Annotated in this window: 220 protein-coding genes, 2 tRNA genes, 1 other RNA gene and 4 pseudogenes (2 of these 227 only partly in view); 116 read left to right on the top strand and 111 right to left on the bottom strand. The window is 64.1% G+C overall.

The genetic code is table 11. The features are described 5' to 3' along the window. Positions 1-1,041, bottom strand: partial view of a bifunctional glutamate N-acetyltransferase/amino-acid acetyltransferase ArgJ gene (argJ, locus tag JJC00_RS36550; protein WP_200470553.1) — the 5' portion only. Its footprint begins 201 nt before the window's first position; only the first 1,041 of its 1,242 coding nucleotides appear in the window; its start codon is at positions 1,039-1,041; its stop codon lies beyond the left edge, outside the window. Between the two features lie 126 nt (positions 1,042-1,167). Next, positions 1,168-2,082, bottom strand: coding sequence for a peptidylprolyl isomerase (locus JJC00_RS36545; protein WP_200470552.1), 915 nt, complete (start codon positions 2,080-2,082; stop codon positions 1,168-1,170). Positions 2,083-2,433: 351 nt separating this feature from the next. Here JJC00_RS36545 and secA point away from each other — a divergent pair, with 351 nt between their 5' ends. Next, a complete protein-coding gene (gene secA / locus JJC00_RS36540) occupies positions 2,434-5,274 on the top strand; it encodes a preprotein translocase subunit SecA (protein WP_200470551.1) in 2,841 nt (946 codons plus the stop codon). Positions 5,275-5,488: 214 nt separating this feature from the next. Here secA and JJC00_RS36535 read toward each other — a convergent pair whose 3' ends face one another. Continuing rightward, positions 5,489-5,923 carry a MarR family winged helix-turn-helix transcriptional regulator gene (locus JJC00_RS36535; RefSeq protein WP_200470550.1) on the bottom strand — a complete coding sequence of 145 codons (435 nt, stop codon included), beginning with the start codon at positions 5,921-5,923 and terminating at the stop codon, positions 5,489-5,491. Positions 5,924-6,102: 179 nt separating this feature from the next. Here JJC00_RS36535 and JJC00_RS36530 point away from each other — a divergent pair, with 179 nt between their 5' ends. The 7 genes from JJC00_RS36530 to JJC00_RS36500 all read left to right on the top strand — a co-directional run bounded on the left by JJC00_RS36530 (position 6,103) and on the right by JJC00_RS36500 (position 13,597). Then, complete coding sequence (locus JJC00_RS36530; RefSeq protein ID WP_200470549.1) at positions 6,103-7,287, top strand: substrate-binding domain-containing protein; 1,185 nt, start codon at positions 6,103-6,105, stop codon at positions 7,285-7,287. A 175-nt stretch (positions 7,288-7,462) separates the two neighbouring features. Next, positions 7,463-8,977 carry an amidase gene (locus JJC00_RS36525; protein WP_200470548.1) on the top strand — a complete coding sequence of 505 codons (1,515 nt, stop codon included), beginning with the start codon at positions 7,463-7,465 and terminating at the stop codon, positions 8,975-8,977. A gap of 36 nt (positions 8,978-9,013) precedes the next feature. Next, positions 9,014-9,871 (top strand): branched-chain amino acid ABC transporter permease, encoded by an 858-nt coding sequence (locus JJC00_RS36520; protein ID WP_200470547.1) that lies wholly within the window; start codon positions 9,014-9,016, stop codon positions 9,869-9,871. Between the two features lie 4 nt (positions 9,872-9,875). Continuing rightward, complete coding sequence (locus JJC00_RS36515; protein ID WP_200470546.1) at positions 9,876-11,090, top strand: substrate-binding protein; 1,215 nt, start codon at positions 9,876-9,878, stop codon at positions 11,088-11,090. A 6-nt stretch (positions 11,091-11,096) separates the two neighbouring features. Continuing rightward, a complete protein-coding gene (locus JJC00_RS36510) occupies positions 11,097-12,188 on the top strand; it encodes a branched-chain amino acid ABC transporter permease (RefSeq protein WP_200470545.1) in 1,092 nt (363 codons plus the stop codon). After that, entirely contained in the window at positions 12,178-12,909 is a 732-nt protein-coding gene (locus tag JJC00_RS36505) for an ABC transporter ATP-binding protein (RefSeq protein ID WP_200470544.1), read from the top strand. Before JJC00_RS36510 ends, JJC00_RS36505 begins: the two co-directional genes overlap by 11 nt. Continuing rightward, positions 12,902-13,597 (top strand): ABC transporter ATP-binding protein, encoded by a 696-nt coding sequence (locus tag JJC00_RS36500; protein ID WP_200470543.1) that lies wholly within the window; start codon positions 12,902-12,904, stop codon positions 13,595-13,597. The genes JJC00_RS36505 and JJC00_RS36500 overlap by 8 nt, the downstream gene beginning before the upstream one ends. Before the next feature lie 23 nt (positions 13,598-13,620). Here JJC00_RS36500 and JJC00_RS36495 read toward each other — a convergent pair whose 3' ends face one another. From JJC00_RS36495 to JJC00_RS36480, 4 genes are all read right to left on the bottom strand, one after another. After that, positions 13,621-15,135: a L,D-transpeptidase family protein gene (locus JJC00_RS36495; protein WP_246774043.1), complete on the bottom strand. Its 1,515-nt coding sequence runs from the start codon at positions 15,133-15,135 to the stop codon at positions 13,621-13,623. 452 nt (positions 15,136-15,587) lie between these two features. Next, on the bottom strand, positions 15,588-16,550 hold the full coding sequence (locus JJC00_RS36490) for an acetyl-CoA carboxylase carboxyltransferase subunit alpha (protein ID WP_200470542.1): 963 nt from the start codon (positions 16,548-16,550) through the stop codon (positions 15,588-15,590). Between the two features lie 188 nt (positions 16,551-16,738). Further along, entirely contained in the window at positions 16,739-17,719 is a 981-nt protein-coding gene (gene xerD, locus JJC00_RS36485; protein ID WP_200470541.1) for a site-specific tyrosine recombinase XerD, read from the bottom strand. 17 nt (positions 17,720-17,736) lie between these two features. Beyond that, positions 17,737-17,883, bottom strand: coding sequence for a hypothetical protein (locus tag JJC00_RS36480; RefSeq protein ID WP_035669499.1), 147 nt, complete (start codon positions 17,881-17,883; stop codon positions 17,737-17,739). Between the two features lie 146 nt (positions 17,884-18,029). Here JJC00_RS36480 and JJC00_RS36475 point away from each other — a divergent pair, with 146 nt between their 5' ends. The 3 genes from JJC00_RS36475 to JJC00_RS36465 are packed head-to-tail and all read left to right on the top strand — an operon-like array spanning position 18,030 to position 21,145. Beyond that, positions 18,030-18,653, top strand: coding sequence for a shikimate kinase (locus JJC00_RS36475; RefSeq protein WP_200470540.1), 624 nt, complete (start codon positions 18,030-18,032; stop codon positions 18,651-18,653). Next, the gene (gene aroB / locus JJC00_RS36470; protein WP_200470539.1) at positions 18,650-19,798 is read left to right on the top strand and encodes a 3-dehydroquinate synthase; all 1,149 of its coding nucleotides are present in this window, start codon (positions 18,650-18,652) and stop codon (positions 19,796-19,798) included. The genes JJC00_RS36475 and aroB overlap by 4 nt, the downstream gene beginning before the upstream one ends. A gap of 42 nt (positions 19,799-19,840) precedes the next feature. Continuing rightward, positions 19,841-21,145, top strand: coding sequence for an HlyC/CorC family transporter (locus tag JJC00_RS36465; protein ID WP_200470538.1), 1,305 nt, complete (start codon positions 19,841-19,843; stop codon positions 21,143-21,145). Positions 21,146-21,192: 47 nt separating this feature from the next. On the opposite strand, the gene JJC00_RS36460 is transcribed toward JJC00_RS36465, so the two are convergent. Beyond that, complete coding sequence (locus JJC00_RS36460) at positions 21,193-21,462, bottom strand: BolA family protein (RefSeq protein ID WP_246774319.1); 270 nt, start codon at positions 21,460-21,462, stop codon at positions 21,193-21,195. A gap of 156 nt (positions 21,463-21,618) precedes the next feature. On the opposite strand from JJC00_RS36460, the gene JJC00_RS36455 reads away from it, so the two are divergent. Beyond that, entirely contained in the window at positions 21,619-22,254 is a 636-nt protein-coding gene (locus tag JJC00_RS36455) for a J domain-containing protein (protein WP_200470536.1), read from the top strand. A gap of 179 nt (positions 22,255-22,433) precedes the next feature. Here JJC00_RS36455 and JJC00_RS36450 read toward each other — a convergent pair whose 3' ends face one another. Next, on the bottom strand, positions 22,434-23,528 hold the full coding sequence (locus JJC00_RS36450; RefSeq protein ID WP_200470535.1) for a citrate synthase/methylcitrate synthase: 1,095 nt from the start codon (positions 23,526-23,528) through the stop codon (positions 22,434-22,436). A gap of 81 nt (positions 23,529-23,609) precedes the next feature. On the opposite strand from JJC00_RS36450, the gene JJC00_RS36445 reads away from it, so the two are divergent. Both JJC00_RS36445 and JJC00_RS36440 read left to right on the top strand, forming a co-directional pair. Further along, complete coding sequence (locus JJC00_RS36445; RefSeq protein WP_200470534.1) at positions 23,610-24,824, top strand: citrate synthase family protein; 1,215 nt, start codon at positions 23,610-23,612, stop codon at positions 24,822-24,824. Positions 24,825-24,926: 102 nt separating this feature from the next. After that, the gene (locus tag JJC00_RS36440) at positions 24,927-26,114 is read left to right on the top strand and encodes an IS481 family transposase (RefSeq protein WP_200469293.1); all 1,188 of its coding nucleotides are present in this window, start codon (positions 24,927-24,929) and stop codon (positions 26,112-26,114) included. Positions 26,115-26,139: 25 nt separating this feature from the next. Here the strand turns inward: JJC00_RS36440 and JJC00_RS36435 are convergent, their stop codons facing one another. Further along, positions 26,140-26,796, bottom strand: coding sequence for a DedA family protein (locus tag JJC00_RS36435; RefSeq protein ID WP_200470533.1), 657 nt, complete (start codon positions 26,794-26,796; stop codon positions 26,140-26,142). A 294-nt stretch (positions 26,797-27,090) separates the two neighbouring features. On the opposite strand from JJC00_RS36435, the gene cobS reads away from it, so the two are divergent. The 5 genes from cobS to JJC00_RS36410 all read left to right on the top strand — a co-directional run bounded on the left by cobS (position 27,091) and on the right by JJC00_RS36410 (position 33,019). After that, positions 27,091-28,089 (top strand): cobaltochelatase subunit CobS, encoded by a 999-nt coding sequence (gene cobS, locus JJC00_RS36430; RefSeq protein WP_200470532.1) that lies wholly within the window; start codon positions 27,091-27,093, stop codon positions 28,087-28,089. Positions 28,090-28,230: 141 nt separating this feature from the next. Further along, positions 28,231-30,135, top strand: a complete 1,905-nt coding sequence (gene cobT, locus JJC00_RS36425; RefSeq protein ID WP_200470531.1) for a cobaltochelatase subunit CobT — start codon at positions 28,231-28,233, stop codon at positions 30,133-30,135. Then, complete coding sequence (locus tag JJC00_RS36420; protein ID WP_200470530.1) at positions 30,132-31,214, top strand: esterase-like activity of phytase family protein; 1,083 nt, start codon at positions 30,132-30,134, stop codon at positions 31,212-31,214. Before cobT ends, JJC00_RS36420 begins: the two co-directional genes overlap by 4 nt. Positions 31,215-31,361: 147 nt before the next feature. Next, the gene (locus JJC00_RS36415) at positions 31,362-32,474 is read left to right on the top strand and encodes an NADH:flavin oxidoreductase/NADH oxidase (protein WP_200470529.1); all 1,113 of its coding nucleotides are present in this window, start codon (positions 31,362-31,364) and stop codon (positions 32,472-32,474) included. Between the two features lie 137 nt (positions 32,475-32,611). Continuing rightward, positions 32,612-33,019, top strand: coding sequence for a hypothetical protein (locus tag JJC00_RS36410; RefSeq protein ID WP_200470528.1), 408 nt, complete (start codon positions 32,612-32,614; stop codon positions 33,017-33,019). 34 nt (positions 33,020-33,053) lie between these two features. Here the strand turns inward: JJC00_RS36410 and JJC00_RS36405 are convergent, their stop codons facing one another. The 3 genes from JJC00_RS36405 to JJC00_RS36395 all read right to left on the bottom strand — a co-directional run bounded on the left by JJC00_RS36405 (position 33,054) and on the right by JJC00_RS36395 (position 35,408). Continuing rightward, on the bottom strand, positions 33,054-33,299 hold the full coding sequence (locus tag JJC00_RS36405; RefSeq protein WP_164987974.1) for a PilZ domain-containing protein: 246 nt from the start codon (positions 33,297-33,299) through the stop codon (positions 33,054-33,056). A gap of 191 nt (positions 33,300-33,490) precedes the next feature. Then, on the bottom strand, positions 33,491-34,813 hold the full coding sequence (locus JJC00_RS36400) for a DUF2235 domain-containing protein (protein ID WP_200470527.1): 1,323 nt from the start codon (positions 34,811-34,813) through the stop codon (positions 33,491-33,493). A 226-nt stretch (positions 34,814-35,039) separates the two neighbouring features. After that, positions 35,040-35,408, bottom strand: a complete 369-nt coding sequence (locus JJC00_RS36395) for a hypothetical protein (RefSeq protein WP_200474383.1) — start codon at positions 35,406-35,408, stop codon at positions 35,040-35,042. A gap of 286 nt (positions 35,409-35,694) precedes the next feature. Here JJC00_RS36395 and JJC00_RS36390 point away from each other — a divergent pair, with 286 nt between their 5' ends. The 4 genes from JJC00_RS36390 to JJC00_RS36375 all read left to right on the top strand — a co-directional run bounded on the left by JJC00_RS36390 (position 35,695) and on the right by JJC00_RS36375 (position 37,424). Next, positions 35,695-35,961, top strand: coding sequence for a hypothetical protein (locus JJC00_RS36390; RefSeq protein ID WP_200470526.1), 267 nt, complete (start codon positions 35,695-35,697; stop codon positions 35,959-35,961). After that, positions 35,954-36,250 (top strand): hypothetical protein, encoded by a 297-nt coding sequence (locus tag JJC00_RS36385; RefSeq protein WP_200470525.1) that lies wholly within the window; start codon positions 35,954-35,956, stop codon positions 36,248-36,250. The genes JJC00_RS36390 and JJC00_RS36385 overlap by 8 nt, the downstream gene beginning before the upstream one ends. An 89-nt stretch (positions 36,251-36,339) precedes the next feature. Beyond that, on the top strand, positions 36,340-36,618 hold the full coding sequence (locus JJC00_RS36380; protein ID WP_200470524.1) for a DUF1488 domain-containing protein: 279 nt from the start codon (positions 36,340-36,342) through the stop codon (positions 36,616-36,618). Positions 36,619-36,743: 125 nt separating this feature from the next. After that, positions 36,744-37,424 (top strand): hypothetical protein, encoded by a 681-nt coding sequence (locus tag JJC00_RS36375; protein ID WP_200470523.1) that lies wholly within the window; start codon positions 36,744-36,746, stop codon positions 37,422-37,424. A gap of 175 nt (positions 37,425-37,599) precedes the next feature. Here the strand turns inward: JJC00_RS36375 and ftsZ are convergent, their stop codons facing one another. The 3 genes from ftsZ to JJC00_RS36360 form a co-directional block, all read right to left on the bottom strand. After that, complete coding sequence (gene ftsZ, locus JJC00_RS36370; protein WP_200470522.1) at positions 37,600-38,859, bottom strand: cell division protein FtsZ; 1,260 nt, start codon at positions 38,857-38,859, stop codon at positions 37,600-37,602. A 52-nt stretch (positions 38,860-38,911) separates the two neighbouring features. Further along, positions 38,912-39,424 carry a hypothetical protein gene (locus JJC00_RS36365; RefSeq protein WP_200470521.1) on the bottom strand — a complete coding sequence of 171 codons (513 nt, stop codon included), beginning with the start codon at positions 39,422-39,424 and terminating at the stop codon, positions 38,912-38,914. Positions 39,425-39,632: 208 nt separating this feature from the next. After that, positions 39,633-39,785, bottom strand: a complete 153-nt coding sequence (locus tag JJC00_RS36360) for a hypothetical protein (RefSeq protein WP_200474382.1) — start codon at positions 39,783-39,785, stop codon at positions 39,633-39,635. Between JJC00_RS36360 and JJC00_RS36355 the strand changes: the two genes are divergently transcribed. Together JJC00_RS36355 and JJC00_RS36350 are read left to right on the top strand one after the other, a co-directional pair. Continuing rightward, complete coding sequence (locus JJC00_RS36355; RefSeq protein ID WP_246774318.1) at positions 39,721-39,951, top strand: DUF1488 family protein; 231 nt, start codon at positions 39,721-39,723, stop codon at positions 39,949-39,951. The genes JJC00_RS36360 and JJC00_RS36355 overlap by 65 nt on opposite strands. A 299-nt stretch (positions 39,952-40,250) precedes the next feature. Then, a complete protein-coding gene (locus JJC00_RS36350; RefSeq protein ID WP_200470519.1) occupies positions 40,251-41,903 on the top strand; it encodes an RNA-directed DNA polymerase in 1,653 nt (550 codons plus the stop codon). A gap of 90 nt (positions 41,904-41,993) precedes the next feature. Here the strand turns inward: JJC00_RS36350 and JJC00_RS36345 are convergent, their stop codons facing one another. Further along, positions 41,994-43,046: a trypsin-like peptidase domain-containing protein gene (locus tag JJC00_RS36345; protein WP_200470518.1), complete on the bottom strand. Its 1,053-nt coding sequence runs from the start codon at positions 43,044-43,046 to the stop codon at positions 41,994-41,996. 212 nt (positions 43,047-43,258) lie between these two features. Then, positions 43,259-43,570, bottom strand: coding sequence for a 50S ribosomal protein L28 (gene rpmB, locus JJC00_RS36340; RefSeq protein WP_200470517.1), 312 nt, complete (start codon positions 43,568-43,570; stop codon positions 43,259-43,261). Positions 43,571-44,177: 607 nt separating this feature from the next. Between rpmB and JJC00_RS36335 the strand changes: the two genes are divergently transcribed. From JJC00_RS36335 to ltrA, 6 genes are all read left to right on the top strand, one after another. Further along, a complete protein-coding gene (locus JJC00_RS36335) occupies positions 44,178-44,987 on the top strand; it encodes a DUF3108 domain-containing protein (protein ID WP_200474349.1) in 810 nt (269 codons plus the stop codon). A 714-nt stretch (positions 44,988-45,701) separates the two neighbouring features. Continuing rightward, positions 45,702-49,058 carry a helicase-related protein gene (locus tag JJC00_RS36330; protein WP_200470516.1) on the top strand — a complete coding sequence of 1,119 codons (3,357 nt, stop codon included), beginning with the start codon at positions 45,702-45,704 and terminating at the stop codon, positions 49,056-49,058. Positions 49,059-49,107: 49 nt separating this feature from the next. Beyond that, positions 49,108-49,338 (top strand): S4 domain-containing protein, encoded by a 231-nt coding sequence (locus tag JJC00_RS36325; protein WP_246774042.1) that lies wholly within the window; start codon positions 49,108-49,110, stop codon positions 49,336-49,338. 132 nt (positions 49,339-49,470) lie between these two features. Further along, on the top strand, positions 49,471-49,809 hold the full coding sequence (gene fdxA / locus JJC00_RS36320) for a ferredoxin FdxA (RefSeq protein ID WP_200470515.1): 339 nt from the start codon (positions 49,471-49,473) through the stop codon (positions 49,807-49,809). Between the two features lie 349 nt (positions 49,810-50,158). After that, positions 50,159-50,983, top strand: a complete 825-nt coding sequence (locus JJC00_RS36315) for a CarD family transcriptional regulator (protein WP_200470514.1) — start codon at positions 50,159-50,161, stop codon at positions 50,981-50,983. Positions 50,984-51,657: 674 nt separating this feature from the next. Continuing rightward, complete coding sequence (gene ltrA, locus JJC00_RS36310) at positions 51,658-52,911, top strand: group II intron reverse transcriptase/maturase (RefSeq protein WP_246773922.1); 1,254 nt, start codon at positions 51,658-51,660, stop codon at positions 52,909-52,911. Between the two features lie 165 nt (positions 52,912-53,076). On the opposite strand, the gene JJC00_RS36305 is transcribed toward ltrA, so the two are convergent. From JJC00_RS36305 to cyoA, 7 genes are read right to left on the bottom strand one after another with little or no spacing between them, the layout of a single operon-like run. Next, the gene (locus JJC00_RS36305; RefSeq protein ID WP_200470513.1) at positions 53,077-53,610 is read right to left on the bottom strand and encodes a response regulator transcription factor; all 534 of its coding nucleotides are present in this window, start codon (positions 53,608-53,610) and stop codon (positions 53,077-53,079) included. After that, on the bottom strand, positions 53,600-54,985 hold the full coding sequence (locus tag JJC00_RS36300) for an ATP-binding protein (RefSeq protein ID WP_200470512.1): 1,386 nt from the start codon (positions 54,983-54,985) through the stop codon (positions 53,600-53,602). The genes JJC00_RS36305 and JJC00_RS36300 overlap by 11 nt, the downstream gene beginning before the upstream one ends. After that, complete coding sequence (locus tag JJC00_RS36295; RefSeq protein ID WP_200470511.1) at positions 54,957-55,793, bottom strand: SURF1 family protein; 837 nt, start codon at positions 55,791-55,793, stop codon at positions 54,957-54,959. Before JJC00_RS36295 ends, JJC00_RS36300 begins: the two co-directional genes overlap by 29 nt. Before the next feature lie 8 nt (positions 55,794-55,801). Then, a complete protein-coding gene (gene cyoD / locus JJC00_RS36290; protein ID WP_200470510.1) occupies positions 55,802-56,182 on the bottom strand; it encodes a cytochrome o ubiquinol oxidase subunit IV in 381 nt (126 codons plus the stop codon). After that, entirely contained in the window at positions 56,179-56,808 is a 630-nt protein-coding gene (gene cyoC / locus JJC00_RS36285) for a cytochrome o ubiquinol oxidase subunit III (protein ID WP_200470509.1), read from the bottom strand. The genes cyoD and cyoC overlap by 4 nt, the downstream gene beginning before the upstream one ends. Further along, entirely contained in the window at positions 56,809-58,806 is a 1,998-nt protein-coding gene (gene cyoB, locus JJC00_RS36280) for a cytochrome o ubiquinol oxidase subunit I (protein ID WP_200470508.1), read from the bottom strand. It abuts the gene before it with no gap. A 25-nt stretch (positions 58,807-58,831) separates the two neighbouring features. Continuing rightward, positions 58,832-59,992, bottom strand: a complete 1,161-nt coding sequence (gene cyoA / locus JJC00_RS36275) for a ubiquinol oxidase subunit II (protein ID WP_200470507.1) — start codon at positions 59,990-59,992, stop codon at positions 58,832-58,834. 181 nt (positions 59,993-60,173) lie between these two features. Between cyoA and JJC00_RS36270 the strand changes: the two genes are divergently transcribed. After that, positions 60,174-61,511, top strand: coding sequence for an MFS transporter (locus JJC00_RS36270; RefSeq protein WP_200470506.1), 1,338 nt, complete (start codon positions 60,174-60,176; stop codon positions 61,509-61,511). A gap of 55 nt (positions 61,512-61,566) precedes the next feature. Next, on the top strand, positions 61,567-61,968 hold the full coding sequence (locus JJC00_RS36265) for a c-type cytochrome (RefSeq protein WP_200470505.1): 402 nt from the start codon (positions 61,567-61,569) through the stop codon (positions 61,966-61,968). A gap of 10 nt (positions 61,969-61,978) precedes the next feature. On the opposite strand, the gene JJC00_RS36260 is transcribed toward JJC00_RS36265, so the two are convergent. Both JJC00_RS36260 and JJC00_RS36255 read right to left on the bottom strand, forming a co-directional pair. Beyond that, on the bottom strand, positions 61,979-63,370 hold the full coding sequence (locus JJC00_RS36260) for a M48 family metalloprotease (protein WP_246774317.1): 1,392 nt from the start codon (positions 63,368-63,370) through the stop codon (positions 61,979-61,981). A 134-nt stretch (positions 63,371-63,504) separates the two neighbouring features. After that, on the bottom strand, positions 63,505-64,305 hold the full coding sequence (locus tag JJC00_RS36255; protein ID WP_200470503.1) for a thermonuclease family protein: 801 nt from the start codon (positions 64,303-64,305) through the stop codon (positions 63,505-63,507). Positions 64,306-64,614: 309 nt separating this feature from the next. On the opposite strand from JJC00_RS36255, the gene JJC00_RS36250 reads away from it, so the two are divergent. The 3 genes from JJC00_RS36250 (at position 64,615) to JJC00_RS36240 (ending at position 67,500) form a co-directional block, all read left to right on the top strand. Then, positions 64,615-65,820, top strand: a complete 1,206-nt coding sequence (locus JJC00_RS36250; protein ID WP_200470502.1) for an ABC transporter substrate-binding protein — start codon at positions 64,615-64,617, stop codon at positions 65,818-65,820. Between the two features lie 139 nt (positions 65,821-65,959). Continuing rightward, on the top strand, positions 65,960-66,748 hold the full coding sequence (locus JJC00_RS36245) for an enoyl-CoA hydratase (RefSeq protein ID WP_200470501.1): 789 nt from the start codon (positions 65,960-65,962) through the stop codon (positions 66,746-66,748). A gap of 2 nt (positions 66,749-66,750) precedes the next feature. After that, the gene (locus JJC00_RS36240; protein ID WP_200470500.1) at positions 66,751-67,500 is read left to right on the top strand and encodes a hypothetical protein; all 750 of its coding nucleotides are present in this window, start codon (positions 66,751-66,753) and stop codon (positions 67,498-67,500) included. 54 nt (positions 67,501-67,554) lie between these two features. Here JJC00_RS36240 and JJC00_RS36235 read toward each other — a convergent pair whose 3' ends face one another. The 3 genes from JJC00_RS36235 to JJC00_RS36225 are packed head-to-tail and all read right to left on the bottom strand — an operon-like array spanning position 67,555 to position 70,630. Then, the gene (locus tag JJC00_RS36235) at positions 67,555-68,373 is read right to left on the bottom strand and encodes an enoyl-CoA hydratase/isomerase family protein (protein ID WP_200470499.1); all 819 of its coding nucleotides are present in this window, start codon (positions 68,371-68,373) and stop codon (positions 67,555-67,557) included. A 15-nt stretch (positions 68,374-68,388) separates the two neighbouring features. After that, positions 68,389-69,549 (bottom strand): acyl-CoA dehydrogenase family protein, encoded by a 1,161-nt coding sequence (locus JJC00_RS36230; RefSeq protein WP_200470498.1) that lies wholly within the window; start codon positions 69,547-69,549, stop codon positions 68,389-68,391. A 16-nt stretch (positions 69,550-69,565) separates the two neighbouring features. Continuing rightward, the gene (locus tag JJC00_RS36225) at positions 69,566-70,630 is read right to left on the bottom strand and encodes an acyl-CoA dehydrogenase family protein (RefSeq protein WP_200470497.1); all 1,065 of its coding nucleotides are present in this window, start codon (positions 70,628-70,630) and stop codon (positions 69,566-69,568) included. A gap of 248 nt (positions 70,631-70,878) precedes the next feature. Here JJC00_RS36225 and JJC00_RS36220 point away from each other — a divergent pair, with 248 nt between their 5' ends. Then, positions 70,879-71,664, top strand: a complete 786-nt coding sequence (locus JJC00_RS36220; RefSeq protein ID WP_200470496.1) for an SDR family NAD(P)-dependent oxidoreductase — start codon at positions 70,879-70,881, stop codon at positions 71,662-71,664. 127 nt (positions 71,665-71,791) lie between these two features. Here the strand turns inward: JJC00_RS36220 and JJC00_RS36215 are convergent, their stop codons facing one another. Both JJC00_RS36215 and JJC00_RS36210 read right to left on the bottom strand, forming a co-directional pair. Next, complete coding sequence (locus JJC00_RS36215) at positions 71,792-72,064, bottom strand: GlsB/YeaQ/YmgE family stress response membrane protein (protein WP_200470495.1); 273 nt, start codon at positions 72,062-72,064, stop codon at positions 71,792-71,794. A 42-nt stretch (positions 72,065-72,106) separates the two neighbouring features. Further along, entirely contained in the window at positions 72,107-72,715 is a 609-nt protein-coding gene (locus JJC00_RS36210) for a YidB family protein (protein WP_200470494.1), read from the bottom strand. A 171-nt stretch (positions 72,716-72,886) separates the two neighbouring features. On the opposite strand from JJC00_RS36210, the gene JJC00_RS36205 reads away from it, so the two are divergent. Both JJC00_RS36205 and JJC00_RS36200 read left to right on the top strand, forming a co-directional pair. After that, positions 72,887-73,894 (top strand): 2-dehydropantoate 2-reductase, encoded by a 1,008-nt coding sequence (locus tag JJC00_RS36205; RefSeq protein ID WP_200470493.1) that lies wholly within the window; start codon positions 72,887-72,889, stop codon positions 73,892-73,894. A gap of 18 nt (positions 73,895-73,912) precedes the next feature. Further along, positions 73,913-74,128 carry a hypothetical protein gene (locus JJC00_RS36200; RefSeq protein ID WP_200470492.1) on the top strand — a complete coding sequence of 72 codons (216 nt, stop codon included), beginning with the start codon at positions 73,913-73,915 and terminating at the stop codon, positions 74,126-74,128. Positions 74,129-74,153: 25 nt separating this feature from the next. Here JJC00_RS36200 and JJC00_RS36195 read toward each other — a convergent pair whose 3' ends face one another. Continuing rightward, on the bottom strand, positions 74,154-74,777 hold the full coding sequence (locus tag JJC00_RS36195) for a hypothetical protein (protein ID WP_200470491.1): 624 nt from the start codon (positions 74,775-74,777) through the stop codon (positions 74,154-74,156). 209 nt (positions 74,778-74,986) lie between these two features. On the opposite strand from JJC00_RS36195, the gene JJC00_RS36190 reads away from it, so the two are divergent. The 3 genes from JJC00_RS36190 (at position 74,987) to JJC00_RS36180 (ending at position 78,310) form a co-directional block, all read left to right on the top strand. Beyond that, positions 74,987-76,015, top strand: coding sequence for an alpha/beta hydrolase (locus JJC00_RS36190; RefSeq protein ID WP_200470490.1), 1,029 nt, complete (start codon positions 74,987-74,989; stop codon positions 76,013-76,015). A 111-nt stretch (positions 76,016-76,126) separates the two neighbouring features. After that, positions 76,127-77,644, top strand: a complete 1,518-nt coding sequence (locus JJC00_RS36185) for an AMP-binding protein (RefSeq protein ID WP_200470489.1) — start codon at positions 76,127-76,129, stop codon at positions 77,642-77,644. Between the two features lie 24 nt (positions 77,645-77,668). After that, entirely contained in the window at positions 77,669-78,310 is a 642-nt protein-coding gene (locus JJC00_RS36180; RefSeq protein WP_200470488.1) for an RraA family protein, read from the top strand. 49 nt (positions 78,311-78,359) lie between these two features. Here JJC00_RS36180 and JJC00_RS36175 read toward each other — a convergent pair whose 3' ends face one another. Continuing rightward, on the bottom strand, positions 78,360-78,713 hold the full coding sequence (locus tag JJC00_RS36175; RefSeq protein ID WP_200470487.1) for a VOC family protein: 354 nt from the start codon (positions 78,711-78,713) through the stop codon (positions 78,360-78,362). Between the two features lie 142 nt (positions 78,714-78,855). On the opposite strand from JJC00_RS36175, the gene JJC00_RS36170 reads away from it, so the two are divergent. Both JJC00_RS36170 and JJC00_RS36165 read left to right on the top strand, forming a co-directional pair. Further along, positions 78,856-78,932: transfer RNA gene (locus tag JJC00_RS36170), tRNA-Arg, on the top strand. Between the two features lie 125 nt (positions 78,933-79,057). After that, complete coding sequence (locus tag JJC00_RS36165) at positions 79,058-80,197, top strand: amidohydrolase/deacetylase family metallohydrolase (RefSeq protein WP_200470486.1); 1,140 nt, start codon at positions 79,058-79,060, stop codon at positions 80,195-80,197. A 13-nt stretch (positions 80,198-80,210) separates the two neighbouring features. Here JJC00_RS36165 and JJC00_RS36160 read toward each other — a convergent pair whose 3' ends face one another. Then, positions 80,211-81,356 carry an acyl-CoA dehydrogenase family protein gene (locus tag JJC00_RS36160; protein ID WP_200470485.1) on the bottom strand — a complete coding sequence of 382 codons (1,146 nt, stop codon included), beginning with the start codon at positions 81,354-81,356 and terminating at the stop codon, positions 80,211-80,213. A 126-nt stretch (positions 81,357-81,482) separates the two neighbouring features. Here JJC00_RS36160 and JJC00_RS36155 point away from each other — a divergent pair, with 126 nt between their 5' ends. Continuing rightward, on the top strand, positions 81,483-82,160 hold the full coding sequence (locus JJC00_RS36155; protein ID WP_200470484.1) for an alpha/beta hydrolase family protein: 678 nt from the start codon (positions 81,483-81,485) through the stop codon (positions 82,158-82,160). 3 nt (positions 82,161-82,163) lie between these two features. Here JJC00_RS36155 and JJC00_RS36150 read toward each other — a convergent pair whose 3' ends face one another. Beyond that, complete coding sequence (locus JJC00_RS36150; RefSeq protein WP_200470483.1) at positions 82,164-83,138, bottom strand: ketopantoate reductase family protein; 975 nt, start codon at positions 83,136-83,138, stop codon at positions 82,164-82,166. 175 nt (positions 83,139-83,313) lie between these two features. On the opposite strand from JJC00_RS36150, the gene JJC00_RS36145 reads away from it, so the two are divergent. Continuing rightward, entirely contained in the window at positions 83,314-84,117 is an 804-nt protein-coding gene (locus JJC00_RS36145) for an enoyl-CoA hydratase-related protein (protein WP_200470482.1), read from the top strand. An 11-nt stretch (positions 84,118-84,128) separates the two neighbouring features. Here the strand turns inward: JJC00_RS36145 and JJC00_RS36140 are convergent, their stop codons facing one another. Continuing rightward, a complete protein-coding gene (locus JJC00_RS36140) occupies positions 84,129-85,013 on the bottom strand; it encodes a LysR family transcriptional regulator (RefSeq protein ID WP_200470481.1) in 885 nt (294 codons plus the stop codon). Between the two features lie 110 nt (positions 85,014-85,123). Here JJC00_RS36140 and JJC00_RS36135 point away from each other — a divergent pair, with 110 nt between their 5' ends. From JJC00_RS36135 to JJC00_RS36120, 4 genes are all read left to right on the top strand, one after another. Further along, positions 85,124-86,488 carry an FAD-dependent oxidoreductase gene (locus tag JJC00_RS36135; protein WP_200470480.1) on the top strand — a complete coding sequence of 455 codons (1,365 nt, stop codon included), beginning with the start codon at positions 85,124-85,126 and terminating at the stop codon, positions 86,486-86,488. Positions 86,489-86,521: 33 nt separating this feature from the next. Continuing rightward, positions 86,522-87,526 carry an ABC transporter substrate-binding protein gene (locus tag JJC00_RS36130; protein WP_200470479.1) on the top strand — a complete coding sequence of 335 codons (1,005 nt, stop codon included), beginning with the start codon at positions 86,522-86,524 and terminating at the stop codon, positions 87,524-87,526. Positions 87,527-87,698: 172 nt separating this feature from the next. After that, a complete protein-coding gene (locus tag JJC00_RS36125) occupies positions 87,699-88,472 on the top strand; it encodes an ABC transporter ATP-binding protein (RefSeq protein ID WP_200470478.1) in 774 nt (257 codons plus the stop codon). Then, entirely contained in the window at positions 88,465-89,286 is an 822-nt protein-coding gene (locus JJC00_RS36120; protein WP_200470477.1) for an ABC transporter permease, read from the top strand. The genes JJC00_RS36125 and JJC00_RS36120 overlap by 8 nt, the downstream gene beginning before the upstream one ends. 112 nt (positions 89,287-89,398) lie before the next feature. Here JJC00_RS36120 and gtdA read toward each other — a convergent pair whose 3' ends face one another. Further along, complete coding sequence (gene gtdA / locus JJC00_RS36115; RefSeq protein WP_200470476.1) at positions 89,399-90,439, bottom strand: gentisate 1,2-dioxygenase; 1,041 nt, start codon at positions 90,437-90,439, stop codon at positions 89,399-89,401. Between the two features lie 109 nt (positions 90,440-90,548). On the opposite strand from gtdA, the gene maiA reads away from it, so the two are divergent. Both maiA and JJC00_RS36105 read left to right on the top strand, forming a co-directional pair. Then, positions 90,549-91,181, top strand: coding sequence for a maleylacetoacetate isomerase (maiA, locus tag JJC00_RS36110; RefSeq protein ID WP_200470475.1), 633 nt, complete (start codon positions 90,549-90,551; stop codon positions 91,179-91,181). Next, positions 91,171-91,683 carry a MarR family winged helix-turn-helix transcriptional regulator gene (locus tag JJC00_RS36105; protein ID WP_200470474.1) on the top strand — a complete coding sequence of 171 codons (513 nt, stop codon included), beginning with the start codon at positions 91,171-91,173 and terminating at the stop codon, positions 91,681-91,683. Before maiA ends, JJC00_RS36105 begins: the two co-directional genes overlap by 11 nt. 202 nt (positions 91,684-91,885) lie before the next feature. Here JJC00_RS36105 and JJC00_RS36100 read toward each other — a convergent pair whose 3' ends face one another. From JJC00_RS36100 to JJC00_RS36080, 5 genes are all read right to left on the bottom strand, one after another. Beyond that, positions 91,886-93,499 carry a benzoate-CoA ligase family protein gene (locus JJC00_RS36100; RefSeq protein WP_200470473.1) on the bottom strand — a complete coding sequence of 538 codons (1,614 nt, stop codon included), beginning with the start codon at positions 93,497-93,499 and terminating at the stop codon, positions 91,886-91,888. Continuing rightward, entirely contained in the window at positions 93,496-94,635 is a 1,140-nt protein-coding gene (locus JJC00_RS36095) for an FAD-dependent monooxygenase (protein ID WP_200470472.1), read from the bottom strand. Before JJC00_RS36095 ends, JJC00_RS36100 begins: the two co-directional genes overlap by 4 nt. Positions 94,636-94,809: 174 nt before the next feature. After that, complete coding sequence (locus tag JJC00_RS36090; RefSeq protein WP_200470471.1) at positions 94,810-95,025, bottom strand: hypothetical protein; 216 nt, start codon at positions 95,023-95,025, stop codon at positions 94,810-94,812. A gap of 120 nt (positions 95,026-95,145) precedes the next feature. Beyond that, positions 95,146-95,964, bottom strand: coding sequence for a cysteine rich repeat-containing protein (locus tag JJC00_RS36085; protein ID WP_200470470.1), 819 nt, complete (start codon positions 95,962-95,964; stop codon positions 95,146-95,148). A 213-nt stretch (positions 95,965-96,177) separates the two neighbouring features. Further along, complete coding sequence (locus JJC00_RS36080) at positions 96,178-97,179, bottom strand: NADP-dependent oxidoreductase (protein WP_200470469.1); 1,002 nt, start codon at positions 97,177-97,179, stop codon at positions 96,178-96,180. Between the two features lie 211 nt (positions 97,180-97,390). Here JJC00_RS36080 and JJC00_RS36075 point away from each other — a divergent pair, with 211 nt between their 5' ends. Next, complete coding sequence (locus JJC00_RS36075; RefSeq protein WP_200470468.1) at positions 97,391-98,686, top strand: dicarboxylate/amino acid:cation symporter; 1,296 nt, start codon at positions 97,391-97,393, stop codon at positions 98,684-98,686. 12 nt (positions 98,687-98,698) lie between these two features. Next, complete coding sequence (locus JJC00_RS36070) at positions 98,699-99,619, top strand: amino acid ABC transporter substrate-binding protein (RefSeq protein WP_200470467.1); 921 nt, start codon at positions 98,699-98,701, stop codon at positions 99,617-99,619. Between the two features lie 184 nt (positions 99,620-99,803). Here JJC00_RS36070 and JJC00_RS36065 read toward each other — a convergent pair whose 3' ends face one another. Beyond that, entirely contained in the window at positions 99,804-100,607 is an 804-nt protein-coding gene (locus JJC00_RS36065; protein ID WP_200470466.1) for an ATP-grasp domain-containing protein, read from the bottom strand. A gap of 372 nt (positions 100,608-100,979) precedes the next feature. Between JJC00_RS36065 and JJC00_RS36060 the strand changes: the two genes are divergently transcribed. The 3 genes from JJC00_RS36060 to JJC00_RS36050 all read left to right on the top strand — a co-directional run bounded on the left by JJC00_RS36060 (position 100,980) and on the right by JJC00_RS36050 (position 104,132). Then, positions 100,980-101,753, top strand: coding sequence for a ferredoxin--NADP reductase (locus JJC00_RS36060; RefSeq protein ID WP_200470465.1), 774 nt, complete (start codon positions 100,980-100,982; stop codon positions 101,751-101,753). A gap of 344 nt (positions 101,754-102,097) precedes the next feature. Further along, positions 102,098-103,783 (top strand): FMN-binding glutamate synthase family protein, encoded by a 1,686-nt coding sequence (locus JJC00_RS36055; protein WP_200474347.1) that lies wholly within the window; start codon positions 102,098-102,100, stop codon positions 103,781-103,783. A 106-nt stretch (positions 103,784-103,889) separates the two neighbouring features. Next, complete coding sequence (locus tag JJC00_RS36050) at positions 103,890-104,132, top strand: PilZ domain-containing protein (RefSeq protein WP_200470464.1); 243 nt, start codon at positions 103,890-103,892, stop codon at positions 104,130-104,132. Positions 104,133-104,150: 18 nt separating this feature from the next. Here the strand turns inward: JJC00_RS36050 and JJC00_RS36045 are convergent, their stop codons facing one another. The 4 genes from JJC00_RS36045 to JJC00_RS36030 all read right to left on the bottom strand — a co-directional run bounded on the left by JJC00_RS36045 (position 104,151) and on the right by JJC00_RS36030 (position 109,169). Further along, on the bottom strand, positions 104,151-105,449 hold the full coding sequence (locus JJC00_RS36045) for a hemolysin family protein (RefSeq protein WP_200470463.1): 1,299 nt from the start codon (positions 105,447-105,449) through the stop codon (positions 104,151-104,153). Positions 105,450-105,576: 127 nt separating this feature from the next. Further along, complete coding sequence (locus JJC00_RS36040; protein WP_246774041.1) at positions 105,577-107,553, bottom strand: carbohydrate porin; 1,977 nt, start codon at positions 107,551-107,553, stop codon at positions 105,577-105,579. Between the two features lie 409 nt (positions 107,554-107,962). After that, positions 107,963-108,223 carry a hypothetical protein gene (locus JJC00_RS36035; protein ID WP_200470461.1) on the bottom strand — a complete coding sequence of 87 codons (261 nt, stop codon included), beginning with the start codon at positions 108,221-108,223 and terminating at the stop codon, positions 107,963-107,965. 139 nt (positions 108,224-108,362) lie between these two features. Continuing rightward, positions 108,363-109,169, bottom strand: coding sequence for a creatininase family protein (locus tag JJC00_RS36030; RefSeq protein WP_200470460.1), 807 nt, complete (start codon positions 109,167-109,169; stop codon positions 108,363-108,365). A 140-nt stretch (positions 109,170-109,309) separates the two neighbouring features. Here JJC00_RS36030 and JJC00_RS36025 point away from each other — a divergent pair, with 140 nt between their 5' ends. The 7 genes from JJC00_RS36025 to JJC00_RS35995 all read left to right on the top strand — a co-directional run bounded on the left by JJC00_RS36025 (position 109,310) and on the right by JJC00_RS35995 (position 115,800). Beyond that, positions 109,310-110,332 carry an ABC transporter substrate-binding protein gene (locus JJC00_RS36025; protein ID WP_200470459.1) on the top strand — a complete coding sequence of 341 codons (1,023 nt, stop codon included), beginning with the start codon at positions 109,310-109,312 and terminating at the stop codon, positions 110,330-110,332. Positions 110,333-110,541: 209 nt separating this feature from the next. Further along, on the top strand, positions 110,542-111,357 hold the full coding sequence (locus JJC00_RS36020; RefSeq protein WP_200470458.1) for an ABC transporter ATP-binding protein: 816 nt from the start codon (positions 110,542-110,544) through the stop codon (positions 111,355-111,357). Further along, positions 111,354-112,172, top strand: coding sequence for an ABC transporter permease (locus tag JJC00_RS36015; RefSeq protein WP_200470457.1), 819 nt, complete (start codon positions 111,354-111,356; stop codon positions 112,170-112,172). Before JJC00_RS36020 ends, JJC00_RS36015 begins: the two co-directional genes overlap by 4 nt. Continuing rightward, complete coding sequence (locus tag JJC00_RS36010) at positions 112,172-113,161, top strand: 2-hydroxyacid dehydrogenase (protein ID WP_200470456.1); 990 nt, start codon at positions 112,172-112,174, stop codon at positions 113,159-113,161. The genes JJC00_RS36015 and JJC00_RS36010 overlap by 1 nt, the downstream gene beginning before the upstream one ends. Continuing rightward, on the top strand, positions 113,161-113,853 hold the full coding sequence (locus tag JJC00_RS36005) for an AprI/Inh family metalloprotease inhibitor (RefSeq protein WP_200470455.1): 693 nt from the start codon (positions 113,161-113,163) through the stop codon (positions 113,851-113,853). The genes JJC00_RS36010 and JJC00_RS36005 overlap by 1 nt, the downstream gene beginning before the upstream one ends. Positions 113,854-113,978: 125 nt before the next feature. Further along, positions 113,979-114,386: a YciI family protein gene (locus JJC00_RS36000; protein ID WP_200470454.1), complete on the top strand. Its 408-nt coding sequence runs from the start codon at positions 113,979-113,981 to the stop codon at positions 114,384-114,386. 133 nt (positions 114,387-114,519) lie between these two features. Next, positions 114,520-115,800, top strand: coding sequence for an RNA polymerase sigma factor (locus JJC00_RS35995; RefSeq protein ID WP_200474346.1), 1,281 nt, complete (start codon positions 114,520-114,522; stop codon positions 115,798-115,800). A gap of 30 nt (positions 115,801-115,830) precedes the next feature. On the opposite strand, the gene JJC00_RS35990 is transcribed toward JJC00_RS35995, so the two are convergent. Beyond that, positions 115,831-117,228, bottom strand: a complete 1,398-nt coding sequence (locus JJC00_RS35990; RefSeq protein WP_200470453.1) for a peptidoglycan-binding protein — start codon at positions 117,226-117,228, stop codon at positions 115,831-115,833. Between the two features lie 279 nt (positions 117,229-117,507). Here JJC00_RS35990 and JJC00_RS35985 point away from each other — a divergent pair, with 279 nt between their 5' ends. From JJC00_RS35985 to JJC00_RS35975, 3 genes are all read left to right on the top strand, one after another. Next, complete coding sequence (locus tag JJC00_RS35985; RefSeq protein ID WP_200470452.1) at positions 117,508-117,882, top strand: hypothetical protein; 375 nt, start codon at positions 117,508-117,510, stop codon at positions 117,880-117,882. 154 nt (positions 117,883-118,036) lie between these two features. Further along, on the top strand, positions 118,037-118,342 hold the full coding sequence (locus JJC00_RS35980; protein ID WP_148776013.1) for a YMGG-like glycine zipper-containing protein: 306 nt from the start codon (positions 118,037-118,039) through the stop codon (positions 118,340-118,342). Between the two features lie 141 nt (positions 118,343-118,483). Next, the gene (locus JJC00_RS35975; RefSeq protein WP_200470451.1) at positions 118,484-118,888 is read left to right on the top strand and encodes a VOC family protein; all 405 of its coding nucleotides are present in this window, start codon (positions 118,484-118,486) and stop codon (positions 118,886-118,888) included. On the opposite strand, the gene JJC00_RS35970 is transcribed toward JJC00_RS35975, so the two are convergent. From JJC00_RS35970 to JJC00_RS38820, 7 genes and pseudogenes are all read right to left on the bottom strand, one after another. Continuing rightward, positions 118,885-119,706, bottom strand: a complete 822-nt coding sequence (locus JJC00_RS35970; protein ID WP_200470450.1) for a DUF4239 domain-containing protein — start codon at positions 119,704-119,706, stop codon at positions 118,885-118,887. The two genes, JJC00_RS35975 and JJC00_RS35970, sit on opposite strands and share 4 nt — an antisense overlap. 67 nt (positions 119,707-119,773) lie before the next feature. After that, complete coding sequence (locus JJC00_RS35965) at positions 119,774-119,998, bottom strand: DUF4926 domain-containing protein (RefSeq protein WP_200470449.1); 225 nt, start codon at positions 119,996-119,998, stop codon at positions 119,774-119,776. 14 nt (positions 119,999-120,012) lie between these two features. After that, positions 120,013-120,201 (bottom strand): DUF6883 domain-containing protein, encoded by a 189-nt coding sequence (locus tag JJC00_RS39065; RefSeq protein WP_433996538.1) that lies wholly within the window; start codon positions 120,199-120,201, stop codon positions 120,013-120,015. A 76-nt stretch (positions 120,202-120,277) separates the two neighbouring features. Then, the gene (gene radC / locus JJC00_RS35960) at positions 120,278-120,991 is read right to left on the bottom strand and encodes a RadC family protein (protein ID WP_200470448.1); all 714 of its coding nucleotides are present in this window, start codon (positions 120,989-120,991) and stop codon (positions 120,278-120,280) included. A 67-nt stretch (positions 120,992-121,058) separates the two neighbouring features. Continuing rightward, complete coding sequence (locus tag JJC00_RS35955; RefSeq protein ID WP_433996471.1) at positions 121,059-121,958, bottom strand: intradiol ring-cleavage dioxygenase; 900 nt, start codon at positions 121,956-121,958, stop codon at positions 121,059-121,061. Next, positions 121,959-122,531, bottom strand: a complete 573-nt coding sequence (locus JJC00_RS38520; protein WP_246774315.1) for a DMT family transporter — start codon at positions 122,529-122,531, stop codon at positions 121,959-121,961. Further along, positions 122,508-122,901: pseudogene (locus JJC00_RS38820) on the bottom strand (EamA family transporter); the annotation flags it as partial. The pseudogene JJC00_RS38820 and the gene JJC00_RS38520, both read right to left, overlap by 24 nt. Positions 122,902-123,032: 131 nt before the next feature. On the opposite strand from JJC00_RS38820, the gene JJC00_RS35945 reads away from it, so the two are divergent. Then, on the top strand, positions 123,033-123,629 hold the full coding sequence (locus JJC00_RS35945; protein ID WP_200470447.1) for a bifunctional transcriptional activator/DNA repair enzyme AdaA: 597 nt from the start codon (positions 123,033-123,035) through the stop codon (positions 123,627-123,629). A gap of 93 nt (positions 123,630-123,722) precedes the next feature. On the opposite strand, the gene map is transcribed toward JJC00_RS35945, so the two are convergent. Next, positions 123,723-124,541 carry a type I methionyl aminopeptidase gene (gene map, locus JJC00_RS35940; protein WP_200470446.1) on the bottom strand — a complete coding sequence of 273 codons (819 nt, stop codon included), beginning with the start codon at positions 124,539-124,541 and terminating at the stop codon, positions 123,723-123,725. A gap of 184 nt (positions 124,542-124,725) precedes the next feature. Next, positions 124,726-126,042, bottom strand: coding sequence for a mechanosensitive ion channel family protein (locus JJC00_RS35935; RefSeq protein ID WP_200470445.1), 1,317 nt, complete (start codon positions 126,040-126,042; stop codon positions 124,726-124,728). A 214-nt stretch (positions 126,043-126,256) separates the two neighbouring features. On the opposite strand from JJC00_RS35935, the gene JJC00_RS35930 reads away from it, so the two are divergent. Continuing rightward, positions 126,257-128,050: a potassium/proton antiporter gene (locus JJC00_RS35930; protein ID WP_200470444.1), complete on the top strand. Its 1,794-nt coding sequence runs from the start codon at positions 126,257-126,259 to the stop codon at positions 128,048-128,050. A gap of 6 nt (positions 128,051-128,056) precedes the next feature. On the opposite strand, the gene JJC00_RS35925 is transcribed toward JJC00_RS35930, so the two are convergent. Further along, entirely contained in the window at positions 128,057-128,221 is a 165-nt protein-coding gene (locus JJC00_RS35925; RefSeq protein ID WP_200470443.1) for a hypothetical protein, read from the bottom strand. On the opposite strand from JJC00_RS35925, the gene JJC00_RS35920 reads away from it, so the two are divergent. Next, on the top strand, positions 128,220-128,480 hold the full coding sequence (locus JJC00_RS35920; protein WP_200470442.1) for a PepSY domain-containing protein: 261 nt from the start codon (positions 128,220-128,222) through the stop codon (positions 128,478-128,480). The genes JJC00_RS35925 and JJC00_RS35920 overlap by 2 nt on opposite strands. A 149-nt stretch (positions 128,481-128,629) precedes the next feature. Here JJC00_RS35920 and modC read toward each other — a convergent pair whose 3' ends face one another. The 5 genes from modC to mepA form a co-directional block, all read right to left on the bottom strand. Further along, positions 128,630-129,292, bottom strand: coding sequence for a molybdenum ABC transporter ATP-binding protein (gene modC / locus JJC00_RS35915; protein ID WP_200470441.1), 663 nt, complete (start codon positions 129,290-129,292; stop codon positions 128,630-128,632). A 2-nt stretch (positions 129,293-129,294) separates the two neighbouring features. Further along, positions 129,295-129,990, bottom strand: coding sequence for a molybdate ABC transporter permease subunit (gene modB, locus JJC00_RS35910; protein ID WP_200470440.1), 696 nt, complete (start codon positions 129,988-129,990; stop codon positions 129,295-129,297). Positions 129,991-130,017: 27 nt separating this feature from the next. Continuing rightward, positions 130,018-130,803 (bottom strand): molybdate ABC transporter substrate-binding protein, encoded by a 786-nt coding sequence (modA, locus tag JJC00_RS35905; protein ID WP_200470439.1) that lies wholly within the window; start codon positions 130,801-130,803, stop codon positions 130,018-130,020. Between the two features lie 184 nt (positions 130,804-130,987). Next, positions 130,988-131,491, bottom strand: a complete 504-nt coding sequence (locus JJC00_RS35900; protein WP_200470438.1) for a hypothetical protein — start codon at positions 131,489-131,491, stop codon at positions 130,988-130,990. Positions 131,492-131,751: 260 nt separating this feature from the next. After that, positions 131,752-132,696, bottom strand: coding sequence for a penicillin-insensitive murein endopeptidase (gene mepA / locus JJC00_RS35895; RefSeq protein WP_200470437.1), 945 nt, complete (start codon positions 132,694-132,696; stop codon positions 131,752-131,754). A gap of 412 nt (positions 132,697-133,108) precedes the next feature. On the opposite strand from mepA, the gene JJC00_RS35890 reads away from it, so the two are divergent. After that, positions 133,109-135,313 carry an EAL domain-containing protein gene (locus JJC00_RS35890; RefSeq protein WP_200470436.1) on the top strand — a complete coding sequence of 735 codons (2,205 nt, stop codon included), beginning with the start codon at positions 133,109-133,111 and terminating at the stop codon, positions 135,311-135,313. Between the two features lie 439 nt (positions 135,314-135,752). Here JJC00_RS35890 and JJC00_RS35885 read toward each other — a convergent pair whose 3' ends face one another. Further along, positions 135,753-136,904: an acyl-CoA dehydrogenase family protein gene (locus tag JJC00_RS35885; RefSeq protein WP_200470435.1), complete on the bottom strand. Its 1,152-nt coding sequence runs from the start codon at positions 136,902-136,904 to the stop codon at positions 135,753-135,755. A gap of 392 nt (positions 136,905-137,296) precedes the next feature. On the opposite strand from JJC00_RS35885, the gene JJC00_RS35880 reads away from it, so the two are divergent. Beyond that, positions 137,297-138,469: an acyltransferase family protein gene (locus tag JJC00_RS35880; RefSeq protein ID WP_200470434.1), complete on the top strand. Its 1,173-nt coding sequence runs from the start codon at positions 137,297-137,299 to the stop codon at positions 138,467-138,469. A gap of 232 nt (positions 138,470-138,701) precedes the next feature. Here JJC00_RS35880 and JJC00_RS35875 read toward each other — a convergent pair whose 3' ends face one another. Continuing rightward, entirely contained in the window at positions 138,702-139,325 is a 624-nt protein-coding gene (locus tag JJC00_RS35875; RefSeq protein WP_246774040.1) for a GNAT family N-acetyltransferase, read from the bottom strand. On the opposite strand from JJC00_RS35875, the gene JJC00_RS35870 reads away from it, so the two are divergent. Together JJC00_RS35870 and JJC00_RS35865 are read left to right on the top strand one after the other, a co-directional pair. Further along, complete coding sequence (locus JJC00_RS35870; protein WP_200470433.1) at positions 139,246-140,862, top strand: amidase family protein; 1,617 nt, start codon at positions 139,246-139,248, stop codon at positions 140,860-140,862. The genes JJC00_RS35875 and JJC00_RS35870 overlap by 80 nt on opposite strands. Positions 140,863-140,927: 65 nt before the next feature. Next, positions 140,928-141,674: a hypothetical protein gene (locus tag JJC00_RS35865; RefSeq protein ID WP_200470432.1), complete on the top strand. Its 747-nt coding sequence runs from the start codon at positions 140,928-140,930 to the stop codon at positions 141,672-141,674. Here JJC00_RS35865 and plsY read toward each other — a convergent pair. Continuing rightward, positions 141,671-142,333: a glycerol-3-phosphate 1-O-acyltransferase PlsY gene (gene plsY, locus JJC00_RS35860; protein ID WP_200470431.1), complete on the bottom strand. Its 663-nt coding sequence runs from the start codon at positions 142,331-142,333 to the stop codon at positions 141,671-141,673. The two genes, JJC00_RS35865 and plsY, sit on opposite strands and share 4 nt — an antisense overlap. 137 nt (positions 142,334-142,470) lie before the next feature. Between plsY and JJC00_RS35855 the strand changes: the two genes are divergently transcribed. The 4 genes from JJC00_RS35855 to JJC00_RS35840 all read left to right on the top strand — a co-directional run bounded on the left by JJC00_RS35855 (position 142,471) and on the right by JJC00_RS35840 (position 144,751). Beyond that, positions 142,471-142,782: a hypothetical protein gene (locus tag JJC00_RS35855; protein ID WP_200470430.1), complete on the top strand. Its 312-nt coding sequence runs from the start codon at positions 142,471-142,473 to the stop codon at positions 142,780-142,782. Between the two features lie 51 nt (positions 142,783-142,833). Beyond that, the gene (locus JJC00_RS35850; protein ID WP_200470429.1) at positions 142,834-143,190 is read left to right on the top strand and encodes a hypothetical protein; all 357 of its coding nucleotides are present in this window, start codon (positions 142,834-142,836) and stop codon (positions 143,188-143,190) included. A 67-nt stretch (positions 143,191-143,257) separates the two neighbouring features. Then, positions 143,258-144,220 carry a tetratricopeptide repeat protein gene (locus JJC00_RS35845; RefSeq protein ID WP_200470428.1) on the top strand — a complete coding sequence of 321 codons (963 nt, stop codon included), beginning with the start codon at positions 143,258-143,260 and terminating at the stop codon, positions 144,218-144,220. Between the two features lie 6 nt (positions 144,221-144,226). Continuing rightward, positions 144,227-144,751: a hypothetical protein gene (locus tag JJC00_RS35840; protein WP_200470427.1), complete on the top strand. Its 525-nt coding sequence runs from the start codon at positions 144,227-144,229 to the stop codon at positions 144,749-144,751. Here the strand turns inward: JJC00_RS35840 and JJC00_RS38510 are convergent. Further along, positions 144,718-144,957 carry a GDCCVxC domain-containing (seleno)protein gene (locus JJC00_RS38510; RefSeq protein WP_246774038.1) on the bottom strand — a complete coding sequence of 80 codons (240 nt, stop codon included), beginning with the start codon at positions 144,955-144,957 and terminating at the stop codon, positions 144,718-144,720. The two genes, JJC00_RS35840 and JJC00_RS38510, sit on opposite strands and share 34 nt — an antisense overlap. Before the next feature lie 205 nt (positions 144,958-145,162). Between JJC00_RS38510 and JJC00_RS35835 the strand changes: the two genes are divergently transcribed. From JJC00_RS35835 to JJC00_RS35825, 4 genes and pseudogenes are all read left to right on the top strand, one after another. After that, complete coding sequence (locus tag JJC00_RS35835; protein WP_200470426.1) at positions 145,163-145,573, top strand: SRPBCC family protein; 411 nt, start codon at positions 145,163-145,165, stop codon at positions 145,571-145,573. Between the two features lie 235 nt (positions 145,574-145,808). Continuing rightward, positions 145,809-145,964: a hypothetical protein gene (locus JJC00_RS35830; protein ID WP_200470425.1), complete on the top strand. Its 156-nt coding sequence runs from the start codon at positions 145,809-145,811 to the stop codon at positions 145,962-145,964. A gap of 96 nt (positions 145,965-146,060) precedes the next feature. Further along, a pseudogene (locus tag JJC00_RS38505) lies at positions 146,061-146,219 on the top strand (IS5/IS1182 family transposase); the annotation flags it as partial. A gap of 487 nt (positions 146,220-146,706) precedes the next feature. Further along, positions 146,707-146,955 (top strand): hypothetical protein, encoded by a 249-nt coding sequence (locus JJC00_RS35825; protein ID WP_200470424.1) that lies wholly within the window; start codon positions 146,707-146,709, stop codon positions 146,953-146,955. A gap of 341 nt (positions 146,956-147,296) precedes the next feature. Here JJC00_RS35825 and JJC00_RS35820 read toward each other — a convergent pair whose 3' ends face one another. Then, entirely contained in the window at positions 147,297-148,091 is a 795-nt protein-coding gene (locus JJC00_RS35820) for a L,D-transpeptidase (RefSeq protein ID WP_200470423.1), read from the bottom strand. A gap of 243 nt (positions 148,092-148,334) precedes the next feature. Here JJC00_RS35820 and JJC00_RS35815 point away from each other — a divergent pair, with 243 nt between their 5' ends. The 6 genes from JJC00_RS35815 (at position 148,335) to JJC00_RS35790 (ending at position 153,086) form a co-directional block, all read left to right on the top strand. Further along, a complete protein-coding gene (locus tag JJC00_RS35815; protein ID WP_200470422.1) occupies positions 148,335-149,024 on the top strand; it encodes an aspartate/glutamate racemase family protein in 690 nt (229 codons plus the stop codon). A 193-nt stretch (positions 149,025-149,217) separates the two neighbouring features. Then, positions 149,218-149,637 (top strand): methyltransferase family protein, encoded by a 420-nt coding sequence (locus JJC00_RS35810; RefSeq protein ID WP_246774037.1) that lies wholly within the window; start codon positions 149,218-149,220, stop codon positions 149,635-149,637. Between the two features lie 418 nt (positions 149,638-150,055). Beyond that, positions 150,056-151,003: a hypothetical protein gene (locus JJC00_RS35805; RefSeq protein ID WP_200470420.1), complete on the top strand. Its 948-nt coding sequence runs from the start codon at positions 150,056-150,058 to the stop codon at positions 151,001-151,003. 85 nt (positions 151,004-151,088) lie between these two features. After that, positions 151,089-151,949, top strand: coding sequence for a hypothetical protein (locus JJC00_RS35800; RefSeq protein WP_200470419.1), 861 nt, complete (start codon positions 151,089-151,091; stop codon positions 151,947-151,949). A gap of 44 nt (positions 151,950-151,993) precedes the next feature. Then, a complete protein-coding gene (locus tag JJC00_RS35795) occupies positions 151,994-152,509 on the top strand; it encodes a DUF3455 domain-containing protein (protein ID WP_246774036.1) in 516 nt (171 codons plus the stop codon). Between the two features lie 307 nt (positions 152,510-152,816). Beyond that, positions 152,817-153,086, top strand: coding sequence for a hypothetical protein (locus JJC00_RS35790; RefSeq protein WP_156947620.1), 270 nt, complete (start codon positions 152,817-152,819; stop codon positions 153,084-153,086). A gap of 400 nt (positions 153,087-153,486) precedes the next feature. On the opposite strand, the gene JJC00_RS35785 is transcribed toward JJC00_RS35790, so the two are convergent. Together JJC00_RS35785 and JJC00_RS35780 are read right to left on the bottom strand one after the other, a co-directional pair. After that, entirely contained in the window at positions 153,487-153,909 is a 423-nt protein-coding gene (locus JJC00_RS35785; protein WP_200470418.1) for a GFA family protein, read from the bottom strand. A gap of 158 nt (positions 153,910-154,067) precedes the next feature. Continuing rightward, positions 154,068-154,766 (bottom strand): winged helix-turn-helix transcriptional regulator, encoded by a 699-nt coding sequence (locus tag JJC00_RS35780; RefSeq protein WP_200470417.1) that lies wholly within the window; start codon positions 154,764-154,766, stop codon positions 154,068-154,070. A gap of 226 nt (positions 154,767-154,992) precedes the next feature. Here JJC00_RS35780 and JJC00_RS35775 point away from each other — a divergent pair, with 226 nt between their 5' ends. After that, on the top strand, positions 154,993-155,511 hold the full coding sequence (locus JJC00_RS35775; RefSeq protein WP_200470416.1) for an SRPBCC family protein: 519 nt from the start codon (positions 154,993-154,995) through the stop codon (positions 155,509-155,511). On the opposite strand, the gene JJC00_RS35770 is transcribed toward JJC00_RS35775, so the two are convergent. Then, positions 155,489-155,773: a hypothetical protein gene (locus tag JJC00_RS35770; RefSeq protein WP_200470415.1), complete on the bottom strand. Its 285-nt coding sequence runs from the start codon at positions 155,771-155,773 to the stop codon at positions 155,489-155,491. The two genes, JJC00_RS35775 and JJC00_RS35770, sit on opposite strands and share 23 nt — an antisense overlap. 64 nt (positions 155,774-155,837) lie before the next feature. On the opposite strand from JJC00_RS35770, the gene JJC00_RS35765 reads away from it, so the two are divergent. After that, positions 155,838-157,046 carry a helix-turn-helix transcriptional regulator gene (locus tag JJC00_RS35765; RefSeq protein ID WP_200470414.1) on the top strand — a complete coding sequence of 403 codons (1,209 nt, stop codon included), beginning with the start codon at positions 155,838-155,840 and terminating at the stop codon, positions 157,044-157,046. 47 nt (positions 157,047-157,093) lie between these two features. Here JJC00_RS35765 and JJC00_RS35760 read toward each other — a convergent pair whose 3' ends face one another. Then, complete coding sequence (locus JJC00_RS35760) at positions 157,094-157,471, bottom strand: hypothetical protein (RefSeq protein ID WP_200470413.1); 378 nt, start codon at positions 157,469-157,471, stop codon at positions 157,094-157,096. Between the two features lie 278 nt (positions 157,472-157,749). Then, the gene (lepA, locus tag JJC00_RS35755) at positions 157,750-159,561 is read right to left on the bottom strand and encodes a translation elongation factor 4 (RefSeq protein WP_200470412.1); all 1,812 of its coding nucleotides are present in this window, start codon (positions 159,559-159,561) and stop codon (positions 157,750-157,752) included. Between the two features lie 113 nt (positions 159,562-159,674). On the opposite strand from lepA, the gene JJC00_RS35750 reads away from it, so the two are divergent. Beyond that, positions 159,675-161,297, top strand: coding sequence for a glycosyltransferase family 39 protein (locus JJC00_RS35750; protein ID WP_200470411.1), 1,623 nt, complete (start codon positions 159,675-159,677; stop codon positions 161,295-161,297). 9 nt (positions 161,298-161,306) lie between these two features. Here the strand turns inward: JJC00_RS35750 and JJC00_RS35745 are convergent, their stop codons facing one another. The 5 genes and pseudogenes from JJC00_RS35745 to JJC00_RS35725 all read right to left on the bottom strand — a co-directional run bounded on the left by JJC00_RS35745 (position 161,307) and on the right by JJC00_RS35725 (position 165,283). Beyond that, the gene (locus JJC00_RS35745; RefSeq protein ID WP_200470410.1) at positions 161,307-161,624 is read right to left on the bottom strand and encodes an HPr family phosphocarrier protein; all 318 of its coding nucleotides are present in this window, start codon (positions 161,622-161,624) and stop codon (positions 161,307-161,309) included. After that, positions 161,621-162,022, bottom strand: a complete 402-nt coding sequence (locus JJC00_RS35740) for a PTS sugar transporter subunit IIA (protein WP_007597752.1) — start codon at positions 162,020-162,022, stop codon at positions 161,621-161,623. Before JJC00_RS35740 ends, JJC00_RS35745 begins: the two co-directional genes overlap by 4 nt. Positions 162,023-162,211: 189 nt before the next feature. Continuing rightward, positions 162,212-162,679 (bottom strand): annotated as a pseudogene (locus JJC00_RS35735) (HPr kinase/phosphorylase). Further along, positions 162,676-164,466, bottom strand: a complete 1,791-nt coding sequence (locus tag JJC00_RS35730; RefSeq protein ID WP_200470408.1) for a sensor histidine kinase — start codon at positions 164,464-164,466, stop codon at positions 162,676-162,678. Before JJC00_RS35730 ends, JJC00_RS35735 begins: the two are co-directional and overlap by 4 nt. A gap of 115 nt (positions 164,467-164,581) precedes the next feature. After that, complete coding sequence (locus JJC00_RS35725) at positions 164,582-165,283, bottom strand: response regulator transcription factor (protein WP_027535781.1); 702 nt, start codon at positions 165,281-165,283, stop codon at positions 164,582-164,584. Positions 165,284-165,523: 240 nt separating this feature from the next. On the opposite strand from JJC00_RS35725, the gene JJC00_RS35720 reads away from it, so the two are divergent. The 3 genes from JJC00_RS35720 to JJC00_RS35710 all read left to right on the top strand — a co-directional run bounded on the left by JJC00_RS35720 (position 165,524) and on the right by JJC00_RS35710 (position 170,828). Continuing rightward, positions 165,524-166,258 (top strand): HugZ family protein, encoded by a 735-nt coding sequence (locus tag JJC00_RS35720; RefSeq protein WP_200470407.1) that lies wholly within the window; start codon positions 165,524-165,526, stop codon positions 166,256-166,258. Positions 166,259-166,337: 79 nt separating this feature from the next. Beyond that, the gene (locus JJC00_RS35715; protein ID WP_200470406.1) at positions 166,338-168,929 is read left to right on the top strand and encodes a CHAT domain-containing tetratricopeptide repeat protein; all 2,592 of its coding nucleotides are present in this window, start codon (positions 166,338-166,340) and stop codon (positions 168,927-168,929) included. Between the two features lie 282 nt (positions 168,930-169,211). Continuing rightward, entirely contained in the window at positions 169,212-170,828 is a 1,617-nt protein-coding gene (locus JJC00_RS35710) for a phosphoenolpyruvate carboxykinase (protein WP_200470405.1), read from the top strand. Positions 170,829-171,404: 576 nt separating this feature from the next. Here the strand turns inward: JJC00_RS35710 and JJC00_RS35705 are convergent. From JJC00_RS35705 to JJC00_RS35690, 4 genes and pseudogenes are all read right to left on the bottom strand, one after another. Next, a pseudogene (locus tag JJC00_RS35705) lies at positions 171,405-172,558 on the bottom strand (IS110 family transposase). A gap of 110 nt (positions 172,559-172,668) precedes the next feature. Continuing rightward, entirely contained in the window at positions 172,669-173,940 is a 1,272-nt protein-coding gene (locus JJC00_RS35700) for an IS110 family transposase (RefSeq protein WP_200470404.1), read from the bottom strand. A gap of 262 nt (positions 173,941-174,202) precedes the next feature. Then, positions 174,203-175,018: an acyl-CoA thioesterase gene (locus JJC00_RS35695; RefSeq protein ID WP_200470403.1), complete on the bottom strand. Its 816-nt coding sequence runs from the start codon at positions 175,016-175,018 to the stop codon at positions 174,203-174,205. Between the two features lie 152 nt (positions 175,019-175,170). Then, the gene (locus JJC00_RS35690; RefSeq protein WP_200470402.1) at positions 175,171-177,696 is read right to left on the bottom strand and encodes a glycogen/starch/alpha-glucan phosphorylase; all 2,526 of its coding nucleotides are present in this window, start codon (positions 177,694-177,696) and stop codon (positions 175,171-175,173) included. Positions 177,697-177,939: 243 nt separating this feature from the next. On the opposite strand from JJC00_RS35690, the gene JJC00_RS35685 reads away from it, so the two are divergent. Continuing rightward, a complete protein-coding gene (locus JJC00_RS35685) occupies positions 177,940-178,170 on the top strand; it encodes a hypothetical protein (RefSeq protein ID WP_200470401.1) in 231 nt (76 codons plus the stop codon). 63 nt (positions 178,171-178,233) lie between these two features. Here the strand turns inward: JJC00_RS35685 and JJC00_RS35680 are convergent, their stop codons facing one another. Further along, positions 178,234-178,527 (bottom strand): GIY-YIG nuclease family protein, encoded by a 294-nt coding sequence (locus JJC00_RS35680; protein ID WP_200470400.1) that lies wholly within the window; start codon positions 178,525-178,527, stop codon positions 178,234-178,236. Between the two features lie 196 nt (positions 178,528-178,723). On the opposite strand from JJC00_RS35680, the gene JJC00_RS35675 reads away from it, so the two are divergent. Next, positions 178,724-179,155, top strand: a complete 432-nt coding sequence (locus JJC00_RS35675) for a hypothetical protein (protein ID WP_200470399.1) — start codon at positions 178,724-178,726, stop codon at positions 179,153-179,155. Between the two features lie 53 nt (positions 179,156-179,208). On the opposite strand, the gene JJC00_RS35670 is transcribed toward JJC00_RS35675, so the two are convergent. Continuing rightward, a complete protein-coding gene (locus JJC00_RS35670; RefSeq protein ID WP_200474343.1) occupies positions 179,209-179,982 on the bottom strand; it encodes a DUF2865 domain-containing protein in 774 nt (257 codons plus the stop codon). Positions 179,983-180,159: 177 nt separating this feature from the next. Next, positions 180,160-180,723, bottom strand: coding sequence for an orotate phosphoribosyltransferase (gene pyrE, locus JJC00_RS35665; protein WP_200470398.1), 564 nt, complete (start codon positions 180,721-180,723; stop codon positions 180,160-180,162). Between the two features lie 173 nt (positions 180,724-180,896). On the opposite strand from pyrE, the gene JJC00_RS35660 reads away from it, so the two are divergent. Further along, a complete protein-coding gene (locus tag JJC00_RS35660; protein WP_200470397.1) occupies positions 180,897-181,523 on the top strand; it encodes a glutathione S-transferase family protein in 627 nt (208 codons plus the stop codon). A gap of 46 nt (positions 181,524-181,569) precedes the next feature. Here the strand turns inward: JJC00_RS35660 and JJC00_RS35655 are convergent, their stop codons facing one another. The 4 genes from JJC00_RS35655 to JJC00_RS35640 form a co-directional block, all read right to left on the bottom strand. Then, positions 181,570-182,205 (bottom strand): LysE family translocator, encoded by a 636-nt coding sequence (locus tag JJC00_RS35655; RefSeq protein ID WP_200470396.1) that lies wholly within the window; start codon positions 182,203-182,205, stop codon positions 181,570-181,572. 89 nt (positions 182,206-182,294) lie between these two features. Then, positions 182,295-182,834 carry an NADPH-dependent FMN reductase gene (locus tag JJC00_RS35650; RefSeq protein ID WP_200470395.1) on the bottom strand — a complete coding sequence of 180 codons (540 nt, stop codon included), beginning with the start codon at positions 182,832-182,834 and terminating at the stop codon, positions 182,295-182,297. A gap of 11 nt (positions 182,835-182,845) precedes the next feature. Beyond that, positions 182,846-185,938 carry a DNA polymerase I gene (polA, locus tag JJC00_RS35645; protein ID WP_200470394.1) on the bottom strand — a complete coding sequence of 1,031 codons (3,093 nt, stop codon included), beginning with the start codon at positions 185,936-185,938 and terminating at the stop codon, positions 182,846-182,848. 273 nt (positions 185,939-186,211) lie between these two features. Then, the gene (locus JJC00_RS35640; RefSeq protein ID WP_200470393.1) at positions 186,212-187,282 is read right to left on the bottom strand and encodes an acyltransferase family protein; all 1,071 of its coding nucleotides are present in this window, start codon (positions 187,280-187,282) and stop codon (positions 186,212-186,214) included. Positions 187,283-187,475: 193 nt separating this feature from the next. Here JJC00_RS35640 and JJC00_RS35635 point away from each other — a divergent pair, with 193 nt between their 5' ends. The 6 genes from JJC00_RS35635 to JJC00_RS35610 all read left to right on the top strand — a co-directional run bounded on the left by JJC00_RS35635 (position 187,476) and on the right by JJC00_RS35610 (position 194,389). Further along, positions 187,476-188,792 (top strand): UDP-glucose dehydrogenase family protein, encoded by a 1,317-nt coding sequence (locus tag JJC00_RS35635; protein WP_200470392.1) that lies wholly within the window; start codon positions 187,476-187,478, stop codon positions 188,790-188,792. A 130-nt stretch (positions 188,793-188,922) separates the two neighbouring features. After that, positions 188,923-191,397 carry an ATP-dependent helicase HrpB gene (gene hrpB / locus JJC00_RS35630; protein ID WP_200470391.1) on the top strand — a complete coding sequence of 825 codons (2,475 nt, stop codon included), beginning with the start codon at positions 188,923-188,925 and terminating at the stop codon, positions 191,395-191,397. A 127-nt stretch (positions 191,398-191,524) separates the two neighbouring features. Continuing rightward, positions 191,525-192,037, top strand: coding sequence for a TIGR02281 family clan AA aspartic protease (locus tag JJC00_RS35625; RefSeq protein ID WP_200470390.1), 513 nt, complete (start codon positions 191,525-191,527; stop codon positions 192,035-192,037). A gap of 106 nt (positions 192,038-192,143) precedes the next feature. After that, positions 192,144-192,392 (top strand): nucleotidyltransferase family protein, encoded by a 249-nt coding sequence (locus JJC00_RS35620; RefSeq protein WP_349643525.1) that lies wholly within the window; start codon positions 192,144-192,146, stop codon positions 192,390-192,392. Next, positions 192,382-192,729, top strand: coding sequence for a HepT-like ribonuclease domain-containing protein (locus tag JJC00_RS35615; protein ID WP_200470388.1), 348 nt, complete (start codon positions 192,382-192,384; stop codon positions 192,727-192,729). Before JJC00_RS35620 ends, JJC00_RS35615 begins: the two co-directional genes overlap by 11 nt. 160 nt (positions 192,730-192,889) lie before the next feature. Beyond that, entirely contained in the window at positions 192,890-194,389 is a 1,500-nt protein-coding gene (locus JJC00_RS35610; RefSeq protein ID WP_200470387.1) for a phosphomannomutase/phosphoglucomutase, read from the top strand. 97 nt (positions 194,390-194,486) lie between these two features. Here JJC00_RS35610 and JJC00_RS35605 read toward each other — a convergent pair whose 3' ends face one another. The 9 genes from JJC00_RS35605 to JJC00_RS35565 all read right to left on the bottom strand — a co-directional run bounded on the left by JJC00_RS35605 (position 194,487) and on the right by JJC00_RS35565 (position 201,898). Further along, the gene (locus tag JJC00_RS35605; protein WP_200470386.1) at positions 194,487-194,996 is read right to left on the bottom strand and encodes an Lrp/AsnC family transcriptional regulator; all 510 of its coding nucleotides are present in this window, start codon (positions 194,994-194,996) and stop codon (positions 194,487-194,489) included. 97 nt (positions 194,997-195,093) lie between these two features. Next, a complete protein-coding gene (locus JJC00_RS35600) occupies positions 195,094-196,017 on the bottom strand; it encodes a sugar kinase (RefSeq protein ID WP_200470385.1) in 924 nt (307 codons plus the stop codon). Between the two features lie 5 nt (positions 196,018-196,022). Further along, positions 196,023-196,961, bottom strand: coding sequence for an NAD(+) diphosphatase (gene nudC, locus JJC00_RS35595; RefSeq protein ID WP_200470384.1), 939 nt, complete (start codon positions 196,959-196,961; stop codon positions 196,023-196,025). An 11-nt stretch (positions 196,962-196,972) separates the two neighbouring features. Then, a complete protein-coding gene (locus JJC00_RS35590; protein ID WP_200470383.1) occupies positions 196,973-197,392 on the bottom strand; it encodes an HIT domain-containing protein in 420 nt (139 codons plus the stop codon). Positions 197,393-197,526: 134 nt separating this feature from the next. Beyond that, positions 197,527-198,654: a muconate cycloisomerase family protein gene (locus tag JJC00_RS35585; protein WP_200470382.1), complete on the bottom strand. Its 1,128-nt coding sequence runs from the start codon at positions 198,652-198,654 to the stop codon at positions 197,527-197,529. Beyond that, positions 198,651-199,406 (bottom strand): SDR family NAD(P)-dependent oxidoreductase, encoded by a 756-nt coding sequence (locus tag JJC00_RS35580; protein ID WP_200470381.1) that lies wholly within the window; start codon positions 199,404-199,406, stop codon positions 198,651-198,653. The genes JJC00_RS35585 and JJC00_RS35580 overlap by 4 nt, the downstream gene beginning before the upstream one ends. Further along, a complete protein-coding gene (locus tag JJC00_RS35575; RefSeq protein WP_200470380.1) occupies positions 199,406-200,200 on the bottom strand; it encodes an amino acid ABC transporter ATP-binding protein in 795 nt (264 codons plus the stop codon). Before JJC00_RS35575 ends, JJC00_RS35580 begins: the two co-directional genes overlap by 1 nt. Further along, on the bottom strand, positions 200,197-200,859 hold the full coding sequence (locus tag JJC00_RS35570) for an amino acid ABC transporter permease (protein WP_200470379.1): 663 nt from the start codon (positions 200,857-200,859) through the stop codon (positions 200,197-200,199). The genes JJC00_RS35575 and JJC00_RS35570 overlap by 4 nt, the downstream gene beginning before the upstream one ends. Before the next feature lie 184 nt (positions 200,860-201,043). Continuing rightward, positions 201,044-201,898 carry a transporter substrate-binding domain-containing protein gene (locus JJC00_RS35565; RefSeq protein ID WP_200470378.1) on the bottom strand — a complete coding sequence of 285 codons (855 nt, stop codon included), beginning with the start codon at positions 201,896-201,898 and terminating at the stop codon, positions 201,044-201,046. Between the two features lie 184 nt (positions 201,899-202,082). On the opposite strand from JJC00_RS35565, the gene ffs reads away from it, so the two are divergent. From ffs to JJC00_RS35540, 5 genes are all read left to right on the top strand, one after another. Continuing rightward, positions 202,083-202,179, top strand: an RNA gene (gene ffs, locus JJC00_RS35560) — signal recognition particle sRNA small type. 94 nt (positions 202,180-202,273) lie between these two features. Then, on the top strand, positions 202,274-204,115 hold the full coding sequence (locus JJC00_RS35555) for a DNA polymerase III subunit gamma/tau (protein ID WP_200470377.1): 1,842 nt from the start codon (positions 202,274-202,276) through the stop codon (positions 204,113-204,115). A 23-nt stretch (positions 204,116-204,138) separates the two neighbouring features. Continuing rightward, the gene (locus JJC00_RS35550; protein ID WP_200470376.1) at positions 204,139-204,459 is read left to right on the top strand and encodes a YbaB/EbfC family nucleoid-associated protein; all 321 of its coding nucleotides are present in this window, start codon (positions 204,139-204,141) and stop codon (positions 204,457-204,459) included. Between the two features lies 1 nt (position 204,460). Then, the gene (gene recR / locus JJC00_RS35545) at positions 204,461-205,063 is read left to right on the top strand and encodes a recombination mediator RecR (RefSeq protein ID WP_200470375.1); all 603 of its coding nucleotides are present in this window, start codon (positions 204,461-204,463) and stop codon (positions 205,061-205,063) included. A 27-nt stretch (positions 205,064-205,090) separates the two neighbouring features. After that, positions 205,091-205,525: a hypothetical protein gene (locus tag JJC00_RS35540; protein ID WP_200470374.1), complete on the top strand. Its 435-nt coding sequence runs from the start codon at positions 205,091-205,093 to the stop codon at positions 205,523-205,525. A 12-nt stretch (positions 205,526-205,537) separates the two neighbouring features. Here JJC00_RS35540 and JJC00_RS35535 read toward each other — a convergent pair whose 3' ends face one another. Together JJC00_RS35535 and JJC00_RS35530 are read right to left on the bottom strand one after the other, a co-directional pair. Then, positions 205,538-206,902: an AmpG family muropeptide MFS transporter gene (locus JJC00_RS35535; protein WP_200470373.1), complete on the bottom strand. Its 1,365-nt coding sequence runs from the start codon at positions 206,900-206,902 to the stop codon at positions 205,538-205,540. Between the two features lie 169 nt (positions 206,903-207,071). Further along, entirely contained in the window at positions 207,072-208,274 is a 1,203-nt protein-coding gene (locus tag JJC00_RS35530) for a DNA recombination protein RmuC (RefSeq protein WP_200470372.1), read from the bottom strand. Between the two features lie 168 nt (positions 208,275-208,442). On the opposite strand from JJC00_RS35530, the gene def reads away from it, so the two are divergent. Genes def through truA form a run of 3 tightly spaced genes read left to right on the top strand, consistent with a single transcriptional unit; the run spans position 208,443 to position 210,652 of the window. Next, positions 208,443-208,967: a peptide deformylase gene (def, locus tag JJC00_RS35525; RefSeq protein ID WP_200470371.1), complete on the top strand. Its 525-nt coding sequence runs from the start codon at positions 208,443-208,445 to the stop codon at positions 208,965-208,967. A 12-nt stretch (positions 208,968-208,979) separates the two neighbouring features. After that, a complete protein-coding gene (gene fmt / locus JJC00_RS35520) occupies positions 208,980-209,915 on the top strand; it encodes a methionyl-tRNA formyltransferase (RefSeq protein WP_200470370.1) in 936 nt (311 codons plus the stop codon). Next, positions 209,915-210,652, top strand: coding sequence for a tRNA pseudouridine(38-40) synthase TruA (gene truA, locus JJC00_RS35515; RefSeq protein ID WP_200470369.1), 738 nt, complete (start codon positions 209,915-209,917; stop codon positions 210,650-210,652). Before fmt ends, truA begins: the two co-directional genes overlap by 1 nt. 190 nt (positions 210,653-210,842) lie before the next feature. On the opposite strand, the gene dapE is transcribed toward truA, so the two are convergent. The 10 genes from dapE to rpmH form a co-directional block, all read right to left on the bottom strand. Further along, the gene (gene dapE, locus JJC00_RS35510; RefSeq protein ID WP_200470368.1) at positions 210,843-212,009 is read right to left on the bottom strand and encodes a succinyl-diaminopimelate desuccinylase; all 1,167 of its coding nucleotides are present in this window, start codon (positions 212,007-212,009) and stop codon (positions 210,843-210,845) included. Between the two features lie 72 nt (positions 212,010-212,081). Further along, positions 212,082-212,927, bottom strand: a complete 846-nt coding sequence (gene dapD / locus JJC00_RS35505) for a 2,3,4,5-tetrahydropyridine-2,6-dicarboxylate N-succinyltransferase (protein WP_200470367.1) — start codon at positions 212,925-212,927, stop codon at positions 212,082-212,084. A 127-nt stretch (positions 212,928-213,054) separates the two neighbouring features. After that, positions 213,055-213,747: a pyrimidine 5'-nucleotidase gene (locus JJC00_RS35500; protein WP_200470366.1), complete on the bottom strand. Its 693-nt coding sequence runs from the start codon at positions 213,745-213,747 to the stop codon at positions 213,055-213,057. Positions 213,748-213,761: 14 nt separating this feature from the next. Then, entirely contained in the window at positions 213,762-214,748 is a 987-nt protein-coding gene (locus JJC00_RS35495; protein ID WP_200474342.1) for a DUF1036 domain-containing protein, read from the bottom strand. A 157-nt stretch (positions 214,749-214,905) separates the two neighbouring features. Further along, on the bottom strand, positions 214,906-215,793 hold the full coding sequence (gene argB, locus JJC00_RS35490; RefSeq protein ID WP_200470365.1) for an acetylglutamate kinase: 888 nt from the start codon (positions 215,791-215,793) through the stop codon (positions 214,906-214,908). Between the two features lie 87 nt (positions 215,794-215,880). Next, positions 215,881-216,246 carry a DUF423 domain-containing protein gene (locus JJC00_RS35485; protein ID WP_200470364.1) on the bottom strand — a complete coding sequence of 122 codons (366 nt, stop codon included), beginning with the start codon at positions 216,244-216,246 and terminating at the stop codon, positions 215,881-215,883. Further along, positions 216,246-216,899 (bottom strand): ribosome biogenesis GTP-binding protein YihA/YsxC, encoded by a 654-nt coding sequence (gene yihA / locus JJC00_RS35480; RefSeq protein WP_200470363.1) that lies wholly within the window; start codon positions 216,897-216,899, stop codon positions 216,246-216,248. Before yihA ends, JJC00_RS35485 begins: the two co-directional genes overlap by 1 nt. 158 nt (positions 216,900-217,057) lie before the next feature. Beyond that, a complete protein-coding gene (gene yidC / locus JJC00_RS35475; RefSeq protein WP_200470362.1) occupies positions 217,058-218,905 on the bottom strand; it encodes a membrane protein insertase YidC in 1,848 nt (615 codons plus the stop codon). 16 nt (positions 218,906-218,921) lie between these two features. Beyond that, complete coding sequence (rnpA, locus tag JJC00_RS35470; RefSeq protein ID WP_200470361.1) at positions 218,922-219,314, bottom strand: ribonuclease P protein component; 393 nt, start codon at positions 219,312-219,314, stop codon at positions 218,922-218,924. A gap of 27 nt (positions 219,315-219,341) precedes the next feature. Beyond that, on the bottom strand, positions 219,342-219,476 hold the full coding sequence (rpmH, locus tag JJC00_RS35465) for a 50S ribosomal protein L34 (RefSeq protein WP_008542748.1): 135 nt from the start codon (positions 219,474-219,476) through the stop codon (positions 219,342-219,344). 362 nt (positions 219,477-219,838) lie between these two features. Here rpmH and JJC00_RS35460 point away from each other — a divergent pair, with 362 nt between their 5' ends. The 5 genes from JJC00_RS35460 to JJC00_RS35440 form a co-directional block, all read left to right on the top strand. Next, entirely contained in the window at positions 219,839-221,356 is a 1,518-nt protein-coding gene (locus JJC00_RS35460) for a sensor histidine kinase (RefSeq protein ID WP_200470360.1), read from the top strand. 265 nt (positions 221,357-221,621) lie between these two features. After that, positions 221,622-221,698, top strand: a tRNA-Arg gene (locus tag JJC00_RS35455). 173 nt (positions 221,699-221,871) lie between these two features. Beyond that, positions 221,872-222,000 (top strand): hypothetical protein, encoded by a 129-nt coding sequence (locus JJC00_RS35450; RefSeq protein WP_246774035.1) that lies wholly within the window; start codon positions 221,872-221,874, stop codon positions 221,998-222,000. 60 nt (positions 222,001-222,060) lie between these two features. Next, positions 222,061-222,435 (top strand): helix-turn-helix domain-containing protein, encoded by a 375-nt coding sequence (locus JJC00_RS35445; RefSeq protein ID WP_349643524.1) that lies wholly within the window; start codon positions 222,061-222,063, stop codon positions 222,433-222,435. 279 nt (positions 222,436-222,714) lie between these two features. Beyond that, positions 222,715-223,688 carry the 5' portion of a crotonase/enoyl-CoA hydratase family protein gene (locus tag JJC00_RS35440; RefSeq protein ID WP_200470358.1) on the top strand. It continues 22 nt past the right edge of the window, so only the first 974 of its 996 coding nucleotides appear in the window; its start codon is at positions 222,715-222,717; its stop codon lies off the right edge, out of view.

Raw genomic sequence — 223,688 nt, 5'->3', positions numbered from 1 at the left:
CAGCTTGTCGCGATCGGCCGGCTCGCCGGCCTTGCCGACCGCCATCACCACGCGACCCCAATTGGCGTCCTCGCCGGCGATTGCGGTCTTCACCAGCGGCGAGTTGGCAATCGACATCGCGATCTTGCGCGCGGAGACCTTGGTCTTGGCGCCCTCGACGGTGATCTCGACCAGCTTGCGCGCACCTTCGCCGTCGCGGGCGACCTGCTCGGAGAGGTTGGCGAGGATCTGGTTGAAGGCCTTGGTGAAGGCCTTCAGGCGCGGATCGGTGGCGCGGCTGATCTTTGGTGCGCCGTGCGCGGCGGCGGCGCCGGTCGCAAACGCCAGCAGCGTGTCCGAGGTCGAGGTGTCGCCGTCGATCGTCACCGCATTGAAAGTGTCCTCGACGCCGGCCTTGAGCAGCGCCTGCAGCGCGGCGGGCGCGATCGGCGCGTCGGTGAAGATAAAGGACAGCATTGTCGCCATGTCGGGGGCGATCATGCCGGCGCCCTTGGCCATGCCGTTGATGGTGATCTTGGCCTTGCCGAGCTTCACGGTCGCGGTCGCGACCTTGGGGAAGGTGTCGGTGGTCATGATCGCCTTGGCGGCGGCGAGGTAATCGCCGGCCTCGGCGGTCTCGGCGAGGCGTCCCAGCACGCCGTCGAACTTGGTCGCGTCCAGCGGCTCGCCGATCACGCCGGTCGAGGCCAGGAAGATCTCGCTCTCGCTGCAGCCGACGGCCTTGGCCGCGATCTTCGCGGTCAGGGCGGTGGAGCCGCGGCCGGTCTTGCCGGTGAAGGCATTGGCATTGCCGGAATTGACGACCAGCGCGCGTGCCTTGCCGCCCTTCAGCTTGGCGCGGCACCATTCGACCGGGGCGGACGGGCACTTCGACTTGGTGAAGACGCCGGCCACCGCCGTGCCCTTGTCCATGATCGCCAGCAGCACGTCCGTGCGGTTCTTGTAGCGGATGCCGGCCTCGGCCGTCGCGAGACGGACGCCCGCGATCACGGGCATGTCGGGAACGTTCTTCGGGGCGAGCGGGGAGACGGATGAGGACATCGCTTGTGCCTTGGTGAGGTCTGGATATGCAGATGGCCGGGCCTCCAGTGCGACGTGCTGCGCACTTTAGGCCCGGCCATTGCGATGCTTAGATACTCTTGGCGTCACCGAAGTGACAGCAGATTTTTACTTCTTGGCCGGAGGAGCCATCTTGCTGTCGGAGGGCTTCGCCGCATCGGCCGGCTTGGCGTCTGCCGCCGGCTGGTCCGTCCGCTCGACCTTGGCTTCGGCACGCAGCTTGGCGACGTAGTCGGCCTGGGCCTTGCGGGTGACGTACTGCTCGATCTGGGGCTTGACCTGGTCGAACTCCGGCGCCTTGCGATTGCGCTTTTCCTCGACCTTGATGACGTGCCAGCCGAACTGCGACTTCACGGGATCGGAGATCTTGCCCGGCTCGAGCGCGAACGCGACGGTCGAGAATTCGGGCACCATCTGTTCCTTGGTGAAGAAGCCGAGATCGCCGCCGTCGGCGGAGCCCGGATCCTTCGACTTCTTCTTGGCCAGCTCGGCGAAATCCGCGCCCTTGTCGAGCTCGGCCTTCACCGCCTTGGCCTCGTCCTCTGTCTCGACCAGGATGTGGCGGGCGCGCACTTCCTGCTCGCCGGTGATCTGCTTGGAGGCCTCCTCATAGACCTTCTTCATGGCGTCGTCGTTGGTCGCGGCCTTGCCCTCCTGGGCCAGCAGGCTGTCCATCAGCAGGCGGTTGCGGGCGAACGCCATCCGCTTCTTGAATTCCTCGCCGTCGGCGACCTTCTTGTCCTCGGCGGCCTTGGCCACGATCTTCATGTCGATCAGGAACGACAGGACGTTCTCGTCCTTGGTCGCCGGGTCCATCTGGGCGAGGCTCGGTCCAAGCTCCTCCTCGGCCATGGCGACGTCACTCTTCTTGATTTCAACGCCATTGACCTTGGCCAGAACGGGATCGTCGGCCGCCCGGAGCGGGCCGGCGACCGCCAGGGACAGCGCCAGGGCAAAGCAGCCAGCCAGGGCGGACGCGTGGCGGAAACGCTGGCCGGTGGTTACCGGGAACGAGGTGGTCATGCAAAATCCTTATGTTGAAGCAGGGCTGCTTAAGCCGGGCGGACACTCGCCCAATTCAGGGGGGCTTGGCAACGCGAAAAGTCTGTCAAAATGATGAATTAGCCGCAATGCGCCCGCCGTTGACAAGGCCCTGACCGGGCCATATCTCTGCCCGGTCGCGACCATGGCGAGGGCGTTTGTTTTGCTGCGTTTTTGGCCGTTGAACCCAGACTAGCCCAATTCCCACCCATATGGCGGATGACCCCCGCAGTCCGGGCTCTGACGCCAACAGGCGTCACGGTGTGTTGATAGGCAGATGGGTGACAACTTCTTGGCTGCAACGCGGTTAAATCGCGAACACAGGAACTAGGCATGATCGGCGCGCTCGCCCGCAAGTTTTTCGGCTCCGCCAACGACCGGCGGGTGAAGGGATACCAGTCCCGCGTCAGCGCGATCAACGCGCTGGAGGCGGAGGTCTCGAAGCTCTCCGACGAGGCGCTCAAGGCCCGCACGGTCGAGTTCAAGAAGCAGCTCGCCGAGGGCAAGACGCTCGACGACCTGCTGGTGCCCGCCTTCGCCACCGTGCGCGAGGCCGCCAAGCGCACGCTCGGCCAGCGCCATTTCGACGTCCAGCTGATCGGCGGCATGGTGCTGCATGAGGGCGACATCGCCGAGATGAAGACCGGCGAAGGCAAGACGCTGGTGGCGACGCTCGCGGTCTACCTCAACGCGCTCGCCGGCAAGGGCGTCCACGTCGTCACCGTCAACGACTACCTCGCCCGCCGCGACTCCGGCTGGATGGGCCAGATTTACGGCTTCCTCGGCCTGACCACCGGCGTCATCGTCCACGGCCTCGACGATGCCGAGCGCAAGGCGGCCTATGCCTGCGACATCACCTACGGCACCAACAACGAATACGGCTTCGATTATCTGCGCGACAATATGAAGTACCGGCTCGAGGACATGGTCCAGCGGCCGCACTTCTACGCCATCGTCGACGAAGTCGACTCCATCCTGATCGACGAAGCCCGCACGCCGCTGATCATCTCCGGCCCGCTCGACGATCGCTCGGACTTCTACAACACGATCGACGGCTTCCTGCCCAAGCTCGACAAGAGCGACTACGAGGTCGACGAGAAGCAGCGCACGGTGACGCTGACCGAAGCCGGCATGGAGAAGATCGAGACGTTGCTGCGCGATGCCGGCCAGCTCAAGGGCGAGTCGCTCTACGACGTCGAGAACGTCTCCGTCGTGCACCACATCAACCAGGCGCTGCGCGCCCACACGCTGTTCACCCGCGACAAGGACTACATCGTCCGCGACGACGAGGTCGTGATCATCGACGAGTTCACCGGCCGCATGATGGCCGGCCGGCGGTATTCCGAAGGTTTGCACCAGGCGCTGGAAGCCAAGGAGCACGTCCAGGTCCAGCCGGAAAACCAGACGCTGGCTTCGATCACTTTCCAGAACTATTTCCGGATGTACGAAAAGCTCGCCGGCATGACCGGCACGGCGCTCACCGAAGCCGACGAGTTGTTCGACATCTACAAGCTCGAGGTCGTGGAAATCCCGACCAACCTGCCGGTCGCCCGTCTCGACGAGGACGACGAGGTCTATCGCACTCAGAACGAGAAATACGCCGCGATCCTTTCCGAGATCGAGCGCGCCAATTCGCGGCTGCAGCCGGTGCTGGTCGGCACTGCCTCGATCGAAAAATCGGAAGTGATCGCCGAATACCTCAAGAAGCACGGCTATCGGCAGATCGATTTCGGCAACGAAAATTCGATGCAGAAGCTGTACGCCGCGGCGCGCGCCAACAAGCCGGCAAAGCTGTTCGCGGTCCTGAACGCGCGCTTCCACGAGCAGGAAGCCTACATCGTCGCCGAGGCCGGCGTGCCCGGCGCGATCACGATCGCGACCAACATGGCCGGCCGCGGTACCGACATCAAGCTCGGCGGCTCGCTCGATATGCGCATCCAGCAGGAGACCACCGGCATCGAGGACGAAGCCGAGAAGGCCAAGAAGATCGAGCAGATCAAGGCCGACATCGAGCACTTCCGCGACATCGTGCTGAAGGCCGAGGAGACCGTCGAGATCGAGCCGGCCAAGGGCTCGAAGCCGGCCAAGACCGTCAGGAAGCCGGGCGGCCTCTACATCATCGGCTCGGAGCGGCATGAATCCCGCCGCATCGACAACCAGCTGCGCGGCCGTTCCGGCCGCCAGGGCGACCCCGGCCGCTCAAAGTTCTTCCTGTCGCTGGAAGACGATCTGATGCGCATCTTCGGCTCGGATCGCCTTGACAGCATGCTCCAGCGTCTCGGCCTGCAAGAGGGCGAGGCCATCATCCATCCCTGGATCAACAAGGCCTTGGAGAAGGCGCAGCAGAAGGTCGAGGCGCGCAACTTCGACATCCGCAAGAACCTGCTCAAGTTCGACAACGTCCAGAACGACCAGCGCAAGGTGATCTTCGACCAGCGCGTCGACCTGATGAAGGACGACAGCGTCGCCGAGACCGTCACCGACATGCGCCATGCCTTCATCGACGACCTCGTCGCCAAGCACGTGCCCGAGCATGCCTATGCCGAGCAGTGGGACGTCGCCGGCCTGAAGGAAGAGCTGAAGCGCGTGCTCGATCTCGATCTGCCGGTCGACGATTGGGCCAAGGAAGAGGGCATCGCCGACGAGGAGCTGCTCAAGCGCATCGAGACCCGCGCGGACGAGCACATGGCGGCCAAGGTCGGGCAATGGGGCCCCGACGTGATGCGTTACGTCGAGAAGACCATCCTGCTGCAGACGCTCGACCATCTCTGGCGCGAGCACCTGATCATGCTCGACCATCTGCGTCAGGTCATCGGCCTGCGCGGCTACGGCCAGCGCGATCCGTTGCAGGAGTACAAGACCGAGGCCTTCAACCTCTTCCAGGAGATGAGCGCGCATCTGCGCGAGGCCGTCACCGCGCAGTTGATGCGCGTCGAGATCGTCCCGCCGGAGCAGGAAGCCCCGCTGTTGCCGCAGATGGAAGCGCACAAGCTCAACCCGGATACCGGCGAAGACGAGATGGCACTTGCCAGTGTCACGCTCGCCCCGCAGGCCACCGACGCGGCGCTGCGCGATCCCAAGAACCCGGCAAGCTGGGGCAAGGTCGGCCGCAACGAGGACTGCCCCTGCGGCTCAGGCAAGAAGTACAAGCATTGCCACGGGCGGTATGCGTAAGGTTAGCTGCGCTGTCATGCACGTGAGGCGCTGAGCGCTCGCCTCAGCCTCCACTGTCGTCGTCCGGCTTGACCGGGCGACCCAGTACGCCGCGGCCTTTCGATTCAACAACGACGGTCTCTGGAATACTGGATCGCCCGATTAAATCGGGCGACGACGGCTGAGTGTGTGGTGTGCAGCTATCGCGTCGGCGAGAAAGCGCAAAGGCGCCCCCTTAGTTCGAGCTATCGATCAAGCTCTCCAGCAGCCGCTTCAGCTCGCTCGTCGACTTGTCACCGTAGCTCTCCAGGATGTGCTCTTCCTGGTCGACCGCGAGCGAGTTGAGTTTCCGACACAGCACCTTGCCGCGGTCGGAGATGAACATCAGCACCTTGCGACGGTCGTTCGGGTCCTGCACGCGATAGACCAACGTGTCGGAGACCATGCGGTCGATCATCTTGGTCAGCGTCGGGTGGTTGAGCAGCACGGCGTCTGCAAGCTCGCCCATCGAATGGCCATCGCCGTCCGACAGCACTTTCAGGATGCGCCACTGCTCGACGGGAACCCCCTCTTTGCTCAACCGCAGTTCGAGCTGCCGGTTGATCTCCCGGTTAGCTTGCGCGAGCAGATAAGCGAGGTGTTCGGTGATTGGAGCGTTCGGTTTTGCCACGGCTAAGACTTCGTCTTGACCCAAATGAGTGAATGTCTTGCAATCAATGCTGCTTCTATATGCACTTCAATTCTTGAATATACAATATTTTCAAAATAGGATGATTGCACAACAAAAGGGCGGATGCCGCGGCCGCCTGCTCAATGTGCTTTCAGGTCTGGTACCAGACAGGAGTTGGCGTGCGCGCGACGGTAAACTTCCCGGCTCACGGCGGTCCGGCGTTGCCGCCGTCCCTGCTGTTCAGGAATCTGTCGTCATCGGCGGCTGACGGTGCGTTGTCGCCGAGCGATCACGCCTTCTTCAAGCGACGCGGCGCGAACAGGCTGCGCATTGGCGGCTTCATTTGCTGCACGGGATCGCCCGGCGTCTGGGGGCCCTGCGCGACCAACAGTGCGCAACTCGCCGTCGCCGAGATCAACAAGCGCGGCGGCATTCTCGGCCGCGAGGTCGAGCTGTCCGTTTACGACGCCGGCGGCCCGCTCGACGAGGTGCTGAACCGCGCCGAGCAGGCGATCGCCTTCGACGAGGTCGACCTCATCGTGGGGCTGCACACCAGCGCCGTCCGCGTCGGCCTGCGCGACGTCACCACGCGTCATCGCATCCCCTATATCTATACCCCGGTCTATGAAGGCGGCGAGCGCACGCCCGGTGTCATGGCGATCGGCGAGACGCCGCGCTGGCAGAGTCGGCCGTCGATCCACTGGCTCGCGGACGTCAAGAAGGCCTCGCGCTGGTACCTGATCGGCAGCGATTACGTCTGGCCCTGGCAATCGCACCGCGCCGTCAAGAGCTACATCAAGGAAACCGGCGGCCACGTCGTCGGCGAGGAGTTCGTTCCCCTCGGCGAAGACAATCACGAGCCGCATCTGGCGCGCATCCGTGCCGCGAGGCCCGACGTCGTGCTGATCTCGCTGATCGGCACCGACAGCAGCGCGTTCAATCGCGCCTTCGGCGAATGCGGCTTGGGTGCCACCACGCTGCGGCTTGCGGGCGCCATGGACGAGACCGTGCTGCTCGGCATCGGCGCCGACAACAGCGAGAACATGTTTTGCGCCTCCGGCTATTTCACCGGCACCGGCGCGCGCGCCAATGACGACTTCCAAAGCCGCTATTGCGCGATGTTCGGGCCGAATGCGCCGCCGATCGGCTCGGTCGGACAATCCAGCTACGAAGGCCTGCGCTTTCTCGAAGCGGTCGCCAACAAGGCCGGCACCTTGGCGTTGGGGCCGATGGTCGCAGCCGGCCGCAACATCGTCTACAGCGGCGCCCGCGGACCGGTTACCGTCCGCAACGGGCACGCGCGAATGCCGATGCATCTCGCCGCGGCCGATGGTCTCGACTTCAAGCTGATCAAGCCGATCTGATAGGCGCGGCAATCGTTGTGCTCGACATTGCAAAATAATACTTGAAAAGGAAAATATTTCCGTTTTGAATGTTTGGGCGAGGCCGGTGGTGCGTGCGTCGTGCCGGGGCGGCCGCGCCCAACGTTCAAAGAGAGCGTTTCAAGAGACCCGTTTCAAGAAACTTCAGGAGAGCGCCGTGACAGTTGTCCTTCCCACGCCAGCCCAACTTCGCAGCATCGCCGAGCAGTGCGGCCTCGCGCTGACCGACGACGACGTCGCCTCGTTCCGCGGCCTGATGCAGGGCTCGATCGATGCCTACAATCTTGTCGGCGCGATGCCGGACGAGGTGCCAGAGGTCAAATATCCGCGCACGCCGGGCTACCGGCCCTCGGCGGAAGAGAACCCACGCAACGCCTGGTACCGCAAATCGACGGTCAAAGGCGCCGCCAGCGGCAAGCTCAAGGGCAAGACCGTCGCGCTGAAAGACAACATCATGCTCGCCGGCGTGCCCATGATGAACGGCTCGGCGACGCTCGAAGGCTATGTTCCCGATTTCGACGCCACCGTCGTCACGCGCATCCTGGACGCCGGCGGGGAAATCCGCGGCAAGACTCACTGTGAATCCTTCTGCATGTCCGGCGGCAGCCACACCGGAGCGGTCGGCGCCGTTCATAATCCCCATAAGATGGGCTATTCCGCCGGCGGCTCGTCCTCCGGCTCAGGCGTCGTCGTCGCCTTGGGCGAAGTCGACATGGCGATGGGCGGCGACCAGGGCGGTTCGATCCGCATGCCGTCCTCGTTCTGTGGCACCTACGGCATGAAGCCGACCTGGGGTCTCGTACCCTACACCGGCATCATGCCGATCGAGATTTTCGTCGATCATACCGGCCCGATGACGGCGACCGTCGCCGACAACGCGCTGCTGCTCGAAGTGCTCGCCGGCGATGACGGCTACGATCCCCGCATCAAGGCGCCGAAGGTCGAGGAATACACCAAGGCGCTCGGCCAGGGCGTCAGGGGTATGAAGATCGGCATTTTGAAGGAAGGTTTCGAGCAGGCGACGGCCGAGGCCGCCGTCAATGAAAGCGTGCGCGAGGCCGCCAAGCGCTTCAAGGATCTGGGTGCGACGGTCGAGACCGTTTCGATCCCGATGCATCTCGTCGGCCCCGCGATATGGACGCCGATCGGCACAGAGGGCATGACCCAGACCATGATGTATGGCGATGGCTATGGTCTTAGCCGCGCCGACCTCTACTCGACCACGCTGATGGATTTCCACCGCGGCTGGCGCCGGCAGGCGGACTCGCTGTCCGAGACGACAAAGCTGTTTTTGATGCTGGGCACCTACATCAACAACACCTTTGGCCCCCGCTACTACGGCAAGGCGCTCAACATCTCGCGGCGCCTGACCGCGGCCTATGACAAGGCCTTTGGGGATTACGATCTTCTCTTGCTGCCGACGACGCCGATGAAGGCGACCAAGCTGCCGGAACCCACGGCCAGCCGCGAGGACTACGTCGCGCGTGCGCTGGAGATGATCTCCAACACCGCGCCGTTCGACATCACCCATCATCCCGCGATGTCGCTGCCGTGCGGCATGGTCGACGGCCTGCCCGTCGGCCTGATGCTGGTCGGCCGGATGTTCGAGGAATCCACCATCTACCGTGCCGCGCACGCCTTCGAGCAGATCGGCGACTGGAAGAAGATGTGAGCGAGGCATTGATGCAGACGGACGGAACAGCATCGCATGGCTAACGCGTTCGTCGCGGCGTTCGAAATCCTGAGCTTTGGCGCGATCATCGTCCTGATCGTGCTGGGGCTTGGGATCATCGCCAGCATGATGGGCATCTTCAACTTTGCGCAGGGCGAGTTCGTCCTGCTCGGGGCCTACATTACCTACCTCGCTTATGCCAAGGGCCTGCCGATCTGGGCCGGCATGGTCGCTGCGCCCTTCGTCGTTGGCGCACTCGGCTTCGTGCTGGAAGCGCTGATCATCCGCCGCTTCTACGCCGCGCCGATCGTCGCCATGCTCGGCACCTACGCGCTCGGCCTGATCATCCGCGAATCCGTGCGCGGCCTGATCGGCGGTTTCTATCTCACCGTGCCCGAGCCGATCGGCGGCTCGATCGATATCGGCACCATGCATATCTCGGCCTGGCGCTTCACCATCATTGTCATCACGCTGCTGGTCATGGTGGGCTGCTATCTCCTGTTGTCGCGCACGAGCTTTGGTCTTCGCATGCGCGCGACGCTGGAGAACCCGTCGCTGGCGCGCGCGTCGGGCATTTCCACGCCTTTGATGTACGGCGCCACCTTTGCCTTTGGGTCGGCGCTTGCCGGCCTCGCCGGGGCGCTGATCGTGCCGGTGTTCAGCCTCTATGCCGATCTCGGCATCCGCTTCCTGATCCAGGGCTTTGTCGCCGTCATGGTCGGCGGTGTCGGCTCCTTTATCGGTCCGGTCGCCGGCGCCGGTGTGATCGGCACGCTCAGCGCCGCGCTGCCCTGGGTCATGGCTCCCGTGGTCGCCGATGTCCTCGTCTTCGTTCTCGCCATTGCCTTCATCAAATTCCGCCCGCAGGGCCTCATCGCTGGAAAAGGGGTTTAGTCACATGTTTGATCGTCAGCTCTCACGCCGCCGCTTTTTGTCCAATTTCGCTTTCGCATCCGGTGCGGTCGCGACCGGGGTTGGGAGCTGGGTGATCCCGGCGCCCTGGGCCAACGCGGCCGAAGCCCCGATCAAGGTCGGTATCGCCACCGATCTCACCGGTCCGATCGCCTACGCCGGCAATGCCGACGCCAACGTCGCAAAAATGGTGATCAAGGAGATCAACGCCTCGGGCGGTCTGCTCGGCCGTCCGCTCGAGCTCTACATCGAGGACACCGCCTCCAACGAATCCGTCGCGGTCGGCAACGTGCGCAAGCTGATCCAGCGCGACAAGGTCGACATGGTGCTCGGTGGCATCACCTCGTCGATGCGCAACGCGATCAAGGATCCGATCGTGGCGCGCGGCAAGACGCTCTACATCTATCCGCAGCTCTATGAGGGCAAGGAATGCACGCCCTATCTGTTCTGCACCGGACCGACGCCGGCGCAGCAATGCGACGACTTCATTCCCTGGCTGATCAAGAACGGCGGCAAGAAGTTCGCGCTGCCGAGCGCCAATTATGTCTGGCCGCACACGCTCAACGTCTATGCGCGCAAGGTGATCGAAGCCAATGGCGGCGAGGTCGTGTTCGAAGAGTATTACCCGCTCGACCAGGTCGACTTCTCAGCAACCGTCAACCGCATCATCTCCAACAAGGTCGATGTCGTCTTCAATACCGTCATCCCGCCGGGTGTCGGCCCGTTCTTCAAGCAGCTCTATGAAGCGGGCTTCCTCAAGAACGGCGGCCGCCTGGCGTGCGTCTACTACGACGAGAACACGCTCAACATCAATCAGGCCGCCGAGATCGAGGGCCTCGCGAGCTGTCTCGACTATTTCAAGGTGCTGACCAAGGAGAATCCGTTCGACGCAAAAATCCAGGCGGCCTACGAGAAGGATTTTCCGGGCAACTTCCTGTTCGCCGCCGGCAGTGCGGCGACCGGCACCTATCGCGGCCTCAAGCTGTGGGAAGCCGCGGTCAAGGAAGCCGGCAAGGTCGACCGTGACTCGGTTGCCACTGCGCTCGACCATGCCAAGATCGCCGAAGGTCCGGGTGGACCGGCCGAGATGGTGCCGGGCAAGCGGCACTGCAAGATGAAAATGTACACCGCCGTCGCCAAGGCCGGGAACTATGAGATCGTCGGACGCAGCGACGGTCTCGTCGATCCCAAGGAATGCTAAGGTCAAATGCCGAAGTCGATGGGCGCAGTGAAACAGGCGATCCCCGCCGAGATCGGCGGGGAGACGGACGTCGCAATGGCTGAACGCAGAACTGCGACCCAAGCTGTCGCGGGACGAAAAGTCCTGCCGATCGTAGAGGGCGTGGTGCTCGTCGCCGCGCTGGTCGCGCCGTTGGTGCTGCAGGATTACCTCACGGTGTTCGCAACGCGCGTGATCATCCTCGCACTGTTTGCGCTGTCGTTCGATCTGGTGTGGGGCTATGCCGGCATCATGAGCTTTGGCCAGGCGCTGTTCTTCGGCTCGGCCGGCTATGGCGTCGCGCTGCTCGCGCGCGACCTCGACATCACCAACATCTTTCTGGTGCTGCCGGCCGGCACGCTGATCGGCCTCACCTTCGCGTTGCTGCTCGGCGGCTTCCTGCTGCTGGGCCGGCATCCCTCCAGCGTGATCTTCGTCTCGCTGGGTACGCTGACCGGCTCCTACGCGGCCGATCGCCTCGCGCGCGGCTGGTACTATCTCGGCGGCCAGAACGGCATTCCCTCGATCTCGTCAATGACGCTCGGGGGTTACGAGTTCTCCGAGGGACCACCGTTCTATTATCTCGTGCTCGGCATCCTCGTCGTGGTCTACCTGCTCTGCCGCTTCCTGGTGCGCTCGCAGTTTGGTCTCGCGCTCGCCGGCCTGCGCGAGAACGAGCAGCGCATTGCCTTCTTCGGCTACAAGGCGCAGCACCTGAAGGCGATCATCTTCGCGATCGGCGGCGCCATCGCAGGCCTGGCCGGCAGTCTCTATGCGTTCCACGAAGGCTTTGTGTGGCCCAACATGGTCGGCGTCGTGGTCTCGACGCAAGTGGTGCTTTACGTGCTATTCGGCGGCTCCGGTACGCTGATCGGCGCCGTCATCGGCACCGTGATCGTCGAGGGCGTCAGCTTCTGGCTGTCGGACAATTACCGCGACATCTGGCCGATCATTTTGGGATTGCTGCTGCTGCTCGTGATCCTGTTCCGGCCGCTCGGCCTGATCAGTTTTGTGCTTGGCGAACGCGAGCGGGTCGGCAGCTTCGGTGCTACACGCAAGGAGAAGCAAAATGCTCCTTGAAGCCGCGGGCATCTCAAAGATCTTCGGCAAGCTCACCGCGCTCGACGGCGCCGCGCTCACCGTCGGCGAGAACGAGTTTCACGGCCTGATCGGCCCCAACGGCTCCGGCAAGAGCACGCTGATGAAGTGCATCGCCGGCGCCGAAGTGCCGACGCAGGGTAAGGTCTCCTTCGTCAATACCGACATCACCGCGTACACGCCGACCGAGCGGGCGCGGGCGGGCATGAGCCTGAAATTCCAGATCACCAGCGTGCTGCCGTCGCTGACGCTCTACGACAACATCCTGCTCGCGCTGCAGGCGCAGTCCTCGCTGCTCGATCTCGTGTTTTCGCGCACGAGAGCTGCGCTGCATGATCAGGTCATGACCATGCTGACGCAATTCCGTCTCGCCGACCGCGCCTTCGATGCGGCGGCCGCGCTGTCGCACGGCCAGCAGCAATGGCTGGAGATCGCGATGGCACTCGCGGGCAGACCCAAACTCCTTTTGCTCGACGAGCCGACCGGCGGCATGAGCCTGGAGGAGCGCCGCGTCACCGGCGAACTGCTCCAGCCGATCAAACAACATTGCTCGCTCGTCATCGTCGAGCACGACCTCGATTTCATCCGCGACATCTGCGATCGCCTCACCGTGCTCGACCAGGGCAAGGTGCTGGCATCGGGCACCGTGTCCGAGATCCAGGCCAACACATCCGTCCAGGAGATTTATCTGCGCCGTGCCTGAATTTTTGGACATCAAGCATCTCGACGCCGGCTATGGCCGCAGCCAAGTCCTGTTCGACCTCAATCTCGGCATTCCCTGGCGCGGCGGCGTTGCGGTGCTCGGGCGCAATGGCGCCGGCAAGACCACGCTGATGAAGACCATCATCGGCGAGCTGCCGGCATGGAAGGGCGAGGTCGGCTTCGACGGCCGCGACATCAGCCGCCGCCGGCCCGAAGAGCGCGTTCGCGCCGGCATCGGCTACGTGCCGCAGGAGCATTCTGTGTTCGCGCGCCTGTCGGTGCGCGACAATCTCGCCGTCGGCTCGCTTTTCAACAAGGATACCACCGCGGTCGACCGCGTGCTGACCATCTTCCCGAAACTCGGCCAGCGCCTCGACCAGCCCGCCGGCACGCTCTCCGGCGGCGAGCGCAAGATGCTCGCCATCGGCCGCGCCATGCTGGGTGATCCTAAATTGCTGCTGCTGGACGAGCCGACCGAAGGCGTCTGGATTGGCGTGATCGAGGAGATCACCGAGCGCCTGATCGAGCTCGCGAAAAACATCGCCGTCATCATCGTCGAGCAGCACCTCGACCTCGCGCTCCGCGTGGCCGATTACGCCTACGTGCTCGACCGCGGCCGCGTTGCGCTGCAGGGCGCCGCAGGCGAGGTGAGGGGCAATCCGGAGCTGATGCGGTACCTGGCGCCGTAGGTATTCGCGGGCGGAACGCTCGCCTACTTCACCGCGCCAAACCGGCTGTCGAACGAGTTCGATGACACCACCGGTGCGGCACCGGCGATCTGCGTGCCGTCACCCGCACCATCGTTCACCGACGGTTTTAGCGCGGGCCGCGTTGCCGCGACCTTGGTCTCGGTCGGCTTCGCCGGCTCCGTGGGTTTCGCGGCAACTGCCGGCTTGTCCTTCGAGGCATCGTGGTGGCCCGGGACGAAGCGCGTCACTGCGGCCTTCAGCCTGGAGGCCGTGCTCGGCGTGGCGGGCGCGGGGGACACCGATGCGGTCGCTTGCGGCGGCGGCGTGGTCGCTGTCGTGTCGGCAGTGCCGAGGCCCATCTTGCGGCCGAGATTGGAGAAGAAGCCGCCGGACTTCTCGGCCGAGGCGACGCGGGTGCTGGTCGCGGGTGCGGCGACCGCAACGACGGGCTCTTCCCGCGGCGCGGCCGCGGCGGGCTCGAGATTCGGCTTCGGCGGGTTGACGGTGCCGGGGATCGTGCCCGGCGCCTTCGACATCGCCAGCATCTGCAGCGTATTGCCTTCGGCGCCTTCCGACAGGCCAGTCGAGCCTTCCGGAATCTTCGCGGCAAAGATCTTGTTCATGCCGCCGTCGATGCCGGTGTTCATGCGCGCCACCGGCGTGCCCTTGGTGACGAGCTTGTTGTACTCGGCTTCGTCGCGCTGCTCCTTCTCGCGCACGGCGCTGGCGATGTCCTCGGGGATCACATAGGCCGGGCACTTGGCCGAAGCGTCGAACACGGGATCGCGCTTGGCATCGGGCGCCTTCGCCGCGTCGAACACGTACTTCTTCTCGCAGAAGTCGACCTTCGGCTCCTGTCGTGTCACCTCGAAATGATCATAGCCTTCCTTGATCATCTTCCAGAAGGCCATGTTCGGATTGTTGCGGTGCTTGGCCATGTTCACCGGCGTCATCTTGAAAGGATACGCCTGGAACTGGAACGCCTTCTGGCCGCCGAAGAAGGACTCGCGCCCCAACGAATAGATCTCCGCGATCTGCTCGTCCGTCATCGCGTAGCAGCCACGCGACGAGCAATCGCCATGCACCATCAGCTGCGAGCCGGTGCGACCGAGCGCCTTGTCGAACGCGTTGGGGAAGCCGGTGTTGAACGAGAGATAGTAGGCCGACTGCGGATTCATCTGGCTCGGATTGATCGAGTAGAATCCCTCCGGCGCCTGACGGTCGCCTTCGCGCACCTTCGGACCGAGGTCGCCCGACCAGCGGCAGATCGGATAGGTCTTGAGCAGCGCGAACTGGCCGGAGCGGGTCTGCTTCCAGATCTCGAGCTCGGCCTCCTGCTTGAACAGGCGGATCAGGATCGGCGATTGCAGATCCATGTCCTTCTCGCCCATCGCGGCGACGAGCTTGGGCGAGACCGGCTGGTTGGCCTTGGCGTTGGTCGCGAGCGACACCTGATCGGTATCGCAGCCGGCGAGCACAATGCTGGCGGCAAGCGCGACCGAAGCCAAGAGCGCACGGGCAAGCGAACGAGAATTCAAGATGGACCCCACAACGTGCCGGGCAAGGAGCGCGTACCCCAATCTCTCGGGCATGGCCTGACCGGAACTCCGCACCTTATTCAGACCAAGCCCCAGCGCTTATGCCCTGAAGCCATTGATTAAAATTCTAACGTCCGCGCCTGGGGGTCGCAACCCAACCGGGGATCACGAGCCCGTTGGCCGACAGGCGTGGTCAACAGAGACTTAAACTGGGCCGGAACTTGGGACTCAATTGGGCTTTGCGGCCAAACCGGTACTGAGATCGCCGATTTGGGCAAAAAAAGGGTTAATGCGGGGTTACCGGGGGCTCTTCTCCTCTCCCGCTTGCGGGAGGCCGGGAGAGGGCTCGTGCCGCATTGGGAGTGTCGCCCGTGGAGATACCCCCCACCCTGACCCTCCCGCGCAAGCGGGAGAGGGAGCGCACCTCCGTTGCCGCACCAAAACCGCCCGAATCAGCCCAGTTTCCGGCCGATATCGAGGAATTTCTGCCGGCGCTGCTTGCGGATGGCCTCGCCGTCCAGGCCGCGCATCTCGTCAAAAGCCTTGGCGATGGCGTCGCCCGTGGTCGCGATCATGGCTGTGGGGTCGCGATGGGCGCCGCCGACCGGCTCCTTCAAGATGCTGTCGATCACCCCGAAGCGCAGCATGTCCTGGGCGGTGATCTTCATGTTGTTGGCGGCTTCCTGCGCCTTGCTGCCGTCGCGCCAGAGGATGGAGGAGGCGGCCTCGGGCGAAATCACGCTGTAGATCGCGTGCTCCAGCATCAGCACCCTGTTGGCGGTGGTGATGGCAATGGCGCCGCCCGACATGCCCTCGCCGGTGATGATGGCGACGTTCGGTACGGTCAGCGCCATGCAGGCGTCGGTCGAGCGCGCGATCGCCTCGGCCTGGCCACGCTCTTCGGCACCGATGCCGGGATAGGCGCCGGCGGAATCGGCGAGCGACAGCACCGGCAGGCCGAACCGTTCGGCCATCTCCATCAGCCGCACGCATTTGCGGTAACCTTCCGGCCGCGCCATGCCAAAGTTATGCTTGATGCGGCTCTCGGTGGAATCGCCCTTTTCCTGGCCCATCACGCAAATCGCTTCGCCGCGGAAGCGGCCGAAGCCCGCGACCAGCGCCTCGTCCTCGCCAAACTTGCGGTCGCCAGCGAGCGGGGTGAATTCGGTGATCAGGCCCTTGATGAAGTCGTTGAAATGCGGCCGCTGCGGATGCCGCGCGACCAGCGTCTTCTGCCACGGCGTCAGGTTCTGATAGAGGTCGGCCAGCGCCTGCGCCGCCTTGTCCTCGATCCGACCGATCTCCTCGGCGATGTCGGTGCCGGAGGCAGCTAACGTCCTGAGCTCGTCGACCTTGGAGTCGAGCTCGGCGACGGGCTTTTCGAAGTCGAGATAGCTGCGCATCTGGTCTGGCATCAACTCAGTATAGGGGGACGGGGCGAAGAGGCGAAGCGAGGTTGGCTTCTTGTAAAGAAGTGTAGTTTCTTCAAAGGGTTGACCTGTGCGCTCCCGGGGGCGCGGCAAATCACGAATGAGGCCACGGCTCTTTCTGCGGAGATGTGGCCGAAGTCAAGGCGGTTTCGGCCGCCGCCGCGCGGCGGCGGCTACTTCTCCGCCAGCGGGTGCAGGTCGCGCACCAGGCTCTTCAGCCGCTCCTCGACCACATGGGTATAGATCTGGGTCGTCGAGATGTCGGTGTGGCCGAGCAGGGTCTGCACGATGCGTAAGTCCGCGCCGTTGTGCAGGAGGTGGCTGGCAAAGGCATGCCGCAGCACGTGCGGGGAGACCAGGCGGGCCTGAAGCCCCGATGCGACCGCGAGCTCCTTCAAGTCGCGGGCAAAATGCTGCCGCGTCAGGTGCCCGCTCTCGCCGAACGAGGGAAACAGCCATTTCGAGGCGGCGACGCTGCCCTTCTTCTCGCCCTTATTGTTTTCTTTGGCAGCTTCCGTTGCCGCAAGATAATCCGCCATCGCCTGCCGCGAGGCCTCGTTGAGCGGCACCAGCCGTTCCTTGTCGCCCTTGCCGCGCACCACGATCATGCGGGCGTCGCGCTTGGCGGCCGAGCGCGGCAGCGACACCAGCTCGGAGACGCGCAAGCCGGTGGCGTAGAGCACCTCGAGCAGGCAATAGAGCCGCAGAGCGCGCAGTCGCTGTGACGGCGAGGCGTTCGCCGCCTCGCTCATCTCCTTGGCGCGGCGAAGCATGCGGTCGACATCGGCGATCGACAGCACCTTTGGCAGGCCGCGGCCGCGCTTGGGGCCGGACAGGATCGCCGCGGGATCTTCGGTTCGGATGCGTTCATTCAGGAGAAAGCGGAACAGGTGCCGCATCGCCGACAGCCGCCGCGCGACGCTGGAGGATTTGAAGCCACGCGCATCGAGATCGCCAAGATAGTCGCGCAGCGTTTGCGTCTCCGCGTCCACAAAGCTGTGGCCGGCGCGGCCGAGGAACTCGGAGAAATCGGTGAGGTCGCGGCGATAGGCATCGAGCGTGTTGGGGCCGGCGCCCTGTTCCGCCGCGAGCATGTCGAGGAACAGGCCGGTGAGCTTGGCGTCGGACGGCGTGCTGGCGGAGGATTTGCGCATGCCCTGGAGGCTAGCTCCTATTTCTTGAGAAATTTATCCGGCGGGATCGTCACCGTCATTTCTCGCGGCTTCGGATTGACGAAGTTGGCCAGCGCGAACACCACGCCATAGACGATGCCCGCGATCACGGCGACGACCGTCAGGAAGCGGAACAGGCTGGGCATCGGGAAAGGTCTCGGGCGTCCAAATTAACCAATGAAATCATCCAACATGTTCGCCGTTTCGTGGCAAGAGTCCTCTGGCGAGGGCCCCAATGGGGTCGTATACGTGGCCCAGATGCCGCCTTTGGCGGCAAATTGAGCAAGATCCAATGTCCGACGCCGCGTTGCCAGCACAAGCGAGCCCTGAGGCCGACATCCTGTCGGCGCTGGGGACGCGTTCGATCGTGCTGGTCGGCATGATGGGCGTCGGCAAGTCGACCATCGGCCGCCGCATTGCGGCGCGGCTCAAGCTGCCCTTCGTCGACGCCGACACCGAGATCGAGGCGGCGGCCGGCATGACCATACCGGAGATTTTCGAGCGCCACGGCGAGCCGCATTTCCGCGACGGCGAGGCGCGGGTGATCGCCCGCCTGCTGGACGGCGGACCGGTGGTGCTGGCGACCGGCGGCGGCGCCTTCATGCGCGAGGAGACGCGCAGCCGCATTGCGGCGAAAGCGATCTCGATCTGGCTCAAGGCGGACCACGACGTCATCATGCGCCGCGTCCGTCGCCGCGCCGACCGGCCACTGCTGCAGACCGCTGATCCCGAGGGGACCGTGACGCGCCTGCTCACCGAGCGCGAGCCGGTCTACAGCCATGCCGATCTCACCATCGCCTCGCGCGACGTGCCGCACGACAGAATCGTCGATGAGACCCTTGAGACGCTGCATGCGCATCTCTGCGGCGAGAGCGCGTCCCAACCTCCAGCCGACATCGCGAGTGCCGTTCGATGACCGCGCCCCTGAAGCATTCCGATCCTGTCAATGTCGACGTCGCGCTCGGTGATCGCGCCTACGACATCGTCATCGGCCGCGGCGTGCTGTCCTCGCTCGGCGAACGCGTTGCCGCGTTGCGCCCCGGCGTGCGCACCGCCATCGTCACCGACCGCACCGTCGCGAAATACTGGCTCGAGCCTGCTGAAGCCTCGCTTGCGGCTGCCGGCATTCCGACGTCGCGTGTCGTCGTCGAGGAAGGCGAGATCTCCAAAACCTATGCCGGCCTGGAACAGGTCAGCGAGGCCCTGATCGCCGCAAAAATCGAACGCAACGATCTCGTCATCGCGCTCGGCGGCGGCGTGGTCGGCGATCTCGCCGGCTTTGCCGCCGCGATCCTGCGCCGCGGCGTCGATTTCGTGCAGGTGCCGACCTCGCTGCTGGCGCAGGTCGACTCATCCGTCGGCGGCAAGACCGGCATCAACTCGCCGCAAGGCAAGAATTTGCTCGGCGCCTTCCATCAGCCGGTGCTGGTGATTGCCGACACCGCCGTGCTCGACACGCTGTCGCCGCGGCAGTTCCGCGCCGGCTATGCCGAGGTCGCCAAATACGGCGTGCTCGGCGACGAGGCCTTCTTCGCCTGGCTGGAGAAGAACCACGCGGACATCTTCAAGGGAGGCTCGGCGCGTGAGCACGCCATCGCGACCTCCTGCCGCGCCAAGGCCGGCGTCGTCTCGCGCGACGAGCGCGAGACCGGCGAACGCGCGCTGCTCAATCTCGGCCACACCTTCGGTCATGCGCTGGAAGCCGCCACCGGCTTCTCCGATCGCCTGTTCCACGGCGAGGGCGTTTCGATCGGCATGACGCTGGCGGCGCAGTTCTCGGCCAGGCTCGGCATGATCGGCGAGGCCGATGCGGCTCGCGTCGAGCGCCATCTCATCGAAGCCGGCCTGCCGACCCGCCTGCAGGACATCGCCGGCTTCACGCAGGAAGGCCTGGCGGACGCCGACGCGCTGATGGCGCTGATGGCACAGGACAAGAAGGTCAAGCGCGGCAAGCTCACCTTCATCCTGCTGGAGGCCGTGGGGCGTGCCATCATCGCCAAGGATGTCGAGCCGGCGCCGGTGCGCGACTTTCTGAAGGACAAGCTCGCCCTCAAGGCGTGAGACGCGGCTGAACGGCGCTAAAACAAGAAACCAGAGTGGTTCATGGACTGGCTCGGCTTCACCATCGTCATTATCTGCCTGCTCGTCTCCGGCTTCTTCGCCGCGAGCGAGACCGCGCTGACCGGCGCCTCGCGCGCCAGCATGCTGCGGCTCTCCAAGCAGGGTAACCGCGACGCCGACGTGGTCTCGCAACTGCTCGACATGCGCGAGCGCCTGATCGGCGCGCTGCTGCTCGGCAACAACATCGCCAACATCAGCGCGTCGGCGCTGGCCACCAGCATCTTCACCGCCTGGTTCGGCGATGTCGGCGTGCTCTATGCCACCGGCGTGATGACCGCGCTGGTGGTGATTTTCGCGGAAGTCCTGCCCAAGACCATTGCCATCAACGCGCCCGACCGCATGGCGCTGGCGGTCGCACGCCCGATGCGGATCACGATGTACGTGCTGGGGCCGCTGCTGCGGATCGTGGAAATCATCGTGCGCCTGCTACTGCGCCTGTTCGGCCTGGCCGGCGAGCACCAGGCGATCCTGTCGCCGACCGAGCGCCTGCGCGGCGCGGTCGACCTGCTGCATCACGAGGGCAAGTTCGAGAAGCAGGACCGCGACATGCTCGGCGGCCTACTTGATCTCCGCGAGCTCCAGGTCTCCGACGTCATGATCCATCGCACCGAGATGATGATGATCAACGCCGACCTGCCGCCCGAGGAGCTGGTGCGCGAGGTGCTGGCGACCGAATATACCCGCATTCCGCTGTGGCGCGAGAAGCCCGAAAACATCATCGGCGTGCTCCATGCCAAGGATCTCTTGCGCGCCATCCGTGCCTCTGACGGCGACACCTCGCGGATCGACGTCTCCACCATCGCGCTGCCGCCCTGGTTCGTGCCGGAGATGCGGCCCGTGTCAGAGCAGCTCAAGGCGTTCCGACGCCGCAAGACCCATTTCGCGCTCGTCGTCGACGAGTACGGCGAAGTCGAAGGTCTCGTGACGCTGGAAGACATTCTGGAAGAGATTGTCGGCGACATCTCCGACGAGCACGACGTCGTGGTCGCCGGCGTGCGCGCCCAGCCGGACGGCTCCGTCGTGGTCGACGGCTCGGTGCCGATCCGTGACCTCAACCGCGCCATGGACTGGCGCCTGCCCGACGAAGAGGCGACCACGGTTGCCGGCCTCGTCATTCACGAGGCGCGGTCCATCCCCGACCGCGGCCAAAGCTTTACGTTCCACGGCTTCCGCTTCCGCGTCCTCCGCCGCGAACGCAACCGGATCACCGCGCTCCGTATTTCACCGGTGCCACGCGACGCGGAGCTGGAAGAGGCCAAGCCGCGCCGGGCCGGGAAGTCGTTTTGATTTCTTACCCTCCCCTGGAGGGACCCTCCAGGGGAGGGTAAGCGAGATCAGCCTTCCCCCGGCGCCTGCGCGTGGATTGCCAGCGCATGCACGCTACCCGAGAGTTCCGCGGCCAGCGCCGCATTTATCATGCGGTGACGGTCGACCCGGCTCTTCCCTTTGAAGGCTTGAGATACGATATAAACGAGGAAGTGCGTCTCGCCGCTCGGCCGATGGCCGGAATGGCCCTCATGCAAGTGCGACTCGTCGACGACTTGCAGGCTTTCCGGCGTGAAAGCTTCCTGCAACTTGTTGCTGATAGTGTCTTTCATAACCATGACTGCCATTAAAGTCCGCGATCGCACTCCGTCAACACCATAGGCTGCCTCTGGCGGCCGTCCTAAAACCGCCGAAGTGAAACTTCGGCGACGGGTTTCAAGCTAATTGCAATGTCAAGACTTGAAGGTTTTTGCATTGCGTAGTCAAAGTCAGCCATGCCGATCGATTCATCAAAGTTCTTCGACTCCATCCGCGTGAAGCCGCGGGGCAAGCAGCCCGAGGTGAAGCCGCGCGATACCGTGGTCGCCTGCGAATGGACCGGGTGCCAGAACAAGGGCGCGCACCGCGCGCCGAAGGGACGCGATAACCAGCGCGAGTACTGGCACTTCTGCCTGGACCACGTCCGCGAGTACAATCAGAATTACAATTTCTTCTCCGGCATGAATGCCGACGCCGTCGCGCGCTATCAGAAGGATGCTCTGACCGGCCACCGTCCGACCTGGAAGATGGGCGCCAATGGCGGCGTCAAGAAGGGCGCGGAAGCCGGGATCGACGGCGCCTTCGATCCCTTCAGCATGTTCCAGGAGCTCAACGGCCGCACCGGCTGGCGGAAGGGCCCGGACGCCCAGCCCAAGGCCGAGACGCGCAAGATCATGAACGCCGAGCGCAAGGCGCTCCAGGTCATGGGCCTCGGCCCCGACGCCACGCTCGCCGACGTCAAGGCCAAGTACAAGGCCCTGGCGAAGCAGCACCACCCCGACACCAATGGCGGCGACCGCTCGACCGAAGATCGCCTGATCGAGATCATCAAGGCGTATAATTATCTGAAGACCGTGGTGCGAGAGGCGTAAGGCCTCGCGGCATTCTCTGGTGTCGTCCCTGTCTTCGCCGGGACAACTGTATCGTAGGGTGGGCAAAGCGAAGCGTGCCCACCACTTCTGTTGCAGTTTCGGATCGATGGTGGGCACGGCGCAAGCGCGCCTTTGCCCACCCTACGATTTCGGAATCGCGGCGACATCCCCGCTACGCCTCACCCCTCCGGCATCGCCCCCACATACGACGAGCTCGGCCGGATCAACCGTCCCGTCCGCTGCTGCTCGCGCGCATGCGCTGTCCAGCCTGCTGCGCGTGCCACCGCGAAGATCGGCGTGAACGCCTGCCTCGGAATCGCCAGCGCATCGAGCAGGATCGCGGTGAAGAACTCGACATTGGTTTCCAGCGGCCGCTCCGGATTCTTCTTGCGCAGCGCGGCGCGGATATAGGCCTCGACCTCGCCGGCAAATGGCAGGTCGGTGCCGTTGGAGGCGAGCGCCTCGACTGCGGTCTTGAGCACGTCGGCGCGCGGATCGCGCACGCGATAGACACGATGGCCGAAGCCCATCATCCGCTCGCCGCGCGCCAGCGCCGCATCCACCCAGGGCTGGATCCGTTCGCGCGAGCCGATCGCGTCCAGCATTTCCAGCACCGGCTCCGGCGCGCCGCCATGCAGCGGTCCGGTCAGCGCGCAATAGCCCGCGGTGACGGCGGCGAACAGATCGGCCTGCGTCGAAGCCACCACGCGCGCGGTAAAGGTCGAGGCGTTCATGCCGTGGTCACTGGCGGTGACGAGATAGGCATCTAACGCAGTGACCTCGCGCGCGGCGGGCGCGCGTCCATGCAGCATGCGCAGCGTATCGGCGGCATGGCTCGCAGTCGGATCCGGAGCGACCGAATCGAGCCCTTTTGCGCGCCGGACCAGGGCACCTGCGATGACCGGAAACGCGCCGACGATGGTCGCTTCGTGTTCCAGCCCGTGCTCGGCGCGCAGGCCCGCGACCGCGGCGCGAAATCCGTCGATGATGCCCATGCTCCGGGTCGCCGGCAGCAGCTCGGAGAGCCGCGCGAAGGCGCGTTCGCGCGCCGCGCCCAGGCTCGACCGGACATTGGCTTCGGTGAGGGTGGCTTGGCTCGCGCCGTTCCAGAGCCGGGCGGTGACGCCCTCAAAGCTCGATTTGGCGGCGAGGGTGCCGACATGCTCGCCGGCGATAATGAGCTCGCCGCGCTCGCCGTCGACATGGCTCAGCACGGTCTCGGCCGCGGGAACGCCGTCCAGCCCGATCTGGCTTTTGGTGAGGTGGATGTTCATGGCTCAAATCTCCTTGGCACTGCACTAGGAGAAAAATCGGGCCTCTCGACAGATTGATCAATCTTGATTACATTAATCAATATGAAAAATTCTGAAAGGCTCTACCTGTCTGCGCGCGAAGCCGCGGCCGAGCTCGCGATCTCGCCGGCCTCGCTCTACGCCTATGTCAGCCGCGGCCTGATCCACTCCGAGCCGACCCCGGATTCGCGCAAAAATCGCTATCGCGCCGAGGACGTCCGCGCCCTGAAGGAGCGCCGGGTACCGTCGCCGGAGCCGCGCGGCCTGCGCAGCTTCGATGCCGATCTGCCTGTCATGGACACGGAGATCTCGACCATCACCGAGGAGGGCGCGATCTACCGCGGCGTCAACTGCATTGATCTCGCCGAGAACGACACGCTGGAGCACACTGCAACGCTGCTCTGGGACGTCTCCGACGTCGATCCCTTTGCGCCGGACAATCAGCCTGCGATGTCCGACGAGATGCGCGCGATTGCGGAAGCCGCGCGCCGCGCAGCTCCGATCGATCGCGCCATCGCGGTGCTCGCGCTTGCAGCGAGCGCCGATCCCCGCGCCTTCACCCGCGCGCCCGATGGCCGCGCGCTGGTCGGGGCGCGCATCGTCCGCCTGCTGGTCGCGACCATGCTCAATGCCGAGCCGTCAGCCGAGCCGCTGCATCAGCAGATCGCGCGCGCCTGGGCCCCCGACAACAAGCACGCGCCCGATCTCATCCGCCGCGCACTGGTGCTGCTGGCGGATCATGAACTGAATGCCTCGACCTTCACCGCGCGGTGCGCGGCCTCGACCGGGCTCAATCTTTATGACTCGGTCATCGCCGGCCTCGCCGCGCTGAAAGGCCCGAAGCATGGCGGCGCCGGCGTGCTGGCCTCGCAGCTCGTCAAGACTCTGGTCGACCGCGACGTCGAGCCGATGGTGCGCGAGCGCGTTGCGCTCGGCGAGCGTTTCCCGGGCTTTGGCCACGGTGTCTACAAGCGCGGCGATCCCCGTGCGCAATCGCTGCTGAATGCCTTGGCGCGCGCCGGCGCGCCGCGCAAATTCACGAAAGAAGTGCCGGAGCGGATTGCGGAGGCGACCGGAGAGTTCGTCAATATCGACTATGTGCTCGCCGTGCTGGTGCACGCGCTGCGCCTGCCGGGAGGCAGCGAGCTCGCGCTGTTCGCGATGGCCCGCAGTGTCGGCTGGATCGCGCATGCCAGCGAGCAATTGCAGTTCGGCAAGCTGATCAGGCCGCGGGCAAGGTATGTGGGACCGGCGCCGGGACGGCGGACGCACGAATAAGCAGCGCTCTTACCCTCGCCTGGTGTTCAGACCGGGGACATGGTGGACGGGTGTTCGGAGACATCGTGGACACTTTCGACAGCGAATCAAGGAGGCTGTCGGATGCCGTTCCGCGAGGTGTCTCGGATGGACGCGAGATTGGAGTTTGTGATGTTGGCCTCGGCAGAGGGAGCCAACGTTCGGCAATTGTGCCGTCGGTTCGGGATCAGTCCGACGACGGGCTACAAGTGGTTGGAGCGTTGGCGGACAAGCGGGACGACGGGGCTTCAGGAGCAGTCGCGGCGGCCGCAGCATTCGCCGCTGCGCAGCGTTGCGGCGACAGAGGATGCGGTGCTTTCGGTCCGCACGGAGCATCCGGCCTGGGGCGGCCGCAAGATTGCCAGGCGGCTGAAGGATCTCGGCCACGATGAAGTTCCGGCGCCCTCCACGGTGACGGCCATCCTGAAGCGGCATGGTATCGAGCTCGGCACATTCGGCGGTGGTCAGGCCCCCTTCACCCGCTTCGAGCGCGGGCGGCCGAACGAGTTGTGGCAGATGGACTTCAAGGGCCATGTGGCCATGCACGCCGGCCGGCTTCATCCGCTGACCGTGCTCGACGATCACTCGCGCTTTTCCGTGGTGCTTGCGGCTTGCGCCAACGAGCAGACCGAAACGGTCCAGCAGCAACTCATCACCGCATTCCGCCGCTACGGCCTGCCCGAGAGGCTGATTACCGACAACGGTTCGCCCTGGGGCGATGGCCCGGGCAGCCCGTTCACCCCGCTCGGCGTCTGGCTGATCGAGCTTGGCATCAGGATCAGCCATTCGCGGCCCTATCATCCGCAGACCATGGGCAAGGACGAACGCTTCCACCGCAGCCTCAAGGCCGAAGTGCTGTCCGCTCCGCCCTTCGCCGATCTCGCCGCCGCCGCGCGCGCCTTCGAGCACTGGCGCAACGTCTACAACACGCAGCGACCACACGAGGCTATCGAGCTGGCCGTCCCGGCCAGCCGCTATCAGCCGAGCCAGCGCGCCTATGTCGAGACCATCGCGCCCTTCGAATACGCCCCGGGCGACATCGTGCGCCGCGTCCAGCAGGGTGGTCACGTCAGCTTCCTCGGCCGTGCCATCAAAGTCCCCAAGGCCTTCCGCGGAAAGGCGATCGCCTTCCGGCCAACCACACAGGACGGCCTCTTCGACGTCGTCTTCCGAACCCAGACAATTGCAACCGTCGATATTCGGCCTCTCGACGGCAGGCTCGAAAGTGTCCACGATGTCTCCGAACACCCGTCCACCATGTCCCCGGTCTGAACACCTGGAGGGGGGAGGGTAAGGACTAACCCCTCGGCTTCGCCGCCGCGACGGCGCCGTTCCGGCGGCGATAGATCCAGACCGCCACGCCCACCGCGATCGCCACGCCGACCACAGTTAGAATCCACATGTGCTTGTAGGGATGCCCGTGGTGCGGCAGTCCGGCATATTCGTGCAGGGCCGATACCGCCAGCACGCCCGGCAGCACATGGGCCGGTGCCCAGACCAGGATCGCGGGGATGTTCACGGCATAAAACCTCGCCGGCGCCATGCCGAGCGCGCCGGCAGTGACAGGCACGAAGGCGCGGATCGGCGGCACGAAGCGGGCGAAGAACACGGCCCAGGTGCCGAAGCGATGGAAGAAGGTCTCGCTCTCCTCGACCACGCGCGGATAATTGGTCAGCGGCCAGGTGTTGAGGATCTTGCGCTGCTGCCGGTGCCCGAGCCAGTAGGCCGAGCCATCGCCCAGCACCGCGCCGATCGCTGCTGCCAGCAGCACCCATTGCAGTTTCAGATCGCCGCCCGGGACCAGCGCGCTCAACGCCAGGATGATGGTCGAGCCCGGGATCACCGACCCCACCACCGGGACGGCTTCGAGAAGCGCTGCCAGGAACAGGGTCAGATAGGCCAGCCACGCATGGGCCGAGACGAAGGATATCAGGGGATCAAGGAAGGACGTCACGTCGTCTCTGTGTTGGCGGCGGGCATTCGGGTTCAGACCCTATAAGTAAGAAGAGGCGGGAAAAGTGCCATTCACCGGGGCAGCCGACCTGTCCCGCTGGAAATTCGGGCGAGATTTGCAGGGCAGCCTTCCAAAAATCGCGTTCCTTGCCTATCTAAATGAAAAGACAACGGAACTTTGATCGGCTCGCGGGCTTCTGCCGGAACGTTGTCTCTGATAGGTTCGCACCCGCACCCAGCCGCAGCCAACGTGCAAATAACTGGTTTCGGGACCGCCCGGGACCTCGGAGGATTGATGACGACCGCCGCCATGTCCAAAGTTGAGGAAGTTTCCGGTATGCCCGACATGAAGGTGTCGGTGCGCCAGGTGTTCGGGATCGACAGCGACCTCGAAGTGCCGGCCTATTCCGAAGTCGATCCTCACGTGCCTGAAGTCGATTCCGATTATCGCTTCGACCGCGCCACCACGCTCGCCATTCTCGCCGGCTTCGCCCGCAACCGCCGCGTGATGGTGACCGGCTATCATGGCACCGGCAAATCCACCCATATCGAGCAGGTCGCGGCGCGCCTGAACTGGCCCTGCGTGCGCGTCAACCTCGACAGCCACATCAGCCGTATCGACCTCGTCGGCAAGGACTCGATCGTGGTCCGCGACGGCAAGCAGGTCACCGAATTCCGTGACGGCATTTTGCCCTGGGCGCTGCAGAACAACGTCGCGCTGGTGTTCGACGAATACGACGCCGGCCGCCCGGACGTGATGTTCGTGATCCAGCGCGTGCTGGAAGTCTCGGGACGCCTGACGCTCCTGGATCAGAACAAGGTGATCAAGCCGCACCCGTCGTTCCGCCTGTTTTCGACCGCCAATACCGTTGGCCTCGGCGACACCTCCGGCCTGTATCACGGCACCCAACAGATCAACCAGGGTCAGATGGACCGCTGGTCGATCGTCACCACGCTCAACTATCTCAGCCATGACGAGGAAGTGGAGATCGTGCTGGCGAAGGCCAAGCACTATCGCACCCAGGAAGGCCGCGACATCGTCAACAAGATGGTGCGCCTTGCCGATCTCACCCGCAACGCCTTCGCCAACGGCGATCTGTCGACGGTGATGAGCCCGCGCACGGTGATCACCTGGGCCGAAAACTCCGACATTTTTGGCGATATCGGTTTCGCGTTCCGGGTCACCTTCCTCAACAAGTGCGATGAGCTCGAGCGTCCCCTGGTCGCCGAGTTCTACCAGCGCTGCTTCAACGCCGAGCTGCCGGAATCGGCAGTCAACGTGGCGCTGAGCTGATCTCTCGCGGTGTGCCGTCCCGGTGAAAGCCGGGACCCACCGCGAGGTCTCTCGATGAAGCGACGCTGATAGTTTTCCCTGACGCACCAACCGTCGGTGGCTATGGGTCCCCGCCTTCGCAGGGACGACGGTGAGATCGAGATGAGCACGCCCTCCAATTCCAAGTTCCGCAACAGCAAGGAAGCCCCGACCGAGCCGTTCAAGCGCTCGGTCGCCTCCTGCCTGAAGGCGATCGCGAAATCCCCTGAGCTTGAGGTCTCCTTCGCCGCCGAGCGTCCGGGCCTTGCGCCCGGCAAAGCCCGCTTGCCCGAACCCGCGCGAAAAATGACGAAGCGCGATGCTGCGATCGTGCGCGGCCACGCCGATTCCATCGCGCTGAAGCTCGCCTGTCACGACGCAAAGCTGCATCGGAAGCTGATGCCCGGCAATCCGCAGGCGCGCGGCGTGTTCGAGGCGGTCGAGCAGGCCCGCGTCGAGGCGATCGGCGCGCGCCGCATGGCGGGCGTCGCCAAGAATCTCAACGCGATGCTCGACGACCACTTCCATCGCGGCAAGTTCGACGAGATCACCGACCGCGCCGATGCGCCGCTGGCCGACGCGCTGGCGATGCTGGTGCGCGAACGCCTGACCGGCATGGCGCCGCCGACGGCCGCGAAGAAGATGGTCGATCTCTGGCGTCCGATCCTTGAAGACAAGATCGGCAAGCGGCTCGACCGGCTCGATGGCCTGGTCGAGGACCAGACCCGGTTTGGCGATGCCGTGCATGATCTGCTGACCGCGCTCGAGCTCGGCGACGAGCGCAGCGCCGACAGCGAGGACAATGACGACAACGACGAGAACCAGGACGGCGACAACGATCAGTCCGGCGCCGATGGCTCGCCCGATTCCGATGTCGCCCAGGAGATGAGCGCCGACCAGGCGCAGGCCTCGTCGGAAGAGATGAGCGACAGCGCGATGGAAAGCGCGCAGGCCTCGACCTCGGATACGTTCGATGACGGCGAGCTCGGCGACGACGAGACGCCGGGCGAGGCGACGCGTCCGAACGCGCATGGCAAGAACGAGCCGCGCGGACCGGAATATCACGCCTTCGCACCGAAATTCGACGAGGTCATCTCCGCCGAAGATCTCTGCGACCATGACGAGCTGGAGCGCCTGCGCGCCTATCTCGACAAGCAGCTCGCGCATCTGCAGGGCATCGTCGCCCGCCTCGCCAACCGGCTGCAGCGCCGCCTGATGGCGCAGCAGAACCGCGCCTGGGAGTTCGATCTCGAAGAGGGCATTCTGGATCCCGCGCGGCTGTCGCGCGTGGTGACCGATCCCCATCACCCGCTGTCCTTCATGCACGAGAAGGAGGCGACGTTCCGCGACACCGTGGTGACGCTGCTGCTCGACAATTCCGGCTCGATGCGCGGACGCCCGATCACGGTCGCCGCGACCTGCGCCGACATTCTCGCCCGCACGCTGGAGCGTTGCGGCGTCAAGGTCGAGATTTTGGGCTTCACCACGCGCGCCTGGAAGGGCGGGCAATCGCGTGAAGCTTGGCTGGCCGCCGGCAAGCCGGCCAATCCCGGCCGTCTCAACGATCTCCGCCACATCATCTACAAGTCGGCCGACGCCCCGTGGCGTCGTGCCCGAAAGAACCTTGGCCTGATGATGCGCGAGGGGCTGCTGAAAGAGAACATCGACGGCGAGGCGCTGGACTGGGCGCACAAGCGCCTGCTGGCGAGGGCCGAGCAGCGCAAAATCCTGATGATGATCTCGGACGGTGCGCCGGTCGACGATTCCACGCTGTCGGTCAATCCCGGCAACTATCTCGAGCGGCACCTGCGCCACATCATCGAGGAGATCGAGACCCGCTCGCCGGTCGAGCTGATCGCGATCGGCATCGGCCATGACGTGACGCGCTACTACCGCCGCGCGGTGACGATCGTGGACGCCGAAGAGCTCGGCGGTGCCATCACCGAAAAGCTCGCCGAACTCTTCAGCGAGACCAACACGGCGCCCACGCAACCGGCCAGTCGCCCGCGGCGCAAACTGCATTCGTGAGCACGCTTCCATCCCGCCGCAGCTTTCTTGCCAGTTCTCTGGGCCAAGCGGCGGCGGGATTTTCCACTCTCGCACTCCCTCGGCTCGCGCAAGCGCAGTCCGCGCCAAAGCCGGCGCGGGCCGAGCACGCCGTCACCGAGCCCGCCGGCATCGAGGTCAACGCGCGGCCGATTCCCCATTTCGAGCCGCGCGACCGCGCGCGCGTGCGCTTCGGCGCGTTGCAATATCGCAGCGGTCTGGTGTTGACCTCGCCGCATCGCGGCTTTGGCGGCCTGTCCGGCTTCCGCTTCCTCGATGACAAGGGCGCGCGTTTTCTCGCGCTGTCAGACCAGGGCACCTGGTTCACCGGCGCCATCCGCTATTCCGGCAGCAAGATGGTCGGGCTCGACGATGTTGAGGCCGCGCCGATGCTCAACAGCGAGGGCCGGCCGATCACGGAGAAGCGGCTCTGGTACGACACCGAGTCGCTCGCGCGCGACGGCTCGCTCGTCTATGTCGGGCTCGAGCGCGTCAACCAGATCATGCGCTTCGATTTCGCCAAAGGCGGCATCCGCGCCCGCGGCGAGGTGGTGCCGACGCCGCCCGCTGTGCGCAAGCTGCCTTACAACAAGGGGCTCGAGGCGCTGGTGTTCGTGCCCAGGGATATGAAGGGCCAGCCGCTCGCGGGCACGCTGATCGCCCTGTCGGAAGGCGGCTTCGATGCCGACGGCAACCTGATCGGCTTCCTGATCGGCGGTCCCACGCCCGGCCAGTTCAGCATCAAGCGCACCGACAAGCAGTTCATCAGCGACGCCGTGCTGCTGCCGTCGGGCGAGCTATTGATCCTCGAGCGCAAATTCTCCTGGTTCACCGGCATCAACATCCGCATCCGCTCGATCCCGTTGAGGACGATCGCCCCCGGCGCATTGGTCGACGGCCCCGTGCTGTTCGACGCCGATCTCGGCCACGAGGTCGACAACATGGAAGGCATCGACGCCCATGTCACGGCGGAGGGCGAGACCGTGCTGACGATGGTGTCGGACGACAATTTTTCGCTGCTCCAGCGCACCCTGCTGTTGCAGTTCACGCTGGTGGACTAGCCCCTGCTGTCGTCCAGGCCGCCCGTCAAACCCGCATTGCAATGCATGGCGCCGCGGGCCGCCATGCTGCCCGCGCAACTGGCAATTCGCGATTCGCTCACTAAACTTCATGCAATCGCTTCCATTCCTCCATCTCCGGATCTCCGCATGAGCGCCCTGTTTTCCCCGATCAAGCTGCGCGGCCTGACTTTGAAGAACCGCCTGGTGGTGTCGCCGATGTGCCAGTATTCGGCCGAAGACGGCGTTCCCACCGACTGGCACTTCACCCACATCAACAATCTCGCGCTGTCGGGCGCGGCGATGTTCTGCATCGAGGCCACCCATGTCGAGGCGATCGGCCGCATCACGCCGGGCTGCCTCGGGCTCTACAGCGATGCCTCCGAGGCTGCGCTGAAGCAGATCCTCACCTCGGTGCGGAAACATTCGAGCACGGCGATCGCGATGCAGCTCGCGCATGCGGGCCGCAAGGCATCCAGCGCGCGGCCCTGGGACGGCGGCCAGCTCATCCCGATCGATCAAGGCGGCTGGCAGACGGTGGCGCCGTCGGCGCTGCCGCACAAGGAGGGCGAGGCCGCGCCACTCGCGCTCGATGCTAGCGGTCTGAAGCGCATCCGCGAGGCGTTCGTCGACAGCGCCAAGCGCGCCGAGCGCATCGGCATCGACGCGATCGAGCTGCATGGCGCGCACGGCTATCTCATGCATCAATTCCTGTCACCGATCTCGAACAAGCGCACCGACGAATATGGCGGCTCGCTCGAAAATCGCATGCGCTTCCCGCTCGAGATCTACGACGCGGTGCGCAGCGTTTTCCCGCACGACAAGCCTGTCGGCATGCGGGTGTCGTCGACCGATTGGGTCGAGGGCGGCTGGGATCTGGCGCAGACCATCGAATTCGCGAGGGCGCTGAAGGCGCGCGGGGTCGACTGGATCGATGCCTCCTCCGGCGGCGTTTCGCCGCAGCAGAAGATCGCGCTCGGCCCCGGCTATCAGGTGCAGTTTGCGGACGCCATCAAGCGCGAGACCGGCTTGCCGACCATCGCGGTGGGCCTGATCACGGAAGGCAAGCAGGCCGAGGAGATCGTCGCATCCGGCAAGGCCGACATGGTCGCGCTCGCCCGCGGCATGCTCTACGACCCGCGCTGGGGCTGGCACGCCGCAGCCGAGATCGGCGGCGAAGTCGAAGCCCCGCCGCAATACTGGCGCTCGCAGCCCTCGACGCAGAAGGCGCTGTTCGGCAAGACCAGTTTCGGGGCGCGGTAATTTCTTTCTTCACCTCTCCCCGCTTGCGGGGAGAGGAAGTCACCGCGCACCTCACGCATCCGTAACCCTCCTCACCTTCCGCCCGCCGCAAAACTGGCCTAACCTCCGCTCATCCGGGGGCGTCACGGAGGCCGGCCATGCGGTTTCGTGTTCGCAAGACTGCCCATGTTTTCGAGCGCCTGGGCCTCGCGATGGCAGGCGCCGCGTGCGGGTTGTTCGTCGGCGCCTATGTCGGATCGGCGATCGCCTCGCTCACCACGCAGGGCTTTCTGCTGCTGATGATGCTGCTCGGCGTGATCGGCTTCTATCTCGGCATCGACACGCCGCAGCAGCCTTTCGACGACGCGCACAGCCAGATCGACGCCGCTGAACTTTTGAGCTCCGCCGGCACCCTCTGCGCCACGCTTGCAGCGCTTGCGTCAGTCGCCGTCATCGTGCTGCGGCTCGAACCGCACGACGCGCTGACCTGGCTGGTGCTGCTGGGCTGGATCGGCGGCGTCGCGATGCAGATCGTCGCGGGCGCGAAAGCGCGGATGCGGTTGTAGCTTCTGACCCTCCAGTGGAGGGTAAGCAATAATCCTAAAACACCACGCCCACGCGCGTGCCGCGCTTCCAGGCGATGCGGCAGCGCTTCTTGGTGTTGACGTGCAGCAGCTCGAACCGATCAGGAATCTTCACCTGCCCGCCGAGATCGACGCAGGCGCCTCCCGGCGAATAGTCGATCAGCGTGCAGACGATGACAGGCGCGCGCGGGTCGGTGATGATCTTGGCCTGGCGGGACACCAGGCCGGCGGGTTTCACACGGGCATGTCGGCGCGGATGCATTGGCACTCTCCTCCAATACCGCGGACAACGCGGTGGCAGGCTTCGATGATGGCGGAGCAGTTGATGCGATCCGACTAAGGTCGGCGGGACAATTTTAATGAAAAGTAGCGGCGAGTGCGGAAAGTGGCGGTAGCGGGGTGGGCTTTCGCCAGGACGACACCGGAGTTTGCGGCGCCAGCCTACCCAATCCATCACCCTGTCACGATCTCCCCCGCCTCCGCCTCAACCCCCACTCCCGGCCCCACCGGCATCGGCACCGTCACATAGTCCTTCGGCATATTCACCGGCCGATACCCGGGCTCCACCGCCATCCGCTTCAACACGCTCTCATGCACATGCGCGCCGTCGGGAATCAGCCGCAGCTCGCAATCGGGGATGTAGAAGCCGAGAAAAACCTTCCGCTCCGGCCATTCCTTGTACGTCGCGCTCTTCGGCAAAAACTCCAGCACGCGCCAGGCCACGCTCATTGAATTGTGCAGCTGGCCCGCCTTGCCGGTGAAGGCGGGCGCGACATAGCTGAACGGCGAGTTCTTGCGCTGGATGCCCCAGGCGAGCTGGTTCACGGTGCGCGGGTTGAAATTCAGCCCGGCCTTCGCCGCCTCCTCGATCATCCAGATCAGCGGGTATTTCGATTCCGCGCTCTCGGCCTCGGGAAAGCCGCCGCCGACGTCGCAATGCACGCCGGCGAACCACACCTGCAGAATGTCCTGCGGCTCTTTCTTCTCGTCGGGCACGTAGCGGTTGCGCCAATACTCCTGCGGCTCCTCATACGCCTTCAGGCGGAACATGCAGCGCCGCTCGTCGATCGCGATTGCCTGGCGGAAGATCTGAACGCTCGGATTGCGCAGCGTGAAGGCCAGCTCCTCCAGGCTCGGCCAATAGAGCCGGTCGGCGCGCGGCACGATCACGCTCGCAACCGTGTCCCACACCCCGATGAAGTGGATGGTCGGCCAGCGCGACGAGGTGATGCGCGCGAATTGCGCGGCGAGATCGAACTTGTCCTCAGGCGTAGGCCCGTCTTCGTCGAACCCTTCCTTGAGGTCCTCGATGTCGTTGCCGCGCCCGAGCCCGGAATATTGCTTGTAGGCGACGAGGCCCGAGCCTGCGAGGTTCGCCTGCTCCGGCGAGATCAGCCCGACCTTGTGGATCAGCCCCGCCAGCACCCGCACGGTATAGGCGCCGCGCGAGAAGCCGAACAGGTAGATCCTGTCGCCCGGCGCGTAATGCTCGACCAGGAAGCCATAGGCCGCCAGCACGTTGTCATCGAGCCCGTAGCCGGTGGCGAGCCCCAGCACCAGCTTGATGTTGGCTTTCCACCTGTTCCACGTCGACGGCTCCGTCACCGTGCCGACGCCGGGATCGTAAAACACCATCTGCCGCGGCGATGTCTTGTCCGTCTTGCGCAGGCAGCGATACAGCTTCAGGACGTTGGAGATGTTTTCCGAGATCTCGTTGCCGGTGCCGTCGCAGCAGATGACGAGGTTTTTCGGTTCGGATTTGCGCTCGTGCTCCACGGTGGGCCCCTCCCGGTGATGCTACCGGGGCGAGTATAGCCGAAAAGCGCGACGGGGAACCAGAAGGCTGTGAGAGTTGGGCGCGTGATCGCGCCGCAAACTCGTCATGCCCGGGCTTGTCCCGGGCATCCACGTTCTCACAATCTATCGGCACCGAAAGAACGTGGATGGCCGGGACAAGCCCGGCCATGACGGGCTGATTACGGCAAGCGTTCGTTCTTGCCCCCTACTTCTTCTTCCCCTGACCGATCTCCGGCTGCCATGCGTCCTTGCGGCTCGGGGCCGCGGCGATCACCTTGGTCTTGTCCTTCTTCGGCTTCTTGGCTTCGCGATTGCTACGTTGCTGTCCCTTGGCCATGGCGTCGGTCTCCTCTTGAGATCTGTCTTGAGCTTTGTCTTGCGGTTTGAGTTCGTCCAGTTCGTCCGATTGCAGCACGCGTCCGCGCGGCGTGCAGACGCGCACGTCCATGAAGCCGTCACGCAGCAGCTTTCGTGCCAGCCGCAGCGCGACGGTCGCGTTGCCGCGGCCGTGATTGGTGCTGCCATATTCACCGGTCGCCCAGACGAGATAGGGCACGCGGATCGGCCGGGCCATCGCATGCTCCCGAGCACGATGAAGGCGTGCTCTTCGTGACTGGTTTCTCGGCGGGAGCGCACATGACCCTCAGTCACCGGTCGATGCCGTAGCGAAAGTCGCGGTGATGCAGGCGAGCGTACGCCTGCGTCACATCAATAGCGAGGACTAAAACGTGCACGTAGCCTGCGGCCTCGGCGCGCGCCGCCCGCGACAAGGATAGTGCTGGCTATTGCAGCGCGACAAGCGCATGGTCGCGATCGCTGGCGTCGGTTGGGGCCGCTCTCGAGAGGCAAGGCAGGCGTGCATGACCATCCGTTCGCGGCGCGAAACCGTCACCTTCCGCCATCCGTTCCGCATCCACGGCATCGATCGATTGCTGCCCGCGGGCGCCTATCCCGTCATTGCCGACGAGGAGACGATCGAGAGCGAGACCTTCTCGGCCTGGCGCCGTGTCGGCACCTCGATCATCGTGCCCGTGGAGGGCGTGCTCGGTTCGGTCGAGATGCTGTCGATCCGCGCGCCCGACCTGGCGGACGCGATAGCGTCCGACGCGAGCGTCGCCAATGACTGACCATACCGTCGATCTCGACAAGCACCGCGGCATGGCCGCGCAGAAGGCCACCGATCTGCGCCGCGCGCTGGCCGAGGTCGAGACCAATCTCAAGGAGCTGCGCGAGCGCGAGACCGCGCTGGAGAACCAGCTGCTCACCGTGCCCGCATCGTCGTGGCCGGAAGCGGCCGCGAAGGCGCGCTATCTGCTCAACATCTACGCCGCGAGCCTGCCCTCCGAGGACACGCGGCACCGCGCGCTGGTGGCCGCCCTGTTCGACGATTTCGCCAGGCTCAGCGGCGACAGCTGAGGCAAGCCGCGGTCGCAAGGAACGTGCATGCGCGCCGGGCGTTTCGGGTCAAGCGTTGCGAGCCAAGAGCCGGTAAAAGGAGTACGCACATGACCCTCACCAGCGGCCGCTTTGTCGGCCACGAACAGGACCGGGGGATCGTCCAGTTCTCGATGCAGGACGGCGCGAGGGAGATTCCTTGCGCGATCTCGACCTCCGCCATGGACGATCTCGAACGCGGCCCGCGCGCGCGGCCGAACGAGCGCGAAGCCCAGTTCATCCGCCTGCGCGAGCGCATCGAAGCCTGCGCGGGACGCAAATATCAGGCAACGGAGTTCGAGGGCACCCCGCCGGGGATCGTGCTGCGGAGCATTGATTTTCGCGGGTAGGGGAGAGGCTGCCTTGTCGAAGGTGACTCGGCACGCCGGCATGATGCCCCGTGGCAGCATCGGTTGTTGACATTAACCATCTGTTAACCATGCGGTCGCTTAATGTTGGCGATGGGGGGATCACCATGCCGGCCCATGTGACGCGACCGAAGTTGATGCCTGTTTCGGCCGATCCGGCCATCCGGTCGGTGGTGAGGCTGGCGGTACGCGCCAGGGCCGTCCTACAGCGCAAAACGCCTGTCCTACGGAGCAAAGCCATGTTCGGAAAGGACGACTTAGTGGACCATCTCAGCCGCGATCTCGATCGCGCGCGCGGAAGACGCGATGCACTCGCTTCCGAAGCCACGACCCTGACGGCCCAGATCGCCGAAATCGAAGCCCGCCTTTCGGAGGAGAAGAAAAGGCGGGAGCGTGAGCGCGTCCTCGGCGAGATCGAAGCGATCAAGACGCGAATCATGCAAGCCGCCGGCGCGTTTGCACCTGTCGTCGACGGTCTCTCCAGGGCGATCGAGCAGGCTACGGCAGTCGTGCCCGAGGCGCGCGAGCTCAATAGTTTCCTGGTGTCGGTGGCGAGCGAGATCGACAGCGTGCTCGATCCCCTGTTGCGCGAACTGGATCAGCGCGCCGATGCGGTGCGAGCAGGACAGGCAGTGCCGGACCTGCCGTGTTCGGCCAATGAAGCCCCGCCCGTCGAGCTGCCGAACGACACCAACGAGCGCCTGCTTCGCTTCCCGGCGTGGCTGTCCCGTGACAAGGAGGCGGACAAGAAGGAAACCGCAGAGAGCCCGCGCAGCACGGCAGCGTGAAGCATCGGCGCGCCGCGCAGTTGCGCCGTCATTCCGGGGCGCGCCTCTTGGCGCGAACCCGGAATCCATTCCTCAACGGTCCCTGCGGCTAAATGGATCCTCAGATGCGCAATTGCGCATCATAGCTCGCGACTTTGTCGCGCCCCGGGATGACGAGCCGTTGTTGGGCCACCGCTCAGTTGGCGGCGCGGCGCAGGAAGGCCGGGATATCGAGAAGGGCCTCGTCGGGCGCATTGCGCGCAGGCGCGCGGCCGGAGGGATGGAGCGGCTGGATCGCCGCGTGGCGCGCATAGTCCAGGCCCGGCCTTGCCGGTGGCCCCACGGGGTGATGCGGCTGCGGGCGGAGCGGCGGGCTTTCCACCTGCGGAAGGGGTGCGCTGCGCTCGATGCGATCGGCGATGCGCCGGCCGTCATTGCGCAGCCTTCCGGCGAGTTGGGCGAGGGCGGTTTCCACCGGCTGGGCCTGCGCCTCCGCGTCGAGATTGTCGATGCCGGTCGCCACCACCGAGACGCGGACGATGCCTTCGAGGCTTTCGTCAAAGGACGCGCCGACGATGATGTTGGCATCCGGGTCGGCCTCGTCGCGAATGCGGGTTGCGGCTTCGTCGACCTCGTACAGCATGAGATCCTTGCCGCCGGTGATGGAGATGATGAGGCCGCTGGCGCGCTTGATCGAGGGATTCTCGATCAACGGATTGGAGATCGCGGCCACGGCGGCGGCGAGCACGCGCTTCTCGCCCGAAGCCTCGCCCCGTCCCATCATCGCCTTGCCCTTCTCCTTCATGACGGAGAGGACGTCGGCAAAATCGAGATTGATCAGGCCTTCCTTGACGATGAGGTCGCTGATGCAGGCGACGCCCGAATAGAGCACCTGGTCGGCAAGGGCGAAGGCATCGGCGAATGTGGTCTTCTCGCTGGCCACGCGGAACAGGTTCTGGTTCGGGATGATCAAGAGGGTATCGACCGTCTTCAGCAGTTCCTCGATGCCGGCTTCGGCAACGCGCATGCGGCGCTGGCCCTCGAAGTAGAACGGCTTGGTGACCACGCCGATGGTGAGAATCCCGAGCTCGCGCGCGATCCTGGCGACGACGGGTGCGGCCCCGGTGCCGGTGCCGCCGCCCATGCCGGCCGTCACGAACACCATGTGCGCGCCGGTCAACTGATCGCGGATCGTATCGATCGCCTCTTCGGCCGCGGCGCGTCCCAGTTCCGGCTGCGAGCCGGCGCCGAGGCCCGCGGTCACCTTCGTGCCGAGCTGGATGAGTCGCGCCGCCTTCGACATGGCTAGCGCCTGCGCGTCGGTATTGGCGACGACGAATTCGACCCCCTGTAGCCCGGCGGTGATCATGTTGTTCACGGCATTGCCGCCGGCGCCGCCGACGCCGAACACGACGATGCGGGCCTTCATTTCATGGATATCGATATTCCCAGCCATTTTTCCCTCACGATTAGTCCGGCAAGCCGGGGATTAAAGAAAGTCTCGAGTGCTATCTGCGGGCCGCGCGGTCTGCTTGCACGATCGAAGCGGCCAGATGTCCTAAGCGAAGCGCGGCGCGTCCCGCGAGCGAGCCGCCAGGGCGGCGATCGGCCCGCAGCGCCGCCATCTCGTTTTCCAGTCGTGCCGCCCACGCATTGGCGGCCGTGGCCTCGACGCTCGCCTGCTGCAGCTCGACGGCGAGGCGCTCGGCGCGCTCTCGCTCGCGCTCGAACACTTGCCTGTAGGCGGTTGCGACGTCTTCGAGCCGCGTGATCTCCGCCTTGAAGGCCCCGATCTTGATGGCCTCGATCCTTGCCATGGAGACATCGACGGGGTCTGCCCGGCGGCTCTTTCGGGGGCGGGGCGTGTACCGGAGCGCGGAGAGATCAACGCTCACCAGGGCCTTGCCGTCCTCCGAGCGCGAGCGCGGCAGGCGGCGACGTCTCGCCAGCGACCGCGCGGCCTCGCGCGAGATATCGAGGCGGGCACCCAGATCGGCATACGTCAACAACGCAACAGGCATCGGCGCTTCTCCTGGAGCGAACCGGGAAGGCATTTCGGGCTAATGATGGCTGGACGATTGCCGCAGGCTAGGCTGCGTTGGTTAATGCATGGTTAACACGCGCGCGATGCTGTTTACCGGTGCCGTCACCGTGCCGACCCCGGTATCGCTGAGCACCATCTGTCGCGGGGCGCTCGCGCGGGGGGGCCTGGCTTCCGCCAGAACGACGTCAGGCGATCATCGCGCAACCCGCGTAACAGGAGTACCCCACGACTCTCACCAGCGGCCGCTTCATCGGCCACGAACAGAACCGCGGCATCGTCCAGCTCTCGATGCAGGACGGCGCGAACGAAATCCCCTGCGCGATCTCGACCTCCGCCATGGACGATCTCGAACGCGGCCCGCAAACCCGCCCTAGCGAGCGCGAAGCCCAGTTCACCCGCCTGCGCGACCGCATCGAAGCGCGCGCCGCGAGCAAGTACCGCGCGACCGAGTTCGAAGGCACGCCGCCGGGGATCGTGCTGCGGAGTATTGATTTTCGGGGGTAGGGGGAGCGGGCTATTGCGGCTGCGTCTTGTACGTCTTGCGCAGGCAGCGATAGAGCTTCAGGACGGTGGAGATGTTCTCGCTGGTTCGTTTCCGACGCCAGATGACAAGGTTTTTCGGCGCAGACCTTGCGCCCGTGCTCCACAGTACGCCCCTCCCGTGATGCTGCCGGAGCGAGTTGGCGGAAAATCCAAAATTGAGTGGAGCAGATGGATGGATTGCTCGTTCGATATAGAATCGACATGTTCGGAGCTATGTGGGACATTCATTCACAAAATGGCGGATCACAGCAAGATAAGCTATGGCGGAAAACGGTCAAAAAAAGACTGAGCAATCGTTCGGCTTGGATCCAAAGTTGTTGGGGCAGCTAGATTGGGATCGAGCTCTAAAACGAGTCATCCACGATCTCCGATCTGACTTTATCTGGTCACCCCATCTGCGATTCCTATACAAGCATGCTGGGGACGACCTCGTAAAATTACTTCAGGCCGAGTTGAAGAACGGGACATTTCATCCAGGGATTCCATTGACCATTGAGGTTCCGAAATTCTTTCGGATCAGGATCGGTGGCCCAAATTCACAGCGTTTGGGTCCTGCCTTTAGCCGGCCTGGCAGTATATTGCCGCCCATAGATCGCTTGCTTTACCAAGTGATAGCTGACGAGGCTGCTCCAATAATTGAAGCCAATATCGATGCGACACGCTCCTTCAGTCATCGTCTAGCTGCGAAGGATGAGGAGGGAATGTTTCTTCCAACGCGGAAGTGCTGGAGTGAATTGCAAAAAGCCTTGAGACTTCATGCGACGGAAAGCCAGACGAAGTACATTTTGCGCTTGGATGTTGCGGACTATTTCGGTTCGATCAATCAGCACACGCTCATCAACACTCTGCAAGGTTATGGTTTCGATGGTCGTCTGTCAGATCGCCTGGAGAAGATTCTCCTTAGTTATACGGGCCAACGAAGCTCACGCGGGATTCTCCAGGGGATCTATCCGTCAGATCTGTTCGGCTCTTGTTATATGTCATCGGTAGATCGTTTCTTCGATGATATGGGTCTGCTTTCGGCGCGATACGTTGATGACATGTACATTTTCGCAGAAAGCGTCGATCAGGCGGATCATGTACTAAGAAAACTTATTCCATTTTTGCGATCTTACGATCTGCATCTAAATGAAGTTAAGTCGATCGTAATGCCCAAGTCGTCTCTCTTTGCGGAGGAGCCCGATCTGGAGCTACTATTTTCCCGTGCTGTCGAAGAAATCTCTGATCAGCTCGAGCAGGGGGGCTCTGATACCGATTATGGATTTCAACGAGAGTGGGATGACGAGAGCGACGAAGAAGATGAAGGTGACAAAGCTAAGGAGCTTGAGTTAAAGGCGACCCAAGCTTTGTTCGCATCTATCAAAGACTTTCCTGGCCAAGAAGAAGTGATTGAGCGCTTCTGTCTCCCCCTTTTTACGAAGGCTGAAAGCGACTTCGCTGTTGACTACGTTCTAGAGCAGTTGGCGCGCCGTCCTTCAATGATGCAAATCTACGCCGCATATCTAGGGAAATTTGTAGATGGTAGTGAAGCCATTCAAAGCGCTCTAGTCGAAAGTCTTGGCGACGAGGGTTTCTTCGATTGGCAAAAGATGTGGGTTTTGGCAACTCTTCTGCAGGGGCGAGGCGCTAGCTCACTTGCTGTAAAGGTGGCGATGTCGTTGCTTCAGGATGCAAATCGCCATGATGGCCTTCGTGCCGTTGCCGCCATACTGGTCGGTAGGTTTGGAGATCACGACCGAAGAAAAGCGCTGTTTGAGATTTACAAGGGCGTTTCCGAATACGTGCAGCTCGCGATTTACTTTGCTTCTCGATCTTGGCCTTCAGTTGAACGCAAGAACGCGCGTGATAGTTGGGGTGGCCATGGGCGGCTGCACAAGCTTATGTCAAAGGCAATGGTGAGCCCAACACTCTGAGTTTGGACCAGCTTTGACTGCGCGAGTGCAGTAAGCTTTCACAGCCCGTTCCGTTGTTCGAGCTATTGTCCATGAGAGTAGTTAGGCAGATCAAGCTCCTGCGATGCTGATTTGCGGCATGCCATGTTCCCCCTCTCTGATTAAGTCGGTCAAAGTCTTACCGCTAAGCGGCCTGATGGGGATCGACAGTGAGTGCCCAAGCATGGAGCCATATCCGTGTTTGATAGGTCCGCCCTCACCCTCCCAACCGCTGCTGACTACTCCATGAACATACATGTGCTCGTCGTCAAAGACTGGGCTGCCACTCATTCCGCCGGGCAGCTTAAGTGCAGCAGCAAAGCAAGCTCCGGGAGTGCGCACTACTCTTTCAGATAGATTATTGGGGAAGTGCTCAAGAACATATCCGGAAGCGACGTGTAGATTAAAGCGGATGTCGCCAATCCTCGCTCCGACTTGATTCTCTTCAAAAGCGACGTCTTGCATTCCAGCGTAACCAATTGCGGTTGCCCGCTTCCCAATCGCCAATCCCAATCCTCGAATCCCTTGCTGGATGATGGAAAGAGGTTGGTAGAACGATGCTGTTGTCGATTGGCGTGCTTTACAGATGGCAATATCGGTCGTTAGCTTCAGGCTCGTGTTCGGAATCGGGAGCGGGTGCTCCGCTCGCTGTGCTAAGAATGAGGCCCACTCGATGGGCCTAAAGATCCAGCCCTCGGGCTCAAAAATTGGATTTGTGCTCGTAAGAACGCCGACCTCGAGTTCGTCGAAAGCCCACGTCATTTCTTCAATCTCGCGGGCTCCTCCATAACTACGCTCAATTGGATCGATGATTACGTGCGCCGCAGTTATGAACAGACCACTGGCACTTACAAAAAATCCAGTGCCAAGGCACCGGATTAGTCGCTCGCCTCTTACTACCGCAACAACGGGGACAAGGGATTGCCCAAGCGTTGCGAGGACCGTGCTTACGTAGTTTGGCTGAGCGTGCAGCAGATCATTCTGAATTTGGAAGAAGTCGCTCGCATCTTGCGCTCGCCCAGCAAGCGGAACGACTGCCAAATGCTGGATTCCATAGCGTCCGTCGTTGCCCCGACCGTAGAGCGGTTTCAGGATCGATAGAGCTTTTGGAGGGTCGCGCTGCATCGGTAGAATCGAAGGCCCGCGAGGTTCATGTGTGCGACGATTATCAGATTCGCTGTTGTCTGAGCAGTGCGGACCGGTCGGAGAAACTCGCGCTGCCGCACCACAAAACAAAAAACGGCCGGATCTTTCGATCCGGCCGCAACGCAGAACTCTACTTGGCTAAGCCTACGCCACGCGACGCAACTTAGCCCCCGCCCGATTGCAAAATTCGCTTAGCTGGCCTTCTTGACCGGCGCAGGCGTCGGGCCGACCTTCTTCTGGATGGCGCGCTTCAGCTCGAGGGCACGCGGCGACAGATTGTCGGCCTTGGCCTTGATCAGGAAGGCGTCGAGGCCGCCATTGTGGTCGACGCTCTTGACCGCGTTGGTCGAGACGCGCAGGCGCACGTTGCGCTCCAGGGCTTCGCTGATGAACGTCACGTTGACGAGGTTCGGCAGGAAGCGGCGCTTGGTCTTGATGTTGGAGTGGCTGACCTTGTGGCCGACGAGGGGACCCTTGGCCGTCAGTTCGCAGCGGCGAGACATGTCACAAATCCTTCGTTCTAAGCCCCCAACGAGTTGCGGCCGCCATTCGGGGCGCCACGGGGGCAAATTCTCTGTCCTTGCAGGGAGCGGGCGGACGTATAGGGGGAAGGGGCGGGTAGTCAAGGATTTGGGCGGGGATTTGGAGCCGCCCGGTGCGCTCCCCCCCGCCTACGGGGAGGGTTGGGGAGAGGGTGCCTCCACGCTGGGACAGATGCTAGCACGGTTGGTGCCCCCTAGAGGAGAAAGCCCTCACCCGCGCTTTGCATAGCCGAGGCTTCGCCTCGGCGTCCTATAAAGGGACGGCCGCCGAAGGCGGCCTATGCTCTCCCGCAAGCGGGAGAGGTGTCGGAGCCCGGGGGCGAAGACATGGGCCGATCACCAAAATGGCAATGTTTAAAGCGTCTTACCATCACATAAAGGGCGTATTCACCGCCGAAAGAGTCTGGTGAGTTCCCGGCTCTTAGCGCCCGGATGCATTGCTTGTGGCCGTAACAGGCTTAAGTAACAGACACTCGCTTCCCGATTGGATCGTCTCGTGCACACGTCACCCCTCCTTCCGCCCCGGCTGCGCTCGGCCGGCCGGCTGGCCGTTGTCGTCCGGCTGGCGCTGGCCGCTGTTGGCGGGCTGGTGCTGGCGTGGGCGGCGGAGCCTGCGGCGGCGCAGGGCAAGCTCGAGGCGCAGTATGAGGCGACGCTATCAGGCATTCCGGTCGGCCGTGGCGCCTGGAACATCGATATCCAGGACGACGTGTTTTCCGCCGCCGCCTCCGGTGGCACCACAGGCATTTTGAAGTCGTTCGCGGGCGGGTCCGGCACCGGCGCCTCGCAGGGGCGCATCGTCAATGGCGCGCTGGTCGCGTCGGCCTACCAGGCCTCCACCACCACCTCGAAGAAGACCGAAGAGATCCACATCACCCTCGACAAGGGCAATGTGAAGGAGTTCGGCATCATTCCGGAACCGCCTGTCGATGCCGACCGCATCGTGGTGACGGACGCCCATCGCCGCGGCGTGTTCGATCCGATGACGGCCTCACTGGTGCGCGTGCCAGGCACCGGCGATCCGCTGTCGCCGGAGGCCTGCCATGGCAGCGCGCCCGTGTTCGACGGCCGCATGCGCTACGAGCTCAAGCTCGATTTCAAGCGCATGGAGACGGTGAAGGCCGAGAAGGGCTATCGCGGCCCGGTCGTGGTCTGCGCGCTCTATTTCGTGCCGATCGCCGGCTACATCCCCGATCGCCCCGTGATCAAATACCTCGCCGCCCAGCGCAACATCGAAATCGCCTTCGCGCCGGTCGCCGGCACGCGGATTCTGGTTCCGTTCTGGCTGAAAGTGCCGACGCCACTGGGGCCGGCCATGCTGGAAGCGACCAGCTTCATCACCACCGCCCAGCCGCCAAGAGTGGCGAAGACGCAGTAAAGTCTGAGGCCGCGTACTCCCCTCTCAGACCGTCATCCTGAGGTGGCCGCCTCTTCGGCGGCCCTCGAAGGACGACAGCCCGGCTGTTCCCGCGAGGACATCAGCGCCTGCCCCTCAGCCGGGCCGTCCATCCTTCGAGGCTCCCGGCGCGATGCTACGCACCGCACCACTCGCACCTCCAGCGACAATGGCTTTTGCCATTGCGCGGGGACGACGGGCGAGCGAGATTCGGCTGGCTGCGGCCTCCTTAGTGATATCAATGACTTAGCTACTGTGCATGGGGTTGTTTTCGCGAAATGGGCTGAGCGGGCCTCCGCTTCCCGGAATCCATTTGACTCCTCGCCGATTCTGATTCGACTCCGCGCCATCCCCAACTTAAGGAAATCGGGCACCAAATCGTCGCTTGTGCGACAGCCCAAAACTCCATCTAGTGCGATGGAAACAAGAGCCCCGCGACATGTTGCGTGAACGTAACAGGACTCACCAGGGAGTCAGCGATTCGGCCGCGATTCGTTCTAGAGTCGTTCCGAAGCTTAAGGACACAGGGAAAAGCGTCGCAAAGTGAGACAGTTGCGCGAGGTTTGGGGAAGCGTCACCGCGTTCTCCGCTGTCATGCCGGGCGATGACAGTTGTGCGTGTGGCGAGCGATCCGCACCGCACCGCCCCAAACAGCACTGACATTCGCCCCAATCGCCATTACCTAATCATTCAGACATGGCCTTTTCTCCCTCCCCCTTCGCGTCCGAGCGCGCGCTTTCCAATCGCGTTCCTGGCGCTGGCGTCACGGCGGTGCTCGGGCCGACCAACACCGGCAAGACCCATCTCGCCATCGAACGGATGCTCGCGCATTCCTCGGGCATGATCGGCCTGCCGCTGCGGCTGTTGGCGCGCGAGGTCTATAACAAGATCGTCGGGCGCGTCGGGCCAGAGGCCGTGGCGCTGATCACCGGCGAGGAGAAGATCAAGCCGAAGAACCCGCGCTATTGGGTCTCGACGGTCGAGGCGATGCCGCGCGACCTCGACGTCTCCTTCCTTGCCGTCGACGAGATCCAGATCGCGTCCGATCTGGAACGCGGCCACGTCTTCACCGACCGCATCCTCAACCGCCGCGGCCGCGACGAGACGCTGCTGCTGGGTGCAGCCACCATGCGCCCGATCATCGAGCGGCTGTTGCCCGGCGTCTCCATGATCACCCGTCCCAGGCTGTCGCAGCTGGAATTCGCCGGCGACCGCAAGATCACGCGCCAGCCGCGCCGGACCGCGATTGTCGCGTTCTCGGCCGACGAGGTCTACGCCATCGCCGAGTTGGTCAAGCGGCAGCATGGCGGCGCTGCCGTGGTGCTGGGATCGCTCAGCCCGCGCACGCGCAATGCGCAGGTCGAGATGTTCCAGAACGGCGACGTCGACTATCTCGTCGCCACCGACGCCGTCGGCATGGGCCTCAATCTCGACGTCGACCACGTCGCCTTTGCCTCCGATCGCAAGTTCGACGGCTACCAGTTCCGCCGGCTGACGCCGGCCGAGTTCGCCCAGATCGCCGGGCGTGCGGGGCGCGCCACGCGCAACGGCACGTTTGGGACGACGGGGCGCTGCGGCCCGTTCGAGCCGGAGCTGGTGAACGCGCTCCAGAACCACATCTTCGACCCCGTGAAGATGCTGCAATGGCGCAACTCGAAGCTGGATTTCTCCTCCCTCGGCGCGCTCCAGGTTTCGCTGAACCTGTCCCCCGGCCATGAGACGCTGACGCGCGCGCCGATCGCCGAGGACATGCGCGTGCTCGACCACGCCGCCCGCGACGTCGAGGTGCGCGATATCGCGCATGGCAATGCCGCCGTGGAGCGTCTCTGGGAGGCCTGCCAGGTCCCGGACTACCGAAAGCTGTCGCCTGCCGCCCATGCCGAGCTTGTCACCACCCTTTACGGCTTTCTGATGCAGAAGGGCTGCATCCCCGATTCCTGGTTTGCCGCCCAGGTCGACCAGGCCGACCGCGTCGACGGCGACATCGACACGCTGTCGGCCCGGATCGCGCAGATTCGCACCTGGACCTTCGTCGCCAACCGCCCGGACTGGCTGAAAGACCCCGAACGCTGGCAGGGGATCGCCCGCGAGGTCGAAAATAAATTATCGGATGCGCTCCATGAACGCTTGACTGAGCGTTTCGTTGATCGCCGGACCAGTGTATTGATGCGCCGCCTGCGGGAGAACACGAGCTTGAATACGGAAATCGGCAAGACCGGCGAAGTCATCGTCGAAGGCCATGTCATCGGCCGCCTCGATGGCTTCACCTTTGCACCGGATGCGGCGGAAGCCGGCTCCGATGCGAAAGCCTTGCAGGCTGCCGCGCAAGCGGTGCTCGCCGGCGAGATCAATACGCGTGCCGAAAGGCTGGGCAACGCACCGGACGATCAGTTCGTGCTGACCTCGGACGGCACCATTCGCTGGACCGGTGACGCGGTGGCGCGGCTGACCGCCGCAGAGGAGGCGCTGCATCCGCGCATCCGCATCATCTCGGATGAGCGGCTGACCGGTAGCCCCCGTGAGAAGGTGCAGGCGCGGCTCGACCTCTGGCTCAAGACGCATATCGAGAAGCTGCTTGGGCCGATGTTCGAGCTATCCAAGGCCGAGGACGTCACCGGCATTGCCCGCGGCATCGCCTATCAGCTGGTCGAGGCGCTCGGCGTCTTGGAACGGCCGAAGATTGCCAACGAGCTGAAGGATCTCGACCAGCCCTCGCGCGCGACCTTGCGCAAATACGGCGTCCGCTTCGGCGCCTATCACATCTATTTCCCCGGCATCCTGAAGCCCGCCGCGCGTGCGCTGGCAGCCCTGCTGTGGGCGCTGAAGCAGGACAATGTCGATCTGTCGGCGCTCTCAGGCGCGCAGCATCTGGCATCATCGGGCCGCACCTCGTTCCCGGTCGACAAGAGTTTGCCGCGCGATGCCTATCGCGTGCTCGGCTACAAGCAGGCCGGCGAGCGCGCCGTCCGCGTCGACATCCTGGAGCGCCTGGCCGATTTGATTCGCCCGGCGCTGGCCTGGCGCGACAACGCGCCCGGCGAAAAGCCCGCCGGCGCGTTCGACGGCCGCGGCTTTGTGGTGACGCAGGCGATGACCTCGCTCACCGGTTCCGCCGGCGAGGATTTCGCCTCGGTGCTGCGCGCGCTCGGCTATCGCATGGAGAAGCGTGCGCCGTTGCCGCCGAAGCCGGTCGCGCCTGCTGCGGAGACGCCGGCGGCTGAAGCTGCTGCCGAGGAGGCCGCTGCGCCCGCAGATGCCGCGATCGAAGCCGTCACCGTCGAAGACGCGCCCGGCATGGAGCAGCACGACGAGCCCGCGGACGAAGAGCCGGTGCTCGAAGCCTCGCCCGAAGCGCCCGTCACCCCGGAAGATGCCCCCGGCATCGCACCGCCGGCGGAAGAAGCTGCTGCACCCGCAGAGGCCGCCGCTGAAATTGCTCCCGCCGAAATCGCTGCAACGGAAGCTGCTGCATCACCCGATGCTGCTGCGCCTGTTGAAGCAGCGGCGACACCCGCCGAGCCGGAGCTCGTCGAAGTCTGGCGTCCCGGCGGCCGTCACGAGGATCGCAAGCCGCGCCACGAGCGCCATCGCCATCAGCGCCACAACAACCAGCGTCCGCAGGCCGGTGCTGAAGTTGCGGCGGCCGCGCCTGGCGAAGCAGCCGAAGGCGCGAAGCCTGGCGAGCGTCATCGTCATGGTGGTCATCGCAGGGACGGCGGCAGGGATTTCCGCAAGCCGCGCGAAGGTGGCGGCGAGGGCGCGCCGCGCCAGGAGGGGCGCGACGACAGGAATCGCAGCTTCCAGGGCAAGGACCGCGACAACAAGGATCGCGATCGCAATCGCGACAATAAGAAGTTCGGCGGCGATCGCGACAAGGGCCGCGATAATCGTGGCCGCGACCGCGACAAGGGCCGTGACCGCCAGGGCGGTCCGTCGCTGCGTCCCTACGCCTCGAGCGCGAACCCGCGCGAGCGCGACCGTCCGGTCGACCCGAACTCGCCTTTCGCAAAGCTCGCCGCGCTGAAAGAGCAGCTCGCCGGTCGCAAGGAGTGATGCCACGACCGAGCGGCAGCGCCTCGACAAATGGCTGTGGCACGCGCGGGTGGTGAAGGCGCGCACCTCCGCGGCTGAACTCGTCGAGTCCGGCCATGTCCGCATCAACGGCACGCGCGAGAAGTCGCCGGGCCACGCGATCAAGATCGGTGACGTCATCACCGTCGCCCTTGATCGCACTGTGCGCGTGTTGAAGGTGACCGGCTTCAACGAGCGCCGCGGCGATGCTGCCTCGGCGCGCGTGCTCTACGAAGAAGTCGGCGACGCAAAGCGCAATTAATTGCGCGTCGCGTTCATTTCTTGGCCGATCAACGGCATAAAGCCGTCATGATCGGGGCTTCCCGAGCTTGCAGCGCCGGGCCATCCGCGCTACGCAAGCCGCGACTTTTGAATAAGCTTTTCGGAGCGTTGGATGACTTACGTCGTCACTGAAGCCTGCATCAAGTGCAAGTACACCGACTGCGTCGAGGTCTGCCCGGTCGACTGTTTCTACGAGGGTGACAACATGCTCGTCATCCACCCGGATGAGTGCATCGACTGCGGCGTGTGCGAGCCGGAATGCCCCGCCGATGCCATCAAGCCGGACACGGAACCGGGCCTGGAAAAGTGGCTTCAGGTCAACGCCGACTACGCCAAGAGCTGGCCGAACATCACCCAGAAGAAAGAATCACCCGAAGACGCGAAGGAATTCGACGGGATGGAAGGGAAGTTCGAGAAATATTTTTCTCCGAACCCCGGCTCCGGAGACTAAATTCCGGCGCAAACTTAACCCTAATACCTTCGTCAGCGTCGAAACCAGTCCTGAAGACCCCTAAATCATTGATTTTTGCGGGAAATGTGCTATATTAGGCACATTAAGCTGAACCCCTCGTCAGCCCAGTTGGCCCCGCCGGGTTCCCGTGAAACCAAATGTCGAACAGGGGCGTGGCAGTTTCCGCGCGCAGGCTGTGTCACAGAAAACGCGTAAAAAGAGTACTTCAGCGAGGGCTTCCCATAAGGAGGCCAAAAAAGTCGCCGCGGCCAGCCGTAGCGCATCCAAGGGTCGGGCCGCTGCCAAGGCGCCGCCGGCTGCAAAGTCCTCGAAGAACAAAAGAAGCGCAATGCCTCACAAGACTGCCAAACCGGCCGCGAAAGCGACCGTTGCCAAGCCTGCTGCTGCCAAGGCTCCTGCTGCCAAGGCTCCCGCTGCCAAGGCTCCTGCCAAGCCTGTTGCTCCGAAGGCTCCTGTTGCTGCCGCTCCTGCCAAGGCCCCCGTTGCTGCGAAGCCGGCCGTGAAGGCCGCTGCACCTGCGCCGAAGGTCGAGGAAAAGAAGGTCGTGACCCAGCGTCAGGGCTTCAAGGCCAATGAATTCGTCGTCTATCCCGCTCACGGCGTCGGCCAGATCCTGGCCATCGAGGAGCAGGAGATCGCCGGCGCGAAGCTCGAACTGTTCGTCATCAACTTCATCAAGGACAAGATGACGCTGCGCGTTCCGACCGCCAAGGTCGCCAACGTCGGCATGCGCAAGCTGTCCGAGCCCGCGCTGGTGAAGAAGGCGCTCGAGACCCTCAAGGGCCGCGCCCGCGTCAAGCGCACCATGTGGTCGCGTCGCGCCCAGGAATACGAAGCGAAGATCAACTCGGGCGATATCGTCGCGATCGCGGAAGTCGTGCGCGACCTCTATCGCTCGGAGTCGCAGCCGGAGCAGTCCTACAGCGAACGTCAGCTCTATGAAGCGGCGCTAGATCGTCTCTCTCGCGAGATCGCGGTGGTGCAGCACTCGACCGAGACCGAAGCGGTCAAGGAGATCGAGGCCCAGCTCGCCAAGAGCCCGCGCCGCAACGCCAAGGCGGAAGCCGCCGACGGCGAAGGCGAGACGGATGCCGAGGGCGATACCGACGATACCGATGGCGACGGCACCACCGTCGCCGACGAGGCCGCATAAGCGTCTCGTGTCGATCGCAAGCAATCAAAAGCCCGGCCGGTTGGCCGGGCTTTTTGCTTTTGGGTGCGCCAGGCATGGCGCGGAGCGCCGTGAGTGGCGCGATTTGACCGGAGTGGTGTCCGGTCGATGACTTGGAGGTGTGAGTCCTCTACGGACCTTGGTGATAGGAACCGTTAGCCGAACAGCAAGGGCGTCGTCGCGAGGCGGGGTCTGAAGGAAGCTGTAAGCAAAGTGCCGGCCTGACGAACAGCAAGCGCATAAGAGGCGTCCGCATCCGGGCGAGGGAGCCCAAATACCCGAAGCCCGATATCACTCGGAGGGTGCGGCCGTAGATGCGACAGGTAGATGGCACGAAGGTCACGCGACTGACCCTGGGAGGTCTGCCGTCCTGCCCCCGGCAACGGGTGTGCTACCGGCGCCGCAAGGCGTCGGGATGGGGCGGCAGAAGTCAGCAGAGGCCGTAGTAACCGGCAGCACCAAGCCGGCGAAGGGCCGAACGTCGAGTACCGGAGGAGGCCGGCCTGTCGATGGTGCCAACAGATGCAGACGATGACGCTGAGATGCGTCGTGCTCACCCCGAGGGTAGCGGCCGGAAGCCGCCAGAGCAGGGGCTGGGTGCATCAATCGCCACGGCGAGACCGCAACCTTCCCCTCCGGAGGTGGAAGCGCGGCTGATGGAGGAGATCGTCAGCCGAGCGAACATGATGACGGCCTACCGTCGGGTAATGGCGAACAAGGGCGCTGCAGGCATCGATCGGATGACCGTGGAGCAATTGCAGCCGTATCTGAAGGAGCATTGGCCGCGCATCAAAGAGGAACTGCTGGAAGGCCGCTACCGGCCGCAGCCGGTGCGCGGGGTGGAAATCCCCAAGCCTGGCGGAGGGGTGCGCCAACTTGGCATCCCGACGGTAGTAGACCGGCTGATCCAGCAGGCGATGCATCAGGTGCTGATGCCGCTGTTCGATCCAGGCTTCTCCAAGGCCTCGTACGGCTTCCGTCCGGGACGCAGCGCGCACGACGCGGTGCTTGCCGCGCGAGCGCATGTGGCTGAGGGTCGACGCTTTGTCGTCGACCTCGATTTGGAAAAGTTCTTCGACCGGGTGAACCACGACGTGCTGATGGCACGGGTGGCGCGCCGGGTTGCGGACAAGCGGGTGCTGCGGTTGATCCGCCGCTACCTGCGGGCTGGACTGATGACGGGCGGGATTACGACGGCACGGAGCGAAGGCACGCCGCAAGGCGGCCCTCTGTCACCTTTGCTGTCGAACATCCTGCTCGACGATCTGGACAAGGAACTCGAGCGACGAGGCCATGCCTTCTGCCGCTACGCCGACGACTGCAACATCTATGTTCGGACGCGACGGGCCGGCGAGCGGGTGATGGCGTCGATCACGCGATTCCTGACCGAGCGGTTGAGGCTCAAGGTCAACGCAGCGAAGAGCGCGGTTGACCGTCCCTGGGTGCGGACCTTCCTCGGCTACACCATGACCGCTCACAAGCAGCCGCGCCTCCGGGTAGCGGTCAAAAGCGTGAAGCGGTTGCGGAGCAAGCTGAGGACGACGCTGCGCCAAGGGCGTGGACGAACACTGGCATCGACCGTCAAGACCCTGACCCCCATCCTGCGCGGCTGGCTGCAATACTTCCGGCTGGCGGAGGCCAAAGGGGTGTTCGAGGAGCTCGACGGCTGGATGCGGCGCAAATTGCGCTGTGTTCTCTGGCGACAGTGGAAACGGCCACGGACACGCCTCAAGCGTTTGATGCAACGCGGGCTCGATCCGGAGCGGGCATGGCGGTCGGCCTACAACGGCCGCGGCCCTTGGTGGAATGCCGGGGCCAGCCACATGAACGACGCCTATCGCGCCGCCTTCTTCACGCAACTCGGCCTGCCGTCCTTCGTCGGACTGCACCGCCACCTCAATCGTGCTTGACGAACCGCCGTATACGGGACCGTACGTACGGTGGTGTGGGAGGGGGAAGCCGCAAGGCTTCCTCCTACCCGATTTGATCGTCAACCGCAATGCTCAACCGAACTCAGCGCAGGCGCCACTCCATTGCAGCTCCTGCTCGCGTAGACGCATGCGGGCGAGAGCAGCCTACTTAACCGGCCGCTTCTCGAGCTTTCGTGCCAGCGTGCGGCGGTGCATGCCGAGCCGCCTTGCCGCTTCCGAGATGTTGAAATCCGTCTCGATCAGCGTCTGGTGGATGCGCTCCCATTCCAGCGTCTTGATCGAGGTCGGCCGCACGTCCAGCGCGACCTCGGCATTGCCCTCGGCCTTGTTGAAGGCGGCTTCGATGTCGTCGGTGTTGGAGGGCTTTGCGAGGTAGTGGCAGGCACCGAGCTTGATGGCCTCGACGGCGGTCGAGATGCTGGCGAAGCCCGTCAGCACCACGATCAGCATTTCTTCGTCGTGGGTGTGCAGCAGCTCGACGCAAGCGAGACCGGAGGCGCCGCCGAGCTTGAGGTCGACCACAGCGTAGCCGAACGATCGGTCCTCCAGGACTTTCCGGACGTCGTCGATCGAGGCGGCGAGCACGACCTCGTAGCCGCGGCGCTCGAAGGAGCGCTTCAGCGTGCGCGCAAAGCCTTCGTCGTCCTCGACGACGATGAGCGAACGGTCAGGCGTCAAAACTGCCTCCGATCGCGAGTGTAGCGAGCGGCAAGGTCAGGCGTACGGTGGCGCCGCGCTTCCTGTGGTTCTCGGCGGTGACGCTGCCCCCTAACTTGCGCACCACGTTCACCACCAGGAACAGGCCGAGCCCGCCGCCGGCGCGGCCCTTGCTCGACTGGTAGGGCTTGCCGAGTTGGGCCAGCATTTCCGGCGCGAAGCCCGGGCCGCGGTCGCTGATCGAGAGCACCAGATTGTCGCCTTCGCGTTCGGCGAGCAGCTCCACCCACTCGCGCGAGACCTCATAGGCATTGTCGAGCACGTTGAAGATCACCTGCTTCAGCGCGATGTCGGAGACGATCGCGACGTCCTCGCCAAAAGTGTTGACGAAGTAGAGCGTCCGCGCCGAGCGAGCGTTGCGCCATTCCTCGACCAGCGCGGTGACGAAGGCGGTCACCGTCGTCGGCGAGGAGCCTTCGCCACGCGCTTCGCCGGCCGACACCAGGATGCCTGTCACGATCGACTTGCAGCGTTGCAGCGAGGTTTCCATCTCGGTGAGGTCCTCGGCCAACTCCTGATCGGCGGCGAGATCGGGCATGCGGCGCCAGTCGCTGAGGATGACGGAAAGCGAGGCGAGCGGCGTGCCGAGCTCATGCGCCGCGCCGGAGGCGAGCAGGCCCATGCGGACGATGTGATCCTGCTCGGCGGCGTGCTGGCGCAGTGCCGCCAGATGCGCATCGCGCTGGCGCAGATTCCGGTTGATGCGGGTGACGAATACGACCAGCAACACGGCGTTGAGAATGAAGCCGAGCAGCATGCCGGTGACGCTGAGCGTATAGGTCTCGCTCAGCGGATTCGGCGGCAGCTCGAGCGGCCGGTAGGCCATCGTCAGCCACACGAAGCTCGCGCAGCTCAGCGCCACCAGCGACCAGGTCGAGCGGGCATCGAGCAGCACCGCGCCGAGCGTGACTTGAAGCAGGAACAGCGAGGTGAAGGGGTTGGTGGCACCGCCGCTGAGGTAAAGCTGCGCGGTCAGCGCCGCGACATCCAGCATCAGCGCGACCAGCAGCTCATTGTTGGTGATGGCGGCGCGATGGCGCACCCAGACCAGGCTCGAGACATTGAGCAGCACCAGCGCGCCGATCACCGCGCCCATGCGGGTCAGGGGCAGCGGAATGCCGAGCCAGAAATGCACGCCGCCGATGGTCACGATCTGGCCGACCACCGCGGTCCAGCGCAGCTGGATCAGCAGCGCCATGTTCTTGCGGTTGGTCTCGTCGTCGGTCGGGGCCGCGCCGATCAGCTCGCTGCGCGCGTCCGCCTGCGACTGAAGCGTGACGGCCAGCTCGCCAAAATTGTTCCCGTCGTCAGGTCGGTTCGACGATCGTTCCAGCATCTGATCCCGTCCTGCGGGCGGAAGCATCGGAGCCGCCGGCCGGTTCGTGGACGAAGCGCTTGCGGCGGAACAGCCCGCCGCCGAATGTGACGAGAAGCCTGCCGGCCAGCATGAAAGCCAGGGCAAACCACGTCAGCGCGTAGATCAGGTGGTTATTGGGAAAGCGGATCACGGTCAATCCGCCGATTGGACCGCCGCCGGATTGTGATCCGGCATCGCCATCGACGAAGAAGGGGGCGACGTTCTGGAGGTCGCGTGCGGCCGCAATCGCGGCGACATCGCGCGAATACCAGCGATTGTGCTGGGGCACGTTGTCCCTGAGAAATCCGCCCTTCGGCTCGGTGATGCGCAGGAGTCCGGTGACCTCGATCTGGCCGTCCGGATTGCCGGCCTGGCGCGTCGATGGGTCGCGCCGCTCGGATGGCACGAAGCCGCGGTTGATCAGGACAAGCGTGCCGTCGGCGCGCTGAAGCGGCGTCAGCACCCAATAGCCAGGGCCTTCCTCGGTGACGGCCTGAACCAGGGTCTCGCGATCGTGCAGGAAGCGGCCGGAGACGCTGACATGCCGGTATTCGTCGCCTGCGGCGGTGATCGCCGGCCAGGCTGCGCGCGCGGGGATCGACTGGGCGGCGGCATGAACGCGCTGCTCGACGCGGTCGATCAGCGCGAGCTTCCAGGCGCGCCGCTCGACCTGCCAGATGCCGAGGGCGATCAGAACAACGAAGGCTGCGAGCGAGAGAACCGTGAGCCACAGATGCGGACGCGCAGCCCTTGCCGGGCTGCGCGGTTCGTTATCCCAGGGTCTCACGGGACCGCTCACTTCATTCCCGTCATCTCGTGGATCGGCATCATGTTGCTGTTGAGGTGGTTCATCACCCACAGCGAACCGGACAGCGCGATCGCCACCATCACGATGGTGAAGATCAGCGCCATCATGCTCCAGCCATTCTCGGACTTGGGGCTCATGTGCAGGAAGTAGATCATGTGCACGACGATCTGGACGACCGCAAAGGCCATGATGACCAGCGCGGTGATCTGCTTGCTCGGCAGCGCGCCGCTCATCACCAGCCAGAACGGGATCGCGGTGAGCACCACCGAGAGCACGAAGCCGAGCATGTAGGTCGAGAACGTGCCATGGGCGTGGCCGTCGTCGTGATGATGGCCGTCCGCATGGGCGGCGTGGGTGTCGGTGTTCATCGCAGAACTCCCAGGAGATAGACGAAGGTGAAGACGCCGATCCAGACCACGTCGAGGAAGTGCCAGAACATCGACAGGCACATCAGGCGACGGCGGTTGGCCTCGATCAGGCCGAAACGCCAGACCTGCACCATCAGCGTCACCAGCCAGATCAGGCCGCAACTGACGTGCAGGCCGTGGGTGCCGACCAGGGTGAAGAAGGCGGACAGGAAGGCGCTGCGCTGCGGCGTGGCGCCTTCATGGATCATGTGGGCGAACTCGGTGAGCTCGATGCTGATGAAGGCGACGCCGAACAGGCCGGTGATCAGGAGCCACATCTGCGTCTGGGCGATCTTGTTCTGCTGCATCGTCAGCATCGCAAAACCATAGGTGATCGACGACAGCAGCAGCATCGAGGTGTTCACCGCGACCAGATTGAGGTCGAACAGGTCCTTCGGTGCGGGCCCGGCGGCGTAGTTGGCGCCGAGGACGCCGAAGGCGGCGAACAGCATCGCGAAGATGAGGCAGTCGCTCATCAGGTAGATCCAGAAGCCGAGCGAGGTGCTGTAGCCTTCCGGATGCGGATGTTCGTCGGCGAGATAGAAGACCGGCTCGCCGGTTTGAGTGGGATTGACGGCGACAGTCATTTACTTGGCTCCGGCGAGCAGTTTGGTGCGCGCGTCCTCGGTCCGGATGACGTCGTCGGCCGGAATGTCGAAGTCACGGTGATAGTTAAAGGTGTGACCGATCCCGACGGCGAGCATCGCGATGAAGCTCGCGGCCGCCAGCCACCAGATGTACCAGATCAGGCCGAATCCCATCGCGGTGGCGAAGCCGGCGAGGATGACGCCGGTGCCGGTGCTGCTGGGCATGTGGATCGGCTTGAAGCCGGTGAGCGGACGCTGGTAGCCGCGCTTCTTCATGTCCCACCACGCGTCATTGTCGTGAACGACGGGCGTGAAGGCGAAGTTGTAGTCCGGCGGCGGGGAGGAGGTTGCCCATTCCAGCGTGCGGGCGTCCCAGGGATCGCCGGTGACGTCCTTGAGCTGCTCGCGCTTGAGGAAGGAGACCGCGAACTGCATCAGCATGCTGAGAATGCCGAGGAAGACGAGGCCGGCGCCGATCGCGGCGATGACGAACCAGATCTGGAGCGAGGGATCGTCGAACACGCGCAGGCGGCGGGTCACGCCCATCAGGCCGAGCACGTAGAGCGGCATGAAGGCCATGTAGAAACCGGTGACCCAGAACCAGAACGACAGCTTGCCCCAGAACGGATCGAGCTTGAAGCCGAAGGCCTTCGGGAACCAGTAGTTGATGCCGGCGAACGCGCCGAACACCACGCCGCCGATGATCACGTTGTGGAAGTGCGCGATCAGGAACAGGCTGTTGTGCAGGACGAAGTCGGCCGGCGGCACTGCGAGCAGCACGCCGGTCATGCCGCCGAGCACGAAGGTCAACATGAAGGCGATCGTCCACAGCATCGGCAGCTCGAAGCGGATACGGCCGCGATACATCGTGAACAGCCAGTTGAACATCTTCGCGCCCGTCGGGATCGAGATGATCATTGTGGTGATGCCGAAGAACGAGTTGACGCTGGCGCCCGAGCCCATCGTGAAGAAGTGGTGCAGCCAGACCAGGTACGACAGGATGGTGATGACCACCGTGGCGTAGACCATCGAGGTGTAGCCGAACAGCCGCTTGCCGGAGAAGGTCGAGGTCACCTCCGAGAAGATGCCGAAGGCGGGGAGAACCAGGATGTAGACCTCGGGATGGCCCCAGATCCAGATCAGGTTCACGTACATCATCGGACTGCCGCCGAAATCGTTCGTGAAGAAGTTGGTGCCGACGTAGCGATCGAGCGAGAGCAGCGCGAGCACCACGGTCAGGACGGGGAAGGAGGCGACGATCAGGATGTTGGTGCAGAGCGCGGTCCAGGTGAACACCGGCATCTTCATCATGGTCATGCCGGGGCAGCGCAGCTTGACGATGGTGCAGATCAGGTTGATGCCGGAAAGTGTCGTGCCGACGCCGGCGACCTGCAGCGCCCAGATGTAATAGTCGACGCCGACATCAGGACTGTAGCCGATGTTCGACAGCGGCGGATAAGCCAGCCAGCCGGTGCGGGCGAATTCGCCGATGAACAGCGAGGCCATCACCAGCACCGCGCCGCCGACCGTCATCCAGAAGCTGAAATTGTTCAGGAACGGGAACGAGACGTCGCGCGCGCCGATCTGCAGCGGCACCACGTAGTTCATCAGGCCCGTGACCAGCGGCATCGCCACGAAGAAGATCATGATCACGCCATGGGCGGTGAAGACCTGGTCGTAGTGATGGGCGGGAAGGAACCCTTCGGAACCGTTGAACGCGAGCGCCTGCTGCGCACGCATCATCAGCGCGTCGGCGAACCCGCGCAGCAGCATCACGATGCCGAGGATCATGTACATGATGCCGATACGCTTGTGGTCGACGGTGGTGAACCACTCGCGCCACAGGTAGCCCCAGAGGCGGAAATAGGTGAGGCCGGCGAGCAGCGTGACGCCGCCGAGCGCGACCATCACGAAGGTGCCGACCAGGATCGGCTCGTGCAGCGGCAGCGAATCGATGCCGAGACGGCCGAAGATGAGCTTGAGAAGATCAGGAGACATGCGAGCTCTCTTTAGGAGTCTGACTTCAGGAGTCTGACTTGGGACGTTGTCCGAGGAAGAAGGACGAGGACTTCAGCGGCGCGAAAGTCGGCCGCTTCAGGCCGGCACCGAGGAGTGGCGCGGTGTCGAGCGGCGCCTTGATCGCGGCCGTCGTCTGGCCCTGCGGCGCATCCGGCGTGCAGGTGCCGGCGACGAAGGTCGGCTCGGGCCCGAGGGCGGTGCCACGGCGTGCGTACTTGTCGTAGGCCAGCGGCAGGATGTTGTTCAGGCCCTCATGGCCGAGACCGCCCTTGGCGTCGATCGCCATCATCTCGCTCTGGCACATCTTGCCGGTCTCGACGCACATGTTGAGGATCAGGCGGTAGAGATCGGCATCGACCGTGCCCCAGCGGCGCACCGGCTCGTTCTCGCTCGGTTTCTCGAGCTGAAGATATTCGGCGCGGCCGAGCGAGCCGCCGGCTGATTTGGCCTGCGCGATCCAGGCGTCAAAGCCCTTGTCGTCGAGGCCCTGGAAGTTGAAGTGCATGCCGGAGAAGCCGGCGCCGCTATAGTTCGCCGAAAAGCCCTTGTAGGTACCGGCGTGGTTGATCACGGCATGGAGCGACGTCTCCATGCCCGGCATCGCGTAGATCTGTCCGGCGAGTGCGGGGATGTAGAACGAGTTCATCACCGAGGAGGCGGTGATGTGGAAGTTGATCGGGCGGTCCACCGGCGCGGCGAGCTCGTTGACGGTGGCGATGCCGTAGTCGGGGTAGATAAAGAGCCACTTCCAGTCGAGCGCGACGACATCGACGTCGAGCGGAGCCTTGGACTGATCCACGGCGCGTTCCGCATGGATGCGGCCGATGTTGCGATAGGGATCGAGCAGATGCGTGCCCATCCAGGTCAGTGCGCCCAGGCAGACGATGATCAGAAGCGGCGCCGACCAGATCACCAGCTCGAGCTTGGTCGAGTGGTCCCAATCCGGCTCGTACCGGGCCGAGGTGTTGGACTGGCGGTAGCGCCAGGCGAACAGCACTGTCAGCACCATCACGGGGACGACGATCAGGAGCATCAGGACGGTGGAGATGATGACGAGGTCGCGCTGTTGCGCCGCGATATCGCCGGCTGGCGCCAGCACGACGTAGTTGCAGCCGCTGAGCGCAGCTGCCAGGGGTAGCAGCGCCAGGATCTTGAGACGGGACACGGGCCGAGCCTTTGAGAATGAGTTTCCTTTGCGGAGCCAAGGGGTAGCTGCGGCGCAGCAATCCGGACATTGGACAATTTGTCCAATGTTGCAGTGCGGGATGTTGGGTCAAACAAGGCCAGATTGCCTGGCGTCCCGCCGGGCGGTTGGCTTTGGTTTTCAGGACGTTAAGGGCGCACGCATGGCGACGGCACAGACCCCCGCAATGGCAGACCTCCACTCGGGCGAGCATGGCCACGACCAGGCCAGTCCCGGTGAGATCGCCATCGGCGTCATCATCGGCCGCACCTCGGAGTTCTTCGACTTCTTCGTCTACGCGATCGCCTCGGTGATCGTGTTCCCGCGCCTGGTATTCCCGTTCACGAGCGAGCTGACCGGCACGCTCTATTCCTTCATGATCTTCGCGCTGGCCTTCATCGCCCGGCCGATCGGAACCGTCATTTTCATGACGGTCGACCGCGAGTACGGCAAGACGGCCAAGCTGGTCTCGGCGCTGTTCCTGCTCGGCACCGCCACCGTGGCGCTCGCGTTCCTGCCTGGCTATCACGACATCGGCGTCGCCGCGATCTGGCTGCTGGCACTGGCGCGTATTGCGCAGGGTCTGGCCTGGGGTGGTGCCTGGGACGGGATGGCCTCGCTGCTGGCGCTGAACGCGCCGTCTTCCAAGCGCGGCTGGTACGCGATGGTGCCGCAACTCGGCGCACCCCTCGGGCTGATCGTGGCGAGTGCGCTGTTCGCCTATTTCGCCGGCAACCTCTCGGCCGACGATTTCTTCGACTGGGGCTGGCGCTATCCGTTCTTCGTCGCCTTCGCCATCAACGTCGTGGCGCTGTTCGCGCGCCTGCGCATGGTGACGACCGAGGAATACGCATCGCTGTTCGAAACCCGCGAACTGCAGCCCTCGCGCATCTCCGACACGGTTGCGCGCGAAGGCCACAACATCATGCTCGGTGCGTTCGCGCCGCTCGCAAGCTTCGCGCTGTTCCACATGGTCACGGTGTTTCCGCTGTCCTGGGTGTTCCTGTTCACCCGCGAAAGCCCGGTGCGCTTCCTCATCATCGAGATCGTCGCCGCCGTGTTCGGCGTCGCCGCGATCGTGGCCTCCGGCGTCATCGCCGACCGGGTCGGCCGCAAGTCGCTGCTGATGGGATCGGCGATCGCGATCGCGATCTACAGCGGCTTCGCCCCGCAGTTGCTCGACGCCGGTGCATTCGGCGAGACCATCTACATGGTGATCGGCTTCATCCTGCTCGGTCTGTCCTTTGGCCAGTCGTCGGGCGCGATCGCCTCGAACTTCAAGCAGATGTATCGCTACACGGCATCCGCGCTGACCTCGGATATGGCCTGGCTGTTCGGCGCCGGATTCGCTCCGCTGGTCGCGCTGCTGCTCGCCACCAATCTCGGCGTCATCGCCTCGGGTGCCTATCTGCTCTCCGGCGCGTTCTGGACCCTGCTCGCGCTCTGGCTCAGCGGCCAGCGCGAGGTGGGTGACATGGACGCGGGCGAATCGTCGACCTGACGGGAATAAAATTCGACCCGGACGATCCTGTTTGCTGCCGCAAACAGGAGATCACATGAACGTCCGGTCGAATTCCGTCCTCCCGCGCAGCACGACAAGCCCGGCTCTCGCCGCTATCGCGATTGCGCTTCTCTGCGCAGCCGGCCCCGCCGGCGCGACCGGCAATGTCGCGCGCGGGCAGACGCTCTACAAGGGCTGCGCGGACTGTCACTCGATCGCCGAGAACGGCGTCGGCCCGATGCACAAGGGCGTGGTCGGGCGCAAGGCGGGCACTGTTCCCGGCTACGACTACTCGCCCGATCTGAAGAGCTCGGGGATTGTCTGGACCGAGGAGAATCTCGACAAATGGCTGACCGGACCGCAGGCCATGGTCCCGGAAACCAAGATGTTCTTTGATGTGCCGGATGCGCAGGATCGCGCCGATATCATCGCGTTTTTGAAGGAAAAGGCGAAGTAGGCGCCGCGTCTCAATCCGTCACGATCTTTACGCGGTCACGCACCTTCACCTGCGCGGTGCGATCGAGGCCGTTCAGCACGCGAAATCGTTCGGCCGGGTGATCGATGCCGGCCATGCGGTGGGACAGCGATTCCACGGTGTCGCCGGGCTGCACGGTGATGACCTTGATGCGCAGCGGACGCGCGGCCTGGATCTCTTCGAGGGTCAGGCGGCGGAATGAATTGACGGTCTCGCGCGCATTGCGCTCGCTCTCGGTCGACTTCTGCCGCGTGGCGAAGATGAAGCGATAGACGTCGCTGCCGAAGCGCAGCGCATAGACCTTGAACTGCCACTGGTCGCCCTTGGCGGTGGCGGACGCGGCCGGAAAGCCGTTGATGGTGATGTCTTCGGTGGACGCCTTCTCGACGCCTTCCATCCAGCCGGAATTGAGGTAGTCGCCGAGCGACTGCTCGGCCGGCACGCGCACGACGTCGAAGCGCATTGCCTGCGAGCCGCCCTCGCGCACGCCGATCACAGCCTGCGCGGTGTTGTCGAGCGTGAAATTATCCGGCGCCTGGAAGGTGAAGCCGAGTTTTGGATGCAGGAAACGCCGGCCGCGGACAAAGCCTTCGCTGGGGTCCTCGCCATAGACGAGGTTGTCGATCGCGGCGAGATAACTCTCGCGGTCGCGCTCGCCGCCTTCGGGCGCCGTATATTGCCGCGCGATGGTCTGCGCATTCTGCACCCGCTCGGGCGTGGCCGGATGCGACGAGGTGAAATCCTGCGCGCGCGGATCGAGCGAGCTCTTGCCGGCCTTCAGCTCGGCATTGCGCTCCATCGCCGAGAGGAAACGCGCAGCACCATACGGGTCGAAATGCGCCTTGGCCGAGATGCCGACGCCGATGCCGTCGGCCTCGAACTCCTGATTGCGCGAAAAGCTCGCCATGGTGAGCTTGGTCTTGGCGAGTGCGAGCGCGGTGAGATCGGGATCGTTGCTCATGTCGGTGACGACACGGGTGACGATCGCGGCCTGGCGCGCCTGGTCCTCGCGCATTGCGGCGTGCTTCGACAGCACATGCGCCATCTCGTGGCTCAGCACCGATGACAATTCCGAGGTGTCACTGGCGAGCGCAAGCAGGCCGCGGGTGACATAGAGCTGGCCGTTCGGCAGCGCGAAGGCGTTGACGGCGCCGGAATTGAGGATGGTGACCTTGTAGCCCTGGTCGGGGCGGTCGGAGGCGGCAACGAGCCGGTCGACGGTCTTGCTGACCAGTGATTCGAGCCTGGGGTCGTCATAGGTGCCGCCATAGCTCGCCAGGATGCGTTCGTGCTCCTTCTCGGTGGCGGGGGTCTGGGCGACGGCCGGCTTCGGCTTGGGCAACGCGACCGTCGGGGGGGCCGCCGCGGTCTGGAACCGGCCCATATCGCCGCAGCCTGCGAGCGCGGCGCCCAGCACGAGGCAAAGCGCGGCCGGCGCAGCCCGATGGCGGCGTCCTTCGCCCTTTTTGTGCTGTTCTGGCACCCCATTCACGTCGCTTAACCCGTGCCTGGCCTTGTTTAAGGCCTTACCCCAATAGGCTCGTTTGCGCCCAGCAACTCGACCTGTCCCACCCGGAGCACATCGATACGCGGCCCCGTCGTTCCCTCAACCCAGCCCCGGACACGAATACGTCTATTTTCCAGGGACTTAAGGGGCATTCCGGCGCTTTCAAACGCCGGCAGATTGCGCTTTGAAATAGTCGCCGCAAAGCCGCGTGTCCAGCTCCGTCCGAAGTTGAGGTAGGTCATTGCCCCAGCTTGCCGGACCGACAGGACTTTGCCCTCGACCACCATAAAGCGCCCGATCCCGGCCAAAATATCGTCCGGACTTTCCGCGTTTTTTATGGCCGACGGGTCAGCCCAGCTGCCCTTTTTTTGGCGCCTCGCCTCGGCCTCTGACGATATCAAGGCGGTGGCGCACGCCTTGTCCGCGATTTCGGCCGACACGAGGGCGTCGCCTTGGGCGAGCAGCACGGCCTGTATCGAGGTGTCGCTTTCGCCGATGAACACCAGCGCGCCCTGGCGGCCGTAGCGGTCGGGTGTGTCGTCGGTGCTGCGCAGCGTCACGTCGCGGCCGACCAGCGACGACGTCAGCGCTTGCTTCGTTGTCGATGTCGCCTCGATGCCGGTGAGGCGGATCTCGCGGCCATCGTCGAGACGCACACTGCGCGCATCGACGATTCCCGCAACGCGGCCTTCGCCCTGCGTTTCGAACTGGCACGGTGCGGCGAACGCCGCACGACCCACGACGACAAGAAATGCGATGATGAGATGAAGCCGTTGCGTCATGAGACCCGGAGAGGTTGCTTTGTGTGCCAACCTTAACTCAAGCGCGGTGAGACGCGAAGCGCTTCCTCACACTCCGTCATTGCGAGCGCAGCGAAGCAATCCAGACTGTCGCCGCGGAAAGATTCTGGATTGCTTCGCTTCGCTCGCAATGACGTGGAGGCATTTCTCCGCACCTCACCATTCCGCTTTGCGGAAAACATAAGATCGTCGTGAGAGACGCGCATCGCGCTTCTGCTTGCTGCGCTCTTGCGCATGCGGCATGATTGCGCGAATAGCGATTGCCAAGAGCAATAATCAAGCCGCCATTCAGAGTCGGGCAATCAAGGGAGGTCTTCTTCAATGAAGCATATTCTGTCGGGCATTTTTGCCGCCGCGTTGGCCCTCGGCGCGAATGCTGCGCAGGCCCAGGACAAGCCACCTCTGAAGATCGGCGGCATCCTCGACATGTCGAGCCTCTATGCCGACATCACTGGCCCCGGCAGCGAGACCGCGGCCAAGATGGCCGTGGAAGATTTCGGCGGAGAGGTGCTGGGGCGCAAGATCCAGGTGATCGCGGCCGACCATCTCAACAAAGCCGACCTGTCCGCCAACCTCGCCCGCGACATGCTCGACAATCAGGGCGTCGAAATGATCTACGACGTCGCGGCCTCCGCGACCGCGCTTGCCGCCGGCGAGATCGCGAAGGCGCGCAACAAGATCATCATGTTCAACGGTCCGGGCTCGATCCGTCTCACCAACGAAGCCTGCGGTCCCTACACCATCCACTATGTGTTCGACACCTACGGCCAGGCCAACGTGACCGGCCTTGCGGCCGTGAAGTCGGGCCTCGACACCTGGTTCTTCCTCACCGCCGACTATGCCTTCGGCCAGGACCTGGAGAAGGACACCAGCGCGGTCGTGACGAAGACCGGCGGCAAGGTGCTCGGCAGCGTGCGCCATCCGCTCAACACGTCGGACTTTTCATCGTTCCTGCTGCAGGCGCAGGCCTCGAAAGCCAAGGTGATCGGGCTCGCGAACGCCGGCGGCGACACCGTCAACGCCATCAAGCAGGCGGCCGAATTCGGCATCACCAAGGGCGGCCAGAAGGTTTCGCCGCTGCTCGCTTTCGTCTCAGACATCGACTCGATCGGTCTCGAGACCGCGCAGGGCCTGCTGCTGGCCGAAGCCTTCTACTGGGATCTCAATGACGACACCCGCGCGTGGTCGAAACGCTTCATGGAGCGCACCAAGCGGATGCCGACCTCGGCGCAGGCCGGCGTCTATTCCTCCGTCATGCATTATCTGAAGGCGGTGAAGGCGGCAGGCACGACCGATGCGGCCGCGGTCATCAAGGTGATGAAGGACACGCCGATCAACGACTTCTTCGCCAAGAACGGCAAGATCCGTGAGGACGGCCGCATGATCCACGACATGTACCTGTTCGAAGTCAAGAAGCCGTCGGAGTCCAAGGGCCGCTGGGACGACTACAAGCTGGTTGCCACCGTGCCCGGCAGCGAAGCGTTCCAGTCGCTGGAGCAGTCACGCTGCCCGCTGGTGAAGAAATGACGCGAAGCGTCATCCCGGGGCGTGCGTGAGCACGAACCCGGGATCTCGAGGTTCCGGATTCTCGCTTCGCGAGCCCCGGAACGATAGCCTGACAAACGCCCGGAATGACCGAGCAAAACAACAACAAGGGAGACGTCCCATGAACGACATGGTCCTGCAGAAGCTCGAAGGCGGGCTGCTTACCATCACCATGAACCGTCCGGAGCGGAAGAACGCGCTCAATCCCGAGATGGTCGCCGGTCTGGTCGAGGCGGCGCGACGCGCGGCCGACGATCCCGAGGTGCGGGCGGTGCTGTTCAAGGGAGCCGGCGGTTCGTTCTGCGTCGGCGGCGATGTCAAGTCGATGGCGGCCGGTCGCGCGCCGCTGCCGTTCGAGGTGAAGATGGCGAACCTTCGCCGCGGCATGGAGGTCTCGCGCATCCTGCACCAGATGCCGAAGCCCGTGGTGGCGCAGCTCGATGGCGCCGCCGCCGGTGCCGGCCTCTCCATGGCGCTGTCGTGCGACCTGCGCGTTGCCTCCGAGTCCTGCAAGATCACGACCGCTTTCGCCAAGGTCGGTTTCTCCGGCGATTACGGCGGTACCTACTTTCTCACCCAGCTGCTCGGCAGCGCGCGGGCGCGTGAGCTCTATCTGACGTCGCCGGTGCTCACGTCCAAGGAAGCGCATGCGATCGGCATGGTGACCAAGGTCGTGCCCGATGCCGAGATCGACGCTGCCGCACATGAGCTGGCGCTATCGCTGGCGCAGGGCCCGTCGATCGCGCTCGGCTACATCAAGCGCAACATCAACAATGCCGAGCACCTGCCGCTGGAAGATTGCTTCGACGGTGAAGCCATCCATCACACTCGCTGCAGCGACACCGAGGATCACAAGGAGGCCGCGAAGGCTTTCGTCGAGAAGCGCAAGCCGGCCTTCAAGGGCGCATGACGATGGCGCGCTATATGCGTCTGCGGCAGATTTGTCTCGTCGCGCCGCAGCTCGCGCCTGTCATCTCCGATATCGCCGGGATCATGGGCCTCGCCGTCTGCTACCGCGACGGCAACGTCGCCAAATACGGCCTGGAGAATGCATTGCTCCCGGTCGACACGATCATGCTCGAGGTCGTCGCACCCTTCAAGGATGGCACCACGGCCGGCCGCTTCATCGAGAAAACCGGCGGTCGCGGCGGCTACATGGCGATCTTCTGCTGCAACGACCCGGACGAGCGCGGGCGTAACGCCAACGCGATCGGCGTGCGCACCGCCAACGTTATCGATCATGCGCCCTATCACGGCGTCCAGCTCCACCCCCGCGACTGCCGCGCTGCCTTCATCGAGTTCAACCACACCGAAGGCAGCGACGACATTCTGGGCCCCTATCCGCCGGCCGGGCCGGATTGGCAAAATTTTATCCGAAAGGATGTGACGCAGGCGCTGACGGCGGTGGAGATGCAGAGCCCGGACCCGCGGGGGTTGGCGGAGCACTGGGGGAAGATCATCGGTGTTGCGGCTGATGGCGCTGAGCTTAAGCTGCCCAATGCGACCTTTCGTTTCGTGAAGGGTGCCAGCGAGATCATGAGCGCGCTGGAGTTTCGGGTGGTTGATGCGGCCCAGGTGCTGCATGCCGCAAAGGCAAAGGGGCTCGCGGTTGCGGGGAACGAGTTCTTGCTGGGCGGGGTGACGTTTCGCGTGAAGCCGTGAGGATCGTCGCGCTTCGCGGCACCTCCTCCCACAAGGGGAGAAGGAAGAAAGAGGTTACCGCCCCCTGAAATTCGCCACACGTCGCTCTTCCGTGGCCTTCACGCCTTCCTTGAAATCTTCCGTCGCGCGCAGGCGGGTCTGCTCGGCGAGCTCGTGATTGGTCGCCGCCATCACGCGATCGGCGAGGCCGACGCGCATCGTGGCGCGGGTGGAGAGCAGGCCGAGCGGGGAGCATTCGGCGATCTCGCCGGCGAGCTTCATCGCCTCCGCCTTGACCTGGTCCTGCGGCACCAGCACGTTGGCGAGGCCCCACTTGTAGGCTTCTTCGCCGGTGACGCGGCGGCTGGTGTAGAACATCAGCTCGGCATTGTTCTTGCCGATCAGCTCGGGCAGCGTCGTCGTCAGGCCGAAGCCGGGATGGAAGCCGAGTTTGGTGAAGTTCGCGGAGAAGCGCGCTTCGGGGCAGGTGACGCGGAAGTCCGCCGACACGGCAAGTCCAAGGCCGCCACCGATGGCCGCGCCCTGCACCGCCGCGACGATCGGCTTCTTGGCGCGGAAGATGCGCACGGCCTGGATGTAGAGATGGTTGATCGGGCCGAGATTATCGGCGGGGTCGCCCTTTGCCTTTTTCTCGGCCTCCCGAGCTTCCTGCGCCTGCCGCGCCGGATCACCGAAATTGGCGCCGGCGCAGAACGCCTTGCCTTGCGCCGAGAGAACGGAGGCGCGGATCTCGATGTCGCGATCGAACTCATCGAGCGCGTCTGCGATCTGGTTGATCAACGAGATGTCGAAGAAGTTGAGCGGCGGCCTGCGGATCTCGATCGTGCCGACGTGCCCGACCTTCTCGACGCCGATATCTTTGTAAGAGCTCATGATGTCCTCGAAAAGTTAGCGCAAGCCCAGTCCGCGGGCGATGATGCCGCGCAGCACCTCGGTGGTGCCGCCCTGGATGGTGAGTTTCGGTGCGGTCTTGATGGCGAAGTCTAGCTGTCGCTCCAGCGTCTCGCGGTTGGTCGCGGTCTCCTCGACGAACGCCGCGAGATCGCGCACGCGATGCGGAAGCTGCTGCTCCCAGACCGTGCCGATGTCCTTGACGATGGAGGCTTCCACCACCGGCTCCTTGCCGGCCTGCAGCATGCCGGCGACCGAGACCGACATGCGCCGCATGGTGTGGAGCTGCGCCACCAGTCGCCCGATGCCTTCGGCACTGCGCGTATCCGGATTGGGACCGACCGCGCGGACCAGCTCGGTCAGCACGTAATAGGTCTCGAGGAAGCGCTCGGGGCCTGAACGCTCATAGGCGAGCTCCGATGTGGCCTGCTTCCAGGCGCCGTCGACCTCGCCGAGCACGTGATCCTCGGGCACGAAGAAGTCGGTGAAGACGACCTCGTTGAACTCGTACTGGCCGGTGATCTGGCCGATCGGGTTCACCTGAATGCCTGGCTGCTTCATCCTGACCAGGAACTGCGTCAGGCCGTGACGGCGGTTTTCCTTGGCCGGCGGCGACGTCCGGAAGATCGCGATCATGTAGTCGGCGATATGCGCCGACGAGGTCCAGATCTTGGTCCCGTTGATGAGATAGCCGCCGTCGGTCTTGGTCGCGCGCGTCTTCGCGGCGAACAGGTCGGAGCCGGAGTTCGGCTCGCTCATGCCGATGGCGAAGCAGATCTCGCCGCGACAGATGCGCGGCAGGATCTCCATCTTGATGTGCTCGGGGGCGTACTTCAGCAGCACCGGCCCGCTCTGGCGGTCGGCAACGAAGAAGCGTCGCGTCGGCGCATTCGCCACGCGCATCTCCTCGGTCACCACGTAGCGTTCGAGGAAGGAGCGCTCCTGGCCGCCATATTTCTTCGGCCAGGTCATGCCGAGCCAGCCCTTGGCGCCGACCTTGCGAGAAAATTCCGGCACGTCGGTGTCTTCGCGGTTGGGCTTGAATGGACTGAAGGTGCCGGCGGCGATTTCTTCGGCGAGGAAGGCGCGCACTTCCTTGCGCAGTTGCTCGCACTCGGGCGGCAGGCGGATCGGATCGAAACGGAGGGCAGCGGTCATGAGTTTCGTCTCCCGATCAGCGCGACGCCACGAGGGGCCACAATTCGTCGGCGCCGCGCCTGGCGACGAGCTTGCCGAGCTCGACCGCCCAGTAGCTCTCCGAGCCGAAATCGTCGCGCCAGGCCAGCGCCCGCAGCGAATAGCGGTGCAGGATGTGCTCGATCGTGAAGCCGATCGCGCCGTGGACCTGATGCGCGATGCCGCCGCCTTTTTCCGCGGCTTCGGCGCAACGGATCTTTGCCGAGGCGGCTTCGAGGTAGACCTCGTCATTGAATGACGTGGCGTTCGCGATGGCGTCGGCGGCCGAGGTTGCGGCCGCAAGGGCTGCTGCGGATTCGCCGGCGAGGCGTGCGAGATTGTGCTGCACCGCCTGGAATTTCGAGATCTTCTTCTCGAAGGCGACGCGCTCATTGGAGTAGCGCACGGAGATGCCGAGCATCGATTCCAGCGCACCTGCGATCTGAAGGCTGCGTGCGACGCCCCCCATCAGCATCAGCGTGGTCTGGTCAACGCCTTTCGGCGCGGCCTTGATCGTGACGGCCTGGACCTTGTCGAGCGTGACGGTATCGCTGTGGTCGTAGCCGACATTGAGGCCGGATTCGATCCGACCCTTGCTCGCATCGACCAGCGCGATCGAGACACTATCCTTGCCATGCGCGAGCACTGCAAAACGCTTCGCCGCTTTGGCAAAGGGCACGCCGCGGGCGCGGCCCGAGAGTAAGCCGTCGGCATCAATCGTGATGCGATCCTTCGGCGAGGCTGGCAGCACCGTCATCTCGCCTTCGGGCGAAGCGATATTCGCCTGCGCCAGCAGCCAGCCCGCGAGCATGGTCTCGGCCAGGGGAACTGCGACCGCGAAACGGCCGGCAGCGTTCAGCAAGGCAAAACCGTCGGCAAGGCTCGCGCCGGAGCCGCCGAGATCGTCGGGCACCCAGGACAAGGGTAAGCCGGCTTCGCTCAACGCCTGCCACAATGGCGCCTGCCACGAATTCTTCTTGTCGTTGTTGATGGTTTGCGGATCGGCGAGATCGGCGAAGATCTTCTCCGCGATCTCGACGACGATATTGTCACTCTCCGCCACAGCGTTCCCCGTGTTTTGCCATTGGCGCGTCCTGCCCGGTCGGTGCGGCGCGCGATCTCTTCTTGCGCCCGATGATCCGAAAAAGCCATGGTCCTGACAAGCGTTGATCGCAGGCCCATCTGCGGCGCCGGCATGGGGGGCAGGACCCGGCCGGGACTAATTCCGCTAAGCGGAGTTTGCTCGATTTGCAGGGCGCGACAAACTCGCTAAACAGGGCGCCACATTCAATCAGGGGGAAGGACATCCGGATGGCCAAGAACAGTTTGTGCGCAATCGTGACGGGGTCCGCATCCGGACTTGGTGCTGCGACCGCGGAAATTCTCGCGCGCAGCGGGGCGCGGCTCGTCATCAACTATTCCTCGAGCCAGAAGGAAGCCGAGGCCACGGCAGAGCTCTGCCGCAAGGCCGGCGCCGCGGACGTGCTGGTCGCGCAGGGCGACGTCTCCAAGGATGACGATTGCCGCAGAATCGTTGCGGCCGCGAGCGGTTGGGGCCGGCTCGACGTCCTCGTCAACAACGCCGGCACGACCAAGCATGTCGCCCATGCCGATCTCGACGGATTGTCAGCTGAAGATTTCCAGCGTCTCTACGGTGTCAACACGATCGGCCCGTTCCAGATGGTGCGTGCGGCGCGCACCTTGCTGGAAGCCGGCTCGAAGGCATCGGGGCGTGCGTCCGCCGTCGTCAACGTGTCGTCGGTCGCCGGCATCAGCGGTGTCGGCTCGTCGATCGCCTATGCCGCGAGCAAGGGCGCGCTCAACACCATGACATTGTCGCTGTCGCGTGCGCTGGCGCCGCTGATCCGCGTCAACACGGTATGCCCCGGCTATATCGACACGCCATGGTTCACCAAGGGCCGCGGCGAAGCCGGCGCCAAGCAGGTGCGCGACAGCGTGGTGGCGAAGGTGCCGCTCAAGGTCGCCTCATCCGCCGAGGACATCGCGCAACTGGTCTGCTTCCTGGCGATGCCGGCCTCCAGCAACATGACCGGCGAGGTCGTGCGCATGGATGCGGGAATGCATTTGATTACGTGACTCGTCATTGCGAGCGAAGCGAAGCAATCCAGACTGCCTCCAAGGCAACGGATTGCTTCGTCGCAAGAGCTCCTCGCAATGACGGAGTGTGGGGAGGCGGCGTGCCTCTATCCAACAGCTTACGCCATCACCCCTTGATCACGCCGCTCGCCACCAGCCGGTGCCAGATGAACAGCACCACCACCGCGCCGATCGTGGCCATGATGAATCCCGCGCCTTGATCCGGACCGTAATGGCCGATGGCCTGGCCGACGAAGGTCGCCAGAAACGCACCGACGATGCCGAGGATGGTGGTGAGGATGAAGCCGCTCGGGTTGTTCGGTCCCGGTGCCAGGAAACGCGCGATGAGGCCGGCGACGAAGCCGACGACGATGATCCACAACAGGCCGCCCATGCTCATGTCAGTGCTCCCCTTGCCGAGTACGCGTAGATCCAATTTGGATTAAATTCGTCCCGAGATCTCGTCCTCGGTCGGCAACCGCCCATCCGGCGTCAGATGGTCGATCACCTGCGGCAGATACTGGCTGAGGCCGGAGAGCAGCTCGTCGCGCGACAGGCCGCTCTGGGCGGACAGGCTCTGGATCTGGTCGGCGCCGAGCGCGTTGGCGAGATCGCCGGGCGCGATCGCCTTGTTCTCGCCCTTGCCGACCCAAGTGCTTGCGGTGTCGCCGTGGCCGCCCTGCTGGAGCTGGTTGAGGAGATCGCCGAGGCCGCCGCTGAGCACGGTGCCCGCCGCACCGCCCGCGAGCAGGCCGCCGAGGCCGCCCTTGAGGACATCGCCGAGGCCGCCGCCCCCGCCGAGAGCACCGCCAAGTCCTCCGGCAAGACCTCCGCCCGTACCCGCATTCGCCGGCGGGGGGACAGGTGCCGGCGCCGACTGCGGCGCGGCGCCCGGCTGGCTTGCGGTCAGATGCTTGAATGCCTTCCAGGCGAGCAGGCCGAGGATCGCCATGGTCATCGGCGACATGCCGCCGGAGGATTGCTGTGAGCTCGGGGTGCTCGGGCCGCGGGGACCGTTCTGCATGCCATTGAGGACGTCGAGTAGACCCATGGTGCTCTCCTTTGGCGTTCTCGTCGGCGAGCTCTCGCCGGTGACAAAGCCCCCGCGGCAAAAACATATGAGGCTCTCATGACGGTTACAAGGCGGATGCGTCGCAACCGCGCGGTGGGCGACGGCTTCTGCCTCTGCTATTGAGGGCAGTCATTCAGGGAGCAAGGTCTGGTGGTTACGGATCGACCGATCGTGGTGGCCGGTGCCGGCGCCATTGGCTGTTTTGTCGGAGGCCAGCTGGCGGCTGCCGACCGTCGGGTCGCGCTGCTGGTGCGTCCGCGGGTGAAGACCGAGATCGAGCGGTTCGGCCTGCGGCTGACGGATTTCGACGGCGCCGAGAAGAAGCTGGATGCGGGTCGGCTCGCGCTGTCGGAAGATCCCGCAATCTTCCACAGCGCCGGCATTGTGCTGGTCACGGTCAAGAGCGCCGACACGCTTGATGTCGCGGACCAGATCGCGCAGCACGCGCCCCAGGATGCCGTCATCGTGTCGTTGCAGAACGGCGTCGGCAATGTCGCCGTGCTGCAAGAGCGGCTCGGCGGCCGGCGCGTGCTCGCCGGCATGGTGCCGTTCAATGTGGTCGCTATGGGTGAAGGGCGTTTCCACCGCTCGAGCTCCGGCGACATCCATGTCAGCGAAGATGCCGGCAACACGGCTGCCGCACTGTCGGTGCCCGGGCTTAACCTGCGCGCAAGCCGCGACATCGCCGGCGTGCAATGGAGCAAGCTGATCATCAACCTGAACAACGCACTCAGCGCACTGTCCGACATGCCGCTCGCCGCGCAACTGGCGAACCGCGACTGGCGAAGACTGTTCGCCGACCAGATGGCGGAAGGTCTGGCGGCGCTCAAGGCGGCCGGCATCACGCCGGCCTCGGCAACGCCAGTCCCGCCGAACTGGACGCCGACCTTGCTGAGATTGCCCGACCTGATCTTCAACGCGATCCTGGGGCGGACGATGAAGATCGATCCCGAGGCGCGCTCATCGATGTGGCAGGATCTGAAGCAAGGCCGCAAGACCGAGATCGACTATCTCCAGGGCGCGGTCATTGCGCTGGCCGAGCAGAACAATGTCGACGTGCCGCTGATGCGCCGCATTGTTGCGCTGATCAAAGAGGCCGAGACGGCCGGCAACGGCCCGCCGGGGCTCTCACCGCAACAGATTCGGGGCGTAGCTTGAGCGCGATGGAGATGTGAGATGAGGCGTTATTTGATGACCGTGCTCACGCTGACCGCACTCTGCGGCGCGTCGACGCTGGCCCACGCCCGGCCGCCGACCGTGATGACCTCTCCCGGCTATGACGCGCGCTTGCAGGAGAGCCGCAAGGCGTTGGGTAATTCGCAGACGGCAACGACGCCAGCGGATGCTCCGGTGACCGCGCCGAAGCGCAGCAAAAAGAAGCATCCGAACTGACGACAGCGGAGGTTGCGGTCGCAGCTCAGCCCTTCTTCGCCGGCTTGCTCGGCGTCGGGCTGAACAGCTTCTTCAAATCGCTCAGGCTCTCCGACAGCCGTGGCCATTCGCAGGAAAACGAGCCCTTGGTGCAGGGCGCGCCCTTCGGTCGAGCACCTGCGGCCTGCTGCACCTTTGGCCGTCCCACGGGCACGGGGACACGCTCGACCTCGGTTCGCAGTGCGACCTGCTGAAGCTGCCGCACCTGTTGTTCCTGCTGCTCGCGCTGCTGCCGTGCCGTGGCCTGGGCCGCTTCATTGCTGCGGCGCTGATTGGCGAGATAGGCGGTGTAGGATTCGTCGATCTTCTTCTGCTCCTCCGGCGTCGGGTTCGGCCCGGCGATATCGAAGGTGCGATCCTGGAGGAAGTCGTAATAGGTGTAGCCGCCGCCCGCCTTGCGCCGGCCGGCGAATTTTGCGTTGCAGTCTGCGAGCGCTGAGGTCTTTTCGGCCTTGGTCGGGGATTTTTCGGCAGCGTCGGCGCATTCCTCGAAGTCGACAGGGGCGCGCTTCCACCATTGCGCGTGGGCATGCAACGACGTCAGCAGAAAAACTCCTGCTGCGGCAACGAGAAGCGGCGCCGCTCGACGCGATGCAAACACGGTCGACATTCTACGAGAGCATTCCCTGCAAAACTCAACTCCAACTGAGTCGGGCCTGATTTTTGCTCCATTATGGCCAACTTGTCACCCGTGGAACCCGGGAATTTCATGGCCGGGTTGCTGACATTTTTTGCTTGACGTGGCGCGGGAGTCACAGCCGCGCGGCACATGATGCGTCTAAAGTTTTATCGGTTCGAATGAGAGGGGAAATATTCGTCATGAGAGCGCTGAAGTGTCTCGCCGCAATCGCATTCGCGCTGGTTTGCGGCCGCGCGCTCGCCGCGGACGAGGATGCACCGAACCGCAAGCCGGTGAAGGTCGTTGCCGATGCGCGGCTGTCGGTCGGCGGCCAGGGACTATTGCCGCTCTATCTCTCCAGCGACTGGTCGATGCCGCTGCCGGCGATCTCGCGCGCGATCATTGTGCTGCACGGACGTCTGCGCAATGCCGACGAATATTACATCTCGGCTCACACCGCGCAGGTCGCAGCCGGCGACGACGGCAAGAGCGCGCTCATGATCGTGCCGCAGTTTCTGGCAGAGGTCGATATCGAAGCGCACAAGCTGCCCGCGGACACGCTGCGCTGGTCGTTGGAAGGATGGGAGGGCGGCGATGCCGCGCTTGCGCCAAATCCGGTCTCCTCCTTCGAGGCGCTCGACGCGATCCTGGCAAAGCTTTCTGACCGGCGCATCTTCCCGAACCTGAAGCAGGTCGTGGTCGCCGGTCATTCCGGCGGCGGCCAGGTCGCGCAGCGCTATGCTATCGCCGGCAAGGGCGAGGCGGCACTGTCGCGCCAGCACATCGAAATCCGCTATGTTGTCTCCAATCCCTCGTCTTATGCTTATTTCAGTGGTGAGCGTCCGGTGCCAGCGATTGCCGCGTCCTGCCCGGGTTACAACCATTGGAAATACGGCATGGACGAGCGCCCGCCCTATCTTGCGGATGCGACACCGGCTGCGCTCGAGCAGCGTTACGTCGAGCGCGAGGTGATTTATCTGCTCGGTACCCTCGACACCAATCCCGAGCATCCTGCGCTCGACAAGAGCTGCATGGCGAAGGCGCAAGGCCCCAACCGCTACGTCCGCGGCCATGCCTATGCGGACGCAATGGCGAAGCGCAATCATGGCACGCCCAATCACCGGGTGTGGGACGTCGCCGGCGTCGGCCATGACGGCGATAAGATGCTGACCTCGAAATGCGGCCTTGCGGCGTTGTTCGATAGTCCGGGCTGCGGCGCAGAGCGCTGATGCGAGCGCTTTCAAGGCTTGCGCCTTGAAGGTCCGGCTCCGGCTGTTACACTTCGTCCCGCGGGCGCCTCATCCTGAGGCGACGCCAAGAAGACGAAGTGGAAACGCCTGATGCTGCTGCCCTTGTCCGATGTGCCGCGCTGGTACGCGCAACGCAAACCCGAAGGCACCATCGCCGTCCAGCATGGGCAGGATCAATTGACATGGGACCAGCTCGAACGTGGTGCCAACCGGCGCGCGCGGGCATTTGCAGCGAAGGGCGTCAAGCCCGGCGATTTCGTCGCGATCGGATTGCCCAACGGCAATGCGTTCTTCGAGACCACGTTTGCGGTGTGGAAATGCGGCGCGACGCCGACCTCGCTGTCATGGCGGCTGCCGCGCGGTGAAGCCGCAGCCGTGCTCGAGATTCTCAAGCCGGCGCTGGTGGTCGGCGGCGAGGCCGACTGGAACGCATCGAACCGGCTGCCGGCGGATTTCGTGCCGGAAGGATTTTCCGATGAGCAGATCGACCCGCCGGTGGCGCGCTACTGGAAGGCCATGACCAGCGGCGGCTCGACCGGCCGTCCCAAGGTGATCCTCGATCACCATCCGGCGGTGATCGACACCGTTTTTCCGCTGCCGCTCAACATCCCGCTCGGTGCGTCGCTGCTCAATCCCGGTCCGCTCTACCACAATGCGCCGTTCATTGTGTCGCACTACGCGCTGTTCGGCGGCGGCAAGCTCACCGGCCTCGTCAAGTTCGACGCCGAGGAAACGCTGCGGCAGATCGAGCGCGAGCGCGTGCAATGGGTCAATTTCGTGCCGACCATGATGCACCGGATCTGGGCGCTGCCGGAGAACGTCCGCAACGCTTACGACGTGTCGAGCCTGCAGACCGTCTTCCACATGGCGGCGCCGATGCCGCCCTGGCTCAAGGAGAACTGGATCGCCTGGCTCGGGGCTGACCGGGTCTGGGAGCTCTATGGCGGCACCGAGCGGCAGGGCGCCTGCATCATCTCCGGCACGGAGTGGCTGGCGCACAAGGGCTCGGTCGGCAAGATCGGCGAGACGGCGAAGCTCCGCATCATCGGTGAGGACGGCAACGATGTCGCGCCCGGGGAGACCGGCGAGATCTATTTCCTCAACAATGACGGCAAGGACGCCACCTATCACTATCTCGGCGCCGAGCCGAAGCGTCGCGCCGACGGCTGGGAATCGCTCGGCGATATCGGCAGGCTGGATGCCGAAGGCTATCTCTATCTCGGCGACCGCCTCGCCGACATGGTGCTGCGCGGTGGCGCCAACATCTATCCTGCCGAGGTCGAGGCCGCCGTCTCCGAATGTCCCGGCGTACGTTCCTGCGTGGTGGTGGGCTTGCCCGATCCGGAGTTAGGCCAGCGTGTGCACGCCATCATCGAGCCGGAGGCGAACGCGGACGGTCAGGCGATTGCGGACGGCATGGCGGACTTTCTGAAAGACAGGCTCAGCCGCTACAAGCATCCCGAGAGTTTCGAGATCGTCCGTGTGCCGCCTCGCGACGATTCCGGAAAGGTTCGCCGCACGCTGTTGCGGGACGAGCGAGCTACGTGGATGAAGGAGGGGCGTGCCTTCCGTATCATGCCCGCGAAGGCGCGGGCGCACGCCGAATAAGAAATAGCAGAGGGGCTGAAGTCTATGACCATCACCATCGCAGCGAACAGCGTGCCGAAGCCGCCGGCCGACATCATCGAAGGTTTTCGGAATGCACCGACCTCGATCATCTCGGACAATCTTGCGCGACTGCCCGGTGCGGTCGGGCTAAAGCCCTATCATCGCAGCGGCAGGCTGATCGGCGCGGCTTTCACGGTGTGCACCCGGCCCGGCGACAATCTCGCCATCCACCGCGCGCTCGAGCTGGTCGGTCCCGGCGATGTCATCGTGGTCGACGGCGGCGGCGATGAGACCCGGGCGCTGGTCGGCGAGATCATGAAAAACATCGCGCAGTGGCGTAAGGCGGAAGGATACGTGATCGACGGTGCGATCCGCGATGTCGCGGCCTTCGCCGCCGACGACTTTCCCTGCTTCGCCCGCGCAGTGATCCATCGGGGCCCCTACAAGAATGGTCCCGGTGAGATCAACGTGCCTGTGACGATCGGCGGCAGCGTGATCTCGCCCGGCGACATCGTGGTGGGTGACGAAGACGGCGTGGTGTCGTTTCCCGCCGCTGGTGCGGCGGCGCTGCTGGAGGCCGTCCGTGTCCAGATCAAGCGCGAGGAGGAGACGCTGAAGGCGATCCGCGAGGGCCGCTATCAGGGCGCCTATGGCAAGGGCGGCTGAGACTGCGCCAGTTGCACGTTGGAGCTGTCAGCAAATGCGACTTATTCGGTCAGGACAACGGCCGTGCGAAACTGAGCTCATGGCCGTCGGGGTCGGTGAGATGGAAGTAGCGCTCACCCCATTCGGCATCGCGCGGCGTAGTCGACGGCTGCCACCCGGCAGCGCGCGCCTGCGCGTAGGTCCCGTCGACATCGGCGACGTAGAAGATGACGCGGCCCCACCAGGACCAGCGCTTATCTTCCGGCTGTGCCGTCAGGTTGAGGTAGCCGGTGCCAGCGCGAAAGCTCGTGAATGCGGCGGCTTCGCCGCCATACAAGAGCTCGAACTCCAGCGACCGGTAGAAGTGCACGGCGCGCCCCATGTCATGCGTGCCGAGCGTGATGGCGCTGATGCTTTCGATCATGTGAGCTGCTCCGCCGAGAGGGGCCTGGAAGCGATCATATAGCCACCCCGTCCAGGTTGACGATGGTCTGGCCAGCCTGGCGGCTGGCGAAGCGCATTTTGCTCTGCTATGACGGGATCGAACCCGTACCCACGGGTTCCGCGGTCCCGTAGCTCAGCCGGATAGAGCGGCGGTTTCCTAAACCGTAGGTCGGAAGTTCGAGTCTTCCCGGGATCGCCATTTTGTCATGGGCAATGACCGCTGTTTGGCGGGCTCTCCAGCACAAGTCTTGCTAGAAGCGATAGACTTCCCTCCTTAGCCCGGCTGATGCCGGCCACACCACACTTCCATATCCGGAGACCATGATGCCTTTCGACTTGATCCTGCGCGGCGGCCGTGTGGTCGACCCGTCCCAGAAGCTCGACGCCGTGACCGATGTCGCGTTTTCGGATGGCAAGGTCGCCGCCGTCGGCAGCGGGCTCAAGGCGGATCCGGGCACAGTCGTGCGCGACGTCTCGCAGCTCATCGTGACGCCGGGACTGATCGATCTGCACACCCATGTCTATTGGGGCGGCACCTCGCTCGGCATCGATGCCGAGGAATTCTGCCGCGCCTCCGGCGTCACCACCTCGGTCGACACCGGCAGCGCCGGCCCTGGCAATTTCGCGGGATTCCGCAAGCATGTGATCGAACCGAGCCAGGTCCGCATCCTCGCTTATCTCCACGTCTCCCACGCCGGTATTTTCGGCTTCTCGCACCGGATCATGGTCGGCGAGAGCGAGGAGTTGCGGTTGATGAATCCGATCGAGGCGGCGAAGGTCGCAGATGCCAATCGCGACCTGATCGTCGGCATCAAGGTGCGCGTCGGGCTGCATTCCTCGGGCACCTCGGGAGCCGTGCCGCTCGACGTCGCGCTCGAGGTCGCCGACGAGGTCGGCATGCCCCTGATGGCGCATATCGATCATCCGCCGCCGACCTACGAGGAGGTGCTGGCCCGCCTGCGCCCCGGCGACGTGCTGACCCATGCATTCCGCCCGTTCCCGAACACGCCGGCGACCGCGCAGGGCACGGTGAAGAAGGCGGTGCTGGACGCGCGCGAGCGCGGCGTGCTGTTCGATATCGGCCACGGCAAGGGCTCGTTTGCGTTCAAGACGGCGCGCGCCATGCTCGCCAACGGCTTCTATCCGGACACCATTTCGTCCGATATTCATCAGCTCTGCATCGACGGCCCGGCGTTCGACCAGGTGACGACCATGTCGAAATTCCTCTGCATGGGCATGTCGCTGTCGGAGGTGATCGCGGCGTCGACGGAGAACGCCGCGATGGCGCTGCGGCGGCCCGAGCTCGGCAGCCTCAAGCCGGGCAGCGTCGGCGACGCCACGCTGATCTCGGTGAAAGAAGGCCAGTTCGACTATGAGGACGTCGTCGGCGAGCATCTGATCGGCGACCGCAAGATCGTCTCCGAAGGCGTCGTCATCGGCGGCCGCTGGTGGCATCCGAATTGAAGGGCGAGGCGTCCTACAGCGACCTCGCGATCAGCAGCTTCATGATCTCGTTGGTGCCGCCATAGATCTTCTGGATGCGGGAATCGATGAAGATGCGCGAGATCGGATATTCCTGCATGTAGCCGTAGCCGCCGAACAGTTGGAGGCACTCGTCGGCGGTCTGGACCTGCTTGTCCGAGCACCAGTATTTCGCCATCGACGCGGTGACGGTGTCGAGATCCCCGGCGACCAGGCGTTCGATGCACCAGTCGACGAAGACGCGCGCGATCATCGCTTCCGTCTTGCGCTCGGCAAGCGTGAAGGCGGTGTTCTGGAAATCGATCAGCGGCTTGCCGAATGCCTTCCGCTCCTTGGTGTACTCGGTGGTGAGCTTGACGGCGCGCTCCATCGAGGCCACGGCGCCGACCGCGAGCGCGAGGCGCTCTTGCGGCAATTGCTGCATCAACTGCACAAAGCCCTGGCCTTCTTCCTTGCCGAGGAGGTTTTCCGGCGGCACGGTGACATTGTCGAAGAACAGTTCTGACGTATCGGAAGCGTGCAAGCCGATCTTGTCGAGGTTGCGCCCGCGCTTGTAACCGTCCGCGCCTGCGGTCTCGACCACGAGCAGGGAAATGCCTTTGGCGCCGACGTCGCCGGTGCGCGCGACCACGATGACGAGATCGGCGGCCTGGCCGTTGGTGATGAACGTCTTCTGGCCGTTGATGACGTAGGAATTGCCCTGCTTCTTCGCGGTGGTCTTCACGGTCTGCAGGTCCGAGCCGGTGCCGGGCTCGGTCATGGCGATAGCGCCGACCATCTCGCCTGAGGCCATCTTCGGCAGCCAGCGCTTCTTCTGCTCCTCCGAGCCGTAGTTGAGAATGTAATGCGCAACGATGGCGCTGTGCACAGAGACGCCGGTGGTCAGCTCCGGCACCGTGCTTTCGAGGTCGTCCAGCACCGCCGCGTCATAGGCGAAGGTCGCGCCCAGGCCGCCATATTCCTCCGGGACGCTCGCCAGCAGCGCGCCCATCTCGCCGAGCCCGCGCCAGGCGAAGCGATCGACCATCTTCTGCTCGCGCCATCTCTCGGCATGCGGCGCCAGATCATTGCCGAGATATTTGCGGAACTGGTCGCGGAAGACGTCGAGCTCTTCGGTCATCCAGGAGGAGCGGTAGGACATGGTCACCTCGGTTGATGCGGCCGTCGGCTTGGTAGGCCAGCCCGCCGCGGCATTTATTGTGTTTTCAGGCTGCGCCGGTGACGCTACCAAGGCGGCTGGAAACGCGTCTGTTGGGGATGGTTGATTGTGGCTGTTAAAACTCAAGAGCTCAAGCTCGACATAGCGCGCATCGGCGTGGTCTCCGCGATCCTGATGCAGCCGGGCAATGCGCGCGCCTGCTACGTTCTGGCGCATGGTGCCGGCGCGGGGATGCGGCATGCATCCATGGATAAGATCGCGGAGGGTCTTGCCGATCGCGGCATCGCGACGTTCCGCTTCAATTTTCCCTACATGGAAAACAAGCAGGGCCGTCCCGACCAGCCGGCGGTCGCCCAGGCCGCCGTCCGGGCGGCGGTCGAGGAGGCGGGGCGGCTGTGCCCGGGATTGAAGCTCGTCGCCGGCGGAAAATCCTTCGGCGGACGCATGACCTCGCAGGCGCAATCGAAGACTCCGCTGTCGGGCGTAAAGGGGCTCGCCTTCCTCGGCTTCCCCCTGCATCCCGACAAGAAGCCATCGACTGAGCGCGCCGAGCACCTTGGTGGCGTCGCCATTCCCATGCTGTTTCTTCAGGGCACGCGAGACGGGCTCGCCGATCTCGGCCTTCTCAAGCCCGTCGTCGCGGCGCTTGGGGCGAAGGCGACGCTGCATGAGATCGAAGGCGGCGATCACTCCTTCGCGGTGCTGAAGAAGTCCGGCCGCACCAACGAAGAGGCGCTTGCGGAAGTGCTTGATACGCTTACGGCTTGGATCGACCAACTCGCCTGAGGCTCAGGTCGCGTAGAGCCCCTTGTCGCGGGCCTTCTGGATTGCAAGCGCCGCGATCAGATCGAGCGTCGGGGTCGACAGGCCGGCGGTGCGCGCGAAGGCGGCGGGCGCCTTCACCAGCACGTCGATCTCCATGGCGCGGCCGAGCTCGTAATCCTGCAGCAGCGACGGCTTGTGGTTGGGGGCAGGGCCGCTGCGCGTCACGCGCTTGACCTCGGGGATGAAGTGCTGCGCGATATCGTTGGCCTCGTTCAACATGCGCGGAATCAGTTCGGCGAAGGCGGGATCGTCGCGCACGCCGCGCGCTGTCTGGCCGGTGAGCAGGCACAGCACCGACAGCGACATGTTGGTCAGCAGCTTTGACCAGATCGCCTCGCGGATTTCAGCCACCGGCGGCGATTCCAGCCGCGCGTCATTGAACACACCGCGCAGCTTCGTGATGCGCTCGCAATTGCGGTCGTCGCATTCGCCGATCAGGAGGCGGTTGCGGTCCGGGGTCAGGTTCTGCACGACGCCGGGGGCGATGACCTCGTTGGAGGAGAAGATCACTCCGCCGATGATCCGCTCCTTCGGGATGCAGGCGCGCAGGCGACCGCCCGGATCGAGAAAGGAAATGTCCGGCGGCGTCGGGTGTCGCGGCGGCAGGCCGATACCGTACCACCAGGGAATGCCGTTCTGGGCGAACACGATCGCGGTGTCGTCTTGGAGCAGAGGCTTGATGCTGGAGACCAGCCCGGTCAGCGCGGTGGCCTTCAGCGTCGAGATCACCACGTCCTGCGGGCCGAGCTGGGCCGGGTCGCCGGAGGCATTCACCTTGGCCGAGACCTCGGAATCGCCGACGCGCAGCTTCAGGCCATTGGCGCGCACCGCCTCGAGATGCGCGCCGCGCATCACGCATGAGACCTCGTGGCCGGCGCGTGCGAGCCTGACCGCGAGGTGGCTTCCGACGGCACCCGAGCCGAAAATGCAGATGCGCATGGATATGTCCCGTCCCTGATCGCCTGGCCTGGCCTGGTCTCTTGTCATCGCCCGGCGCCAGCATGACACAAGCCGCCATGCGATGGGCGCGACCGCCCCACGCCGGAAAGATATGGATCGAGGTCCGTCGCCTCGTCCATAGTGCACGGCAATCAAGATGACCGGAGGATCGCCGATGACTGCCAGCCCCGTCCTGTGGACCCTCGACGAGCGTGGGGTTGCGACCGTCACGCTCAACCGCCCGGAGGTCAACAACGCCTATGACGGCGCCCTGATCGCCGGCGTGCTCGCGGCGATGGACGATCTCGGCAAGAAGCCGAACCTGCGCGTCGTCGTGCTCAGGGGCAACGGCAAGCACTTTCAGGCCGGCGCCGACCTCAAATGGATCAACGGCGTGCGGCCGCAATCGCCTGAAGCCAACGAGGCGGCGTCCCGGGCGACGTTCGAGGCCGTGCAGCGGCTCAACACATTGCCGATCCCGACCGTGGCACTGGTGCAGGGCGGCTGCTTTGGTGGCGGCACCGGCGTGATCGCGGCCTGCGACGTCGTGATCGCCGCGGACAACGCCTTGTTCTCGATCACCGAGGTGCGCTGGGGCCTGACCGCGGCGATCATCATCCCCCAGCTCTGCGACGCCATGAGTGTACGGCAAGTCCGCCGTTACGCGCTGACCGGCGAACGCTTTGGCGCCGAAGACGCCCGTCGCATCGGCCTCGTCCACGAGGTGGTGCCACTCGCCGATCTCGAAGCCGCGGGCGCCAAGGTGGTGGAGCAACTGCTCGCCAACGGCCCGGGGGCAATGGCCGAGACCAAGCGGCTCGCGCTGGAGAGCTCATTCGGCGGGATGGCCGTGGACGATGCGGCCTACGCGCGGCTCGTCCAACTGCATTCCCTCAAGCGCCAGAGCGCCGAGGCGGCGGAGGGCCTGGCGTCGTTCGCCGAGAAGCGAGCGGCGAGGTGGGGGCGCATTGAAAAGTGAGCGGCCGCGTCTTACAGCGACCTCGCGAGCGACGTTTTCAGCAAAGTCAACAGCGCCTGCACTGCCGCCGCATTGCGTCGCCGCTCGGGGATCGCGGCCTTCACCCACAATTCCGGAATCGGAAAGTCGCGCAGCACGGGCTTGAGCGTGCCGTCACGCAAGGCATCCGCGACGAGATAGTGCGACATCAGCGCGATGCCGTTGCCGGCGATCGCGCTGCGCGCCAGCACGTGTCCCTCGTTGGAGGAGAGTAGCGGACTGACCTGAATGTTGATGCGGCCGCGCGGCCCGTCAAAGATCCATTCCGGGCCGGTCGGCAGGAAGCTGAGGCAGCGATGATCGACGAGATCGCGCGGATGCTTTGGCGTGCCGTGCTTCTTCAAATAGGCCGGTGAGGCGCAGAGCAGCCGCTTCAGCGCGCACAACGGCTCGTCGACCACGCCGCCGAAGGAATGCGGGAAGGCGCCGATGGCAATGTCGAATCCCTCGGTCACCGGATCGACCGGACGATCGATCAGCACGATCTCGAGCTTCACTCGCGGGTTCTGGGTCTGGAAAGCGCTGAACGCGTCCGCAAGCCGCGCCACCGTCAGCGAGGTCGGCGCCTTGATGCGGAGGTGATCGACGAGATCGTGGCCCTTCTCGCCCATGCGCGAGAGCAGATCGGTGGCATCGGCCACCACGCCGCGCGCGCGATGCACATAGCGTTGACCGGCCTCGGTCAGCCGCAATTGCCGGGTCGAGCGGTGAAACAGCGGCGTGCCGATCCGCGCCTCCAGCTGCGTGACGCGTTTTGCCACGACCGAGGTCGAGACATCGAGCTTTCGCGCGGCGGCGGAGAAGCCCGCTGCGTCCGCGGTGGCGAGAAAGGCCTGCAGGTTCACCAGAATGTCCATCTCGACCTTTCGCGATTCGAGAAAGCTGATCGCATATTTTGGTGGATTGTAGCTTGAGCCGCGTTAATTCATAGTCGGCCCCAAGCAAGAGATTTTGGGAAGGACGCGCCATGCGGGCCACGACGATCGAAGAACCAGCGCGCCAGGTGCCGCTTTACGGCGAATATGAAGTCGTCGTGCTCGGCGGCGGCCCGGCCGGCATCGTCGCTGCGGCCTCGGCTGCGCGCGCGGGACGGAAGACGCTGCTGATCGAGCGTTACGGTTTTCTCGGCGGCATGGGCACCGCGGCAGGCGTCACCAATTTTTGCGGTCTGCATGGCAATGTCTACGGCGAGGCCCATCGGCTCGTGCAGGGCATGGCATCCGACCTGCTGGCGCGGATCGATCATCTGAATGGCCTCAACGCGCCGCATCTGATCCTCGGCAAGGTCTTTGCCCAAGCCTATGACACCGCGGCCTACAAGATCGCAGCCGACGAGCTGCTGGCCAGCCACAAGGTGCACATCCTCTTCCACGCCCTCGGCGCCGGCGTCGTGATGGGCGATGACCGCCGCATCGATGCACTGATGGTCGAGACCAAGGCCGGCCGGCAGGCGGTGCGCTCAGAGATCTTCATCGACTGCTCCGGCGATGGCGATCTCGCGGTCTGGGCCGGCGCGCCGTTCGACATTGGCGACGAACACGGCCATCCGATGTACCCGTCGATGATGCTCCGCCTCAACGGCATCGATCCCGCAAAGGCGGGCGATGCCTGGCGGACCATCCCGCAATTGATGGAAGAGGCCACCGCCGCCGGCACGCACAAATTCCCGCGCAAGAGCGCGATCGTGCGGCCGCAAAAATCCGGCATCGAATGGCGGGTGAATTTTACGCAAGTGGCGCGCGAGGACGGCCACGCCATCAATGGTGTCGAGCCCGACGATCTCACCCGCGGCGAGATCGAGGGCCGCAAGCAGGCGCTCGCCGCCTTTGAATTCCTGCGCACCGTGCCTGGGTTTGAAAAATCCTACATTGTCGACTTGCCGCCGCAGCTCGGCATCCGCGAGACCCGCCGCATCAAGGGCGGCTACCAGCTCAGCGGCGAGGACGTGCTCGGCTGCGCCTCGTTCGAAGATTCCATCGGCGTCAATGGCTGGCCAATCGAGGCCCATGTTCCCGGCGACGTCGTCTTCACCTTCCCGCCGATCCCGGAATCGCGCGGCTATAACGAGCTGCCGTACCGGATGCTGCTGCCCGAGGGCGTCGATAACCTCCTGGTCGCCGGCCGCTGCGCCTCGATGACCCACGAGGGCCAGTCGGCGGCGCGGGTCTCCGGAGCCTGCTTCGTGATGGGGGAGGCCGCCGGTTCCGCTGCAGCGCTGGCGCTGACCGGAAACCGGATCCCGCGTGAGATCCCCATTGAAAAATTGCAGGAAACGTTGAAACAACAGGGCGCCTTCATCGGGCGGGACCAGCCGGTGCCCGAGGGCCTGTAACGGACTGCAAGAAGAACCATTGGAGGAAGCGGGATGATCGGGATTGCGCGGCTCGCGGCAGCTGGACTTTTGGCGATGATGGCGATGGGCGCGGCCCGGGCCGAAGACGCCCTGAAGGCCAAGATCGGCGTGCTCCGCCTGTCGTCCTCCGCGCCGGTCTTCATCGCGCAGGACAAGGGCTATTTCCGCGAGGCCGGCCTCGACCTCGAGCTGAAGTTCTTCGATGCGGCGCAGCCGATCGCGGTCGCCACGACCTCGGGCGATGTCGATTTCGGCGTCACGGCTTTCACCGCCGGTCTCTACAATCTCGCCGGCAAGGGCGTGCTGAAGGTGATCGGCGGCATGAGCCGCGAGAAGGCCGGCTATCCCCTGATCGGCTATTTCGCCAGCAACAACGCCTATGCGAGCGGCCTCAAGACGCCGAAGGACCTCGCAGGCAAGCGCATCGCGATGACCCAGGTCGGCTCGAGCTTCCATTATTCGCTCGGCCTGCTCGCCGACAAATACGGCTTCAAGCTCGCCGACGTGAAAATCGTGCCGCTGCAGTCGTTGTCGAACGCAGCCGCGGCGCTGAAGGGCGAGACCGTTGATGCGGCGCTGCTTCCCATCTCGACCGCGCGAAAGCTGATGGACGACGGCGGCGCAAAATTCCTTGGCTGGGTCGGCGACGAGACGCCCTGGCAATTGGGCGCGGTGTTCGCCTCGCCGAAGACGCTGACCAACAAGGCGCTCGTGACAAAATTCCTCGGCGTGCTCGCGAAAGCCGATCGTGAATATCACGACGTCATCCTGGCTTCGATGAAGGACGGCGTCGCGCCGATCAACGACGAGACCAAGCCGCTGCTGGAGATCATCGCCAAGTACACCAACCTGCCGGTCGAGCAGGTGGTCGGCAACTGCGCCTACATCGATCCGGACGGCAAGCTCGACGTTAAGAACGTCGACAATCAGATCAAATGGCTCCAGGAGCAGGGATTCGCGGACAAGGGCTTTGATGCGAACACGATCATCGCCAAGGATTTTGTGAAGGCGGATTGATGCTGCGCTCACCCTCCCAAACCCGTCATCCTGAGGTGCGAGTAGCGCAGTGCATCTGCACTGCGCTGCGAGCCTCGAAGGATGAGCGGCCGAGCTGCATCCGGGCCGCGCATCCTTCGAGGCTCGCTGCGCGAGCACCTCAGGATGACGGGTCGAGAGTAGAGAGCAGCACATGGACCTGATCGCCAGCCACATCACCCACCGCTTCGGCGATCTCGCCGTGCTCGACGACATCTCCTTCACCGTCGGCGCCGGCGAGGTGGTGGCGATCGTGGGTCCTTCGGGCTGCGGCAAAAGCACGCTGCTGTCGATCCTCGGTGGCCTGCTGCAGCCGACCTCGGGCGCGCCCGAGCTGCGTGGCGCGCCGCCGGCGGACAGTCTCAATCCGCTGACCTTCGTGTTCCAGGATTTTGCGCTGCTGCCCTGGGCGACGGTGGAGGACAACGTCGAATTCCCGCTGCTGCACACACAGCTCTCGGCCGCGCAGCGCCGTGCGCTGGTCGAGGATGCCTTGCGCCGCACCGGGCTGACCGATTTCCGCCAGACCTATCCAAAACAGCTGTCCGGCGGCATGCGCCAGCGCGTCGGCATTTCGCGGGCACTGGCGGTCCGGCCAGCCATTCTCCTGATGGACGAGCCACTGTCGGCGCTGGATTCGCAGACGCGCGAGCTCCTGATGGAGGATTTCGTCCGCTTGCTCGCCGATGGCGGCATGGGCGCGGTCTATGTCACGCATAATCTCGAAGAAGCCGCACGCCTCGCCGACCGCATCGTCGTCCTGTCGCGGCGGCCGGGCCGTATTCGCGAGGTCGTAGCCGTGCCGATGACGCGCACTGAGCGCGGCGAAACCGCGGCGCGCGAGAAGCTGCTGGCGCTGCAGAACCAGATCTGGTCGCTGATCCGCAACGAGGCGATCGATGCCGAGCGCGAGGTGCAGCATGCTTGATCGCGCGACGGACACATCAGCCAAGGACGATATGACGCGGCGCGTCCGCTTTCGCGGCGCGGGCTTCGTGCCGGCATCGAGCCGCTTCGGCGGCTGGATCGCGCTCGCGCTGGTCATTGCGATCTGGCAGGCTGCGGGCAGCGCCAAGCTCGTCAATCCGCTGTTCCTGCCGCCGCCATCGGCCATCGTGCGGGCGATCTATGAGCTCGCGATGTCGGGCGCGCTCTGGCAGCATCTCTCGGCGTCGCTGCTGCGCATCGGCGTCGGCTGGCTGCTCGGCACCGCGGCTGGCGTCGCCGTCGGCTTTGCCATCGGCCTGTCGCGGCTGGCGCGCAGCGTCGGCATCACCTTCATCTCGGCGCTGTTCCCGATCCCGAAGATCGCGCTGCTGCCGCTTCTGATTCTCTGGCTCGGCATCGGCGAAGAGCCAAAGATTGCGACCATTGCTCTCGGCGTGTTCTTCTCGACCGCGATCTCGGTCTATAGCGGTGTCGATGCGGTGCCGCGCAACTTGATCCGCATGGCGCAAAGCTTCAACGTCCCGTTCGCCACCATCGTGCGCAAGGTGGTCTGGCCGGGCGCGCTGCCCGCGATCCTCGCCGGCTTCCGCATCACGTCGTCGGTGGCGCTGCTGCTCGTCGTCAGCGCCGAGATGATCGGCGCGCAATACGGCGTCGGCGCCTTCGTGCTCCAGGCCGGCAATCTCATGCAGACCGATCAGCTGCTCGCGGGCGTGGTGATCCTATCGGTGTTCGGATTGGCGGTGGGGAAGGTGATCGGTTGGCTGGAGACGCGGCTGCTGCACTGGCGGTAGCCAAGCCCGTCATTGCGAGGAGCGAAGCGACGAAGCAATCCAGACTGTCTCCGCGGAGAGATTCTGGATTGCTTCGCTGCGCTCGCAATGACGATGTGGCGAACGGCTTGGGCTACGCGTTCCCACGATCCTCACGAAACAGATCCAGCTTCTGCTGCACCGGCCGATCCGAGAAGCTGAACAGCACGGCGTCGTCATTCGCCTCATGCGTCACCCATTGCCAGCTCGGCACCACGAACAGATCGCGCGGGCCCCACTCGAAAACGGCATCGCCGATGCGGCTGCGTCCGTTGCCCTCGATCGGGCAGAACACGGTCGCATCGGTCGCGCGGTAGCGTGCGGTCTTGAACCCTTTCGGCAGCAGCTGGATGAATGTCCCGATGGTCGGCATCGCGAAATCGCCGGACTCGGGGTTGCTGAACTTCAGCTTCAGCCCGTGGCAGGCGTCCCACTCCTGGCTCGTCCTGGCTTTCTCCAGCGCCTCGCGGGTGTAGGCATAGGGATAGCTGAAGATCGGCGAGGTCTTCGATGACCGCTTCACATCGACCGGCAGCAGATTATGACCATAACGCGCAAAGCTGTCGCCGGCGGGGCGTGTGATCTTCTGCTGGTCTTCCTTCGATCCCTCCGCGAAGGAGCAGTCGAAGAACTGCACCAGCGGGATATCGAGGCCGTCGAGCCAGAACATCGGCTCATCGGTCTCGTTGGAATGATCGTGCCAGGTCATCGACGGCGTGATGATGAAGTCGCCGGGCTCCATCGCGGTGCGCTCGCCGTCGACGGCGGTATGGGCGCCGTTGCCTTCGAGCACGAAGCGCAGGGCCGACTGGCTGTGCCGGTGCGCGGGCGCGACGTCGCCGGGCACCACCATCTGCACGCCGGCATACAGCGATGTCGTGATCTTGGACTGGCCGCGCAGGCCCGGGTTCTCCAGCACCAGCACCCGCCGCTCCGCTTCCTTCGCGGTGATCAGCTTGCCGGCCTCGGTCATGTAGTCGCGGATGACGTCGAACTTCCACAGATGCGGCCGGCAAGCGCTTTTCGGCTCAGGCGTGATCAGATCGCTCATCACTGTCCAGAGTGCGGTGAGGTTTTCGCCGTCGATCTTCTTGTAGAACGCCTCGCGTTCCGGCGTCTTGGTCACGGCTTCCATGGCGCGGCTCCCGTCGTTTTTCTGTAGATTGACAGCATACTGACAATCTTTGTAGCGTCAATGGCGGCCACTCTTGCTAAGTAACGAGAAAATTCACGGGAGGGTTCCGATGAAGCTGCACGGCTATTTCCGCTCCAGCGCCGCCTACCGCGTGCGGATCGCGCTGAATCTCAAGGGCCTCGGGGCCGAGCACCTGCCGCATCATTTGCGCAAGGGCGAGCAATGCGCGCCGGCCTATCTCGCCATCAACCCGCAGGGCCTGGTGCCGGCGCTGGAGAACGACGCGGGCGCGGTGCTGACCCAGTCGGTCGCCATCATCGAATGGCTCGACGAGACTCATCCCAACCCGCCATTGCTGCCCAAGGATCCGCTGCAGCGCGCCAAGGTGCGGGCGTTCGCGCTGGCGATCGCCTGCGACACCCATCCGGTGCAGAATTTGAAGGTGCTGGCGCGGCTGCGCGAGCTTGGTTTGGCTGAGGAGAAAGTCCAGGACTGGGCCGCCTGGGTCAATCGCGAGGGGCTGTCGGCCTGCGAGACGCTGATCAGGGCCGAGCCGGGACCGTTCTGTTTCGGCGATGCACCGACGCTTGCCGATCTCTGCCTGGTGCCGCAGCTTGCCAATGCGCGCCGCTTCGGCGTCGATGTCGCGGCCTATCCGCGCCTGCTCAAGGCAGAGGCCGCGGCCAAGGCGTTGGGCGCCTTCGCCAATGCCGCACCGCAGAAGCAGCCCGATGCCGAGTAAGCCTCTGCCTCCGATCACGATGGACGCGGTCTATGCCGCGCCGGGCTATCTGTTCCGGCGCATGCAGCAGATCGCGGTCTCGATCTTCATGGAGGAGTGCAAGGCGTTCGATCTGACCCCGGTGCAATATGCGGCGCTGATCGCGATCCACACCCATCCCGGCATCGACGCGACGCGGTTGTCGGCCGTGATCGCCTTCGACCGCTCCACGCTCGGCAGCGTGATCGAACGGCTCCAGGCCAAGGATTTTATCGAGCGCAAGCCGGCACCGGAGGACAAGCGGATCAAGCTGCTCTATCTGACCAAGCAAGGCGCCGCGATCCTGCGCGAGATCATCCCGGCCGTCGAACGCGCCCAGGCGCGCATGCTGGAGCCGCTCAAGCCCACCGAGCGCAAGGCGTTGATGGGGCTGATGGCGCAGCTCGTCGATCTCAACAACGAGGCGTCACGCGTGCCGCTGCGGGCCGAGGATGCGCTGGAGCATTTGGGCAAGGCGGGGTGAGGGGAGGCGTGTGAGGCAATGTTCGCGCCTCATACTCCGCTGTCGTCCCGGACAAGCGAAGCGCAGATCCGGGACCCATACGCCGCAGCAGTAGTTTGGCGAACACAGGTAATGACCATCTCGCGCAACAACTGCTGCTGCGGCGTATGGGTCCCGGCCTTCGCCGGGACGACAGCGAGGGTGTGGCGATGACAGCGGAGCCTCACATCCGCAACAACGCCTGCCGATCGATCTTCCCCGTACCCGTCTTCGGCAGCTCGTCGGTGAAAATCACCTCGCGCGGATATTTGTAGGGCAGCAGCTTGCTCTTGACGTAATCCTGCAGCCGCCGCGTCGCCTCGCTCTGATCGGTGGCGCGGTTGTTCATGACCACCACCGCCTTCAGCGTCATGCGCCGGTCCGGCAGCTCGGCCGCGAACACGGCGCATTCACGAATCTCGGGGTGGTCGGCGAGGCACAGTTCGACCTCGAGCGGGTAGACCCACTGGCCCGAGATCTTGATGAGATCATCGGCGCGGCCGCGGAAGAAGTGGAAGCCGTCGCTATCGCGGACGAAGCGGTCACCGGTGTAGATCCAACCCTCCTCGCGGATGGTCTCGGCGGATTTGTCCGGCCGGTTCCAGTACAGCGGCGTGTTGGAATCGCCGCGGACCCACAAAATGCCTTCCTCGTTGTCGCCGACGTCGCGTCCGTCCTTGTCGCGCAGCGCCACCTCGTAGCCGGGCACGCGCAGGCCCGCGGCGCCGAGCTTCTTCTGCCCGGGGCGGTTGGAGAGGTAGATGTGCAGCACCTCGGTCGAGCCGAGACCTTCGACGATCTCGAGGCCCGTGAGCGTCTTCCAGCCGTTGAAGACCTCGGCCGAGAGCACCTCGGCTGCCGAGAGTGCCATGCGTAGCGACGAGAAGTTCGTCTTGTCCGCGCCCTCGGCCTTGGTGAGGGCGGTGTACAGCGTCGGCAGACCGAAGAAGACCGTCGGCTTGTACTGCCCGATTGCGGCGAAGATCGATGCCGGCTTCGGCTGTCCCGGCAGCAGCAAAGTTGCCGCGCCCGCGGAGAACGGGAAAGTGACGGAATTGCCAAAGCCGTAGGCGAAGAAAATCTTCGGCACGGAGAAGCAGATGTCCTCCGGGGTCAGCTTCAGCACGTTTTGCGCAAAAGCAGCCTCGCTATAGGCCATGTCATGCTGGAGATGCACGATGCCCTTGGGCCGGCCGGTTGAGCCGGAGGAGTACATCCAGAACGCCATCTCGTTGCGATGCGTCGGGGCTTCGGCCAGCTCGGCTGGAAATTGTGCAAGCCAGTCCGCTGCGGCCAACACCTTCGGCGCTGCGTGATCGCCCACCACGCCATTGACGACGACCAGTGTGCTCAGCTCCGTGTCCTTGCAGGCCTCGGTATTGAAACGCGCGCAGAACTCGGCATCCGCCACCGCAACGGTCGCGCCGGAATCGGCGAGATAGAATTGCAGCAGGTCTGGCGGTGTCAACGTGTTGATCAGCAGCGGGACGAAGCCGGCGCGCACCGCGCCGAAAAAGGCGGCGGGATAGGCGGGGGTATCGTCGAGGAACATCAGCACGCGGTCGCCGCGCTCCAGGCCGAGCGACGCAAAGCCGTTGCCCCAGCGGCAAGCCTCGGCACAGAGCTCGGCATAGGTCCGCGTACCCGCCGGGCCAATCAGCGCGAGCTTGTCGCTACGGCTTTTGGCGAGATTGTCGAACAGCACGCGGCTGGCGTTGTAGATATCCGGAACGGCAAAGCCGATCTCGCGGGTGCCCGCGCTGTCCGCGGGCACCTGGTCGCGTATCTCGTTGCTCATGCCGCGTCTCCGCCGTTCTTCTCCGCCTCGTAGCGCGCCATGAAGGCTGGCGACATCACACGCAGCCGTGAATCATCGATGCGGCCGGAGCGGGTGATGTAGCTGTAGGCGAAGTCCATCAGGCCAAGCTGCATGTGCTGGGCAAAGTGCTCGTACCAGAAGGCCGAGGTGCGCGCGGCATCGATGAGTTTTTGCACCACCGGCTTGCGGGCGGCCTGGTAGCGGTGCAGCGCGGTCGACAGATGGGCATCCGATTCCAGCGCCTTGACCAGCGCGATCGCATCCTCGATCGCGAGCCGCGTACCCGAGCCGATCGAGAAATGCGCCGAATGCAGCGCGTCGCCGATCAGCACCATGTTCTTGAACGACCAGTGCTCGTTCCAGACCCAGGGGAAATTGCGCCAGACCGATTTGTTGGAGACGAGGCAATGGCCGCCGAGCGTGTCGGCAAACACCTCTTCGCAGACGCCCTTGGACTGCTCGACGTCCTTGTAGGCGAAGCCATAGGCCTGCCAGGTCGCATGATCGCACTCGACCAGGAAGGTGCTCATGTTCGGCGAGTAGCGATAGTGGTGCGCATTGAACGCGCCGCGGTCGGTCTTCACAAAAGTCTGGGACAGCGTGTCGAAGCGTTTTGAGGTGCCGTACCAGACGAATTTGTTGGAGGAATAGGACAGCGAGGTGCCGAAATCACCCTCATAGGCGCGACGCACCAGCGAGTTCAAGCCATCTGCGGCGACGATCAAATCGTGGCCGTTGAGCTGGTCGATGCCGTGAATCTGGGTGTCGAAGCGAGGGGTGATGCCTGCATCGAGCGCGCGCTGTTGCAGGAACTGCAGGAGCTCGAGCCGGCCGATCGAGGAGAAGCCGACGCCGTCGATGGCGACGCAGTTGCCGCCATGGTTCAGCGTGATGTTCTGCCAGCTCTCCATATGCGGCGCGATCGCATCGACCGTCTCGGGGTCGTCGGCGCGCAGGAACTCCAGGGCCTGGTCGGAGAACACGACGCCAAAGCCCCAGGTCGCGTCGGCCGGGTTCTGTTCGAACAGGTCGACGTGATCCTCGGGGTGACGCTTCTTCCAGAGATAGGCGAAGTAGAGCCCACCTGGCCCTCCGCCAATCACGGCGATCCGCAAATTCTGCCTCCCTAATTGACAGTATACTTACTATCTCAGGGTAGCTTCCCACGCCAGCGGAATTATCGGCGAGCGAGGTGCACCGCAGCAAAGTCGCGAGCACACGCCTCGCGCGGACCCGAAACCGTCAGTTCCGAACCATAGCCAAACTGCGCTGGATTGACTACCCGCGCGTCAGACGCAGCGCTTCACGTAGACACCATTCACCAGCACTCTGGTGCAGCGGACAACCGGCACCGGCCTGCGGACCACCACGGCCGCATTCGGCCCGGCGCAGCCGGCGCGGTAAACGCCGCGGGCGCACACCACTGCGTTGGCATCGGACGACTCGAAGGTCATGGTCGCCGCGAAGGCGAGGAGCGCGGAAGCGATGAGCAGGAATGCACGCATGTTGTCCTCCCGGTCTTGTCGTGATTGAAATCGGATATAGGCAAAGATTAGTCGCTGCCGGCGTACGAAAATTCATCCATGCGCCGTCGGATATCGACGGCGCCTGACTTGCGGGTAGCCTTAGCGCGCCGCGAACGGCGCCAGCACGTCCTTGCAACCCGGCGACAGCGATGCGGCCTTGCTGGCGATGCATTGCACGATGCGGCCACCGCCGGGCGGGACGCCGGCGCAGAGCGTGCGGATGTCGGCGCCGCAGGCGGAGCGGACGATGAACAGCTCTTCACGCGGCCGCAGCGGGCGCAGTACGATCGCAGCGGGCGCCGCCGCCGGCGCGGCTCCGGCAGCCGGTGCGGCAGCAGCCGCTGGCGCGGCCGTCGCTGTTGCGCCGCCGCCACCGGCCGCAGCGGTCACGGCCTTCGCGCAAGCCGCCGAAACCTTGGCCTTATTCTTCTCCAGGCATTCGAGCGCGGGAGCGCCGCCCGGCGGCACGCTGGCGCAAACCTTGGGATAGTCGGCGCGGCACGCGCTCTTGACCGCAGCAACTTGTGCGTTGCTCGGCTGCTTGGCCGCCGCCGCTTTCGGAGCGGCTGCTGCGGCCGGCTTCGCCGCAGGCTCGGCAGCGGGCGCTGCTTCGGTCTTTGCAGGTTCAGACTTGGCAGGCTCAGATTTGGCCGGCGCTGCAGCCGGCTCGACTGCGCGAACCGCGGTCTGGCATCCCGACGACAGGCTCGACATGTTTTTCTGCAAACATTGATACGCTTCGACGCCGCCGGGCGTCACGCTCGAGCAGTGCGCCATGAAATCCGAGCGGCACGCGGAGCGGATGGCGCTCTTTTGAGCCTCGGTCGGCGCCTGCGCGAATGCGCTTGTTGCAGTTGCGAAGAGCGCTGCCGCGAGCAACGCCTGACCCGTTGATGCATGTTTCAACGTATTGAACATCTGGGTGAATCCCTGCCCTGTCGGTAACGCCGACGATTTATTAAAAGTGATGCAAACAATGGTCGCGGGTGATGCCGCGCGCGCGGCACCCTTGGCCGCTTTGGCCACTACCGCAAGTAGATAATACGTGTCGAATTGCGACGTAACTTAGAGCATGATCCGGAAAAGTGTGCAGCGATTTTCCGAAAAGATCATGCTCAAAACAATACGTCATCAGAGCTTGACCATCCGCTTGCCGCGGTTCTCGCCGGCCAGCAATCCGATCAGCGCCTTCGGCGTGTTTTGCAATCCGTCGATGATGTCTTCCTGCACCTTCAGCTTTCCGGACTTGACCCAGGCCTGGAGATCGGCGAGCGCGCGCTGGCTCTCCTTCATGTAGTCCATCACGATGAAGCCCTGCATCACGAGCCGCTTCACCACGATCAGGCCGGGCACGCCGCGCGGACCGTGCGCCGACGGCGCGCCGTCATATTGCGAGATCGCACCGCAACAGGCGATGCGGCCGCAATTGTTCATCTGCGGGAGGCAGGCTTCGAGGATGTCGCCGCCGACATTGTCGAAATAGACGTCGATGCCCTCCGGTGCGGCCGCGCGCAGCGCCTTGAACACCGCGCCGTCCTTGTAGTCGACCGCGGCGTCGAAGCCGAGCCCGGAGGTCAGCCAGTGGCATTTGTCCGCGCCGCCGGCGATGCCGATGACGCGGCATCCTTTGATCTTGGCGATCTGTCCGACGATCGAGCCGACCGAGCCTGCGGCCGCCGAGACCACGACCGTCTCGCCTTCCCTGGGCTTGCCGACCTCGAGCAGGCCGAAATAGGCGGTGAGGCCCGCGATGCCGAACACGCTCAGAAGATGCGTCATCGGCTCCAGCTTCGGCATCTTCGTGAGATGCTTTGCGGGCACTGCGGCAAATTCCTGCCAGCCGGTGTCGCCGAACACGATGTCGCCCGGAGCAAGCTCTGGTGCCGTCGAGCTGATGACCTCGGCGATGCCGCCTCCCGCCATCACGCTGTTCGCCTCGACCGCCGAGCGATACGTCGCGCCGTGCATCCAGGCGCGGTTGGCAGCGTCGAGCGAGATGTAACGCACGCGCAGCAGGGCCTCGCCGTCCTTTGGCTCGGGCATCGTGCCCTCGACCATTTTGAAATGCTCGGGACCGAGCTTGCCGCTGGGCTTTTCCACCAGAAGGATCTGGCGATTGATCTGTCCACTCATGGCGTTCCCCTCACTGTTTATTTGGCGATTATTGATGCAGCTGCCGCAAAGAAAACGTGCAAGCCGCATTCGTTGTGCGCTGCGTGAAGGCTAGATCGCTGCGTCCAGTTTCGCGACGGGAACATCCGGCAATCGCGACTGCACGCAAAGCGTGTTGCGTCGTTGTCATATCTGCGACATCATGAAGCGGCCGATGTAGCGGGGTAAGTCAATGTCGAACAGGTTCACGCAGTACATCTTGATGGCGATGGTGCTCGGCATCATCATGGGCTCGGCGATCTTCAACTTCATGCCCGATACGCGGGCCGACTGGGCCTCGTCCATCAACCTGATCGCCGTGATTTTCCTGCGCCTGATCAAGATGATCATTGCGCCGCTGGTGTTCGCGACCCTGGTCGGCGGCATTGCCCATATGGGCTCGGGCTCGAAGCTCGGGCGCATCTTCGCCAAGACCATGGGCTGGTTCGTCAGCGCCTCTTTCATCTCGCTGCTGCTCGGCCTCGTGATGGTCAATCTGCTCCAGCCCGGTGCCAATTTCCCCGGCACGCTGCCTGACAAGGCGCAATCGACCGGCCTGCCGGTCTCCGCCTTCTCGATCGAGAAATTCCTGACCCATCTGATCCCGACCTCGATCGCGGACGCGATGGCGCAGAACGAGATCCTCCAGATCGTGATCTTCGCCGTGTTCTTCTCGGTGGCGATGGGCGCGCTGCCCGAGCGCTCCAAGCAGATCCTGGCGCTGATCGACGATCTCGGCCACATCATGCTGAAGGTGACGAGCTATGTGATGCTGTTCGCACCGTTCGCGGTCTGGGCCGCCATCACCGCGACGGTCGCGAAGAACGGCCTCCTGGTGCTCTGGAAGCTCATCGTGTTCATGGGCGGCTTCTATCTCTCGCTCTTCATCCTCTGGGGCATCCTGGTCATCGTCGGCTTCATCGTCATCGGGCCGCGCTACAGCCACCTCCTCAGGCTGATCCGCGAGCCGCTGATGATCGCGTTCTCCACCGCGAGCTCGGAAGCGGCCTACCCGAAGACGCTCGAAGGCCTCAACCGTTTTGGCGCCTCGTCGCGAATCTCGAGCTTTGTGCTGCCGCTCGGCTACTCCTTCAACCTCGACGGCACGATGATGTACTGCACCTTCGCCAGCATCTTCATCGCGCAGACCTATCACATCGAGATGTCGCTCTCGACGCAGCTTGCGATGCTGGCGACGTTGATGATCACCTCCAAGGGCGTCGCCGGCGTGCCGCGCGCCTCCCTCGTCGTGATCGCATCGACGCTGTCACAGTTCGGCATCCCCGAGGCCGGCCTGCTCATGATCATGGGCATCGACACCTTCCTCGACATGGGCCGCAGCGCCACCAACGTGATCGGCAACACGCTGGCGACCTCGGTCGTGGCGAAGTGGGAAGGCGAGCTCGGGCCCGAGCATGCGATGGGACCGGACGATGTCGTGCCCGGCGACATGGTTCCGGGCGAAGTCCCTGCGATGGCCGGCCACTGACGGGAGTGCGTCATGCGCCCTTTGACGGCGATTTCGGGCGGCCTGCTGCTGGCAGCATGCCTGCTGGCAACGGGCGCCTCCGCCCAGACCGGTGGCGGCGAAGGGCTTAGCCCGACGCTAGCAGCTATCAAGAACGCGCACGCCGTGCGGCTCGGCTATCGCGAAAGCTCACCGCCGTTCTCCTTCCTCGACCAGTCGGGCCGTCCGATCGGCTACAGCCTCGAACTCTGCGAGGCCATCGTCGAGGAGATCGGCGTCGAGGTCGACGATCCCAATCTGAAGATCGACTACGTCAAGGTCACCTCGGACGACCGCATCGACGCGGTGCTCCAGAACAAGATCGATCTGGAATGCGGCTCGACCACGGCCAATTCCGAGCGCGGCAAGCGCGTCGCGTTCTCGCCGCTGATGTTCGTCGCCGGCACCAAGCTGATGGTGCCGAAGGGAGCGGCTGTTTCCGGCGTCGCGGATTTGAAGGGCAGGACCGTCGTGGTGACCAAGGGCACGACCAACGAGCAGGCGATGCACGCCGTCGACAGCAAGCTATCGCTCGGCCTTAACATCGTAACCGCGCCGGATCACGAGCAGTCGTTCCGGATGGTGGCCGACGGCAAGGCCGATGCGTTCGCGACCGACGACATCCTGCTCTACGGCCTGATCGTCCGCCATAAGGCGCAGGAATATTTTCGCGTGGTCGGGGACTATCTGTCCTACGACCCCTACGGCATCATGTTTCGCAAGGGCGAGCCGCAATTGTCGGCGGTGGTCGACCGGACCTTCCGCAAGCTCGGCTCCAACCACGATCTCGTGCCGCTCTACAACAAATGGTTCACGGCGCGGATGCCGACCGGCGAGAAAATGAACGTGCCGATCTCGCTGCAACTGGAAGAAGCGTTTAAAGCGATGGACGATTCGGCGAGCGCGAATAATTAGTGCGAGCGGGTTTCCTGAAGATTTGACCGCTCTATCTCCGTCATCCTGAGGTGCGAGCCACGCGACGCAAAGCGTCGCGTGGGGAGCCTCGAAGGATCACGGCCGAGATGCAGCAGCCGGGCCGTCGCCGTTCGAGGCTCGCCGAAGAGGCGCGCACCTCAGGATGACGGGGATAAAATCAGTGTTAGCGGTGATTGCCAAACACCTGATCCAGCGCCGCGTCATACGTCGCCTGCACCAGCTCAGGATGCAGCTTCCCCAGCGCTTCCATCATCACGCCGGAATTGATTTCCAGCACTTTCCACGCGCCATCCACGCGCACCACGTCAATTGATGCAAAGGCGATTCCGATGGCGCTCGCGGCATTGGTCGCGAGCTTCACGCAGGCCGCGCGGACCTCGCCGTCCTCCAGCAGCACCGGCCTTGCGCCGGCGTCGAGATTGTGCCGCCAATCCGAGCCACGTTGCTTGCTGTAGACGACGCGGGGGACATCGTTGAGCAGGATCACGCGGACCTCTTGCTCGATCTCGACATAGGGCGAGATCACGAGCCCTGTGCTCATCGAAAAGACTTCGCCAGCCGCATGGTCGAGCTCCGTCTCGGTCGTCACCCTGAAGACCGATCGTCCTGACGTCCCCTCGTTGGGCTTCACCACCACACCTTGCGGATTGTCGTGAAGCAGCCCAAGCATGGCCTCTCGCCAGGCGGCATCAACAACATTCCTGCCCAGCTTCGGATTGAGGAAGAGGTGATGCGGAATGCAGGGCACACGTGCCAGCGACAGCGCCTCGGCGGTCGCCGATTTGTCGTTGGCGAGGCGATGCGCGATCGCGCTGTTGAGGCCGATGTCGTAGCCGAAGGCGAAGCGGCGCATCTCGCCACGACGCATCGCGATCAGCCAGCCGCCCGAGCGGACGTCGATGTCGATGCCATGGCGCGCGCCATAGCGCCTGATCGCCTGGACGAAGATCCGCTCGCCGCTTGCCATGTCCTGATCGTTCCTGTCGTCCAAAGCCGCAAAAATGCGGGAAACGACGCCAAACCGGGGTGAAAGTCAGAGCTATTCTTAATGAAATTCTCGCGAGCAGGATGGAAATTAGGTGCTGCAATTGCGCTCGAAAGGGAAAAGAAATTGCCCTCTGCGCGCCCCGGACAGCAGATCCGTCAATGATGTGGCCATTTCCGCCGCAAATGCTGGTTTGACCGGCATCAATTGCATCCGGAACGAGGTTGATTATTGGTCTCAATGGCGTAGATCACACACGCGAAATCCTCCGCCATGGCAATGGTGTCCGCCCCGTTTTCAGGGCCGGGCAACGCTTTTGCCCTAAAACCGCAATTATTCGGAATATCGAAAATCATGAGCGCGTTTTACCGAGAGAAAGTTCTTTCCGTCCAGCACTGGACCGACACGCTGTTCAGCTTCCGCGCGACGCGCGATACCGGATTCCGCTTCCAGAACGGCCAGTTCGCGATGATCGGCCTCGAGGTCGATGGCCGTCCGCTGCTGCGCGCCTACAGCATGGCCAGCGCCAACCATGAGGAAGAGCTCGAGTTCTTCTCGATCAAGGTGCAGGACGGTCCGCTGACCTCGCGCCTGCAGAAGATCAAGGAAGGCGACACCATTCTGGTCGGCCGCAAGGCGACCGGCACGCTGATCACCGACAACCTGATCCCCGGCAAGCGGCTGATGCTGCTCTCGACCGGCACCGGCCTCGCGCCCTTCGCCAGCCTGATCAAGGACCCCGAGGTCTATGAGCAGTTCGAGAGCATCGTGCTGGTGCATGGCTGCCGCCAGGTCTCCGAGCTCGCCTATGGCGAGAAGCTCGTCGCGAACTTACGCGAGGACGAGCTGTTCGGTGAACTGCTCGCCGACAAGCTGATCTATTATCCGACCGTGACCCGCGAGCCGTTCCGCAATCGCGGCCGCATCACCGACCTCATCAATTCCGGGCAGATCTTCAGTGATATCGGCCAGGGCCCGCTCGACATCGCAACCGACCGCATCATGATGTGCGGCAGCCCGGCGATGCTCGAAGAGCTCAAGGTGATGTTTGAAGGCCGCGATTTCATCGAAGGCTCCGGCAACAAGCCCGGCCATTTCGTGATCGAGAAGGCATTCGTCGAGCGGTAAGGGCGGTTCGCTGCCACCAGCTGTCGTCTCGGACAAGCGCGCCGAAAGCGCGCGCCGATCCGACGATTCGGGTGACAGCTTTCTCCCAGCCACGAATCCTGTGGTTATGGTTCCCGGGTCCTGCTTGCGCTTGCCCGGGATGACCGCTCAGCTTGTGGCCCATTATGGCCGCCCCCATCCCCCGCCCCTGTTGCAGTGCAGCAGCCCGCCCATCGGGCTGATTGATTTGTCCCGGCCAAATTCGCTAGCCTGAAACAAGGGGCGCGTCATATCCGTATGACGGGCGAAGGCGTATCGTATCGCCTCATGCTGGCGAGAGGATGGGAATCGTGGCCGACAACAACATGCAGGAAGCGCCCAACCCCCCATCACCCAAGCGCCTGCCGCTGGCGGAAGAGGGGATGATGGAAACTCTGCTGCTTCCATTTTCGCCACGCTTCATCATCCTGACGATCTGCGCGGTCGTCACGGCGCTATTGATCGGCATCGGCATCGCCGACCGCAAGATCTTCGACATCCTGCTGATCCCGATCTGCATCTTCGGTGCGCTGACGCTGCTCGGCGTCCGCGATCTCATGCAGAAGGGCCATGCGGTTCTGCGCAACTACCCGATCTCGGCGCATATCCGCTTCCTGCTCGAAGAGATCAGGCCGGAGATGCGGCAGTATTTCTTCGAGAGCGAGAAGGACGGCATGCCGTTCTCGCGCGACATCCGCGCGGTGGTTTATCAACGCGCCAAGATGCAGCTCGACAAGCGCCCGTTCGGCACCCAAGAGGACGTCTATCGCGAGGGCTATGAGTGGATGCATCACTCGGTGGCGCCGCAGGCGCATGCCGAGGAGAAGTTTCGCGTCACCATCGGCGGGCCGGATTGCGCAAAACCCTACTCGGCCTCGGTGTTCAATATCTCGGCGATGAGTTTCGGCGCGCTCAGTCCGAACGCGGTGCGCGCGCTCAATGCCGGTGCCAGGAAGGGTGGCTTCGCCCATGATACGGGCGAGGGCGGCTTCAGCCCCTATCACCGCGAGATGGGCGGCGACATCATCTGGGAGATCGGCTCCGGCTATTTCGGCTGCCGTGATCTCGACGGCACCTTTGATCCGGAGGCGTTCGAGCGTGTCGCGAGCCAGGATCAGATCAAGATGGTCGAGCTCAAGATCAGCCAGGGCGCCAAGCCCGGCCATGGCGGCGTGCTGCCGGCGGCGAAGGTCTCCGAGGAGATCTCCAAAATCCGCGGCGTCTCCATGGGCGAGGACTGCATCTCGCCGGCCTCGCACCGCGCCTTCTCCACGCCGTCAGGCATGATGCAGTTCATTGCCGAGATGCGAAAGCTCTCCGGCGGCAAGCCGGCCGGCTTCAAGCTCTGCATCGGCCACCCCTGGGAGTTTCTGGCGATCTGCAAGGCGATGCTGGAGACCGGCATCTATCCTGATTTCATCGTCGTCGACGGCAACGAGGGCGGCACCGGTGCTGCGCCGCTGGAGTTCATGGATCATCTGGGCATGCCGATGCGCGAGGGCGTCAATTTCGTCCATAACGCGCTGGTCGGGATCAATGCGCGCGACCGCATCAAGATCGGCGCGTCCGGCAAGATCGCCACCGCCTTCGACATGGCGCGCGCGATGGCGATCGGCGCCGACTGGTGCAATTCAGCGCGCGGCTTCATGTTCTCGCTCGGCTGCATCCAGTCTCTGAGCTGCCACACCGACCGTTGCCCGACCGGGGTCGCGACCCAGGATCCGACGCGGGCGCGCGCGCTCTACGTGCCGCTCAAGATCGACCGCGTGCACAATTATCACCACGCCACGCTGCACTCGCTGACCGAGCTGATCGCCGCGGCCGGCCTGACCCATCCGCAGCAGCTGCGTCCGGTCCATTTCAGCCAGCGGACCTCGACGACCAACGTTCAGTCGTTCGCACAGCTTTACCCGGCGCTGCGCCCGGGTGAGTTGCTTGAAGGTACGGAAGACCCTCGGTTCCGCGACGCCTGGCGGATGGCGCGGGCGGATTCGTTTCAGCCGGCGCTGTGAGCGCCCGGCCACCGGATGATACCGCCTGCTCCTGCGGGGGGCGCGAATTTGTGAGGGGTAGGTAGCGTTTTAACGTCTGTGTCAGCTTCGGGTGTAAATTGGCCCCATGGACGAAGAACGACGCAACAAGGCCAGGCATCGTGTATTGAAGGCCGGAACCATCGAGTTCGGCGGCGGCGCGATCGATTGCACCGTCCGCAATTTCTCCAGCACCGGCGCCGCCCTCGACGTCACCAGCCCGGTCGGAATTCCCGAGCACTTCTCCCTGTCCATCAAGGCCGACGGAGCGCAGCTGCCCTGCACCGTGGTGTGGCGCAAGGAAAAGCGGATCGGGGTGCGGTTCGGGTGAGGGGGCGCGGGCGCTCGCTCACCCCGTCTCGACCTCACCCAGCCGGCTCGCCAAAATCTTGTCGATCCTCCGGCCGTCGAGATCGACCACCTCGATATGCCAGCCGGCGAAGTCGAAGGCATCGCCGATATTCGGCAGCACGGTGAATTGCTGCAGCACGAGGCCTGCCACCGTGTTGTAGCGGTGATGCGGCGGCAGCTCGATGCTCAGGAGCTCGCCGAACTCGTCGACCGGCATCCAGCCTGAGACGAGCAGTGAGCCGTCTGCGCGCTTGACGTAGGCCGGCTCCGGCGGGCCTTCCTCGGAATGGAAGGCGCCGACGATCGATTCCAGAATATCAGCCGCCGTCACCACACCTTCGAACGCGCCGTACTCGTCATAAACGAAGCCGACATGGACCGGCGCAGCCTTCAGGATTGCCAGCACATCGCGGGCATCCGCTGACGCGGGAATGCTCGGCGCCTCGCGGACAAGCGCGCGCAGATCCGGTGTGCGTTCGCTCATATACGCGACCAGCAGGTCCTTGGCCTGGAGCACGCCGATCGGCTTGTCGCGATCGCCGTCTGATGCGGGAAAGCGCGAATGCGGGCTCTTCGCGATGATTGCCTGAATGATGTCCGGAGCATCGCTCAGGTCGATCTCGTCGACCTCGGTGCGCGGCGTCATGATCGCGCCGACCGGCCGGTCGCCGAGCCGCATCACGCCCGCGATCATCTCCTTTTCGCCCGACTCCAGCACGCCCGCGCTCTCGGCTTCGCTGACGAGATGATGGATCTCGTCCTCCGACACTTTCTCCTCGGCCTTGCCGCCGCGGCCCAGCAGCGTGAGGATCAGCTTGCCGGAGAGGTCGAGAAGAAACACCAGCGGCAGCGAGACCCGCGCCAGCACATGCATCGCCGGCGCGACCCTGACCGCGATGCTTTCGGGATCGCGCAGCGCCACCTGCTTCGGCACCAGCTCGCCGACGATCAGGGTCGCATAGGTGATGAGGGTGACGACGATGCCGACGCCGACGATGTCGGCGATGCCTGAGGACAGGCCGAGCTCGACCAGCCATTGCGTCAGCCGCTGCCCGAGCGTCGCGCCGGAGAACGCGCCCGAGAGCACGCCGACCAGCGTAATGCCGATCTGCACCGTCGAGAGAAACTTTCCGGGATCGGCGGCCAGTATCAGCGCGCGCTCGGCGCCGCGTACGCCCTTGGCAGCCAGCAGCGACAGCCGCGCCGGGCGCGATGAGACCACGGCGAGCTCCGACATGGACAACAGGCCGTTGATGACGATCAGGACGACGACGATGATGAGTTCGACGGACAACATTTGTGGGCAAGGGGAGGGACATTGAGCCCGGCGGACGCTGGACCAAGCCGTTTATATATGAAGCGGGTGCGCGTTTTGCCCGGTTCCGACCAAATTGTCGCACCGGGCTGAATGTGTCTGCGGAGGCTCAGAACTCGGCGTGCAGGCGGCCCGAGACAATCGAAACCGGACCGCGGTCCGCGTTGTAGGCGGGATTGACCACGAGTTGATAGTCGGCGGTCAGCGTCACGCCCTTGATCACCGAGTAGGCGTAGTAGGTCTCGAGGATGCGTTCGGTGCGATAGTTGAGCTGGCCATCGCCGATCACCAGACCCGTGCCGCCGGCGGCGAGGAAGTCGCGATGCGCGCCCGACAGGCCGTTGATGACTCCGCCGATGCCGACCGTATCGTCAGGACGTCCCCAGCGGCTGCCCTTGATCGACAGGCCGCCTGAAATGCTGCGGTCGATGTCGGTGAAGTTCAGGATCTGGTTCTGACCGTCGTTCCAGCTGGCGCGCGCAAACAGCCCGACGTCGTTGACGATCTGCTGCTCGAGGTTGACGTAGAAGCCGTATTTGGAGCGGTTGCGCCGGTTTGCGATGGTGATGTCGTTGATGTCGAGCGCCGGGTTTGCCGCCGCCAGCGCCACGACTTCGCGATAGTTCGCGGTGTTGCCTTCGTTGGCGAAGACACCGACGCGCAATTTGCCCGGCTGTTCGAAGATCGAATGGCGCTCCTCGAACTCGACGACCGCGCCGCCCGTCTTGTAGACCAGTGTATCGCTGTTGGGCGCATCGGGGACCTGGAACAGTCCGGCGCGCACCGCCCAATCCTTGCGATTGAGCTCGACCACGGCGCCGCGCGTATAGCCGGGGAGATCGGCGGGGAAATCATAAGCGGCCGAGGCCCACATTGCCCAGTTCATGAAATCGGCGCGCGGATCCTTTGCGTATGAATTGCCGTCGAAGAAATCGCCCACGGCGAAGCGGCCAACGATCAGCGTGACGCGGTCGATATCGCGCTTGCCGGCCAGCTGGTTCGGAGCGTCGGGCACCTCCTCCTGCTCGCCGCCGAGGCCGAAAGTCTGCTTGAAATAATAGCGCTGCGCACGGATTTTCGGGAACGGCGCACCGGCCTTCTGCGCCTCGCCGTTGGGGAAACCGGCAAGCCCGAGCGTGCCGTTGATGCCAAAACCCTGCGCCAGCTCGGGATTGAAATAGAACTCGCCGCCGTCCCACAAGCGCGTGCCCAGGAAAGCCGTCGTGGTCCAGGTCGCCTGAAACTGGCCACTGCCGGGAAGGCTCTGCGGGCTCGCATAGGGCGAGTGGATCGGGCCGTAGCCTTGCGGCAGCACCGTCGTCTGGGCATGGACGTTCCAGTCGCCGGACTCCGGCAGTTTGGTCTTTCCGTTGATCGCCGGCATCCACGGTGTGTCGCCAAACTGGTAGTTCAGGCCGAGCTTGAACAGATGGATGCGTGGATCGACGTTGACACTGCCGAGGCCAAAGCCGCTCAGATCGTAAGTCTTGCGGGAGAGGTCGACATATTCGTATTCGGCTTTCGCGGTCCAGTTGCCGCTCACGGCGTATTCGAGACCGAGGCCCGCAGTCCATCCGGCCTGATACTTTCCGACCGGAAACAGCTCGGAGACTCCGTCCGCATCGTTGACGTTGATATGCGTGTGGCCCCAGGCGAAACCGCCTGTGACGAAAGGCATGAAGCGGTCGAAAGCATAGCCGATGCGTCCGCGCACGGTGCCGACATAGTCGATCGTGGTGTTGAAGGGCGCCGGCGACCGTTCGTGCGCGACGATATCGCGCGGACCCGTGAACGTTGCGTCAGCTTCGATGCCGAGCACGACGCGGTTGGCGAGCTGGCGGTTGTAGCCGAGCTGATAGCCGCCGCTGAACCCCGTTGCGCTGTGGGGCAAGACGACGCCTTGCTCGGGCAACGGATTGGTGCCGGGTCCGAAGCTCGCGTCGCCGTAGCCGAAATGGCCGCCGACATAGAAGCCGGTCCAGTCGTAGACAGTTTTCGCGGCGCGTGCCTTCAGCGGCAGGTCGGCAGCGAAGCTGGCACCTGGAAACACGAGCACGCCCGAGGCAATCGCCGCGGCCGTCCGCAAATACCGGTGTCGGTGACCTCTCAACGTCAAAACTACGCCCCCAGACGCGACTCTGCCCCAACCGCTGCCGACATCCCTGCCGATTCGCGGTGCTCCTGTCATCAGGGTCCTGGCTGTTCACGCGGCCGGACGAGATAGGCTCGTTCCGGCGCGATTTCACCCCAAGGTCTTGCCAAGTCCCTGCGTTCGTTGGGAACCTTATTGCTAATAATTCGCAATAGCAACAGATCCAGAATGTCGCAGAGGATGCTTCGCATCGTTATGTGACGCGACGGCAACAAATTCCCGGTCTCCAAAAACGGTTGACCCCGCCCGGGGGACAGCCGGGCGGGGTCGGGGCACGACACGGGTGGATGAGGCGCCCGTGTCGGACGCGGGATCCACGTGAGATCGGCCTCAGATACTCAGATCAGTAGCAGGTGCGAATGCTGCCGACGTACTGGCCGAAGGCGTTGTAGCGGGGGGACCAACCGCAATGGTGGTAGCCACCGTAGTAATAGGGTTGGTTGCTGGCGGCGACCGCGGTGCCGACGATGGCGGCGGTGGCGATGCCGGCGCCGATGGCCCAGCCGAGCGGCTTGGCCTGGGCGCTCGAGGTCGCGGAAGCGACACCAGCGGTGACAGTAAGGGCAGCGAGAGCGACAGCGGCAATCTTGGTCTTGATCGACATGTGAAACTCCATCCGGGTTGAGGCGGTCCGTTGTGGTCCGCGTGCCCAATTGGACGGAGGCTTGCCGAAACCGGTTCGAAAACGCCTCAGATGGTCTGGGGCTTCAGCTCTTTCCAGAATGATTTCAGATAGATGCGAGCTAGCCGAGGGGGCCCTTGGCGAGCCTGTTCACGTCGAAGTTATCGACCTCAGTCAGCAGCTCGCAAAAGGCGCGCGCGCCGTGGTCGAGGAGCTGCTCGCCCTTCTCGACGACGGCCAGTGTCGCGTTGCCGACGGCGCCGCTGGCGTTGAGATCCTGCGCCTGCCAGGCAAAGGGCGCGGGCCGCTGCGTCGAGAGCCAGCGATATTGTTTCTCCATCGCGATGCTGCTCGCGGGAAAATCCGCGATCGCATTGGCGCGCACCTGCTCGGGGTAACGCGCCAGCATGATCGAGGTCTCGACTGCACCGCCATGGATGCCGTGGCGCACTTCATCGGCCGGGAACAGGTTCTCTGCGCCCGACAGGCGCGACCACGACGTCGTCACCACGAACAGTTTTTGATGCGCGCGAAGATCCTGCGCCACCAGCATCATGGCCGCGCTGTTGCCGCCATGGCTGGTGATGATGACGAGCTTCTTCATGCCGCGTCGCGCGATGTCCTCGCCGATGGCGGTCCAGCGCTTCAGCGCCACCTCGGTCGGCAGCGTCTGCGTGCCCGGATAGTCGATATGCTCGGTGGAAATGCCTATGGGTTCAACGGGCAGGAAGGTCGCCGGAATGGTCTCGGGCAGAAGCTCGCGGACGCGCGCGAGATAGGCGTCTGCGATCAGCACGTCGGTCTCGAGCGGCAGATGCGGGCCGTGCTGCTCGGTCGCTGCCAGCGGCAGCACTGCGATCCAGCGCGATACGTCCGCAGGGTTCGCATCGGCCCAGCGGATCTCGGTCCAGTCGCGGGAAGGCGTCATCAAGGTTTCATTGCCCGAATTTGTCACGTAGTTTGGTGTTATGGAGGGGACGCGTGCCTGGCTGGCTCGCGTCCCCGAATGTCTTGCGGTTTTATCGCTTTGTTTTCATATCGGCCAGACTCGATCGACGGAGTGCATTCATGAGCCCTTCCCATCTGCGGCGAGCGTTAACGGCAGGCTTGCTGGCCACGGTCGTGTCGATCCTGCCGGCGCGCGCGGAAACCCTGGACAAGGTCACCTTCGGCACCAATTGGGTCGCCGAGGCCGAGCACGGTGGCTTCTTCCAGGCGGTCGCCGACGGCACCTACAAGAAATATGGGCTCGACGTCAGCATCGTTCCGGGCGGCCCCAACGAGAACAACCGGATGTTGCTGATCGCCGGCAAGATCGATTTCTTCATGGCCGCGAACACGCTGATGTCGTTCGACGCGGTCGCCAACAACGTCCCCGTGGTGACCATCGCCGCGGTCTTCCAGAAAGACCCGCAGGTGATGCTGACGCAGCCGGATGCGAAGGTCAGCAAGATCGAGGACCTCAAGCCGCTGACGCTGTTCGTCTCCAAGGAAGGCATGGGCAGCTACTTTCAGTGGCTGAAGTCCGAATACGGCTTCAGCGAGAAGAACGTCCGTCCCTATAATTTCAATCCGCAGCCCTTCATCGCCAACCCCAAAAGCGCGATGCAGGGCTACGTCACCTCCGAGCCCTTCGCCGTCGAGAAGGCTGCCGGCTTCAAGCCCAACGTCATCCTGCTCGCCGATGCTGGCTTCAACACCTATTCGACCCTGATCGAGACCCGCCGCGAGCTGGTCGAGAAGAAGGCGGACCTGGTGCAGCGCTTCGTCGATGCTTCCATGATCGGCTGGTACAATTACATCTACCGCGACAATTCCTCCGGCAATGCCATGATCAAGCAGCTCAATCCGGAGATGACCGACGAGCTGCTCGCCTATTCCGTCGCCAAGATGAAGGAATACGGCATCGTCGATTCCGGCGACTCCTTGAAGAACGGTATCGGCGCGATGAGCGACGATCGCTACACCTCCTTCTTCAACAAGATGGTGAAAGCCGGTGTCGTGAAGAGCGATCTCGACTTCCGCAAGTCCTACACGCTGCGCTTCGTCAACAAGGGCGTCGGTGTCGAGCTGCGCCCCAGCAAGCCGTAACGCATGCCGAGATTGGATCAAGGTGCGGCGGCGAAGTTCACCTCTCCCGAAGGGAGAGGTCGCATCGCATCGTCCGATGCGATGCGGGTGAGGGGTTACGCTCTCTCGTGGGACCTGCGTCCCCTCACCCGCGCCTTCGGCGCGACCTCTCCCCGTCGGGGAGAGGTGAAAGGTGCGGCTCGACCGAGCCCCGCAACAGCCAACGATCAATGGTAGAGCGCAAAACCTCGTCCGCCGTCGAGGCCAGCCTGACGGCACTTGCCGTCAGCCTGCGCGGCGTGACGAAGACGTATGACAACGGCGTCATGGCGCTCGGTCCCTTCGACCTCGCGGTACGCAAGGGCGAGTTCATCTCGCTGCTGGGGCCCTCCGGCTGCGGTAAGTCGACGGCGCTGAGGCTGATCGCGGGGCTCAGCGCTGCGTCATCCGGCACGGTGCGGATGTCGCGTCACGAAGGAGCGGCACAAATCGGCCATGGCGTCGGCTTCGTGTTCCAGGAGCCGACCCTGATGCCCTGGACCAGCGTGCGCGAAAACGTGCGGTTGCCGTTGAAGCTCGGCGGCGTTCCGAAGGCCGAGGGGCGGGCGCGGGTCGACGAGGCGCTGGTCAGCGTCGGCCTCGCCGATTTCGCCGATGCCTTTCCGCGTGAATTGTCCGGTGGCATGAAGATGCGGGTGTCGCTGGCGCGCGCACTCGTCACCGACCCAGATATCCTCCTGATGGATGAGCCGTTCGCGGCGCTCGACGAGATCACGCGCTTCCGCCTCAACAACGATCTGCTCGCGCTGTGGCGCAGCCTTGGCAAGACTGTCATCTTCGTCACCCATTCGGTGTTCGAATCCGTCTATCTGTCGCAGCGTGTCGTGGTCATGACGGCGCGGCCGGGCCGCATCCAGGCCGACATCCGCATCGAGACCGTCGAGCCGCGCGGCGAGGAGTTTCGCACCTCGGCCGCCTATTCCGATTACTGCCGGCGCGTGTCGGCCGCGCTGGCGCCGTCCTATTCGGGACAGTCGATGCTATGAACGCGCAAGTCTCCACCACCGCAAAAACCTCCGGCGCGCAAAGCGCGGTGCGCTTCGTGCTGCCCGTCATCGTGTTCGCGGCGGGCCTTGCCGCCTGGGAGCTCGTGGTCCGCGTCCGGGAGATTCCGCCTTACGTGCTGCCGGCGCCGTCGGTGATTTTCCTGACGCTGATCAAGGACTGGCCGGTGCTGTCACAATCGCTCGCCACCACGCTTCTGACGACGCTGGAAGGTTTTGTCGCCGCGAGCATCGGCGGCATCGCGCTGGCGCTGCTGTTCAACCAGTCGAAATGGATGGAATATTCGCTGTTCCCCTATGCCGTCGTGCTGCAGGTGACGCCGGTGATCGCGATCGCACCGCTCCTGCTGATCTATCTGGAGCAGCAGACCGCGGTCGTCGTCTGTGCCTTCATCGTCGCCTTTTTCCCGGTGCTGTCCAACACCACGCTCGGGCTGAATTCGGTCGATCGCAACTTGGCGGGCCTGTTCCAACTCTATGGCGCCTCGCCGCCGCAAACCCTGCGCTTCCTGAAGCTGCCGGCGGCGCTGCCCTATATTCTGGGCGGCCTGCGCATTGCCGGCGGCCTGTCGCTGATCGGCGCGGTCGTGGCCGAGATCGCGGCGGGAACGGCGGGCGCCGGCTCAGGCCTCGCCTACAGGATTGCCGAGTCAGGCTATCGATTGAACATACCCCGCATGTTCGCAGCGCTGCTTCTGTTGTCGCTGGCCGGGATTGTCATCTATGGGGTGCTGGCGCTAGTTTCCCACCTCGTTTTACGGCGCTGGCATGAGAGCGCGCTTGGAAAGGAAAACTGATGTCTACCGGTTCGATTTCGTCCGACAAGATCGACCTTCTGATCTATGGGCCGGTGCGGCCGATCCTCGAGAACGGGTTTTCCGATCATTTCGTCGTGCACAAGGCCGAGACGCGAGGCGACCTCGAGCGGCTGACGCCGGCGATCCGCGAGAAGATCCGCGGCGTCGCGGTGACCTATCACACCGTCCGCGCCGACAAGGATTCGCTGTCGCAATTGCCGGAGATCGAGATGGTGGCGAGCTTTGGGGTCGGCTACGACCACATCGACGCCAAATACGCGGCCGAGCACAACATCATCGTCACCAACACGCCTGACGTGCTGACCGAGGAGGTCGCCGACGTCGCGATGGGCCTGCTGATCTCGACCGTGCGCGAATTCATCAAGGCCGATCGCTACGTTCGCTCCGGTCTCTGGCAGACGCAGAACTATCCGCTCAGCGTCGGCTCGCTACGCGACCGCAAGGTCGGCATCGTCGGCATGGGCCGGATCGGCCAGGCCATCGCGCGCCGGCTCGATGCCTCGCTGGTGCCGGTGGTCTATCATTCGCGCAATCCGTCCAAGGACGTTTCCTACAAGCACTATCCCGACCTGATCGAGATGGCGAAGGCGGTGGACACGCTGATGGTGATCGTGCCGGGCGGTGTCTCGACCAACAAGATGATCAATGCCGAGGTGTTCAAGGCGCTCGGCCCGCGCGGCGTGCTGGTCAATGTGGCGCGCGGCTCGGTGGTTGACGAGCAGGCGCTGGTCCAGGCGCTGAAATCAGGCACCATCCTCGCCGCCGGTCTCGACGTGTTCGCGGCCGAGCCCACCGTGCCGGACGAGCTCAAGGCCATGCAGAACGTCGTGCTGCTGCCGCATATCGGCTCGGCCTCCGTGGTGACGCGTAACGCCATGGACCAGCTCGTGGTCGATAACCTCAAGTCCTGGTTCGCCGGCAAGGCACCGCTGACGCCGGTTGTCGAAACGCCGTTCAAGGGGCGCTGATGACCGCTCTTCGGGCCGTTGCTTTGCTGATCGCGGCCTATGTCGCCGCGATCGGCGTTGCGCGCGCGCAGGATGCGACGACCCTGAAGAAGGAGATGGTCGGGCAGTGGGAGCTCTCGACCACCGAGCGGAGCAAGACCTGCGTTGTCACGATCAAGGGCGACGCGGTGGCGCAGGGGTTCAAGCTCGAGCTGGAGCCCGCCTGCAAGACCGCGCTGCCTTTCACCAAGGACATCGTGGCCTGGAGCGTGAAAGGTCTCGACATCGTCCGCTTGCAGGATGCGGCCGGTGAATCCGTGATCGACTTCACCGAGGTCGAGGCCGGCATCTTCGAAGGTCTGCGCCAGGGCGAGGGCGTCTACATCCTGCAGGACCTCGCCGCCGCCCGCTCGATGGCCAAGTCGATGGACCAGATGATCGGCGACTGGGCCATGGTGCGCGGCAACGGCCAGCCGGTCTGCGGATTGACGCTGACCAACACGGAAGCCGATCACGACAATTTCCAGGTCTTCCTCAAGCCGAAATGCGATGCGGCGATCGCCCAGTTCAACCCGACGCAATGGCGGCTCGAGCGCGGCCAGATCATCCTGATGTCGAAATCGGGCGACGTCTGGCAGTTCGAGGCGGACGACAACGCGCAATGGCGGCGGGTTCCCGACACGGCCGATCCCCTGATCATGCTGCGCCAGTAGGCATCCTCCCGGTCCCGCAATTTTTCCCGTGCCGATGTCGATCCGGCCCCGGCTGGATCGTCATCTGGGTAGCGAGCTGATCGCGCGGCCGAACCGGCCGCGTCTCGCCTCAACAGGAGTCTTGCATGCGCTTCATGTACATCGTCACCTCCAGCCAGCCGATGAAAGGCCCGTCTCCGGCGCTGATGGAGGCCATGCAGAAGATATCCGAGCGGGAAATCAAGGCCGGCCGGATGATCGACAATGGCGGTCTGATGCCGCTTGCGACCGGCGCGCGCGTGCGGATCGTCGACGGCGAGCTCAGCGTTATCGATGGTCCCTTCATTGAGGCCAAGGAAGTGGTCGGCGGCTACGCCATTTTCGAGCTGCGCGACAAGGCCGAAGCTCTGGCCATGGCCAAGGAATTCATGCAGCTGCACCTCGATCACATGCCGGGCTGGGACGGCGCCTGCGAGTTGCGGGCCTTCGCCACGCCGGGCGTCGATGGCGCCTGCGAGGTCGACGCAAGGTCGGGCGTAGCCGCGCACGCCTGATGGTCACCACCGCGCGTCCTAGAGCGTTTTCGAGCGAAGTGGATACCGGTTCGCGTAAAGAAAACGCGTCAACACAAGAATCTAGAGCCCCGTTCCGATTCCATCGGAACGGAAAAGGCTCTAGTCGGTGGCGATGACGGCCGCCGACATCGATCAGATCATTCGTGCCACGATTCACGCAACCTGGCGCGTCGTGCAGCCGCGGCTGATCGCGACGCTGTCGCGGATGCTGCGCGACGTTCCGCTTGCGGAAGAGCTGACCCAGGACGCACTGGTTGCGGCGCTGGAGGCGTGGCCGACCATCGGCGTGCCCGACAATCCCGGCGCCTGGCTCATGACGACCGCAAGGCGGCGTGCGCTCGATCATTTGCGCCGTGGCAGGATGCTGGCGGACAAGCACGACATGCTGGCGCGCGACATGTTGCAGGAGCAGGAGATCGTGCCCGATTTCGATGCCGGCCTCGACGACGACATCGATGATGAAATGTTGCGGCTGGTCTTCACCGCCTGCCATCCGATCCTGTCGCGCGAGGCGCGGGCGGCGCTGGCGCTGCGCATGATCTGCGGCTTGACCACGTCCGAGATCGCACGCGCCTATCTGGTACCGGAAGCAACCATCTCCCAGCGCATCGTCCGCGCCAAACGGACGCTGTCGGGATCCGGCCTCGCCTACGAGACGCCGTGCGGTGAGGCGCTGTCGGAGCGTCTCGCCTCGGTGCTGGAAGTCATCTATCTGATCTTCAACGAAGGCTACCTCGCGGCGCGTGGCGATGAATGGCTGCGGCCGCAGCTCTGCGACGAGGCGCTGCGCATGGGCCGGGTGCTCGCCGGCCTCGCCCCGGACGAGCCCGAGGTTCACGGCCTCGTCGCCCTGATGGATTTGAATGCCGCGCGGGCGCGTGCGCGCACCGACGCGAATGGTGATCCCATTCTGCTGATGGACCAGGATCGCGCCCTCTGGGATCGCTCGCAGATCCGTCGCGGCCTGCGCGCGCTCGAACGTGCTCGCGAGCTCGGCGGTGCCGGACGATTTTACGCGCTCCAGGCCGCGATTGCGGCGTGTCACGCCACGGCGGAGACGGCCGCGGACACTGACTGGCGGCGCATCGCGCAGCTTTACGCCGAGCTGGCGTGGCTGGTGCGCTCGCCGATCATCGAGCTCAATCGGGCGGTCGCGGTTGGCATGGCCGAGGGACCGCAAGCCGGGCTCGACGTGCTTGACGAGATCGCCGACGCACCGGCGCTGTCGGCCTATCATCATCTGCCGGCGGTTCGTGGTGATTTCCTGCAAAAGCTCGGACGGCTCGCAGAGGCGCGGCAGGCGTTCGAGGCCGCCGCGCATCTTGCGACCAACGGGCGTGAGCGCGCTCTGATGGAGCGCCGCGCTGCTGCGCTCCACGCCCAAGACATTTAGCAAGACATGTCGCAAGACATCTCGAGATATCTAGGCCGTCGGCTTGGGCGGCGGCGCGGTGCCTTGCGCCCATTTCTCCATCTTGCCGAGCACGCCCCAGGCCGTCAGCGCCAGCGAGATCGGAAGCGCGAACTGGCTCAGGCCCGGCACCGCGGATGCGATCGTCCCGAGCAGCCCGGCAAGTCCGCCCGCATTCGGGCTCGCCGTCACGGCGGAGAGCAGCGCGGTGATCAGCGAGGCCCCGATGCCGAGCGCGGTCTTCTTGCCATCCAGCATTTTGCCGATGGTCTCGCCGAGCGCACCGTTGACCTGGCCGAGCACGGGCTTGCCGTCCTTGTTGAGCAGGACGCCGAGCAGGTCGAGCACCGGCTTCAACTGGTCGACGGGGGTGGGATTGGTCGGAGCGGTCGTTCCGGGCGTGGGCGCCGTCTTGTTGACAAGAGAGAACAGCCGTTCGAGCAGGCTGATCGGATCGTTGGTGGCCACCGTCGTGCCACCGGATGTCGTACCGCCAGATGGTGCGGCTCCTGGTGACGCGCCCGTGCCTTGCAACAATTGCGCGAGACCTTCCAGCCTTCTCAGGATCTGGGAGAGATCGACATTTGCCGTCCGGGCCGGTTGCATTCCCGCGCGCGTGATGGCGGCGATCGTGGTCCCGTCGAGCAGGCCGGTATCCTCGAGGGCGTGCTGCTGCTGAAATTGCGAGACCGCCGCCTTGGTCTTCGGTCCGCTGATGCCGTCTTCGTCGAGCGGCGGATTGGCGCCGAGCTTGTTGAGCGTCTGCTGCATCAGCAGCACCGATGACGCCACGTCCTCGTCGGGCTCGCAGCGGCTCGTGATCGGCGGGCTGTCGTCGATCGTGATCGAGGAATCCTGCGACATCATCGCATGCAGAATGACCGCGGTGCCGAGCTGGGAATCGACATGGCTCGGGTCGAAGACGTGGTCCGCGACGAACTTGCCGGCCTTGGCCTCGGCCGGTCCGTAAAGGGTCGAGCCGCCGTAGAGATAGGGCGAGTTGACGCCCTTGGCGTGATAGCCGAAGCCGTTGAAGCATTCGAGCCGGTACAGCGTGCGCGCGATGCACCAGTCCTGCGTGCCGACGAAGTGCTGGATCCTCAGCGCATCCACGGCGCCGTCGACGAACGAGGCGAACGGGCCGCGGCCCTTCGGGACGAGGCATGTCACGCGCTTCAGCGACTCGCCGTTGCCGAGATAGGTGTCGAAATCGAAATTGGATTCGCGATAATGGCAGAGCGCGACGAAATACCAGGGCACACCGGTCAGTCGCTCGACCTGCTGATAGGTCGCCTTGCCGTTGATGGCCTTGCGTCCCGTCGCATTGGCCTCGCCAAGGCGTGCGGGCCGGATCTGGAGGTTGGCCCAGTTTCTCTCATACCCGCTCTTCAGACTCTCGTATGACACCATCTTCTGCTCCCGCGAATTGATAAATTATCGGTTCGTTATGCAAATCAGGCGTGAGCCGCGTGCCACTATCTGGGGCATGGGCTCCGGGCGTGGCCCGGCAAATGTGGCAGGCCATCGCTGCAGCGCATGTGAAGTGGCTTACAGGTGCGGTGCGAAAGGTTGCGGTCAAAGGACGCAATATCGGGGCGACGCACGGCGAGCGCGCGGTCGCCACACGCAATCCGGAACCCGCCGGGTGGCCGTCCGTTATCGGAGACGGTCTGCTCAAGGAATCCTGCGATGGCCAAGCGCGTCCTCGCGATCGGTATCGAGCCCGGCGCTGCGGACTACAGCGCGTTTCCGCAACTCACGCCGGAACTCGTGCGCAACTACATCGAAGCGCAGCTGCTGCGCCTGCGCGGTCTCGGCTACGAGGTCACGAGCTGCCTGATCGATCTCGACGTGGCCGCGGAAGCGGCCGTGACGGCCGCGTTGCGCGACGAGCGCTTCGATTGCATCGTCATCGGTGCCGGCCTGCGCGAGCCGAAGGAGCGGCTGCTGCTGTTCGAGAAGGTGCTCAACCTCGTCCACCGCCTGGCGCCGCAAGCCGCGATCTGCTTCAACACGACACCCGCCGACACGGCGGAAGCCGTGCAGCGCTGGATCGAGCCGTAGCCAGCCGCGCCCTCGATCTGAGGCATCAGCTGGTTGTCGCGCCGGGCTGGCCTTGTGACGTAAAGGGCGGGAAGCGAGCCGGATCCGCGCGATTATTCTGGCCCGGGATCGTCCCAAACGCTATGACTGGCCGTATCAGATGGGAGGACTCGCGATGCTTCGACGTCTTGGAATTGCAGCGTGTTTCGCAGTCGCGATGGCCGTACCGGTCCATGACGCGGTGGCGCAGGACGCAGTCGGCGGCGCCATCATCGGCGGCGTGGGCGGAGCGATTTTGGGCGGTGCGCTCGGCGGTGGCCGCGGCGCCGCCATCGGTGCCGTCGTCGGCGCCGGCACGGGGGCTGCGATCGCCTCCGAAGGCGAGCGTCGCCGGTCCGGCTATTACGCCTATCAGCGAGGCTGCTACATGCAGCGTCCGGACGGCCGCTACGTCCCGGTCGATCCGAGATATTGCTACTGAACAGACTATGCGCCGGCGCCGTCTCGCACGCGCCGGCGCTGCCAATTCCTATCGCTGTGCCTTAAGCCGCGCTGGCCTGCCGCGTGGCCGCTCTCAATGCCTGCGCAGAGACCTGATCAATTCAAGCGAGGAGTGCGAAATATGCGCCTGTCGAACTATCTCTTTTTCACGACCCAGTGCGAGCCGGCGCTTGCCTTCTACGCTGCCTGCGGTCTCGGCAACGTCACCGAGATCATGCGCCACGGCGAGCCCGGCATGCCGCTCCGGAATCCCGCGATGCGGGGCAAGATCATGCACGCGAAGTTCGAAGGCCCCGGCATCTGCTTCTATGCATCGGACAACGACGACGCCGAGCCAATGCGCGGCTCCGCCCATATTCTCGCGATGGATGATCAGGAGACGACGACGGACCTGTTCGCGCGTCTCGCCGAAGGCGGCACGATCACCACGCCGCTCGGCATCCAGCCCTGGGGCGACTATTATGGCAAGCTCACCGATCGCTTCGGTGTGCAATGGATGCTGAACTGCGCGCTGGCGCGCGCCTAGCGCCGAAGACTGCCCGCCGGTGCAATCAATTCCGTCCCGCCGGGCGCTTCCGGCATGATCTGGCGCAGCGGCTCCGGTGAGATCGATATCTGGCCGGTGAACGGGCGGTCGTGCGCCGCGATCAGGAGCACCGAGGTGGCGACGCCGGTCGCGAACAGGCCCATCGCGATCGCCGATCCCAGCCGGTTGTCGCAATGAACGAAGCCGATCACCAGCAGCTCGCACAGGGCCTGGAGATACAGGCACCACCATTTCACCGAGTTGACCGAGGCCAGGCTGACGATGATCCGCTGCCGCCGCGCATCGAGCGCCTGCTCCAGCGCGGCGACGATCTCGTGCTGCGTGGTCTCCTGTGCCCGGCCCTGCGGCGCCATGGTGACGACCAGCTGCAGGGCTTCGGCGAGCGCCGGCGGCGTCGCCTTCAGCGAGGCCTCCTGATGCGCCATCTCCGGCCATTCCACCGCGACGGCCTGCCCGACATAGTCGCGCACCAGTCCGCGTAGCTTGGCTTCCTGCTCCGCCGGCAGGCCGGCGGCGAGCAGCACGGCGCTGCGAAGCGCGCTGGCCTCGCGGCTCACCGCCGCGCCGGCGCGGTCGCTGTCACCCCAGACCTGCGCCGCAGTGAAGGCGACGAACAGGCCGAAAATGATGCCGAGCACCGGCAGCATGCCGGGCGAGATCGCCTTCAGCGCTTTCGCGCGCTCCTCCGTCGCCACCAGCGCGACGGAGACGAACACCGCCGCTGCCAGAAGATAGGTGAAGCCGAAGATCACCAGCGCCATCAAGGGCACCGGCAAATTGTGCAGCCAATCGCTCATGCTGTTCTTGCTAGTTGATTCGCAGACCTAAATCAGCCTGCATCCTGCGCAGGCTGGCCATCCGCAGCTAACTCACTGCGCGCGCATGAACGATCTCGCGTGGCCCGACCGATCGTACATCGGCCGCATCGAGGGTCACGCCCGCAACGGTGTCACCCGAGAGCGTCGTAAATTCTACTTCATAGCCGGCACCCTGCTGATGCACCAATACAACGGTGCCAACATCACCGGCGGTCAGCCGCTCTTCGGGCAAATCGCGCTTCAGGACGACGAGATCCAGTTCATCGATCATGGGGTAGCCATCCTTCAGGGCACCAACGTCACCAGGCGCAGGGCAGTTTCCTGTGACACCACAGACCATACCACACGAACGATCGGGTTACGACCGTCTGGCGTCGGCAGCGGGCCGTCAATCTCGTATCTGGTGCCGAATGGTGTTTGATGCAATGCGGTGATGTCGTTTGCCGTCGCGTGGGCAATGATGGCGTCACGCAGTATATGCCAACCCTTGGCACGAAACCCAAAACCCTCGAGGAATTGTGCTTTCGCGCGCGCGCCGAGTGGCCGTGGCTCAAATCAACCGCATCCCCCGCAGGCTCGCATGCCCATTCTTGCCCACAATGATGTGGTCGTGCACGGCAATCCCCAGCGGCTTGGCGATGTCGATGATGGCCTTGGTCATCTGGATGTCGGCCTGTGAGGGCGATGGATCACCGCTCGGATGGTTGTGCACGAGGATGATGGCGGTCGCCGACAGCTCCAGCGCGCGCTTGATCACCTCGCGCGGATAGACCGGCGTGTGGTCGACGGTGCCGGTCTGCTGCACCTCGTCGGCGATGAGCTGGTTACGCTTGTCGAGGAAGAGCAGGCGGAACTGCTCCTTGTCGGCGAAGGCCATGCTGGTGCGGCAATAGGCGATCACCTCGTTCCAGGACGACAGCGCGTTGCGGCTGTTGACCTCGCCCTTGGCGACGCGGTGCGCGGCTGCCGCGATCAGCTTGAGCTGGTTGATGGCGGCTTCGCCGACGCCGTCGATCTCGCGCAACCGCGCTACCGGCGCGTGGACGACCTCGGCGAACGAGCCGAAGATCTTGATCAGCGTCTTCGCCAGCGGCTTGGTGTCGCGCCGCGGCAGCGCCGGAAACAGCGCCATCTCCAGGAGCTCGTAGTCGCTGAGCGCGTCCGCGCCGGCGCTGTAGAAGCGCTCGCGCAGCCGTTCGCGATGGCCGAGATAATGCGGCGCGTTCTCTGGCTTGCTGTCGTCTTGGTCGGTTTTGGCGGGCATCGGCCGGCAGCATTGCCGCGGACCATCGTTTTTGCAACCGTCAATTGCAGCGGGCCTGAGCCGAGGCTCAGTGGGCAGACTTCAGTCCCGGCACCAGCGCCGCAAGCCGATCCTTGATCGGACGTCCGAACATCGGCCCGCCCATGCCGCCGGGCGGCGCACCCGGCGGCGGTCCGGCGCGTCCGACGGTCGCCTCCGCCCGGCGGTCGACGCCGAGCGTCAGCGCCGCGACGTAGCGGTCACGTTCCTCCTTCACCGCGCAGAAGGCGCGATGCTCGGGATCGGAACGTTCGATGACGAGGTCGTTGGCGTTGATCACCATGCGCTGCCGTGCGCGGTCGCCGTAATCGGGCACGTTGGCATAGATGAACTCGTTGAGCGCATCCGGCAGGAAGGTCTGCCCGGTCAGCACGGTGCGGTCGCTAAGAAACACCTTGAAATGGATGTGCGTGGTGCGGCCGTCGTACCAGCCGGGATAAATGGTGTTGAAGGTGACCCAGCCGGCGCCGTCGGTCATTTGCGTGCCGCGCAGGAACGTCTTGCCGGTCGCATCGACGTTGTGGCTGTCGCTCTGGCCGGCAAAGGCGGAATAGAGCCCCCTGGCGTCGCAATGCCAGATGTCGACCCGGGCGTCATGGATCGCCGTGCACGATCCGGCCTCGATCACGCGCAGCCGCAAGGTCAGCGGCACCCCGGGCTTGCCCTCGGCGATGTCGAATCGCGCGAGCTTCGGGTCGGAATAAAACGGCCCTTCCTCCGCCTGCGGCGTCAGGATGCAGGCAGGCGCGGTCTCCGTCGCAGCGGGGCAGCTTCCGCGCGGCCTGGCAGCAGGCCAGCGGCGGTGGCCGACACAAATCCGAGAAAGCCGCGGCGCGTCGACGTGCTCACTTCGCCTCTCCTGTCTGTTTGACGAGAGATTGTCATCGCGAAACAGGATGGCAAGATCGGGCTTTGAAGATGGCGACAATCAGCCTCGCGGTTTCTCATCGTGTCGCGCTGGCGGAGGCAGCGTGACAGCGATCACCCCGGCGAGAATGAGTGCCATTCCAGCGAGGATTGACCAGGTGAAACTCTCGCCCAGCAGGGTGATACCGAGCATCACCGCGAAACCTGCCCGCAGATAACTCCCGCTGGTGGTGCCGAGTGGGCCGATGGTGCGGATCAGCCGGAAATAGATCACCATCGCGAGCGCCGTGCAGACGATTGCGAGCGCCACGACAGCCGCGATCACCTGCGCCGGCGGGGGCGCCAGCGCCCATGGCCGCTCGAGGATCGCGGCCGCAGGCAGCATCAGGATTGCGGCGCAGCTCATGGCGCCCGCCGCCGTGACGATCGCGGGAAGTTTCGCGAACCGCTGACCCCAGAGCGGGGCGAATGCGTAGCAAAGGCTCGCGCCGAGCACGGCCGCCTGCGCCAGCGGCGCGGCCGTGCCGATCCCGGACAGCGCATCGATCCCCACGGTCACGGCGACGCCGGCGAGGCCGAGAGCGACGCCTGCGATCTTGCGGCCGCTGATCGCCTGTCGTCCGCGCCCCGTCATCAGGGCCATCGCGAGCACGAACATCGGTGGCGTCGCGTTGAGCACACCAGCGAGGCCGCTTGTGATATGCGCCTCGCCCCAGCTGATCAGCGTGAATGGCAGCGCGCTTTGCAGCAGCCCTTGTACGAAGAAGGCGGCCCACCGATGCCCGGCGAGGGAGGGCATGTCCCTGCGCCGTCGCAATGAGAAGGAGAAGACCTGCCGCGAGTGTCACGCGCACCGCGACCATCGTGAAGGGCGGAACCGAAGGGATCGCCACCTTGATCAGCGTGAACGAGCTGCCCCAGATCAGCGACAGCAGCAGCAACAGGGCGATCTCGCAGGCGAGGCTGGTTTGTTCTGACGTTGCCTGCAGGCCTTGCGCGCTCATGCGGTGTGCTCCGGGATTTGCCGGCACCATGGTCCGGAGCGGCGGCGCAGGCTGGCCGAATTCGGACCTCATCGTCCGATCGAGTCCGATTTCAGCTACTCGACGAGCTCCTTCGAAACTATTGTTGCGGCATGACGACGGGCCCGGCGCAACGGCAACCCTTGCCGCCACATCTCGACTGGGAGACGTGCGACCGCGCACGGCTGGCACGTGCCCGCGCGTTCGACGGCCTGTTTTTCTCCGGCGTTCGCTCGACGCGCATCTATTGCCGGCCGGTCTGTCCGGTTCGCCCGGCACGCTCGGAGAATGTCACCTTCTGCCCAACGGCTGCCGCCGCCGAGCGGGCCGGCTTTCGCCCATGCCTGCGCTGCCGGCCGGAAACCGCGCCGGGCTCGCCGGCCTGGCGGGGGACGGCCACCACCGTCGCGCGCGGGATGCGGCTGATCGACGATGGCTTTCTCGATCGCGCCACCATGACGGAACTTGCCGAGGCTCTTGGCGTCGGACCGCGCCATCTGTTGCGCCTGTTCCTGCGCCATGCCGGGGCGAGCCCCAGCGACATCGCGGCGACCCGGCGCGTGCAGGAAGCCAAGCGCCTGATCGATCAGACCCATAAGACCTTGGCGGAGATCGCTTTCGCTGCCGGCTTCGGCAGCGTTCGCCGCTTCAACGATGCCTTTGCCGCGACCTACAGGCGGACGCCGTCGTCCTTCCGCCGCCAGCGATAGGGCGCTCGGCAGCATCCGCGATTTTCTCTTCGCGCATGCGATCGAAGGCGCGGAATTGTTCACGCTGGATTGACGGCGCGGAACGGCCGGAGGTCAGCCGATCTGCTTCTCGCCATGCCGCTCCGACAGCGTGAAGATCTCGACGCCGGTGGCGGTGACGCCGACCGAGTGCTCGAACTGCGCCGACAGCGAGCGGTCGCGGGTCACCGCGGTCCAGCCGTCGGACAGGATCTTCACATGCGGCTTGCCGAGGTTGATCATCGGCTCGATGGTGAAGAACATGCCGGGCTTGAGCTGCACGCCTTCGCCGGGCCGGCCGATATGGATGATGTTCGGCTCGTCGTGGAACATGCGCCCGAGGCCATGGCCGCAGAAATCGCGCACCACGCTCATGCCCTGCGGCTCGACGAAGCTCTGGATGGCGTGGCCGATATCGCCGGTGGTGGCGCCGGGCTTCACGGCGGCGATGCCGCGCATCATCGCCTCATACGTCACTTCGATCAGCCGCTCGGCCTTGCGCGCGATCGGGCCGACCGCATACATCCGGCTGGAATCGCCGTACCAGCCGTCGACGATGAAGGTGACGTCGATGTTGACGATGTCGCCTTCCTTCAGCGGACGGTCGCCGGGCATGCCGTGGCAGACCACGTGGTTGAGCGAGGTGCAGGTCGAGTAGCGATAGCCGCGATACATCAGCGTTGCCGGATAGGCGCCATGGCTGAAGGCGAACTCGCGGACGAATTCGTCGATGCGATCGGTCGGCACGCCGGGGCCGACGATGTCGGTGAGCTCGTCGAGGCACTTCGCCACCAGGGCACCCGCCTTGCGCATGCCGGCAAAGGCCGCCGGCCCATGCAGCTTGATCTGTCCGGTCTTGCGCAGGGAGGTATCAGTGGCTTCGACATAGCTCATGCGGTCTGGTCTTCTAGGCTCGGGCCCGGTGCGGGCGGAAAGGCTTGATTTCAGGCCCCAATTTAATGATTGCGGGCCTTCGTGCAAGCTTAGCCAGAGCGTTTTCGAGCGAAGTGGATGCCGGGTCGCGTGAAGAAAACGCGTCAAAACAAGAATCCTAGCCACCATGTCCCCGAAAGCAGGCTCAATTCGGGACTTCTACGGTGGTTTCGACCGGCAGCGCCCCGCCGCGGACGCGGATCTCGCGGACGGGGTAGGGAACCCGGATGCCCTCGCGCTTGAAAGCGTCCCACAGCGCCAGCATCACGTCGCTTTTGACATTGTCCATGCCGTCGGGGTCCGCGAGCCAGAGGGTCAGCGAGAACTTCATGCCGGCCTCGGCGAACTCGGTCAGAATGCAGTTCGGCGGCTTGCCCTTTTGCGCGCGCGGATGGGCGGCGGCGGTCTCGATCGCGAGCTTGCAGACCAGCCTGGGATCGGCGTCGTAATTGGTGCCGAAGGTGATCTTCACCAGCGTGTTCTTGTCGGTGTAGGTCCAGTTGACGACCTTCTGGGTCACCAGATCCTCGTTCGGCACCAGGAATTCGCGGCCGTCGCCGGCGGCCACGGAAATATAGCGCGTCTTCATCGCGCTGATGCGCCCGGTGTTGTCGCCGATGGTGACGAGATCGCCCGGCTTCACCGATTTGTCGGCGAGCAGGATGATGCCGGAGATGAAGTTCGCGACGATCTTCTGCAGGCCGATACCGATGCCGACGCCGACCGCGCCGGAGAACACCGCAAGCGCGGACAGGTCGATGCCGACCGTGCCGAGCGCGATCACGATCGCGATGGCAAGCAGCCCGATGCGGATGATCTTGACCAGCAGCACCTGGACCGATGGTGTCAGGTCCGTCGCCGAGTTGATCTTGCTCTCGGCGAAATTGCTGGCGATGTTGGTGAGCCAGAGTGCGAGGATCAGCAGCGCGCCGGCCTTGAGCACCAGCAGCGGCGTCAGCCGCAATCCGCCGAGCACGATCGCGTAGGAGTCGAGTAGCTCGACCGTGGTATCGAGCTGGCCGAGGATGGACAGCGCGGCGACGAACCAGGCCACGACCGACACCAGCTTGACGAAGAAGGCGTTGCGCAGCACCGAGGTCAGCAGCCGGATCGCGAGCCAGGCGAGCCCCAGCTTGGCGGCGACCATCAAGAGGTAGCTGCGGCTCGGCCAGGTCGCGTGATACATCACCACGCGGGAGATGATCACCAGCAGGGTGAACACGGCCGTCGAGGCGCTCGAGACCATCACGCGGGCGAAGTGGCGAAGCGGCAGCGGCCAGCGCATCGCCAGCGAGGTCATGTCGACGCGGTTGCGAATGGCGGCTTCCGCCGCATAGGCGATCCCGGCCGCCGTCAGAATGAGCCCGAACTGCAGGTAGAACCAGGGTGAGGAGATTTCGGCCCCGACGCTGCGCGCGGTGGTCTGCACGAACTCCATGATGTCTTTGAGGTCCATGTCCATCGGGCGGTCTCGTCGGGATGCGGGCGGGAGGGTTTGATTCGAAGGCGCCGCAGAATCCCACAAAGGCAGCGGCCGGGCCATCGATACACCGCGAAGTGAAGCGCGTTAAGGCCGCAAAACGCAGGCAGATTGCCGCGAGCGGGAGAAAATGGGTTGGCGCGCCGGTGCGGCGACGATAAGGATGCAATTCCAGCGATTTGGACCCGGAAGGTGGATGGCCTCCCTCGACTCTTTCAGCATCGCCATTCTGCTCGGCGCCGTCCTCGTCATGGCCGGTATCCTGTCGAGCCTGCTCGCGCTGCGCTTCGGCGCGCCGCTGCTGCTGGTCTTCCTCGCGATCGGCATGCTGGCGGGTGATGCAGGCCCCGGCCAGCTCCAGTTCAATGACGTGGGCACGACCTATCTGGTCGGCTCGGTGGCATTGGCCCTGATCCTGTTCGACGGCGGGCTGAAGACGCGCTTTGCCAGCATCCGCACCGTGCTCGCGCCCTCCGTGGTACTGGCGACCGTCGGCGTGTTGCTGACCGCACTGATCACGGCGCCGTTCGCAAAATACGCGCTCGATCTGAACTGGACGGAGTCGTTGCTGGTCGGTGCGGTGGTGGCCTCCACCGACGCGGCCGCCGTGTTCCTGCTGGTGCACACCCAGGGCCTGCGTCTGCGCCCGCGCGTCGGTGCGACGCTGGAAGCCGAATCCGGCACCAACGATCCCTTCGCGATCTTCCTCACCTTGATGCTGGTCGAATACATCTCGCTGGGCTCGAGCTCGCCCGGCCATGTGGTGATGGAGTTTGTCCAGGAGGCGGCGCTGGGCGCCGTCGTCGGCTTCCTTGGCGGGCGCCTCGTCGTCATCGGGCTCAACAAGGTCGCGCTGCCGCAGGGCCTGCACGCGCCGTTCGTGACCACGGCCGCGCTCGTGATCTTCGGCGGCTCGCAGATCATGCACGCCTCGGGCTTCCTCGCCGTTTATCTCGCCGGCATCATCATCGGCAACCGGCCGACGCGCGCCCACAATTCGGTGGTGGCGTTTCTCGATGCCGCCACCTGGCTGGCGCAGATCGTGATGTTCGTCCTGCTTGGCCTGCTGGTGTCGCCGAGCCGGCTGGGCTCCAGCGTGCTGCCGGCGATCGGCGTCGCCTTCGTCCTGATGCTGGTGGCGCGGCCGATCGCGGTGTTCGTGTGCCTGGCGCCGTTCCGCTTCAACTGGCGCGAAAAGATCTTCATCGCCTGGACCGGATTGCGCGGCGCGGTCGCGATCTTCCTGGCGTCGATCCCGATGCTGGTCGGCCTGTCAAAAGCCTATCTCTACTTCGACGTCGCCTTCGTCGTCGTGATCATTTCGCTGCTGCTACAGGGCTGGACGCTGGCGCCGGCCGCGCGCAAGCTGCACGTGGCGCTGCCGCGCGCCGAGCGCGGCCCGCGCCGTGTCGAACTGGATCTGCCCGGCCAGCTCGAGCAGCAGCTGGTCGGCTATCCGGTGCGGCCGAAGAGCCTGTATTTCCGCCGCGGCCTGATCCCGTCCTGGTCCAAGCCGACGCTGGTGATCCGCAAAGAGAGCATTTTGACGCCTGTGGAAGCCGAGCCGATCGCGCCCGGCGATTACATCTATCTGCTGGCGCCGCCGGAAAAAGCCGAGGCGCTCGATCGCTTCTTCGTCGACATGCAGCCGAGCACGGAGCCCGACCCGCATCTGCTCGGCGACTTCATGGTGTCGGGCGAGCACACGCTTGCCGAGCTTGCCGAGATCTACGGCGTGAAGGTGAGCGAGGACGAGGGCAAGCTCACCCTCGCCGATTATTTCGACGTCAATCTCGACCGCGCACCGAAGGAAGGCGCCGAGCTCGCGCTTGACACCATCGTGCTCGTGGCACGCAGCATCTCCGGCGGCCGCGTCAACGTCGTTGGCCTGCGCCTGCCGGAAGACGACGAAACTCCGGCGCCGCTGACCCGCAGCCAGGCCTTGCGGCGTAGGCTTGCGGAACTGTGGACCTCGGTGGCGGGGGTTTAGTCTCGGTCATTCCAGGCTCGCGCTACGCGCGCCCGGAATGAGGGGAACCGCCACCAAATCGCCGCGACCGCCGAAGATTTGCGCGGCTTCGTGACCGCTGGTTCCGGAACACCCCGCTGCGTTGCTCGTTCTTCGCGTGACGGTCAACGTCTTTGACAGGAGCAGTTCCATGCGAAGTTTCATCTTGCCTGCCATCGTCGCGATCAGTCTCGGATCGGCTGCGCCGGCGCTGGCCTACGACACTGGCGATCAGATCTCGATGCAGGTCGCGCTCGACGTCGCGACCGACATCGGCGTCACGACGGTCTCGCACACGAACTTCCTCGGTGATGAATGGCAGATCGAAGGCCGCGACATTCGCGGACGCTGGATGGAGGTCGATGTCGACGCCCGGACCGGCGATGTGCGCAACGTCGATCGCGGCTGGTAGACACACCCTCGCTGTCATTGCCCGCGAAAGCGGGCAATCCAGTATTCCAGAGGCAAGTGACGTAGCCTGGATGGAGCGAAGCGAAATCCGGGGACTTTCTCTCCCGCAGCACCGTCCCGGATTGCGCTCCGCTCCATCCGGGCTACAGGCTACGTCAGCACCTTCACCCCGCCGAACGACGTCACGCGGCCCTGCCTCAGCATCACGATCTGGGTCGCGAGCTGGCGCAGTTCGGCCACGTCGTGGCTGACATAGACCATGGGGACATTGGCCTCGTCCCGCAGTCGCACCAGGTAGGGCAAAATCTCGAGCTTGCGGGCCTCGTCGAGCGCGCCGAGCGGTTCGTCGAGCAGGAGCAAACGTGGCTTTGACAACAGGGCACGGCCGAGCGCGACGCGCTGGCGTTCGCCGCCGGAGAGCTTTCCGGGACGGCGATCGAGCAGCGCGCCGATATCGAGCAGATCGACGACGCGCGTGTGCTGCGCCGGATCGGCCGCAAGGCGGTTCATCCGCCGTCCATAGTCGAGATTTTGCGCGACGTTGAGATGCGGAAACAGCCGCGCGTCCTGGAAAACATAGCCGATGCGGCGGCGCCAGGTCGGCACATGAATGCCGGCGGCGGTGTCGTCGACGGTCTCGCCGTCGATGACGATGGTGCCGCGGTCGGGCCGCAACAGGCCTGCGATCATGTTGATCAGTGAGCTCTTGCCGGCACCGGATGCGCCGAACAGGCCGGTGACGCGGCCTTCGCTCGCGAAGGACGCGGAGAGCGAGAATTCACCGAGCTGTTTTTCGACGTCGACGCGCAGCATGGTCAGTTCCCGTGCAGGCGCGCGGTGGCGCGGCGGGCGAACCATTCGGCGGCGATCAGCGCGCCGAGCGCCAGGATCAAGGAGACGATCACGAGCCGCCCCGCAGCCGCGTCGCCATCAGGCGTCTGGATCAGCGAATAGATCGCCGAGGAAATCGTCTGGGTCTCGCCGGGAATGTTGGAGACGAAGGTGATGGTGGCGCCGAACTCGCCGATCGCTTTTGCAAAACCCAGCACCATGCCGGCGAGCACGCCGGGCAGCGCCAGCGGCAGCGTCACCGTGAAGAACACTTTGAGAGGTGCGGCACCGAGCGTCTCTGCGGCCTGCTCGAGCCGGCGATCGATCGCCTCGATCGACAGCCGCATCGGACGCACCAGCAGCGGAAACGACATCACGCCGCAGGCAAGCGCTGCACCGGTCCAGCGGAAGGCGAAGACGATGCCGAGATGATCGGCCAGGAAGGCGCCGACGACGCCGCGGCGGCCGAAGGTGAGAAGCAGGAGATAGCCGGTCACAACCGGCGGCAGCACCAGCGGCAGATGCACGACGGCGTCGAGCACCGACTTGCCCCAAAAATCCCTGCGGGCGAGCAGCCACGCCAGCGCAATGCCGAACGGCGTTGCCACCAGCGTCGCGATGACGGCGACCCTGAGCGAGAGCAGGATCGCCGTCCATTCGGCGGGAGAGATGTCGGGCATCAAGTCGTAAAAATCAGGTCGGAAGGATTACGTTGTCGGGCTGATCAGGAATTTAAAACCGTACTTTTCCAGAATGGTCTTGGCGGCCGAGCTGCGCAGGAAGGCGAGATAGTCGTTGGTCTCGGGCTTCGCGGTCGTGGTCGCCGCCACCGGATAGATGATCGCAGGATGCGACTCCGCCGGGAAGGTCCCGACGATCTTCACACCGGGCTCGACCTTGGCGTCGGTGGAATAGACGATGCCGAGATTGGCCTCGCCACGCGCCACCAGCGTCAGCGCGGCGCGCACGCTCTCGGCCATCGCGAATTTCGGCTCCGCGGCCTGCCAGGCGCCGAGCTTCTCCAGCGCGGCCTTGGCGTATTTGCCTGCTGGCACCGACTTGACGTCGCCGGTCGCGATCTTGCCGTCGCCGGCGAGCTTTGCGAGATCAAAGCCCTGCGAAATGGTGACGTTGTCGATTTTGGAGTCCTTCGGCGCGATCAGCACGATGCTGTTGCCGAGCAGGTTCACGCGGGTCGGCTCGTTGATGGTCTTCTTGGAAGTCGCGTAGTCCATCCAATCGGTGTCGGCAGAGACGAACACGTCGGCCGGCGCGCCCTGCTCGATCTGCCTGGCGAGCACCGAGCTCGCGGCATAGCTGACGCTGAACTTGATGCCGGTCTTGGCGGTGTAGGCGGCATCGACCTCGTCGAGTGCGTTCTTCATCGACGCGGCGGCGAAGACCGTGATGGTCTTGTCCTCGGCGTTGGCAGGCGAAAGGCTCGTGCCCGCGAGCATGACGAAGGCGGTGAAAAGTCCGGCAATACGATACATGGATGGCGCTCCCTGCGAGCCCGCGCACAAATGCACGCGCAAATCTGGCGTTGGGTGGGTTCGATCGCGACGGGCGGAAGCGCTGTTCCACGTGTCCCCGCAACGGCTTACGGCCGGCGAGGATATCGCTAGCCTCGAAGATAGCAGGCCGGCGCCTCAGGTCAAAGGCGACCGTTTGTCTAACCTATTGCGCCGGCAGGATCGAAATCGAGAGCGAACTGTCCTTGGCGCCGCTGATCTGGAGCACGAAGGGCTTGTCCGAGAGCTGGTATTTCATGGTCTTGCGGATGCCATCGCAATCGGTCGCGCCGCTGAAGGCCACCGGCTTGAGGAAATGCCCGTCCTGGACCAGATCGACCCGGGCGCCTGAGGACAGGCTGATCGTGTAGAGCCCGGCCTTGGCCGCCTTGATGCTGGTGAAGCCGGCAAAGGTGCCGTCCTTCGGCGCCCGCTCCGGCGGCGAGGGCAGCTTTGCTTCCTGAGGCGCGACCAGGCCCAGCGTGATCGCCGATGACGGGACCGCGGCCTGTTCGCTTCCCGAGGCGAGTTTGGCGCGGTCCGGCGCGGTCAGCGCGGCGCGGTCGCGCTCGATCGGCCATTTGAACTTGTCGCAGCCACTGGGCTCCTCCGCGGCAAGGGCGGAGGTCGCGCTGATCGAGAGCACGGCAAGGAGAGCGAGGACGCGCATGTCAAATCTCATCGTTGGCCACGCGGGCGCGGGGCTTGCAGTCAGGCTTGATTGGCGAACGGGAGGCGCATCCCGGAATGCCGCAGGCTTACGGCCCAGCGACAAGGCGATCCTAGCGCAGTCATGTGGTGCGAACCAACCAACTTGTTCGTCATCCCGGACAAGCGACCCATTCACATGTCGTCCTGGACAAGCGAGTAGGGCGAGCGCTGATCCAGGACGACGGTTGAGTGTATAGCGCCTGCGTCCGGTCAACCACATTACGGCTTCGCATTGCCCGCATGCAGCACGGCTTTGCAGGCGGCCGGCATCTGGGCCAGCGTCATCGGCGGTTTCGGCTTCGGCGGCTCCGGCGGCGGTTTGGGATGCAGCATGCCCTCGCTGAACCAATAGGCGAGATCGGACGGCTTGCAGCCTTCGTCCTCGGATTGCGACGGCTGGCCCTGGCATTCGCTTGCGCCCGCGGGGCAGCGCATGCGGATGTGGAAATGATAGTCGTGGCCCCACCACGGCCGGATCTTCGACAGCCAGGAGCGGTCGCCCTTGGCCTCGCGGCACAGTGCCTTCTTGATTGCGGGATTGACGAAGATGCGCTGCACCGCCGGCTCCTGCGCGGCATCGCGCAGCACCAGCACATGGCCCAGCGTGAACACCTTCGGGTCGATGTCGAGGCGATCCTCGCGCACCATCATCACCGCCGACATCTCCTCGCGCTCCTCACGCGAGAGGCGATGGTCCGGCATCGGCGTCAGCCAGATGTCGGCGTCTATCCCGATCTGGTGGCTGGCATGGCCGGACAATGCAGGACCGCCGCGCGGCTGGCCGATGTCGCCGACCAGAATCCCCGGCCAACCGGTATCTTTGTGGACCTTGGCGGCGAGGCGCTTGATCAGCGCGATCGTGTCCGGGTGGCCCCAGTTGCGATTGCGCGACAGCCGCATCACCTGCCAATTGTCGCCGTTGAGCGGCATCTCGACGGCGCCGCCGATGCAGCCCTTGGTGTACGAGCCGATGATATGCGCAGGGCCGCTTGAGGGCAGAAGCTTTCGCGCGAACAGCTCCTTGGCGCCGATCTTTGGATCGTTCGGATTGGCGAGCGGCGGCAACGGTTTTGGGGTCACGCTGCCCTTGTCCTGCGCCAGCGCGCCGCCGGTGGTCAGGAGCGTCATCATAAGGAGGAGAGAGGCGATGCGGCGGGGACTCATGCTGACATCCTTATAGCCCAACACCGCGTCAGGGTCGACGGCGCGCCGCGTTACCCCTGGCCGCCGCTGCAGCGCGATTTTTAACGGTCCGATAACTCTATCGTGCGTTGACCAAAATTCGTGCTCGGAACGAGATGCGCTTGGCTGCTGCATGCACGCAGAGCTGCGTTCCGGAATTGATTCAAGGAGAGTGCACGTTTTTGCATCTCCTCTCTCGCCGGTCGCGACGAGCAAGCAGGTTCGACGCGTCTGACGACTCTGACCGCGCCTCGCAAACAGGCAAAACGCTGCGGCTCCCGGCCATGGCAAGGCGTGTCCCGGGAGAGCGAGCCCACCCGAGATTACTTTTCTTTCAGACACTTGGAGCAAGACTTGCGTCCGCTGGGCGCGGCTAGGACGTGTGAAGTTGAGTTTGGGGTCCAAAAAAACAGAAAAGCGAAAGCGCAAGCCGGCTGCCCGAAGCGGCCGGCAGCGGCGCAAATCGCGATTTGCGCGCGCGCCTCATCCGCCCGCCGAACGCGATCAGCTCCTGCAGAGCCGTGCGGAAACCGAGGCCGCCATCGTCGAGGCGCGCAAATCGCATGAGCGGCTGCGCCAGGCGGTCGATTTGCTGCCGCAGGGCATCGTGATCCTCGATCCCGAAGGCCGCTACGTCCTCTGGAACAAGCAATATTCCGAGATCTACAGCAAGACTGCCGATCTCTTCCAGGAAGGCGCGCGGCTCGAAGACACGCTGCGCATCGGCGTTGCCCGCGGCGACTATCCGGAAGCGGCCGGCCACGAGGACGAGTGGATCGCCGAGCGGCTGAAGAAGCTCTACGAGCCCGGCAAGCGCCACGAGCAGACGCTGTCCGACGGCCGCGTCATCCTGATCGAAGAGCGCCGCACCGACGATGGCGGCGTCGTCGGCCTGCGCGTCGACATCACCGAATTGAAGCAGCGTGAGGCCTCGTTCCGCCTGCTGTTCGACGGCAATCCCGTGCCCATGATCGTCTGCGCGCTGGATGACGAGCGCATTCTCGGCGTCAACGACGCCGCGGTTGCACATTACGGCTATAGCCGCGCCGAATTCGAGAAGCTGAAGATCCGCTCCCTGCAGGCTTTTGACAGGGAGCCGCCCTGGACCACCGACCCGACCGGCGAGCAGCAGGCGGCGCGCACCTGGAAGCACGTCAAGGCCGACGGTGCGCTGATCGACCTTGCGATCTATTCGCGCGAATTGACCTATGACGAGCGGCCGGCGGTGCTGCTCGCGCTGATGGACATCACCGAACGCAAGCGCGCCGAGGCGCGGCTTGCCTTCATGGCCCAGCATGACGGGCTGACCGGCCTGCCGAACCGCAATCTCTTGCGCCAGACCATGGACGAGATGCTGCAGCATTCCCGGCGCAGCCCCGAGAAGGTCGCGGTGCTGATGCTCGGGCTCGACAATTTCAAGGCGGTCAACGACACGCTGGGCCACGCGGTCGGCGACAAGCTGTTGCGCGGCGTCGCCAAGCGCCTGCGCTCGACCTTGCGCGAGGAAGACGCGCTGGCGCGGCTCAACTCGGACGAGTTCGCAATCGTGCAGAGCGGGTTGGCCCGGCCGGAAGATGCGGTGGGACTCGCAAAACGTCTGCTCGAGGCCATCGCCGATCCCTATCTGCTCGACGGCCATTCCGTGGTGATCGGCGCCTCGATCGGCATCGCGATGGCGCCCGGCGACGGCGACGAGTCCGAAAAGCTGCTCAAGAGCGCCGACATGGCGCTGTCGCGCGCCAAGTCCGATGCACGCGGCAGCTTCGCCTTCTTCGAGGCCGCGCTCGACGCGAAAGCACAGAGCCGCCGCAAGATCGAGGTCGAGCTGCGCGACGCGATCCAGAACGACGTGCTGCGGCCCTATTACCAGCCGCTGATCGATCTCCAGAGTGGCCGCATCACCGGCTTCGAGGCGCTGGTGCGCTGGCCGCATGCCGAGCGCGGCATGGTCTCGCCGGCCGAGTTCATTCCGGTCGCCGAAGAGACGGGGCTGATCAACCCGCTCGGCGGACTGATGCTGCGCCGCGCCTGCCTCGATGCGGCAACCTGGCCGGACGACGTCCGTGTCGCTGTCAATTTGTCGCCGCTGCAGTTTCGCAGCGGCAATCTGCTCTCGATGGTGACGGATGCGCTGAAACATTCCGGCCTGCCGCCGCGAAGGCTCGAGCTCGAGATCACCGAAACGCTGCTCTTGGAGAAGAGCGCCCAGGTGCTGGCGACGCTGCATGCGCTGCGCGCGCTCGGCGTGCGCATCTCGATGGACGATTTCGGCACCGGCTATTCCAGCCTCAGCTATTTGCGCAGCTTCCCGTTCGACAAGATCAAGATTGACCAGTCCTTCGTCCGCGATCTCGGCGCCAACCGCGAGGCGCAGGCGATCATCCGCTCCATCGTCAGCCTCGGCAAAGGCCTCGGCGTCATCATCACGGCCGAGGGCGTCGAAACCGAGGCCGAACTGAGCTGCCTTCGCACCGAGGGCTGCGACGAAGGCCAGGGCTTTCTGTTCAGCAAGGCTCGGCCGAATGCGGAGATCATCAGCCTGCTGGCCGCGCAGCGCGGGATCGATGGTGACACCGAGGACGCCGCGCTGGTGGCGTGAGGCTATGCTCCGTTGAGGGCATTTCCGCTAATGAATCGTCTGATGTCAGGGACGCGCCGCTCTTTCGGTTAACCTCTCCCGCTTGCGGGAGAGGTCGCGCCGGAGGCTCGGGTGAGGGCTCTTTCCTCTTGGGGGTCTCGTTGGCGGAAACACCCTCTCCCCAACCCTCCCCGCGAGCGGGAGGGCCATCGCATATGGCATTTTGCGCGACCTGAGCCGCGCCTCGTCCTTCGAGACGACCGCTTTGCGGTCTCCTCAGGATGAGGCTAGGCAGCATCGGTGCCCGTCAAAAACTACGGCCGCACATTCGGTCCTCATCCTGAGGGCCCGCCAACGGCGGGCGTCTCGAAGGATGGCCACAGGGGAAGCGCTTCCATACGCGATTGGCCTGCCGCGAGCGGGGGAGGGAGCATACCGGCCTTGCGGCTATCCCTCCGTTTCAACCGCCCAGCAAAATCGCCTTCCCCACATCCTCGTAATGCGTGTCGCGCGCCTGGATCTGCTGGGTGATGGCGTGCATGTCACGAAACCGTCGCTCGAACGGATTGCTGCGGAATACGGCGGTGGCGCCGGCCATGTGATAAGCGGTGTCGACCACTTTTGCCGATTGCTGGATGGTCCAGGTCGAAGCGAGGCGGACGGCGCTGCGATGCGCCTGACTGAACGTGCCGGTCGCCGAAAGATCGCGCCACATCGCATTTGCCGTCGCATAGAGATAGGCGCGGGCGGCGCGCAGATCCGCCTCGGTGCGGCCGATCAGACCCTGGACCGCCTGGTTGTCTCGCATGGCGCTCGCCGCCAGCGACTGATGCTTTGCGCGCGCCAGAGCAATCGCCGCATCCAGCGTCGCACGCGCCACGCCGAGCGAGACTGCGGCGAAGCCGAGGCTGAAGGTCGATCCGGTGGGAAGCCGGTAGAGCGGGCCCGGCTCGCGCAAGGCCGCCGGCACGTCGCGAAACGCAGCGAAGCGATCGGGGATGAAGAGGTCGTGCACCTCATAGGAATCGGTGCCGGTGCCGGCGAGCCCGATCGCCTGCCAGACGTCGTGCATCACGGCGCTTGCGAGCGGAAACAGGATGGTGCGCATCTCCGGCGCACCCTCGGGGGTCTTGCGCGGTGTACCGTCGGCATTGACGATGCGGACATGCGCGCCGAGCCAGCTCGCCTGCAGCGAGCCCGAGGCGAAATCCCAGCGCGCCGTGACACGGTAGCCACCCTCGACCGCGCGCGCCTCGTGCGCCACCGCGCCCCAGGCGAGGATGCCGGGGGCGGTGTTGAAGATCTCGTGCGCGCTGTCGTGGTCGAGGCTGGCTGCGATCATGGCGCAGACGCTGCATTGGCCGAGGCACCAGGCCGTGGACGCATCGGCCTTCGCGATCTCCTCCAGCATCTGCATGAAAATCTCGGGCGGTGCTTCCGACCCGCCGAGACTCTGCGGCAGCAGCGCACGATAGAGCCCGTTCTCGATCAGCGCGTCGACGACGGAAGGCGTCAGCCGCCGCGTCCGCTCGATCTCCGGCGCCTCGCTTGCGATCAGCGGTGCGAGGGCGCGGGCGCGTTCGGCCAAGCCAGCTCCGAGGGTTGCGTTCATACGCGTTTCCTCGCTCCTTCTGCCGCGAGCGATCAGCCGCGATGGTGGTTCATTTGGCGGCTAGGATCAAGATCGTGCCGCCGTCATTCCGGGGGCGCGACTTGTCCGCCGAGCGCGAAGGCGGAAGCGCGCGACCTTGGACTCTATCGGGCGGCCGGCAAGGCGGGGCTTGTCCTTGCGTCCGCGCAAATCGTCCTTGCCGATGTTGGTGATGAGAGCAGGCAGCGCTGTGCCGCTGTCATCGTAACTTCGCAAAGCCACTGCCAAGAATAACGCGCGCGATCCATCCCATGCAACCTGGCGCAGTCTCAAAAATGACGTGGCTCTTGGTGCAGCCACGACCGAGTTCATTAAGCTCGCGGGACGGCGACAAGGAAATTCAGAGGACTTCCGTGACCATCGGGCAACGACTAGACGAGGTTCAAGGATTTGGACCTGGCTTTGATTTCCTGCGCATATTTCTGGCCGTCAGCGTCGTGCTCATTCACGCTCCGCTGATTACCGGAACGTGGTCTCCGCTCGATCCGGTCTGGATGTTTCAGTTTTCGATCCTGCCGATGTTCTTTGCTCTTAGCGGCTTCCTGATCGGAGGAAGTGCACAACGTCTCGCGTTTAGCTCATTCATCCTGAACCGCGGGTTCCGGATCATGCCGGCCCTGGTCGTGGAAATCGTTCTCTCGGCACTGGTGCTAGGACCGCTCGTCACGAGCCTGGATATCGCCTCTTATTTCAGCGACGAACGGTTCTTCAGGTACTTCCTCAGCATCGTCGGTCTCATTCAATACGAACTGCCGGGTGTCTTTGAGAACGCGCACTATACGAGGTTTCTCAACGGGCACGAGGTAGGGATTGTCAACGGGTCGCTGTGGACCGTCCCTCATGAGATGTTCTGCTACCTCGTCATGTCAGCCATTATTCTCCTGGGTCTGCTCAAGAAACCTCTTTTGGTGCTGGCAGTGACGATTCTCGTTGTGTCCGGCGGCATCGCGCTTCAACTGACGGCGCCGCATCCGGGTCCGATTCTGGACTCGCTCACTTACGTCTTCGCCCAGCGTGGCTCCGCGCGCCTCATTCCCGCGTTTCTGGCTGGATTGCTCTTCTATCAATTCCGATATGCGATACCACTCAGGTGGTCGCTCGTAGCGGTTTGCTTCGTCGGCCTTGCCGCGATCCAGTTCATTGGGACACAAGACTTGATTGCATCGGTGCTCATCCAGGCCATAACCACACCGATGCTCGCCTACATCACGGTCTTCTTGGGATTGACGCCGCTTCCAAGGCTTGGGATTCTCAACACGGGCGATTACTCCTACGGAATCTATCTCTATTCCTGCCCGATCCAGCAAGCCGTGAATTGGCTACTGCCGGACATTCGCAGCAACGCCTTCAATTTCATCACCAGCCTGGTACTGACGGCGCTGTTCGCGGCCTTCTCTTGGCACTTCATCGAGAAGCCCGCACTCAAGCTGCGGAAGAGCTTTTCTTTGCGGCGGCCCGCACGTCAGGACGAGACGCTCGCCGTTGAAACTACACCGCTAACGGTGCCCTCACGGGAAATCGCCTAGGCAGAGGATGCGAACTGAACTGTTCGCGATTGCCAGAAAAGCGATTTCGCGTCGAAGGGTGACGCCTTCACCCTTCTCAGACAGCGATCTGGCTACGCCCGGGATACTAGGTCCCGTTGGCGAAGTTCAGCGTCACGACTTTTATGCTATCGAGGGGTGAAACGCCACGGATAGGCGCGGCAAGAATTTCTCCGTATCCGTCAAAAATCCCTGTACGGACGACGTATCCGGGCTATTTGATGGAGTCGTTCAGCAGCCGCTTCATGATGATCGTGCGTTCGTCACCAAAATAGCTGTCGTGCACGGCATTGAACCCGAGCCGGGCGTAGAAAGCTTCGGCGGTGACCGAGGAAGGAACGGTCAATGAAGGGATCTTCCGCTCGCGCGCGGTACGCTCGATCTCAGCCATCAGCAGCTTGCCGATGCCGCGGGCCTGAACGTCGGGAGCGACGAAGACCGTACGAACGACGCTCCCGTCAAGACTTGCGGTCGCAACGACGCGGCTGCCGACGGCGGCGACAAACACGGTGCGCTTCCCGATCAGCGCCCGTACGGCATCCGGGCTGAAGCTGCGCTCGATCCTTTCGATGATCTCGTCGGTATAACCCTTTGCATTGGTTTCGCGTAGCGCACGCAGGATCACCGCGCTGACGTCGGCGGCGTCATCGTCAAGCGCAGGCCGGATCGCGCAGTCCATCATTGGCTCCTGATCGGCTTGTCGTGCAATCCGGATAAATGCTACGTTTCGTAGCATATCTCCGTCCGAGAGGCACGTCATGAAGAAGCCAACCCGCCGCGCTGCAGCGCCGCCCGCGCCCGCGGTGGCGCTCGAGGACGCGCCGATGAGCGACATCATCGATGCCCTGTCCGGCGGCCGGGTCACCGCCACGGCGCTGACCAACGCCTATCTCGCGCGCATCGCGGCCTATGATCGCGGCGGGCCCATGCTGAATTCCGTCCGCGCGCTCAATCCCGACGCACTCGCGATCGCAGCGGAGCTCGACGGCGCCAGGCCATCAGCCAGGCGGCCACTGGCCGGCGTGCCGATCCTGGTGAAGGACAACATCGCCACCGGCGACAGGCAAGCGACCACGGCGGGCTCGCTGGCGCTTGAGGGGGCGCGCGCCAAGAGGGACGCCACCGTCGTCAAGCTGCTGCGGAAGGCCGGCGCGATGATCCTGGGCAAGGCGAATTTGACCGAGTTCGCCAACATCCTCGCGATCGAGATGCCCTCCGGCTACTCGTCGCTGGGCGGCCAGGTGAAGAACCCTTACGTGCCGACGCTGATGGACGATCGAGGTATCCCGCTCGTGGATCCGGGAGGCTCGAGCTCGGGGTCGGCGGTTGCCGTCGCGGCCGGTCTGTGCGCGGCCTCGATCGGCACCGAGACCTCCGGCTCGCTGCTGCACCCGGCGACCCGGAACGGCCTCGTCACGGTCAAGCCAACCGTCGGACTGATCAGCCGCGCCGGCATCGTGCCGATCGCGCACAGCCAGGACACCGCAGGGCCGATGACGCGCACGGTGCGCGACGCCGCGATGCTTTTGAACGTGCTGGCGGCGAAGGACCCGCGCGACCCGGCGACGGAGCGGCAGCGTAGGCCAGCCGACTACACGGCCGACCTCGCGCGCGATGCGATGAAGGGCGCGCGCATCGGCGTGCCGAGCGACTCCGCCGACCCGCTGAACGATTTCTACTACGGCAAGTTGCCATCCGACGGGGCCAAGCTGATGGCCGAAGTCATCAAAGTGCTCGAGGATCTCGGCGCCGTCATCGTGCGCGCCAACATGCCGACGCGTGGCTGGATCGCCGGGCCAGGCACCGGCATGGCCGTGCTCAACCGCAACCCGCTGAGCAGCAACAAGGGCAATCCAACGGGGTCGCCGATCGTGTTCCTTTACGAGCTGAAATACGGTCTCAACCTCTATCTGAAGGATTGGGCGACCAATACCGAGATCAAGACCATGGCCGACATCATCGCCTTCAATGCGGCGAACGCGAAAGAAGCGCTGCGTTTCGGCCAGGACCTCTTTCTCGCCTCCGACCTCACCAAAGGCGACCTGAGCGAGCGCGAATACAAATCGGCGCGCGCGATGGACCTTCTCGCCGCCAGGACGCACGGCATGGACGCTTACATGAACCAGCACAAGCTGGACGCCGTCCTATTCCCCGGCGCGACCGGCGCAGCAATTGCCGCGAAGGCGGGCTATCCCAGCGTCATGGTGCCCGCAGGCTTCGTCTCGGGGGCCGACGGCAAGGACACGCCGGACTATCCGCTCGGTGTCAGCTTCGCAGGCCGTGCCTGGAGCGAGCACAAGCTGTTGCGTCTCGCCTACGCCTATGAGCAGGCCTCGCAGATGCGCAAGGCCCCACCCGGCCTGCCGGCGCTCTGAACCTCGGCGGCGCGGCCCGCGACCAACAACGGCCATTGTTAAGAATACCGCCGCTTGAGACCTCCATGCCGATCGTCAGAATTCTCCTGATCCTTTTCGCATTCGTGTCGCCCGCGCTGGCGCACGACGGCGCGCACGATCTGGCCGCCGCGCGCGATGCCGCGAAGGCCTTCAAGGTCTATGTCGACGGGGTCGCGAAGAAGGGCGAGCGGCCCGATCTGACCCGGCCGGAGGTCGCTGCCCTGCTCGGCCATGTCTTCGATCTCGACGCTCTCGCCGCGCTGCCGCCCGTGCAGGCCAGCGATATGAGCTGGCTGATGGACTGGACCGACGCCGCAAACCAGACCCACAAGCTGTTCATCCTTTACGGCGCGAGGCCGGGGCCGCAGCCTGATCTGGCGGCACTTGCGCGCAACATGACCGAGTATGGCGACCAGTACGCCGTGGCGATGAGTTTCATGATCCGCGGCATGGCGCGCGAGGCGCTTGCGGGTCAACTGTTCTGGGCCGAGCTCGCGCCGGAGCAACGCACCCGCATCCGCGAGGAGGGATTTTTAGGCTTCCGCAAGAACAGCGCCGTCTACATCCTGACCACGGTCTGCGCGGCGATCCAGGGCGCCAGCAAGCCCGCCAACGCGCGGCTGGTGGCAGCCGCACTGCGCGACACGCGCGAGGTCTGGGCAAGCTTTCTGCTGCCGCAGGATCGGGCCCGCGTGATCGCAGAGCTCGCCGACCTTCCGAAATGGGCGCCCGACGAGCTGGCGCGCGCCGACCTCGCCACCTTCACTGCCGCGCTTCAGGCGGTGAACTAACCGGACGCGCTACTCCGCCCCAGCCGCGGCTCCGTGCCCGCGAGCAGCCGCAGAATGTTGGCGCGGTGGCGAACGATCACATAGAGGCCGCCTGCGATCACCAGCAGCCGATACGGCCATGGGTGCGCAAAGCCGCAGACGAGGATGATGGCCGTTAGCGCCGCGAGCATCGAGCTGAGTGAGACGATCCGGGCCAACGCCAGCACGAGAGCGAAGACCGCTGCCGCCCCCAGTCCCACCGGCCACGACATCGCCAGCAACACGCCAAGCCCGGTCGCAGCCGACTTGCCGCCCGTAAAATACAGCCAAATCGAGCGGCCATGCCCAAGCAGCGCGGCGATGCCGGCGAGGCACACCACCCATGGCAGCCAGGCCTGCAGGTCCGTCGGCGGTGCCGCTGACAGCTTCGTAGTGAGCCAGGGACAGAACCAGCGCGCAACGAAGATCGCAGCCGCGCCTTTTAGCACGTCGATGACGAGCACTGCCAAAGCCGGCCATTTGCCGAGAGTGCGCAACACATTCGTGGCGCCGGTGGATCTGGAGCCGTGCTCGCGAATGTCGATGCCTCTCAGCAGCTTCCCGGCGAGGTAGCCCGTCGGGATCGAGCCGAGCAGATAGGCGATCACCAATCCGACTGTAACAGCTATCCAGAATGCCATCGGCCGCGTGTCCAGTGTCCCGCACGCGCTGTTTTATCGCCGACTTCGTATAATCGCCATGGGCGAGTGCCTTGGACGAGTGCCTTGGAACCGTGTTCCCGCTGTAGTAGAAAGCGTCCCGGCACGGGTGAAAGATCATGCGTTGGGCGCTCAGGATTTTCGGCTTCGTTCTCAGCATTTTAGCGCTGGCGATCGTGGGCTTGACGCGAGCGGCTGTTCAAGCCCTTAGGGATGACCAGCGCAATTCTCGAGGTCGACACGTTTGGCTGGCCCAGGGCCAGGGCTTCGATCTCCCCGCCGACACCTTCATGATGCAAGGGCATCTCCGCCAGGTGATCGCGATCATTCCCTCGCGCAAATTGGTGATCCTGCGCATCGGGATGACGCGCGAGGATATCGGCTTCAGCAACGCGGGACTGCTGCGCGCGATCGTGAAGGCAGGCCTTTAGCCGTTGAACCAAGCCATCGGCGGGAGCGACCAACGGGTTTGGACCTGTGGCATGAAGCGATTCCTCGTTTTTCTTTTTGTCTTTCCCGCCGTGGCAACCATCTCATCCTACGCTGTGCTTTACCTCCTCACGGGTGCTGTCGTGGATAGTCTGTCCGGACCTGCGCTGGTGTATGTCGTGTCCATTGCGCCCGCGCTTGTGGTTGCTTTGGTCGATTGGCTCATCGCCAAGACGCCGATCCCCACTGTCGTCGGAACGACCCTCTTCGCTTATGGAGCCGCGGTTCTGTATTTGGCGTGGGATGGCAGCGCGAGATACATCTTCGCGCTCGGCGTGATCAGCGGGCTACCGGCCGCGGTGTGCTCCCTTTTGTCGCGTCACAAGACCGCGCTATCCACCCCGTATTGAACCTGTCCCGTCTCCAGGCGCACCAAAACCGCGTACGTCCCAGACAACCGCGACGAAGGAACGCGCGATGAAGGTCCTGAAAGCATCGATCTGTGTTGCGGTCACCGCGCTCGCGTTGAGCCTGTCGCTGGGCGCGCCGTCCTATGCGGCAGAGGATGAGGCAGGCACGCTCACCCTGCTGATGAAAGAGCTTTACCGGGCCGGCAAGTACATTGAAGCGCTGCCACTGGCCCAGAAGGCCCTGGCCCTGCGCGAGAAGGAGTTCGGCACCGACGACGCCAATGTCGCGATGCCGCTGAATGATCTCGGCACGATTCACTACAATCTCGGTCAATACGCGGTGGCCGAGCCGCTGTACAAGCGCGCGCTGGCCATCCGGGAGAAGACGCTCGGCCCGGATCATCCGGAAGTCGCGATGGTGCTGAACAATCTCGGCGACCTCTACCGCGCGGAAGCGCATTACGCGCAAGCCGAGCCACTGCTCAAGCGGTCGATCGCGATTTCGGAGAAGACGGTCGGTCGGGACGACCCGTCCATCGTGCTGGCGTTGAGCAATCTCGCCGCCGTCTATAGCAATCAGGGCCGTTACGACCAGGCCGAGCCGTTGTTCAAGCGCGGGCTCGCCGTGCTCGAGAAGGCGCACGGCCGTGACGATCCCGAAGCCACGGTGTTGATGAGCAACCTCGCCGACGCCTACATCCACCGTCATCGCTACGCCGATGCCGAGCGGCTGCTCAAGCGGGCGATGGCGGTGACCGAGAAGGCGTACGGACCCGACCATCCCGACGTCGCCCAGGCCCTGAACAATTTGGCCGCACTCTACGCGCGTCAGGGACGCAACGCCGATGCCGAGCGGCTGTTCAAGCAATCGGTCGCCACCATGGAGAAGACGCTCGGTCCCAACCATCCGGATCTCGCCGATGTTCTGGAAAACTTGGCCGATCTCTACAAGGATCAGGGCCGCTACGCCGATGCCCGAGAAGTCATCAAGCGGTCAATGGCCATTCGCGGGAAGACAGGGGCGATCTGAGGCGCCATGCGCACCTTGATTCCCACCGCCGCCGAAAATCGTTCGGTTCGTTGCCTCCTTGGCGGCCTGATCGCCTTCGCCGTCATGGCGTATGCCTCGCCGGTCGCCGCCAGCGAATGGAGTTACGGCTGCCGCGGCGTGCTGCCCAGCGGCGATGCGCCGGTCATCGTTTTCAATCGCTCCTCGCTCATCATGTTGCCGAAGGCCTGGGTCAGCGGATCGCTGCTCGGTGCCGTCAACGATCAGCTCCTGAGCTCGAGCTTTAGAGCGACCGACAACAATTCGGGGCTTGTCCCGACCATGGTGTTCACGCGTAATGATCATCCCGACCAGAAGCTGACTCTGAACGAGATCTCGTCCAGGACGGTTTCTGACGTTCACGGTCCGGCCGGCCGCCAACCGCGCTCCGAGCAAATCACTGCGTATCGCAAGGTCTATCGGTGGGTGAGCGATAGCATCTATGAGGGTCCATACGACATCAAGATGGACTGCGTGAATTACGAGCTCTCGGCGCCAACGCGGAGGCCCTGACCGCAGCACGCGCTCTTGCCAGTCTCTTGAATGGGCGGACACGGCACGCTGCCGTAGGAGCAAAACACGCAACAGTCGCCCGCCTTGGGCTTCAACTTGGTGCCGCAACCCTTGCAATGGTAGAAGAACGCGCACGCGTCGGTCGGCATGGTCTCTGTGGCCTTGTGGCCGCATGCGGGACAGGTCAGGGTCGATTGTAATTGCATGACCGGGCTGCTCCTGAGGAGCTTCAAAAATCGAAGATAGCACATTTTGCATCTTTTTTCACATTGACGGCTCGACCATGTCGGAAAGGGCTGCTCTCGATCGTCCTTGGGTAGACATCTCCCGGACGTGCTGGACATGGGCCTCCCGCACATTTGAAGTGATGTCGTCATCTCGAGCCGTCACAATCGAACTGGAGCACTACCCATGAGGATCACCGTCGAAACCATCGTCGCCGCCCCGATTGATCAGGTCTGGCGTGCCTACACGACGCCTGCCGACATCGTGAAGTGGAACGCCGCGTCGGACGACTGGCATACGACCAAGGCGACGGTCGACCTGCGCGAAGGCGGCGTGTTCTCGTCCCGCATGGAGGCCAAGGACGGCAGCATGGGCTTCGATTTCGCCGGCACCTACACGACGATCGTCGAGCACAAGCTGATCGAATATGCGTTCGGCGACCGCAGGGCCGAAGTCGAGTTTGTGCCCGGTCCGAAGGGCATTGTCGTCCGCGTCGTCTTCGACAGCGAGCCGACGCATTCGGTCGCGCAGCAGCAAGGCGGCTGGCAGGCGATTCTCGACAATTTTGCGCGATACGTCGAGGCGAAGAAGGCGTAAGGGCGAATCGGTCATTAAACCGACCCTTGGTCGACCTATCCCGACTCACTGGTCCGGACCTACCTCAGTATGGTCACGTCATACCCGCGCACAATGGCGTCAACCACGTTCCCGGTGCTACCAGTGAACGCAGAGTGAAAAGCAACGGAACCGGCCCGCGAGCCGGCAGTTGCGGGACAAGGTCGGCGGCGTAGCGCCCGCCGGCCTCCTCCACACTTGGCTCAGGGAGCACGCCATGAGAAACATCGCCGATCTCCTGGTGCGGTTTTGGCAGGTGAGCCAGCCCGCGTCCAATCCGGAGGTTGCGGCTATGGCCGAAAACCAGGATCAATCCAGCATGGCCGATTTTGTCCGTATCCTACGGTCCTACGATCAAGACCAGCGGGGCTGACCGCGTCAGCCGGTGATACGGTCGTCCGAGCAAATCAACGCTCAGGGCGCGGAGACCGCACCAAAGGTCCTATCAGGCAAACATATCGGCTTCGTCGCCCGCTTGAAGCGCATCCTGAAGCTCGGTCGGCTTCGACTGCGTTGTCCATGAGGCGCTCAGGACGAGTTCGTTCTGGCCGCTACCGCTCAGAACCTAAGGCGCCGCGCATCGCTGGTTGCGCGACCGCCACCCGCTCCGGCTCTGTGTGTTGCGTAGCGTAAAAGTTGCGGAGAGAGCGCGGGGTCGCGGGACCCAACCCCGTCACCCCAAGTGAAATGGCCGAACGACATCATCGGTTACAGCCGACTTTTGCAACAAAATCGGCCAACTCCCGAAGTCCGCCGCCAACAGGCGCCCCGAGCAACGATCTATTAATCGTGAGCGCACACCTCGCGTGCGTTTTGAATGATTAACGCTTAAGTTGTGATCGACATAATGGTCGAAAGCCGTGGGTGCGGATGCAATCATACGATTGGGCTATTGTCCTGTACTACGCCTGGCCAGTCATCTTGATCCCTGCGGGATGGATCCTATTGGCGCGATCGTGCAGGGAACGCGCAGCCTCGGGGGCCTCGATGATCGAGTTGCGGGAGCAACACCTCACCGAAACATCTCGGATGAGAGCTGCGATGGAGAGGATCGCGGCTGTTCTGGAGAAAAACCATTGAACGTGATCAGAGTTACCTAGGTTAGGAGATTGTGGATGACCGTGAGCGACATACTGCTTGCCATGTACTCTTGGTGGCCGTTCATCCTGATAGTGGGTGGATCGATCTTGGCAATGCGCGTGATGCGACAACGCACGCCGTCCGGCGCCACGATGATTGATCTATATGAGCAGCAGATTGCCGAAACACGCCGAACGAACGCAGGATTGGAGCGGATCGCTGCTGCTCTCGAGCTTGGGATTGGCAGGGCAAAACCACAGGTCGATAGAGGCGAAACCGCTTGAATGCGCAAAGTATCGGCGAGATCACATCGATGATGCGGCAGTGAAGCATCCCAATCCAAGGAAACATCGATCCATTCGGCGACTTCACTGGAGTCCGGATCGCGCGAGCATTGTATGGATACTGGTGTCAGCAATTATCGCTGTCACCATCTTTGCGGTAGTTGTGGTTTATTACCCTTTCCTGCCACAGCGGAACGCCGCTGCGGGCTTTGGACCCGACTGGGATTGCATGCCTCACCCCAGCAGCGAACCCACCTGCATCAAGAAGATCGGCCGATAAATCGGCCTAAAGCGGCGACCTGTATGTTTACTTTGCCCTCAGTTGAACACGGAGCACCGAGCTACCGGGCCTCGGCGATCTTCGGTCCGGATGACAGCATCTTCGCGTTGGCTGCCGAGGGCCGGTTCGACGGCGCTGCTGGGAGCACGATCACTTTCGCTCCGACTTTCACCCGCTCGTAAAGATCCACGACGTCTTCATTGGTCAGGCGGATACAGCCGGACGAAACCCGCTTCCCGATCGTATCGGGCTTGTTGGTGCCATGAATTCGATATTCGGTCTCGCCCAGATACATCGCCCGGGCGCCGAGCGGGTTGCCGGGACCGCCTGCCATGAACCGCGGCAGATAAGGCTGACGCACGACCATCTCTGCAGGCGGACGCCAGTCCGGCCATTCTGTTTTGCGGGCCACGGTCTGTTCGCCGGACCATGCGAAACCTTCGCGGCCGACACCGATGCCGTAGCGCATCGCCTGCGTGTCGTTCAGAACGAAATAAAGGAATGTGTTCCTGGTATCGATGATCACAGTGCCCGGCGCCTGGCGGCTGGCGTAGTCAACCACCTGCCGAACGAATGCTCCGGGACCGTCGGCGGCTTTTGGTGGTTCGACCAGAGGCGCCGGGGCCGGAATCGGAGCTGGAGCCGGCGCTGATGCATGAATCGGAGTTGCCACGTAAACCGGAGTTGACGATGCCAGAGCTTGGTGTGCGGGCGGCCTCCGCATCGGCTGAGCGGTCTCCGGGCCGGACAGCAAACAGTACCCCAATGCGGCGACGGCCACGGCGCCAATTGCAACTCTCGCGACCATTGGTACTGCGAGCGTCTCTGCCTTTCCACGTTTGGCCCGCTTGCTCATATCTTTCCCCAGGTCACCATGCCTCGAAGAGGTACCCGGCAAAATTTAAGAAACCTCGAAGCGATGTCGCCCAAGCTGGAACCGTTAAACGTCGTTAACGCCAACTCTTGTTCGCCAACATAGAGGTGGGGGAGTGCCGCCACGCGCCAGGATGACGGGCATACGGGTGCTCCGCATCGCGATGGCGGTGCTCGGCGTCTTCGTTTACGATCCGGTCGAGTCATTGTTTCGGAAAGCACCGCGATGCGAACCATCGGCCTGATCGGCGGCATGAGCTGGGAGAGCACCGCGCTCTACTACAAGCTCATCAACGAGCGCGTCCGCGATCGGCTCGGCAAACTGCATTCGGCGCCGTTGTTGCTGTACTCCTACGACTTCCAGGAGATCAAGGAGATGCAATACGCCGGCCGCTGGACGGAGGCGGCGACTAGCCTTAGCGAGGTTGCGCTGCGGCTCGAAGGCGCCGGCGCCGGCGCGATCGTGCTGTGCACGAACACGATGCACAAGCTGGCGCCCGCTATCGTGTCGAGCGTGAGCATTCCGTTCATTCACATCGGCGACGCGACGGCGCGGCGAATCCGGACAAAAGGATATCGGCGGGTCGGGCTGCTCGGCACCAAGTTCACGATGGAGGAGGACTTTTACATCGATCGTCTGCGCGCGCATGATCTCGATGTCCTTATTCCTCCTGCGGACGAACGGGCTGACGTGAACCGCATCATCTACGATGAGCTGTGCCTCGGAGTCGTCGCCGATGCCTCGCGCCGTCGCTATCGGGACGTGATGGCCGCGCTCGTCGATCGCGGCGCGGAGTGCATCATCCTCGGCTGCACCGAGATCACGATGCTGGTGGGGGCTGCCGATACATCGGTCGAGACGTTCGACACGACGGCGATCCATGCAGAGACAGCGGCCGATTTCGCGATCGGGTGAGGGCGGTGTAGCTGGGTTGGCGTTGGTTCAATTCGCCGATATCACGACCCCAATCTCGTCAGCGTAGGCGCCGACACACCGGACGAATTCGGCCCAAAGTGGACAAACTCTTGCGTTACCAGCGCTCCGACGACTTAACCGAGCATCCAGCCCAGGTGGTTCGACCATGCTCCAGCTCCCTCCGCCGATTTGGATGTTGATCTACCTGGTCTTGTGCGCGGTGCTCAGTTGGTCGCTCGGCTGGCCGGCGCTTCCGGGCTTCCCGCTTCCGCTGCTGGGAGTGGCTTTGGTCGCCTTGGCGTTCATCGCTCCAGTTTGGGCTTTCGTTCTGTTCCGGCGTGAGGACACCGAGATCCAACCAACGTCGCCGACAAATCGCAAGCTGGTTACTGGCGGCCCCTACCAGTTCACGCGCAACCCGATGTATCTTGGCCTCGTGATTCTCGCTCTCGGCATCGCGATATGGGTCGGCGCCTGGCCCATGTTTATTGCGCCTGTCGCGGTGTTCGCGACGGCCAATTGGGTCCATATCCCCTTTGAGGAAGCCAAGATGCGCCGCCAGTTCCAAGCGGAATATGACGACTATGTCGCGCGCGTGCGGCGCTGGGTGTGAGAGCAAGCTCGTTGGATGGGTAGAGCGAAGCTCGTAGGATGGGTAGAGCGGAAGCGAAACCCATCAAACTTCTTGTCCTCGCAATCGGATCGAGCTGAACGCGGCGCCCGCCCGTCGGGCGATGGGTTTCGCAAGAGCTCAACCCATCCTACCGGCTTCCTGCCTTCCATCTTTGCCGGATGTTTCCGTTTGCGCGGGATGCCGCCGCTGTAGTCCTTGCGTCCTCTGAGCGCGTTTCCATTGGATTGCCGTCACGCCGAAGTGACGCCTCCGTGGGAAATGTGCCGTCTGGCTTCCCCCGACTGGCGGACGCGGAGTGCTCGATGTGATGACACGGTTGCGTGGATCTCGCCGCTACGAGATCGACAACCTGATCGCAGGCTGATCGGAAGCTGCGAGCAAGCACAGCGAGTGTCTCATGAAAACATTCAACTCCGTCATTAGATCAACAAGCGCCATCACAGCCCTTGCTGCCGGGATTCTTCTGGTCGCGGCACAAGGGGCCACTGCCGGCAATCATGGTGGCAATCATGGCTTCAACCATTTTGGTCATGGCGGCGGCAGTGACACCAGGCGCGGCATGGGCGATCCGGCTGGCAATGCCATCGGCGCCGAGCGTCGCGGCAGCGACCAATCTGATCGCAAGCCCATGTTTGGTCTCAAGCCAGATCGTGCCGACAAGCATGCCAACAAGCAGGACCGAGAGCACGACAAATGGGGACGGGACCGAGAGCGGCTCGCTGACGGCAAGAAATTGACTGGGCCCACGGGCAAGCCGAGCGACAAGCCTGTTGAGGCGAGTAGCGGAAAGCCAACTGACTCAGCTGCAAGCAAACCTATTGCTTCCGGCTCCGTGAGCACGGCCGCCGTCGCTCCGCCCGTTAACACCATCCATCCGATTCTCAGCCCGCCCGCCGGCAACGTGACCGTGTCCAACGGCGTGACCAAGTATGAAATACCCGATGGCGCGGGAGGGGTGTCGGCATATTCCAGCGCTCCCGGCAAGATCACCGTGACCAACGGCAAGGATTCGGTGACCTTGAACGGCAGCTCCGTGACGGTGTCCAACGCGCTCGGGGTCGGAGCCGCGCAGAATAACGTTCAAGTTGGCGCTCGGAACGGCGAAGGCAAGACGGTCGTCAGCGTTGCGCCGACGCCGGAGGCGCCGACCGTTAGAGGCACTGTCACCGGTTTTGATTCGCCGCCTCTTGCGAAAGCTGCCGTCGTGATGATGTACGGAGTTCCAATCGCCACCTTTGGCCCTCCCGTTGCTGCCGGCTATGGCCTCGCCAAAGACGGAGTTAAGGGCGCTGTTCACGGCGTCAAAGAGTCGGCGAAGGCCGTCTATGACTTTCTGACTTGGTGACCTCTGCAACTGATCGCGTGGGCGGCGGGCTTATTCTCGTCGCCCTGCCAGCACCAGTGCCTAGTAGCCATCCGAGGAGACCAGAATGTCCAGACTTTCACGTCACACGATCCCCACCGTCGCGCTCACCCTGATCAGCTTCGGGGCTTTCACCCAGCAGGCCCTTGCTGAGCCTGAAAACTGCTCGGCGAGATTCAACCATTGCATTCGCGATGGCGAGAAACTCGGCTCTTTCAACGCCTGCAACAGAGCAGAGAAAGCGTGCCAAGGCAGGAATCGCGACAGGGGATATAAAGGCAATGAGGTGCAAGGCCGCGGGACGGAGGGCAAGGAAAAGAACACGGGGGGAAAGGGCGGAGGCAAGACTGCCTCAGATGGCGCGACCTGGAATGGCGAGTACACGACCGTCGTCGTGACGGACAATGCAGGCACCAGCACCTACACGGTCAAACAAGGCGTCCCTATCGAAAATGGACAGATGATTCTAGCACCAAACGGTGCCAGCTATCACGTCTGGGATCCTGAACTGGCGAGGCAACTCAAAGCAGCAGGCGTCAATGCCGCCTACGCCAATCCCGCGGCTGCAAAAAACGAGTACGCGCTCTCGCGCGACAAGGTCGTCCGCGACAGAGCGATCGCAGCGGGCCAGCCTGTCCCTCCACCGACCGGCCATCGCAACGACGACGCGTTAGGTAATCGAGCTCCCGTCGTCAACGATCATCGCAATGGCGGCTCGCCCAAGCCCGACAGCCCGCCGCCCGCTGCCGCCCCGGGAACCGTCAGCAGCACGCCCGTATCCAACCCTGATGCAGTGTCGCGGGTTAGCGATCATCGTCATCCGGCAGGAGCTGCTTCCGGCCACGAAGGCGGGGTTACGGTCACCCAGACGACCAGGACTGCGGGTTCAGGATCTGCTTCGGGTGACGGCAACCGCAGGCAGAAATGAACCGAAATGGATTTGCGCAATCTCGCATCACCTAGGAGAAAGCCATGGATGCTCGCTGGAGAATGCCACTATTCGTCGTCGCACTCAGCGTCGGATCGCTTGCCGCGGCTACTGCCCAGCTCTCAGCGCCGATCCCTACGGCAATTGCAACGCCCAGCCTCGCACTAGCTGTTGTCCTTCATGCCGAGGGGGCTCAAATCTACGAGTGCAGGGCCGCATCCGACGGCAACCTCGCCTGGCGCGCCCGTGAGCCGATCGCCACGCTTGTCTTCGACGGTAGCACGGTCGGGCGCCATTACGCGGGTCCACGCTGGGAGTACGTCGATGGAAGCGTGGTGCACGCCAAGTTGGCCAGCAGCACGCCTGGTGCGTCCGAGGACGATATCCCGTGGCTCCGGCTCGATGTCGTGGACCAGCGCGGCAACGGCAAATTGTCCGGCGTGACCCGCGTAGAGCGTGTCAACACCCGGGGTGGCGTAGCGCGCGGACCTTGCGACGAAGCAGGCGCTTTCCTCAGCGTGCCTTACTCGGCGGATTACGTCTTTTTGCGAAAGGACTGAGACCCTGTGACCAGGCCGGCGCTGAAGACTGCGGAGACTGGCGTCGCGTCTCTCCACATGCAGTCCGCTCAAGCTTGCGCAACGAACCGCGCCAAGCGACCCTCGCGACAAAGAGTGCCGATGCGCTCGGAGTCCTGAAGGAGGTCACTATGCTGATTGATCACGGGCAAACTGAATTCACGTACTGTCCCCCGGTCGGAGGATTTCTGCGGCGGCGCTGAGTGCTAGACGCGGATGGCAATGAATCTCTGTAAGTCGCTTTGCCAAAGCAGGCAGCATCCGCGAGACTAATAGAAAGGAAAAACCCATGAACAAGTCGAAGAACCTCATTTCCACCATCCACATCGTCGCGCTGATTGCAGTCGGAAGCGTTCCGGCGGCAGCCGCCGGCGGTACGTTTGCAGCAGACGCCGCCGGGACTGAAGGCCGCGCCCTCCGAGAAATTCCAATCGAAAAGCCTCTCCCTCCAGTTTACCGGGGCGAGCACAGGCACGATCGTAGTTGGTGGTACCCCTTTCATCGTGGTCACAGCAGCCGGGTCGTCATGACGCCTGTCATCGGCAAGCGCGCGCGATAGAGCACGACAGATCTGCGACTCTCGGGATCCGGGGTTGTTATCAGATGCAGACCAGCGCAGGCCAGCCAAAGGTTGCGGATATGCTGCCTCTGGTTCCCGAGAGGGCACGGCCCGCGAAGACCTTAGCGGCATCGTGCTTGGTCAGAGTTTAAGGACCCTCATCGTCGAAGCCGAGCTCAAATCCGGCTTCGACGAAAGAGACACGCGTTCGACGCTTTTCTGCTCATGCAAAATGGTCGAGAACACGCGGCGTCAGCTGTCGATGTTGGAAGCCGGGACTGCAGGTGTGTTAGCGCGAGTTTCCATCGCTTGCCGACCGACATCGCCGAAGCGCGAGCTTGAGCTCGGGCTTCGGCGAGAACCGTTCTGACGCGGCTTGCCGCTGTCCGGAGAGCCGGCCTTATTCCGGCACTGCTTCGCCGGAGCCGCCGAGTTCGGCCGGAAAATCCTTGAGCTTGGGGAGCCCATCCCGCATGCGCAGCACCGTTTCAGCGTAGTTGACGTGAACGCCAGGCGCAAAGGGAAGGGTCGGGATGGTCGCGGCGAAGACGTCCACAAGCCCCAGCGGCGGATGGTTGGTCATCAGATGACCGCCGCACTTGTTGCAGTACTGGCGCTCGCTGAGTGCCGTCTTCTTGAACGTCGCAACGTGCTCGGCTCCTGACTTGATCTGCACTGCGCCGGGCTTCCACAGGCTGAAGGCATTGACAGGACCGCCGGACCAGGACCGGCAAGAACTGCAATGGCAATACCCCATGGCCTCCGGAGATCCTGTGACCTCGACTTTCACTGCGCCGCAAAAGCAGCTTCCGATGTGACTCATGTCTCTTCTCCCTTTCGAAGTTGATCACGTGTCATCGAGTATCAAAGAGTGTTGACGCGATTCCAGTTCAGGAACTGTACTTGGCGCCAAGAGATGCAATGTCGTCGTGAAGCAGTTCAGCTTCATGCTGGTCGACGGGCTGGAGCCGGATCTTGCGTTCAGCTCGCGAGCTTTTGCTCCTTTGCAAATGGGCTGAGACCAAGCCAGACTTGCATCGCCGAGGCAAGTTGCCGATTTCCGGTCAGCATCATCCGCTCGCTCCCAACGGCAGCGCGTACGGTATCAAGTCCCATCCAGATGGCCGTCATGGTGCGCAGGTCTACTGACACATAGAGATCGACATCGAACCCTGGATCCACCGAGCAGAGATCGACACCATCTTCGGGATCGACGATCAGCCACCAGGAGCGCTGCGCAGCCGACAAGTCAGGGTAGACGAACTGGACTATGCTACGCGTTCGCGGCATGGGGGTCGTATTCAGATTTCGCCGCATGTCCCACATCAGAAGCTGAACGTCCAGGTGCTTCAGCGACAGGTCCGCTTCGATCCGGCGCTGACCCCAGACGCCGAAGGCCTCGATGATGGGCCCGAGTTCGCGTCCAGATACCGTCAGATGATATTCGAAGATGCCGGGATCGGACACCGAGGCCGTGCGGGCGACGATTCCCGCCGCCTCAAGGTCCTTGAGCCGCTGGGAGAGCAGGGCCGGCGACATCCGCGGCACGCCGCGGCGCAAGTCATTAAAACGTGTTGAGCCGGCCACGAGCTCGCGCAGCAACACCACTGTCCAACGGGTGCATAATATCTCTGCTGCCATCGCGACCGGGCAAAATTGCTTATAGCTGCCTGTTGCCATGTTTTCCTCCGCCAATCAGGTCACCGTACGACTTGGACCCGAGCGCTTCCAGTTCAGTTTCTGTACCGGCTTCGATTCAGTTCCTGAACTGGTCGCGCGCAATGCCGGTTGATAACTGGGGGGAGCGAGCTTGGGCTCGCCGAAAACGCGCACTCCGCCTGTCGTCGCGTGCCGCCGATGAGGTGCAGAGCCGCCCCTCGCAGCTTTTAACCAATAAGGATTTCCTATGACATCGTATACGTTTGAACCGACTTTGCCGGTGATAATCCGCTCCGCGGCGCTTGGCGCGGCAGCCCTTGTAGTGATGGGCGTCTCAGCAGCTTCCGCGGCCACGCTGTCACGCAGTGTCGACGTTAAAGGCTCACCATCGGCCGTATGGTCGATGATCGGTCCGTTCTGCGCGATCAAGGACTGGTTGCCGCCCGTGGGCGCCTGCATTGAGGACGGCAAGGCGCCCCCATCCCGAACCCTCGTGACAAAGGACGGCAAGGCGGCATTCGTGGAAAAGCAAACCGCACGCAATGACTCGGAGTATAGCTATTCCTATTCGTTCCTATCGAGTCCGTTGCCGGTGACAAACTACACGTCGACCATCAAGGTTACGGCCAAGGGCGACGGCTCCTCCACTGTCACATGGACCGGCTCTTACACCCCCGACCAAGGCAAGGAAAAGGCGGCTAACGAGGCGTTGAACGGCGTCTATGAAGTTGGTCTGGCCGAAATCAAGGCCAGGCTCGCCAAATAATCCGCGAGGCCATCGTCCCTGATTGCGTCTCTGCCGGTTCGGCATCGCCCAGCGAACGTTCGATGCTGACCGGCAGAGGCAATTTCGTGAGATTGCCTGGCGATTTCAGCAAGGCTTCATCGAAAATAATCTGATTTGAATCCGTTCCACGGATCGCAAATTTATCAATGGCCGGCGGAGACGTGGGTGAACATTGCTCATCCGAAGTGAGTGAATCCCCCTTTGTTGGGCGCTCAGCATTCGTTCCGATCCGGCTGTCCATCGACTGTCCTCCCCTTCTGTCGTCGCAGTTGTGGAATTTCGGTCGCCTGTCGAGAGGAGCAACAGTGGCTAGCAGCATTCAATACCTTCCGAAATCTGTTCCGGCGGGCACCGTTGCTCGGTCGGACGCGGGGAACGAACGGCAGAGCCAATATCAAAAAGCATCTCGTCTGATTGGAGATATCTATGATGCCTCCCTCGACCCGGCGACTTGGACCACTGTCCTCGAAGAGATAGCTGAATTCGTAGGCGGTCCGGCGGCCATGTTGGCCTTCACGCGGCCTGGCCTTACAGTCGTCGAATCGTATCATCAGTTCGGTATCGATGCGCGTAGCATGCGGCTCTATTCGGAGACATATTCGAAATTCAACCCGCTCGCGGCAGTTGCGCTTGTCGGCGTTGGACAAGTCGTCAGCCTTCCGGATCTCGTGTCGTACGAGGAGTTCTGTAAGGGGCGCTTCTATCAGGAATGGGCGGCGCCCCAGGGATGGATCGACGTTGCGAGCGCCGTGCTGGAGAAATCAGCGGCGGGATGTGTCTTTCTCAGCGTCGTCCGCGGCCGGACGGCGGGGATGGTCGACGACGAAATGCGTCGGCGCATGTCGCTTGTCATCCCTCACGTCCGGCGTGCGGCTCTGATAGGCAAGACCATCGATCTCAAGCGCGCAGAGTCGTCGACATTCGCCGAAGCTTTCAATGGACTGTGCTCCGGTCTGTTTCTCGTTGATGGACGACGACATATCGTGCACGCCAACGCCGCAGGGCATGCCCTTCTCAGGGAAGGCAGCGTGTTCCGTTCGATTAATGGCGAACTCAACGCAGGCGAAGCGCAGATCAACAGGATCTTGCGCGACACTTTCGCAGCGGCCGATCAGGGCGGCGCTGTGCGCTCCGCCAGGGGCATTGCGTTGCCACTACAAGCGTCCGACGGAGAACGCTACGTCGCTCACCTGTTGCCGCTGAAATCGGACGCCCATCTGCCTGCTGGCGCTATCAATGGGGCGGTCGCTGCATTGTTCGTCCGCAAGGCCGTCTTGGAAGCACCGTCGGCTCCGGAGGTTATCGGCCGGAGCTACAAGCTGACACCGACCGAGTTGCGCGTGTTGCTTGCCGTCGTGGAAATTGGCGGTGTTCCGGAAGTCGCCGCGGCGCTTGGGGTTGCGGAGAGCACGATCAAGACGCACGTCAGTCGTCTTTATGAAAAAACCGGCGCTGGCCGACAGGCCGATCTGGTCAAGCTTGTCGCCGGATTTTCCACGCCACTAGCGGATTGAAGGCACGCAAACGGCGTGCCTCCACATTTCCTCAGCGCCTTCACTGATCACCATTGCCGGTGCGGGCGAGTGGGGCGGGTCCCGCCACCCATTGAGCCGCCCAACCCGGCAGTGGGTTCGCCGCCGATGCCCTTGCCCGGGCCACCATTGATGTTGAAAGGCTTTGCTGCGGCAGAGCTGATCGGGCGTGCGCCGGTGTTGTCTCGGGCGAACACGCCTTCTGTCGCTGCTATGAGCATAATGCCCGCCACGGCTGTCGTGACGATTGAAAAGAAATTCATGGAATTTTTCATTGTTTGCTTCCTGCTCTGTCCGCTCATCTGGATGCCCGACCAAGCGGCAAGGCCCTGAGCTGCCCGCATCATGGCGACAATTTCTGCTGCCAGCGTCGTTCGATCGGGGGACGGCCCGATGCTCAAGGCCATTAAGGACGTCGCGCTTCAAGCGCGCGAGGCGCGGGGTTCGACACGCCCTGGAAAGGCGGCTGTTCGATCTCCCGGCAATGGTCCCGCCATCCACAAGCGTTGCCATGATGCCATCGTGCCGGTGTTTTGCCCGACGCGTCAAGTTATTTTCGTAAAAATCGAAAAAGCGCAATGCCGACAAGGTGTCGGCTACTGTGCATGGGGTTGTTTTCGCGGTTTTGGTTTGAGCCGAGGCTCGTGCACCCAAAGGACGGCCGTCGCCAGCCAGCGACGGTGCCTCAGCTGTCCACCTTCAGCGCGGCAATGAAGGCTTCCTGCGGGATGTCGACCTTGCCGAACTGCCGCATCTTCTTCTTGCCTTCCTTCTGCTTCTCCAGAAGTTTGCGCTTACGCGTGATGTCGCCGCCGTAGCACTTCGCGGTGACGTCCTTGCGCAGCGCGCGGACGGTCTCGCGCGCGATCACCTTGCCGCCGATCGCCGCCTGGATCGGGATCTGGAACATGTGCGGCGGGATCAGCTCCTTCATCTTCTCGACCATGGCGCGGCCGCGGCCTTCCGCGCGGGTGCGATGCACGAGCATCGAGAGCGCATCGACCGGCTCGGCGTTGACCAGGATCTGCATCTTGACCAGGTCGGCCGGCTTGTAGTCGGTGAGATGATAGTCGAACGAGGCGTAGCCCTTGGAGACCGACTTCAGCCGGTCGTAGAAGTCGAACACGACCTCGTTGAGCGGCAGATCGTATTTCACCATCGCGCGGGCGCCGACATAGGTCAGCTCCTTCTGCGCGCCGCGGCGGTCCTGGCACAGCTTCAGCACGCTGCCGAGATATTCGTCGGGCGTAAGGATCGTCGCCTCGATCCAGGGCTCCTGGATCTCCTCGATCTTCACCACGTCGGGCATGTCGACGGGGTTGTGGATCTCGAGCTCGCTGCCGTCGGTCAGCTTCATCTTGTAGATGACGCTCGGCGCGGTCGCGATCAGGTTGAGGTCGAACTCGCGCGACAGCCGCTCCTGGATGATCTCGAGGTGCAACAGCCCGAGGAAGCCGCAGCGGAAGCCGAAGCCGAGCGCGGCCGAGGTTTCCATCTCGAAGGAGAAGCTGGCGTCGTTCAGCCGCAGCTTGCCCATCGCAGCACGCAGCGTCTCGAAGTCGTTGGCGTCGACGGGGAACAGGCCGCAGAACACGACCGGAATTGCGGGCTTGAAGCCCGGCAGCATCTCGGTGACAGGCTTCCTGTCGTCGGTGATGGTATCGCCGACGCGGGTGTCGGCGACTTCCTTGATCGCGGCGGTGATGAAGCCGATCTCGCCGGGGCCGAGCTCGTCGACCTGCTGCATCTTCGGCGTGAAGAAGCCGACGCGCTCGATGTCATAGGCCGCACCCGTGCCCATCATGCGGACGCGGCTGCCCTTCTTCATCACGCCGTCGACGACGCGGATCAGCACGACGACGCCGAGATAGACGTCGTACCAGCTGTCGACCAGCAGCGCCTTCAAGGTCGCGTCGCGATCGCCCTTCGGCGGCGGCAGGCGGGTGACGATGGCTTCCAGCACGTCGGGAACGCCGAGGCCGGTCTTGGCCGAGATCATCACGGCGTCGGAGGCGTCGATGCCGATGACGTCCTCGATCTGCTGCTTGACCTTGTCCGGCTCTGCTGCGGGAAGGTCGACCTTGTTCAGGACCGGAACGATCTCGTGATTGTTGTCGAGCGCCTGGTAGACGTTGGCGAGTGTCTGTGCCTCGACGCCCTGGCTGGCGTCGACCACCAGCAGGGAACCCTCGCACGCCGCCAGCGACCGCGAGACTTCGTAGGCGAAGTCGACATGGCCGGGCGTGTCCATCAGGTTGAAGATGTAGTCCTTGCCGTCCTTGGCGCGGTAGGCAAGCCGCACCGTCTGCGCCTTGATGGTGATGCCGCGCTCGCGCTCGATGTCCATGGAATCGAGCACCTGCTCCTTGCCCGCCATTTCGCGGTCGGTGAGGCCGCCGGTCATCTGGATCAGACGGTCGGCCAGCGTCGATTTGCCATGGTCGATATGGGCGACGATGGAGAAATTGCGGATGTTGGAAATGGGGACGGTCGTCATGGGCGCGGGATACCACTCACATCCCCGTGCGGCAACCATATTGCTGTATTTTCAGGGCCTTTCTTCACGCCAAGCTGATTCCACCGGAGCCCAAAACGCGCTACGCAACGCCGATGTCAACGACCTCGATCCCCTCCGCCCGGACGCGCGTAACCCGGATGAACTTCAACCGCTTCCGGGCCTGGCTGGTTGCCTACGCGACCGACCCCTCAGCCCGGCTCTGGCTGGTGATCCAGCTCGCCATCCTGCATGCCGTGATCTGGACCTTCATCCTGATCAATCTCAAGGCGGCGCAGGACGTTCACATGGACGTCGCAGAAGCCTGGGGCTGGGGCCAGAAATTCCTGTGGGGCTACGGCAAGCATCCGCCGCTGTCGGGCTGGATCGCCGGCCTCTGGTTCAAGGTCTTCCCAGCGGCGGACTGGGCGACCTATGCGCTGGCGATGGCGACGGTCAGCGTCGGCATGGTGATCTGCTGGCTGGTGAGCTTGCGCGTCGTCGATCCGCGCCGCGCGTTCCTGGTCGTGGTGATGGTCGCGCTCTATCCGATCTTCAATTTCAAGGGGTTCAAGTACAACCCCGATCTGCTTCAGCTCGTCACGCTGCCGCTCGTCGTGCTCGCGTATCTCAACGCGTTCGAGAAGCGGAGCTGGCAGTCCGGAGTCTTTCTCGGGCTCGCCGGCGCGCTGGCGCTGATGACCAAATACTGGGTGCTGACCATGATCGGCGCCATTGGCCTTGCCGCGCTGATCCATCCGGAGCGCATAAGATTCCTGCTGTCGCCGGCGCCCTGGGTCGCGATCGCGACGATGGCGGTGGCGATGATCCCGCACATCGTCTGGCTTGCGGATGCGCATTTCGTGCCGCTGACCTATGCCGGCGACACCTACAGCATCGAGGATGCCGGCCAGGTGCGGCAGCTCGTGTTCGGCTATGTCCTGCACAATGCCGCGCTGCTGGCGCTGCCGGTAGCGCTCGCCGCACTCGCGATGGCGCTGGTGCCGCCGTGGGCAACGCTGCTTGCGCGCGCGCCGCTGCGCATTGTCACGCGGGCCTGGGCGCGCGGCGCCAATGCGGGCGTCAACGTTTCCCAGGCGCTGAACATCTGGATCATCCAGATCATCGTCGCGGCCGGGCCGCCGCTCGGCGCGCTCGTGTTCTCCATCTACATGAAGACCGATTGGGGCATCTCGCTGTTCTTCCTGGTGCCGCTCGCACTGGTGGCGATCCCGGCGCTGCGGGTGCAGAGTGCCGTGCTGTTCAACATCACCGTGATTTGGCTGGTGCTCAGCGTCGCGACGCTCGTCGCCTCACCCTGGATCGCCGCCCGCGAGATGGCGGCGAATTCGGACAACACGGCGACCTATGGCGCACGCTCGGAGCTCGCGCGCGAGCTGACGCAAGCCTGGCATTCGCGCTTCGCCTCGCGCTGGGCGATCGTCGCCGGCACGATGGAATCGATCCAGCCGATGGTGTTCTACAGCCCGGATCACCCGGCTGCGTTCACGCCGAATGAGGCGTGGGGCTCCGGGCTGACGACACTCGACGACGTCAAGAAGTACGGTTTTATCGGCGTGTTCGATCCGACCGACGGCCGCCTGCCGGCATTCGAGAAGTGGGTGTCCGAAATCGCGCCGAACGCCGAGCGCATGGTGATGACGACGCGCCGCTTCACCCACGGCAAGGCCGGCCCGTCGATGACGTGGAACGTCTACATCGCCCCGCCGGCGAAGTGACCAAGGCGCCTAAACCCCTTCCTCGTTGAACTTGCTTTCAACGAGATCGGTGATTGCCGCAAGCGCGGCTTCCGCATCGGCGCCGGCGGCGGCGACGGTGATCGTCGTGCCTGGTCCTGCCGCGAGCATCATCAGGCCCATGATCGAGGTGCCGCCGACGGTCTCGCCGCCGCGCGTCACCCACACCTGCGCGTTGAAGCGCTCGACCGCCTGGACGAATTTTGCCGAGGCGCGCGCATGCAAGCCGCGCTTGTTGATGATCAGGAGCTCTTTGGAGATCGCGCCCGCGGGCACGCCTGTCCCCGCTTGCGGCGCGTCGTCGCTCATTTGCCGGCGAGCACTCGGCTGGCGATGGTGACGTATTTGCGACCGGCTTCCTGGGCCATCGCGATCGCGTCGGGCAGCGGCCGCTCTTCGCGCACCTTGGCGAGCTTCACCAGCATCGGCAGGTTGATGCCCGCGAGCACTTCGACCTTCGGCCGGCTCATGCAGGAAATCGCGAGGTTCGACGGGGTACCGCCGAACATGTCGGTGAGGATCGCAACGCCGTCGCCGGAATCGACGCGGTTAACCGCCTCGATGATGTCGCTTCGGCAGAGATCGGAATCGTCTTCGGCACCGATCGTAATCGCTTCGATTTGCTTTTGTGGGCCCATGACATGTTCAAGCGCTGCCTTGAATTCGTCGGCAAGGCGCCCGTGGGTCACAAGTACTAGACCAATCATCGGAAAACTCCCGCGGGCGCTTTTGGTGCACCGCACGAACGCGCCACTTTGACCATCCAGAGCCCCCGCGCAAGGGGGGATGTTGCGTATCTCCCTGAATCTAGACGGATGGATAAGGGGAGCTGCGCCGGTCTACTCGGTCGCGAGTGTGGGGTTCATATGGTTACAAATTCCCTTCAAACAATCGCCTCACGGGTTAGCCGGAGGTTAACTCTTGGTAGTGATCAAGGTCGCAACAACCAGGGGGAGCGGCGAATCGCCGCGCTTGACTGGGATTCGCGGTATTTCGACGCCCAAAATGATGGTTTTCAGCGATTCCGGCGACGGCAGCCGTTCGGCGTCGTCGGCATCCAGATCGACCACGAGGCCGACCGTCGCATGCTCCACGAAGTCGCAGCGGCGGATGCCCAGCCCGCGAATCTCGATCAGCCCGGCCAGGAGGGGGGCGGGACGGACCGCAATTTCATGGCCGACTGTCGCCAGATGGACACGGTCGTCGCCGACCAGCACGGCGCTTTCGACCACGCCTGAGCGCCCCGCCATGATCAAATCGAAGGCAAGGCGCGACTTGCCGGCTCCCGAAGGCCCGCGGATCAGCACCGCCAGGGGGCCGACCTTGACCGCGGAGGCGTGAACGCTCGGCTCGCCGTCGCTCATAGCGCCGGCAGCCTCACCACGAAGCGTGCGCCGGCAACCGTCGGCGCCCCGTCTTCATCAGCGGGGCCGGCGCGGTTCTCCGCCCAGATGCGTCCGCCATGGGCATCGACGATCTGCTTGGAGATCGACAGGCCGAGGCCGGAATTCTGGCCAAAACCCTGATGCGGCCGGTCGGTGTAGAAGCGCTCGAAGATGCGCTCCAGCGCGTCGTCGCGGATGCCGGGGCCGTCGTCGTCGACCACGATCTCGATCTCGCCGCGCACGCGGCGGCAGGTCAGGCGCACCTTGCTGCCGGCTTCCGAGAAGGACTGCGCGTTGGAGAGCAGGTTGGAAACCACCTGCCCGAGCCGCGAATCATGGCCCGTGACCGCGAAAATGTCGGTCGGGCTGCGGCCCTCGAAGCGTGCCTCGACGGCGACGTCGTGACCGAGCTTGGTTTCATTGGCGACCGCGACGAGCGTGCCCAGGAGCCGCCTCAGATCGACCGGGATCGCATCCTGCCGCTGCAATTCGGCATCGAGCCGGCTCGCATCGGAGATGTCCGAGATCAGGCGGTCCAGCCGCTTGACGTCGTGCTCGATCACCTCGAGCAGGCGGGCGCGGCTGTTCTCGTTGCGCGCCAGCGGCATCGTCTCGACCGCGGAGCGCAGCGAGGTCAGCGGGTTCTTCAGCTCGTGGGCGACGTCGGCGGCGAACATCTCGATCGCCTCGATCCGCTTGTAGAGCGCGCTGGTCATATCGCGTAGCGCGCCGGAGAGATGGCCGATCTCGTCGCGGCGGCGGGTGAAGTCGGGAATCTCGACGCGGGTCTTGATGCGGCGGCGGACCCGCTCGGCGCTGTCGGCGAGCCGGCGCACGGGGCCTGCGATCGTGCTCGCGAGCAGCAGCGACAGCATGATCATGACCGCGGCAGCGACGCCGCCGACTTTCAGGATCGCGAGGCGCTCGGCGGTGACCATCTGATCGATTTCGTCGCCCTGCGTCGACAGCATCAGCGCGCCGCGGATGGCGCGTGCGCGCTGCACGGGGACCGCGACCGAGACAATCACCTCGCCGCGCGCATTGACCCGCACCATCGAGCGCTTCTGGCCCTGGAGCGCATCGGCGACTTCGACATAGCCATTGCCGTTCTCGCGTCCGAGTTCGCGATAGAGCGGCAGGTCGCCGCGGTTCAGCCAAGTCCGGGTCGCGACCATGGCGCGCTCGACCAGCCCGGGTTTCTCGGACGGTGGCGGCAGCGGAAAGGCCCGGAGGACGTCGAGGTCACGGCTGTCGAGCAACACCGAACCGTTGGGATCGAAAATCCGCGCGCGGGTCTTGGTCGGCGAGATCAGCGTGCGCAACACCGGCGCCACGCGCTCGGGGTTGATCGGAAAATCCAGCGAATCGTCGGGCCCGCCATAGCTCTCACCCAGTTTCAGGTCGAGCAGCCGTTCGGGATCGACGGTGATCGCGTTGGTCTGCACCGTCGCCGAGGCGCCGATGGCGCCGGCGATGATTTCGGCCTGCACCAGCAGGCTCTGCGCGCGTGCGTCGATCAGGCCGGCGCGGAACTGCGACAGATAGAGGATGCTCGCGACCAGCGCGACAAGGCCTGCGAGGTTGAGCGAGACGATGCGGCGGGTCAGGCTCGAGAAGGACAACGCGAAGAAGAACTGGCCGGCGCGCTTGAGCCAGTTCAGCGGCCCCCAGCCTCGCGTGATCGGCTTGTCCTCATGCTCCGAGGCGCCGTGGGCGGTAACGTCCTCGGCGTTCGAACTCGGATCAGGCTGCGTTCGGTCAAGCAATGCTTACGCCCGCGTTAGGACAGCTCGTGCGACGGTCCCCGCATCCTAGAGCATGCCCGGTTCCGATGGAATCAGAACCGGCGCAGCTCTCATCTGTTGTGAAGGCGCCTGCGCCTCAGGCTTCCTTGAAGCGGTAGCCGACGCCGTAGAGCGTCTCGATCATCTCGAAATCGTTGTCGACCACCTTGAACTTCTTGCGCAGCCGCTTGATGTGGCTGTCGATGGTGCGGTCGTCGACATAGACCTGATCGTCATAGGCGGCATCCATCAGCGCATTGCGGCTCTTGACCACGCCGGGCCGTGTTGCCAGCGCCTGGAGGATCAGGAATTCGGTGACCGTCAGCGTCACCGGCTCGTTCTTCCAGGTGCAGGTATGCCGTTCCGGATCCATGCGCAGCAGGCCGCGGTCGAGCGCCTTGGCATCGTTCTCCTTCGGCGCGACGGTCGGATCCTTCGGCGCCGAGCGACGCAGCACCGCCTTGACGCGTTCGACCAGCAGGCGCTGCGAGAACGGTTTACGGATGAAATCATCGGCGCCCATCTTGAGACCGAACAGCTCGTCGATCTCCTCGTCCTTGGAGGTCAGGAAGATCACCGGCAAGTCGGACTTCTGCCTGAGACGGCGCAGCGTCTCCATGCCGTCCATGCGCGGCATCTTGATATCGAGGATGGCGAGATCGGGCTGGGTGGTGCGGAAACCGTCAAGCGCGGAGGCGCCGTCGGTGTAGGTCATGATGCGGTAGCCTTCGGCTTCCAGCGCGATCGAGACGGATGTGAGAATGTTGCGGTCGTCGTCGACCAAAGCGATTGTGGGCATGAGCCTGTGCTTTCTGCTTTCCGTTTGGGTCGTGGCTTAAACGGCGAGCAATCCAGTGATGCGCCGCATACATGGGTGCCGAATTCGGCGTTCGAACTTTGTCACCGAGCAATGCAAGCTGGGCTGAAGTGTGACCAAGTTCCACGAAACACGGCAGATTCGCCGCATGTCGACCCATAACCGGACCCCCGTTTACCCGAAAAAATGCCCGCCTTGCAACCACCTGGGCCGAGAAAGCCAATGGAACCGACCTCCGACTTCGACCCCGGAAAGCTCGCCAAATCGCTGCTCAGGCGGTCGCGGCAGGGCGCGCTCGCGACGCTCATGCCGGGCAGCGGCGATCCCTACTGTTCCCTGGTCAATCTGGCCAGTCACCTCGATGGCTCCCCGATCCTGCTGATCTCCCGGTTGGCGGTTCATACCAGGAACATCCTTGCAGACAGCCGGGTCTCCCTGATGCTGGACGAGCGCGCCGCCGGCGATCCGCTGGAAGGCGCTCGGATCATGCTGTCCGGCCGGGCCGAACAGGCCGAGGATGAGAGGGATCTGCTTCAGCGGCGGTATCTCAATGCCCATCCGGCGGCGGAAGCCTTTGTCTCATTTAAGGATTTTGCGTTCTTCCGGATCCGACCCGCGGGAACCCATCTGGTCGCAGGTTTTGGCCGGATCGTCGATCTCAAGCCGGAACAGTTCCTCACGGACCTCGCCGGCACCGAGGACCTGCTGGCGGCGGAGGAAGGCGCCGTCGAGCACATGAATGCCGACCACCGTGCCGCCATGGGCCTGTACGCAACAAGGCTGCTTGGTGCGCCCGCGGGCGATTGGCGCTGCACCGGCTGCGACCCCGAAGGCATCGACATGCAGGACGGCCAGACCACGCTGCGGCTGGATTTTCCGGAGCGGGTCGCTGATGGCACGGCACTGCGCAAGATGCTGGTCCGTCTGGTGGGAGAAGCGCGTGCGAAGACGGACTAACCCGCAATAGTTTGAACGTCGCCTCACATCGCTGCGACCCAAGATCGTGATCGGTCTGAGATTGGCAGCGAGAGGGCTCATGACGCGTCGTTTGGCATTGGTTGCGGGCCTGGGGCTCGCGATCACGGCATCGCTTGCCACGCCCAGCTTTGCCCAGGCGGGCGGTCTTGCCGCGCAGAGCGCGCGGATTAATGTGCTGAGAAGTGCCGGGAAATACTCCGAGGCGCTGCCGCTGGCGCAGGCCATGGTGGTCTCGCTCGAGAAGACCAGCAACAACCGCGATCTCGCCGCTGCACTCAACAACCTCGCGCAGATCTACGCCGATCAGGGGCATGACGATCAGGCGGAGCCGATCTACAAGCGCGCCATCGCTTTGATGGAGAAGGGGACCGGCCTCGACAGTGTCGAGATCGCGCCCGTGCTGAACAATCTCGCCGCTCTCGATCAGCGGCAAGGCCGCCTCGCTGATGCCGAACCGTTATTCAAGCGGGCGCTGGCTATCCGCGAGAAGGCGCTGTCGCGCGAGCATCCCGACGTCGGCCAGTCCCTCAACAATCTCGGTACGCTCTATGTGAAGCAGGAGCACTTTGCAGATGCCGAGCCGCTGTTCCAGCGGGCGCTCGCGATCTACCAGAAGGTCGGCGGCCCCGAGCATCCGGCGGTCGCAACGCTCCTGAACAATCTCGGCCAGCTTGATCGCGACCTCGGTCGCGATGCGGATGCCGAAGCGCCGATCAAGCGCTCGCTCGCGATCCGCGAAAAAGCGCTGGGGCCCGATCATCCCGACGTCGCGCGGTCCCTCAACAATCTCGCCGGGCTCTACGAGCACCAGCAGCGCTATGCCGATGCCGAACCGCTGTATCGCCGCGCGCTCGCCATTCGCGAGCGTGCGCTTGGGCCGGATCATCCGGATGTTGCGACATCCATCAGCAATCTCGCTTATTTCCTCCTTGTGTCCGGGCGAACTGCGGACGCGTTGCCGCTCGCGGAAAAAACGATTGCGAACGACCGCGCCCAGTTGCGCGTGGTGCTGCCGATCCTGTTCGCGGCGCGCCAGCAATCGCTGCTGCCGCATGACAAGGCGTTGGACGAGGCGCTCGCCGCGATCCAGCGCGGCACGCAATCCTCCGCCGCATCGGCCGTCAACAAGCTCGCGGTGCGGCTCGCCGCCGGCAACGACCGTCTCGCCGAGCTGGTGCGCAAGGACCAGGATCTCGCGGCCGAATCTGAATCGCTCGACAAGGCGATCATCACGGCCGTATCGAAGCCGTCGGCGCAGCGCGACGTCGCCTCCGAGCAGCGCAGCCGCGGGCGGATCGCGGTCATCGCAAGCGAGCGCGCCGGCCTGCAGAAGACGCTCGCCATTGAATTCCCCGATTACGCCTCGCTCTCCAACCCGCTGCCTCTGACGGTCAAGGACGTCCAGCCCCTGCTGTCGGCCGACGAAGCGATGGTGCTCTATTCCGTCGTCGACAAGCGCAGCTATGTCATTGCCATCACGCGGGAGAGTGCCGACTGGAAGGAAATTCCGCTTGGCGCAGATGCGCTGGCGCAGAAGGTCACGGCTTTCCGCCGAGGTCTCGATGTCGGCAAGGCACGCGATGGCTCCGGCAAATCAGGCTTGTTCGACCTCGCGCTCGCCAACGAGCTCTATGTCACGCTGCTCGGCCCGGTCGAGGCGCTGACCAGGGACAAGCGCAGCCTGCTCACCGTGCCGTCGGGCGCGCTTACCGCGCTGCCGTTTCATCTGCTCGTCACGGAGGCACCGCAAGCTGCGATCCCCGAGACGCTCGAAGGTTATCGCAGCGCTGCCTGGTTGCTGCGGCGTCAAGCTGTCTCGGTGCTGCCATCGGTGGTCAGCCTGAAATCGCTGCGTGCCTTTGCGCGCAAGGATCAGGGCGTCAAGCCGATGACGGGCTTTGGCGATCCCGTATTCAACCCGGCGCAGGAAGGTCCCGCCGATCGCCGCGCTGCAAGCGGCACGGTTGCCGCGCGCAGCATCGTGACGTCAGCCTATACCGATTTCTGGCGCGGCGCCGGCGTCGATCGCGCGCGGCTTGCGCAGGCGCTGCCGCAACTGCCCGATACAGCAGACGAGCTGAATGCCGTGGCGAAAGATGTCGGTGCGACTGATGCCGACATTCATCTCGGCCGCGACGCCAGCGAAGCGACGCTCAAGCGTGCACCGCTTGCTCAATACAGCATCATCTACTTTGCGACCCACGGCCTCGTCGCCGGCGACATCAAAGGCGTGGGCGAGCCATCGCTTGCGCTCTCGATTCCCGGCCAGCCCTCGGAGCTCGATGATGGCCTGCTCACGGCGAGCGAAGTCGCCCAGCTCAAGCTCAATGCCGATTGGGTCGTGCTGTCGGCCTGCAACACGATCGCCGGCGACAAGCCGGGCGCCGAGGCCCTGTCGGGACTGGCGCGCGCTTTCTTCTATGCCGGTGCGCGCGCGCTCTTGGTTTCGCATTGGGCCGTGGATTCGGAGGCTGCCACCCGCTTGACCACTTCGACCTTCGATCTGCTCAAAAACGAACCAAAAATCGGCAGAGCCGAAGCTCTGCGGCGCGCGATGGTAACGTACGTCGACGATACCTCGTCGTCCCGCAATGCCTACCCCGCGATGTGGGGGCCATTCGCGCTGATCGGCGAAGGTGCGGTACGATAGCGCGGCGCAGCATTGTGCGTCGCAAAACACTTGATAACGCTGAAACACGCGTTTGGTTGCGCGATCATTCGTGATTTTTGCATCAGCCTGCTCAGGGCTGACATGCGCGGCGTTTGGCGCGGTCCTTGAATAAACCAAATCCTGCGGGATCAGCTTGGCAACGTCGGCGTTCATCAGTATTAGGTCATCCAACCGAGGCCCGACGGCCTGTAGTTCACGGTGACCGCGATGGCGCCAAAGTTAGGTCGCGCTATGTGTCGCGGGTTCTAGGAGGATTTTTTCGTGCAAGAGACGGGCGTGCGCAACGGTGCCTTCGGCGCCGACAAATTCGGCTTAAAGAATCTCAAGCAGGTTCACTGGAACTTCGGCGCGCCGCAACTGTATCAGTACTCGCTCTCCGCGGGCGAGGCGGTGCTCTCCGCCAACGGTTCGCTCTGCGCCGATACCGGCGAGTTCACCGGCCGTAGCCCGAAGGACAAGTTCACGGTGCGTGACGCCACCACCGACAAGAAGATGTGGTGGGCCGGCAACCAGTCGATCACTGCTGAGCAGTTCGAGACCCTCTACCAGGATTTCATCAAGCACGCCGAGGGCAAGAGCCTGTTCGCGCAGGACCTCTATGGCGGCGCCGACCCGGCCTACCGGATCAAGACCCGTGTCTTCACCGAGCTTGCCTGGCACTCGCTGTTCATCCGCACGCTGCTGATCCGTCCCGAGACGGTCGAGCTGTCGACCTTCACGCCGGAGCTCACCATCATCGACATGCCGAGCTTCCGCGCCGATCCGAAACGTCACGGCGTGCGCTCGGAGAACGTCGTCGCGATCGACTTCGCCCGCAAGATCGTGCTGATCGGCGGCTCCTACTATGCCGGCGAGATGAAGAAGTCGGTCTTCACCACGCTGAACTATTATCTGCCCGAGCGCGGCGTGATGCCGATGCATTGCTCGGCCAATGTCGGCGCCAATGGCGACACGGCGATCTTCTTCGGGCTATCCGGTACCGGCAAGACCACGCTGTCGGCCGATCCCAATCGCACGCTGATCGGTGACGACGAGCACGGCTGGGGCCCGAACGGCGTGTTCAACTTCGAAGGCGGCTGCTACGCCAAGTGCATCAAGCTCTCACAGGAAGCCGAGCCCGAGATCTACGCGGCGTCAACCCGGTTCGGCTCTGTGCTCGAGAACTGCGTGCTCGACGAGGACACCCGCATCGTCGATTTCGACGACGGCTCCAAGACCGAGAACACGCGCTCGGCCTACCCGCTCGACTTCATCCCGAACGCCTCGCGCACCGGCCGCGCGCCGCAGCCGAAGAACGTGGTGATGCTCGCCGCCGACGCCTTCGGCGTGCTGCCGCCGATCGCCAAGCTGTCGCCGGCGCAGGCGATGTACCACTTCCTCTCGGGCTACACCGCCAAGGTCGCCGGCACCGAGCGCGGTCTCGGCAACGAACCCCAGCCGGAATTCTCGACCTGCTTCGGTTCGCCCTTCCTGCCGCTCGATCCCAGCGTCTATGGCAACATGCTGCGCGACCTGATCGCCCAGCACAATGTCGATTGCTGGCTGGTCAACACCGGCTGGACCGGCGGCAAGTACGGCACCGGCTCGCGCATGCCGATCAAGGTGACGCGCGCGCTGCTCACCGCCGCGCTCGACGGTAGCTTGCGCAACGTCGAATTCCGCACCGACCAATATTTCGGCTTCGCGGTCCCGACCGCGCTGCCGGGCGTGCCGAGCGAGATCCTCAATCCGGTCAACACCTGGAAGGACAAGGACGAGTTCGACAAGACCGCACGTAGCCTGGTCGGCATGTTCCAGAAGAACTTTGCCAAGTTCGAAGCCCAGGTCGACGCCGAGGTGCGTGCCGCTGCGCCCGACGTGAAGCTCGCGGCGGAGTAAATTTCGTATCGCTTGGAACGCAAAAGGGCGGCCGCGAGGCCGCCCTTTTTGTTTCTCGCGAATTCTCTCCACCGTCATTGCGAGCGCAGCGAAGCAATCCAGAATCCCTCTGCGGCGGCAGTCTGGATTGCTCACATGGGGATTTGGTGTGTCAAGGTGGTAGTTCAGCTTTTTGTTCGATTGCAGCCAGCTCTTCGTCCCGACCGTGGGGCCCTTCGGATGGCGCGCGCAGATCGAGTCAAGGTCGGCCCGTAGGGCCGCTGCGAAGCGGCTTGACCTTGACTTGAGCGAGCACGCCATCAGGCTTTGGTGGTCGGGCGGATAACTCCTTGTCGTCAGGCGATCTCAGGTTCGAGCCAGTTTTGACAATCTGGTTTTGCTTGCCAGATCAAACTCACATTCGGTCGTCGCGTGATAGCGACAGCACCAACATTCCGCTTGCGGCGGGCAGGCTCGAGAGGACGAGGCCATTCTTCGTTGCGGCGTTTGAAGCCATGCAATCCATCGGTTCGTCACCCGGATCAGCCGAGGTTCGATCGGACCTCGGCAGATTGGTTTTGAGGTGGTGAAGAGGGCTCAGGCGGCAGGCTTCATCACGGCCCCCTCGATCACGACGCCCTGGGTGACATACTTCCACAAGGCGACCAGCAGCTTGCGCGCCAACGCCACGATCGCGCGCTTGCGGCCGCGCTGGCTGTTGGCCTTGAACCATTGGGTCAGAGCCGATTGGGGCTGGTGGCGTATCCACAACCAGGCGAGCTGGATCATCGTGGTTCTCAGCCGCGGATTGCCGGCCTTCGACACGCCCTGCTCGCGCTCGATACCGATGGCGTGGCCGCAAGCCCCGCATAGGAGGCGACCTGGCGGCGGTTGGCAAACTGGCGCCAGAAGGCTTCCGTCCAGAGAACGGCAGCGAAGTTCGGGCCCAGGCTCTTCAGGCCGAGCAGCATGGTGACCGGGTCCGATGCAGCCTTCTCGCCGGTTGGCTTGCTCGCCGTCAGTAGCGCCTCTTGCTCGCGCTCCACCGCCGCGATCTGCTCGAGCAGCAGTTCGAGCCGGGCGAGCTCGCGGCCGACCTGCGCCTTCAAATGCTGCGGCAACGGGCGCCCGTCCCCGGTGCGCAAGGCCTCGAGCCGTGCCTTGCGGTCGCGCCGCAGCGGCACATAGCCGGATATCCCTTGTGCAAACAGCAGCCCCTTGATCCGGTTGACGTGCTCGATCCGCTCCGCGATCAATGTCCGCCGCTCGCGGCAAAGTCGGCGGCGATCCTCGTCCTCCGGTGAAGGAGCAACCACCATCGCGCAGACCCGCGGCTCGCCGCGCTTGTAGGCCAGAAGCGACCGCAGCAGCGTCTCGCCATCGAGCCTGTCCGTCTTGGCCCGCCGGCGCCGGCGCGGCGTCGCGATCGAGGCCGGATCGACCACGTGGCTTTCAATGCCCTCCTGCTGCAAAGCGCGGTGAAGCCAGAACCCATCCAGTCCAGCCTCCTGGATGGTGATGATCGGATAGTTCTCCCCCGTTCGGGCCAGGGCCTTCTGTTTCAGCTCTGCAAACAGCTTCAAGAGTGCCGCAATATCACCGGCCTCCACGCTGTGTCTGGACATCTTCTCGCCCTTGCCGGGCGACAGCGAGGTCACCAGCCATGTCGAGCGGCTCAGTTCCAATGACACAAAAATTGCGCCAAACTGCGTGCGGATAGCGGCCGGTCCGTCGGAAGGATGATCGAGCAATATCGTCGTCTCCAGGTTGAATGGATTTAGCAACCTCAGTCTGGCCTCAGATCTGGTCGCTATCCACTCCCCATGGAATCCTCGCTGCGCTAAGAAGTAACTAGGCTGGATCAGGCGGCCTCCGGAAGTGGCTGGAGCTGAGCGGCATAACCAAGCTTGGCTAGCTGGGCGACGAGACGTCTGGCCTTTGCGGCGGTTGAGCGATGATCGAAATGCGCGGCGCCTAAGTCGTGGTGCTCGGTTCCGTCCTTGAACATATGATAGATGGCGGTGAGCAGGGAGGCTGCCACGGCGCAGATGGCTTTCTGTGGTCCACGGCGGCGGCTCAGGCGGTTGAAGCGGGCATTGTAGAAGCTGTCCTTCTTTCGCTTGGCGGCCCAGGCACACTGCACGAGCATGGTCTTCAGCCATGGCGCTCCTTTGCGCAGCCGCGTGCGTTTGCGCTTGCCGGCGCTCTCATTCTGTCCCGGACACAACCCAGCCCAGGCGACGAGATGGCCTGCGCTCGGGAAGCGGCTCATGTCGCGGCCAATCTCGGCCAGGATCGATGTGCCAGCCAAGGTGCTGACACCTGGGATCGTACAAAGGAGCGAGATCAGATCGCGAAAGGAGGCCTGGCCGTCGGCGGCCTCCTTATCCAGCCTGGCAATCGCGGTGTCGACTTGCCGATCGATCTGATCGATGGCCGCACTCAGGGCATCGTATTGCCCGATGTGCAATTGCAGGAGAAAACGATGATGCTCAGTCAGCCGACCATGGAGCGCGTCATAAAGCTGTTTGGGAGAGGCCTTGATCTGCGCATGAGCCAACGCTGCCAGCTTGCTCGGGTCACGCACCCCCGCGATCATCGCCTCGATCATGCGTCGGCCGCTGACACCCATGACCTCGCAGATCACCGAACCGAGCTTGATGTTGGCAGATTCCAGCGTCTTGTCGATTCTCTGCACATGCCGCGTCTGCTCGCGCGTAAGCTGTTTGCGGGTCCGCATCAGCGAGCGCAGCTCCTGCAGCCGTTCCTTGGGTACGAAGCTCGCCTTCAGCAGGCCGCATGCCACGAGATCGGCGATCCACATCGCATCGTTCATGTCGGTCTTGCGGCCAGGCACGTTCTTGATATGCGCGGCGTTGGCCAGGATGAGCTCGAAAGCGCCATCGCTCAGAATGTTCCAGACCGGCTTCCAATACACGCCGGTGGCCTCCATGGCGACATGCGTGCACTTGCTTTCTCTCAGCCACTCGAGCAAGGCCAGCAACCCTGCCGTCGTCGTCTCAAAGGTGCGGCATTCCCGCTCCACCTTCCCTGCCGTCGTTCTCCGCACACAGGCAACGACCGTCGCCTTATGCACATCCAATCCGGCCACTCGTTCGTATAAGACATCCATTGGCGCCTCCAACGCTTGCACTGCCGGCGTGGGGCCTCATCGATAGGAAGTCTAAGAAGCGGGCTCCGGGGCTCTCGCCCCGGGCTCCAGTTGGGGTCATCAAGGCATCCCGGGTCCAAACTCGCAATCGGGCTCTCGGCACCAGACAGCAGCCGACCTCGCTGCCGGCAGCTCCCCATCTTCCGACCTCGACGCCGTTACATCAAGCGCGGGTCGGCCACCGGCCGGTGCTAAACTCGCAATGACGAGGTCGTGAAAACGCTTACGCCTTGAAATACGCAATCTGCGTCGTCGTCGCGAGCAGCCTGCCGTTCGGCGACCACAACTCAGCGTTCTGGTCGGCGTAGCTCTTGTGCATGATCTTCGAATCAGCGGTCGCAAGCACGCGCGTAATATCTTCGGCTGCGAGCTCCTCCGCGTCAGTGTGGAAATAGGTCGTCAGCGACACCGTGCCGAATGGCACCAGCTCGCGGCGTGCGTGGAAGATGCGGCCGAAGAAGGCGTCCGACATCGACATCAGCGACAGCATGTCGAGCCTGCGCGGCTCGCGATCGCTGATCCAGAGCTTCGAGTAAGTGCTCGCGAGCTCTGGCCGCGGCGGGCCGAGCCGCATTTCGCCCTCGACGAAGCGGAATTCGTACTGGTTGGCCCAGGACGCTGCGATCTTCGGAAATGGCAGCGTCTGTTCGAACGGCTTTGTATCCGGATATTGCGCCACCCTGTGCTCCCAGGACGGCCGGCGCTCCGCGAATACCGCGGTGGCGAGCGTAGCGACCTCGCCGCCGCCCTGCGACAGTTCGACGCTCCAGTGCTGGCTAGAGCGGTTGGCCTTCACCAGCCGGAGGTCGAGATCGAACGGACCCTTGGCGATCGGTGCGCAGTAATTGACGGTCAGCGCCAGCGGATCGCCGGCGCGTTGTGGATGCTCGATCAGCGCGCGCAGGATGGTCGCCGCAGTCGCGCCGCCGAACGGTCCGACGAAGGCCCAGTAGTCATCGCTGGTGTGCCCCTGCCAGCTGCTGTCACCGGCGGTGATGCGGGTGGCGTCGTCGAAGGGGTGCGGGAGCTTGGCGTGCATTCTTGGTCCTCGATGCCGACCCCATCGTCATTGCGAGCGCAGCGACGCAATCCAGATCGATGGCACTTGGGGGATGACGATAATCATATCATCATCCCCTCTGCGAGATGCAATGACCCCGCAGGTAACGCCGATTTCACGCTGCGGAAAAATCAGCTCGCGGCGTCGTGCAGATCCTCTGCCATCTGGAATGGCGGCGTGATCGGATTGACCGGCACGTTCCAAATCTCCTCGGCGTATTCGCGGATGGTGCGGTCGGAGGAGAACCACGCCATGCGCGCGACGTTGAGGATGGAGGCGCGGGTCCAGGCCGGCGCCACCTGCCATCGCGCGTCGACCGCACGCTGCGCCTCGTAATAGGAATCGAAATCGGCGCTGACCATGTAGTGGTCGAGATAGCGCAGCGCATGCGCGATGGATTCGAAGCGGCCGGGATCGCCGGGCGAGAACTCGCCGGTGCCGATCGCATTGATGGCGCGCTGGAGCTTTGGCGACTTCCGGACCGCGTCGGAGGCATCTAACCCCTGCTTGCGTCGGATCATGACGTCGCCGGCCTCCATGCCGAAGATCGCGATGTTCTCCGCGCCGACCTGGTCGCGGATCTCGATATTTGCGCCGTCGAGCGTGCCGATGGTGATGGCGCCATTGAGCGCCAGCTTCATGTTGCCGGTGCCGGAGGCTTCCATGCCGGCGGTCGAGATCTGCTCGGAGAGGTCGGCCGCGGGGATGATGATCTCGGCGAGGCTGACATTGTAGTCGGGCAGGAAGACGACCTTCAGTCTGCCGCCGATAGCGGGATCGTTGTTGACGACCTCGGCGACGTCGTTGATCAGCTTGATGATCAGCTTGGCGTAGCGGTAGCTCGCAGCAGCCTTGCCGGCAAAGATCTTCACCCGCGGCACCCAATTGCCGTTGGGATCGTCCTTGATCGACTGATACAGCGCGACTGTCTCGACGACGTTGAGGAGCTGACGCTTGTATTCGTGGATGCGCTTGATCTGCACGTCGAACAGTGCGGTCGGGTCGACCTTGATGCCGATCCGTTCGCCGATCAGGCGCGCCAGCGCGGTCTTATTGTGAAGCTTGACGCTGCGGAATTTTTTCTGAAATTCGACGTCGCTGGCGCGGGCCTCGATCAGCGAGAGCTGGGTCGGGTCGTCGAGCACGGCCTCGCCGCAGGTCTCGCGCAGGAGATCGGTGAGCTTCGGGTTCGCCAGCATTAGCCAGCGGCGGAAGGTGATGCCGTTGGTCTTGTTGGTGATGCGGCCTGGATAGAGATGGTTGAGATCGTGAAACACAGTCTCGCGCATCAGATCCGAATGCATCGCCGAGACGCCGTTGATGCGGTGCGAGCCGACGAAGGCGAGCTGGCCCATGCGGACGCGGCGGCCACTCTTCTCGTCGATCAGCGAGACCGAGGCGCGGAAGTCGATATCACCGGGGGCACGCGCTTCGGCGAGCGCAAGATGCTGCACGTTGATGCGGTAGATGATCTCGAGATGGCGCGGCAGCAGCCGCTCGAACAGCTCGACCGGCCAGGTCTCCAGCGCTTCCGGCAGCAGCGTATGATTGGTGTAGGACAGCGTCGCGACCGTGATCTTCCACGCCTCGTCCCAGCGGAAGTTGTGGAGGTCGACGAGGATGCGCATCAGCTCGGTGACGGCGAGGCTCGGATGGGTGTCGTTGAGCTGCACCGCGACCTTGGACGACAGGCTGCGCAGCTGGCCGTCGGAGGCGAGATGCCGCTTGATGAGATCCTGCAGCGACGCCGAGACGAAGAAATATTCCTGGCGCAGCCGCAGCTCGCGGCCCGCCGGGCTCTCGTCGTTCGGATAGAGAAATTTGCAGATCGCTTCGGCGCGCGACTGCTCGGCGCTGGCGCTGACATAGTCGCCCTTGTTGAAGGCATCGAGCTTGAGCGGATCGGGCGAGCGTGCCGACCACAGCCGCAGCGCGTTGACGTGCTGGCCGCGCCAGCCGACGATCGGCGTGTCATAAGCGATCGCCTGCACCGTCTCGCTCGCGTGCCAGATCGCGCGGTCGCGGCCCTTGTCATCGACATGCTCGACGCCGCCGCCGAAATTGATGTCGTAGATCACTTCCGGCCGTTGCAATTCCCAGGGGTTGCCGAAGCCGAGCCATTCGTCCGGATATTCCTGCTGCCAGCCCTGGTTGATGATCTGGCGAAACAGGCCGTAATCGTAGCGGATTCCGTAGCCGATCGCGGGAATCGACAGTGTCGCCATGCTCTCCATGAAGCAGGCGGCGAGGCGGCCGAGGCCGCCATTGCCGAGCGCCGCGTCCGGCTCGCATTTGCGCAGCTCAGGCAGCGACACGCCGAGATCGCCGAGCGCGACCTCGAAGATATTCAAGAGGCCCATGTTGTTGAGCGCGTCGGTGAAGAGGCGGCCGATCAGGAATTCGAGCGAGAGATAATAGACGCGCTTGCGGCCTGCGTCGTAGCTGCGCTTCTCGGCCGAGAGCCAGCGATGCACGATGCGGTCGCGCAGTGCGAGCGCCGCGGCCTGGTACCAGTCATGCCTGGTCGCCATGCCGGCATCCTTGCCAATGGCAAGGCGCAGCTTCGCCAGGATCGCGCCCTTGATCTCCGACAACGCGAGTTCGTCGATGGGCTGACCGGGGGTGGGGAAATTTGGCTGGAACGATTGATCTTGCAAGGCCGTCACTTCCTGGTCGCGAGAACACCACTAAAACCCTACGCGTCTTCTAACCTACGCGTCTTGTTCTAACCTACGCGTCTTGCCCCTGCACCGGAACCATCGCTGGCGCGGCCGTGCACTGCGTTGGCGTAAAATTATGCAAGGAACGGGCCGACTTGGGAACCCGGACGAGCACGGGGGACCGTGAATTTGGTGCTACATTGGGCACAGATTCAGCCAGCAGTGTGGAGGAGACGCCCCATGAGACTGCTGATCGAAATCGCTGCCGCAGCGCTTCTTGTCATCTGCATCGCCACGTCGAGCGCCGCCTTCGCCGCCGGCAAGGGCCGCAGCGCCGATGGCCTCAGCTGCGGCTTCTCGCTTCCGCAAAATGCATCTCCTTCCGCCCGTTGCGCCGCCATCAAGCGCCAATGCGGCGGCAAGTTTTACGCGAGCGCGTGCGGGGATAAGTTGATGTCGGCGGTGAATTGAGCCCGACTTGCGCAACAAAGATGGTGTCGTCCCGGCGAAGGCCGGGACCCATAGCCACCGCTCTCAGATGAGATGTGAGAGATCGCGCCAATCTGGATTTCCCTGCTCAATCAGGCGGATTTTCCAGTCGCGTTGCCATTCCTTCAATGCTTTCTCGCGTGCGATCGCTTCAGATGGCGATGCAAACGTCTCGACGTAGACCAGCCGTGTCACGCCATACTTCTTGACGAACTTCGAGCCTCGTCCCGAGCGATGCAATGTGAGCCGGTTGCTGATGTCATTGCAGACGCCGATGTAAAGCGTGCCGTAGCGCCGGCTCGCGAGAATGTAAACATAGTACGCGGCGGGTGCATTCATCGCTGGGCCCCATTTCCGAAAACGTCTGACAGCGGTGGCTATGGGTCCCGGCCTTCGCCGGGACGACGGCCACCGATAATCCTTTGCTCAGCATCAGAACAAATTAAGAACACTTTAGCAAGTCTTTGATATATCATTGTGATTCGGCGCATTGCCGACACAATATCTAGGGTCTGACAGCCGTCGCGAGGACTACATGTCCACCATTGCCTTCGATCAGTTTGCTCTCACCCGGATCGCCGATTTCGCGCGGTCACTGTCGCGGCTGCATCAGGCGGCGCGGCGCTATACCGTCGACGACGACCAGTTCGACCGCGAGTTCAACGCGGTGTGCCAGTCAATCTGGGGCTACACGATCGACGACATCAGCGACGATCTGTTCGCACCCGAGGATCATCATTTCCTCGACACGCTGGACGAAGCGCATGCGCGGATCTTCGCGGCCGAGCAGGGCTATGACCTCGTCAGCGAGACGGGCATGCTGACCGACTGGTGGGGCTTTTGCTGGATGATTTTGGCCGAGAAGCGCGGCCTGCTGACCGCCGAAAACCGCGCTGCCGCGCGTGCGGCGATCGAGGAGAAATATCTGGCGGCGCCGAATGTGATCGGGGTGATTATTGGGCGGTGATTTCAACTGTCATTCCGGGTTCGATGCTAGCGCATCGTCCCGGAATGACGAATTCAATCCAAACCCGCGCGCTTCGCCGACTTCGCCGGCGTCTTCGGCACCGTCACGTCAGGCAGCGTCTCGCGCGCGATTTCGGCTGCCGGTGCGTCTGCCGCCACCGTTTCCGCGCGCACCGGGGCCACCTTCATCTCGCCGAGCCGGGCGCGGACCTGCGCGGTGAGGCCGGGATAGGAGGCGACCGGGGTGAACTCCGCGGTTTGCTCCATGCCGAGGCGGACGCCGGTATAGGCAACGAGGCCATCGGAGGTGGCGATGACGTCGCCGGCCTTCAGCGAACTGTCCAGCGTCAAATCGACCGGAGCGAGCCCGGCCGGCTCGCGGCCGTTGCAGGTACAATCGGCGCGCAGCGCCCTGCGGTAGGCGAAGGCATTCTCGCTGTCGGCATAGCGCTCGCCGGTCTGGCTATAGGCGCTGTCGATCGAGGAGCCGAAAAAGATTTTGGTCGTGCTGGCAGGACAGAAAGCCTGACACATCTGCGCCGGTGAAGCGACGCCGCGCATCAGCGGAAAATATTTGCCGTCGCAACTGCGCACGCAGAACGCCGGGCCGGAGCCGCCGGCCGCCGCCGAGCGGGTGGGTGGCACATATTGCGGCTGTATGGCCGGGTTTTGCTGACTGGCGAAGGGATCGACGTAGGAGTTCGCCTGCGGCACGTCGCGCTGCGGGCGCTGCTGGGCGCCGCCGAAGAGGAAGTCGAACAGGCCTTCGGCCGCAACCGGGGCCGGAGCTGCAAGCAGCGGTGCTGCAAGGGTGGCGGCCACGAGCATCGCGCGACGCCGCTGGCGCGCATGGGACACAATCGTACGCAACGCTTACTCCACCCGACGCTACTGAACCGGCCGGGACCATCAGGGTCTCAGCACATGATTCACCATAAAGCGGGATGGTAAATGAGGGGTTGAAGGTGGGCCGAATGCGATGCAGCGCGGCCGCAGCGATGGCGTTTACGCCTTCAAAAACTCCGACGCCTTGTACAGCGAGCGGAACGGCAGGCCGGCAGCACCGAAGGTGTCGTCGGCGCCTTCCTCGCGGTCGACCATGGTCAGCACCAGCACCACTTCGGCGCCGGTCTCGCGCACGGATTCCACAGCCTTCATCGCCGAGCCGCCGGTGGTGGTGACGTCCTCGACGATCACGACGCGCTTGCCGTCGAGCGTCTCGCCCCTTGGCAGGCCTTCGATCGCGAGCTTGGCGCCATGCTCCTTCGGCTTCTTGCGCACGAAGAAGGCCGCGATCGGATGGCCCTTGATCCAGGAGATCTGCGCCAGCGCACCGGCCAGCGGCACCGCGCCCATCTCGAGGCCGCCGATGAAATCGAGGTTGTCGTCCTTCAGCGTCTCATAGGTCAGCTCGGCCAGCAGCGTCGCGCCCTCCGGGTCCAGCATGGTCGGCTTGAGATTGAAATAGAAATCGCTCTTGCGGCCAGACGCGAGCGTCACCTCGCCGCGCCCGAAGGAGCGGCGGCGGATGATTTCGAACAGGCGGGCGCGGGAGGCTGATTTCGACACGGCGGTCCCTCGGGAGGGTTTTGAGAGGTGGCGGAATTTATCCGCGACGGCCGCGACATTCCAGAGGGAGCGCCGCCCGTCAACAGGGATCGGCCATCCCGGTCCGCCGGTTGTGGGGGTGCAACCTTCTGGAGTAGGTGGATGCCCGGGACTTCGGGAAGGAAACAAGGCAAATGACCATCGAGCTGCACACCTGGAACACGCCGAACGGCCGCAAAATCTCCGTCGCGCTGGAGGAAATGGGGCTGCCCTACAAGGTGGTCCCGGTGAACATCACCAAGGGCGAGCAGATGGCGCCGGGGTTCCTCAAGCTCTCCCCCAACAACAAGATCCCCGCGATCCTCGACCCCGAGGGGCCGGACGGCAAGCCCGTCAGCATCTTCGAGTCCGGTGCGATCCTGCTCTATCTCGGCGAAAAGACCGGCAAATTCCTGCCGAAATCGCTTCGCGAGCGCATTCCCGTCTATGAATGGTTGATGTGGCAGATGGGCGGTTTCGGGCCGATGCCAGGCCAGGTGCACCATTTCATCGCGCTCGAGAACGAGCAGGACCGCGCCTATGGCCTGAAGCGTTACATGGCCGAGACCCGCCGGCTCTACGCCGTGCTGGACCGCCGCTTAGAGGCCCGCGATTTCGTCGCCGGCGATCTTTCGGTCGCCGATTTCGCCATTCTGGGCTGGGCCTGGCGGCATCCTCGCCACAAGGTGGAGCTCGCCGATTTCCCCAACGTCAAGCGCTGGTACGACGCGCTGATGGCCCGCCCGGCGGTGAAGCGCGGCATGGACGCGAAGCTGGATTGAGGTGACCGGTGTCATCGCCCGGCTCGACCGGGCGATCCAGTTTGCCTCACACCTTCCGCGCCTCCACCGCCATCCGCACCGCAAGCCCGGCGAGCGCGGTGCCCATCAACCAGCGCTGCACCAGCATCCAGCTCGGCCGGCTCGCCAGGAACAGCGCGATCGATCCGGCTCCGAGCGCGATCATCGCGTTGACACTGACGCTGATCGCGATCTGGATCGCGCCCAGCACCACCGACTGCGTCAGCACGCTGCCGGCGGTGGGATCGATGAATTGCGGCAGCAGCGCCAGATACAGCATCGCGATCTTCGGGTTGAGCAAATTGGTGACGAGTCCCATCGCGAACAATTTGCGCGGGCTGTCGATTGCGAGCTTCCTCACCTGGAACGGAGAGCGTCCGCCTGGCTTCACCGCCTGCCAGGCGAGCCAAAGCATGTAGCCGGCGCCGGCAAAGCGCAGCGCGTCATAAGCAAAGGGAATCGCGAGCAGCAGCGCCGTGATGCCGAACGCCGCGCACAGCATGTAGAACACGAAGCCGAGCGCCACGCCGCCGAGCGAGACGATGCCGGCCGCCGGCCCCTGCGTGATCGAGCGCGAGATCAGATAGATCATGTTCGGCCCGGGCGTGAGCACGAGACCAAGACAGACGAGGGCGAAGCCGAGCAAGGCAGAGGTATGGGGCATGGATGAACCCGTGCGGGAGATGCACAGGTTCTAATATGCGCGGCACGGCGAGACCATCGCGCAATTGCACGGAGGACAATTCGCTGGTCCTACGCCTCAGATCGTACGGTACTGATAAATGTTACGAAACGCTCCATCGCCGAACGTATCAGCTCTGCCAGCGCAGGATCGGCAGCGATGCCATGCTCGTCCCAAGCGCCGCCGAGCAGCGGCAGCGTCACGCAGGCCTCCGTGTCGAGCCGGGCGGACATCGTCTCGAGCGTCAGCGTCAGGGCGGCCAGCGCGTGCGTCGCGCGCGGTGACGTGTTGATCAGCGCAACCGGCTTGCTCGGAAATTCGTGGCTGCCGACAAGCCAGTCGAGCGCGTTCTTTAGCACGCCGGCGACACCGCGGGCATATTCGGGGCTCGAGATCAGGAGGCCGTCGACGCGTCCGATCAGCTCGCGCATCGCGCGGACCGGCGCAGGCACATCATCGCCATCCAGATCCGGATTGAAAAAGGGCAGGTCTGCAATTCCCTCGAACAGGATCACGTCAACACCGGCAGGCGCGAGCCGCGCTGCTGCCCGGAGTACTGCGGTATTGCTAGACCCCGCCCGCAGGCTGCCGGAGATGGCGGCGATCTTCATCGGGACAGCCGTCAGTGCGCCTCGTCCCAATTATTAGCCGCGCGCGCATCCACATGCAGCGGCACCGACAGCAGCACGGCCGGGAACGGCGCGTCCTGCATCACGTGCTGCACGACAGGAAGCGTCTTCTCGACTTCCGCGTCCGGCACCTCGAAGATCAATTCGTCATGCACCTGCAGCAGCATCTGCGCCGAGAGCTTCTTCTCGGCCAGCGCATCCTCCACGCGCGTCATGGCGCGGCGGATGATGTCGGCGGCGGTGCCCTGAAGCCGCGCGTTGATCGCGGCACGCTCGTTGAAGGCGCGCACCGAGGCGTTGGAGGCCTTGATATCAGGATAGTGGCACTTGCGGCCGAACAGCGTAGTGACATAGCCGTGGCTCCTGCAGAAATCCCGCGTCTCGTCCATATAGGCGCGGATGCCGGGGAAGCGCTCAAAATACTTCTTGATGTAGGCCGACGCCTCCTCACGGGCGATGCCGAGCTGGTTGGCGAGGCCGAACGCCGAGATGCCGTAGATGATGCCGAAATTGATCGCCTTGGCACGGCGGCGAATCTCGCTCGGCATGCCCTTGATCGGCACGCCGAACATTTCCGAGGCCGTCATCGCGTGAATGTCGAGCCCATCGCGGAACGCCTGCTTCAGCACGGGAATGTCGGCGATCTCGGCCAGCAGGCGCAGCTCGATCTGCGAATAGTCGGCGGAGACCAGCTTGTGTCCCAGCGTCGCGATGAAGGCGCGACGTATCTTGCGACCGTCCTCGGTGCGCACCGGGATGTTCTGCAAGTTCGGCTCGTTCGATGACAGCCGCCCCGTCGTGGTCGCCGCCAGCGCGTAGGTCGTGTGCACGCGATGGGTCTGCGGATTGACATAGGTCGGCAGCGCGTCGGTGTAGGTCGATTTCAGCTTCGAGACCTGGCGCCACTCCAGAATCTTCTTCGGGAAGTCGTGACCCTGCTCGGCGAGCTCGTCGAGCACCTGCGCGGTGGTCGACCACGCGCCGGTCTTTGTCTTGGTGCCGCCGGGCAATCCCATCTTGCCGAACAGGATGTCGCCGATCTGCTTGGGGCTGCCGACATTGACGGGTTCGCCGGCGATCTCCTGGATCTCGGCTTCGACGCGCGCTGCGGTCTGCGCAAAGTCGCCGGAGAGGCGCGACAAGACTTGGCGGTCGATCGAGATGCCGCGCCGTTCCATCCGTGCCAGCACGGAGACCAGCGGCCGCTCCAGCGTCTCGTAGACCGTGGTCATGTGCTCGGCGACGAGGCGCGGCTTCAGCACGCGCCAGACGCGCAGCGCCATGTCGGCGCCTTCGGCCGACAATGGTGCCGCCTTGTCGATCGGCACCTGGTCGAAGGTGATCTTGCCCTTGCCGCTGCCGAGCAGCTCGCTCTCCTTCAGCATGGCATGGCCGAACCAGCGCTCGGACAGCGATTCCAACGCGTGCGAGCCGCGCCCGGCGTCGAGCACATAAGAGATCAGCTGCGCATCGTCGGCATTGCGCAGGGTGATGCCGTGCTGCGCCAGCATCACGGCGGCAAATTTGACGTCGAAGCCGATTTTGAGAATACCCGTCGATTCCAGCACGGGCCGCAGCGCCTGAATCGCGTCTTCGTGCTTGACCTGATCCGGCGCAAGGCCCGCGTCGAACAGGCCGGCGCCGCCGCCGGACTGCTTGTGCGCCAGCGGCACGTAGCAGGCCTCGTTCGGTGCCAGGGCCAGCGCGATGCCGCAGAAATCGCCCTGCATCGGATCGATCGAGTTTCCTCGGATCTCGATCGCAACGTGGCCGGCATCATGGATGCGTGCGATGAAGGCGTTGAGCTCTTTCAGCGACTTGATCGCCTGATATTTGCTGCGATCGACCGGCAGCTTGCGCAGCGTCTCTTCGCGCGCTGCGGCGAGTGAGACCGGTGCGCCTTTCGGACTGGCGGCCTTGTCTTCCTTGCTCGCAGATGTGTTGCGCTCGCCCGGCCGGGCTTGTGCCGGTGTGCCCGCTCCTGGCGCGGGTACGACGTCCGAGGGCGGCAGCGGCGAGAATACGCTGGCACCGCTCGCATAGCCGGGATCTGCATCGACGCTGGCAAGGTCGATCTGCGAATAGTCGGCGACGCGGCGCGTCAGCGTGGTGAATTCCATCGCCTTCAGGAAGGCGATCAGTTTTCGCGCGTCAGGCTCGTGGACGGCGAGATCGTCCAGTGGCACTTCGAGATCGACCTTGTCGTCGAGCAGCACGAGCTGGCGTGAGATCCGCGCCTTCTCGGCATTCTCGATCAGCGCCTCGCGGCGCTTCGGCTGCTTGATCTCGGTGGCGCGGAACAACAATTGTTCAAGATCGCCATATTCGACGATCAGCTGCGCCGCGGTCTTGATGCCGATGCCGGGAACTCCAGGCACGTTGTCGGTGGAATCGCCGGCCAGCGCCTGCACTTCCACCACCTTCTCCGGCGGCACGCCGAACTTCTCGATCACCTCGGGGATGCCGATGCGGCGATCCTTCATGGTGTCGTACATGGTGACGCAATCGGTGACGAGCTGCATCAGATCCTTGTCGGAGGAGACGATGGTCGCGGTCGCGCCGCGCACGCAGGCCTGCCGCACATAGGTCGCGATCAGATCGTCGGCCTCGAAGCCCACCTGTTCCAGGCAGGGCAGGTCGAAGGCGCGCACGGCTTCACGGATCAGCGCGAATTGCGGGATCAGATCGTCCGGCGCCGGCGCCCGATGCGCCTTGTATTCGGGATAGATCTTGTTGCGGAAGGTGACCTCCGACTTGTCGAACACGATCGCGAGATGCGTCGGCCGGTTGTCCTCCGGCATCTCGCGCAAGAGCTTCCACAGCATGTTGCAGAAGCCCAGCACGGCATTGACCTGCAGGCCGTCGGACTTGCGGTTCAGCGGCGGCAGCGCGTGATAGGCGCGGAAGATGTAGCCGGAACCATCGACCAGGAAGACATGGTCGCCTTTTCCTGCCGCCTTCGCCGCGACCGGTTTGGCAGCAGCTGGCGCAGCGGCGGGCTTGGTGTCTGCAGCGTTGGGCGCAGCACCCTTGGTGTCAGCGTTGGCGGCGGTCTTCGGGGATGTCTTTGGTGAGGTTTTGGGCATGGCCGCAATGTATGAATTTTTGCGGCCTTTGACAGCCTTGGGAGGGGGATTTTTGGGCCGCTGGCGCCACTATCCCCATTGTCATTCCCCGCATCCCCACTGGCATTCCCCGCGAAAGCGGGGAATCCAGTACGCTGCGGCTTCTCGGCTCAATCACTGGCGTCTCGGCGTACTGGGTCGCCCGGTCCCGGCTATGCTAAGGCTTCGCCGGGCTCTTCGGTGATGGGCCGGCGAAGCTTTGGCGAAGACGGCAAGCCGGGCGACGACGGCGAGCTACTCCGCCGCCTGCAACATCGGCCCGGCCTTCTTCGGCGCGATCCAGAACGCATCCGGCCGCTCGAACAGGAAGTCGGCGCGTAACCGCAGCGCGGCCCGCCAGATCGCCAGCGATCCCAGCACGCCGACGATGGTGACGATCAGCGACACCGCGCCGATGTCGGTGATGATTCCGCTGCGCAAGAGCAGCGTCCGCGTTGCCGCCATCGGCAGGAAGAAGGCGAGATAGATCACGATCGAGTGCTCGCCGCAGAAGCGCAAGAAGTTGCACCAATGCGCGCGCGCGAGCAGCGCGCCGATCGTGATGATGGCACAGGCGCCGGCGAAGCCGAGCACGAGCGACACGATCTTCCATTCGCTGGCACCGAATGCGACGAGGCCGGCATTGACCAGCACCCAGCACGCGAGCGCTGCGAGTGCCAGGGTGGGATGGCTGCGCGCGCGATCCGACAGCGCGAACACATAAGGCGCGAACAGATAGCCTGAATAGAAATAGACGAAGCGCGCACAGAACTCGTCGATCGCGGTCCAGCCGGTCGCGATGCGCGCCGTCTCCAGCGCGGCCGCCACGAGCCAGATCGCGAGCGGCGGGAATTTTCGTGTCAATTTTGTGACGATGAAGAAGATCGGCAGCAAGTAGATGAACCAGAGCGTGCCGAACGGCTCGATGAAGGATTCGAGATAGAGCAGGCCGGCGTCGCGCCAGCTGATTTCGGCCGCGAAAGCAGGGGCCTTGAAGCCGAACTGGATTGTCACCCAGACGACATAAAAATAAGCGAAATGCACCACCTTGCGGTCGAGATAGGTCCGCCAGTCCCGATCGATCACCAGCGGCAGGAACAGGCCCGAAATCATGAAGAAGTCCGGCATCCGGAACGGCTTTGCGAAGGCCACCAGGACATGCATGAAACCGGTCTCGCCGGCGGCGAGCTCGACCCCCAGCACCGAATGCATCATCACGACCATGACGATGCAGATGCCCTTGGCATAGTCGATCCAGTCGACACGCGCGGCTGCGGAGGCTTTTGGAAGCCCCCCAGTCGCGGCGATTGTGCCTGTTGATGCCATGGTGTCTCGTTTCGAGGCGTGTTCCGCCCGGTCCTGTGCGGGCGTGAGGCAGTGTGGCGCCCAGTGGTTTCCGACTTCTTTACCGGTACAAATCGCGTGCCGGTTTCTGACCGCGGGCTCTTCCTTCCCGACGGGAAAATGCTAAACCGCCCCGGATTGGGGCTTCGTTAACCAAGCTAGAACAGGGATTTTCATGCGCATCGCGATGATCGGCACGGGTTATGTGGGACTGGTGTCCGGAGCCTGCTTTGCGGATTTCGGTCACGACGTCACCTGCGTCGACAAGGACGAGAAGAAGATCGCTAGCCTGCAGCGCGGCGAGATTCCGATCTACGAGCCCGGCCTCGACGAGCTGGTCGCGACCAATGTGAAGGCCAAGCGGCTCGACTTCACCACCGACCTGTCGAAGCCGGTCGCGGATGCCGACGCCGTGTTCATCGCGGTCGGCACGCCGTCGCGTCGCGGCGACGGTCATGCCGATCTCTCCTACGTCTACGCTGCGGCGAAAGAGATCGCGCAATCGCTGTCCGGCTTCACCGTCGTGGTGACGAAGTCGACCGTGCCGGTCGGCACCGGTGACGAGGTCGAGCGCATCATCCGCGAGGCCAATCCCAAGGCCGACGTCGTCGTCGCCTCCAATCCGGAGTTCCTGCGCGAGGGCGCTGCGATCCGCGACTTCAAGTATCCCGATCGCGTCGTCGTCGGCACGTCCGACGAGCGTGGCCGCAAGGTGATGGGCGATGTCTATCGCCCACTGTCGCTGAATCAGGCGCCGCTGATGTTCACCGCGCGCCGCACCGCCGAGATGATCAAATACGCCGCGAATGCGTTCCTCGCGACCAAGATCACCTTCATCAACGAGATCGCGGATCTCTCGGAAAAGGTCGGCGCCAACGTCCAGGAGGTCGCGCGCGGCATTGGCCTGGACAACCGCATCGGCACCAAATTCCTGCACGCCGGTCCCGGCTTCGGCGGCTCCTGCTTCCCGAAGGACACCAAGGCGCTGATCAAGATCGCGCAGGACTACGACGTGAGCCTGCGCATCGTCGAATCCGTGCTCGCGGTCAACGAGAACCGCAAACGCGCGATGGCGCGGAAAGTGAGCCAGGCGCTCGGCGGTTCCTTGCGTGGCAAGACCATCGCCGTGCTCGGCCTCACCTTCAAGCCCGATACCGACGACATGCGCGACGCGCCGTCGATCCCGCTGGTGACTGGCCTCCTCGACATGGGCGCGAAGGTCAAGGCTTACGATCCCGTCGGGATGGAGCAGGCCAAGGGCGAGCTACCCAGCATCACTTACTCCGAGGACGCCTATTCCTGCGCGCAAGGTGCAGACGCACTGGTCGTCGTCACCGAGTGGGTGCAGTTCCGCGGCCTCGATCTCGACCGGCTGAAGAGCGTCATGGCGCAGCCCGTCGTCGTCGACCTCCGCAATATCTTCAGCCCCGAGGACATGGCTGCCGCCGGCTTCACCTATGAGAGCGTCGGCCGGCCGCCGGTACAGGGCTGATCGCTACATATTGTTCTTGACCGAAATCCGTCGTGGCCGGGCTTGTCCCGGCCATCCACGTCTTGTTCACTGCCAGGTGAAAGAACGTGGATGCCCGGGACAAGCCCGGGCATGACGACCGGATGATTTCTTGCCCCGCAACTTCGACACGCCCCTCCCGATCGATGCCGTGCTCGACGACCTCTCGCGCACGCTGGAGGCGCACAATGCGGCCGTGCTGGTGGCCCCGCCCGGCGCTGGCAAGACCACGCGCGTGCCGCTGGCGCTGCTCGATGCGCCCTGGGCCAAGGGCAAAAAGATCATCGTGCTGGAGCCACGGCGTATCGCCGCGCGGGCCAGCGCCGATCGCATGGCCAAGTCGCTTGGCGAGCGCGCCGGCGAAACTGTCGGCTATCGCATCCGCTTCGGCTCGAAGATCTCGCGCGCGACTCGCATCGAGGTCGTGACCGAAGGCATTTTTACCCGCCAGATCCTCGACGATCCCGAGCTCTCCGGCGTTGCCGCGATCCTGTTCGACGAATTCCACGAACGCTCGCTCGACGCCGACATGGGGCTGGCGCTGGCGCGCGATGCGCAGCTCGGCCTGCGCGAGGATCTGCGCATCCTGGTGATGTCGGCCACGCTCGACGGCGCGCGCGTCGCAAAGCTGCTCGGCGAGGCGCCCGTCGTCGAGAGCGAGGGCCGCGCCTTTGCGGTGGAGACCCGCTATCTCGGCCGCAAGGCAGATGCGCCGATCGAGCGGCAGATGGCCGATGCGATTGCCTCGGCCCTGCGAGCTGATAGCGGTTCGGTGCTCGCCTTCCTGCCGGGCGCCGCCGAAATCCGCCGCACCCAGACCTTTCTCGGCGAACGCGTGCAGGATGCTTCCATCGAGATCGTGCCGTTGTTCGGCGCGCTCGATGCCGCCGTGCAGGACCGCGCCATCTCGCCCGCTCCCAAAGGCATGCGCAAGGTCGTGCTGGCGACCTCGATTGCGGAGACGTCGCTGACGATCGAAGGCGTGCGCATCGTCGTTGATTCCGGTCTCGCCCGTGTGCCTCGCTATGAGCCGGATATCGGCCTGACGCGGCTCGAGACCGTGCGCGCTGCGCGTGCCGCAGTCGACCAGCGCCGCGGCCGCGCCGGCCGTACCGAGCCCGGCGTGTGCTATCGGCTCTGGGACGAGCCGCAGACGGCCTCGCTCGCGCCCTATACCCAGCCGGAAATTTTGAGCGCGGACCTCTCCTCGCTGGTGCTCGATCTCGCGCAATGGGGCGTCGCCGACGCTGCCGCGTTGTCCTTCCTGGATCCGCCGCCGCAGCCGGCGTGGAAGGAAGCGAAGAGCCTGCTCTCCGAGCTGAACGCGCTCGATGGCGACGGCCGTATCACGGCGGAGGGCAAGAGCCTTCGCGCGCTGGCGCTGCCGCCGCGGCTGGCGCGCATGATCGTGGATTCGCATCGTGCCGGCGCGGGCGAAGAGGCGGCCGAGATCGCGGCCATTCTCACCGAGCGCGGGCTCGGCGGCGACAGCGCCGATCTCGAGCATCGGCGCGACCAGTTCCGCCGTGACCGTTCGCCGCGGGCCGCAAGTGCGCGCGACCTGGCAAGGCGCTGGGCCTCGCAGGTCGCCGCGTCCGAGAAAGCGGGACAGCAGGAGGATCTCTCGACCGGCCTGATGCTCGCCTATGCCTTCCCGGATCGTGTCGCGCGCAACCGTGGCAATGGCAGTTTCGTGCTCGCCAACGGTCGTGGCGCCGCGATGGAGCAGACCTCGTCGCTCGCCCGCGCCCCCTATATCGCGATCGGCGAGATGACGGGGACGGCTGCGAGCGGCCGCATCCTGCTCGCCGCGCAAATCGCCGAGGACGACATCGAGCGGCATTTCGCCGAGCATATCGACACGACCGACGAGATATCCTTCGACCGCGGCGCGATGGCGCTGCGCGCGCGGCGCAAGCGCGTGCTGCATGCGATCACGCTGTCCGAGGCCACGCTTGCCGTGTCGCCCTCCGAGGACACCGCGCGCATTTTTGCCGATGGGCTGATTGCTGCCGGCCTCGACCGGCTGCCCTGGTCGAAGGCCGCCAAACAATGGCGCGACCGCGTCATGTTCTTGCGCAAGGCCGAGGGCGAGAGCTGGCCCGATCTCTCCGACGACGGGCTGATCGCGCGGCGCGACGACTGGCTGGTGCCGGCGCTCTACGACAAGATCGCGCTGAAGGACATTTCCGCCGGCGATCTCTCCGATGCGCTGATGGCGCTATTGCCGTGGGAGATGCGCACGCGGCTCGACCGCGAGGCGCCGACCCATTTCGAGGCACCCACCGGAAGCGTGCTCGCGATCGACTACGAGGCCGAGCAGGGGCCGACCATCGCGGTGCGGCTCCAGGAATTGTTCGGGCTCAACACTCATCCGTCGATCGCCGCCGGCAAGGTGCCGCTGGTGCTGGAACTGCTGTCGCCGGCGCAGCGCCCGGTGCAGGTGACGCGTGATCTCCCCGGCTTCTGGCGTGGCAGCTACGCCGCCGTGCGCTCCGACCTGCGCGGCCGCTATCCCCGCCATCCCTGGCCCGAAGATCCGGCAAGCGCGCTGCCGACCCGGCGGGTCAAGCCGCGCGGGACGTGAGATCACGTCCCTCCATTAACCGTACGCTCATCCTTTTCGTCAAAATGACGCCGGCTCTGCCACGGCGTCGCTCGCGGACGGGCGTGCCGCGTGGTCAAATCGAGCTTTCCGGCTCGGAAGTGGTGTGATGCGTAACATAATGATCTTCGCGGCCATTCTGATCGGGCTCGGCACCTTCATGGCGCAGATGGCAGACAAGATGAGCTCCGCCTCCGCCACGTCAGCACCGCATACGACGGTCGCGGTTGCGACCACGGCGCCGGCCGGCGGCCGCAGCCTCAACATCCCCCGCGACGGCCGTGGTCACTTCCAGACCGACGGCCGCATCGACGGCCAGCGCATCGGCTTCATGGTCGACACCGGCGCCTCCGTGGTGGCGCTGAACGAGACCTCGGCCGCCCGCTTCGGTCTGCGTCCCTCGCGCAGCGACTACAATGCCAACGTCACCACCGCCAACGGCACCATCAAGGCCGCGCGCACCCGCATCGCCATGCTGGACGTCGGTGGTCTCATCGTGCGCGACGTCGACGCCATGGTGCTGCCCGACGAGGCGTTGTCGGAGAACCTGCTCGGTCTCTCCTTCCTGTCCCGCCTGAAGCGCTTTGAGTACGCCAACGGGCAGATGGTGCTGGAGCAGTAAGTCTAACGGCCTTAGTAGGGGCCTCCCGTCGGGACAGGCGGGGTGCTATATTCCGTCCATGAACAGTCCCGACGCGATAGCGATCCTGCGACGGTCCGAGGCCGCCTTGCGCAAGCGGGGCGTTTTGCATGCTGCGTTGTTTGGCTCGGCGGCGAGGGGTGAAAACCATTCCGGGAGCGATGTCGATATCATGGTCGAGATCGATCCGGATGCGCGGATCACAGTTTTCGATTACGTCGAGCTCAAGGAATATATTGCCAATCTCTTTGATGAGCCGGTTGACGTCGTCAACCGCGACGGCCTGAAATCATACGTCGCTCCCGCCGCAACGGCCGACGCTGTCTATGCCTTCTGATCGCATCGACGGAACTCTCCGCGACATCCTGCATCACATCGATTTGGCGATTCGATTCGCCGGCGGCCTTGATCGCGAGGCATTCGCGGCAGACGTGCGGACGGTTTATGCAGTTACGCGATGCCTGGAGATCATTTCAGAAGCATCCCGCCGTCTGCCTGACGAACTGAAGACGCGACACCCGGCGATCGCATGGAAGCAGATGGCCGCCGCAGGGAATGTCTATCGCCACAACTATGAGGACGTCGCAGCTCATTTCGTGTGGGAAACCGTTCAACAGGCCCTTTTACCTCTAAGAGCGATCGTCGAAGAGGAGATCGCCCGCCTCGAGGGTTAGCGGTCGGACCAGGCATGCTTGGCTAATGGTTCTCGCCGGTCTCGTCCGTGTTACCAAACTGCCGCAATTATCGGCCATAAGCCGTCATTCCCGCCTTCCGCTGCGGCCCGGCATTCGCTAAGGCTGCATCAAATCATGCCCATTTCACGAGATTGTCTCAATGTTTCCCAAGCCGAAATCCGTCTTGTTGCCCAACACCTACGCCTTCGAATCCGAGCCGATGGTGAAGCCCACCGGTTTTCGCGAATACGACGCGCGCTGGTTGTTCCAGAAGGAAATCAACCTGATGGGTGTGCAGGCGCTGGGCATGGGCCTGGGAGCGCTGATCGCCGAGCTCGGCGTCAAGCAGGAGATCGTCACCGGGCATGATTTCCGCGGCTATTCGGCGTCGATCAAATATGCGCTGATCTCCGGCCTGATGGCCGCCGGTTGCAAGGTGCACGACATCGGCCTTGCGGTGACGCCGATGGCCTATTTCGCGCAGTTCGATCTCGACGTGCCCTGTGTCGCCATGGTCACGGCCTCTCACAACGACAATGGCTGGACCGGCGTGAAGATGGGCGCCAATCGCCCGCTGACCTTCGGTCCTGATGAGATGACGCGGCTGAAGGAGATCGTGCTCAACGCCGAATTCAAGAACAAGGCAGGCGGCGCCTACCAGTTCCACGAGAATTATCCGGCGCGCTACATCACCGACCTCACCAACCGCCCGAAGCTCAAGCGCAAGCTCAAGGTCGTCGCGGCCTGCGGCAATGGCACCGCCGGCGCGTTCGCGCCGCAGGTGCTGGAAGCGATCGGTTGCGAGGTGATCCCGCTCGACACCGAGCTCGATCACACCTTCCCGAAATACAATCCGAATCCTGAGGACATGGAGATGCTGCACGCGATCCGCGATGCGGTGCTGCATCACAAGGCCGATGTCGGCCTCGGCTTCGACGGCGACGGCGACCGCTGCGGCGTCGTCGACAACACCGGCGAGGAGATCTTTGCCGACAAGGTCGGCGTGATGCTGGCGCGCGACATGTCGGCGATCCACAAGGATGCGCATTTCATCGTCGACGTGAAGTCGACCGGCCTGTTCATCACCGATCCGATCCTGCAGAAGCAGGGCGCCAAAACCGCCTATTGGAAGACCGGCCATTCCTACATGAAACGCCGCACCAACGAGACCGGCGCGCTCGCGGGCTTCGAGAAATCAGGCCATTTCTTCTTCAACAAGCCGTATGGACGCGGCTATGACGACGGCCTGGTGTCGGCGCTCGCGATCTGCGACATGCTCGACCGCGCGCCCGGCAAGTCGATGGCCGATCTGAATAACGCGCTGCCGAAGACCTGGTCGTCGCCGACCATGTCGCCGCATTGCGCCGACGAGACCAAGTATGGTGTCATCGACCAGGTGGTGAAGCATTTTGAGGGCCTGCAGGCCAAGGGCGCCAAGATCGGCGGCCAGGCGATCCGCGATCTCGTCACCGTCAACGGCGTGCGCGTCACGGTCGAGGACGGCAGCTGGGGCCTGGTGCGCGCTTCGTCGAACAAGCCCGAGCTCGTGGTCGTGGTCGAGAGCCCGGTCTCCGAGCAGCGCATGCACGACATGTTCGAGATGGTGAACAGCGTGCTGCGCACCCATCCGGAAGTTGGTGAGTACAATCAGAAGATTTGAACGGCTCAAGGGAGGCGTGATCTATCCCTCCCTCTCCACTGTCATGCCCCGGCTTGACCGGCTTGACCGGGCGATGACGGCTTCCGTGTGGTGAGACTTACGCCGCGACCACGGCCGGGATCGGTAGCGCGGTCACTGACTTGATCTTCTCCATCGCGAAGCGCGAGGTGACGTTCTTCAGCGGCACGGCGCTGATCAGCTTCTTGTAGAAGATGTCATAGGCCTGCATGTCGGCGACCACGACGCGCAGCATGTAATCGACGTCGCCGGCCATGCGATAGAATTCCATCACCTCGGGCATGGCGCTGACCGCTTCGGCGAATTTCTTCAGCCAGGCGTCGGAATGATCCGAGCTCTCCACCGACACGAACACGGAGATGCCGAGCCCGATCTTGTTCTGATCGACCAGCGCCACCCGCTTCAGGATTACGCCATCGGCCTCCAGGCGCTGGATGCGCTTCCAGCAGGGGGTCGAGGACAGCCCGACGCGGTCGCCGATTTCGGCAACGGACAGAGAGGCATCCTCCTGGAGTACCATCAGGATCTTGCGGTCGATGGCGTCAAGGCGGCGGCTGGTCTCAGGGAGTTGGACAGCGACATCGGTCATTTGAAGAACTTTGTTCCATAAAGAGGGTTGATATACCTCATATATAGCAAAATCTTCTATCGCAAGTCCATAATCTCGGCAGGAAGACAGAATGGCTCTAAAGCCTGGCTCGTAAAAATCCTTCAACTTCAATGCGTTGTGCAGCGGCTTGGCCGCCGCCATGGCGGGTGCATTTCAGGGCCGCTGCGGCCGCGGCGAATCGCAGCGCCTCGCGTACGCCGCCTCCCTCGGCAAGCCGAAGCGTGAAGGCGCCGTGGAAGACGTCGCCGGCCCCGAGCGTGTCGACGGCCTCGACCGGGAAGGCCGGCGTCTCCTCCAGCGTGCCCGCGTCGTTCAGCCAGATCGTGCCATGGGGGCCGCGGGTGGCGGCGACGAAGGCGGATGTCAGCCCGGCCAGACGTTTCAAGGCCGCGCCGTCGTCAGCGACGCCGGCGGTCTCCTGTAGCTGCTCGCTGGAAAACAGCAGATGCGAGGCGGCCGTGAGCAGGCCATCAGTCAGCGCCATCGCGCGATCGACGCCGACGATGACGGGAATGCCCCGCCGGCGCGCCTCGGCGCAGAGATCGATGCAGAAGGCGCCGCAGCGGCTTTCGACGAGGACAGCCTGACAATCGGCGAGGAGCTCGTCTGCATCTGACAGCTTCGCGGTCCACAGCGCGGGATCGCGAAAGATCGTCAGTGTTCGCTCGCCGGTCGCGTCGATGATGATCGCAGAGACGGGCGTGGCCACATCCGGCATGCGTACGATATGGCTGATGTCGATGCCCTCGGCCGCCATCCGCTCGAGAATGAAGCTGCTCGACGTCTCCCGCGCATCGCCCATCGGCCCCGCAAACGCGACGCATCCGCCGAGCCGCGCCATTGCGATCGCGGCATTGAGCGCGTTGCCGCCGCAGATCTCCGCGAGGTGGCTGGCATTCGCCTTGCTGCCGCGCTCCGGCACGGCTTCGACCCGAAAGGTGAGGTCGCGCACGGGAATGCCGATGCAGAGGATGCGCGGCGCGATCCCTGATACAGCCATCGCGGTCAGCTCTTGTTGTGCACCCAGCGGCCGAGCAGATGATGCGCGATGGCGAAGGGGTGCGGGCCGGCGAGCCCGTCGGGATGGGTCCGGGTCAGCATCAGCGCCGCCTCTTCGCGCGTGAACCAGCGCGCATCCTCGAGCTCGGAGCGATCAACGACGACGTCCTCGTTCAAGGCCCGCGCGCTGCAGCCGATCATCAGCGACGACGGATAGGGCCAGGGCTGGGTCATGTAATACTGCACGTCGGTGCAGCGAATGCCTGACTCTTCCAGGATTTCACGGCGCACCGCGTCCTCAATGGTCTCGGCGGCCTCGACGAAGCCGGCGAGGCAGGAATACATGCCCGGCGGAAACTGCTTCTGACGGCCGAGCAGGCATTTGTCACCGGAAGAGACGTGCATGATCACGACCGGGTCGGTGCGCGGAAAATGCTCGGCCTTGCACGCAGGGCACTCGCGCTTCCAGCCGCCTTCCTTCATCGCGCTGCGGGTGCCGCAATTGGCGCAATAGCCGTGGCGCTGGTGCCAGCCGACCATCGACTTCGCCATCGCGACCGCCGAGAGCTCGTTGGACGGGATTGCGCCCTGCATCGCCATGCCGCGCAGCTCGGTGACAGTGTAATCCTCGCGGCCGATCAGCTTCTCGGCGGCGGCCTGTGCCAGGCCCATGCCGAAGATCGCGGCGTCGTCGCGCAAGCCCAGAAAGATCGTGCCGGGATTGGCGCCGCATTTCAGCGCCTCGTCGATCGAGAGCAGCGCGCGCGTCTTGTCGCCCTCGTGCTTCACCAGCAGCGAATCGCGATAGACGACATAGGCGCGCGACGATGATCTTTGTTCCATCGCAAACAGCTGTTCGTCGTCACGGCGCAAATGCGCGGCGCGGTCGAGGACATTGGTGACGAAGGCCGGTTGCCCCAGCGGAAACGAGTCGAATGCTGACATTTCTTGTTCTTTCAACCCAACCAGATTTTTCGGCGAAGCGCGCTGATGAAATTCTGTACCTCAGTGGCGTCATGCGCCAGAGGCGGCATCACGCCCCAGACCGGCCGCGGCCAGGCAGCGTCACTCGTCCGGCGCGCGATAATGTGAACGTGAAGCTGCGGCACGAGATTGCCGAGCGCTGCGACGTTGAGCTTGTCGCATTTGGTGATCTCCTTCAGCGCGCGCGAGACGCGGGAGATCTCGGTCATCAATTGCGCCTGCTGCACCTCGTCGAGGTCGATGATCTCGACCGCGTCTGTGCGCCGCGGCACCAGCAGCAGCCAGGGATAGTGCGCATCCTTGATGACGAGCACTTTCGACAGCGGCAAATCGCCGATGTCGATGGTGTCCTCTTTCAGGCGGGAGTGCAGCGACCAGGCGGGATCGGACATATGCGTTTCCAGATTGCCCGGGGGCGGGCACGTTTGGCGGGACCATACGATACCGATTCCGATAGGGGAAGGATCGGAGCCGCATACGCGGTCGGCATTCCAGGTGCGCTGCGCGCGCCCCCAAATGACAGAATCTAGGCCTCTGCCAGCACCCGCGCATTGGCGCGAACCGAGGCCTCACTGACGCGAATGCCGAGGCCGGGGCCATCGGGCACGACAACGTGACCTCCGCGGTTCGCGACCCGCTCCTCGAGCACGTCCTCGGTCAGCACATGATGCGGCATATAAAACTCGCAGCCGAGCGAGATGCCCGGCGTCGCCGCGATCAGCTGCGTGCCGGCGGCTAGTCCAATGCCGCCCTCCCACAGCGTGCCGCCATAGCCGGGCAGGCCGGCGATGTCGGCGATCGCCATGATCGCCTGCGCCTCGAACAGGCCGCCGGCCTTCATCAGCTTGATCGAGACGGCATCGGCCGCTTCGCGGCGCACCACCTCCATCATGTCGCGGCGATCGAAACAGCTTTCGTCGGCGAGCACGGGCGTTTCCAGCGCGGCGGTGAGCTGCGCCATCACGTCGAGAAATTTGCGCGGCACCGGCTGCTCGATGAAGGTCGGTGCGAACTCCTCGACATCGCGCAGGATCTTGATCGCACCGAACGGCGCCAGCGCCTGATTGTAGTCGACACGCAAATCGATCTTGTCGCCGAATTCTTTGCGGATCGCCGCGAGGTGATCGAGGTCCTCGCGATGCGGTTTTACGCCGGTCTTGACCTTGTAGATCACGTTGCCGTCCGGAACCATTTTTCGCATGCGTTCGAGATCGGCGGCGAAATCGGGATCGGCGATCGAGAACGACAGCGGGATCGTGTCGCGCACGCGGCCGCCGAGCAGGTCGGCGACCGACAGCCCTGATGACTTGCCGACGATGTCGAGCAGCGCCATTTCGATCGCGACTTTGGCCTCGGCATGGCCGACCAGCGCGCGGTCGAGCTCCGCCATCAGCGCGCGAATGCGGCGCACGGACTTGCCGAGCAGAATCGGCCGCAGATAGATGTCGAGCGCCGAGAACGCCGCTTCAGGCGTTCCCGTGAACACCTCCCACGGCGCCGCCTCGCCCCAGCCAATCACGCCGTCGCTGGACGTCAGCTCGACCAGCACGCGCTTCACCGTGCCCTTGACGTTGCCGACACCTTGCAGGCGCGCCATCTTGATCGGGCTCTCGATCAGGAACAGGCGGAGACGTTCGACGGTCGCTTCGATCATGTCAGGCCTCCATTGACGTGCCAGATCTGGCCGGTGACGTAGGATGCTTTGGGCGACGCCAGGAAGGCGATGATCTCGGCGACCTCTTCCGGCCGCCCGCGCCGGCGCATCGGGATCAGCGCCTCGGTCGCGGCGATCTGTTCGGGCGACAGCCGGCTCTCGCTGGGTTTGTCCTTGACGATGAGGCCCGGCGCGACCGCGTTGACGGTGATGCCGTCCTTCCCAAGCTCGTTCGCGGTCAGCCGCACCAGCGCTTCCAGCGCGGCGCGGCTCGCGGCAGTGGCGGCAAAGGGCGCGAATTCGGGCCGGATCGCATGTGCCACAAAGGACGACACCGCGACGATCCGTGGATCTTGCCCGGCGCGCAGCAGCGGCAGCGCGGCTTCGACGAGACGTGTAAAGGCCAGCGCAGATTCGTCCATCGCCTGGCGAAACTGATCGGCCGGCGTGCCGATGGCGCTGCCACGACGGGCGTGTCCGCCGACGAGGATCAATCCGTCGAGCCGGCCGAAAGCGCGTTGCGTGGCGGCGATGGCATCAGTGACGACAGCCTCCTCGGCGAGATCGCCGAGGCATTTTGCCACCACGGCGCCCTTCGCCTCGGTGTCCGCAGCGGTGGCGTCGAGGCCTTCCGCATTCGCGCGCGTGTGCAGCAGAAGCGCGACGCCAGGGGCGGCGAGCAATTTTGCAGTGGCGCGACCGATGCCGCTGGCGGCACCGGTGACGAGATAGACGCGGTCGATATCGGGCATCACGGTGTCGCGGTGGCCGGCGGCAGCGCGCCGGTGCGGTGGAAATGGCTGAGGAAGGCGCGCGTCGCGGTAGCTTGCGGATTGTCGATCACCTGCCGCGCCGGGCCTTCCTCGACCACGACGCCGTCGCGCATGAAGATGAGGCGGTCGGCGACCTCGCGCGCGAACGCGATCTCATGGGTCACGATCACCATGGTCATGCCCTCGGAGGCCAGCTGCTGGATCACGTTCAGCACCTCGCCGACGAGTTCGGGATCAAGTGCCGAGGTGGCTTCGTCGAACAGCATGACATCCGGCTCCATCGCCAGCGCGCGCGCGATCGCGACGCGCTGCTTCTGGCCGCCGGAGAGCGTTGCCGGGTATTGGTCGGCCTTCTCCGCAAGGCCCACTTTGGCGAGCTGGGCACGTGCGAGCCTTTCGGCGTCAGCCTTGGCCATACGGCGCACCGTGACCGGCCCCTCCATCACGTTCTGGAGCGTCGTCATGTGCGGGAAGAGATTGAAGTGCTGGAACACCATGCCGGTGGAGGCGCGGAATCTCGCGAGTGCCTTTACGTCGGGCAGTTTCGAACCATCGCCGAATGCAAAGCGTGTATCGCCGACCCGGACGCTGCCGCCATCGGGTGCGACCAGCAGATTGATGCAGCGGAGCAGGGTAGACTTGCCCGAGCCGGACGGCCCGATCAGTGCGACGACGCCGCCCTTGGCAACATCGAGGCTGATGTTCTTCAGGACCTCGTTGCTGCCGAAGCTCTTGCGCAGGCCACGGATCTCGATTTTCGACGTGTCGCTCATTCGCCGACCGCCAGTCGCTTCTCGCCGCGGCGGACGATGATGGTGAGCGGGATCAGGATCGCGGCATAGGCGACCGCGACGGCGGTGTAGGTTTCCAGCGGCCGGTAGCTGTCATGGGCCGCGACCTGGCTTTGATAGACCAGATCAGGCACCGCGAGCACCGAGACCAGCGAGGTGTTCTTGAACTGGATGATCGACTGGTTCATCAGCGCCGGGATCATGCGCTTGATCGCCTGCGGCAGCACGATGCGGCGCATGCTCTGCCCCGGCGTCATGCCGAGCGCCGCGCCGGCTTCGGTCTGACCGCGGTCGATCGAGATGATGCCGCCGCGGATGATCTCCGAGTAAAACGAGCCACCATAGAGCGAGAGCGCCAGCGCCGACGCCGTGATCGGGGTCATCTCGACACCCGCCAGGATCGGCAGCGCATAATAGAACCAGATCAGCTGCACCAGGATCGGCGTGCAGCGGAATGCCTCGATGAAGGTGAGGGCGATCAGACGCACCGTCTTGAAGCGCGACAGGGTACCGAATGCGCCGAACAGACCGAACACCAGTCCGAGCACCACGATGACGACGGTGAAGCCGACGGTGACGCCGAGCCCGTTGAGAAAGAGCCAGCGATAGCTCCAGAGGATGCCGAAGTCCCACTGATACATGCGTGCCTACTTGCTTTACCTCTCCCGCTTGCGGGAGAGGTCGTGTCGCATCGAAGATGCGACGCGGGTGAGGGCTCTCTCCTCATTGGGGTTCTTCATGGTGGAGATACCCTCTCCCCAACCCTTTCCCGCAAGCGGGCGAGGGAGCGCACCGCTCCTGTCGATGCAGCACGCCCAGACATACTTACAACGAAACGCCCGGCGGAATGTCGGCCTCCGTCACGCCGACCAGCTCCATGTTGGTGATGATCGCGTTGCGGATGAAGCCGAGGCCCTTGTTGAAGTCGATCCATGTGTTGACATAGTCGCGGAAGGTCTTGTCGTTCTCGCGGCGGAAGCCGGCATTCGACGTCGTGGCGAAGATCGGCGTCGGCAGCACGAACTGACCGAGCGAGGGGTTCTTTTTCAGCACGGTCAGCGACAGCATGGTGATCAGGCACTGTGCGTCAACGCGTCCGGTCTGCAGCGCGGCGGTGGCGTCGTCTGCGGTCTTCAGCCGCGAGATCTGCGCCTTCGGCGTCAGGCGGCTGACGACCTGGTCGTGCGACGAGCCCTGGTCGACTGCGATCTTGATGTCAGGCGAATTCAGCTCGGCCCAGCTCTTCGGCTTGAAATCCTTCTTGCAGAGGATGCCGAAGGCGTTGTTGAAGACCGGCACCGAGAAGTCGACCACCAGCGCACGCTTCGGCGTCGGGTTGAGACCGAAGAAGATGTCGATCTTGTTGGACTGGAGATCGAGCACCGAATTGCCCCAGGTGGTCTCGGTGATCTCGAGCTCGGCTTCCATGTCGTCGGCGAGCGCCTTGGCGATGTCGACGTAAAAACCCTTCCACTGACCGCTGGCAAGGTCCTTCATGTAATAGGGCGCGCCGCCGCCGACCGCGCCGATCCGCATCTTCTTGGTGCGGCGGATGCGGGCAAAGGTCGATTCGTTGGGATCGGCGGCCTGGGCCACGGCCGGAGAGGCCAGCGCGCCCGCGGTCACTGCGCCGATGGCGCCAAGTCCGACGATCGATGCAACATCACGACGTGTAACCATTGGGATCAATCGCTTTTCTGGTTGGAAGGGGTTCAGCTGAGCGTTCTTACCAAGGCGCCTCAAGCAGTGAAAGCACAGCCTATCGGCTGGGCAGCCGGGGAATTGCCCGGATGCTGGGCAAGCCGTGGTCGTTCGGGGTGATACCCGCTTGCTTTCCCGACCTTTTGGCCCCAAATAGGGACCGGGAGATTGGCGGTGGACGAGCCACTCGCCAACCGGGTCAGGTCCGGAAGGAAGCAGCCCTAACGAGGTCCGGATCGGGTCGCTCGTCAGTCTCCTACCTGTTTTTTCGAGCAAATTGCGCCGGCGGGCTTCCCGCCAGCGCGCTCGTTTCCGCAAAAGCCGGCCGAGAGACATTTCATTGCGGATCGACCGATGACCGACGCTGGCGCCCCTCCCAATCCCGACAGCGCCGGCCAGGCCGGCAACGCACCTTACCGGGTGCTGGCGCGCAAATACCGCCCCTCAAGCTTTGACGATCTGATCGGCCAGGAGGCCGTGGTCCGCACCGTCTCCAATGCGTTCGAGACCGGGCGGATTCCGCAGGCCTGGATTCTCACCGGCGTCCGCGGTGTCGGCAAGACCACCACCGCGCGCATTCTGGCCCGTGCGCTCAACTACGAGGTGCCGGACGGCTCGGTGAAGGGGCCGACCATCCGCATGCCGACGCTGGGCGTGCATTGCCAGGCGATCATGGAAAGCCGGCACATGGACGTGCTGGAGATGGACGCGGCATCACATACCGGCGTCGACGACGTCCGCCAGATCAATGATAGCGTGCGCTATGCCCCGGCCAGTGCCCGCTACAAGGTCTACATCATCGACGAAGTCCACATGCTGTCGACGGCGGCCTTCAACGCCTTCCTGAAGACGCTGGAGGAACCGCCGGAGCACGCCAAGTTCGTGTTCGCCACGACGGAGATCCGCAAGGTTCCGGTCACGGTGCTGTCGCGCTGCCAGCGCTTTGACCTGCGCCGGGTCGAGGCCGACGTGCTGATGAAGCATCTCGCCAATATTGCTGCGAAGGAAAACGTCGAGATCGAGCCCGAAGCGCTCGGCATCATCGCGCGCGCCGCCGAAGGCTCGGTGCGCGACTCGCTGTCGCTGCTCGACCAGGCGATCGCGCATGCGGCAGGCACCGTGAAGGCCGATGCGGTCAGGCAGATGCTGGGGCTTGCCGATCGTACTCGTGTGATCGACCTCTTCGATTCGCTGGCGCGCGGTGATATCGCGGCCGCGTTCAAGGAGTTCCGCGATCAGTACGACGTCGGCGCCGATCCCATCGTCGTGCTTTCGGACCTCGCCGAATTCGTCAATTTCGTCACCCGCGTGAAGATCGTGCCGGCGACCGCCGACAATGCCGCCTATGGCGAGACCGAGCGCGTGCGCGCGAAGGATTTCGCCGCGAAGATCTCGATGCGCGTGCTGTCGCGGATGTGGCAGATGCTGCTCAAGGGCATCACCGAGGTGCAGGCCGCGACGCGCCCTGCTGCCGCCGCCGAGATGGTGCTGGTGCGCATCGCCTATGTCGCCGACCTGCCGACGCCGGACGAAGCGATCAGGATGCTGGAGCAGAACGGCGGCGGTTCGCCGGTCGTGAGCGGCGGCGGTGCTGCGCGCAGCGGCGCGCCGGCGGCACCAATATCCTCAGCGGCGTCCGTGACCTCTGCTGCGCCGGTTCGCATGCCGACCTCATCGCCGACTGCGTTCGGCGGCGGCGCCCGGCCGCAGATGGCGGCGCCCGCGCCGGATCCGCAAGCTGTCGCACCCCAGCTCCGCGTCACCAGCTTCACCCAGCTCGTTGCGCTCGCTGGGCAGAAGCGCGACCTCATGACCAAGGGCGCGCTCGAAGGCGAGATGCGCCTCGTCCGTTTCGAGGAGGGCCGGCTGGAAGTCGCGCTCGAGCCGAACGCGTCGAAAACGATGATCTCCGAGCTCGCGCGAAAATTCGAGTTGTGGACCGGCCGCCGCTGGACCATCATTGTTTCCAACGAGCAGGGCCAGGCGACGCTGCGTTCGGTGAGCCAGGCCGCCAAGCAGGAACATGCGCGCACCGCCGAGGCCGATCCGCGCGTGCAGGAGGTGCTGTCGCGCTTCCCCGGTGCGAAGGTCGTCGAGGTCCGCAGGCTTGCCCCCGAGGCGCCGGAATCCAATATTAACGCCGACTATGGCTCTGATGATCCGCCCGACGGTTCCGACGCCGACGACGATCTCTGAGCCAGTTTTAAGGACAAGCAACCATGGCTGATTTTCTCGGCATGATGAAGCAGGCGGCGCAGCTGCAATCCAAGATGCAGGAGATGCAGGAGCAGCTCGCCAATGTGGAGGTCGAGGGCATCTCCGGCGGCGGTCTCGTCGCCGTGCGCATGACCGCGAAGATGGACGTCAAGGGCGTCAAGATCGATCCCTCGCTGATGAAGGCCGAAGAGCGCGAGGTGCTGGAAGATCTGCTCGTGACCGCGCTCGGTGATGCTCGCCGCAAGGCGGAGACCGCGATGCAGGAGAAGATGCAGTCGCTCACCGGCGGGCTCGGCCTGCCGCCGGGGCTGCTCGGCCAGTAATATGGGCGCGGTTGCAGGTCCCGAAATCGAGCGGCTGGTCCAGCTTCTCGCACGGCTGCCGGGCCTGGGCCCGCGCTCCGCGCGACGCGTGGCGCTGCATCTGATCAAGAAGCGCGAAGCGCTGATGATGCCGCTATCCTCGGCCCTGCAGGTCGCCCTCGATAAGGTGCAAGTCTGCAAGACCTGCGGCAACATCGACACGCAGAATCCCTGCACCGTCTGCACCGATCCGAAGCGCGATCCCGCCATCATCGTCGTTGTGGCCGACGTCGCCGATCTCTGGGCGCTGGAGCGGGCCAATGCGACCCAAGGGCGCTACCACGTGCTGGGCGCGACCTTGTCGCCGCTCGACGGTGTCGGGCCGCAGGACCTCACCATCGACGCGCTGGTCGCGCGTGCGCATGCGGCCGAGGTGCACGAAATCATCCTGGCGCTGAATGCGACCGTCGACGGCCAGACCACCGCGCATTACATCACCGACCTGCTTCAGGACGCCAACGTAAAAGTAACCCGGCTGGCCCATGGTGTGCCTGTTGGTGGCGAGCTTGATTATCTCGATGAGGGCACGCTATCGGCCGCGATGCGGCAGCGGACCCTGTTCTAGCCATCCAGACTTGACGGAACGGACGACATGACGAAACGATTCGCCACACGATCGGCTTTGGTCGCGACGATGCTGCTGCTGGTGACCCCGGCCATCGCCGCGCAGCAGGACGGCGAGGCGCCGCTGCCCTCGAAGCCCGGCAAGCCGATCGGCGCCGGCGAGGTGCTCTCGGGCGAGCTGAACGCCATGAAAGTGCGCGACGTCAAGAACGCCGGCAAGCGGATTGCGATGTACCAGATCACCTCCGAGCCGCGCCGCCTGCCGGCGCCGAACGGGCTGTGCGATCTCGAGACCGGGCCTGAGACCTTCCAGCTCGTTCCCAACGGCGACGCGCAAGCCGCGCAGCTGAAATCGTTCGCCGGCAAGGAGATCTCGGTCAAGGTCGACGAGGTCGCCTGCGCCAGCGATCCCGGCCAGATGAGCGAGGCCGTGATCACGAAGTGGAGTTTGGTGAGGAAGTAGGAGGGCGCGGCTCTACACCCGCACCGGCCCCAGCGCCTCAAAATGCCCGCGCTTCTGCAACCAGGTCAGCAGCACCAGGCTCGGGATCGCCACCAGCACGCAGATCACAAAGAACAGCGGCCAGCCGGTCGTATCCGCCACGAAACCGGCCCCTGACGACAGATAGGTCCGCCCCACCGCTGCAAGCGCGGTGAGCAGCGCATATTGTGTCGCCGTGTGCAGCGGGTTCTGGCACAGCGCCGAGAGATAGGCGACGAAGATCACGGTGCCGATGGCGCTGGTGAAATTCTCGGCGCAGATCGCGAGCGCCAGTGCCCATTGATTGGTGCCGACTATGGCGAGCCAGGAGAAGGTCAAATTGGCCAGCGCCTGCACCACGCCGCCGATCCAGAGCGAAGTCGCCAGCGAGTAACGCCGCGCGACAAAACCGCCGGCAAAGCCGCCGATCAGGGTCGCGGCGAGGCCGACGCCCTTCACGATCGCCGCATAGTCGTTGCGGGTGAAGCCGAGGTCGATCACGAACGGCGCGGTCATGGTGCCCGAGAACGCGTCCGTGAATTTGAACAGCACGACGAAGGCGAGCGCCGCGAGCGCGTCCTTGCGCGACAGGAATTCGGAGAAGGCGCCGATCGCCGCGTGCAGCACGCGCGTGAATGCGGACTCTTCGTGCGTCGCAGCTTCCGCCCGTACCGATGGCTCGGGCTCGGTCGCCACGAGTGCCGTGATCGTTCCGATCAGCACCATCGACGCCATCACCACATAGCCCCACATCCAGGCCGAGCTGCGCGTGATGCCGGTGCTCTCGAAGCCGGAGACCATGAACAGCGCCCCGGCAGTCGAGACCAGCATGCCGATGCGGTAAGCCGCGACGTAGGCGGCCATGCCGGCGGCCTGCTCGCTCTCGGGCAGGCTCTCGACGCGGAAGGCGTCGACCACGATGTCCTGCGTCGACGAGGTCGTTGCCACCAAGAGCGCACCGAGTGCGACGTAGAACGGCGAGCGCGCGGGATCGGTCATCGCCAGCAGCAGGATCGCGATGATCAGCAGCAATTGCGAGAACAGCAGCCAGCCGCGCCGCCGGCCAAAGGCGCGGGTGAACAGCGGCACATGCAGCGCGTCCACCAGCGGCGCCCAGAGGAATTTCAGCGTGTAGGGCGTGCCGACCAGCGCAAACAGTCCGATGGTCTTGAGATCGACGCCGGCCTCGCGCATCCACACCAGCAGCGTCGACCCCGACAGTGCCAGCGGCAGCCCCGAGGAGAAGCCGAGGAACAGCACGATCAGCACCCGCGGTTGCAGGTAAACAGCCAGGCTGTCGTGCCAGGAGGTCGCGGGGGCATCAGTTCCGGCGGGCGAGGTCGCGTCGGGTGCGGTCATGGGAAGGTGTTAGCAGATTCTGGGGGCCACGAGGGAGGTGTCGTCGCCTTCTCGGTGTCATCGTCCGCGAAGGCGGACGATCCAGTACCCACCGGCGTCTGGATTCAACCACAGCCGTCCCAGCGTACTGGATACCCGCCTTCGCGGGGCATGACAGTGCGCCTCAATCTCACTCCCCCGCCTGGAGCTTCCTCGGAAACAACTCGGCCGCGCCTGACGCCACCAGCCGCGGGCCGTCCGCGGGCGCGTCGGTCTTGCTGAAATCGAGCTCCTCGATTCGCCCTGCGCGCTTCTCGATCTTGTCGGCGGAGATCAGGATCTGGCGGACGTCCTCGTTCGCGTCGGCAAAGTGCTTCTGCAGTTTCAGCACGCGGTCGCGCAGGCGGCCGAGATCGTCGCCGAGCTTGATCACCTCGGTCTGGATCTGGTCGGCGGCGTCGCGCATGCGCGCGTCCTTCATGATCTGCTGCATCACCTGGATCGCGAGCATCAGCAGCGAGGGCGACACCAGCACGACCTTGGCGCGATAGGCCTTCTGGATCACGTCGTCGAAACCATCATGGATCTCAGCGTAGACCGATTCCGATGGCACGAACATCAGCGCCATTTCCTGGGTCTCGCCGGTGACGAGGTATTTTTCCGCGATGTCGCTGACATGCTTCATCACGTCGCCGCGCAGCCGCTGCGTGGCGGCGCGCTTCTCCTCGTCGGTGCGGGCGTCGTGCAGCGCGGTCATCGCCTCCAGCGGAAATTTTGCGTCGATACAGAGCGGGCGCTTGTCGGGCAGGAACACGACGCAATCGGGCCGCTTTCCGGTCGAGAGCGTGAACTGGAATTCGTAAGCCCCCTTCGGCAGGCCGTCCTGGACGATCGCCTCCATCCGCGCCTGGCCAAAGGCGCCGCGCGACTGCTTGTTGGCGAGCACGTCGCGCAACGTCGTCACCTGCGTGGTGAGGTCGGTGAGGTTCTTGTGCGCGTTGTCGATGATGCCGAGCCGCTCGTGCAGCGCGCGCAGGCTCTCCATGGTGTTGCGGGTCGAGTGTTCCATGGACTGGCCGACCCGATGGGTCACCGAATCCAGCCGCTCGTTGACCGCCCGGGCCATCTCGGCCTGGCGGCCGGCCAGTGCCTGGGTCATGGCGTCGGCTCGGCCGGCGGCCTCGCTCTGGGCGTGCAGGACCTGGCTGAGGCGCTCCTCCAGCTCGTCGGCGCGGATGGCGCTCGCCATCGCGAGTTCCGCGCCGCGCCGCCCGGACCGCGCGATCACGACCGCAATGATGATCAGCAGGATGAGGACCAGGGCGCCGAAGCCGATCAGCGCATCGAGTGTACGCAGCGGCCAGTCGCCAAGCATGAAAATGATCTCGTTCATGCCAGCCCTTCTAGCCGATTCGCCAGGTCATACGAACGAATAGCGAACATTTATGGTTAATCGACCCCTAATTTTTATGATTAACGAAACAAGTTTTATGGTTAGCGGAGTGTTAACGCGTTCCCGGCCGCATTGACCGCTTGTCGCGCGCGGCTTAAATCGCCCGCCATGGCCCTCAGAGAAATCATCATCCTGCCCGACAAGCAGCTGCGTCTGGTCTCCAAGCCGATCGAGAAGGTCACGCCGGAGATCCGCAAGCTTGCCGATGACATGTTCGAAACCATGTACGACGCGCCCGGCATTGGCCTGGCGGCGATCCAGATTGCGCAGCCGCTACGGCTGATCACCATGGACCTCGCCAAGCCCAACCAGGACGGCGAGACCAAGCCGGAGCCACGCGTCTTCATCAATCCCGAGATCATCGCGTCGTCCGAGGATCTGTCGGTCTACGAGGAAGGCTGCCTGTCGATCCCCGAATATTACGAGGAAGTCGAGAGGCCGGCGAAAGTGCGCGTGCGTTTCACGGATCTGGACGGCAAGGTGCACGAGGAGGATGCCGAAGGCCTCTACGCCACCTGCATCCAGCACGAAATCGACCATCTCAACGGCGTGCTGTTCGTCGACTATCTCTCAAAGCTCAAGCGCGACCGCGTGATCAAGAAGTTCGAGAAAGCCGCCAAGCGCGCGGAGTAAGGTTCTCCGTCGATGCCCCTCCGCCTGATCTTCATGGGCACGCCCGATTTCTCCGTGCCGACGCTGCTCGCGCTCGTCGCGCACGGCCACGAGATCGTGGCCGTCTATACCCGCGCGCCGAAGCCGGGCGGCCGGCGCGGGCTGCAATTGCAGCCAACCCCGGTTGAAGAGGCTGCGCGAAAGCTCGGCGTGCCCGTGCTGACGCCGAAGACGCTGAAGACGCAGGAAGCGCTCGACGCGTTTAGCGCGTTTGACGCCGATGCCGCCGTCGTCGTCGCCTACGGCATGATCCTGCCGCAGGCGATCCTCGATGCGCCAAAGCTCGGCTGCTACAACCTTCACGCCTCGCTGCTGCCGCGCTGGCGCGGCGCGGCGCCCATCAACCGCGCGATCATGGCCGGCGATGCCGAGAGTGGCGTGATGGTGATGAAGATGGATGTCGGTCTCGACACTGGCGACGTCGCCATGGCCGAGCGGCTCGCGATCACCGACAATATGACCGCGCTCGATCTGCACGATCGCCTGTCCCGGCTTGGTGCCGATCTGATGGTGCGCGCGATGGCCGCGCTCGACCGCAGCGCGCTCCAGCTCAAAAAACAGAGCGAGGACGGGGTCACCTATGCCGCCAAGATCGACAAGGCGGAGGCGCGGATCGACTGGAGCAAGTCCGCGCACGCGGTGCTGCGCCACATCCACGGCCTGTCGCCGTTTCCCGGCGCCTGGGCAGAGCTCGCCGGTATTACGGAGAATGCGCGCGTAAAAATTTTGCGCTGTGAGCTCGCAAAGGGCGCCGGTGCGCCGGGCGAGGTGCTCGATGGCCAGCTCACCATCGCCTGCGGCGAGGGTGCGATCCGCATCCTCGAGCTGCAGCGCGAAGGCAAGGCCCGGATGCAGGCGGTGGACTTCTTGCGCGGCGTGAAGGTCGAGCCGCCCATGCGGCTCATCTGATGCCCCGCTACAAGCTCACCATCGAATATGACGGCGCGCCGTTCTTCGGCTGGCAGGTCCAGGACACGCTGCCCTCGGTGCAGGGTGCGCTGGAAGCGGCGGTGAAGGCGATGACCGGCGCGGATCTGCGGGTGCATGGCGCCGGCCGCACGGATGCCGGCGTGCATGCGCGCGGCCAGGTTGCGCATGTCGACATCGAGAAGCAATTTCCGCCGGGCCGTTTTCGTGACGGGCTGAACGCGCATCTGCGCCCGCATCCGATTGCGGTGCTCGAGGCCGAGATCGTGCCCGACACGTTCGAAGCGCGCTTCTCGGCCGTGAAGCGCCATTATCGCTACCGCGTCATCAACACCCGCGCCAATCTCGCGCTCGATATCGGCCATGCCTGGCGCGTGCCGCGGCGGCTCGATGCCGACGCGATGCATGCAGCGGCGCAGCGCCTGCTCGGCAAGCACGACTTCACGACCTTTCGCGACACCGAGTGCCAGGCGAAATCGCCCGAGAAGACGCTCGATCAGCTCGATGTGCTGCGCGATGGGCGCGAGATCACCATCGTCACGTCGGCGCGCTCGTTCCTACACAGTCAGGTGCGCTCGATGGTGGGCTCGCTGGTCTGGGTCGGCGAAGGCCGCTGGACCGCGGACGATCTCTCCGCAGCGCTAGAGGCCCGCAGCCGCGCCGCCTGCGGCATCGTCGCGCCGCCTGAGGGGCTGTATCTGGTGAAGGTGGATTATTGAGGTGAGCGAGAGTGCGGAGTACGCGCGCTCTCACTACGCCCTCGGTGTCATGCCCCGCGAAGGCGGGCATCCAGTACGCCGCGGCTTCTCGGCTCAAGCACCGTCTCTGGAATACTGGATCGCCCGCCCCAGTGCGCAATTGCGCACAAGGCGGGGCGATGACAGCGGAGCTTGTGGCGACAACAGCACCCTACCCAAAATACCGCGTCAAAATCCCGCGATACACCTGCGTCAGCTTCTCCAGATCCTTGACCGGCACGCGCTCGTTGACCTGGTGCATGGTCTGGCCGACCAGACCGAACTCGATCACCGGGCAATAGCTCGAGATGAAGCGGGCGTCCGAGGTGCCGCCTGAGGTCGACAGCTCCGGCTTGCGGCCCGTCACTTCCTCGATCGCGGACACTGCGAGGTCGGTGAACGGGCCGGGCTTGGTGACGAACACGTTGGAGTTCGAGGGCTCCCAGACAATGCGGGCGCGGATGCGGTTGCCGCAGGCTTTTGTCAGTCGCGTCTCGACCAGCTCGCGCAGGCTCGCCTGCGTATGGTTGTCATTGTAGCGGATGTTGAACTTTGCGCGGGCCTCACCGGGGATGACGTTGTTGGCCTTGTTGCCGACGTCCACCGAGGTGAATTCGAGATTGGACGCCTGGAACTGCGCGCTGCCATGATCGAGCGGTTCGTCGCTGATGGCCACGATCAGCCTCGAAATGTCCGGCACCGGATTGGCCGCGCGATGCGGATAGGCGACGTGGCCCTGAACGCCGTCGACATACAGCGTGCCGGATTGCGAGCCGCGGCGGCCAACCTTGATGGTGTCGCCCAGCGTCTCGACATTGGAGGGCTCGCCGAGCACGCAATGATCGAATGTCTCGCCGCGCTCCGCCGCCCATTTCAGCAGCTTGATCGTGCCGTTGATCGAGACGTCTTCCTCGTCGCCGGTGATCAGGAACGAGATCGAGCCCGTGCCGTCCGCACGCGGCTTGCCGTCGTTGGCGGCGAGATGCTCCAGCACCGCGGCGACCGAGCAGGCGATGCCGCCCTTCATGTCGACTGCGCCGCGGCCGTGCAGGAAACCGTCCTTCACTTCGCCCGAGAACGCCCCGACACTCCAGGCGCTTTCGTCGCCGGGCGGCACCACGTCGGTATGGCCGGCGAAGCTGATGTGCGGCCCTTCTGTGCCGATCCGCGCGTAGAGATTGTCGACATCGGCGGTGCCGGGTTCGCTGAAGGTCACACGGTGGCAGGTGAAGCCGGCTTCATTGAGAGCCTTTTCGAGCACTCCCAGTGCACCGGCGTCAGCCGGGGTGACGGAGGGGCAGCGGATGAGGTCGCGGGCAATGGACAGGGCATCGGTCATGCGCCCCGCTTAACATGCATGCCGCCGGGTGGGCTAGCGCTGGGCGGGACAAATTCCAGTTCGCGGTAGAACTTAATCCCGCAGCAGCTCGTTGATGCTGGTCTTCGACCGCGTGCGCTCGTCGACGCGCTTGACGATCACCGCGCAGGCGGTGCTCGGGCCGATCTGGCCGTTCTTCATCGGCTTGCCGGGCAGCGCGCCGGGCACCACCACCGAATACTCCGGCACTTCGCCCATGAAGATCTCGCCGGTCTCGCGGTCGACGATCTTGGTCGAGGCGCCCAGGAACACGCCCATCGACAGCACCGCGCCCTTGCGCACGATGACGCCCTCGGCGACCTCGGAGCGCGCGCCGATGAAGCAGTCGTCCTCGATGATGACGGGCTCGGCCTGGAGCGGCTCGAGCACGCCGCCGATGCCGGCGCCGCCGGAGATGTGCACGCGCTTGCCGATCTGCGCGCAGGAGCCGACGGTCGCCCAGGTGTCGACCATGGTGCTCTCATCGACATAGGCGCCGAGATTGACGAAGGACGGCATCAGCACGACGTTCTTGGCAATGAAGGCCGAGCGGCGCACCACGGCGCCGGGCACCGCGCGAAAGCCGGCATCGCGAAAACGGTTCGGGCCCCAGCCTTCGAACTTCGAGGGCACCTTGTCCCACCAGTTCGCCTGGCCCGGGCCGCCGGGAATGACGTCCATGTCGTTGAGGCGGAAGGAGAGCAGCACGGCCTTCTTCAGCCACTGATTGACCTTCCACTTGCCATCAGTGCCGCGCTCGGCAACGCGTGCCTCGCCCTTGTCCAGAATCTCCAGCGACTGGTTCACGGCCTCGCGCACTTCGCCCTTGGTCGATGTCGAGATGCCGTCGCGCGCGTCGAAGGCGCTGTTGATGGTGGATTCCAGGGCGGACAGGGACATCGGGATTTCCTCAGTGGCAGACGGGAATTTTGATGGATTGGGGCGCTTTTTCGGGATTTGGAGAGGTGGAGTCAAGGCATACTCCACCGTCGTCCCGGGCTCGCTTCGCGCCCCGGGACGTCGGCGGTTAGCGTGGCGACACCCTGGCCAAAAACCCGGCCAGATCATCCGTGACGTGGTCGACATGGGCGGCATCGCGGCCTTCCAGTTCCCAATCCTCGCGCACCACTTCCTTGGTGCCGTCAGGCACCACCAGCACCGTGGTCATGCCGAGCTCATGCGGGACGGTGAGGTTGCGGGCGAGGTCTTCGAACATAGCGGCCTTGGTCGGGTCGACCGCATGCAGGCTGAGGAATTTCCGGTAGGTCAGCGCCGCGGGCTTCGGTTCGAACTCGGCGGCGATGATGTCGAACACGCCGTCGAAATGTGAGCCGAGCCCGAGCCGCGCCAGCACCGCATCGACATGGTCGACCGAGCCGTTGGTCAGGATCAGTTTTCGCCCCGGCAATTTTGCGATGGCCGCGCCGAGCGCCGGGTTCGGCTCCAGCGGCGAATGGTCGATCCTGTGCACGTAAGCGAGATAGTCGTCGGCGCGCACGCCATGCAGGGTCATCATGCCGCGCATGGTGGTGCCGAAGCGCAGGTAATAGTCCTTCTGGATCCTGCGCGCTTCCTCCGGGCCGACCTGCAGCCAGTTGCACACGAACTCCCCGATCCGCGCATCGACCTGCTGCCACAGATTGACGTGATGCGGATAGAGCGTGTTGTCGAGGTCGAACACCCAGGTGTCGACGTGGGTAAACGCGCGGGGAGATTTCATCAAAACTCTCTCAATCAAGGCACCGCAAAGCGCAGCGTCTTGCCGCCGCTCGACATGTCCACCACGCCAAAGCCCGTCGCCGCAAATCCGCGCGCGCCGCAATCGGTCTGCTCGTTGGTTTCGAATTTGGTCTCGCGCGTGCAGAGCTGCTTGTCGCCGCCCCAGTTCAGCAGCTTGTCCTTCAGCTTGACGGCGCGGTTGTCGCCATCGACCGCTTCCGCGAAGCTGAAGATCTGCTTCGGTTGCCCGCTCACATCAGGATGCAGGCATGTCCTGGGATCGATGCGGTACCAGCCGCGGCTCGTCACCGACTTGCCGTCGTCGGTCGCGACCGCCGCCATCACCTTGTGCGGCGTGTCGTTGCACCAGGTGAGCCCGCTGGTGGACGGCGTCTGCGCCGCATCGACCATGGTCTTGAAGAGATTCGGCGATGCGACCACGTCGGTGGACAGCCCGCGGCTCTTCAGGAACGCAGCCAGTGCGGCCTGCGTCTTCGGTCCGTCGACGCCGTCGATCGCGCCGATGTCGTAACCCGCGATCACAAGCAGCCGCTGGATGCCGGCGAGCCGGGCCTGCTCGTCGTCATATTCGGAATCCTCGGCGAGATAGGCGACGAGATTGCCGTCGTCGCCTTGCGTCGGCGTGATCTGGGTGAAGGCGGCTTGCGTCTGTCCGCTGCGGCACTGCCGCGCGGCCGCGATGACGAAATTGTCCTGCGCCACGCACAGCGTGTCCCTGCCGTTCTGCGGGATCGGCGAGGCGCCATAGACGCCGAGCGCGCGGGCGTTGAGCAGGATGCGGTCGGCGGTGAGCGTGCCCTGCACCACCACGCGGCAGGTGGCGGGATCGATCCTGAACCAGCCCCGCGTCGCGGTCGCCGCCTTGTCGTCGATGCCGATCGCGGCCTCGACGACGTAGGACATGCGGTTGCAGATCTTGAGGTCGGCGAAGGCCGGCGCGGACGAGAAGAAAAGCGAGACGGCCGCGGCGGGCAGCGTCATCAGGAGACGCGTCAGAGGCGTACGGTGGTGCCGCGTGTCTCTCGTCATTCCGGATTCGCCCTTTGGGCGCCCCGGAATGACTGAGCAAGGCGAGAGCCGTGGATGCCCGGGTCAAGCCCGGGCATGACGACCTTTTTCCGCTGCTCGTGTTCGCTCATCACTTGTGGATCAGCGTTCCCGTGCCCGTGTTGGTGAAGAGCTCGAGCAGCACCGCATGCTGCATCTTGCCGTCGATGATGACGACGCCCTCGACGCCCTGCTCGAGCGCGTAGATGCAGGTCTCGACCTTCGGGATCATGCCGCCGGAAATGGTGCCGTCGGCGATCAATTTGCGCGCGTCCTTCACCGAGAGCTGCGGAATCAGCTTCTTCGACTTGTCGAGCACGCCGGGCACGTCGGTGAGCAGCAAGAGGCGCTTGGCCTTCAGCGCGCCGGCCACCGCACCGGCAAAGGTGTCGGCGTTGACGTTCAGCGTCAGGCCGTCCTTGGAGGTCGCGAGCGGCGCCAGCACCGGGATCAGCTCGTAGCCGATCAACTGATTGAGCAGCGTGAGGTCGACCTTCTCGGGATCGCCGACGTAACCGAGATCGACCGCCTTCTCGATATGCGAGTCCGGATCGATGATGGTGCGCGTCGTCTTCGACGCCTTCACCATGTTGCCGTCCTTGCCCGAGAGACCCACGGCCTTGCCGCCGGCTTCGTTGATGTAGCCGACGATCTGCTTGTTGACGGAGCCGGCGAGCACCATCTCGACGATCTCGATGGTCGCTGCATCGGTGATGCGCAGGCCGGCGGCGAATTCGGAGGCGATGCCGAGGCGCTTGAGCATGGTCGCGATCTGCGGGCCGCCGCCATGCACCACCACCGGATTGATCGCGGTCTGCTCCAGCAGCACGATGTCGCGGGCGAAATTCTTCGCGGTCTCCTCGTCGCCCATGGCATGCCCGCCATATTTGATGACGATGGTTTCTTCGTCGTATTGCTGCATGTGCGGCAGCGCTTCGGACAGGATGCGGGCCTGGTCGAGCGGGGAGATTTCGGTCATGAGGCGGATCTCGGCTTGCGGGACTAACGCGGCCAGCGTTCTATCTGATTGGCGGGCGAGGCGCAAAGTGTGACTGCCATGCCGCTGCTACGGGCCGCGCTTCGCCGCCACCGCCGCCAGCGTCACCGCCAGCCAGCTCAAAATCATTGTCGTTCCGCCGGTCGGCGCCGCGAACGGAAACAGCGAATGGCCGGCATATTGCAGCACAGTGAGGTCGCCCGCGAACAGCGCGGCGCCGATCACGAAGCCGAACGCGGCGATCAGGCCAATTCCGCCGTGCAGAAGGCCGCCCGCGAGCAGGGCGACGCAGGCCAATATGGCAGTTGCATGAAACAGCAGCATGGCGCTCGCTGAGGCAAGCCGGGTGGCGTCGGCGCCATGGGCGGAGGCTGCGGCCAGCACGACGCCGGCGGCGCCCATCAGACCGGCAAGGGCGACCAGCAGGCGGGCCATCACTTGGTCCGCTCTTCCAGAAGTTTCGCCATGGCAGCACGCAGTTCGGCCATGCCGGTCGAGCTGCGCGACGAGGTCGCGATCACGTTCGGGAACGCGGCCGGATGTTTGGCGAGCGCGGCTTCGGTCTCGGCGATGCAGGACTCGAGTTCGCTCGCCTTCACCTGGTCGGCCTTGGTCAGCACGACCTGATAGCTGACGGCCGAACGGTCGAGCGTCTTGAGGACCTCGAGATCGACGTCCTTCAAGCCGTGCCGCGCGTCGATCAGCACGTAGACGCGGGCGAGCGAGGCGCGTCCCAGCAGGAATTTGTGGATCAGCTCGGTCCAGGACGCGACCTGGCTCTTCGGCGCCTTGGCGTAGCCATAGCCGGGCATGTCGACGAGACGCAGGTCGGTTTTCCCGGGGACCTCGAAGAAGATCAGCTCCTGGGTGCGGCCCGGCGTATGCGAGGTGCGCGCCAGCGCGTTGCGGCCGGTCAGCGCGTTGATCAGGCTCGACTTGCCGACATTGGAGCGGCCGGCAAAGGCGATCTCCAGCCCCGCCATCGGCGGCAGCGTTTGAATCGAGGGCGAGGCCCAGATGAACTGCCAGTCGCGGGTGAACAGCTTTCGGCCGGCTTCGATCAGCTTCGCATCTTTGTCGTCGGTCATGCGAAGGCTCTATCCTTTCGTCATGGCCGGGCTCGTCCCGGCCATCCACGTCTTGCCACGGAGCAAGCTTCCAAAACGTGGATGCCCGGGACAAGCCCGGGCATGACGACTTGGAAGCATTGTGCCCGCATCACATTGGCGGGCGCCTGCCAGAAAAGCTACGTCGCCTTCCTCGCGAACGTCGCCTTGAGATTGTCGAACAGCTCCACCTTCACGCCGTTGCGGCGCATGATGAAGCTCTGCTGGAGCACGGAGAGCGTGTTGTTCCAGGCCCAGTAGATCACGAGGCCTGCCGGGAAGCCCGCCAGCATGAAGGTGAAGATCAGCGGCATCCAGTTGAAGATGATCTGCTGCGTCGGATCCGGCGGCGTCGGGTTCAGCTTCATCTGGAACCACATCGTGATGCCCATGATGATCGGCCAGATGCCGAGCGCGAGATAATGGCCGAACACCGGCAGCGTGGTCGGATCGAACGGGATCAGTCCGAACAGCGTGAACAGATTGGTCGGATCGGGCGCCGAGAGGTCCTTGATCCAGCCGAAGAACGGCGCGTGCCGCATCTCGATGGTGACGAACAGCACCTTGTAGAGCGAGAAGAACACCGGGATCTGGATCACCACGGGAAGACAGCCGGCGACCGGATTGATCTTCTCCTTGCGGTAGATCTCCATCATCTCCTGCTGCTGCTTCACCTTGTCGTCGGGATAGCGCTCCTTCAGCGCCTGAAGCTGCGGCTGGACCGATTTCATCTTCGCCATCGAGGCGTAGGACTTGTTGGCCAGCGGGAAGAACAACAGCTTCACGATCACGGTCACGAGCAGGATCGAGATGCCGAAATTGCCGAAGAAGCGATAGAAGAAGTCGAGGCCGAGGAACATCGGCTTGGTGATGAAGTAGAACCAGCCCCAGTCGATCAAGAGATCGAAATGGTTCAGCCCGAGCTCCTTGTTGTAGCCGCCGAGCCCCGCGAACGGGAACACGCCGACGACGCCGGCTTCCTTGGCACCGGCGAACAGCCGCGCGTTTGCTGTCGCCGTGCCGCCGATCGCGACGGTGACGGGGTCGAGCAGATAGTCGGTCTGGTAGGTATGGACGTTGCCGACGAGGTTCGAGGAGAACTTCGCCTGAAGCTGCGCACTGGTGTCGGGCAGCAGCGCCGAAGCCCAGTACTTGTCGGTCATGCCGAGCCAGCCATTGGTGGCCTTGAAGCTCACCGACTTGGCTTCGTCGATCTTCTTGTAGGCGTATTCCTGCAAGCCATCGAGATAGCCGATCAGGCCTTCGTGCAGGATGTAATAGCCTGAGACCTGCGGCGTGCCGTGGCGCGAGATCAGCGCGAACGGATAAAGCGTGACCGGCGCGTTGCCGACATTGCTCACCTCGTCCTTGACCGTGAAGAGATAGTGGTCGTCGACCGCGATGGTGCGGCGGAAGGTGAGGCCTTCGCCATTATCCCACTTCAGCACCGCCGGCGTGGTCGGGGTCAGGCTGCCGCTGCCCTCCTGCTGCCAGACGGACTGCGCGTCAGGCATCTTCGCCGTCACGCCTGTTGCCGCCACCCAGCCGAACTCGGCGTAATAGGGCTCTGCCGTGCCCGAGGGCGAATAGAGAATGATCGGCGGCGACTTCGGGTCGACCGTCTCGCGGAATTGCAGCAGCGCGAGGTCGTCGATGCGGCCGCCCTTCAGCGAGATGCTGCCGGAGAGCCGCGGCGTGTCGATCTTCACGCGGGGGCTCGCGGCAATCGCGGTGTCGCGGCTGACGGTCGGCTGGGCCTGCTGGTTCGCGCCCGGCGCGGTGGTGGGCGCAGGCGCGCTGCCGGCCTGCGGCGTGGCGCCCGGTGTTGCGGACGCCGTCGGCTGCGGATTGGTCTTCTGGAGCTCGGCCTGCGTCTGCTGCTGGGCGCGCTGCTTCTCCATCGCCGGCACGTTGTAGAAATACTGCCAGGCGATCAGCACCAGGCCGGAGAGAATGACGGCGAGGATGGTATTGCGATTGTCAGTCATCACTATGGTCTCGTCATCAATCCGGTTTGCGGCTGGCGGCTGGGCCGGGCCTCGGCCCGCGTCCCCTTGCCAGTCCCTTGTCCGTATGCCGCGCGGGCTTCGTGAACGCTATGCGCAGATCGTCGAGCATGGTCGTGAAGTCGCGCGAAAGCGCGTCCCTGCGGCCGACCAGCACGTAATCATGATGGGGTTGCATCGACACCGGATCGAGCCGCTTCACCAGTTCGCGAAGCCGGCGCCGGATGCGATTGCGCTCGGGGGCGTTGCCGTTCTTTTTGGTAACGGTGAAGCCGATCCGGATCGGGCCGCTGTCGTCGCGACCACGGCTTTGCAGGACGAACGCGGGACTATTCACCCGCGCGCCATTGGCAACGGCGAGGAAATCCGCCCGCTGCCTCAGCCGATCCATAATGAAATCCCAAAAAGGGGGTCCGGCTCAGGCGCTCAGACGCTTGCGGCCGCGAGCGCGGCGGGCAGCCAGAACCTTGCGACCGCCGGCGGTCGCGAGACGGGCCCGGAAGCCGTGGCGGCGCTTGCGCACCAGTTTGCTGGGTTGATAAGTCCGCTTCACGGGTTTTTCTCCGCTGACCGGGCAATTTGCCTGTAGAATTGATGATAAAGTCCGGAAGATGCGGCCCAAAATGGGCCATTTCCGGCCCCAGAAGAGCCGCTCCCGGTGTCGCACCGGGTCATCGCGGACAATTTGCGCGGCTTATATGCGAGCGTCTTGTTTTCGTCAACGCCGCAGGACCGCGCAGTTCCGGTGAATATCACTGTTTCGTTGGGGTTTTTAACTCCTGAGGTGGCGACTCGCGGTATCTGCGCCTACATCCGACCTTGGCAGATTAGCGATCCGTAATTTGACCACCCCCCAGGGCGGGTCGCATCCTCCATCAGTCGGGCTCTATCAGAAGGCCAGCAGGGGCGAATTTCGTGGTAGCGACAGACCTCCAGCAGCCGACCCAAAATCTGGATCAAGATCCGGATCGGCCAGCGGACCAGCCGGTGACGCGGTCGCGCGGGCCGGATGGGCTTGGCCTGTCCGGAAAACTGCTGCTGCTGACCGTCCCGCTGGTGATGATCGCGGCCGTCCTGCTCTACGTGCCGGCGATCGCCAACTTCTGGGTCAACCGCCTCAACGACCGCGTCGCGGCGGCCAACACGGCGGCGCTGGTGCTCGATGCGGCGCCGCTCGGCATGGTGCCGGATTCGCTGTCGCGGCAGATCCTCAAAAGCATCAATGCGCGCGCGGTCGCGATCAAGATGGGCCAGCAGCGCCGCCTGCTCGCCAGCGACAACCTGCCCGCCACGATCGAGCACGACATCGACCTGCGCGACATGACGGTGTGGCAGGCCATCACCGGCTCGTTCCAGATGATGCTGGAGACCGGCAACCAGCCGATCCGCATCGTCGGCCCCGGTGTCGGCAACGCCCAGTTCATCGAGATCGTCACCGACGATCTGCCGCTGCGGCAGTCGATGTACCGCTTCTCCCGCAACGTCGTGGTGGTCGCGCTGATCATCGGCGTTTTGACTGCAGGCCTCGTCTATCTCGCGCTCCATTATCTCTTCGTGCGGCCGATGCGGCGGCTGACCGCGAGCCTGGTCGGCTTCCATGAGAACCCGGAAAGCTCGGCGCGGATCATCGTGCCGAGCCAGCGCAGCGACGAGATCGGCGTCGCCGAGCGCGAATTGTCGGACATGCAGCGCGACCTGATGTCGATGCTGCATCAGAAAAGCCGGCTTGCCGCGCTGGGCCTCGCCGTCTCCAAGATCAACCACGATCTGCGCAATCTGCTGGCCTCGGCGCAACTGCTGTCGGACCAGCTCGCCAGCGTGCCCGATCCGCGGGTGCAGCGTTTTGCGCCAAAGCTCGTGCGCTCGCTCGAGCGCGCCATCGCCTTCTGCCAGTCGACGCTGTCCTACGGTCGAGCCCAGGAGGCCGCGCCCGACCGGCGCATGATGCTGATCGAGCCGGTCGTGCTGGAGGTGCGCGAGACCGCGGGTCTTGGCAATGACGTCTCGATCGCCTGGGTCGCCGCGATCGAGCGGGGGCTTGTGGTCGATGCCGATCCCGACCAGCTGTTCCGCGTGCTGCTCAACCTGGTGCGCAACGCCGCCCAGGCGCTGGAGAGCCATGCCTCCGGCGACGGCGGCCCGCAGCAGATCCGCATCACCGGAAAGCGCGAAGGCGCGGTTGCCATCCTGGAGGTCTCCGATACCGGCCCCGGCGTGCCCCCGAAGACCCGGGAGCATCTGTTCGAGGCGTTCCAGACCTCCGGCCGCCCCGGCGGCAGCGGGCTGGGCCTCGCCATCGCTGCCGAGCTGGTCCGCGCCCATGGCGGCGACATCCATCTGGTCGAGGGCACCATCGGCGCCACCTTCCGGATCGTCATCCCCGACCGTCCCGTGGAACTCCTCTCCATCCGCAACGAGCGGGCGCGGGCGTAGGTAGGTCAGAGGCAGATCTGTGTCCGTCATTCCGGGGCGGCGCGTAGCGCCGAACCCGGAATCCAGAGATTTTCGGCGCGAGATTCCGGGTGCTCGCTTCGCGAGCCCCGGAACGACGGGGAGAGATCGTCATCTCCCTGCAAAATCTCCTCATCCCGGACCTTGCCAATCAGGGCTAGAGCGGTTAGTCAGAGCGCTCTTTCGCACCCCTCTGGCGCTGTCCGGAGGCTGCCTGCGGGCCCCGCCCGCGCTGTCTGCGAAAAACGCGCCCGTAGCTCAGCTGGATAGAGCATCAGACTACGAATCTGAGGGTCGGACGTTCGAATCGTTCCGGGCGCGCCACTTACGCCAGAGCACGCTGCGGTCGCCGGCATCATCCAGGGCGACGCAACCATACTTCGCCCAACCGGCCAGATCGCGCCACACTGCGGTTACTACCGATATCCGGTACTATTCGCTATGTGCAATATGAATGGGACAATGGCAAAGCCGCCACGAATCTTCGTAAACACGGCGTGGATTTTCCCGATGCCATTGCAGCCCTCGAACACCCGAACCGCATTGAAGAGGTCGACACCCGGTTTGTCTACGACGAGGAGCGGGTTCAGGTCATCGGCGTGGCTCGCGGCAGGTACTGTTCGTGATTGTGACGCTACCTGGCGAGGACACGTGCAGAATCATTTCGGCCCGGAAGGCCACACGACATGAGCAAGACCGGTATTACGCGGGTGACCGTGAAACCTGGTGACCCGCGCCCGACGGGCGGCACCGAATGGGTGCGACTCGATGCGATGGCCGACGAGGAGGTCGTGGCCGCTGCACAGTCCGACCCCGATGCGCAACCGCTCGCTCCGGAGCAACTCGCAACGATGCGCCGCGTATCGCGCGTCAAGCTGCTGCGACAGCGTCTCGGAATGACGCAAGCGGAATTTGCGGAAGCCTTCCACCTGCCCATCACGACTTTGCGTGATTGGGAGCAGCGTCGGAGCACACCCGACGCGCCGGCCCGCGCATTGCTACTGGCTATCGAGCGCGACCCGGAGGCCATGCGGCGATTGCTCGCGGATAGGGCGGCGTAGATTTGGCGGCTTCGTCGGACTGCGGAGCGCTCAATCATAGCGCCACGAAAGCACGCGCGATCTCGCATGTTTCCGACGAAGTCGCTCCGACTGCCACAGCCGTTTTCCGAGAACATGCGCTGACGCAACGCTTCCAAATAACTCGTACTCAGTCGAGCGCGCCTTGTCTGACTGTGAAGATATTCTTCATGGCTTGTCAACGTTATCCTCCATAGTTGCCAACGCAAAGCCGTCGTATCTCTTCTGGCCAACGCGAAACGTTAGCGGAGGAACACTGCAATGACCGACGTCCTTGCTGAGTTCAACAATCGCAGCGACATACCCGAGCAAGATCACCCGCGGCAATCCACAGAGCCATTCTCCGGAACGAACGCAGGGGGATTGCATCGCCGAGCCTTTTTGGCTGCTGGCGCGACCGCTACGGTCCTCGCCGCCAGCCCGACCTTCGCTCAGAGCCAGCCGCCGGTTGCGCCTGCTCCGACGGGTCAGGGAGCGATGCCGAGCAACGTCAGGGTGGAGCGGCTGGACGGCTCGATTCTGATGATAGGCATTCGGCAGGACACCGACCGCGTCGAACTGTCGAGCGTAATCGGTTTGGGCCGTTTGATGTATATGCTCGATCACGATGACGCTCTCCGTGTTGCGGTCCTCTACTCTCAAGGTGCGGATTTCGTCGGCGGCGTCCTTGATGCCGAAAGCTGGGCACCAGTCCTGCGTACTGGTCGCTTCCCGGAAACGCCCCAGTTCATCAATCCGGTGGGCACCATTCCGCCGCGTCGGGAGAAGCCGCTCGTTGTCGCCGTGCAGGGCAAGTGCCAAGGCGCAGGCCACGAGCTCTTTCTCGCTGCCGATGTCCGGGTTGCCGCAAGCAATACCGTATTCGCACAGCCGGAGGTCACCCGCGGCCATTTCCCGGCCGGTGGCGGAACGATCACTTTTGTCCGCGAAGTGGGTTGGGCGAATGCGATGCGCTATATGCTGACAGGCGACGAATGGGGCGCCGACGAGGCATACCGGATGGGCCTCGTTCAGTTCGTGACACCGCCTGGTAAGCAACTCGATCGGGCGATTGAGGTCGCTCGAAAGATCTCCGCGGCAGCTCCGCTTGGGATTCGAGCGACAATGAATTCGGCCCACCGCGCACTCAGCGAAGGCCAGGAAGCCGCGTACGCGACGCTGTTCCCCGAACTTGCCCGACTTGCGCAGAGCGACGACCACGAGGAATATTTCCGGGCGCTTCGGGAAAAGCGCCT

It is taken from the genome of Bradyrhizobium diazoefficiens (assembly GCF_016616885.1).
GTDB lineage: Bacteria > Pseudomonadota > Alphaproteobacteria > Rhizobiales > Xanthobacteraceae > Bradyrhizobium > Bradyrhizobium diazoefficiens_F.
The sequence above is the reverse complement of the archived record's forward strand: the minus strand, read 5'-3'. Positions and strand labels throughout refer to the sequence as shown.

Coding starts and splice junctions, on each gene's coding strand:
- JJC00_RS36085 (WP_200470470.1), bottom strand. CDS start 95,964: ATGTTCAATACGTTGAAACATGCATCAACGGGTCAGGCGTTGCTCGCG.
- JJC00_RS36260 (WP_246774317.1), bottom strand. CDS start 63,370: ATGGGCCGGTTCCAGACCGCGGCGGCCCCCCCGACGGTCGCGTTGCCC.
- JJC00_RS36200 (WP_200470492.1), top strand. CDS start 73,913: ATGAGGCGTTATTTGATGACCGTGCTCACGCTGACCGCACTCTGCGGC.
- JJC00_RS36505 (WP_200470544.1), top strand. CDS start 12,178: ATGCTCCTTGAAGCCGCGGGCATCTCAAAGATCTTCGGCAAGCTCACC.
- truA (WP_200470369.1), top strand. CDS start 209,915: ATGCCCCGCTACAAGCTCACCATCGAATATGACGGCGCGCCGTTCTTC.
- JJC00_RS36300 (WP_200470512.1), bottom strand. CDS start 54,985: ATGCTGGAACGATCGTCGAACCGACCTGACGACGGGAACAATTTTGGC.
- rnpA (WP_200470361.1), bottom strand. CDS start 219,314: ATGGATCGGCTGAGGCAGCGGGCGGATTTCCTCGCCGTTGCCAATGGC.
- JJC00_RS36215 (WP_200470495.1), bottom strand. CDS start 72,064: ATGAGCATGGGCGGCCTGTTGTGGATCATCGTCGTCGGCTTCGTCGCC.
- JJC00_RS35650 (WP_200470395.1), bottom strand. CDS start 182,834: ATGAAGATCGCCGCCATCTCCGGCAGCCTGCGGGCGGGGTCTAGCAAT.
- JJC00_RS35600 (WP_200470385.1), bottom strand. CDS start 196,017: ATGGCTGTATCAGGGATCGCGCCGCGCATCCTCTGCATCGGCATTCCC.
- JJC00_RS35900 (WP_200470438.1), bottom strand. CDS start 131,491: ATGCGCGTCCTCGCTCTCCTTGCCGTGCTCTCGATCAGCGCGACCTCC.
- yidC (WP_200470362.1), bottom strand. CDS start 218,905: ATGACTGACAATCGCAATACCATCCTCGCCGTCATTCTCTCCGGCCTG.
- JJC00_RS36130 (WP_200470479.1), top strand. CDS start 86,522: ATGATCGGGATTGCGCGGCTCGCGGCAGCTGGACTTTTGGCGATGATG.
- rpmB (WP_200470517.1), bottom strand. CDS start 43,570: ATGTCTCGCCGCTGCGAACTGACGGCCAAGGGTCCCCTCGTCGGCCAC.
- JJC00_RS35790 (WP_156947620.1), top strand. CDS start 152,817: ATGAACAAGTCGAAGAACCTCATTTCCACCATCCACATCGTCGCGCTG.
- JJC00_RS36000 (WP_200470454.1), top strand. CDS start 113,979: ATGCGCTTCATGTACATCGTCACCTCCAGCCAGCCGATGAAAGGCCCG.
- JJC00_RS36160 (WP_200470485.1), bottom strand. CDS start 81,356: ATGTCCTACCGCTCCTCCTGGATGACCGAAGAGCTCGACGTCTTCCGC.
- JJC00_RS35760 (WP_200470413.1), bottom strand. CDS start 157,471: ATGGCCTTGAGCATCGGGCCGTCCCCCGATCGAACGACGCTGGCAGCA.
- JJC00_RS36135 (WP_200470480.1), top strand. CDS start 85,124: ATGCGGGCCACGACGATCGAAGAACCAGCGCGCCAGGTGCCGCTTTAC.
- JJC00_RS35970 (WP_200470450.1), bottom strand. CDS start 119,706: ATGAGCGATTGGCTGCACAATTTGCCGGTGCCCTTGATGGCGCTGGTG.
- JJC00_RS35830 (WP_200470425.1), top strand. CDS start 145,809: ATGAGAAACATCGCCGATCTCCTGGTGCGGTTTTGGCAGGTGAGCCAG.
- JJC00_RS35635 (WP_200470392.1), top strand. CDS start 187,476: ATGCGCATCGCGATGATCGGCACGGGTTATGTGGGACTGGTGTCCGGA.
- JJC00_RS36070 (WP_200470467.1), top strand. CDS start 98,699: ATGCGCCCTTTGACGGCGATTTCGGGCGGCCTGCTGCTGGCAGCATGC.
- JJC00_RS36050 (WP_200470464.1), top strand. CDS start 103,890: ATGGACGAAGAACGACGCAACAAGGCCAGGCATCGTGTATTGAAGGCC.
- polA (WP_200470394.1), bottom strand. CDS start 185,938: ATGCCCAAAACCTCACCAAAGACATCCCCGAAGACCGCCGCCAACGCT.
- cyoB (WP_200470508.1), bottom strand. CDS start 58,806: ATGTCTCCTGATCTTCTCAAGCTCATCTTCGGCCGTCTCGGCATCGAT.
- argB (WP_200470365.1), bottom strand. CDS start 215,793: ATGACCGAAATCTCCCCGCTCGACCAGGCCCGCATCCTGTCCGAAGCG.
- gtdA (WP_200470476.1), bottom strand. CDS start 90,439: ATGGAAGCCGTGACCAAGACGCCGGAACGCGAGGCGTTCTACAAGAAG.
- JJC00_RS35680 (WP_200470400.1), bottom strand. CDS start 178,527: ATGAATGCACCCGCCGCGTACTATGTTTACATTCTCGCGAGCCGGCGC.
- JJC00_RS36480 (WP_035669499.1), bottom strand. CDS start 17,883: ATGCCCAGCCTGTTCCGCTTCCTGACGGTCGTCGCCGTGATCGCGGGC.
- JJC00_RS35875 (WP_246774040.1), bottom strand. CDS start 139,325: ATGATGTCGCTCATCGGCGCGTCCTCGAGCGCCACCGCGGGCGCGGGC.
- JJC00_RS36090 (WP_200470471.1), bottom strand. CDS start 95,025: ATGCGTGCATTCCTGCTCATCGCTTCCGCGCTCCTCGCCTTCGCGGCG.
- JJC00_RS35495 (WP_200474342.1), bottom strand. CDS start 214,748: ATGACGCTGCCCGCCGCGGCCGTCTCGCTTTTCTTCTCGTCCGCGCCG.
- JJC00_RS35770 (WP_200470415.1), bottom strand. CDS start 155,773: ATGGACAGCCGGATCGGAACGAATGCTGAGCGCCCAACAAAGGGGGAT.
- JJC00_RS36055 (WP_200474347.1), top strand. CDS start 102,098: ATGCAGGAAGCGCCCAACCCCCCATCACCCAAGCGCCTGCCGCTGGCG.
- JJC00_RS35570 (WP_200470379.1), bottom strand. CDS start 200,859: ATGTATCAGTGGGACTTCGGCATCCTCTGGAGCTATCGCTGGCTCTTT.
- JJC00_RS35745 (WP_200470410.1), bottom strand. CDS start 161,624: ATGAGCGACGACGCGCCGCAAGCGGGGACAGGCGTGCCCGCGGGCGCG.
- JJC00_RS36175 (WP_200470487.1), bottom strand. CDS start 78,713: ATGATCGAAAGCATCAGCGCCATCACGCTCGGCACGCATGACATGGGG.
- ltrA (WP_246773922.1), top strand. CDS start 51,658: ATGGAGGAGATCGTCAGCCGAGCGAACATGATGACGGCCTACCGTCGG.
- JJC00_RS35640 (WP_200470393.1), bottom strand. CDS start 187,282: ATGGCATCAACAGGCACAATCGCCGCGACTGGGGGGCTTCCAAAAGCC.
- JJC00_RS35840 (WP_200470427.1), top strand. CDS start 144,227: ATGCGCACCTTGATTCCCACCGCCGCCGAAAATCGTTCGGTTCGTTGC.
- JJC00_RS35825 (WP_200470424.1), top strand. CDS start 146,707: ATGACCGTGAGCGACATACTGCTTGCCATGTACTCTTGGTGGCCGTTC.
- JJC00_RS35625 (WP_200470390.1), top strand. CDS start 191,525: ATGCGTAACATAATGATCTTCGCGGCCATTCTGATCGGGCTCGGCACC.
- JJC00_RS35720 (WP_200470407.1), top strand. CDS start 165,524: ATGGAACCGACCTCCGACTTCGACCCCGGAAAGCTCGCCAAATCGCTG.
- JJC00_RS36190 (WP_200470490.1), top strand. CDS start 74,987: ATGAGAGCGCTGAAGTGTCTCGCCGCAATCGCATTCGCGCTGGTTTGC.
- nudC (WP_200470384.1), bottom strand. CDS start 196,961: ATGTCAGCATTCGACTCGTTTCCGCTGGGGCAACCGGCCTTCGTCACC.
- secA (WP_200470551.1), top strand. CDS start 2,434: ATGATCGGCGCGCTCGCCCGCAAGTTTTTCGGCTCCGCCAACGACCGG.
- JJC00_RS36360 (WP_200474382.1), bottom strand. CDS start 39,785: ATGGCGGAGGTCGAGATCGCGCAGGGGATTTCGTTCGCGCCGTCCTGC.
- JJC00_RS35590 (WP_200470383.1), bottom strand. CDS start 197,392: ATGTCCGATCCCGCCTGGTCGCTGCACTCCCGCCTGAAAGAGGACACC.
- JJC00_RS36010 (WP_200470456.1), top strand. CDS start 112,172: ATGTCTACCGGTTCGATTTCGTCCGACAAGATCGACCTTCTGATCTAT.
- JJC00_RS36150 (WP_200470483.1), bottom strand. CDS start 83,138: ATGCGCATCTGCATTTTCGGCTCGGGTGCCGTCGGAAGCCACCTCGCG.
- JJC00_RS35780 (WP_200470417.1), bottom strand. CDS start 154,766: ATGGCAACAGGCAGCTATAAGCAATTTTGCCCGGTCGCGATGGCAGCA.
- JJC00_RS35935 (WP_200470445.1), bottom strand. CDS start 126,042: ATGGACATGGACCTCAAAGACATCATGGAGTTCGTGCAGACCACCGCG.
- JJC00_RS36315 (WP_200470514.1), top strand. CDS start 50,159: ATGCCTCACAAGACTGCCAAACCGGCCGCGAAAGCGACCGTTGCCAAG.
- JJC00_RS35920 (WP_200470442.1), top strand. CDS start 128,220: ATGCGAAGTTTCATCTTGCCTGCCATCGTCGCGATCAGTCTCGGATCG.
- JJC00_RS36345 (WP_200470518.1), bottom strand. CDS start 43,046: ATGCAGCGCGACCCTCCAAAAGCTCTATCGATCCTGAAACCGCTCTAC.
- JJC00_RS35885 (WP_200470435.1), bottom strand. CDS start 136,904: ATGAACGCAACCCTCGGAGCTGGCTTGGCCGAACGCGCCCGCGCCCTC.
- JJC00_RS38510 (WP_246774038.1), bottom strand. CDS start 144,957: ATGCAATTACAATCGACCCTGACCTGTCCCGCATGCGGCCACAAGGCC.
- JJC00_RS35655 (WP_200470396.1), bottom strand. CDS start 182,205: ATGCCCCATACCTCTGCCTTGCTCGGCTTCGCCCTCGTCTGTCTTGGT.
- mepA (WP_200470437.1), bottom strand. CDS start 132,696: ATGAGTCCCCGCCGCATCGCCTCTCTCCTCCTTATGATGACGCTCCTG.
- JJC00_RS36020 (WP_200470458.1), top strand. CDS start 110,542: ATGGTAGAGCGCAAAACCTCGTCCGCCGTCGAGGCCAGCCTGACGGCA.
- JJC00_RS35725 (WP_027535781.1), bottom strand. CDS start 165,283: ATGCCCACAATCGCTTTGGTCGACGACGACCGCAACATTCTCACATCC.
- JJC00_RS36410 (WP_200470528.1), top strand. CDS start 32,612: ATGCGGTTTCGTGTTCGCAAGACTGCCCATGTTTTCGAGCGCCTGGGC.
- modB (WP_200470440.1), bottom strand. CDS start 129,990: ATGCCCGACATCTCTCCCGCCGAATGGACGGCGATCCTGCTCTCGCTC.
- JJC00_RS36245 (WP_200470501.1), top strand. CDS start 65,960: ATGAACGACATGGTCCTGCAGAAGCTCGAAGGCGGGCTGCTTACCATC.
- JJC00_RS35660 (WP_200470397.1), top strand. CDS start 180,897: ATGACCATCGAGCTGCACACCTGGAACACGCCGAACGGCCGCAAAATC.
- JJC00_RS35585 (WP_200470382.1), bottom strand. CDS start 198,654: ATGATCGAAGCGACCGTCGAACGTCTCCGCCTGTTCCTGATCGAGAGC.
- JJC00_RS35990 (WP_200470453.1), bottom strand. CDS start 117,228: ATGGTGTCATACGAGAGTCTGAAGAGCGGGTATGAGAGAAACTGGGCC.
- JJC00_RS36405 (WP_164987974.1), bottom strand. CDS start 33,299: ATGCATCCGCGCCGACATGCCCGTGTGAAACCCGCCGGCCTGGTGTCC.
- JJC00_RS36195 (WP_200470491.1), bottom strand. CDS start 74,777: ATGTCGACCGTGTTTGCATCGCGTCGAGCGGCGCCGCTTCTCGTTGCC.
- JJC00_RS36120 (WP_200470477.1), top strand. CDS start 88,465: ATGCTTGATCGCGCGACGGACACATCAGCCAAGGACGATATGACGCGG.
- modC (WP_200470441.1), bottom strand. CDS start 129,292: ATGCTGCGCGTCGACGTCGAAAAACAGCTCGGTGAATTCTCGCTCTCC.
- JJC00_RS36125 (WP_200470478.1), top strand. CDS start 87,699: ATGGACCTGATCGCCAGCCACATCACCCACCGCTTCGGCGATCTCGCC.
- yihA (WP_200470363.1), bottom strand. CDS start 216,899: ATGACCGACGACAAAGATGCGAAGCTGATCGAAGCCGGCCGAAAGCTG.
- JJC00_RS36005 (WP_200470455.1), top strand. CDS start 113,161: ATGACCGCTCTTCGGGCCGTTGCTTTGCTGATCGCGGCCTATGTCGCC.
- JJC00_RS36510 (WP_200470545.1), top strand. CDS start 11,097: ATGCCGAAGTCGATGGGCGCAGTGAAACAGGCGATCCCCGCCGAGATC.
- JJC00_RS35855 (WP_200470430.1), top strand. CDS start 142,471: ATGCGTTGGGCGCTCAGGATTTTCGGCTTCGTTCTCAGCATTTTAGCG.
- JJC00_RS36545 (WP_200470552.1), bottom strand. CDS start 2,082: ATGACCACCTCGTTCCCGGTAACCACCGGCCAGCGTTTCCGCCACGCG.
- JJC00_RS36365 (WP_200470521.1), bottom strand. CDS start 39,424: ATGCCTGTTGCGTTGTTGACGTATGCCGATCTGGGTGCCCGCCTCGAT.
- JJC00_RS35805 (WP_200470420.1), top strand. CDS start 150,056: ATGAAAACATTCAACTCCGTCATTAGATCAACAAGCGCCATCACAGCC.
- aroB (WP_200470539.1), top strand. CDS start 18,650: ATGACCGCGCCCCTGAAGCATTCCGATCCTGTCAATGTCGACGTCGCG.
- JJC00_RS35700 (WP_200470404.1), bottom strand. CDS start 173,940: ATGGATGTCTTATACGAACGAGTGGCCGGATTGGATGTGCATAAGGCG.
- JJC00_RS36265 (WP_200470505.1), top strand. CDS start 61,567: ATGAACGTCCGGTCGAATTCCGTCCTCCCGCGCAGCACGACAAGCCCG.
- JJC00_RS35670 (WP_200474343.1), bottom strand. CDS start 179,982: ATGCTCGTGGCCGCCACCCTTGCAGCACCGCTGCTTGCAGCTCCGGCC.
- JJC00_RS35530 (WP_200470372.1), bottom strand. CDS start 208,274: ATGAACGAGATCATTTTCATGCTTGGCGACTGGCCGCTGCGTACACTC.
- JJC00_RS36350 (WP_200470519.1), top strand. CDS start 40,251: ATGGCGGAAAACGGTCAAAAAAAGACTGAGCAATCGTTCGGCTTGGAT.
- JJC00_RS36035 (WP_200470461.1), bottom strand. CDS start 108,223: ATGTCGATCAAGACCAAGATTGCCGCTGTCGCTCTCGCTGCCCTTACT.
- JJC00_RS35995 (WP_200474346.1), top strand. CDS start 114,520: ATGACGGCCGCCGACATCGATCAGATCATTCGTGCCACGATTCACGCA.
- JJC00_RS35795 (WP_246774036.1), top strand. CDS start 151,994: ATGGATGCTCGCTGGAGAATGCCACTATTCGTCGTCGCACTCAGCGTC.
- lepA (WP_200470412.1), bottom strand. CDS start 159,561: ATGACGACCGTCCCCATTTCCAACATCCGCAATTTCTCCATCGTCGCC.
- JJC00_RS36465 (WP_200470538.1), top strand. CDS start 19,841: ATGGACTGGCTCGGCTTCACCATCGTCATTATCTGCCTGCTCGTCTCC.
- cobS (WP_200470532.1), top strand. CDS start 27,091: ATGACGACCGCCGCCATGTCCAAAGTTGAGGAAGTTTCCGGTATGCCC.
- JJC00_RS35485 (WP_200470364.1), bottom strand. CDS start 216,246: ATGGCCCGCCTGCTGGTCGCCCTTGCCGGTCTGATGGGCGCCGCCGGC.
- JJC00_RS36440 (WP_200469293.1), top strand. CDS start 24,927: ATGCCGTTCCGCGAGGTGTCTCGGATGGACGCGAGATTGGAGTTTGTG.
- ftsZ (WP_200470522.1), bottom strand. CDS start 38,859: ATGGCTGGGAATATCGATATCCATGAAATGAAGGCCCGCATCGTCGTG.
- JJC00_RS35845 (WP_200470428.1), top strand. CDS start 143,258: ATGAAGGTCCTGAAAGCATCGATCTGTGTTGCGGTCACCGCGCTCGCG.
- dapD (WP_200470367.1), bottom strand. CDS start 212,927: ATGTCCCTGTCCGCCCTGGAATCCACCATCAACAGCGCCTTCGACGCG.
- JJC00_RS35785 (WP_200470418.1), bottom strand. CDS start 153,909: ATGAGTCACATCGGAAGCTGCTTTTGCGGCGCAGTGAAAGTCGAGGTC.
- JJC00_RS35550 (WP_200470376.1), top strand. CDS start 204,139: ATGGCTGATTTTCTCGGCATGATGAAGCAGGCGGCGCAGCTGCAATCC.
- JJC00_RS36455 (WP_200470536.1), top strand. CDS start 21,619: ATGCCGATCGATTCATCAAAGTTCTTCGACTCCATCCGCGTGAAGCCG.
- JJC00_RS35815 (WP_200470422.1), top strand. CDS start 148,335: ATGCGAACCATCGGCCTGATCGGCGGCATGAGCTGGGAGAGCACCGCG.
- radC (WP_200470448.1), bottom strand. CDS start 120,991: ATGCCCGCCAAAACCGACCAAGACGACAGCAAGCCAGAGAACGCGCCG.
- plsY (WP_200470431.1), bottom strand. CDS start 142,333: ATGGCATTCTGGATAGCTGTTACAGTCGGATTGGTGATCGCCTATCTG.
- JJC00_RS36185 (WP_200470489.1), top strand. CDS start 76,127: ATGCTGCTGCCCTTGTCCGATGTGCCGCGCTGGTACGCGCAACGCAAA.
- JJC00_RS36490 (WP_200470542.1), bottom strand. CDS start 16,550: ATGCCAGACCAGATGCGCAGCTATCTCGACTTCGAAAAGCCCGTCGCC.
- JJC00_RS35835 (WP_200470426.1), top strand. CDS start 145,163: ATGAGGATCACCGTCGAAACCATCGTCGCCGCCCCGATTGATCAGGTC.
- JJC00_RS36105 (WP_200470474.1), top strand. CDS start 91,171: ATGCCGAGTAAGCCTCTGCCTCCGATCACGATGGACGCGGTCTATGCC.
- JJC00_RS36385 (WP_200470525.1), top strand. CDS start 35,954: ATGACTGACCATACCGTCGATCTCGACAAGCACCGCGGCATGGCCGCG.
- JJC00_RS36240 (WP_200470500.1), top strand. CDS start 66,751: ATGGCGCGCTATATGCGTCTGCGGCAGATTTGTCTCGTCGCGCCGCAG.
- JJC00_RS36395 (WP_200474383.1), bottom strand. CDS start 35,408: ATGGCCCGGCCGATCCGCGTGCCCTATCTCGTCTGGGCGACCGGTGAA.
- JJC00_RS35605 (WP_200470386.1), bottom strand. CDS start 194,996: ATGACCGATGTCGCTGTCCAACTCCCTGAGACCAGCCGCCGCCTTGAC.
- JJC00_RS35715 (WP_200470406.1), top strand. CDS start 166,338: ATGACGCGTCGTTTGGCATTGGTTGCGGGCCTGGGGCTCGCGATCACG.
- JJC00_RS36460 (WP_246774319.1), bottom strand. CDS start 21,462: ATGGTTATGAAAGACACTATCAGCAACAAGTTGCAGGAAGCTTTCACG.
- cyoC (WP_200470509.1), bottom strand. CDS start 56,808: ATGACTGTCGCCGTCAATCCCACTCAAACCGGCGAGCCGGTCTTCTAT.
- map (WP_200470446.1), bottom strand. CDS start 124,541: ATGAGCTATGTCGAAGCCACTGATACCTCCCTGCGCAAGACCGGACAG.
- JJC00_RS35820 (WP_200470423.1), bottom strand. CDS start 148,091: ATGAGCAAGCGGGCCAAACGTGGAAAGGCAGAGACGCTCGCAGTACCA.
- JJC00_RS36235 (WP_200470499.1), bottom strand. CDS start 68,373: ATGAGCTCTTACAAAGATATCGGCGTCGAGAAGGTCGGGCACGTCGGC.
- JJC00_RS35445 (WP_349643524.1), top strand. CDS start 222,061: ATGAGCAAGACCGGTATTACGCGGGTGACCGTGAAACCTGGTGACCCG.
- JJC00_RS35965 (WP_200470449.1), bottom strand. CDS start 119,998: ATGATCGATGAACTGGATCTCGTCGTCCTGAAGCGCGATTTGCCCGAA.
- JJC00_RS36030 (WP_200470460.1), bottom strand. CDS start 109,169: ATGACGCCTTCCCGCGACTGGACCGAGATCCGCTGGGCCGATGCGAAC.
- JJC00_RS36045 (WP_200470463.1), bottom strand. CDS start 105,449: ATGTTGTCCGTCGAACTCATCATCGTCGTCGTCCTGATCGTCATCAAC.
- def (WP_200470371.1), top strand. CDS start 208,443: ATGGCCCTCAGAGAAATCATCATCCTGCCCGACAAGCAGCTGCGTCTG.
- JJC00_RS36445 (WP_200470534.1), top strand. CDS start 23,610: ATGAAAAATTCTGAAAGGCTCTACCTGTCTGCGCGCGAAGCCGCGGCC.
- JJC00_RS36475 (WP_200470540.1), top strand. CDS start 18,030: ATGTCCGACGCCGCGTTGCCAGCACAAGCGAGCCCTGAGGCCGACATC.
- JJC00_RS36330 (WP_200470516.1), top strand. CDS start 45,702: ATGGCCTTTTCTCCCTCCCCCTTCGCGTCCGAGCGCGCGCTTTCCAAT.
- JJC00_RS35565 (WP_200470378.1), bottom strand. CDS start 201,898: ATGGTTACACGTCGTGATGTTGCATCGATCGTCGGACTTGGCGCCATC.
- fmt (WP_200470370.1), top strand. CDS start 208,980: ATGCCCCTCCGCCTGATCTTCATGGGCACGCCCGATTTCTCCGTGCCG.
- JJC00_RS35675 (WP_200470399.1), top strand. CDS start 178,724: ATGTCCACCATTGCCTTCGATCAGTTTGCTCTCACCCGGATCGCCGAT.
- JJC00_RS36415 (WP_200470529.1), top strand. CDS start 31,362: ATGAGCGCCCTGTTTTCCCCGATCAAGCTGCGCGGCCTGACTTTGAAG.
- JJC00_RS36140 (WP_200470481.1), bottom strand. CDS start 85,013: ATGGACATTCTGGTGAACCTGCAGGCCTTTCTCGCCACCGCGGACGCA.
- JJC00_RS36180 (WP_200470488.1), top strand. CDS start 77,669: ATGACCATCACCATCGCAGCGAACAGCGTGCCGAAGCCGCCGGCCGAC.
- JJC00_RS35750 (WP_200470411.1), top strand. CDS start 159,675: ATGTCAACGACCTCGATCCCCTCCGCCCGGACGCGCGTAACCCGGATG.
- JJC00_RS36100 (WP_200470473.1), bottom strand. CDS start 93,499: ATGAGCAACGAGATACGCGACCAGGTGCCCGCGGACAGCGCGGGCACC.
- recR (WP_200470375.1), top strand. CDS start 204,461: ATGGGCGCGGTTGCAGGTCCCGAAATCGAGCGGCTGGTCCAGCTTCTC.
- JJC00_RS35865 (WP_200470432.1), top strand. CDS start 140,928: ATGCCGATCGTCAGAATTCTCCTGATCCTTTTCGCATTCGTGTCGCCC.
- JJC00_RS35535 (WP_200470373.1), bottom strand. CDS start 206,902: ATGACCGCACCCGACGCGACCTCGCCCGCCGGAACTGATGCCCCCGCG.
- JJC00_RS35610 (WP_200470387.1), top strand. CDS start 192,890: ATGTTTCCCAAGCCGAAATCCGTCTTGTTGCCCAACACCTACGCCTTC.
- JJC00_RS35615 (WP_200470388.1), top strand. CDS start 192,382: ATGCCTTCTGATCGCATCGACGGAACTCTCCGCGACATCCTGCATCAC.
- JJC00_RS38520 (WP_246774315.1), bottom strand. CDS start 122,531: ATGACGGGGCGCGGACGACAGGCGATCAGCGGCCGCAAGATCGCAGGC.
- JJC00_RS36380 (WP_200470524.1), top strand. CDS start 36,340: ATGACCCTCACCAGCGGCCGCTTTGTCGGCCACGAACAGGACCGGGGG.
- cobT (WP_200470531.1), top strand. CDS start 28,231: ATGAGCACGCCCTCCAATTCCAAGTTCCGCAACAGCAAGGAAGCCCCG.
- JJC00_RS36210 (WP_200470494.1), bottom strand. CDS start 72,715: ATGGGTCTACTCGACGTCCTCAATGGCATGCAGAACGGTCCCCGCGGC.
- JJC00_RS36080 (WP_200470469.1), bottom strand. CDS start 97,179: ATGAGTGGACAGATCAATCGCCAGATCCTTCTGGTGGAAAAGCCCAGC.
- JJC00_RS36375 (WP_200470523.1), top strand. CDS start 36,744: ATGCCGGCCCATGTGACGCGACCGAAGTTGATGCCTGTTTCGGCCGAT.
- JJC00_RS36220 (WP_200470496.1), top strand. CDS start 70,879: ATGGCCAAGAACAGTTTGTGCGCAATCGTGACGGGGTCCGCATCCGGA.
- JJC00_RS35500 (WP_200470366.1), bottom strand. CDS start 213,747: ATGAAATCTCCCCGCGCGTTTACCCACGTCGACACCTGGGTGTTCGAC.
- JJC00_RS36025 (WP_200470459.1), top strand. CDS start 109,310: ATGAGCCCTTCCCATCTGCGGCGAGCGTTAACGGCAGGCTTGCTGGCC.
- maiA (WP_200470475.1), top strand. CDS start 90,549: ATGAAGCTGCACGGCTATTTCCGCTCCAGCGCCGCCTACCGCGTGCGG.
- JJC00_RS35975 (WP_200470451.1), top strand. CDS start 118,484: ATGCGCCTGTCGAACTATCTCTTTTTCACGACCCAGTGCGAGCCGGCG.
- JJC00_RS36515 (WP_200470546.1), top strand. CDS start 9,876: ATGTTTGATCGTCAGCTCTCACGCCGCCGCTTTTTGTCCAATTTCGCT.
- fdxA (WP_200470515.1), top strand. CDS start 49,471: ATGACTTACGTCGTCACTGAAGCCTGCATCAAGTGCAAGTACACCGAC.
- modA (WP_200470439.1), bottom strand. CDS start 130,803: ATGTATCGTATTGCCGGACTTTTCACCGCCTTCGTCATGCTCGCGGGC.
- JJC00_RS35925 (WP_200470443.1), bottom strand. CDS start 128,221: ATGGAACTGCTCCTGTCAAAGACGTTGACCGTCACGCGAAGAACGAGC.
- JJC00_RS35800 (WP_200470419.1), top strand. CDS start 151,089: ATGTCCAGACTTTCACGTCACACGATCCCCACCGTCGCGCTCACCCTG.
- JJC00_RS35850 (WP_200470429.1), top strand. CDS start 142,834: ATGAAGCGATTCCTCGTTTTTCTTTTTGTCTTTCCCGCCGTGGCAACC.
- JJC00_RS36060 (WP_200470465.1), top strand. CDS start 100,980: ATGAGCGCGTTTTACCGAGAGAAAGTTCTTTCCGTCCAGCACTGGACC.
- JJC00_RS35980 (WP_148776013.1), top strand. CDS start 118,037: ATGCTTCGACGTCTTGGAATTGCAGCGTGTTTCGCAGTCGCGATGGCC.
- JJC00_RS35555 (WP_200470377.1), top strand. CDS start 202,274: ATGACCGACGCTGGCGCCCCTCCCAATCCCGACAGCGCCGGCCAGGCC.
- JJC00_RS36270 (WP_200470506.1), top strand. CDS start 60,174: ATGGCGACGGCACAGACCCCCGCAATGGCAGACCTCCACTCGGGCGAG.
- JJC00_RS36390 (WP_200470526.1), top strand. CDS start 35,695: ATGACCATCCGTTCGCGGCGCGAAACCGTCACCTTCCGCCATCCGTTC.
- JJC00_RS36165 (WP_200470486.1), top strand. CDS start 79,058: ATGCCTTTCGACTTGATCCTGCGCGGCGGCCGTGTGGTCGACCCGTCC.
- JJC00_RS36065 (WP_200470466.1), bottom strand. CDS start 100,607: ATGGCAAGCGGCGAGCGGATCTTCGTCCAGGCGATCAGGCGCTATGGC.
- JJC00_RS36015 (WP_200470457.1), top strand. CDS start 111,354: ATGAACGCGCAAGTCTCCACCACCGCAAAAACCTCCGGCGCGCAAAGC.
- JJC00_RS35580 (WP_200470381.1), bottom strand. CDS start 199,406: ATGCCCGATATCGACCGCGTCTATCTCGTCACCGGTGCCGCCAGCGGC.
- JJC00_RS35870 (WP_200470433.1), top strand. CDS start 139,246: ATGAAGAAGCCAACCCGCCGCGCTGCAGCGCCGCCCGCGCCCGCGGTG.
- JJC00_RS35695 (WP_200470403.1), bottom strand. CDS start 175,018: ATGCACGCCAAGCTCCCGCACCCCTTCGACGACGCCACCCGCATCACC.
- cyoD (WP_200470510.1), bottom strand. CDS start 56,182: ATGAACACCGACACCCACGCCGCCCATGCGGACGGCCATCATCACGAC.
- JJC00_RS35810 (WP_246774037.1), top strand. CDS start 149,218: ATGTTGATCTACCTGGTCTTGTGCGCGGTGCTCAGTTGGTCGCTCGGC.
- JJC00_RS35945 (WP_200470447.1), top strand. CDS start 123,033: ATGACGACGGGCCCGGCGCAACGGCAACCCTTGCCGCCACATCTCGAC.
- JJC00_RS35985 (WP_200470452.1), top strand. CDS start 117,508: ATGGCCAAGCGCGTCCTCGCGATCGGTATCGAGCCCGGCGCTGCGGAC.
- JJC00_RS36520 (WP_200470547.1), top strand. CDS start 9,014: ATGGCTAACGCGTTCGTCGCGGCGTTCGAAATCCTGAGCTTTGGCGCG.
- JJC00_RS36145 (WP_200470482.1), top strand. CDS start 83,314: ATGACTGCCAGCCCCGTCCTGTGGACCCTCGACGAGCGTGGGGTTGCG.
- JJC00_RS36230 (WP_200470498.1), bottom strand. CDS start 69,549: ATGACCGCTGCCCTCCGTTTCGATCCGATCCGCCTGCCGCCCGAGTGC.
- dapE (WP_200470368.1), bottom strand. CDS start 212,009: ATGACCGATGCCCTGTCCATTGCCCGCGACCTCATCCGCTGCCCCTCC.
- JJC00_RS36450 (WP_200470535.1), bottom strand. CDS start 23,528: ATGAACATCCACCTCACCAAAAGCCAGATCGGGCTGGACGGCGTTCCC.
- JJC00_RS35540 (WP_200470374.1), top strand. CDS start 205,091: ATGACGAAACGATTCGCCACACGATCGGCTTTGGTCGCGACGATGCTG.
- JJC00_RS36250 (WP_200470502.1), top strand. CDS start 64,615: ATGAAGCATATTCTGTCGGGCATTTTTGCCGCCGCGTTGGCCCTCGGC.
- JJC00_RS36075 (WP_200470468.1), top strand. CDS start 97,391: ATGTCGAACAGGTTCACGCAGTACATCTTGATGGCGATGGTGCTCGGC.
- JJC00_RS35740 (WP_007597752.1), bottom strand. CDS start 162,022: ATGATTGGTCTAGTACTTGTGACCCACGGGCGCCTTGCCGACGAATTC.
- JJC00_RS35575 (WP_200470380.1), bottom strand. CDS start 200,200: ATGAGCGACACGTCGAAAATCGAGATCCGTGGCCTGCGCAAGAGCTTC.
- xerD (WP_200470541.1), bottom strand. CDS start 17,719: ATGCGCAAATCCTCCGCCAGCACGCCGTCCGACGCCAAGCTCACCGGC.
- JJC00_RS35685 (WP_200470401.1), top strand. CDS start 177,940: ATGAGACTGCTGATCGAAATCGCTGCCGCAGCGCTTCTTGTCATCTGC.
- JJC00_RS35775 (WP_200470416.1), top strand. CDS start 154,993: ATGACATCGTATACGTTTGAACCGACTTTGCCGGTGATAATCCGCTCC.
- JJC00_RS35930 (WP_200470444.1), top strand. CDS start 126,257: ATGGCCTCCCTCGACTCTTTCAGCATCGCCATTCTGCTCGGCGCCGTC.